This is a genomic window from Paraburkholderia unamae (assembly GCF_003096875.1).
In the GTDB taxonomy this organism is placed as follows: domain Bacteria; phylum Pseudomonadota; class Gammaproteobacteria; order Burkholderiales; family Burkholderiaceae; genus Paraburkholderia; species Paraburkholderia unamae.
Genome location: NZ_QEOB01000006.1, coordinates 57,672 through 284,850, shown reverse-complemented (window position 1 = coordinate 284,850; position 227,179 = coordinate 57,672). Strand labels below are relative to the sequence as shown.

Sequence of the window (227,179 nt, the reverse complement as noted above, 5' to 3'; positions counted from 1 at the left end):
GCCTGGATGCGGCGGAACTCGCTCGCGGCGTAGTTGATCGCTTCTTCCCAGCTCACTTCGCGCCACGGGTCGGTGATCTTCGCGCGGATCATCGGCTTCTTGATGCGGTCCTTGTGCGTGGCGTAGCCCCATGCGAAGCGGCCCTTCACGCAGGCGTGGCCCTCGTTGGCCTGGCCGTTCTTGTGCGGCACCATGCGCACGACTTCGTTGCCCTTCATCTCGGCCTTGAACGAGCAGCCTACGCCGCAATACGCGCAGGTCGTCACGACCGAGTGCTCGGCTTGGCCCAGCATCACAACGGTCTTTTCCTGCAACGTGGCGGTCGGGCAGGCGGCCACGCACGCGCCGCACGACACGCACTCGGAGTCCATGAACGCCTCGCTCGCACCGGCCGCGACGCGCGATTCGAAGCCGCGTCCGGCGATGGTCAGTGCGAAGGTGCCTTGCGTTTCTTCACACGCGCGCACGCACCGATTGCAGACGATGCACTTCGACGGGTCGTAGGTGAAGTACGGATTCGATTCGTCCTTCTTGTCCTTGAGGTGATTGGCGCCGTCAAAGCCGTAGCGCACTTCGCGCAGGCCGGTCACGCCCGCCATGTCCTGCAACTCGCAGTCGCCGTTGGCGGGGCAGGTGAGACAGTCGAGCGGGTGATCGGAGATGTAGAGCTCCATCACGTTGCGGCGCAGCTTTTGCAGGCGGTCGCTTTGCGTGCGCACCTTCATGCCTGCTTCGACGGGCGTCGTGCACGAAGCCGGGTAGCCGCGGCGGCCTTCGATTTCGACGAGGCACAGGCGGCAGGAGCCGAACGGTTCGAGCGAGTCGGTCGCGCAGAGCTTGGGCACGTTGATGCCGGCTTCGACGGAGGCGCGCATCACCGAAGTGCCGGCCGGCACCGTGACGCTTTGACCGTCGATTTCGAGCGTGACGTCCACGTCGGCATGACGCAGCGGCGTGCCGAAATCGGTGTCGTCGAAGGGCGAGCGCTGCTTCATCGCCGCTGATTTGCAGGCGCAATTGCCGGAACCGCAACCACCGGCTTGGGACATGAGCGTGTCGGACATGGTGGTTCCTCGTTCAGGCGTTTGCCGCGTGTTGCGCGACAGATTCGAGACCGAAATCTTCAGGGAAATGGTTGAGCGCGGAGATCACGGGGTAGGGCGTCATACCGCCCATCGCGCACAGCGACCCGGACACCATCGTGTCGCACAGGTCGCGCAGCAGCGTGACCTGCTTCTCCGACGTGTCGCCCTTGCGGATCTTCGCGATCACCTCGACGCCGCGCGTCGAGCCGATACGGCAGGGCGTGCACTTGCCGCACGATTCGAGCGTGCAGAACTCCATGGCGTACTGCGCGAGTTCGGCGAGATTCGACGTGTCGTCGTGCACGACGAGGCCGCCGTGGCCCACGACCGCGCCCACTGCCGCATACGCTTCGTAGTCCATGGGAATGTCCCACTGGCTTTCGGGCAGATAGGTGCCGAGCGGCCCGCCCACCTGCACGGCGCGCGCCGGACGGCCGCTGGCGGTGCCGCCGCCGTAGTCGACCATCAGTTCGCGCAGCGTCACGCCGAATGCAAGCTCGACGAGCCCGCCGCGCGCGATGTTGCCCGCAAGCTGGAACGGCAGCGTGCCGCGCGAGCGGCCCATGCCGAAGTCCTTGTAGAACGCCGCGCCCCTGGCAAAGATGATCGGCACCGTGGCGAGCGTGATGACGTTGTTGATGACAGTGGGCTTGCCGTACAAACCGGCGAGCGCGGGCAGCGGGGGCTTCGCGCGCACGATGCCGCGCTTGCCTTCGAGCGATTCGAGCAGCGCCGTTTCCTCGCCGCACACATAGGCGCCCGCGCCCTTGGCCACGAACAGCTCGAAGCGCTTGCCGCTGCCGAGCACGTCGTCGCCGAGCCAGCCTGCCGCGCGTGCGCGCCGGATGGCTTCTTCGAGCGCCGCGATCGAATGCGGATACTCGCTGCGCACGTAAATATGGCCGACGGTGGCGCCCACCGCGATGCCCGCGATCGTCATGCCCTCGATCAACACGTACGGATCGCTTTCCATGACGAGGCGGTCGGAGAACGTGCCCGAATCGCCTTCGTCGGCATTGCAGACGATGTACTTCTGGTCGGCAAACGCGTTCGCGACGGTGCGCCACTTGATGCCGGCCGGGAACGCCGCGCCGCCACGGCCGCGCAGGCCGGACTCGACGAGCGCTTCGCAGATATCGGCGCCGGTCATCTTCAACGCGTTGCGCAATCCTTCGAGCCCGCCGTGAGCGACATAGTCGTCGGTGGAAAGCGGATCGGTGATGCCGATGCGTGCGAACGTCAGACGTTGCTGTTTGCGCAGATACGGGATCTGTTCGACGAGGCCGACGCTGCGCGCGTGCTGGCCGCCTTGCAGGAAACCGGCGTCGAAGAGCGCAGCCACTTCGTCGGCTTCGACGTTTGCGTAGCCGACGCGGCCATCGGCCGTTTCGACCTCGACGAGCGGTTCGAGATAGAGCAGGCCGCGCGAGCCGTTGCGCACGAGTTCGATGCTCGCGCCACGCGCGGCGGCTTCGCGTTCGATCGCTTCGGCGATGGCATCTGCGCCGAGTGCGAGCGCCGAGGAGTCGCGGGGAACATAGACGCGTGTCATGCGGCCTCCTCGGTGCGGGCGACGGCGGCGACAGTGGCGAGTGCAGCAGCCAAGAGCTTGTCGAACTTCTGCGGGGTCACTTTTGCGTGCAGCGTGCCGTTAATCATCATGGCGGGCGAGAGCGCGCATTGGCCGAGACAGTAAACCGACTCCAGCGCGACCGGGCCATCGTGCGCATGCGCATGCTCGCCGTCGTGACCGTGTTGTCCGAAACGGCAGCCGGTATGCGCTTCGACGTGCTGCGCCAGCGCCTCGCTGCCCATGCTGCGGCACGCTTCGGCGCGGCACAGCTGCACGGTGACCGGCGCGGGCGGCGCGGTGCGGAAGTGGTGGTAGTAGGTGATCACGCCATGCACTTCGGCGCGCGAAAGATTGAGCGCTTTCGCGAGCGGCGCGATGGCGGACGACGGCACGAAGCCGGCTTCGTCCTGGATCGCGTGCAGGACGGCAAGCAAGGTGCGGCCTGGCTGCACGTGACGCCGAACGAGATCGTCCGGCGTGCGAACGGTTGTCACGGTTGTCTCTTCCATAGTGGGGCTTCTCCTGGGCATATATGCACTTGTTATTCATAAAGTGTGCATCTATGCTCCGGTTGTCTTGTTGTCTGATCGAACAATAGGCCCGTGGTAAGGCGGACGCAATAGGAAGGATGACTTCATAATGATCAAGGTGGAATGCCAGGCGCAACTGGTCGTGCGCGACGCGGACGGCCGCGAGGCAAGCCTGACGGACGTTGTGCCGTTGCTTGCGCTCGTCGCGGAAGAAGGCAGCATTGCGCAGGCCGCGCAACGTAGGGGTTTGTCCTATCGCCATGCATGGGGCGTTTTGCGGGAAGTGGAAGAACGCCTGGGCGGCGCGTTGATCGCGAAGGCGCGCGGGCGCGGCTCGGTGCTCTCCGAACTGGGCGAGGCCGTGCTGCGCTCGCAGCGCCTGTGCGGGGAGCGGCTACAGGGCAACCTCGAGGCGCTGGCGAGCGAAGTGGCGAGCGATCTGAACCGCTGGCTCGCGCCCGCCGCGCAGGATCTGCGCATCCATGCGTCGCACGGCTATGCGGTGGCGGCGCTCGTGACGGCGCTGGTCGCCGACCAGGTGCCCGTGGAGATCAAGTACCGCGATAGCGCCGACGCGATTACCGCGCTGGCTCGCGGCGAATGCGACCTTGCGGGCTTTCACTTGCCGCGCGGCGACTTTCGCGCGGCATGCGCGAATGCCTACCGCAGCTGGCTGGACCCGCAACGGCACGTACTGATCCATCTCACGCAGCGCAAGCAAGGGCTTTTCGTCGGGCGCGGCAATCCCAAGCAGGTCAAGGGCCTCGCCGACCTCGCGCGCGGCGATATCCGCTTCGTGAACCGGCAGCCGGGCTCGGGCACGCGCATGCTGATCGACCTGCTGCTCACGCGCATCGGCGTCGATCCCGAGCGCGTGAACGGCTACGCGTCGTCGGAGCTCACGCATTCGGCCATCGCTGCGTTCGTGGCGAGCGGCATGGCCGACGTGGGCTTCGGCGTGGAACCGGCGGCGCACCATTTCGGGCTCGATTTCATCGAGATTGCCGACGAAGACTACTATTTCGCGTGTGATCGCGGTCATCTCGCGCACGAGCCGCTGGCGACTGTCCTCTCTTTGCTGCGCGGCGCCGGCTTTCGCGCGTCGGTTGCGCAGCTGGAGGGCTATGAACCGGCCGCGTGCGGCCACGTGGTGGAGCTCGATGCCGCGTGGGGCGGCCCGCAGCAAGCCTGAGCCGTAGTCGCTCCCGTTGTAATGGAAAGCAATCGATAGATTCGGCGGCGATGCAGACTTCGGCGCTTTTTGTGATACTTTCAGTTCGTATTCGTTCTCAAGTTTCAGATGCGCGCCCGTCGCGCCGATCGCCCATGAAATTCGTCCTCAAAGTTGGTGCCGCAGCCGCCACGGCCGCGGCGTTGTTCGCTACGTTCAACCTTGCTTTCGCACAGAACTCCCCCGGCGTCCCCGGCGGCATCCTCAGCGATCAGTTCAAGTTCAACGAGCATCCCCAGATGCAGTTCGCGGCCTCGGCGCCGACGGGCAAGTATCAGCATGGCAAGCCCACCGCGGCGCGCAAGCGTGGCGATATGGGCGATCCGAATGGCTGCAATTTGCAGTGCCCGCAGGACAATTAACGATGTGAACGCGGCGTAGCGCGATTTTTGCGATGCATGGAGGGAAAAGCTCGCGAAGCCCGAAAAGGCTGTCGCGAGTTTTTTATGGCCGTACGGAAGGGGCGAGTGCTGGCCGTGCTGTCGGCAATCTGCTCGACACCCGAAACAAAAAACCCCGCCTGCCTTGCGGCAGCGGGGTTTCGCCCGGCTCGTCGGGGACGAGCGGGAATGTCTGGTGGAGCCGGCGGGAATCGAACCCGCGTCCAGAAGCAGTCCATAACCAGTTCTACATGCGTAGTTCTGTCATTTGATTTAACCGCAGCGACGCGGACGAACACGCTGCGCTACGGCGATTCACTAAATTTTCGACCTTGGCGTCGTGACGCCGCCCAGGCTTAACTGACGTAAATGACCTCTGGCGGTATTGCTACCGGTCTTGCGACGCTAGCCCGTCAGTGAACTAGGCAGAGGACGGCGGCCCTTAGGCTGCCAGTGCGAACGTATCGTCGTTTGCAGTTACGTTTTTCCCATTGATTAACGAGGTGACGGGTCCTCGGCATGCCCTGATTACTTCGTAACCCCTGTCGAAACCAGGTCGGCCCCAGAGGAAGGGACGATTATCCCATAGTTCGCCATATGAGGCGAACCGCGCCCGTTTCAAGGGCGCTTGGCGCGGTGGCCGCTTGTCGCCGCGCAAAAGCCGCGCGGCTTCGCCACGGCTCGCTCAGGCGCCTTTGCCGATGTGCTGGAGCAGGGCGAGGAGCGTCGCGGTGGTATCGGCGAGATATTGCGCGTTCCACTGCTCGGGCGGCACGTCGTTGCCGCAGTAGCCGTAGGCGGCGGCGATCGTCGCCATGCCGGCCGCCGCGCCGGCCTGCACGTCGCGCAGGTCGTCGCCGACGTACACCACGCGCTGCGGCGCAATGCCGAGCGCCTCGGCCGCGTGCAGGAGCGGCGCGGGATGCGGCTTGGAGTAGGGGGTCGTGTCGCCGCTCACCACGCAGCTCGCGCGCGTGTCGAGGTGCATGAGTTTCACCAGCGGATCGGTCAGGCGCGCGACCTTGTTGGTCACGATGCCCCAGCGCACGCCGCGCGCGTCGAGGTCGTCGAGCACCGCGTCGACGCCGGCGAAGAGCGCCGTTTCGACGCGCAGGTTCGCTTCGTAGTTGGCGAGGAATTCCTCGCGCATCGAGGCGAACTCCCGATCGTCGGGACCGATGCCGAATGCGCCGCCGATCAGGCCGCGCGCGCCCGCCGAGGCGAGCGGACGCAGCTTCTCGAGCGGCGTGGGCGCAAGGCCGCGCGCATGGCGCATCTGGTTGACGGCGGCCGCGAGGTCGGGTGCCGTGTCGGCGAGGGTGCCGTCGAAGTCGAATAGCACGGCGTCGCAGGCGGCAAGCGCCGCGCCGCCGTCCGCGGCAGGTTGAGCGTGGAGGGTTGAGTTCATGTCGGGCAGGAAAGGGCGCGCCGGCCAGCGGCGCGCCGTTGCGGGCTTCCGGTCAGGCGTCGCGCCGGCAGGCGATCATGTAGTTGACGCTCGAATCGTTCGAAAGCGCGAAGTGCCGCGTGAGCGGGTTATACGTGATGCCCTTGATTTCAGCGACCCGCAGGCCGGCCTCGCGCGCGAACGCGGCAAGCTCCGAGGGTCGGATGAAGCGCGCGTAATCGTGCGTGCCCTTGGGCAGCATTTGCGCGATGTATTCCGCGCCGATCACGGCCAGCAGATAGGACTTCACGTTGCGATTGAGCGTCGAGAAGAACACCCAGCCGCCCGGCTTCACGAGCGTCGCGCATGCCTTCACCACTTCGGCGGGCTGCGGCACGTGTTCGAGCATTTCCATGCAGGTCACGACGTCGAACGACGCGGGCTCTCGCGCGGCGATCGCTTCGGCCGCGATCAACTCGTAGTCCACGGTGACGCCGCTTTCCAGGCTGTGCAGGTCGGCCACGCCGAGCGCTTCGCGCGACAGGTCGATACCCTTCACATTGGCGCCAAGCCCCGCCATCGACTCGGAGAGGATGCCGCCGCCGCAGCCGATATCGAGCACGCGTTTGGATGGGAGATGCGCGTGGCTGTCGATCCAGCCAAGGCGAATGGGGTTGAGTTCGTGCAGCGGCTTGAATTCGGCGTTCGGGTCCCACCAGCGATGAGCGAGATCGCTGAACTTCTGTAGCTCGTGGGGATCGGCATTCGTCATGTCGTGGCAGCCTGAAGCGCGGTGCGGGTCAGAAAGAATAAACCCCGAGTATATAGGCGGGTGCGCAGGGCGGCAAAATGCCACGCCATACGGCAAAACTTTCAGGAACGATAAACCGCGCGCGAAAACAGGCGAAATGAAAGGAGGGGATAAGGGTGGAAAAGGGTAAGGCGCGGGATAAAAAAAGCCCCGCTGAAGCGGGGCTTTGAGACTTGCTGTCGCAGCTCGCGATTACTGCTTTTGCGTGCCGACGACTTCGACTTCCACGCGACGGTCCGGTGCGAGGCAGGCGATGAGAGCCTTGTGGTTCTTCTGGTTGCAGCCCGTCGTAACCGGGTTGCGCTTGCCCTTGCCTTCCGTGTAGATACGCTCTGCCGGAACGCCCTTGCTGACCAGGTACGACTTCACGGCTTGCGCACGGCGCAGCGACAGACGGTCGTTGTAGGCAGCCGAACCGATACGGTCCGTGTAGCCCGTCGCAACGACGACTTCGAGGTTCAGCGCCTGGATCTTGCTTGCCAGGTCGTCCAGCTTTTCCTTACCAGCCGGCTTCAGGATGGCCTTGTCGAAGTCGAACAGGGCATCAGCCTGGTACGTGATCTTCTGGCTGGAGATGGCCGGCGGCGGCGGAGCGACCGGCGGTTGCGGTGCCTGGGCGACCAGGGCGCCATCGCACTTGGCGTTGGCGGTGGCCGGCGTCCAGAATGCATCGCGCCAGCAAAGCTCGTTCGTGCCGTTCATCCACACGTATTCGCCGGTACCATTCACCCAGTTGTCATTGACGGCTTGTCGCGACGCCGGCACCGATTGTGCCTGAGCGGATGCAGCCACAACTGCGGTAGCTGCAATGAACGCGAGCTTTGAAAGTTTATTCATATTTCTCCTCTCGAAATTGAGATTACCGCAGGTTTACTGCGAGCCATATGACGAAGACAAGTCATACATTGCTCGAAGTATAACATTGGCAAGTTGTGGGGAACGTTTTGCGTTGTGTAGACTTCGAGCAGTGTCTAACTTTGTGCGTTGGCATTTTGCCATATCGTTCCCGTCCTACGATAAAAAAAATCTGCCCCTTTCATCGGGGCTAGTCGAACGTGGTACGCCCGCAACAAAAAAGTTCCCTCAATTTTACCTGGTAGTGCGCCTGGGTGGCGGGTGTGAGGCACATTGTCATCCAAATCGTTTGCGGTGCATCTGATTCTGGTTCGCACTGCGGCGTTTGCGCCACGCTCAGGGCGTTTTTGAGCGCTTCGGGCTCACCCCTCTAATAGGTATACGCAGTCAGCGGGCGGGGGTGCCGTGCGTGGTAGAATCGCGTGATGCGCTGCGTCCGCGGCGTCCATGCGACAGCTGGGCTTTCGGCGGTGACCGTTCGTGACCCCGCTTCTCCTTTGAAGCGGGGCGCTGGCACACCGCGTGCCCAAATAAGACATCGATAATGGATCAATTCGCCAAAGAGACTCTGCCAATCTCCCTCGAGGAGGAAATGCGCCGCTCGTATCTCGATTACGCGATGAGCGTGATCGTCGGGCGAGCACTTCCGGATGTTCGTGACGGCCTGAAGCCGGTTCACCGGCGCGTGCTCTACGCGATGCACGAGCTGAACAACGACTGGAACCGCGCGTACAAGAAGTCGGCGCGTATCGTCGGCGACGTCATCGGTAAGTACCACCCCCACGGCGACACGGCGGTCTACGACACGATCGTGCGCATGGCGCAGGACTTTTCCCTGCGCTACATGCTGGTCGACGGCCAGGGCAACTTCGGTTCCATCGACGGCGACAACGCCGCCGCCATGCGTTACACCGAAATCCGCATGGCGAAGATCGGCCACGAGCTGCTGGCCGACATCGACAAGGAAACGGTCGACTTCGGGCCGAACTACGACGGCAGCGAAAGCGAGCCGCTGATCCTGCCTGCGCGCATCCCGAACCTGTTGATCAACGGTTCGTCGGGTATCGCGGTCGGCATGGCCACGAATATTCCGCCGCACAATCTCAACGAAGTTGTCGACGCCTGCCAGCACCTGCTGAAGAATCCGCAGGCGACGATCGACGAGTTGATCGAGATCATTCCCGCACCCGATTTCCCGACCGCCGGCATCATCTACGGCGTGGCGGGCGTGCGCGACGGCTATCGCACCGGCCGCGGCCGCGTGGTGATGCGCGCGGCCACGCACTTCGAGGAAATCGATCGCGGCCAGCGCATGGCGGTCATCGTCGACGAGCTGCCGTACCAGGTGAACAAGCGTTCGCTGCTCGAGCGCATCGCCGAGCTCGTGAACGAGAAGAAGCTCGAAGGCATTTCGGATATCCGCGACGAGTCGGACAAGAGCGGCATGCGTGTCGTGATCGAGCTCAAGCGCGGCGAAGTGCCCGAGGTGATTCTCAACAATCTATACAAGGCGACGCAGCTTCAGGACACGTTCGGCATGAACATGGTCGCGCTGGTGGACAACCAGCCGAAGCTGCTGAACCTGAAGGAAATGCTCGATCATTTCCTGTCGCACCGTCGCGAAGTGCTCACGCGGCGCACCGTCTACGAACTGCGCAAGGCGCGCGAACGCGGCCACGTGCTCGAAGGTCTCGCCGTTGCGCTCGCGAACATCGACGAATTCATCGCGATCATCAAGGCGGCACCCACGCCGCCTATCGCGAAGCAGGAGTTGATGAACCATTCGTGGGATTCCTCGCTCGTGCGCGAGATGCTCGCGCGCGCGGAGCAGGAGAATTCGGCGGCAGGCGGCCGTGAAGCCTACCGTCCGGAAGGTCTGAATCCGCAATATGGTATGCAGACCGATGGTCTCTACCGGTTGTCCGACACGCAGGCGCAGGAAATCCTGCAAATGCGCTTGCAGCGCCTGACCGGCCTGGAGCAGGACAAGATCATCGGCGAGTACCGCGAAGTCATGGCGCAGATTGCCGACCTGCTCGACATCCTTGCGCGCCCCGAGCGCGTAACGGTCATGATCTCCGACGAACTCACCGCGATCAAGAGCGAATTCGGCGACGCCCGCCGCTCGAAGATCGAACTGAACGCCACGGAGCTCAACACCGAAGACCTGATCACGCCGCAGGACATGGTGGTGACCATGTCGCACACCGGTTATGTGAAATCGCAGCCGTTGTCGGAATATCGCGCCCAGAAGCGCGGAGGTCGCGGCAAACAGGCGACTTCGATGAAGGAAGACGACTGGATCGACACGCTTTTCATCGCCAACACGCACGACCACATCCTGTGCTTCTCGAATCGCGGCCGGGTGTACTGGGTGAAGGTGTATGAAGTGCCGCAGGGCTCGCGCAATTCGCGCGGCCGTCCGATCGTCAACATGTTCCCGCTCCAGGACGGCGAAAAGATCACGGTCGTGCTGCCGGTCAAGGAGTTCTCGGCAGACAAGTTTGTTTTCATGGCCACCGCGCTGGGCACGGTCAAGAAGACGCCGCTCGAAGCCTTTAGCCGCCCGTTGCGCAAGGGTATTATTGCGGTCGGTCTCGACGACGGCGACTACCTGATCGGCGCCGCCATCACCGACGGCGAGCACGACGTGATGCTGTTCTCCGACGCCGGCAAGGCCGTGCGCTTCGACGAGAACGACGTGCGCCCGATGGGCCGCGAAGCGCGCGGCGTGCGCGGCATGCAACTGGAGGAGAGCCAGCAGGTCATCGCGCTCCTCGTGGCGGGCGACGAGCAGCAGTCGGTGCTCACCGCGACCGAGAACGGTTACGGCAAGCGCACGCCGATCACCGAGTACACGCGTCACGGCCGCGGCACGAAGGGCATGATCGCGATCCAGACTTCGGAGCGCAACGGCAAGGTGGTTGCGGCCACGCTCGTCGACTCCGAAGCCGAGATCATGCTGATCACGACCACAGGTGTCCTGATCCGCACTCGTGTGTCGGAGATTCGCGAAATGGGCCGTGCAACGCAAGGTGTTACACTCATCAGCCTTGACGAAGGCACCAAGCTCTCGGGGCTTCAGCAGATCGCCGAGGCGGACGCCGAAGGTGAGGGCGAGCCAGGTGAGGGTGAAGACGAAGCCGAGGCGTGATCCGTCAGATGGGCCCGCGCGAGCGGGCCTTTTAGCAGGTTTTGGCTATTGTCAGGTAAATGAATGGTTTGCCGTGCGGACCGGCCGGCGGGCGCAAAGCGCCCCGCAGTCCCCGCGGCAGCACAGCTCGATTAATTTCTCAAAGGGAGTAATGATGCAAAAACGATTCAAGCAGGTGATGTTGCTGGCCGCTCTCGTGCCGACGTTTGCCATGGCTCAGGCGCTCCAGAACCAGGCGCCCGCCCAGGCACCGGCCGCGGCCGCAGCACCCGTCGATCCGGCCAAGCAAGCCGCGATCAAGGACCTGCTCGACGCGATCGACGCTCAGAAGCTCGTCGGCGCAATCGGCAACAGCGCCCAGATGCAAGCCAAGCAGCTCGTCCCGGCCATCCTGTCGGACGCGCTCTCGGAAAACAAGACGATGACGGACAAGCAGAAGCAAGCTGCCGTTCCGACGCTGCAAAAGAACGCCGTGCCGAAGCTGGTTGACTCGGCAGGCCAGGTCTTCGCGACCGACTCCTTCAAGTCGGACGCCATGCAAGCTCAGTACGACGCCTACGCGAAGTACTACAGCACGCAGGAAATCAAGGATCTGACGACGTTCTACCGCAGCCCGACCGGCCGCAAGTTCATCCAGGTTCAAGACCAGGTTGGCCGCGACGTCGTCAACAGCCTGATGCAGAAGTACATGCCGCAGTCGATCAAGGCAACGCGTGACCAGGCCGACAAGGAAGTCGCATCGGCCAAGGTCGGCAAGTAAGCCTTCTGGCGCAGCGCGCCCGCTGCCCAGCCCCGGCGACGCAAGTTAGCGGGGCTGGATCGGACGCCTGAGGCAGGCAATGCACCGGGCGGCCCGCGTTGGCGGGTTCCCGGCGACAATGCGATAATGGTCGTTTGCGCGATAAGCGCGAGCGGCCATTTTCTTTTTCCGGCGCGTTTTCCGGCGGTTTTTGCCATAGCGCCTGCCTCGGGGATCTTTTTTACGATGCGCGTCTACAACTTCTCAGCCGGACCGGCAGCATTGCCCGAAGAGGTCCTGCGCCAGGCCGCCGACGAAATGCTCGACTGGCATGGCAGCGGCATGGGCGTGATGGAAATGAGCCATCGCGGTCCGGAATTCATGCAGATCCACAGCGAGGCGCTGCTCGATCTGCGCGAACTGATGCAAGTGCCCGCGAGCCACCAGATTCTTTTTCTGCAAGGCGGCGGCATTGGCGAGAACGCGATCGTTCCGCTCAACCTGTTCGGCACGAAGCCGCGCGCCGACTTCGTGGTCACGGGCTCGTGGTCGCAGAAGTCGCAGAAGGAAGCGCTCAAGTACGGCGAGGCGCATATCGCCGCGACGGGCCGCACCGAGGCCGGCTTCACGCATTCGCCGCCGAAAAGCGAGTGGAAGCTTTCGGACGACCCCGCCTACGTGCACCTGTGCACGAACGAGACGATCGACGGCGTGGAGACCTTCGAGATTCCCGACCTCGGCGACGTTCCGCTCGTGGCCGACGCTTCGTCACACATTCTTTCGCGCCCGATGGACATCGCCAAATACGGCGTGCTCTACGGCGGTGCGCAGAAGAACATCGGCATGGCGGGCGTGACGGTCGTGATCGTGCGCGAGGACCTGCTCGATCGCTCGATGCCGATCTGCCCGTCGGCGTTCGAATGGAAGACCGTGGCCGCGAACAACTCGATGTTCAACACGCCGCCCACCTACGCGATTTATATCGCCGGGCTCGTGTTCAAGTGGCTCAAGCGCCAGGGCGGTCTCGAAGTCATCGAGGCGCGCAATGTCGAAAAGGCGAAGCTGCTGTACGAGACGATCGACGCGAGCAGCTTCTACAACAACCAGGTGGAGCGCCGCGCGCGCTCGCGGATGAACGTGCCGTTCTTCCTCGCCGACGAAACACGTAACGCGGATTTCCTCGCCGGCGCCAAAGCGCGCGGGCTGTTGCAGCTGAAGGGCCACAAGTCCGTCGGCGGCATGCGGGCATCGATTTACAACGCGGTGCCGCTCGAAGCAGTGAAGGCGCTGGTCGAGTACATGAAGGAATTCGAAGCGAAGCACGCGTAAGCGCCGGGCCGCGAGGCCCCCGAGCGCCGCGCGCAACCTTTCAGATTGCCGGTTTCACGCATGGACGACGAACTCAATTCCCAACTCAAGCCGCTGCGCGAACGCATCGATGCGATCGACGCGCAGCTCATCGCGCTCCTGAACCAGCGCGCCTCGGTCGCGCTCGAAGTAGGCGAAGTCAAGAAGCATTTCAACGCGCCGGTGTTTCGCCCGGAGCGCGAGCTTCAGGTGATCGAGCGCCTGCAAAACATGAGCGACGGCCCGCTCGGCAACGATCACATCAGCGCGATCTGGCGCGAGATCATGGCCGCGAGCCGCTCGCTCGAAAAGACGATTTCGGCGGCCTTCCTCGGCCCGGTCGGCACCTATAGCGAGCAGGCAATGTATGCGTACTTCGGTCAATCGATCGAAGGCATGCCGTGTCCGTCGATCGACGAGGTGTTTCGCTCGGTCGAGGCGGGCGCCGCCGAGTTCGGCGTCGTGCCGGTCGAGAACTCGACCGAAGGCGCCGTCTCGCGCACGCTCGACCTGTTCCTCGAAACGCAGCTCGTGATCGGCGGCGAAATCGCGCTGCCGATCCAGCACAACCTGATGACGCTAAGCGGCAACCTGAAGGGCGTGACGCGCGTGTGCGCACACCCGCAGGCGCTTGCGCAGTGCCAGCACTGGCTGACCGCCAACGCGCCGCAGCTCGAGCGTCAGGCCGTGTCGAGCAACGCCGAAGCCGCGCGCCTCGCCGCCGCCGACCCGACGGTCGCCGCGATTGCGGGCGAGCGCGCCGCCACGCACTACGGCCTCCTGATCGCGAACGCACTGATCCAGGACGATCCGCACAACCGCACGCGTTTCGTGCTGATCGGCAAGCAGCCGGCGGGTGCGTCGGGCCGCGACCAGACCTCGATGATCGTGTCGGTGAAGAACGAGCCGGGCGCCGTCTACAAGCTGCTCGAACCGCTCGCACGCCACGGTGTGTCGATGACGCGTTTCGAGTCGCGTCCGGCGCGCCTTGGCAGCACGTGGGAGTACTACTTCTACATCGACTTCGAAGGCCATCGCGACGATGCCGCCGTGGTCGCGGCGCTCGACGAGCTCAGCAAGAAGGCCGCGTATCTGAAGATCCTCGGCTCGTACCCGCGCGCACGATAAGTCGCACGGTAAGGCGCGCGGATCTCGCACCGCGCGCCGTTCCCGATCCGTCTGGATCAGACTGCTGTACGTCACGCGAAGCACCGGCGCAGGGGATGACCCGCTGCCGCCCGGCGCCTCGAGCCCTGGAAGCCCTGGAGAGACGCATGACCACGCAATTCGGCCCCTCGTACGTGCGCGCGATCGCGCCTTACATCGCCGGCAAACCGATTTCGGAAGTCGCCCGCGAGTTCGGGCTCGACGAGGCGCGCATCGTGAAGCTCGCGTCGAACGAGAATCCGCTTGGCATGCCCGAGTCGGCGCAGCGCGCGCTCGTGCAGGCCGCAAGCGAGCTGGGGCGCTATCCCGACTCGAACGCGTTCGAGCTCAAGGCCGCGCTGGCCGCGCGCTACGACGTGCCGGCCGAGTGGATCACGCTCGGCAACGGCAGCAACGACATTCTCGAAATGGCCGCGCATGCGTTTGTCGAGCGCGGACAGGCGATCGTGTATTCGCAGTACTCGTTCGCGGTCTACGCGCTCGCGACCCAGGGGCTGGGCGCGCGTCATGTCGTGACGCCCGCCGTGCGCTACGGCCACGATCTCGATGCGATGCTGGCGGCGATCACCGACGACACGCGTCTCGTGTTCGTGGCGAATCCGAATAACCCGACCGGCACGTTCATCGACGGTGCGACGCTCGAAGCGTTCATCGCGAAGGTGCCCGCGCATGTCGTGATCGTGCTCGACGAGGCGTACACGGAATATCTCGCGGCGGATAAACGCTACGACTCGATCGCGTGGGCAAGGCGCTATCCGAACCTGCTCGTCTCGCGCACGTTCTCGAAGGCGTACGGGCTCGCGGGCCTGCGCATTGGCTTTGCCATCGCGCAGCCGGAGCTGACCGATCTGCTCAATCGTCTGCGCCAGCCGTTCAACGTCAACACGCTCGCGCAGGCGGCCGCGATCGCCGCGCTCGGCGACACGGCGTTCCTCGAACGCAGCGCGGCGCTCAACGCCGAAGGCTATCGCACGCTGACCGCGGCGTTCGAGCGTCTCGGGCTCGAATACGTGCCTTCGGATGGCAATTTCGTGCTGGTGCGCGTGACGCAGGACGCAGCCGATGACGGCGCGGGTGCGCGTGTGAATCTTGCCTTGCTCAAGCAGGCGGTGATCGTTCGGCCGGTGGCCAACTACGGCTTGCCGCAGTGGCTGCGCGTGACGATCGGCTTGCCCGAGGAGAACGCGGCTTTCGTCGCGGCCCTCGAACGAGCGCTGGGTGCCCAGCCGGGTGCCTGATGAGCACGCCCTGGGCGCGCACAACATTTTCTTTTCCGGTGGCGTCGTGAGTGCTTTTTCGTTTAACAAACTCGTGATTTTTGGCGTGGGCCTGATCGGCGGCTCGCTCGCTCGCGCGTTGCGCGAGCGCGGTTCGCAGGACCGCGCAGGCGCGCAGGTGATCGGCGTGGGCCGGCACGCGCAATCGGTGGCGCGCGCGCTCGAACTGGGCGTGATCGACGCCGTTGCGACGCTCGACGACGAAGCGGCGCTCGCCGCCGCGCTCGCCGGCGCCGATATCGTGCTGATCGCCGCGCCCGTTGCGCAGACCCAGGCGCTGCTCGAACGTATCGCGCCGCACCTCGGCAGCGAGACGATCGTGACAGACGCGGGCAGCACCAAGAGCGACGTGATCGCAGCCGCGCGCGCCGCGCTCGGCGCGCGCATTGCGCAATTCGTGCCGGGGCACCCGATCGCCGGACGCGAGTCGAGCGGCGTCGATGCCGCGCTGCCCGAACTCTACGTGGGCCGCAACGTCGTGTTGTGTCCGCTGGAGGGAAACGCGCGCGCCTCGGTCGAACGCATTGCCGATATGTGGCGCGCGACGGGCGCGGTGATCGGCGAGATGCCCGCCGCGCAGCACGACCGCGTGTTCGCTTCGGTAAGCCATCTGCCGCATGTATTGTCGTTCGCGCTCGTCGATCAGATTCTCGCTTCGCCCGACGCCAAGCTGAAGTTCTCGTTCGCGGCGGGCGGTTTCCGTGATTTCACGCGCATTGCCGCGTCGAGCCCCGAAATGTGGCGCGACGTGTGCCTCGCGAACCGCACCGCGCTGCTCGCCGAACTCGACGGCTACACTGAAGTGCTCGCGAAGCTGCGCGCGGCCATCGACGCCGGCGACGGCGCCGCGCTCGAAACCGTGTTTGCGCGCTCGCGCGCGGCGCGCGAGGCGTGGCAGGAGCGCGGCGGCAAGGCCGCTGCCGCTGCCGTTGATGCGGCGCCAGGCAAGTAAGCCAGGCAAACAAGCACGCAGGACCAGGCCATGCGGCGCGAGCGCCGCAATGACAGGCCGCAACCCAAGGCATTCTCAGGACACGTTCATGGAACACCTCGATCTCGGACCGTTCACCCGTGCGTCCGGCACGATCCGTCTGCCCGGCTCGAAAAGCATTTCGAATCGCGTGCTGCTGCTCGCCGCGCTGGCCGAGGGCGAAACGACCATCACGAACCTGCTCGACTCCGACGACACGCGCGTCATGCTCGCCGCGCTCGAAAAGCTCGGCGTGAAATTGAAGCGCGAGGACGACACCTGCGTTGTGCAGGGCACGCGCGGTGCGTTCCAGGCGGTGCGCGCGGACCTCTTCCTCGGCAACGCGGGCACGGCGGTGCGCCCGCTCACGGCGGCGCTCGCGGTGAACGGCGGCGACTACCGCATTCACGGCGTGCCGCGCATGCACGAGCGGCCCATCGGCGACCTCGTGGACGGTCTGCGCCAGATCGGCGCGAAGATCGACTACGAGGAGAACGACGGCTTTCCGCCGCTGCGTATCCGCCCGGCGGCGATTTCGGTCGAAGCGCCCATTCGCGTGCGCGGCGACGTGTCGAGCCAGTTCCTCACCGCGCTGCTCATGACGCTGCCGCTCGTGCGCGCCAAGGACGGCGTGACGATCGTCGAGGTGGACGGCGAGCTGATCTCCAAGCCCTATATCGAGATCACGATCAAGCTGATGGAGCGCTTCGGCGTGAAGGTCGAACGTCACGGCTGGCATCGCTTCGAGATTCCGGCGGGCGTGCGCTACCAGTCGCCGGGCAAGATCATGGTGGAAGGCGATGCGTCGTCGGCGTCGTACTTTCTCGCCGCGGGCGCGATTGGCGGCGGCCCGGTGCGCGTGGAAGGCGTGGGGCGCTCGAGCATCCAGGGCGACGTCGCGTTCGCGGCGGCGCTCATGCGCATGGGCGCGAACGTCACGGTCGCCGACGACTGGATCGAGGTGCGCGGGATCGGCAACGACCACGGCAAGCTCGACCCCATCGACATGGACTTCAACCTGATTCCCGACGCGGCCATGACGATCGCCGTCGCCGCGTTGTTCGCCGACGGCGCGACCACGCTGCGCAACATCGCGAGCTGGCGCGTGAAGGAAACCGACCGCATCGCCGCGATGGCCACGGAACTGCGCAAGGTCGGCGCGAACGTGGAGGAGGGGCCCGATTACCTGATCGTGCGCCCGCCCGAAAAGCTCACGCCGAACGCCGCGATCGACACCTACGACGATCACCGCATGGCGATGTGCTTCTCGCTCGTGAGCCTCGGCGGCGTGCCGGTGCGCATCAACGACCCGAAGTGCGTCGGCAAGACGTTCCCCGATTATTTCGAGCGCTTCCTGGCGCTCGCGCAACCTTGATTGATCCAGAGCCGAGTACCTTCGCCGCATGAAATCGACCCGTCCCTTTTATCCGACGCCCGTCATCACGATCGACGGCCCCACCGCCTCCGGCAAAGGCACGGTGGCCGCGCTGGTCGCCGCGCATCTCGGCTTTCACCTGCTCGACAGCGGCGCGCTGTACCGACTGGCGGCGCTCGCGAGCGTGCGCTATACGATCGCGCCCGACGACGCCGAAGGCCTGGCGAAGCTGATCGACGATCTCCATATCACGTTCCGCGAAGGGCTCGCGCAGCTCGACGGCGTTGACGTTTCGAACGAAATCCGCGCCGAGGAAGTGGGCAACCGGGCCTCGATGATCGCCGCGCATCCGGCCGTGCGCACGGCGCTCGTGGCGCGCCAGCGGGCGTTTCGCAAGCTTCCCGGCCTCGTCGCCGACGGCCGCGACATGGGCACGGTGATCTTCCCGGACGCCGTTCTGAAGGTGTTCCTGACGGCCAGTGTGGAGGCTCGCGCGGCTCGCCGGCATAAGCAATTGATCCAAAAAGGTTTTTCTGCTAATATGGATGACTTGCTTCGAGATTTGCGTGAACGCGACGCGCGGGACAGTAACCGTGCAGCCGCGCCGCTCAAGCCCGCAGCGGATGCGCAGCTTCTGGACACCTCGGCGCTTACCGTCGACCAGGCGGTCGAACAGGTGGTGCAGTGGTACCAGGCATTGCCGGTGCGTTAACAACAAACTGAGCCACAAGCGCGGCAGTTTGTTGAATGCGCGAACGCCGGCAAAGGCGCAGTAAAGAAAGCAGTTGAAGTAGCAGTCCGTGTTGGTGCCCTGCTGGGAAGCAGGGCGTGTCTTAACCCTTTAACCCCGTGTGGCTTTTGCATCTGCGCCGCGAACGTAAGCGCTCCGGCCTCAACGCCTAACCAGCCAATACTGGCTGCACCGGCAGCAGAAACCATGCAAATCCAGATTTTTATGTCCGACCTGCAAACCTCCACCCCGAATACCGAATCTTTTGCGGCTCTGTTCGAAGAGTCGCTGACCCGCCAAGACATGCGCGCCGGCGAAGTGATCTCCGCCGAAGTCGTGCGCGTTGACCACAACTTCGTGGTCGTCAACGCTGGTCTCAAGTCCGAAGCCTATATTCCGCTCGAAGAATTCCTGAACGACGCGGGTGAAGTGGAAGTGCAGGCGGGCGACTTCGTTTCCGTCGCGATCGACGCGCTGGAAAACGGCTACGGCGACACCATCCTGTCGCGCGACAAGGCGAAGCGTCTCGCTTCGTGGCTGTCGCTGGAAAAGGCTCTCGACAACAACGAACTCGTGACCGGCACGATCACGGGCAAGGTCAAGGGCGGCATGACCGTCATGGTCAACGGCATCCGCGCGTTCCTGCCGGGTTCGCTCGTCGACACGCGTCCGGTCAAGGACACGACGCCGTACGAAGGCAAGACGCTCGAATTCCGCGTCATCAAGCTCGACCGCAAGCGTAACAACGTCGTGCTGTCGCGCCGCGCAGTGATCGAAGCCACGCAAGGCGAAGAGCGCGCAAAGCTGCTCGAAACGCTGAAGGAAGGCGCGATCGTCAACGGCGTGGTCAAGAACATCACCGACTACGGCGCGTTCGTGGACCTCGGCGGCATCGACGGCCTGCTGCACATCACCGACATCGCATGGCGTCGCGTGCGTCACCCGTCGGAAGTCCTGTCGGTTGGCCAGGAAGTCACCGCCAAGATCCTCAAGTTCGACCAGGAAAAGAACCGCGTTTCGCTCGGTATCAAGCAACTGGGCGACGATCCGTGGGAAGGCATCTCGCGCCGTTACCCGTCGGGCACGCGCCTGTTCGGCAAGGTCACGAACATCACCGACTACGGCGCGTTCGTCGAAGTCGAATCGGGCATCGAAGGCCTGGTTCACGTGTCGGAAATGGACTGGACCAACAAGAACGTTGCTCCGTCGAAGGTTGTCCAGCTGGGCGACGAAGTCGAAGTCATGGTCCTCGAGATCGACGAAGACCGCCGCCGCATCTCGCTCGGCATGAAGCAGTGCAAGCCGAATCCGTGGGATGACTTCAGCCGCAACTTCAAGAAGGGCGACAAGCTGCAAGGCGCAATCAAGTCGATCACCGACTTCGGCGTCTTCATCGGTCTGCCTGGCGGCATCGACGGTCTGGTTCACCTTTCGGACCTGTCGTGGTCGGAAACCGGCGAAGAAGCCGTTCGCAAGTACAAGAAGGGCGACGAAGTCGAAGCCGTGGTTCTGGGCATCGACGTCGAGAAGGAACGCATCTCGCTCGGCATCAAGCAGCTCGAAGGCGACCCGTTCAGCAACTTCGTTGCTGTTAACGACAAGGGTTCGACGGTTGACGGCGTGGTCAAGTCGGTCGACGCAAAGGGTGCAGTTATCACCCTGAACGCCGATGTCGAAGGCTACCTGCGTGCTTCGGAAATCGCGCAAGACCGCGTGGAAGATGCTCGCAACGTGCTGAAGGAAGGCGACAAGGTCAACGCGATGATCATCAACATCGATCGCAAGTCGCGTGGCATCAACCTGTCGATCAAGGCGAAGGATTCGGCCGAGACGCAGGAAGCCCTGCGTAGCATGTCGTCGGACACGGGTGCGGCTGCCACCGGCACGACCAACCTCGGCGCGCTGCTGAAGGCCAAGCTCGACGGCCAGAACCAGTAAGCCTCAAACGGGGGCAAGCTGAAGTATGACCAAATCTGAATTGGTCGCGCAGCTGGCTACGCGATTTCCGCAACTTGTCCTCAAGGATGCGGATTTCGCGGTCAAGACGATGCTCGATGCGATGTCCGAGGCGCTTGCCAAGGGCCATCGCATCGAAATTCGCGGCTTTGGCAGCTTCGGCCTGAATCGTCGGCCGTCGCGCGTCGGTCGCAACCCCAAGTCGGGTGAAAAGGTGCTGGTGCCAGAGAAGTTCGTGCCGCACTTCAAGCCGGGCAAGGAGTTGCGCGAGCGCGTGGACCGTAATTCGGGCGAGCCGCTGAAGGCGGACGAGCCGGACGACGACCTGTAAGCGTTCGATCGATTTCGATCGGGCGACTGCGATCGTCGGCGGTCAATGCCAGATGGCCAGAATGCATGGACCGGTAAAAAGCGCCGGGGTGAACAACCCCGGCGCTTTTTTTTCGTCTGCGCCTTTTCGACGCGCTTTGTCCCGGTGTGCCGTTTCGATCCTGCTCCCGGTTTGCGGGCAGGTGCCGGGGCGCGGGCCGTTCAATTACAATACGGGACACTTCGGCGTGGCTTGTGCTGCGGCGCAACAATCCGGCTTGGCCGGTGCTCGCTGGGGTCTTTTGCAACTGCCAAGAGAATCCTTCAATGAGATTGATCGCCTGGGTGATCCGTGTGCTGGTGTTCGTGCTGCTGCTCGTGCTCGCGCTCGCCAACACGCAAACCGCGACGCTGAACTTTCTTGCCGGGTATTCGTGGCAGGCCCCGCTGATCCTGATCGGCCTCGCGTTTTTCGTCGTGGGGCTGCTGGCGGGGCTGCTTTCCGCGCTGCCCGGCGTGTTCCGGTTGCGCATGGAAAATGGGCGCCTCAAACGCGATTTGCGCGCCGTGCGTGAAACGCCCGCGCCGAGCGCGGAGCCGCCGTTGCCGCCGCTCATCTGACTGGTTTTATCGTGCCGCGCGCCTTGAGCGTGCGGCTGTTTTCCCGTTCACACCATCGCTCGCATGGATCTCGATTTCTGGTGGCTCCTCGTCATTCCCGTGGCTTTCGCACTCGGCTGGATGGCGTCGCGCTACGATCTGAAAGCATTGCTTTCCGAAAGCGCCAATTTGCCGCGCTCGTATTTTCGCGGCCTGAACTTCCTGCTCAACGAGCAGCCGGACAAGGCCATCGACGCGTTCATCGAGGTCGCCAAGCTCGACCCTGAAACCGTCGAACTGCACTTCGCGCTCGGCAATCTGTTTCGCCGCCGCGGCGAGACAGACCGCGCGATCCGCGTGCATCAGAATCTGCTCTCGCGCTCGGACCTGCCCGTGAACGAGCGCGATCATGCGCTCTATGAACTCGGCCAGGACTTCCTCAAGGCGGGCATGCTCGACCGCGCGGAGGAAACCTTCGGCAAGCTCAAGTCGGGCGACTTCGCGCTCGGCGCGCAGCGCGCGCTCCTCGCGATCTACGAGATCGAGAAGGACTGGAACCGCTGCATCGAGACCGCGCGCGGGCTCGAAACCATGGGCGCGGCGTCGCTCGACCTGGAGATCGCGCAGTTCCATTGCGAGCTCGCGCAGGAAGCGCTCCAGCAGAAGAAGGCCGACGAGGCGCGGCGCCAGCTCGCGCTCGCGCTCAAGGCCAATGCCCAGAACGTGCGCGCGACGATCCTCGCGGGCGATGTCGATGCGGCCAGCGGTGCGGCCGAAACCGCGCTTGCCCACTGGCGCGCAGTCGAGGCGCAGAATCCCGCGTATCTGCCGCTCGTGGCCGAGAAGGTCATGAAGGCCTATGAGACGCTGGGCCGCGCGGAAGAGGGCGCCCAGCTGCTCACCACGTGGGTCGATGCCTATCCGTCGAACGATCTGCTCGACGTGGCCTATAAATACGTGGCCGAGCTGCGTGGCGCCGATGCCGCGCACGCGCTCGCCCGCACGCAGATGCAGAAGTCGCCGAACCTCGCCGGCATGGCGCGCCTGCTCGAGGCCCAGCAGGCCACGGCCGAAGAGCCGCGCCGCAGCGAACTCGAGTTGATGCGCAAGCTGCTCCAGCAGCGCACCAAGAATCTGCCACGCTATACCTGCCAGAATTGCGGCTTCCGGGCGCGCCTCTTCTACTGGCAGTGCCCGGGATGCAGCGGCTGGGAAACCTATGCGCCGCGTCGCGTCGAGCCGGTGCCCGCTTCGAGCTGAGTCCAGGGTGGGGCGCGCCGAGCCTGGCGCGCCCTCAGTCATTCCATCTCATCAGCATCTGTCACCGGAGCGCCTATGAAGATCACCATTATCGGTACCGGCTACGTTGGCCTCGTTACCGGTGCGTGCCTTGCCGAAATCGGCCATGACGTGTTTTGTCTCGATGTCGATCCGCGCAAGATCGACATTCTCAACGGCGGTGGCGTGCCGATTCACGAGCCGGGCCTGCTCGAACTCATCGCGCGCAACCGCGCGGCCGGACGCATCACGTTCTCCACCGACATCGCGGCCAGCGTCGAGCACGGCGACGTGCAGTTCATCGCCGTGGGCACGCCGCCCGACGAAGACGGCTCGGCGGATCTGCAATACGTGCTCGAAGCGGCGCGCAGCATCGGCCGCTACATGAACGGTTTCAAGGTGATCGTCGACAAGTCGACGGTGCCGGTCGGCACGGCGCAGCGCGTGCAGGGCGTGCTCGCCGAAGAGCTCGCCAAACGCGGCCTCGCGCAGAGCGCGGACCATCGTTTCTCGGTCGTCTCGAACCCCGAGTTCCTGAAAGAAGGCGCGGCCGTGGACGACTTCATGCGCCCGGACCGCATCATCATCGGCATCGACGAGGACGAGAACGGCAACACCGCGCGTGAAAAGATGAAGCGCCTCTACGCGCCGTTCAATCGCAACCACGAACGCACGATCTACATGGACGTGCGCTCCGCCGAATTCACGAAGTACGCGGCCAACGCCATGCTCGCCACGCGCATCTCGTTCATGAACGAGATGGCCAATCTCGCCGACCGCGTGGGCGCCGACATCGAGTCAGTGCGCCGCGGCATCGGCTCCGATCCGCGTATCGGCTATCACTTTCTCTATGCGGGCTGCGGCTATGGCGGCTCGTGCTTCCCGAAGGACGTGCAGGCGCTGATCCGCACGGGTGCGGAGTCGGGCCAGAACCTGCGCATTCTCGAAGCGGTCGAGGACGTCAATCACGGGCAGAAGGAAGTGCTCGTGAGGAAGATCGTCACGCAGTGCGGCGAAGACCTCGCGGGCAGGCATTTCGCCGTGTGGGGGCTTGCGTTCAAGCCGAACACCGACGACATGCGCGAGGCGCCGAGCCGACGCCTGATCGCCGATCTGCTCGCGCGCGGCGCGACGGTGGCGGCGTGGGATCCGGTCGCGGCCGACGAAGCGAAGCGCGTGTTCGCGCTCGATCTCGCCGAAGCGCCCGAGCAGCATGCGCGCCTCACGTTCGCGGCGAACCAGGACGACGCGCTCACGGGCGCGGACGCGCTTGTGATCGTGACCGAATGGACCGCGTTCAAGGCGCCCGATTTCGCACACCTGAAGAAGGTGCTCAAGACCCCGCGTATCTTCGACGGGCGCAATCTCTACGAGCCCGACGCGATGGCGGAACTGGGCATTGACTATCATTCGATTGGGCGGCCCCATGTCAATCTCGCTAACTCCGCGGCCTGAAACCACGCTTGCCGCCACGATCGCGCCCGATGTGCGCGTCGTGCCGCGCGAGACGCTCGCGAACTCGCGCGTGCTGGTGGTGGGTGACGTCATGCTCGACCGCTACTGGTTCGGCGACGTCAACCGCATCTCGCCCGAAGCGCCGGTGCCGGTCGTGCACGTGCAGCGCCAGGAAGACCGCCTTGGCGGCGCGGCGAACGTGGCGCGCAACGCGGCGGCGCTCGGCGCCCATGCGGGCCTGCTGTGCGTGGTGGGCCACGACGAGCCCGGCGAGCGCATCGTCGCCCTGCTCGGCGAGAGCCACGTGGATGCGTACCTGGAGCGCGATCCCGCGTTGCCGACCACCATCAAGCTGCGCGTGCTCTCGCGCCAGCAGCAGCTCCTGCGCGTGGACTTCGAGAACACGCCCGCGCACGAGGTGCTGCTCTCGGGCCTCGCACGCTTCGACGCGCTCCTGCCCACGCACGACGTGATCCTCATGTCGGACTATGCGAAGGGCGGCCTCACGCACGTCACGCAGATGATCTCGAAGGCGCGCGCCGCGGGCAAGGCGGTGCTCGTCGATCCGAAGGGCGACGACTGGGAGCGCTATCACGGCGCGAGCCTCATCACGCCGAATCGCGCGGAACTGCGCGAAGTGGTCGGCACGTGGAAGTCGGAAGAGGATCTGCTCGCGCGCGTGACGAAGCTGCGCCGCGAACTGCAACTCGACGCGCTGCTGCTCACGCGCTCGGAAGAGGGTATGACGCTCTTTTCCGAGGCCGGCGTGCTGCACGCGGCGGCCGATGCGCGCGAAGTGTATGATGTCTCGGGCGCCGGCGACACGGTGATCGCAACCGTTGCCGCCATGCTCGGCGCGGGATTGCCGCTCGTCGAGTGCGTGGCGCTCGCGAACCGCGCGGCCGGCATCGTGGTCGGCAAGCTCGGTACGGCCACCGTCGACTACGACGAACTCTTTCAATAACGTTCCGCGCACGGGCGCATGGCGCCCGCGGCTCCGACCGGGATTTCTGGAGAGTTTTCCCGGTTGTGGGTCAACCTCGTATCAACATCGCGTGAACCTCGTCACCGCAGACCTATCATGACCCTCATCGTCACCGGCGCGGCCGGCTTCATCGGCAGCAACATCGTCAAGGCGCTGAACGAACGCGGCGAAGACCGCATCATCGCCGTCGACAACCTCACCCGCGCGGACAAGTTCAGGAACCTCGTCGATTGCGAGATCGACGACTACATCGACAAGACCGAGTTCGTCGAGCGCTTCACGCGCGGCGATTTCGGCGACGTGCGCGCGGTTTTTCATGAAGGCGCCTGTTCGGACACCATGGAAACCGACGGCCGCTACATGATGGACAACAACTTCCGTTATAGCCGCGCCGTGCTCGACACCTGCCTCACGCAGCGCGTGCAGTTCCTGTATGCGTCATCGGCGGCGATCTATGGCGGCTCGACGCGCTTCGTCGAGGAGCGCGAGGTGGAAGCGCCGCTCAACGTGTACGGCTACTCGAAGTTCCTGTTCGATCAGGTCATTCGCCGCGTGCTGTCCACGGCGCAAAGCCAGATCGCGGGCTTTCGCTACTTCAACGTGTACGGCCCGCGCGAAACGCACAAGGCGCGCATGGCTTCGGTGGCGTTTCACAACTTCAACCAGTTCCGCGCGGAAGGCCGCGTGAAGCTGTTCGGCGAGTACAACGGCTACGCGCCGGGCGAGCAGACGCGCGACTTCGTTTCGGTGGAGGACGTGGTGAAGGTCAACCTGTTCTTCTTCGATCATCCGGAGAAGACGGGCATCTTCAATCTGGGCAGCGGGCGCGCGCAGCCGTTCAACGACATCGCGACGAGCGTGGTGAACACGCTGCGTGCGATGGAAGGCAAGCCCGCGCTCACGCTCGCGGAGCAGGTGAAGGAAGGGCTGATCGAGTACATCCCGTTTCCCGACGCGCTGCGCGGCAAGTATCAATGCTTTACGCAGGCGGATCAGTCGAAGCTGCGCGCCGCGGGCTACGACGCGCCGTTCCTGACGGTGCAGGAAGGTGTGGATCGTTACGTACGTTGGCTTTCTGGCCAGGTGTAACGCGAAGCCCTGACTTCATAAACTGGACTCTCCTCGCCGGCGATGGTCGCCGGCGTTTTCAGGGAGATCCAGCATGTTCCGAAAAATCCTTGCGGCGGCCGCGCTTCTGGCCGTATTCGGTCACGCCTTCGCGGCCGTGGACGTCAACACCGCCAACGAAGACGCGCTGCGCGGCATCAAGGGCATCGGGCCCGCGCGCGCCAAGGCCATTCTCGACGAGCGCGGCGCGCACGGCCCCTACAAGGACGCCACCGACCTCGGCAAGCGCGTGAAGGGCCTGGGCGGCCATACCGTCGAACGTTTGCAGGCCGAAGGATTGTCGGTCGGTCCGGCCAATGCCCAGGCGGCCCAGGCAACCCAGCCGGCGAAGGTTGCGCAGGCAACACCCGCGAAGGCGGGTACCCCGCAGCCGGCCACCGTGACCGTCAAGAAGTAGGCGTCTTTTTGCGTTGTGCCCCCGCGCGTCGTGCATCGCCGTCGCGGGGCGGCAGTCTCCTTCAGGTGTCGCTCAGGTGAGGTTGACCCGCGACGTTGACCCGCGGCCCGTCCGCGGGCTTTTTCCAGTGCCTCGCTGCATGTGCGCAGGCATAGCCGGAGGGAAAGACGGCGGCTTACGTCCATACCGGCATCAGGGGTCCCCTGCGGCGGCGGCCCGCGTGGTTTAGAATCGACGGATCACGTAATCGCGCCTCACTGCCATCCCATGCCCTACAAGACCATTGAAGACACGATCGGCAACACCCCGCTCGTGCAACTCGTCCGCCTGCCGGACGACGAAATCCGCGCCCGCAACAACGTCATTCTGGCCAAGCTGGAAGGCAATAACCCGGCGGGGTCGGTGAAGGACCGCCCGGCGCTCTCGATGATCCGCAAGGCCGAGGAGCGCGGCCGCATCAAGCCGGGCGACACGCTCATCGAAGCCACGAGCGGCAACACGGGCATTGCGCTCGCGATGGCCGCGGCCATTCGCGGCTACAAGATGGTGCTCATCATGCCGGAGGACCTCTCCGTCGAGCGCCGCCAGAGCATGGCCGCCTATGGCGCGGAAATCATGCTCACGCCGGTGAAGGGCGGCATGGAATATGCGCGCGACCTCGCCGAGCAAATGCAGCGCGACGGCAAGGGCATCATCCTCGACCAGTTCGCCAATCCCGACAATCCGCTTGCGCACTATGAGGCCACCGGCCCGGAAATCTGGCGCGACACGGAAGGGCGCATCACGCACTTCGTTTCGTCGATGGGGACCACGGGCACGATCATGGGCACGTCCCAGTTCCTCAAGGAAAAGAACCCGGCCATTGAGATCGTCGGCGCGCAGCCCGAGGAGGGCTCGCGTATTCCGGGCATTCGCAAGTGGCCCGAAGCCTATCTGCCGAAGATTTTCGACCGCAGCCGCGTGGATCGCGTGGAAAACGTGAGCCAGGCCGCCGCCGAAAACATGGCGCGGCGTCTGGCCTCGGTCGAAGGCATCTTTGCCGGGATTTCGTCGGGCGGCGCCTGCGAAGTGGCGATACGCCTTGCACGCCAGCTCGAAAACGCGACGATCGTGTTCATCGTCTGTGATCGCGGCGACCGCTATCTGTCCACGGGTGTGTTCCCGGCCTGAGCGTTTCGAAGCGCACATGCAAAAACGGCCTTCGGTGCTTCCGAAGGCCGTTTTGTTTTCTGACGACGGGTTGGGTATTACTGTTCGGCCGGCGCCGTGCCCGAGCCGTTCATGCCGTTGCCATTCCCGTTGACGCCGTTTCCGTTGCCGTTCGACGGACCCACGCCCACGCCCGGTTGCGTCGCCAGCATCTGCGCCTTCACGCGCATGCCCAGTTGATACACCGCGAGCGCGTAGAAGAAGCTGCGGTTATAGCGCGTGAGCACATAGAAGTTCTTGAGCCCGAGCTTGTACTCGGTGGCGCGGCCCGGCGTGGGCAGATCGATCACCGTGATGGGCGTGCCCGCCTCGGCGGCGATATCCACGTCCGGCTGGTCGAGCACGAGGCCCGAACGGAGCAACTGGCTGAGCGGCCAGCGCGGTTCCGGCTTGCCGTCCGCCGCGGCCTGCGCAATGCCCTGGCTGCCTGGGTCGCTCGCGATATTCCACACCACGGGGCGGCCCGTTTCCCAGCCGTTCTGCTTCAGGTAGTTCGCCACGCTGCCGATCGCGTCGGCCGGGCTCGCGCGCAGGTCGATGTGGTTGTTGCCCTCGTAATCGACGGCGTATTGCACGATGCTGCTCGGCAGGAACTGCGGAATGCCGATCGCGCCCGTGTACGAGCCGAGCACCGACGACGGGTCGATCTGCGCGTCGCGCGTCCACACGAGGTAGTCCTCGAGATTCTTGCGAAACGTTGCCATGCGATCGGCGCGGTTCGGCGTATTCGGGTAGTCGAACGCGAGCGTCGTGAGGGCGTCGAGCACGCGGAAGTTGCCCATGTAGCGCCCGTAGATCGTCTCCACGCCGATAATGCCCACGATCACCTCGGGCGGCACGCCGAACTCGTCGGCGGCGCGCTGCAACGTGGCCTGGTTCGCGCGCCAGAAGCGCACGCCCGCGTTGATGCGCACCGGGTCGAGGAAGCGCGACTGGTAGACGCGCCAGTTCTTGACGCCGGGAACGGGCGAGGGCGTGACGAGCTTCACGGCGGTCGCCGAGTAGTTCGCGCTCGCGAACAACGCTTGCAGCGCCGTGGGGTCGAAGTCGTAGCGCGCGACCATGTCGTTGATGAACGCGGCGACATCCGGATTGTTCGCATAGCGCTGCGGGACGATTTCCTCCTCGAACGTCTGGCCCTGCTGCGGGGGCGTTTGCGGCTGCGCCTGCGCGAGCGTGAGCGGTTTCTGTCGCATTTTCGGCGCGGATGTTTGCGCGCGCGCCGCGCCGGCGCACAACGACGCCGCGACGCAAAGCGCGAGTGCGAGAGTCGTGTGGCGTGAGCGGCCGGAGGTGGACAGAGCGGTCTTGAGCGTCATGAGAGAGGAGGGTGAATACGGTCCGGGTTGAACCCGGGCAGTATAACCGGCGCCCCGCGTGAACAGGCCATGCTGTGCAGGGGTGCAGCGTGGGGGCCAGGGCGCTGTGGTAACGTGATGCATGTTCGCGCGCCGGCCGGCGCGCAGCCAGACGAAAAACAGAAGGAGACCCGCGGCCGCGCCCATGCGCGAAGCCCGTGGCAGTGCGACCCATGACGACCGGTTTCTTCACTCACCCCGACTTCCTGCTGCACGAGATGGGCGAATGGCATCCCGAATGCCCGGCGCGGTTGCAGGCGATCGAAGATCAGTTGATCGCGAGCCGCATCGACGCGCTGATCGAGCGCGACGAATCGTCGCCGCTCGCGACCGATGCTGCGCTCCTGCGCGTGCACACCCAGGCGCATATCGACTACATTCGCGCCACCTCGCCCACGGAAGGCTACGCGAGCATCGACTCCGACACGCTGATGAATCCGCACACGTTGCAGGCGGCGCTGCGCGCGGCGGGCGCGGCGATCGCCGCCACCGACGCGGTGCTCGCGGGCCGCTACGAGAACGCGTTTTGCAGCGTGCGGCCGCCCGGCCACCATGCGGAACCCGCGCGCGCCATGGGCTTTTGCTTCTTCAATAACGTGGCGGTTGCGGCGCGCCATGCGCTCGAAGTCCACGGCCTCGAGCGCGTGGCGGTCATCGACTTCGACGTGCATCACGGCAACGGCACCGAGGCGGCCTTCGCGGGCGACTCGCGCGTGCTGATGTGCAGCTTCTTCCAGCATCCGTTCTATCCGTACACGGGCGCGGACAATCCCGCGCCGAACATGGTCAACCTGCCGATCGCGGCGCGCACCAAGGGCATGGAAGTGCGCGAGGCCATCGACATCATGTGGCTGCCGCGGCTGGAGGCTTTCAAGCCGCAGATGGTGTTCGTCTCCGCAGGATTCGACGCGCACCGCGAAGACGACCTCGGCAACATGGGGCTCGTCGAGGACGACTTCGCGTGGATCACCGAGCAGATTCGCGCCGTGGCGAACCGCCATGCGAAGGGGCGCATCGTGAGCTGCCTCGAAGGCGGCTACAACCTCTCGGCGCTCGGCCGCAGCGTGGTCGCCCACCTGCGCGTGCTGGCGGACATTTAAAGGCGCCGCGTGCGCCGCATCGAACGAAGGAGACCCGCATCATGAGCGCAATCCCGTCCGCATCGCCGTCGTCCGCCGACGCGGCGCCGCTAGTCGACATCACGCGCGATGCGTATGGCGTGCCGGGCGTCGTGCGTCTCACGCTGAATCGTCCCGATGCGTTCAACGCGCTTTCCGAGGCGCTCATCGACGCGCTGCATGCCGAACTCACCGCGCTCGCGAAATCCGATGCGCGCGTGGTCGTGATCGCGGCGGCGGGGCGCGCGTTCTGCGCGGGCCACGATCTCCGGGAAATGCGCGCGGAGCCCTCGCGCGGCTACTACGCGAAACTGTTCGAGCGCTGCTCGAAGATGATGCTGGCGATCCAGAAAATGCCGCAGCCCGTGATCGCGCGCGTGCAGGGCGTGGCGACGGCGGCCGGCTGCCAGCTCGTCGCGATGTGCGATCTCGCGGTGGCCGCCGACACGGCGCGCTTTGCCGTTTCGGGCATCAATCTGGGGCTTTTCTGCTCGACGCCGGCCGTGCCGCTGTCGCGCAACGTCTCGCGCAAGGTGGCCTTCGAGATGCTCATGACGGGTGAGTTCATCGACGCGGCCCGTGCGCAGCGCGAGGGGCTCGTGAACCGCGTGGTCGCCGCCGACGAACTCGATGCCGCCGTGACGGCGCTTGCCGCAAGCATCTGCGCGAAGCCGCGCGAGGCGGTCGAGGCGGGCAAGGGCCTCTTCTACCGCCAACTGGAAACGGGCGTCGAAGCCGCCTACCAGCTGGCCGGCCAGACGATGGCCTGCAACATGATGACCGACCCCGCGCTCGACGGCGTGCAGGCGTTCATCGAGAAACGCGGGGCGAAATAGCGATCCCAGGCGCTCAGGCGCTCAGCAATGGTGCTCGATCCAGTCGATCATTGCGCCGATCACGCGCTCGCGGTCGAGATCGTTGAGCGTTTCGTGATAGCTCCCTTCGTAAAGCGTGAGCGTGCGGTCGGGCGATCCCACGTTTGCGCCGAACGCGCGGCTGCCTTCGGGCTCGGTGAGCTTGTCCCCGGTGCCGTGCCAGATCAGCACGGGCACGCGCAGATCCGCGCGGCCCGCTTCGATGCGTTTCATCGCTTCCAGCAATTGAGCGCCCGTGCGTGCGGGAATCGCCCCGTGATGCACGAGCGGATCGGCGAGGTTGGCCTCGACCACCGCGCTATCGCGCGCGAGCAGTGCGGCGTCGATCTTCATGGCCGGAAAGCGCGGCCAGATCGCGCTGACGACACGGCTTGCGGCGATCATCCACGCAGGCACGTCGCGCCCGGGCGCGAGCGCGGCGCTGGACAGCAGGAGGCCCGCTAGCGGCACACGCGTTTGCGGCAGGCGTTCGACCGCGTAGAGCGCGGCGATCGCGCCGCCCATGCTGTGACCCATCAGAAAGAGCGGCGTGTGCCGTGTCGCGCATTGCGCGCTTGCGTGAGCGAGCAGCGCGTCCGCATCGTCAAGGTATTCGTCGAAACGGGCCACCCACGCGCGGCGGCCGGGCGCCCGCCCGTGACCGCGCAGATCGATCGCATAAACGTCGATGCCCGCGGCATTGAGCCGCGCGGCGAGCGCCGCGTAGCGGCCCGCATGCTCGGCCAGCCCGTGCACGAGCGCGAGCGCCGCGCGCGGCGGTGTCGGCGCACGCCATGCGTAGAGCGGCAGCTCCACGCCGTCGCGCGTGCGCAGGGTCGAGCGTTCGGCGGCTGGCTCGGCTTGTTCGGCTCGTCCGGCAGGTTGGGCAGGCATCGCCGTGCCGAAGGTCTGACTTGTCTCCATCTCGCTCTCTGGCTGGGTGTGCGGGGTCGGCGTCGGGCTATCGGCAGCAGTGTAGCGGCGGGGCGGCAGAGCGCAGGCTGCCGAAACCCTCTAATGCATATGAGTTATGAAATTATCGAAATTGATTATTAAAAGGAATTTTGCGTGCCAGGGTAAAATGGCGGGCTAAATCCAGTCCAGCAAACGGCGGCTGTCTGCCGGCGCGACGCGTTTTCCGCGATCCATCCAGATGGGTGCGGGCAAGGCGAGCGGCGCGCGGCACACCCGCCGTTTCGTTTTTTCCCATGATCGAAATTCGAAACGTGTCCCAGCGCTTCGCCGGCCCACAAGGCTGGATCGAGGCGCTGCATAACGTCAATCTGACGATTCCGCCGGGCGAAGTGTTCGGCATCATCGGGCGCAGCGGCGCAGGCAAGAGCACGCTCGTGCGCACCATCAACCTGCTCACGCGGCCCACCGAAGGCGACATCGTCGTCAACGGGCGCACGCTCACGTCGCTCTCGTCGGCCGACCTGCGCGAAGCGCGCCGCGAGATCGGCATGATCTTCCAGCACTTCAATCTGCTCTCGTCGCGCACGGTGTTCGACAACGTCGCGCTGCCGCTGGAGCTTGCGGGCGTGAAGCGCGCCGAGATCGAAGCGACGGTGCTGCCGCTGCTCGAACTCGTGGGCCTCACCGCGCAGAAAGATCGCTATCCTTCGCAGATCAGCGGCGGCCAGAAGCAGCGCGTGGGCATTGCGCGCGCGCTCGCGAGCAAGCCCAAGGTGCTGCTCTCGGACGAGGCGACCTCGGCGCTCGACCCCGAAACCACGCGCGCCATTCTCGACCTGCTGCGCAAGATCAATCGCGAGCTGAACCTGACCATCGTGATGATCACGCACCAGATGGAAGTGATCAAACAGGTGTGCGACCGCGTGGCCGTGCTCGACGCGGGCCGCGTGGTGGAAAGCGGTCCCGTGATCGACGTGTTCTTGCAGCCGCGCCACGAAGTCACGCGCGCCCTGCTAGGCGACGTGATCGCCCAGGAACTGCCGCCGGGGCTCAAGGCGCGCGTGGCCGAGCATCTCTCGAAGGGCAGCGGCCATTTGCTGCGCCTCGCGTTCACGGGCACGGGCGTCGACCAGCCGGTGTTGTCGGAGACGATTCGCCGCTTCGAACTCGATTTCAACATCCTGCACGGCCAGATCGACGAGATCCAGGGGCAGGCGTTCGGCTCGCTCGCGGTGCTCGCGGGCGGCGAACCGGTGAAGGTGGCGCAGGCCATGGCATGGCTGCGCGAGCAAGGCGTGGTGGTGGAGGAACTGTCCCATGTGGAGTGAAATGTTCGACATGTTCGTCCAGTCGTTCTGGGAAACGCTCGTCATGGTGGGCATCTCGGGACTCGTGGGCGCGGCCATCGGCCTGCCGCTCGGCGTGCTGCTCTATCTCACCGACCGCAACGGCGTGCTGCAAAACATCGCCGCGAATCGCGCGATGGGGGTGATCGTCAACGCCGTGCGCTCCACGCCGTTCATCATCCTGCTCGTCGCCGTGATTCCGTTCACGCGTCTCGTGGTGGGCTCGTCGATCGGCACGGCGGCCGCCATCGTGCCGCTCACCATCGCCGCCGCGCCGTTCATCGCGCGGCTCGTGGAAACCGCGCTGCGCGAAGTCGATCGCGGCCTGATCGAAGCGGCCCAGGCCATGGGCGCGAGCACGAGCCAGATCGTCTTCAAGGTGTTGCTGCCCGAGTCGCTGCCCGGTGTCGTGGCGGGGCTCACCATCACCTTCATCTCGCTTGTGGGCTATTCGGCGATGGCGGGCGCGATTGGCGGCGGCGGTCTGGGCGACCTCGGCATCCGTTACGGGTACCAGCGCTTCGAACCCGAAATCATGCTGCTCGTCGTCGTGATCCTGATCGTGTTCGTGCAAATCGTGCAGTCGTTCGGCGACTGGCTGGTGCGACGCCTGAGCCACAAATAAGCCTTAAAACAAGCGGTCTTTCGATCCACACAACTACACAAGACAAAGGTTTGGTATGCAACGTCGTTTCATGATCCGGCTCGCGGCGGCGCTCGGCGCGGCTTCGCTCATCGCACCGCTGCTTGCGCCCATGACTGCGCACGCGGACGAAACCATCAAGGTGGGCGTGACGGGCGGCCCGCACGAGCAGGTGATGGAAGTCGTGAAGAGTGTGGCCGCGAAGAACGGGCTTAACATCAAGATCGTCGAGTTCTCGGACTACGTGCAGCCGAACGCGGCGCTCGCGGGCGGCGACCTCGACGCCAACAGCTACCAGCACGCGCCGTATCTCGACGCGCAGGTGAAGGATCGCGGCTACAAGCTCATCAAGATCGCGGACACGGTCACGTTCCCGATGGGCATCTATTCGAAGAAGATCAAATCGCTCTCCGAACTAAAGCCGGGCGCTCGCATCGCTGTGCCCAATGATCCGACGAATGGCGGCCGTGCATTGCTGCTGCTGCAAAGCCAGGGTCTCATCAAGTTGCGCGCCGGCGCAGGGTTGAAGGCCACGCCGCTCGACATTGTGGAAAACCCCAGGAAGCTGAAGATCGTCGAACTGGACGCCGCGCAGATTCCGCGCTCGCTCGACGATGTGGACGCCGCGGCGATCAACACGAACTTCGCGATGGAAGCGGGCCTGAAGCCGAAACAGGACGCGATCGCAATCGAAGACCCGAAGGGGCCGTACGTGAATATCCTCGCGATTCGCGAAGCCGATCGCAACAAGCCTTGGGTAGCGAAACTGGTGGCCGCGTACCACTCGCCGGAGGTGAAGCAGTTCATCGAAACGAAGTTCGGCGGCGCAGTCATCTCCTCCTGGTAAGCGCCTCCAGGCGATGAATTTAGAGATATTTATCGGCGCCCGGGCTTGATGCCCGGGTTTTTTCCACCGTAAAATCGCACGATCGTTCGCTACTGACGACCGGGGTGCGGCAGCGGTGGTTCGTGAAAATTGCTGGTGGCAGATCGGCCCGACAGGGCTATCGCTATAATGTCCGCCAGGTTGACGTATTCGTAACTTCGGAGCATGTGAATGAAAGTCCTTGTGCCAGTCAAACGCGTAGTCGATTACAACGTGAAGGTTCGTGTGAAGTCGGATGGCACGGGCGTCGACATCGCCAATGTGAAGATGTCGATGAACCCGTTCGACGAAATCGCCGTGGAAGAAGCGGTGCGCCTGAAGGAAGCGGGCGTGGCGACGGAAGTGATCGCCGTGTCCGCCGGTGTGGCGCAGGCGCAGGAAACGCTGCGCACGGCGCTCGCGATCGGCGCGGACCGCGCGATCCTGATCGAGTCGAATGAAGACCTCCAGCCGCTGGCTGTCGCCAAGCTCCTGAAGGCGCTGGTCGACAAGGAACAGCCGCAGCTCGTGATCCTCGGCAAGCAGGCGATCGACGACGATTCGAACCAGACCGGCCAGATGCTCGCGGCGCTCGCGAACCTGCCGCAAGCCACGTTCGCTTCGAAGGTCGTGGTCGCCGACGGCAAGGCTACGGTTTCGCGCGAAGTGGACGGCGGTGCGGAAACGCTGTCGCTCACGTTGCCCGCAGTCGTCACGACGGACCTGCGCCTCAATGAGCCGCGCTACGTCACGCTGCCGAACATCATGAAGGCGAAGAAGAAGCCGCTCGAAACGCTCAAGCCGGAAGACCTGGGCGTTGACGTCACGCCGCGTCTGAAGACGCTGAAGGTCGTCGAGCCGCCGAAGCGCTCGGCAGGCGTGAAGGTGCCGGACGTGAAGACGCTGGTCGAGAAGCTGAAGACGGAAGCCAAGGTGCTGTAAGGAGCGAGACGAAAATGACGAATCTGGTTATTGCTGAACACGACAATCACTCGATCAAGGCCGCGACGCTGAACACCGTCGCCGCAGCACAGAAGATTGGCGGCGACGTGCACGTGCTGGTCGCGGGCCACAACGCGCAAGCGGCTGCGGACGCAGCAGCGAAGATCGCAGGCGTGGCGAAGGTGCTGCTCGCCGACGCGCCGCAACTCGAACAGGGTCTCGCCGAGAACGTCGAAGCGACGGTCATCGCGATTGCGAAGAACTACACGCACATCCTGGCTCCGGCAACGGCCGCGGGCAAGAACGTCACGCCGCGTATCGCCGCGAAGCTCGACGTCGCACAGATCAGCGACATCACCGCCGTGGATTCGCCGGACACGTTCGAGCGTCCGATCTACGCGGGCAACGCCATCGCGACGGTTCAATCGGCCGATCCGGTCAAGGTCATCACCGTGCGTACGACGGCGTTCGACGCAGTGGCGGCCGAAGGCGGCAGCGCTGCAATCGAAAAGCTCGACGCCGCAGCGGACAGCGGCAAGTCGACATTCGTCGGCCGTGAAGTCACGAAGCTCGACCGCCCGGAACTCACGAGCGCGAAGATCATCGTCTCGGGCGGCCGCGGTCTGGGCAGCGGCGAGAACTATACGAAGGTGCTGGAGCCGCTGGCGGACAAGCTCAACGCAGCACTGGGCGCATCGCGCGCGGCCGTGGACGCGGGCTACGTGCCGAACGACTATCAGGTCGGTCAGACCGGCAAGATCGTCGCGCCGCAACTGTACGTGGCGGTCGGCATCTCGGGCGCGATTCAGCATCTGGCCGGCATGAAGGACTCGAAGGTCATCGTCGCGATCAACAAGGACGAGGAAGCGCCGATTTTCAGCGTGGCCGATTACGGCCTCGTGGGCGACCTGTTCACGGTCGTGCCGGAACTCGTGAAGGAACTCGGCTGAAGCCAGCCGTAGAACCGAGCGATCGAGCGCTGCGATCATGATTGAACGCACGGCGTGAGACGAAGCAACAAAGGGGCGCCGCGGCGCCCCTTTGTCATTTGAGGAGACTGCCATGTACCACGCGCCCACGAGCGACATGCTGTTCGTCATGAAGGAACTGGCCGGCCTGGAGGAGATCGCCAGGCTGCCGGGCGGCGAAGACGCCACGCCCGAAACCGTCGAAGCCGTGTTGCAGGAAGCCGCGAAGCTGTGCGGCGAGGTGATCGAGCCGCTCAATACCGAAGGCGACCGCAATCCGAGCCGGTGGGAAAACGGCGTCGTGCACGCCACACCCGGTTTCAAGGAAGCGTTCCGGCAATACGTGGAGGGTGGCTGGCAAGGCGTGCAACATCCACAGGACTACGAAGGACAGGGCCTGCCGAAACTCGTGGGCACGCCGTGCATGGAAATGCTCAACGCGGCGAATCTCTCGTTCGCGTTGTGCCCGCTGCTCACCGACGGCGCCATCGAGGCGCTTCTCACCGCCGGCAGCGAAGCGCAGAAGCAGCGCTTCGTGCCGAAGCTCATCTCGGGCGACTGGACCGGCACGATGAACCTCACCGAGCCCCAGGCGGGCTCCGATCTCGCTGCCGTGCGCACGCGCGCCGAGCCGCAGGGCGACGGCACGTACAAGCTGTTCGGCACGAAGATTTTCATCACGTGGGGCGAGCACGACATGACGGAAAACATCGTCCATCTCGTGCTCGCGCGCACGCCCACCGCGCCCGAAGGCGTGAAGGGCATCTCGCTTTTCATCGTGCCGAAGTTTCTCGTGGGCGATGATGGCACGCTCGGCGCGCGCAACGACGTGCATTGCGTGTCGATCGAACACAAGCTCGGCATCAAGGCGAGCCCGACCGCCGTGCTGCAATTCGGCGATCACGGCGGTGCGCTCGGCCAGTTGATCGGCGAGGAGAATCGCGGCCTCGAATACATGTTCATCATGATGAACGCGGCGCGCTTCGCCGTGGGCATGCAGGGCGTGGCCGTTGCCGATCGCGCGTACCAGAAGGCGCTCGCCTATGCGAAGGAGCGCGTGCAAAGCCGCCCCGTGGACGGCTCCGCGAAGCAGGCGGTGACCATCATCCATCACCCCGACGTGCGCCGCATGCTGGGCACGATGCGCGCGTTGACCGAAGCCGCGCGGGCGCTCGCCTACGTTGCGGCGGGCGAGAGCGATCGCGCGCATGGCGCGCCCGACGAGGCCGCCCGCGAGCGGCATCAGGCGCGCTACGAGTACCTCGTTCCGATCGTGAAGGGCTGGAGCACCGAACTCGCGCTGGAGGTGACGAGCCTCGGCGTGCAGGTGCACGGCGGCATGGGTTTCATCGAGGAGACGGGCGCGGCGCAGTTCTATCGCGACGCGCGCATCTTGCCGATCTACGAGGGCACGACGGCGATCCAGGCGAACGACCTGGTGGGGCGCAAGACGCTGCGCGACGGCGGCGCGGCCGCCAGGGCGCTGCTCGCAGATATCGCGCGGAGCGTCGATGCGCTCGGCGCGCACGAGGGCGCGGCGTTCGAGTCGATGCGCAAGCACCTGGCGCTCGGTCGCGAGGCGCTGGGCTCGGTCGTGGACTTCGTGCTGGCGAAGGCGAAAAGCGACCCGAACGCGGTGTTCGCGGGCAGCGTGCCGTATCTGAAGCTCGCGGGCATCGTGCTGGGCGGCTGGCAGATGGCGCGCGCAATGCTCGCCTCGCAGCGCCTTATGGCGTCCGATCCGAAGTTTCATGGCGCGAAGATCGCCACGGCGCAGTTCTTTGCGCAACACGTGTTGCCGCAAGCGGTGGCGCTCGAAGCGGCGATCGTCAGCGCGAATGGCGGCGAGGGCGTGCTGGCGCTTTCGGAGGACCAGTTCTGACGCCGCACGCCACGTGAGCCGCGAGAAATGAAACACGGCGCCCGAGGGCGCCGTGTTCGTTCATGCCGCTGGCCAATCAGGCGTAGGCCGGGCGATGCGAGCCTTGCGTGTCGCCGAGATAGCGGTGGACCGACAGGTCGTCGGCGCGGATCGCGGGCTGCTTGCCCGAGATCAGGTCGGCGAGCAGTTGGCCCGAGCCGCACGACATCGTCCAGCCCAGCGTGCCGTGGCCCGTGTTCAGGAACAGGTTCGAAATCGGCGTGCGGCCGACCACGGGCGTGCCGTCCGGCGTCATCGGGCGCAGGCCCGTCCAGAAGGTGGCCTTCGACGTGTCGCCGCCGCCCGGGAACAGGTCGTTCACGCACATTTCGAGCGTTTCGCGGCGCGCCTGCTTCAGCGTCTTGTCGAAGCCGACGATCTCCGCCATGCCGCCCACACGGATGCGGTCGTCGAAGCGCGTGATCGCGATCTTGTAGGTTTCGTCGAGCACGGTCGAAACCGGCGCGGCGTCCGCGTTGACGATCGGCGCCGTGATCGAGTAGCCCTTGAGCGGGTAGACGGGAATCTTCACGAGGCCCGCGAGCATCTTCGTGGAGAAGGAGCCGAGCGCGACCACATACGAATCCGCGCGCACGAGTTCGCTGCCGCATTGCACGCCGGCGATGCGGTCGCCTTGCATGGCGAGGCCGTCGATCGGCGTGTTGTAGCGGAACTTCACGCCCAGTTCCTCGGCCATCGCGGCGAGGCGCGTGGTGAACATCTGGCAGTCGCCGGTTTCGTCGCCGGGCAGGCGCAGGCCGCCCGTGAGCTTGCCCGAGACCGCGGCGAGCGCCGGTTCGGCGCGGCCGAGTTCGGCGGCGGTGAGCAGCTCATACGGCACGTTGGCTTCCTTGAGCACGGCGATGTCCTTCGCCGCGCCTTCGAATTGCTGTTGCGTGCGGAACACCTGGAGCGTGCCGCCCGTGCGGCCTTCGTAGTGGATGCCGGTGTCGGCGCGCAGCGCTTGCAGGCAGTCGCGGCTGTACTCGGCGAGGCGCACCATGCGGCCCTTGTTGAGCGCGTAGCGATCGGTGGTGCAGTTTTGCAGCATCTGCCACATCCACTGCAACTGGAACTTCGTGCCGTCGAGGCGAATGGCGAGCGGCGCGTGCTTCTCGAACATCCACTTGATCGCCTTGAGCGGGACGCCCGGCGCCGCCCACGGCGCGGCGTAACCCGGCGAGATCTGGCCGGCGTTCGCAAAGCTGGTTTCGAGCGCGGGACCCGCCTCGCGGTCGATCACCGTGACTTCGTGGCCCGCGCGGGCGAGATACCAGGCGCTGGCCACCCCGACCACACCACTGCCCAACACGACGACTCGCATAGCTGCTCCCTAGAGATTGGTGGGGCTACGCCGCGTTGCCGGGGACCCTGATTGCCGTGTTGCGGCACCGATAGGGTGGAAGGCACGAAATTTCGGATGTAGCCAGTTATTACAGCTATGCTATTGTTGTATCTCTAGGTTTTGTTATCGTATTTCTCTGTTTTTCAGGAATAAATCATGAGAACGCAGCGCCAACCGGTCCGTGCGCTCGACCGGCTCGACCATCGCATCCTGAAACTGCTCCAGGAAGACGGTCGCATGGCCATGAAGGACCTCGCGGAGCAGGTCGGACTCTCAGTTACGCCGTGCATCGAGCGCGTGAAGCGCATGGAGCGCGACGGCGTCATCACGGGCTACTACGCGCGCGTGAATCCCGGCGTGCTGGGCGCGGCGCTGCTCGTGTTCGTGGAGATCACGCTCGACCACAAAAGCGGCAACATGTTCGACCAGTTCCGCCGCGAGGTGCAGAAGATTCCCGAGGTGCTCGAATGCCACCTCGTTTCGGGCGACTTCGACTATCTGATCAAGGCGCGCATTGGCGAGATGGCCGACTACCGCAAGCTGCTCGGCGACATCCTGCTGCAACTGCCGGGCGCGGTGCAGTCGAAGAGCTACGTGGTGATGGAGGAGATCAAGGAGACGCTGACGATCGCGGTGGGCGACTGAAAGCGCCCTGTTTTTAGGACTCGACAACGCGGCTCGATACTGTATATTTATACAGTATCGAGCCGCGTTCTTCATGTCCTTCCCGTTTCAGCCGTGACCGACTCTCATCCCCACGATCCCGACGCCTGGTATCCCGTTGCGCCGCCCACGGCGCGCAAGGGGCGCGGTGCGGTCACGAACCTCCAGGGGCGTTACGAAGTCGACCAGCGCGAAGCGTTCGACGACGGCTGGCAGCAAGCGGGCGGCCGCGAGAACGCGCAGGGCGGAGAGTGCGGGGAGGGGAAAGTGGGCGAAGACGCTGCTGAGCCCACGCTGCGCACCGAAGTCTTCGAGGAGCGCGCGAAAAGCATCCTCACGCGCAACCAGTCGCCCGACATTCCGTTCAACGTTTCGCTCAACCCGTACCGGGGTTGCGAGCACGGCTGCATCTATTGCTTCGCGCGCCCCACGCACAGCTATCTCGGCCTGTCACCGGGCCTCGACTTCGAAAGCCGCATCTATGCGAAGGTCAACGCGGCGGAACTGCTCGCGCGGGAAATCGCGAAGCCGTCGTACGAGCCGGAGCCCATCGCGCTCGGCGTGAACACCGACGCCTGGCAACCCGTCGAGCGCGACTTGCGCATCACGCGCCGCGTGATCGAGGTGCTGGCCGAGCGCCATCACCCGTTCGCGGCCATCACGAAGTCTTCGCTGATCGAGCGCGATCTCGACCTCCTCGCGCCGATGGCGGCGCGCAAGCAGTTCATGGCCGCCATCACCATCACCACGCTCGACGCTGATCTCGCGCGCTCGCTCGAACCGCGCGCGGCTACGCCGGCGCGGCGGCTGCGCACGATTCGCACGCTGGCCGAAGCCGGCGTGCCGGTGGGCGTGAGCATCGCCCCCGTCATTCCCTTCGTGACCGAGCCCGACATGGAGCGCGTGCTCGAAGCCTGCGCCGAGGCGGGCGCGACAAGCGCGAGCTATATCGTGCTGCGCCTGCCGTGGGAAGTCGCGCCGCTTTTTCAGGACTGGCTGGCGGCGCATTTCCCGCAGCGCGCGGAGCGGGTGATGAGCCGCGTGCGCGACATGCGCGGCGGCAAGGACTATGAGTCGGCTTTCTCACAGCGCATGAAGGGCACGGGTCTCTGGGCGGACCTGCTCAAGCAGCGCTTTCACAACGCCGTGCGCCGCCTCGGGCTCAACGAGCGCCGCCACGGCATTCTCGACATGTCGGCGTTCGTGCAGGCGAAGACCGTGCGCGAAAAGCCGCAGCTTGACTTGTTCTGAGCGCGCGCCGCGGCGTTACTGCGAGATCGCCTTCGCGGCTTCGACCTGCGATTCGAAGTACGTCTGGAACGAGAGCGCGAGGCCCGTCATGAGCAGGAACGCGCCAATCAGCAGCGAAAAGATCACGACGAAGATCACCGTCCAGCCCGAGCGGCTCGTGCGGCCGTTCTCCGCGAAGGCGGGATTGAACTGCGCGTCCCATTTGGCGTCGGGGCGCAGGCCGTAGACGATCGCCGCAAGAAACGCCGACAGCACGGAAACGGCGCCAATCACGGCGAGCACCCAGCCGGGAATCGAGGCGCGCTCCGTGGCGGCAAGCAACACCACGCCGGGAATACCGATGAGCGTGGCGAGCGCGTGCGCCCAGCCCCAGAAGTCGCGCGGCCCGTACAGATAGAAGCGGTGCGCGCCGAGGCTGCCAAACAGGAAGGCGAGCGCGGCAGTGAGCGTCTTGGAGCGAAAGCGTGTGAGGTTCTTCTCGTTGGGCATGGGCTGGTGCGATCGTGGACGGCCGCTGGGCATTGTAGCCGTGCGTCCGCCGCGCGGGACAAGCGTGCGCTTATGCCCGGCACCACGTATGCCGCCGGGCGTAAGCCTGGCGCTGTATCACGGCTTGCTGTAGGTCACGCGATAGATCGCACCCGCGTAGTCGTCGCTGATGAGTAGCGATCCGTCGGGCAACGGCAGCACGTCGGCGGGGCGGCCCCATTGGGTTTCGTCGGTATTGAGCCAGCCTTGCGCGAACACGTCTTGCCTCGCGTTCGAACCGTCGGGGTTGGCGCTGATGCGCACCACGCGGTAGCCGACCTTCTTGCTGCGGTTCCACGAGCCGTGCTCGGCAATGAAGATGCTGTTCGCGTAGGCGGCGGGGAACATCGAGCCCGTATAGAAGCGCATGCCGAGCGAGGCGACATGCGCGCCGAGTTTCGCGACCGGCGGCGTGAAGCCGCTGCAAGGATGGCCTGCGCCGAATTCGGGGTCGGCCACGTTGCCGCCGTGGCAGTACGGAAAGCCGAAGTCCTCGCCTGTGTGCGAAAGGCGGTTGAGCTTGTCGTCGGGGATATCGTCGCCGAGCATGTCGCGGCCGTTGTCGGTGAACCACAACTCGCGCGTTTGCGGATGCCACGCGAAACCCACGGTGTTGCGCACGCCGCGCGCGATGGTCTCGTAGTGCGAGCCGTCGGGGTCCATGCGTCCGATCATCGCGAAATGCACACGTTGCGGGTCGTTCGCTGGCAGACAGACGTTGCACGGCGCGCCTTGCGGCACATAGAGCTTGCCGTCGGGCCCGAAGGCAATGAACTTCCAGCCGTGATGGCGCTCGGTGGGCAGGGCGCTCGTGACGACCGCGGGCCGGGGCGGGTTGTCCAGGTGGTGATCGATGTCGTCGAGCCGCACGATCGACGAGACGGCCGAGACATAGAGCGCGCCGTCGCGCCAGGCCACCCCGACCGGCATCGTGAGCCCAGAGGCCACGACGTGGCGCTTGTCGAGCTTGCCGTTTTTCAGTTCGAGCGCGTAGACGTTGCCTTGGAAGCTGCCGACATAGAGCGTGCCGTTGCTGGAGAGCGTCATTTCGCGCGCGCCGGGAACGTCGTCGGAGAGGACTTCGATGTGGAATCCCGGCGGCAGCTTGATACGCTCGATGGGAAGCGCCGAATGGGCGAAGGGCGCCGCGAGCAGCGCGGCGGCAAAGGCGAGACACGCAACGGCACGGCGTTTGGCGCCGCGGCCTGGGCCCGAAAAGAGGGTGGAACCACGCACGCCGCCGCCCCATTGGCGTGGCGTCCACTGCACAAGCTGTCCGAAAATCGCCACAATACGCTCCAAGGCCCGCCCGTCATGGGCATGAGCCGCAGGTTGACCGCCGCTTGACCACGATTTGACCACCGTATTTCGCCGCTTTCCGCGCGAGTGCGCGCAATTTCCTGTTAAGTGTTTGTTATGCCTCCAGATTCGGGCTATAATCGCATGTTTCAGTAGTCCCGAACCCCCGGTTTTCAAGGATTTTAGTATGGTCATCATCCGTCTGGCACGCGGCGGCTCGAAGAAGCGCCCGTTCTACAACATCGTCGCAACCGATTCGCGCAACCGTCGCGACGGCCGTTTCATCGAACGCGTGGGCTTCTACAACCCGGTCGCCACCAAGGGTGAAACGCTGCGTATCGCTCAAGATCGCGTGACGTACTGGAAGGAAAACGGCGCGCAAATGTCGCCGGCCGTCGAGCGCCTCGTGAAGGAAGCGCAAAAGACCGCCGCCGCTGCGCCGGCTGCTTAAGTCTTTAAGCGTCTTTTCAGTCTGTTGTCTGTGTTTTACCCACGTACGCGCTGCATGAGCCGCGTGTGCGATATCAAGCTGGTCGCAAGGGGTGCCGATGTCCGCGCATGACGCTAAATCTGCCGTAGAGGCGAACGACGCGTCGGAGAGCGGGGCGCCCACCGTTGCAACCGGCGCGGCGTCCAGTGGCGCCGGCAAGGCAGCGAGCCGCGGCGCGCCGTCGTTTGGCGCGTTCGTGCGCAAGCCTGCTCGCGAGAGCGCCGCGAAAGCTGCGCCCGCCGCCGAAGGCCTGCACGCCGAAACCGAATCGAGCTGGCCTGCCGACGCAGTCGAGGTCGGCGCCGTGATCGACGCCTATGGCCTCAAGGGCTGGCTGAAGATCGCGCCGCACGCTCAGGACGGACGCGCGTTGCTTTCCGCCAAACGCTGGTGGCTCCTCAAGGGCCGCGAGGGTCAGCCGCGCGAGCGTCATTCCGCGCTGCGCGTGAGCGCCAAGATTCATGCTGACAGTGTCGTGGGCCAGCTTTCGGGCGTGGCCGACCGCGACGCCGCGTTGCTGTTGCGCGGCGCACGCGTGTACGTGAGCCGGGCCGAATTCCCCGCGCCCGCAGCCGACGAGTATTACTGGGTCGACCTGATCGGCCTCGACGTGGCCAACGAGGCCGGTGTCGAGCTCGGCAAGGTTGCCGACCTGATCGACAATGGCGCGCAATCGGTGTTGCGTGTCACGTACCCGTCCACGGACAAGGAGGGCAAGCCGGTCACCGGTGAGCGCCTGATCCCGTTCGTTGGCGTGTTCGTGAAGACGGTGGACCTGGCGGCGAAGCGTATCGTCGTCGACTGGGAAGCCGACTACTAAGCAACGCGGTGTCCACACCGCGCGCCCTGATTCAATTTCGCTGAACGGAGAGAGCGATGCAGTTCGATGTCGTTACGCTCTTTCCCGAGATGTTCCGCGCGCTGACCGACTGGGGTATCACCAGCCGGGCGGCGAAGCAGCAGCGTTACACGTTGCGCACGTGGAATCCGCGCGATTTCACGACCGACAACTATCGTACGATCGACGACCGCCCGTACGGCGGCGGCCCCGGCATGGTCATGCTGGCCAAGCCGCTCGAAGCGGCGATCGGCGCGGCGAAGGCCGCGCAGGCGGAGCAAGGCGTGAGCGCCCCGCGTGTGCTGCTGATGTCGCCGCAAGGCAAGCCGCTCACGCACGAACGGGTCATGCAGTTCGCGCAGGAGCCGGGTCTCGTGATGTTGTGCGGCCGCTATGAAGCGATCGACCAGCGTCTCGTCGACCGCTGTGTGGACGAAGAGGTGAGCCTCGGCGACTTCGTGCTCTCGGGAGGCGAATTGCCCGCGATGGCCTTGATGGACGCCGTGGTGCGCAACCTGCCGGGCGTGCTCGGCGACGCGCTGTCGGCGGTGCAGGACAGCTTCGTCGACGGTCTGCTCGACTGCCCGCATTACACGCGCCCCGAGGAATACGACGGCGAGCGTGTGCCCGATGTGCTGCTTGGCGGCCATCATGCGGAAATCGAGTTGTGGCGTCGCCGCGAGGCGTTGCGCAACACGTGGAGCAAGCGGCCCGATCTGATCGAGCGGGCCAGGAAGAACAAGATGTTGAGCCGTGCCGACGAGGCATGGCTCGCTAGTCTCGCGAAGGGCGCGAACGAAGCGTAAGGCTTCGGGCGGGCGCGACAAGGGGCGCAAAAGGCGGTGCCGCTTCATGCGTGAACGGCGCCAGTTGTGAATCCATCCTCTATCGGGGCCGTAGTTGCAGAGCGCATCCTGCACAGGTACGAACGCCGACAAGATGGCATACGGAGTCAATCCATGAATCTGATTGAAAAACTCGAGCAGGAAGAAATCCAGCGCGTGCTGGGCGAGAAGACCATCCCCGAATTCGCTCCTGGCGATACGGTGATCGTCAACGTGAACGTGGTTGAAGGTAACCGCAAGCGCGTTCAGGCATACGAAGGCGTCGTGATCGCGAAGCGTAACCGCGGCCTGAACTCGGCGTTCATCGTGCGCAAGATCTCGTCGGGCGAAGGCGTCGAGCGTACGTTCCAGACGTACTCGCCGCTGCTGGCCAGCATCGTGGTGAAGCGCCGCGGCGACGTGCGTCGCGCGAAGCTCTACTACCTGCGCAACCTGTCGGGCAAGAAGGCACGTATCAAGGAAAAGCTGGTGTCGAAAGACCGCGCAGCTGCTCCGGCCGACCAGGCGTAAAAGCTGTAAGAAAGAAGCACCCTTCGGGGTGCTTTTTTCTTTTTGGCCTCAAAATAATCTCGTGTACGTGCAATCCGAGACACCCGTTGATCCGTCCAGTATTTGAACCCGAAAGCTTGCCGATCGAATCGACAGGCGCAAACCTTCCCCAGGTCGCGGCCGATCGCCTGACGCCCGCCGGCCTGCGCACGCGCTTCGAGCAGCGTCTGCCGTGGGATCCCGAGCCGCAGGAAGCCCGGCTCGCCGAGCTGCGCGACCCGCGCGAGGCCGCCGTGCTCGTGCCGATCGCCATGCGCCCGGGCGGCCTGACCGTGCTGCTCACGCAGCGTGCGGACAATCTCAGCAATCACGCGGGGCAGGTGAGCTTTCCCGGCGGCAGCCGCGAGCCGTCCGACCCCACGCCCATCGCCGCCGCGCTGCGCGAGGCACACGAGGAGGTGAACCTCGACCCCGCGCGCGTCGAAGTGCTCGGCGCGCTGCCTGAGTACCTCACCGGCACGGGTTTCAAGGTGACGCCCGTGGTCGGCCTCGTGCACGAGCCGTTCACGCTCGCCGCGGATTCGCTCGAAGTGGCCAGTATCTTCGAGGTGCCGCTGAGCTTTTTGATGAACCCCGCGCATCATCAGGTGCGCGTGTTCCGCTGGGAGGGTGGGGAGCGGCGCTTCTATGCGATGCCCTATCCTGATCGCAATGCGCCGGACCGCATCGCCGCTTCCAGCTTGAATGCCACGCACTTCATCTGGGGCGCGACGGCGGGCATGCTGCGCAACTTCTACCGCTTCCTGCTCGCGTAACACGTCTGGCGGCGCGCGCAAGCGCCGTGGCGCACTGTTGCGAGTTTGCCGCCCGAATGGCCGCCGATGGTCTGGCACATCTGGCCCTGTGATATCGTTGCAACAATTTCTAAAACCTCTTTTGCAACCCGGTTTGCACGGCGCGTCGCATGACCTTCTTTTCCGTATTGCTGGCCCTCGTCATCGAGCAGGTGCGGGCGCTGTCGCCCAATAATCCCGTCATGGCGCTCGTGCGCCTCAATGCGGAATGGGCCGCCCACGGCTTCGACGCCGGCAAGCAAAAGCATGGTCTGATCGCCTGGCTCGTGGTCGTGCTGCCGTGGACGCTCGCCACGGCGCTCGTCTATTACGTGCTCTATCACATCAGCTTCGTGCTGGCGTTCCTCTGGAACGTGGTGGTCGTGTACTTCACGCTCGGCTTTCGCCAGTTCAGCCACTATTTCACCGACATCCACCTCGCGCTGAACAACGACGACGTGCCGCGCGCGCGTGAAATCCTCCATGAATGGACCGGCATCGACGCCGTGGACATGCCCGTGAGCGAGATCGTGCGCCATACGCTCATTCACGCGGTGGTGGCCTCGCACCGCCACGTGTTTGGCGTGTTCTTCTGGTTCCTCGTGCCGATCGGGCCCGCGGGCGCCGTGCTGTACCGCATCGCCGAATACCTCGCGCGCGAGTGGGCGCGTCCGGCGGAAGACCGCACCGAGGCGTTCTCGAACTTCGCACAGCACGTGTTCTTCGTGATCGACTGGGTGCCGGCGCGCCTCACGTCGCTCGGTTTTGCGATCGTCGGCAACTTCGAGGACGCGATCTACGCCTGGCGCAACCACACCAACCAGTGGCCCGACACCAACGAAGGCGTGCTGCTCGCCACCGGCAGCGGCGCGCTGGGCGCGCGCCTTTCGGGGCCGCTCGCGGAGCAGTCGAGCGTCGACGTGCTCGCGCAGCCGGGCGAGGGCGGTCCGTACACCGTCGGCGACGACTGCACGCCGCGCACGCTGCAATCGGCCGTGGGCCTCGTATGGCGCGCCGTGATCCTGTGGATGATCCTGCTGCTCATGCTGACGATTGCCGTGTGGCTTTGAGCGGCGCAAAGCCGCTCTGCAACAAAGCCAATGGGCCGCCAGACTGATTTGCGGCCCATTTGCATTTGGGTCGGCGTTGCCTCACTCGTCGCGCACGTCGCGCTCACGCCCGCATTGCCAGCACACGGTGAACTGCGCTTCGAGCACCTCGCCGCAGTGCGCGCAGCGCCAACTGGGCGCGCCTGCGGGCGGCCCGTTCACGGCATCGTCGATCAGGCGGCGAGCCAGCTTCTCGTCGCGCTCGTCCACGAGCCACAGTTCGGGCGCGCACTGCTCGGCGGGAATCTCGCCCATCGCGCCGCTCAGGTAGCGGTTGTGCAGCTCGCAGGGCACGCCTGCCGTGGCGAGGATGTTCATCCAGTGCTGGGCGATCAGCAGATTCGGCGCGCGCACGAGCTTGATCATGAGAGCGGGGTGCCGGGCGGTGCGCAGCGCTTCAGCGCACGACCTGGCTGATCTCGTGCATCAACTGCGCGTAGAGCGCCTGGCGCGCGGGCGCGATGCGGCCATCATCGACGGCTTCCAGAATCGCGCAGCCCGGCTCGTGCAGGTGATGGCAGTTATAGAAGCGGCAATGCGCAAGGAGCGGGCGGAATTCGGGGAACGCGCGCTCCAGCTTCCCTTCGGTCAGGTGATAGAGGCCGAATTCCTGGAAGCCGGGCGAATCGATCAGCGCGCCGCCGCTTAGCGTTCCATCGTCAGGCAGCCGGTAGAGCCGCGTGAACGTCGTGGTGTGGCGGCCGCTGTTGAGCGCCGTGGAGATCTCGCGCGTGGCCGCTTCGGCGTCGGGAATCAGCAGGTTCACGAGCGTCGACTTGCCCATGCCCGACTGGCCAAGCAGGATCGTCTGATGGCCGTGCAGATGCTCGGCGAGCGCCGCGCGCGCCTCTTCGGGGCGGCCTTTCACCGAAAGCTCCAGCACCGTGTAGCCGAGCGCGCGATAGCGTTCGAGCCGCTGGCGAGCGAGCGGCAGCGCGGCTTCCACGTCGATCTTGTTGAGCACGATGAGCGGTTTGAGGTCGTTGGCCTCGGCGGCCACGAGCGCGCGCCCGAGCAGGTCCTCGCTGAAGTGCGGCTCGGTGGCGAGCACGATCAGCAACTGGTCGAGGTTCGCCGCGAACAGCTTCGACTTGAACTGATCGGAGCGGTAGAGCAGGTTGCGCCGCTCGCCGATCGCGACGATCACGCCCTGGTCGGCGGATGTCGACTGATACTCGACGCGGTCGCCCACCGCCACCTCGCTCTTCTTGCCGCGCGGGAAGCATTGCAGATGCGCGCCGCCGCCGTCGGGCGCGACGAGATAGTGGCGCCCGTGGGCGGCGATCACCACGCCGTGCAGCGTGGCGCCGGTGGCTTTTGCGGTGCCGGCGGCCTTCGTTGCGCGCCGGTTCATGCGTGCGCGAGCAGTCGGTCGATCCGCTGCGAAGCCGGCGGATGCGAGTAGTAGAACGCGGTATAGAGCGGGTCGGGCGTGAGCGTCGACGCGTTGTCCTCGTAGAGTTTCACGAGTGCGTTGACGAGATGCTGCGCGTCCGTTTGCGTCGCGGCGAAGGCGTCGGCCTCGAACTCGTGCTTGCGCGACGAGAGGCTGCCAAGCGGCGTGACGAAGAACAGGAACACCGGCACGGCGAGGAAGAACAGCACGAGCGCGAGTCCTTCGTTGCCGCCCAGCAGCGACGGCCGCACGCCGAGACCCTCGTAGAACCACACGCGCTGCGAGAGCCAGCCGAGCAGCGCGAGCAGCGCCAGGCTGATCGCGAACGTGACGACCATGCGCTTGATGACGTGACGGCGCTTGAAGTGGCCCAGCTCGTGCGCGAGCACGGCCTCGATCTCGCTGCCCGAGAGGCGCGCGAGCAGCGTATCGAAGAAGACGATGCGCTTGGCCGCGCCAAAGCCCGTGAAATAGGCGTTGCCGTGCGCCGAGCGGCGGCTGCCGTCCATCACGAACAGGCCCTTGGCCGCGAAGCCGCAGCGCTGCATGAGCGCCTCGATGCGCGAGCGCAGCGCTTCGTCACGCAGCGGTTCGAACTTGTTGAAGAGCGGCGCGATGAAGGTGGGGTAGAGCACGAGCACGAGCATCTGGAACGCGACCCAAACGGCCCACGTCCAGAGCCACCAGAAGCTGCCTGCCTGCCGCATGAGCCAGAGCACGACGAACAGCAGCGGAATGCCGAACGCCGCGCCGATCAGCAGCCCCTTGATGCGGTCCATGATGAAGATGCGCTTCGTCATGCGATTAAAGCCGAAGCGCTCCTCGATCACGAACTGGCGGTAGTAGTCGAGCGGCAGCTCGACCACGCCGGAGATGGCGAGCACGGCCCCGACGAGCGCGATCTGGCCCACATAGTCGCGCCCGATCGCATCCGAGATGCCGAGATCGAGCGCCTGCACGCCGCCGAGCAGCGTGAGCGCGATCAGTACCACGGCGCCGAGCACGATCTCGATCATGCCAAGGCGCGTGCGCGCGACCGTGTAGTCGGCGGCGCGCTGGTGGGCGGTGAGCGGGATGGTAGCGCTGAACTGCGCGGGCACCGCGCCGCGATGCGCGGCGACGAAACGGATCTGGCGCGACGCGAGCCAGAGCTTGGTCGCGACCATGGCGAGCACGGCGACAACGAACAGGGCGCTGAAGCACAGCGCCGGGGAGGGGGACAGATTAGGCATCCAGGAAGTCCGTGGTATCTATGCGACAATTATATGTTCTTGCCGGCCGGGCATCGCATCCTCGCGTTTGCCGCGCACACGCCGCGCTTCCAACGCTTTTCGGGTTGCCCTCATGACTGACATCACCTCCGCCGGCGCGCCGCTCATCGAGCGTACCGACATGAACCTGATCTGGCTCGATATGGAAATGACGGGGCTTGATCCCGACAACGACCGTATCATCGAGATCGCTGTGGTGGTGACGAACTCGACGCTCGACAAGCTCGTGGAAGGTCCCGTGCTCGCGATCCACCAGCCGGAAGCCGTGCTCGACCGCATGGACGAATGGAACCGCAACACGCACGGCCGCTCGGGCCTCACGGAGCGCGTGCGCGCCTCGACGGTGACCGAGGAGAGCGCGACCGAGCAGATCATGGCGTTCCTTTCGCAATACGTGCCGCCCGGCAAGTCGCCGATGTGCGGCAACTCGATCTGCCAGGACCGCCGCTTCATGGCGCGCTGGATGCCCACGCTGGAGCGCTTTTTCCACTATCGCAACCTCGACGTGAGCACGCTCAAGGAACTGTGCCGCCGCTGGCAGCCGGCCATCTACAAGGGCTTCCAGAAGCGCGCGATGCACACGGCGCTGGCCGACATCCACGAGTCGATCGACGAACTCAAGTACTACCGCGAGCACTTCCTGATCCCCGCGCCGGGCATCGTGCCGGACGTGGCGACGGGCGAGGCCGGTCCGGCGCTCTGAGCGCCGCCGGACTTTCCGGGACGCGCAGTGGCGGCGCTGCCGCCGCTGCGCGAAAACGTAGTGCGTGTTGAGTCTTACGCGCGCGGCGCCCGCTGCGCGTTCTTCGGCCGGAACGCCGCCACGACGTTCGGATCGGTTTCGATATACGGGCCGCCGATCAGGTCGATGCAATACGGCACCGCGGCAAAAATGCCCGGCACCTTCACCGCGCCTTGCTCGTCGCGCAGGCCTTCCAGCGTTTCCTTGATCGACTTCGGCTGTCCCGGCAGGTTGATGATGAGCGCCGCGTGATCGTCGTTTTCGCGGATCACGGCGACCTGGCGCGACAGAATGGCCGTCGGCACGAAATTCAGGCTGATCTGGCGCATCTGCTCGCCGAACCCCGGCATTTCCTTCGTCGCGACCGCGAGCGTCGCCTCGGGCGTCACATCGCGGCGCGCGGGGCCGGTGCCGCCCGTCGTGAGCACGAGATCGCACCCCAAGCCGTCCACCAGCGCCGTGAGCGTGGCGGAGATCGTTGCGGCGTCGTCGTGGATCAGGCGCGTTTCGGCGCGCCAAGGCGTTTTCAGCGCGTTGCCGAGCCACGCCGTGAGCGACGGAATGCCCTTGTCCTCGTAGACGCCGCTCGTCGCGCGGTCGCTGACCGACACGAGGCCGATCACCAGTTCATCCGGATGGCTGCGCTCAGGCTTCGTCATCTTCGCGGTCCTCGTCGGCACGCTCATCGTCGTCGTCAGCCTCGTCGGCGCCCTGGGCGCTCGCGTCCTTGATCCACTGGAACAGCTCGCGGAAATACTTCGGCGGCTTGCCCTGCTCGTGTTCGCGGCGGGCGTTGCGGATCAGCGTGCGGCCTTCCTGCGGGTCGGCGGCCGGGTGCACGCGGATGAATTCGGTGAGCGCGGCGTCGTCGGCGAGCAGCTTTTCGCGCGTGCGCTCGATCCAGTGCAGGCGCGCCGTGGCGGCCTTGTTCACGCCGCGGTGCTCCTCGAACTTCGTGCGCAGCGCGGCGACTTCGGCTTCGGTCAGGCCGCGCATCATGCGGCCCACGTACTGGAGCTGGCGGCGACGGCCTTCGTGGTCGCTGATGCGGCGGCACTCGTGCACGGCGTCGGCGAGGTCTTCCGTCATCGGCATGCGCTTGAGCGCGTCCTTCGGCAGCTCCACGAGCGCCTGGCCCAGTTCCTGGAGGGCTTCCATTTCGCGCTTGAGCTGGGATTTGCTCGGGCGATCGTAACCGTTGTCGTCCGGCTCGGCGACAGCGTCGTTCATCGGTTGAATGCGGGTTTTGCGTTTCATGAGGCGTATTGTAGCGTGCGCGGGCGCGCGGCTCGGGCTGGAAGGCGGCAGGAAGGCGGTGACGCGGCCCGATGCCGGTGCGACGCGGTGGGCGGCGAAAGCGCCTGTGATGCGTGTTCACATACCTTGCTATGATCGCGGGATGCGCTTCGCGAACGCGGCGCGTTCCGAAGCACCCGAATCGCACTCGAAGCGACACCAGCGAAACACGACACCAGCGGGCCGCACCGGCCCAGAACCGGACCGTAACGACAATGGCAGCAGACATCGAAGCCCGGCAACGCTTTTTCCCGCACACGCAGGACGAACTGAAAGAGATCGCGTCTGACATCCTGCGGCACGCCAAAACGCTCGGCGCGAGCGACGCGGCGACCGAGATCTCGGAAGGCGACGGCCTGTCCGTCTCGGTGCGCCGTGGCGAGGTCGAGACGATCGAGCACAACCGCGACAAGATGGTCGGCGTGACCGTGTATATCGGCAACAAGCGCGGCAACGCGAGCACCTCCGACTTTTCGCCGCAGGCGCTCAAGGACACGGTGGCCGCCGCGTACAACATCGCGCGCTTTACCGCCGACGACGACTGCGCGGGCCTGGCCGAGCGCGAGCTGCTCGAAGCCGCGCCGCGCGACCTCGATCTTTACCATCCGTGGAACCTCGCGGCCGACGAGGCCGTGGAAATCGCGCGCCGCGCCGAAGACGCCGCGTTCGCCGTCGACCCGCGCGTGAAGAACTCCGAAGGCGCGAGCGTTTCGGCGCAGCATTCGCAGTTTGTGCTCGCGACCTCGGGCGGTTTCCTGCACGGCTACCCGTACTCGCGCCACTACATTTCGTGCGCGCCGATCGCGGGCGTTGGCCGCAACATGCAGCGCGACGACTGGTACACCTCGCGGCGCAGCGCAGCCGAACTCGCCTCGCCCGAATCCGTGGGGCGCTATGCGGCCGAGCGCGCGCTGTCGCGCCTGAACGCGCGCAGCCTCGACACGCGCAAGGTGCCGGTGCTGTTCGAGGCGCCGCTCGCGGCGGGCCTGCTCGGCGCGTTCGTGCAGGCCGTGAGCGGCGGCGCGCTTTATCGCAAGACGTCGTTCCTCGTCGACAGCCTGGGCAAGCCGGTGTTCGCGCCGCATATCCAGATCGTCGAAGACCCGCACGTGCCGCGCGCGGCCGGCAGCGCGCCGTTCGACGAAGAGGGCGTGCGCACGCAGCGCCGCGAAGTCGTGAAGGACGGCATCGTGCAGGGCTATTTCCTCTCGTCGTATTCGGCGCGCAAGCTCGGCATGCAGACCACGGGCAACGCGGGCGGCTCGCACAATCTCCATCTGCAAAGCTCGCTGACGAAGCCGGAAGACGATTTCGAGGAAATGTTGCGCAAGCTCGGTACGGGCCTTTTGCTGACCGAGTTGATGGGGCAGGGCGTGAACTTCGTGACCGGCGACTATTCGCGCGGCGCCTCGGGCTTCTGGGTGGAGAACGGCAAGATCCAGTACCCGGTGGAGGAAATCACGGTTGCTTCCACGCTCCAGGAAATGTTCCACCACATCGTGGCCGTGGGCGCGGATACGCTCGCGCGCGGCACGCGCCAGACCGGCTCGGTGCTGATCGAGAAGATGACGGTGGCGGGGCAGTAAGCGGCATTCGCGCGGCGCTTTCGCGGCGCGATGAACAACGGCACGCCTTGGCGTGCCGTTGTGCTTTTGGGCGCGAATCCGGGCACGGATCCACGCGCAGACAATCAATCCCGCCGCACGTACCGCACGAACGCGAAATCGAAGTCGTTCGGCGCGTTCGCGTGCAGCGTTTCGCGCGAGGTTTCGCGCCACACCTCGGGGTCGGGTGCGGGGAAGGTGGCGTCGCCCTCGAAGTCGGCGGAGATTTCCGTCACCACCATTTCGTGCGCGAGCGCGAGGCCCTCCGTGTAAAGCTGCGCGCCGCCGATCAGGAAGGCCGCGGGCGCCTGATCCTGCGCCGCGATCGCGAGCGCTTCGTCGAGGCTCGTGGCCGTGTCGCAGCCGGGAAAGCGCTTGCCCGCGTCGCGCGTGACGACGATGTTGCGGCGGCCCGGCAAGGCGCGGCCGATCGACTCGTGCGTCTTGCGGCCCATGATGATCGGCGCGCCCATGGTGGTCCGCTTGAAGAACGCGAGGTCTTCGGGGAGCCGCCAGGGCAGCGCGTTGTCGCGCCCGATCACGCCGTTGCGGGCGCGGGCGACGATGAGGGTGAGCGTTGTCATCGAAAGGGTAGAGGAGCGAGGTTGTAAGCCGTTCGCAGCGATTCTACCTGAGGGCGCCGGGCGCCCCGGCGCGCGCTCCCTTGCCGCTCCACGCTTTCGCGCTCACTCCGGCGTGTCCGGCGGCACGTCCGGCGGCGGTTCCGCCTGGTTCTCTGCTTCGCCGCCAAAGATCGTTTTCTCGTCGCGCAGGCCGTGCGTGCCCATGAGCCGGTAGAGCGTCACGCGCGAGATGCCGAGGTCGGCCGCAGCCTCCGTGAGCCGGTGGCGGTGGCGCAGCAGCGCCGCTTCGATCGCGCGCCGCTCGGCGGCCTCGCGCGCCTGCGCGAGCGTGACCGTCTGCTGCGCGGTGAAATGCGCGAGGTCGAGATCCTCGGCCGAGATCAGCTTGCTCTCGGCCATGACGATCGCGCGGCGCACCCGGTTGATGAGTTCGCGCACGTTGCCCGGCCAGTTGTAGTTGTACATGGCCTCGATGGCGTCGGGCGTGAAGCCGCGAATCTTTCTCGCGCTGTCCATCTTGAACTTGTGCAGCACGTGGTGCGCGAGAATTTCGATGTCCTTGCCGCGCGCGCGCAGCGGCGGCTCGTCCACGCGCAGCACGCACAGGCGGTGAAAGAGGTCGGCCCGAAAGCGCCCGTCGCGCATCGCCGACTCCAGATCGACGTGCGTGGCCGAAATGATGCGCACGTCCACGGGAATCTGCTCGTGGCCGCCCAGGCGCTCGATCTTGCCTTCCTGCAAGAAGCGCAGCAGGCTCGCCTGGCTTTCCATCGGCAGGTCGCCGATTTCGTCGAGAAAGAGCGTGCCGCCGTTGGCCGATTCGACGCGCCCGATCTTGCGCTGGTTCGCGCCCGTGAATGCACCGCGCTCGTAGCCGAACAGTTCGGATTGCAGAAGATGATGCGGGATCGCGCCGCAGTTGATCGGCACGAAAGGCGCCTTGCGGCGCGGCGAACGCTCGTGGATCGCGAGCGCGGTGAGCTCCTTGCCGGTGCCCGACTCGCCCGAGATGAACACGGTGGCGTCGGTGTTGGCGACCTTGCGGATCGTGCGAAACAGTTGCTGCATCGCCTCGCAGGTGCCCACCATCTCGTCTTCGTCCTGACTCGCGGGGGTGGCCGGTGTGTCGAGGTCGCACAGCGAGACCATGCCGAACGCGTGGCCCACGAGATAGTCGAGCGTCGGGTGCGCGACCGGCACGTGCACGTAGTCGAAGCAGTAGTGGCGGATCAGGCGGCGCACTTCCGGGTCGGCGAGGCGCGAATTGTCCGTGAGCGCGATCCAGCCCACCTGCTGGAGGCGCAGGATCGTCTCCAGGCCCGTGAATTCGCGCGGCGCGAAACCCGTGAGGTCGACGATGCCCGCATAGGCCGCCTCCGGCTTCACGAGGCGCGAGGCCTCGTGCGCCGTGCGGGCGGTCGCAAGCTCCCAGCCGCGGCTCTTCAGGTACGCGCCGAGCAGCGGGTCGGGCGTGCGCGCGACGTACAGCAACGTGCGCTCGAACTCCGGCGCTGCTTTGGCGTCGCGCGCGGCGCCGGCGTCGTGCGCTTCGTCGTGCCGCGCCGCGCCGCCCGAATGCGGCGGCCCGGTCACGGCGAGCCGCTGGCCCGCTCCGGCGAACGGTGTCACGGTGGCGCCCAGGTGGGAGGATTCACGCACGATCGGCCTCATGTCATCAGAAGGTATAGGGGAAGCGCACGCCGACGACGAAGTTCGGCGCGTCGGGCGTGAGGCCAACGGACACCGCGCCGTTGATCGTCAGATGCTTGTTGACCACGTGATTCAGGCCGAAGTTGAGCACCGAGGCGGTCGTCTCGCTGCCCGGCACGCCGGTCCACGCACCGCCCGGCTGCTTGGTCTTCGACTGCGGCTCGATCGCCATGGTGTACGAGATGCTGGCCGAATCCTTGTCGGAGAAGGCGAGGGCGACGCCGCCGCCGAACTGGATGATGTCGCCGAGCTTCACATCGGCGGGCTGGGTCTGCCCGATCACCGAGGAGATGTCGGCGAACGAGCGCGAGATGTTGTACGTGTACGAGAAGCTGCCGAACAGCACCACCGGGTCATAGGTCTTCAGCACCGAGACGCCGGCCGTCACGTTCCAGAAGCCCGTGCCCGTGGGCAGCTTGCTCGGCGCGACCAGGTTGGTGTTGTCGGGCGTGATCTGCTGCACCTTGATGCCGAACGGCGAAGTGCCGGTGGGCGTCTTCACGCGCAGGCTGCCGACCACGTCGGGAATGTTGTTGGTTTCCTTCAGGAACTGGTAGTAGATCCCGAAGTTCACGTCGCCGATGGCGTTCGAGTTGACCGACGCATCCGTGAGCGTGCTGGCCGAGCCGCCCGCGCCGCCCACGATGAAGGTGCTGTGCCGGTAGACGTACGGCACGTCGACGTCCACGCTCATGCGGTCGGTGATGCCGTAGCGCGTATCGAGATCGGCCGTGATCTGGTGCGATTTGGTCTGCCCCAGATTGATGTTGCCGAGGAAGATCGCGTCGAGCGCAAGGAACCCCGAGAGCTGCAACTGGCGGCGATCGTAGTAGGTGTCGCTGATGCCCCAGTCGAGCGTGAGCTTGTGGTCGAACAACGGCGCATGCTCGCGCTGCACGACGGCTTCCTCGGCCTGCGTGCGGGTGGGCTCGGCGTTCTTCTGCGTTTCGCCCACTGTCGGGTTGACACCGACGGGCGCGCCTTGCTGCGGGCCGCTTGCGGCCGACGTGCCGGTTGCGCCGCTGGTCGGCCCGGCATCGGGTGAGGGCGGGTTCACGGGCACGCCCGTGGCGGTGCCCGTGAGCGCGCCCGGCGCCGTGGCGCCTGGCAGCGCCTGGGCGAGCGGCGGCAAGGGCACCGGCAGGCCGTCGGCGCCGGGCTGCTCGGCAACCGTGGCGTCGGACGCCGCGTCGGGCGCGCCCGCGCCCGGCATGCCGCGCCCGCGTTGCGCCATTTCGAGGTTCGTCACCTGGCGCTCGAGCGACTGGATCTGCCGCTGCTGTTCGTCGACCACACGCATGAGCGTGTTCAGCCGATCTTCGATCGACTGGCTTTGTAGCGCTTGCGCATGGGCGGATTGCGAGAGCGCGAACAGCAGGACCGCTGCTGGGATGGCGGCCAGCGCCACGTGGGGCGCGACCGTCCTCGACATCATCTTCATTGTTCTTCCCCCGGGATCGGGCGCGACGCGGAACCCCCTGGTCCCACGCCTGCGCACGTCGATGCACCTCATTCAATGTGTTGCTTTTCTCACGGGGCCGACGCCCGCGTGGTGGTCTCCTTTTTCATGCGTCTCGTCCCTCACGAGCCCCTTGGTTAGTGGAGGTTTCGCAGAGCCTGTAGTACGCCGATCTGCCGGATCATTTGCGACGACATCTGCTGCGTTTGCAGACTCAGTTGCAACTGGTTGGCGACCTGCTGGTTATTGCCTGCGACCTGGAGCAGCTGGGCGATCGCGCCGGCCTGTTGCGCGTTGCCCGGCACGATGTTTTGCGTGGCGATGCCCGCCGGCGTTTGCAGCGTCACGTTGACGCCGTTACTGCCGAACGAGATGCCCGCCTTGATGCTGCCGTTCGCGTTCGAAGCGGACGCGCTCGACTGGTTGGCCGTGCCTGGCAGGTTGGCGATCTGCGGCGCGTTGTTGTCGTAGGCGATGGTTGCGGCGTTGGCGCCCGCATTGCCGTTGCCGGCCACCTGGGTGATCTGCGAAACGCCGTTGACCGTCACGTTCTGGCCACCGGTGGCCGTCGCGTTCGGATTGGCGCCGCTGCCCGCGAGCGTGGTCCCGTTCTGCGTCGGGTCGATCACGTTCGCGTACGTTTTCACCTGCGCGCTCATCTGGTTGGCCGCGTTCTGGGCGACGGCGAGCGTGCCTTGCGCGACAGCCGTCGCGCCGTTGGGCAATTGCCACTGAGAAAGCAGGTTCAGAACGAACCCGGAAATCATGTCGCTGCCGGCATATTTGCCGGTCTGATGCGCGAGCACGTCGTCGTCGACGGTCTCGCAGCGGATGCCCTGCGCTTGTCCGTCGGCGTTCGCGAGAAACGCCGGCACCGGCTGCGGTAAGCCGATGCTGTCGGCCGCTTGCGCACCGCTCGAAAAAGCGCAGGCGAGCGCGGAGACGGCTGCCGCGATGCCACACTGTGAGAGGTTGCGTTTCATGATTCTTAGGACTTCAGAACATGACGGCCTTATCGAGGCCGTATTCGAAGAAGGGAGTCGCGGCCGTGCCATTGAGCAGTGCGTTTTCACGCAGCTTGAGCGCGAGCGACTCGTTGTTCTGCAACAGCGGAGAGTCCTCCAGGAACGGTTTGCCGAGCACCGCGAAGACGAGCCCGTTCCACGTCTTCGCGAAATCGTCCTCAGCGACGATACGGTTGCCGAGCGCGGGGTCCGCGATGAAGATGCGGCTGTTCTCGGCGTGCTTGACGATCACGAAGTGCTCATAGCCATCGATGTTCATGAGCACCAGCACGGGGATTTGCAGGTGGTAGAGCGCGTCGGTGTTGACGCGAAAACCGCGGCCGCGCAAGCCGATCGTCTCGACGAACTTCTTCATGTCGAGCATGGAGAAGCCGTTCTTGACGACCACCTCGGGCGTGGAGAACACCATCATGCGGCGGATCAGCTCAGGTTCCGGGATGTCGATGCCGTAGCCGTACTTGAGCAGCGTGGCGAGCGCGGCGGCGCCGCAGCTGTAGTCGTACTGCTGGTTGACGATGCTGCGATAGCGAATGTCCCGCATCGAGTGGATCGGAAGTTTGATCGGCACACCGATGAGGTTGGTCGCGTCGAGCGTCGACTGCGCGTGCACGGGCACGAGGGCCGCGGTGGCGGCAAGCGCCAGCGCGACAGCGCACATCCTGGACGCCGGGGACGATACGAGCCCGGACATGGTGGTCTCCTACCTTTTGGTTCACGCGCCGGCTTGCGTGAAACCGCCGGCGCGCGGTGCTGCTTGATATGGCAACAGCGGTACTACCCGGGCCCGACCTGATTTGCTGTCTGACTTGCTGCCTGAGTCGGGCCCGTTACCTGCGGTACTGCTGGCCGTGCTTAGTGGCCGTTGTTCATCGCGGCGATTGCCATGCCGTTGTGTTGCAGGTTGCCGATGCCGCCCGCGATGTTCACGCCGATGTTGCCGGTCGCGTTGGCGAGCGAGTTGGCGCCGAGGGTGGCCGTGCCCTGGAACTGGCCGGTTGCCGTCATGCCGGCGTTCTGCACGTTGTTGTCGGTCGCAACCATCGCAACCGTCGAGGCCGAACCCGGGCTTGCCGTCGTCACGGAGCCGGCGAGGCTGTTGTTCTGCGCGTTGCCGATACCGGATGCGACGTTCACGCCGACATTGCCCGAAACGTTAGCGAGCGAGCCGTCGCCGACCGACGCGTTCAGATTGAAGTTCTTCACGTTGGCCTTACCGCTGGAGGCTTGCGTGTTGAAGATCTGTGCGTTGCCGAAGACGTTGCCCATATCGACGGAAGCGAGCGCGACATCGTTGCTTTGCGCGTTGTTGATGCCTTCCGCGATGTTCACGCCGAGGTTGCCCGTCACGCCGGTTGCCGCGTTGCTGCCGGTGGTCGCGTCGAGCGTGCCGGCCTGTTGTGTGTTGATGTTCGCGGTGACCGAGCCGGTGGTGTGCTCGTCGACGGTGTTGAGCGTGTCGCTCACGTTATAGCCCCAGCCGTTGCTCGAGCTCGAGCTTCTCGAGGACGAACTCTTGTGCGAGTCAGCGCTCGTGCTCGATTCGCTGGACATGTGCGAGGACGCGTCCTTCGAGTTCTTCGAGTATTCGCTCGAGGCGCTCACGCTGGCCTTGAGCGAGGCGCTCGCCGACCCGTCGGCGTACGCCGTGTTGGCGTTCGACGAGGTGCTGCTCTTGCTGTTGGTGTCGCTGTTGTTCCAGCTATTGCCACGCTTCGTGGTGTCGCTGTTGTCGTGCGAGCTCGCCGTCGTGTGCGACGTGCTTTCCGAGCCGCTCAGGCTGAGGCTCGACGAACCGTTCTTCCAGTTGCCCTTGTTGGACCACGAGGCGCCGAGCTTCAGGTCGCCGCTGCCCTTTTGCGAGTTCATCGAGTTGTTGCTGCCCGTGCTGCTGTACGTGCTCGTGCTGTTGTTGCTGCCCACGTCGCTCGACTTGTTGGTGCTCGACGAGTCGCTCGTGCCGCCGTTGTCCGTCTTCACGTGATACGAGGCGCTGGCGCTCGCGCTGAACGAGGCGCCGAAGCTCGAATTGCCCGATGCGCTCTTCGAATTCGAGCTGCTCGAATCGTGCGTGCGTGACGAGCTGCTCGACGACGAGTCGCTGCTCGACGACATCGAGTTGGAGTACTTGTAGAAGGAGTTGTCGCCCGTGCCCTTCACGCTGAAGTTGGTGTTGTTATAGGTCGTCGTCACCTTGCCGCTCAGATAGCTCTGAGCTTGCGGAAGGAGCGTGCCGCCGCCGGTGGTCTGGTTGTTGTTGATGACCGCGCCGGCAGTGCTCGAGACCGAGACGCAGCCGAACAGCGTGACGAAGCCTTCGATCCCGACACCTTCGGTGACGCCTGTGGCGTTAAAAAGGTACGCCATGTTCGATGGAACCGCATAAGCGGAACCTGCTGCCGAAGCAAGAACTGCCGCTGCTATGAGGGTGCGCTTCATGATTTCGCTCCGATACTGAGTGGTCAGTTAAAAAAGAGTGCCCGCCGGGGGACGGAGCACAAAACTGTTTGCCGTAGCATTACCGGCGCCGGCCGTCTGGTTCACCTGCACGAGGCCCGTCGCATTCCTGAATGCCGCACCGTCGATGCGTACCTCACGAATGCCCCCTGCCTGGGCCATTTGCCCCTGACCGCCGTTCGCTGCGGCCGCCGCGGACAGTTCTCCGTCCGAGACCGTCGCAACACCAATCGCTCCAGTGCTGATGAGGGCACTGTTGCGCTGGACATTGCCCACGCCCGCCGACTGATTCACCATCATTGCGCCGGTCGTGTTTGCAAAAGCTCCTGCACCAATCGTCGCGCTCGCGTCCTTCACGCGTGCCGAGACGGTGGCTAGCTGCTCGTCGCCATTCACGTTGATGGCGACGCTGCCGCTCGTGATCGTTAGCTGGTTGGATTGCGCGTTGTCGATGCCCGCTGTTTCGTTCACCGTAAGCGCGCCTTTGGTCGCGGTGCCGGCGTTCGGGGCGATGGCCGCCGTCGCGCCGACCGTGGCTTGGGCCTGGGCGTGCGCGGCTCCCGCGAAGGCGAGCGCGGCGGCGCAGGCGAGCGCCGTGGGGATCGAATTGCGGGCCGCCGCGCGGGTCGCGCGCAACGTGTCGAGCAGACTGGGCAAGCGGCTCATTTCATGCCTCCCATCGCGCCCGTGAGCGGGGCGAGCGCGCCAGTGATCGTCGAGGAAATCGTGCTTCCGAGGCCGCCGCCGACGCCGGCGCTCGCGCCGGGGCCCGCGGCCGTGTTCGAGCCGGTCGCGTTGCCGGCGAGAATGCGCGTGATCGCCTGCACGCCCGCGGCCTGTGCGCTCATGGCGCCGTTCGTGTTCACGCCGCTCGAGCCGTGCGCGTTGACGAGGTCGGTGTCGGTCACGAGCGCGGCCATTGCCGGGTCGAAGCTGTTCTTCGGAAACGTCGTGGCGCGCACGAGCACCGGGTCCTGGTTCTTCGGCACGTTGGCGAAGGCGCTGCGGGGCGTGATGTCGCGTTCGACGATGATGTCGCCGGGGTTCGTCACCTGCTGGGCCGCTACGCCCGTCGTGACACCCGCCGCCAGGACGCCGCACAGGGCGGCGGCGGCCTGGACGAGACGCCGGCTTGCGCCGTGCGTCAGATTGCGTGCTGTCATCTCGGTCTCCTGTCGGCCCCGGTTGGCGCTTTCGCGCCGCCCGAGGCCCCATGTCCGGGCGCCGCTTCTGTTGCGGCGCGCCTGACACCGCGCCGCAACAGAAGCGGCGCGGTTTCCTATCTCATCGTTACTTTCTCGTGTAGCTCGCGAGGTTGCCCTGCGCGCTTTGGGTGGCGTCCACGGGAATCGGCAGCGGCGCCGGCGGCGCGATTTCATCCCACAGCGTCACACTGTTGTTTCCACGCATCAGTTGCGGCGTGGCCGCCACCATCACCATCCCGACGGCGCCGCCGCGCTGGCGCGAGAGCGTCTGGTCGTCGAGCGTGCCGGCGCCGGCGAATACCCCGTCGTCGCCGAAAGAAACCGGGTCGGCGGCGGCGCTGGCGGCTGTGATATTTGTTGCGTTTGTGTCGTCCGTGCCGACCGTGTCATTTGTGCCGGTCGCGGCAGACAGGGCGCTCGCGTCGAGCGTCGCGGGAATGAGTGCGCCAGGTGTTGCAGTAACGACATCCGGGGCGGCGCTCACGAAGCTGCCGACCTCTGCTTGCGCGGGCTGCGCGTCGTCCAGGGCCCCGGCCAGAGCGGCGGGCGAGAGGACGAGGAGCGCGGCGGGAACGAGCACGGCGGCAAATGCGCTGCCGTAGCTAAAAACACTGCGCCGGACTGGCTTGACGATGAGTCGCATGGCGTATCTCCTGGTGCGGGACATTTAGCGAAACGTGTGCCATCGCCCGCAATCCATTGATACGCTTCGAGCCGCGCTATTTTCTGCAAATTTTGAATGGCGGATATTCGCCAAAATGTTTCAGTGCTGAAACGTGAGGCCGTTTAAACCCGTTGGCAATGCCATCCGGTTTCAAAGGAGAACGTTTGCGCGTCAGGCGCTTAACTATTGAGGGAATGGAAACATCCGTAATTATTTCTGCACTGACAAAATACCGGGAAAGACATGGAAACATTTCCATCGGTCCCTAATCCATTCCGTCCGCATAAATTCTATCCAAGTGCCCTGAGGCTATAGTAAGCTTCAGAAAAAGCCGTAATGCCAAAAAGAAAAAGCCCACAACTGGGCAAGTTGACACACACGCCACAACTCGGGGATTCACTGTCAGCAAAAGCAAGCGCGTTTACTGTTTCTCAGGCGCGCGAAAGGGGCTTTTTGCTGCGTGTCTGTACATTCAGGTGCGTGCCGTCATTCCCAAACGATAGTGTTGGCAAGAGGATCTGAATAATGGAACCTGCAACGCGGCAATTGGTGTACGTGACGCGAAATCCGGTCGAAGCGTTGAACCAGCGGTTCCACGAGCGTGGCTGGCAGGTGGAAGTCGTTGGCAACGCACGGGACGCACGACGCGCGTTACGCACGGGAATGCCTGCGGGGGGACTGCTCGATCTTTCAAGCGAATTCCACCTGCACGAGATCGGTTCGTTCGAGCCGTGCCTGACGTTGCCTAACGTGGGCTGGGTCGCCGCGACCACGACCGGCCAGTTGCAGGATGCCAACCTGCGCCGCCTCGTGCGCGATTACTGTTTCGATTACGTAACGGTGCCCTGGAGCGGCGAGCGTATCGTCGATTCAGTCGGTCATGCATATGGCATGGTTTCGCTCGGCGAGGCCGCATCGAACGACACCACGGGCGGCACGGAAGGCGAAATGGTCGGCTCGTGCGAGGCGATGCTGGCGCTGTTCCGTTCGATCCGCAAGGTCGCCATGACCGACGCGCCGGTGTTCATCTCGGGCGAGTCGGGTACGGGCAAGGAACTCACGGCGGTGGCGATCCACGAGCGCTCGTCGCGCCGCAATGCCCCGTTCGTGCCGATCAACTGCGGCGCGATTCCGCCGCACCTGCTGCAATCGGAGCTGTTCGGCTACGAGCGCGGCGCGTTCACGGGCGCGAGCCAGCGCAAGATGGGGCGCGTCGAGGCGGCCAACGGCGGCACGCTCTTTCTCGACGAAATCGGCGACCTGCCGATGGAAAGCCAGGCGAGCCTGCTGCGCTTTCTCCAGGAAGGCAAGATCGAGCGCCTGGGCGGCCACCAGTCGATGCCGGTGGACGTGCGCATCATCTCCGCCACGCACGTGGACATGCGCGCGGCGATGGTGGAAGGGCGCTTTCGTCAGGATTTGTATCACCGCCTGTGCGTGTTGCAGATCGACGAGCCGCCGCTGCGTGCGCGCGGCAAGGACATCGAGCTGCTCGCGCGGCACATGCTCGAACGCTTCAAGAAGGACGGCAGCCGCCGCCTGCGCGGCTTCTCGCCCGACGCCATCGCGGCGCTGCACAACTACAGCTGGCCCGGCAACGTGCGCGAGCTGATCAACCGCGTGCGCCGCGCCATCGTGATGTCCGAGGGCCGGGCGATCACGGCGCGCGATCTCGAACTCGGCGATTACGTCGAAGTGGTGCCGGTTTCGCTCGCCCAGGCGCGTGAAGCCGCCGAGCGCCAGGCCATCGAGCTTGCGCTGCTGCGCCACCGCGGGCGCCTGGGCGACGCCGCGCAGGAGCTTGGCATCTCGCGCGTGACGCTGTACCGGCTGCTGTGCGCGCACGGCATGCGCCACATGGAGAGCGAACCGCTCGCGCCGCATCCCGGCGGCCTGGCTTCGGGCGCTTGAGGCCGGACTGGCTGCTCTGCGGTTGCATGGAACAGATGGCGGCTGAAAGCGCCGGGTTCGGGCTTCGCGCACCGTCTGCGCAGCCGTGGCCGCCGTGGATGTTGCCGCGCCCATTGCGTGGCGTCTGAGCTTGCTGCGCCTGGTTTTGCCGCGAGCTTTCCCTTGGGCTCCCCGTAGCCCGTCCTGCGGGCGTTTCGCCCTTGTCCCCGATTCGGTATGGGTACGCGCTTTTGGCGCGGCCGACCCCGGACGCGCGCGCCGGGTAAAATCCTCCTTTTCCATCCTGAATCCGAACCGGGCGCCCTGTGCCCGACGAGGGAACCGCGCATGAAACAGTATCTCGAGCTCGTCCGCTCGATTCTCGACACCGGCACCTGGCAGGAAAACCGCACCGGCATCCGCACGATCAGCCAGCCGGGCGCGATGCTGCGCTTCGACCTGCAAGAAGGCTTTCCCGCGGTGACGACGAAAAAGCTGGCATTCAAGTCGGCGGTGGGCGAGCTGGTCGGGTTTTTGCGCGCCTCGCGCAGCGCCGCGGATTTTCGCGCGCTCGGCTGCAAGGTCTGGGACGCCAATGCGAACGACAACGCCCAGTGGCTCGCCAATCCGTACCGCGAGGGCACGGACGACCTGGGCGACGTCTACGGCGTGCAATGGCGGCGCTGGCCCGCCTACAAGGTGCTCGACGCCGAAGCCGCCGCGCAGCTCGCCGACGCCCAATCGCGCGGCTACGCCGAGGTGGCGCGCTTTAGCGAGGACGGTCGGCAGAAAGTGCTGCTTTACAAGGCCGTCGACCAGCTGCGCCAATGCCTCGACACGATCATGAAAAACCCGTCTGACCGGCGGATTTTGTTTCATGGCTGGAACCCCGCCGTGCTCGAGGAAATCGCGCTGCCGGCTTGCCACCTGCTGTACCAGTTCCTGCCGAACCCGGTGAAGCGCGAAATCTCGCTGTGCCTTTATATCCGCAGCAATGACGTGGGTCTCGGCACGCCGTTCAACCTCACCGAGGGCGCGGTGCTCCTGCATCTCGTGGGCCGGCTCACGGGCTATACGCCGCGCTGGTTCACGTATTTCATCGGCGACGCGCATATCTACGAAAACCAGCTCGGCATGCTCAACGAGCAGTTGCGCCGGGAGCCTTTCGCGAGTCCGCGCCTGGCCATCTCGGAGCGCGTGCCCGAGTACGCGAAAACGGGCGTCTACGAGCCGGAATGGCTCGAGAAGGTGGAGCCGTCCGACTTTTCCCTCGTCGACTACCGGCATCACGAGCCGCTCACCGCGCCGATGGCGGTGTAACCGCGGCGTGAATCCGCGATAAAAAAGCCCGCGAACGGCGACGTTCGCGGGCTTTGTCGTTTGCGGCGCGGCGATCAGCCGTGGTGGTGGTCGTCGTGATTGCCGCCGCTTGCGCGCTCCTGAGGATGCGGCGCGGGTTGCGGATGCGCCTGAGGCTGCGGCTGCGGGTGAAATTCCGCGCGTTGCTGCGGTTGGGGCTGCGGCTGCGGATGGAATTCCGGGCGCGGTTGCGGCTGCGGACGCGCCTCGGCGCGCTGCTGGGGCTGCGGTTGCGGACGGAATTCCTGACGCTGTTGAGGCTGCGGCTGCGGGCGGGCCTCGGCGCGCTGTTGCGGCTGGGGTTGCGCCTGCGGGTGGAACTCCGCTCGCTGCTGCGGTTGAGGTTGTGCCTGCGCCTGCGGGCCATGCTGCGCCGCCGCCGGTTCGGGCATCCGTTGCTGTGGCTGCTGCTGCGGCTGCTGCGGTTGTGCACGCCCTTCGTTACGCGGCGCCTGCATGGCCAGCGCGGGCGGTCTGCCTGCCTCGTTGCCGGGAGCTTGTCCGCCCGGTTGTCCGCCTGCTTGTCCGCCTGCTTGTCCGCGCATGGCCATCGGCGTATGCGGCTGCGTCCAGGCCGGCTGGTGGGCTTCGCCGCGCGGACCGTTCGCTACGTTGGCCATATTCGCGCCACTCGGACCCGGCTGGCCGGCTGCGGGCATGCCGCCTTGCGGCCGCCCGGCGAACTGCGGCGGGTGCGGCACGCCATGATCCTGTGCGGCGGCTGCGGGCATGCCGGGCTGGCCGTGCCCGGCGCCTCGCTGCATGGCGTTGAAGGCCGGCGCGCCCGGAGCGGGTGCGCCGCCGGGGACGCCCGGCCGGCCCGGCTGCGCCTGCGCTTGCGGGCCAGCGGGCCTTCCGGCCACGCCGACGACGGGCGAATGCGGTGGCACGACCCGCACGTTCTGCGCGGGCCACGCGCCGTGCGCGGCAGGGGAGAAAGGCGAGAACGAAGCATGTGCCGGAGCCGAGACGCGCACCACCGGCGCGCCCGCGCCCGGCACGGTGCCGCCCGAGTGGGCGAAACGCTGCGCGAGGTTGTCGTGGAACGCGGGCGGCGCGACCGGTGCGCGCGTGGCGACGACCTGGCGCTGGTTGAGCGCCGCGGGCGGCCGGTAGTCCGCGCGGCGCAGATTGGCGCCAAAGCTGCCCTTGACCGGCGCGATGCCGGGCGTGCCCGGCTCGATGCGCGCGTTGCGCCACTGCTGCGGATCGACGTGCTGCGCGAAGCGCGAGGTCTGCTGCCCATGGACGAAGGCCGTGGCCGGCACTGCTGTCACCGCGCCCGGCACGCGATAGTTCACATAGGTGTTGTGAACGTTGATGTTCGTGATGTTGACGTCGCGCCGATAGTTGTTGACCACGACGGTCTGGTTCACACGGTCGTAGTAATGCGGACTCCAGCCGCCCCAGTGCGGATGCCACGGCTCGCCCGGCCCGAGCGCGAACCACGCGACGCCCGCTGCCGCGACGCCGCCCACCGCCAGGTTCACGCCCCAGTCGGCGCCGCCGCCTCCACCGCCGACGAACGCGACCAGCGCAGGCGCGTAGACGGGTGGGGCGCTCTCCACGATCGGTCCCGGCACCCAGGCCCACGAATCGTCCACGTAGGCCCAGCGGCCGTAGTGATAAGGCGCGAAGCCCCACGGCGCGTCGTCGACCCAGGTCCAGCCCCAAGGCGCTTGCCAGACCCAGTGACCGTCGTGATAGGGCGCCCAGCCCGCGGGCACCGAACTCGGTGTCCAGACTTCGCCGTACTGCGGGTCGCTGCGCCACGTGCCGTTGTTGTCGAGATCCTGATAGCCGGGCATGTCACGCGAGACGTAGCGCGCCGAGACCGAGCGGTCTTCGGCCTGGTCGCGCGCGAGCCCCCACTGGTCGAAGGCGTCGGGCGGCGGCGCTTCGTTGCTCGCCACCTGCTGGAGGTCGGTGCCGCCGAAGCGCATCTGCTGGCCGGCCGTCATCGGCATCTGGCCGTTCTCGCCGTACACGGTCACGTTGCCGCTGCGCACGGTGACGGTCGTGGTGCTGCCGTCGGGCGCGACGTCCACGCGATAGTCGCCGGGGCTCGTCACGCCCAGCGCGAGGTTCGGCGTGTCGATCTCATAGGTCGTGCCCTGCGGAATTTCGCGCACGCGCGTGGAGAGCGTGCCTTGCGCCACTTTCAGTTGCGATGTCTGGTCGTCGAGGTTGAGGACGTCGAGGCTCGTTTGCGCACCGAGGCGCACGGCCGTCGATCCGATGTGAAGCTCGGAGCGCCCGTTGGCATCGTTCCAGAGCTGGTCGCCCGTCGTGAGCGGGCGGTTGAGCTGCGCATACGACCAGTCGCTCGCGCCGGCCGGCTCGGTGGTCACGGCGCCGGCCATGTAGTCGAGGCGGGCGACGCGGCTCGGCGGATCGACGTTCGCGGCGCCCGGCGCGGGCCCGGCGTCGGGCGGCGCGGCCTGTGCGAAAACCGTGGGCGCGGCGGCGAGGTTCAGCGCGGCGAGCGCGGCCAGTGCGAACAGGGTGCGGCGGGTTGTGCGGCGAAACCGGGTGATCGTGATCGTAGGCGGTGTGGGCGTCGTAGGCGTGCGCGTTGTCATGTTCGTTCTCCTGTCGGCGGGACCGGGCGCTCGAGCGCTTGCTCCCACCCCATGCAGGGCACTGTATCCGGCGCGCGTGTTTCCATGCGCACGCATTTGTTAAGGCTTATGCAGGAGATGTAACAGAACGTGTGACGGAGGGCGAAACGCGAGATTTTGCGGGCGAAATCGGCGAAGTTGTTGGGTATTTGTCAGCTTATATTGGCGCGGATTGGCGCTCTAAACCGCCACTAGCGCATCGAACTCGCGCTGCCCCTTGGGCGTGATGCGCAGCACGCGCGGGCGACTCGTGCGCTCGATCCAGCCGCCCTGCGTCCACGAATCGAGCAGCGCCGCGCCCAGCGCGCCGCCCAGATGCGGCCGCCGCTCGCTCCAGTCGAGGCAGGTGCAGGCAAAGCGCCGCCGCCGCGTATGCAGCGCCGCGACGTCGACACCCCAGGCGGCGAGACGCGCCGCGCCTTCGGGCGTGGCTTCGAGCGTGTCGCCGTCGCGCACGAGCAGGCCGCCTCCCACGAGGCGCTCGAACACCTGCACGGCGACTTCACCGGCCATGTGGTCGTAGCAGGTGCGTGCGTGCCGCATCTCCAGCGGTACCGTGCGGACCGGTCGCGGCGCCGGACGCTGCGCGGCCACGACGTTGGTCGCGTGGGCGACGTTCATGAGCGCCTCGATGGTGGCGGCGATTTCAGGCGTCGCGATGCGGTAGTAGCGGTGGCGTCCGCGCACGTCGAGCGCGAGCAGGCCGCCGTCGGTGAGGCGCGCGAGGTGGCCGCTCGCCGCCGAAGGCGAGAGGCCCGCGATCATCGTGAGCTCGCCCGCGGGCCGCGCGCTGCCGTCCATGAGCGCCCAGAGCATGGCGGCGCGGCCGGGGTCGGCGAGCAGGGCGGCAACGCGCGCGAGACCGGGGAAATGGCTCGATTCGTCGGTAGCGGGGAGATTCATGGCGGTTTCCTGTTTCGTTTCGATGACACCCACATCGTGACTCTAGCGAAACCGCGCAATCGACGTTTCACGATGAGATGAAGTATCGATTGCAGGCACGTGGCTCCGGGCATGCGGCGTCGCGGACTGCGGTGCGCCGGGCCCCCGCGCTAGAATGGGTTTCTTTACGCAAGCCGCTTTCCCGTCATGAAACGCTTTCTGGTTCTTTTCGCTCTCGTTGCGCTCGCGCCGCTGTGTGCGGCCTGTGCGCAGGGCGGCTCCATGCCCTCCAGCAGCGGGAGCGGCATCACGATGTACGGCACGATCGACCAGGGCATCGCCGTCCACAACTGATCGAACCGTTGTGTATCGCAGTCGGATGGATTGGCAGAAATTGATGCAAGTTTGATCTGACTGCCATGCGCGTGCGTGCGATCATGGGGCGTCCTCTTTCGGATCGCACCCGCCGCCATGCCGCCCCAGACGTCCCATGCTTCCCCTGTCGCCGCTGCGCGGCACGTCGTGTTCGCCGTTGCGCCAGACCTCGTGCTGCTCGACGCCTGCGGTCCCGTCGAGGCTTTCTGGCGCGCGGAACTGGGCATGCGCGCTTTCCACGGCGCGCCCCAAGGCGAGCCCTGCGCCTATCGCACCACGCTCGCCTCGGTGGCGGGCGGCGTGCTGCCGACTTTCGCGGGCATGCCCATCGTCACCGAGCGGCTCGACACGCTCGACCCCGCCACCATCGACACGCTCATCGTGCCAGGCGTCCCCATCGACGACGCCACCGTGCTCCAGCCCGAACTGGTCGCCTGGATCGCGGCGGCCGCGCCGCGCGCGCGCCGTGTCGCCTCGGTCTGCACGGGCGCGTTCTACCTCGCGGCGGCGGGGCTGCTGGACGGCCGCCGCGCCGCCACGCACTGGCGCAATGCCGCGCAGCTCGCGAAACGCTTTCCCAAGGTCGAGGTCGATCCCGAACCGATCTTCATCCGCGACGACCGCGACGGCCGCGCCGTGTGGACGTCGGCGGGCGTTTCGGCGGGCATCGATCTCGCGCTCGCGCTGATCGAGGAGGACTGCGGTCACGCGATCGCCATGCAGGCGGCGCGCCGCCTCGTGGTGTTCATGAAGCGGCCAGGCGGGCAGTCGCAGTTCAGCGAGGCGCTCACGGCGCAGGGCACGGCGGGCGGCGCCTTCGATGCGCTGCACGGCTGGATGGCCGCCAACCTGCACGGCGAGCTGAACGTCGAGCGGCTTGCCGAGGAAGCCCGCATGAGCCCGCGCACCTTTGCGCGCCGCTACGTCGAAGCCGTGGGGCGCACGCCCGCGCGCACCGTCGCGGCCATGCGCGTGGAGGCCGCCGCGCATGCGCTCGTGCAGTCGCGCCGCCCGCTCAAGCGCATCGCGGCCGACTGCGGCTTCGGCACCGAGCAGAATCTGCGGCGTGCCTTCGAGCGCAGCTACGGCGTGCTGCCGCTCGACTATCGCGCGCGTTTCGCGGCGAACTGACAGCGCGTTCACGGCGCGTTGACGGCAAGTTGAGCTCGCCCGCAGCCGGCTTCAGCATTGCGCTGCGGCTGTCGTGTTGCGCTCGTATAATCGACGGCTCCTTACCCCACAATTCGAGCCGCCAGAGCCGAATCGCCATGAGTAAAGCCGATATGAAGACGCCTACCCAGCCGCTGGACCGTTCGGAAACGACATTCCGGTTCCTCGCCGAACCGACTTCGGTGAATTTCGGCGGCAAAGTGCACGGCGGTGCGCTGATGAAGTGGATCGACGAGACGGCGTATGCCTGCGCGGCCGTCTGGTCCGGCCGCTATTGCGTGACGGTGAGCGTGGGCAACATCCGCTTTCGCCGGCCGATTCTCGTCGGCAACATGGTCGAGCTGCGCGCGCGCGTGGTCGCCACGGGCCGCACCTCGATGCACATCCACATCACCGTGCACGCGGGCGACCCCAAGAGCGGCCAGTTGCGTCTCACCACGGACTGCCTGATCGTGTTCGTCGCCGTCGACGAAAACGGCAATCCCATTCCCGTGCCGACGTTTGTGCCGGAAACGGAGGAGCAAAAGCGCCTCGCGAAATACGCGCTCGACGTGCGCGACGCGCTCGACGCGATCATCGAACTGAAGCCCGAGGAAGTGGCCAAGGGCGAAGTGTGAAGCCCACGACGCAAGCCATGCGCTGAACACGCATGAGAAAACGGGCGGCGAAGGTCGAAACCTCGCCGCCCGTTTTGCGTTCAGGACGCGGGATCAGGCTGGGATCAACTCCGCGATCCGGTACCCACCATCTCGCCCGGCTTCACCCATTCGTCGAATTGCTGTTCGCTCACGTGCCCGAGCGCGAGCGCCGCGGCCTTGAGCGTGGTGCCTTCCTTGTGCGCCTTCTTGGCGATCTGCGCGGCCTTGTCGTAGCCGATGTGCGGATTGAGCGCCGTCACGAGCATGAGTGATTCGTTGAGCAGCGCGTCGATGCGCGAACGGTTCGGCTCGATCCCCACGGCGCAATGATCGTTGAAGCTGAGCGCGCCGTCGGCGAGCAGGCGAATCGATTGCAGCACGTTGTGCGCGATCATCGGCCGGAACACGTTCAACTCGAAGTTGCCGCTCGCGCCGCCCATGTTCACGGCCACGTCGTTGCCGAACACCTGGCAGCACAGCATCGTCACGGCCTCGGACTGCGTGGGATTGACCTTGCCCGGCATGATCGAGCTGCCCGGCTCGTTCTCGGGAATCGACAGTTCGCCGAGGCCGCAGCGCGGGCCGCTAGCCAGCCAGCGTACGTCGTTGGCGATCTTCATGAGGCTCGCGGCCACGGTCTTGAGCGCACCGTGCGCGAACACGAGCGCGTCGGCGGCGGCCATCACCTCGAACTTGTTCGGCGCGGTAACGAAGGGCACGCCCGTGAGCTTCGCAATGGTTTCGGCCACCTTGTGCGCGAACTGCGGGTGCGCGTTCAGGCCCGTGCCGACCGCCGTGCCGCCTTGGGCGAGCTCGTAGAGGTGCGGCAGCGACGATTCCACATGCTTGATGCCGTGATCGAGCTGCGCGACATAGCCCGAGAACTCCTGGCCGAGCGTAAGCGGTGTGGCGTCCTGGAGGTGCGTGCGGCCGATCTTCACGATGTCGGCAAAGGCTTTCGCCTTGGTGTCGAGCGTGTCGCGCAGCGTCTTGAGCGCGGGCAGCAGATGCTTGACGATGCCGTACGCGGCGGCCACGTGCATGGCCGTGGGGAACACGTCGTTGGACGACTGGCCGCGGTTCACGTCGTCGTTCGGGTGCACCTTGCGCGCCTCGCCGCGCTCGCCGCCCAGAATCTCGCTCGCGCGGTTGGCGATCACCTCGTTGAGGTTCATGTTGGTCTGCGTGCCGGAGCCCGTTTGCCATACGGCAAGCGGAAATTCGCCGGGGTGCTTGCCCGCGATGATCTCGTCGGCGGCCTGCACGATGGCGTGCGCCTTGGCTTCGTCGAGCACGCCGAGCGAAAGATTGACCTCGGCCGCGGCGCGCTTGATGGTGGCGAGCGCGGTGATGAGTTCGGGCGACTGCTTCTCCGTGGAGATGCGGAAGTTTTGCAGCGAGCGCTGGGTTTGCGCGCCCCACAGCTGCTGGGCGGGCACGGCGATTTCGCCGAAAGTGTCGCGCTCCATGCGGACGTTTTCGTTGCTTGCGGTCATGTGAGACTCCGGTGATTGAGGCGGCGCCGTTGGCTTGGGCTGTTCGCGCTTGTTGCGAAGGCGCCGCTTTCGTGACGGGTTCGTTTCCGCGTGGTGGCTGGGCTGCGGCGGCGCGGCGCGTGGTGCTCGGGCGGCTGCGCGGCCGGTGCGAAGGCGCGGCGGCGCTCGGTGCGCTGAGGGCGGCTTCGTGGCTGGCTCGACGGCGGAGGGTACGACGTACTGCACGTGTAGCACGTATTGCACGTATTGCAGGACCGACGGACTCGCTGCAACGCGCGGCGGGGCGATGGATCGCTCCGCCGTCGCGCTCACAGCTGGCTGTCGACCGGCAACAGCAAGAATAGCCCGGTTAGAAGATTTCGGTAGAAACCCGCACCAGGATCGAGGTTGTAGGTGCGGATCACGCCGTCTTCCTCATCGGTCCAGACGAGCGGCGAGGAGATCGCGCTGCCACGCATCGAAGCGAGCTGGTAGGGCGTCGCGAGCGTCACGCGGTAGCTCACTTTCGGCGAGGTCGCGAGCGCGAAATAGCCGGCCACCTCGTGCGCGATGGGCGGACTTTCGACGGCAAGCGCAAGCTCGGTATTCAGGTTCGCCGAGCGTGGATCGAGATTGAGCGAGCCGATCACGAGCGTGCTTTCGTCGATCACATAGGCCTTCGCATGCAGGCTCGCGCGCGAGCGCGAACCGACCACGCCGAAGCGCCGCTGCCCGGTGCGTTCGGGCTGGCGCGGCTTGAATTCATAAAGCTCGGCGCCGGCCTTGAGCATGGGCACGCGGTACGGGCTGTAGCCGGCCTGGACCGCGACGGCGTCGGTGGCCGCGAGCGAGTTGGTGACGATCGCCACGCGCACGCCCTGCGAGGTGAGCGTGCGTATTTCCTGCACGCCGGTGTCGTGCGGCACGAAATACGGCGAGAAAACCAGCACGCTGCTTTTCGCCTGATGGATGCGATCGAGCAGCGCGCGCATGGCGGCGCCCATCTCGCCATGCTCGGCGCCCGCGATCTTGCCGGGCGAGTCGGCCACGAACTCCCATTTCGCCCAGTTCAGGCCGAGCTCGCCGCGCGTGATCTGCTGCGCGAGCGGCGTGGCGTTGAGCGGCTTGGCGTTGTACGGATCGGCGGTTTCGCTCCAGTGCTTGCGCAGGTCGTCGCGCGCGGTGTCCAGATCGTGCGGATCGAACTTCTGATGATTGAGCACGCTCAAGGGGTACGAGATCGAGCTGTTCCAGTAAGCGTCGAAACTTGCCGAGACGTCTCGCGCGACCGGGCCCGCCGCGAGCATGTCGAGATCGGTGAACTGCAACGTCGGGCTCGCGCTGAAGTATTCGTCGCCGAGATTGCGGCCGCCCACGATCGCGAGCTCGTTGTCGACGATCGTCGCCTTGTTGTGCATGCGGCGCGTGAACTGGTCGACGTTCGTGAAGAAGTTGCGCGTGCGCAGGAGCATCGATTCGCTCGTGCTGCCATACGGATTGAACACGCGGATCTGGATGTTCTGATGGCTGCTGAGCGCAGCCATCAGACGGTCGATGTCGTGGAAGTTCAGGTCGTCCACGAGCATGCGCACGTGCACGCCGCGATCGGCCGCATAGAGCGCCGAGCCGAGCAGCAGCTTGCCGGTGGTGTCCTCGTTGGCGATGTAGTACTGCATGTCGAGCGTCTTCGTCGCCGCCCGTGCGAGCGCGATGCGCATTTGCAGCGAGTCGGTGCCGGTGGCGAGCAGGCGAAAGCCCGACTGGCCGGGATGCGCGGCCTCGGGCGCGGCGAGCGCGAGGCCGAGCGGCGTGGCGCTTGCCTCGGACGCGGGCAGGGCCGAGGTGGTCTCGCGCGGGTAGTCGGTGGCGGGCGGGCGTGTCGCGCAGCCCGCGACGAGCGTGAAGCAGAGCAGCGCAAAAAGCGCGCGAAGCGTGCGCCGCGCGTGAGGCGCCGGCAACGGCGGCAGGCGGCGCGAAAAAACGGCGGGCAGGGCGAAATGCGCGGCCAAGCGGGATCTCCTTTGCGAACGTCGCATCGTGGGATGGTTCGTTTTCATTGCACGGCCTTCGCGGGGATTCTACGGGAAGCCGCCCGCCGTGCTTGCGGCAGCGGGCAAGCTGGCTGAGCAATTTTCGAGCCTCATCGGCAGGGCGGCAAGGCGTGACGATTACGCTTGCAGCCCGGCCGCAAGCAGCGGCGCTCGCCGTGGCGCGTCACTGCGCGCACGGCGAACGACAGGAGCGTGCGACGGAAGCGGAAGCGGAAGCGCTGGCGCGCTCGCGCATTGGGCGGCGCGTGCGGCGTGAGCGTCGAGACGCTCACGCCGGTGTTGCGTGGTCAGCCGCGCTCGGGCGTGGCGCGGGCGGCGCCTTGCGCGTCGCGCGAGCTGCCGCGCGCCGGCTTGCCGGCCCAGTAGCCCGCGAGCACCGAGCCCGAGAGGTTGTGCCACACCGAGAACAGGGCGCCGGGCAGAGCGGCGAGCGGCGAGAAGTAGAGTTTGCCGAGGGTCGCGGCGAGCCCCGAGTTCTGCATGCCCACTTCGATGGCGAGCGTGCGGCACACGGATTCATCGAAGCCGAGCAGTCGGCCCCCCCAATAGCCGCCGAGCAGGCCGATGCCGTTGTGCAGCACCACGCCGAGCGCGACGAGCGGGCCGACCGTGGCGATGCTCGCGTGCGTGCCGCCCACGACGGCTGCGATGATCGCGAGGATCGACACCATGGAGACGAGCGGCAGCACCGGCTCGACGCGGCGCACGAGGCCGCCCGCAAGGCGGTTCACGACGAGGCCGATCGCGATCGGCAGGCCGACGATTTGCAGGATGCTCATGAGCATGCCGTGCACGTCGACGACGATCGAGGCATCGACGTAAAGACGCGTGAGGAGCGGCGTCGCGAACACGCCGACGAGCGTGGAGAGCGCGCTGATCGTCACCGAAAGCGCGACGTCGCCGCGCGCGAGATAGATCATCACGTTCGACGCCGTGCCGCTCGCCACACTGCCCACGAGCACCATGCCCGCGGTGAGGTCGGGCGGCATGTGCAGCACCTTGGCGATCGCCCAGGCGGCGAGCGGCATGACGAGGTAGTGCAGGAAGATGCCGGCCGCCACGGGCGCGGGGCGCGTGAAGACGCGCTGGAAGTCGGCGAACGAGAGTGTCACGCCCATCGCCAGCATGATGATCATCAGGAGCGTGGTGACGTGCGGCGCGATTGGCGCGACGAGGCCCGGATCGAAGTACGCAAGCAGTGAAACGAGGACAGCCCAGAGCGGGAAGAGTCGGGTGATCGGGGCAAGCATGAAAGGGTGGTCCGTGAGAGGGGTTCGTTTTAGGTCGTGGCGCGCGTTGCCTTGCCGAGGCGGCGGGGCTGTCTCCTTTGTCGGCGGGACCTGGCGCTTTAGCACCCGGCCCCCTCCATGCAGCGCACGGTTCCTGCCCTCGTGGGACGGACGGCGCATGGGGCGCCAGCCGCCTATTTTAACCGCTTGCTTAACCCGTCACCTCGCACCCCTTATCTGGCCATTACCCGGCCATCACCTGGCCTGGGCGAGCAGGCTCATGCGGTGAAAGCGCCATGTCATGAGCACGGCGACCGTGGTGAGCCCCGCCGCGAGGCCCCACCAGAGGCCGAGCGCGCCAAGGCCGAAGTGGAACGCGAGCGCGTATCCCAACGGAAAACCGATGCCCCAGTAACCGAGCGTGGCCGCGACCATCGGCACGCGCGTGTCCTTCAGGCCGCGCAGGCAACCCGAGCCCACGGTCTGCGCGCCGTCGACGATCTGGAAGATGGCCGCGACGCCGAGCAGCGTGGCCGCGAGCCCGACCGTGTGGGCGTTGGCCGGATCGTCGAGATGCAGATAGAGCCCGACGATCCAGTGCGGCGCGAGCACCATCACGAGCGCCGAGAGCGTCATGAAACCCACACCGAGCGCGAGCGCGACGAAACCCGCGTGGCGCGCCGCGCGCGGCACGCCCGCACCGATCCAGTAACCCACGCGCACGTTGGCCGCCTGGCCGATCGCGAGCGGCACCATGAAGGTCACGGAGGCCACGTTCAGGGCGATCTGGTGCGCCGCGAGCGGCGTTTCGCCGAGCAGGCCCGCGAGCAGGCCGGTGGCGAGAAAGAGCGTCGCCTCGACGGCATAGGTGATGGCGACCGGCCAGCCGATCGCAAACAACTCGCCCATGAGCGGCGCCGTGGGCCGGCGCGCGATCACGAAACGCTGGTGCGAGGGGCGCAGGTGCAGCAGGGCCATCAGCACGAACGCCGTGAGCCAGACCGTTGTGGTCGTGGCGGCCGCCGAGCCGAGAAAGCCCAGTCGCGGCAGCCCCCACACGCCGTGGATCAGCCCGTAATTGAGAAAGCCGTTGCTGAACACGCTCGCAATCGACACCCACAAGAGGCGCCGCGCCGCGCCGATGGCGGGCAGGAACGAGCGCATGAGTCCCACGCCGATCAGGCTCGCGGGCGCGCCCCAGCGCAGCACGGCCGTGTATTCGCCGATGTGATGGGCGAGCAGCGCGGGCTCGCCGAGCGCGCGCAGGATCGGCTCCGCGAACGAGAGCAGCGCGAAGGCGGGCAGCGAGAGCAGCAGCGAAAGCGCGAAGCCCGTCCAGTAGATGTGCGGCACCTGGCTTTCGTTGGCGGCGCCGCGCGCCTGCGCGACGCTCACGCTCACCGAGGTCAGCACGCCTTGCAGCACGGTCACCACGACGAAGAACATGTTCGCGCCGAGGCCGCCCGCGGCGAGCGCGTCGGCGCCCAGCGAGCCGAGCAGCACGGTGTCGGTGACGCTCATCGCCATCTGCGAGAGCTGGGCGATCGCGAGCGGTCCGGCGAGGCGGGCGGTGTCGGCGGCGTGACGGCGCAGCGTGGGCGATGTGGAAACGGCGCGGCCGGAAAGCGTGGTTCGGGTCATGAAAAACAAGCGGCGCGAGATACGCGCCGCAAGGCTCTGAGTACGGTTGTCTGTCGAAACTGAAAGCTTATTGCGCGGCGGTCGCGTTGTCGATCCGCGCGCTCAAATACGGTGCATGGGTGTCGCTTGCGCGCAATTCCGGTCGGGCGCTTTGATGGGCGCATCGATCGGCACTTTAATCCGGCTCTTTGATGGCAATGCGCGTGTCGCCGAGCAGCACGACCTGGCCCGCGCGGATCTTGCAGGTCTTGCGCAGTTCGACCTCGCCGTCCACTTTCACCGCGCCCGAGGCGACGACCTGCTTGGCCGAGCCGCCGCTGTCCGCGAGGCCGGTGATCTTCAGGAGGTTGTGCAGTTCGACGTAGTCGCCGGTGAGCGTGAAATCGAGATTGGGCATGGCGGATCGGCATTCAGATGCGCGCGGGAGGCGCGCGAAGGGTGAGCATCATAAGCGATCGCCGGCTTGCCGCGGCCCTCTGTGGCGTACACGCTGCTGTCACATCTCGGGGCCAGATGTTATGAATTCGTCAGAAAGTGCAACGTTGAGTAACGTTGCGGGACCGCGCGGCGATCTTCAGACCAAAATGGTTTCACCCGGATCGACAGCGCCGCCCAACCTTGCTCATTCGTTTTACCGGGCGGCTACATCGAGCGGGGGCGCGGCTGTAGCGGACCTGTTCGCCGCAACCGAGCCTTCGGAACCACTGCAACGAGGATACGCCATGACCCAGATTCGCAAACTGCTGACCGCTACCGCCGCTTTTGCCACCGTGACCACGGCCGCCGTGTTCGCGCAGGGTGCGTTTGCCCAAACTGCGACCCAGGGTGCGGCACAGGCCGGCGGCGGGGCGCCCGCGCTGGCACCTTCCGCCGCACCGGCGATGGCGCCGGGCCAGATGGGCGGCCAGGCACCCAGCCAGGCGCCGGCCGCTGCCGGTATCGCGCAACCCGCGCCCGCGCCGCAGAACCTGACGGCGCCGCAGTCAGCCGACCCGCTGGTGCAAAAGCGCAACGCGAACGCGGCGGCGAACGCCGAGTACCGCAGCGCCAAAAAGTCGGCGAATGCGGAGTACGGCGACGCGAAGAAGCAGGCGAAGTCGCAGTACAAGGCCCAGGTGCAGGACGCCAAGATCATCCACAAGGCCGACCGTCAGGCCAACGACTCGGAGATGAAAGACCAGATGATGAACGGCATGTCGGCCCAGCAGCAGGGCGGCCAGGTCCAGCAGGCTCCGCAGTCCTCGCAGTAAGCGACTGATGGCGGGACCGTCGGGACTGTTGGGAGCAGAAACGGTGGCGGCGTCCGGCAACGGGCGCCGCCGCTTCGTTTTTCGGCGCACGCTTTCGGGCCGGCGCCGAAGTTGTCGCTAAATATCGCCAGATCGCCGCAGAATCAGGCGCTTGCGGATGCGGGGTGTATGGATATACAGTGTGCGTCGCCCCGTCCGATTCGCCACGTTCACTGTTCCTGCGCCCGCCGTGTCCACTGTTTCCCTCGCCGATCCCTCGTCCGCCTCCGTCTCTGTCGCCGGCGACGACGTTGCCAGGCCAGGCGCCGATACGGCCAACGCCGTTTCCGCGTGGCTCGCCAAGCTCAACGACGCGCAGCGCGAAGCGGTCGAGCACGGCGGCGAAGCGGGCTACGCGCCGGGCTCGGCGCTACCGGGGCCGCTGCTCGTGATCGCGGGGGCGGGGTCGGGCAAGACCAATACGCTCGCGCACCGCGTCGCGCATCTGATCGCGAACGGCGCCGATCCGCACCGCATCTTGCTGCTCACGTTCTCGCGCCGCGCCGCGCAGGAGATGACGCGCCGCGTCGCGCGCATCGCCGCCGGCGTGCCGGGCGTGGCCGCAACGCTTGCGCAGGGGCTCACCTGGGCGGGCACGTTTCACGGCGTGGGCGCGCGCCTCTTGCGCGAATACGCGGATCACATCGGCCTTTCACCGGCGTTCACGATCAACGATCGCGAGGATTCCGCCGATCTCATGAACCTCGTGCGCCACGAACTGGGTTTCTCGGCGAAGGAAAAGCGCTTTCCGTCGAAGTCCACGTGTCTTGCGATCTATTCGCGCGCGGTCAACACGGGCGACTCGCTCGCGAACGTGCTCAACCGCTCGTTCTCGTGGTGCCTCGAATGGGAACCGCAGTTGCGCGTGCTGTTCGCCTCGTACGTGGACGCCAAGCAGAAGCAGAACGTTCTCGACTACGACGACCTGCTGCTCTACTGGGCGCACATGGCCGCCGAGCCTGCGATTGCCGCCGATCTCGCGGGACGCTTCGACCATATCCTCGTCGACGAATATCAGGACACCAATCGGCTTCAGGCGTCGATCCTGCTCGCACTCAAGCCCGACGGCCGCGGCCTGACCGTGGTCGGCGACGACGCCCAGGCGATTTACTCGTTTCGCGGCGCGACCGTGCGCAACATTCTCGATTTTCCGGCGCAGTTCGACCCGCCCGCGCGTCAGGTGACGCTGGAGCGCAACTACCGGTCGACCGCGCCGATTCTCGCGGCGTCGAACGCCGTAATCGACGCGGCTGCCGAGCGCTTCACGAAGAACCTCTGGACCGATCGCCCTTCGCAGCAGCGCCCGCGACTCGTGACGGTCGCCGACGAGGCCACTCAGGCGCGCTACGTCGTCGAGCAAATCCTCGAGGCGCGCGAAGCGGGCATGAAGCTCAAGCAGCAAGCCGTGCTGTTTCGCGCCGCGCACCACAGCGCAACGCTCGAAATCGAGCTGGCGCGGCGCAATATCCCGTTCGTTAAATTCGGCGGACTGCGCTTTCTGGACGCCGCGCATGTGAAGGACGTGCTGGCGGTGCTGCGCTGGGCGGAAAACCCGCTCGACCGCGTGGCGGGCTTTCGCGTCACGCAATTGCTGCCGGGTGTGGGGCCCGCCAACGCCGCGCGCCTGCTCGACCAGGTGGCCGCCTGCACGGGCGCGTATCGCGCCGCCGAGGCGCTCGCGGCCTTCGCGCCGCCGCCGCGCGCGGCCGAGGACTGGCCCGCGTTCGCCTCGCTCGTCGACAGCCTTGCCATGCGCGCCACGCCGTGGCCCGCCGAATTCGAGCGCGTGCGGCGCTGGTACGAGCCGCATCTCGAACGCAATCATGAGGACGCCCAGGTGCGTCTCGCCGATCTGTTGCAGATGGAGAGCATTGCGAGCACCTACGCGTCGCGCGAGCGCTTTCTCACCGAACTCACGCTCGATCCGCCCGACGCCACGAGCGCCGAATCCGCCGATCCGCTGCTCGACGAGGACTATCTGATCCTCTCGACGATCCATTCGGCGAAAGGGCAGGAGTGGCGCAATGTGTTCGTGCTCAACGGCGTGGACGGCTGCATTCCGTCCGACCTCGGCGCGGGCAGCGACGAGGAACTGGAGGAAGAGCGGCGTCTGCTCTACGTGGCGATGACGCGTGCGAAGGAGGATCTGCACATCGTCGTGCCGCAGCGTTTTTACGTGCACAACCAGGTGGCGTCGGGCGACCGGCACGTGTGGGCGTCGCGCACGCGCTTCATCGCCACGCCCATGCTGCCGCTGTTCGAATCGCGCGCGTGGCCGCCCGCGCCCGTGGCGAGTGCGCCGAGCGCGACGGGGCTCGCCGCCGCCGCGCAGGCGAAAGTCGAGATTGCCGCGAAGCTCAGGAAGATGTGGGATTAGGCGTGCGGCGCGCCGCCCGCGAGGCGGGCGCGCCGGCGCTCAGTGCCGCTGCTCGCGCGCCGCGGTCCGCTGCGGCGGCATGAAGAAGTTGCGCAGCCATGCGGCGAGGCGCGTGAACACGTCGTCGGGTTCTTCGACGAAGATTTCGGGCTTGAGCAGCCGCAGGTACTCCATGATCTGCTGCGCTTCCTGCTTCTGGAACGCGCCGTGCGTGATGCCGAGCCGCAGCAGCCCGCGCAGTTCGCCCAGCCGCTCGCGCGCGGCGCTGCCGCTTGCCTGCTCGCAACCGATCTTGGCCTCGTACACGCGCTGGCGCAGCGACTCCGAAAGCCGCCAGGCGGGCGTCTGCATCGACTCTTCGAGCGCCTGGATGTCTTGCACGCTCGACTTGATCTGCGCCGCGAGCGGGTCGACGAGCGAGGCGTCGCCCTGGGCTTCGTTCACGATGGCCGCCGCCCAGTCGCGGCATTGCTTCGAGAGTTCGTCGGGCGTCCACTCGGGCCGCGACGCGACGCCAAAGCCGAATTCGCTTGCCTGACGCATCAGGATCGAGACGACTTCGGGAAATTCCTTGTCGAGCGTGCGCTTGGCCCACGCGTACTGGCCGCCCTGGAGCAGCCGCTGCACGGCGTGCTCGGTGAGCGGCGTCATGTTGTCGAGCAGTTTCGCGCGCAGGTAGTCCTCGAACGACGGCGTGGCGAACTGCGGGTCGAGCTTGACCGAGACGCGCAGGAACGCGTCGAAGTCCTTGCGCAGCGACGCAAGCGTTTCTTCTTTCAGATTGAGGGTGATCTGCCCCATTGTGGTTGCCCCGGTGTAATCCTTATCCCTTCTCATGCGCTCGCGCCGTTCGAGCACAGGCCCGCCAGAGCAGGCCTTGACGGGTTTATCGGCGGGACGGGCCGAAACTTGAGCGCACCTGCCGGGGAACGCCTCAGCGCAGGACGACGCCTTGCCAGAGGAAGAACACGCCGAGCCCCACCGCAATGGTGAGGAGCGGGCGCTTCGTGAGTGCGCTCACGACGATGGCCGCGAGCGCGCCGACGAGCTGCGGGTTGCGCCAGGTGAGCTCCGCGCCCTGGCCGTGGGGCGAGACGGCCATCGGCACGATGATGGCCGTGAGCACCGTGACGGGCACGAAGCCGAGCGCGGTGCGCACGAGCGGCGGGAACACGAGCCGCTCGCCGAGCACGAACACGGCAGTGCGCACGACCCAGGTGATGAGGGCCATGCCGAGGATCAGGACGACGTAGTTCATTGCCCGGCTCCGGCGGTGCGTTGGACGGTGGGCGGCTTGCGCGGGTGTTCGCCGCTGGCGCGCGCGCCGCGCGGCGTGCCGGGGCGCGACAGGACGACGCCGACCACCACGCCCGCGAGCACGGCGCCGAGCAGGCCGAGCTTGTACGGCCAGCCTTGCCAGAAGAAAGCGAGCACGCCGGCGGTTGCTGCCGCGGCGAAATAGCGCACGGCGACGAGCTGCGGCACCACGATGGCGATGAAGGTGGCGACCATCGCGAAGTCGAGGCCGAGCGACTGGAGCCCCGGGAAGGCGGCGCCGAACAGCAGGCCGACCGCGGTCCAGAGCTGCCAGTTCAGGTACATCGAGAGGCCCGAACCGAGGAAATGCCACGGCGAGACGTCGTCGCCGGGGGGATGGCGGCGGAAATGCGCCCAGGCGACCGCGAACACTTCGTCAGTCAGCAGGCCGCCCAGCGCGAGGCGCCAGCGCAGCGGCAGGTGCGACACGTAGGGCGCGAGCGTGGCGCTGTAGAGCACGTGGCGCAGGTTCACGATCAACGTGGTGGCCCAGATGACGGCGAAGCTCGCGTGCGAGGCGATCAGCCCGAGCGCGATGAACTGCGCGGAGCCGGCGAACACGGCGAGCGACATGAACTGGCCGTGCCAGAGCGAAAGCGGGCCCGAGGTGACGAGCGTGCCGAAAATCACGCCGAAGGGCGCGGCGCCGATCATCATGGGGATCGTGTCGCGCGCGCCGGCGGCGAATTCGGCGAAGCGCCCGGTTTGCGGCGTGGAATGGGTGGTCAAACTATCCTCCTGATACATGAGGACAGCTTAGCGGGCGGCCTTGCGCGTGGCTTGTACGTTCTTGCGGCGCGGGTGCCGAAGCCTGGCGCCCCGGCGGCGCTCAGGACGACTGCCAGCGCCCCGGCGGCACGCCGAACATTCGGCGAAAGTGCCGCGTGAAGTGGCTCTGGTCGGTGAAGCCGCTGGCCGCGGCGACGTCGGCGACGGTGGCGCCGTCGCGCAGCGGGCCGAGCGCGCGTTGCAGGCGCAACTGCGTGCGCCACGCGTGCGGTGGCAGCCCGGTCGCCTGGGTGAACAGGCGCGTGGCGTGAAACGGCGAGAGGCCCACGGCCTGGGCGAGATCGGCCACGCGCAGCGGCGTGGCGAGATCGGCGGCGAGGAGCGCCTTCATCGTCTCCACGCGCGCATCGTTGGGGCCATGCTTGAGCGCGGCCTCGCGCGTGCGGCCGTAGCGCGTGAGGAGCGTCGAGAGCGCGTCGAGCAACGCGCCTTCCACGGCGAGCAGATCCGGATGTGCAGCATATGGCGCGTTCGCAAGCGCGGGGGCCTCGGGCAGCGCGGTGACAGTGCTCGTGCGTGCGTCGAGCCCGGCGTGTGTGCGCCGCCGGTCAGTGTCGCTTTCCAGCAGCCGGTGCGCGCGAGAGAGGCGGTCCGCGAGATCGAGATCGTGAATCACCTCGGAGTCGAACCACGGCAACGGCTGCGCGCGGCCGGCGATTTCGGCGGCGAGGTCGTGCAGGAAGCCGATCGGCACGTACATCACCCGATAGCTCCAGCCTTCGTCGACAGCGCGCGAGCCCGTGTGCAACTCGCCCGGATTGATGACCGGCACGGTGCCCGTTTCCGCGACATGCTGTGAGCCGCGATACCGGAAGCATTCCGCGCCGCCTTCGATCACGGGGATCGTGTAGGCCTCGTGCCAGTGGGGCGCGAACGTGTGCTCGTGGTATTCGGCTGTGACGAGATCCCCGCCGGGCAGCAGCGGCGTGCGCCAGTAGCGGGCGGAATCTCGGAAACGGGAGTCGGGCATCGTCAAAATCCTGCGCGGATCCCCAGTTTAGCGCAGTGGAATGGTCGTGCCCGCGGGCACCGGCACGGCGGTGACGCTGTTCTTCGCGCTGCCGCTCACGACGCGGTCGCTGTAGGTCAGGTAGACGAGCGCGTTGCGCTTCGCGTCGACCACGCGCACGACGTGCAGCGTCTTGAAGAGGAGCGACATGCGCTCGTTGAAGACGTCGGCCTGCTGCTTGAGCGGCCCCGTGAACGCGATTTGCCCGACCTGGCGGCAGGCGATCGACGCTTCGGTAGGGTCTTCGGCGAGGCCGAGCGTGCCTTTCACGCCGCCCGTGCGGGCGCGCGAGACGTAGCAGGTGACGCCTTGCACCTGCGGATCGTCGTAGGCCTCGACGACGACCTTGTCGGAGCCGGTCATGCGGAAGTTGGTGTTCACGCTGCCGATCTGCTCGGCGTGGGCGGCGGCGAATGCGCACAAGCTCGCGCAGGCGATGAGCGGGCGCGCGAGGCGTGCGGGGCGTGCAAAGAGGCGGGTGGATGTCATGCGGATTCCCGGAGGTGGCGAAGCGACATTATCGGGGAGGGTGGGGCAACCTGGTCGCCGCGCTGAAGTCGGGGCGCACATTGGCCTTGCATCTCGGCCCTGCATCTGAGGCCTAGTAGCCGGCCTCGCGCTGATGACGGAATGCGAGCACATAGACGACGTCATCGTTTGCGTCATGGAGATAAAGCGCCACGTAGCCCGAATCGCCAAACGGAATCACGAGTTCGCGCAACTCGGGCGACCCGCCCAGTGATCGCCCGATTGCGGGTGTCTTTTCGAGATGAAGGAACTGCTGGGTGATGACCTGAGCCGCGCGTCGCGCGGATTCCGGTGTTTTGCGGGTGAGAAATCGCCGGCAGCGCTCGAGTCCTTCGACGGCGCGCTCGGTGACAATCAGTCGTGGCACTTGGGCGCTGACGTCTCGTCTTCCGTTCCCCAGCTATCCAGCCACGTGCGAACCTCGTCGCCGTCCAGATGCCGGCCGGTTTCCCTGAAATGCTGCCAGGAGGCAAGCGCTTCCTGCTTGAAGCGCTCGCGCGCCTCTTCGCGCTCGACGTATTGCGCGATGGCTTCGCGCATCACGGCATGCGGCGAACGGTGCTGCAATCCGGCGATGTGCTGCACGCGGTCCTTCAGGTCCTCGTCGAGCTTGATGGAAGTGGCCATGGCCGTTCCTGCGGGTAGGTATTACTTGTTGATACTACACGACGCGGGCAATGCGCACGATGCGCGGGAGGAGGGGCCATATGCGCAAAAGCGCGCAGCCAAAGAAAAAGGGGTTGCGTGCAACACGCAACCCCTCATATTTTGGCTCCCCGACCTGGGCTCGAACCAGGGACCTACGGATTAACAGTCCGGCGCTCTACCAACTGAGCTATCGGGGAACAGCAGTACAGCTACAACGCTTTACGTCATAAAAAAACCCGTTCTGATTAACGGGCTTTTGCGAATCTTGGCTCCCCGACCTGGGCTCGAACCAGGGACCTACGGATTAACAGTCCGGCGCTCTACCGACTGAGCTATCGGGGATCAACAAAAGCAGAGAACGAGATTCTATGGGGTCCAGTGGAGACTGTCAATACCCTGGCGCTATCTCTTTTAAGCCAGTGCGCATTGCAAGCGACTGGCCCGGCGTGCGGCAGGGCGAAACCCCGAACAGGCGATTACCGCGCGATTAGCGAGCCAGAAGCTCGAGCTTGTCCTTCACGTCCTTGAACTCGTCGGCTTCCGGCAGCGGGGCCTTGGTCTTGGTGATGCTCGGCCAGCCCTTGGCGAGGTCGGCGTTCAGTTCGATGAACGCTTGCTGGTCGCCAGGCACGTCTTCTTCGGCGTAGATGGCGTTCACCGGGCATTCGGCAACGCACACGGCGCAGTCAATGCACTCGTCCGGGTCGATCGCGAGGAAGTTGGGACCTTCGCGAAAGCAGTCCACCGGGCACACATCGACGCAGTCGGTATAGCGGCACTTGATGCAGCTTTCGGTCACAACGTGAGTCATTCAGGCAACTCCTGCAAGCTTTTTGTATCGGGGGATGGCGGTTCGCCAAAAGCGGTATTGTAACTGATGAGGAATTACCCCAGCCACACGCCCGCACCGCGCGTTAGATCGTTTCGTGATTAGTTTATAAGATGGGGTGATCCGAGCGGCTTGAGCCGAATGGCGTCGAATGATGTCGATTGCCCCTTTTGCGCAAGGGGGCGTGCAGGCGGGTACACGGCGTGCGCGGTCATTCGGGTAACATGGGCGCACCGCTGGCGCCCGCCGCCCCTAGCCGTCGCAAGGCCCATATCCTGTGCCGCGTGCGGCTTTCGCGTTGCGCGGGCGCTATCCGATTGCAGTCCGGCTGGCCCATCATGATCATTACTTCGCTGCTCGATACCGATCTGTACAAATTCACGATGATGCAGGTGGTGCTGCATCATTTCCCCGCGGCCAATGTGGAATACCGCTTCCGCTGCCGCACGCCCAATGTCGATCTCGTGCCTTACGTCGACGAGATCCGCAGCGAGATCCAGAAGCTTTGCCGGCTACGCTTCGCCGAGACCGAGCTCGAGTACCTGCGCAAGATGCGCTTCATCAAGAGCGACTTCATCGACTTTCTCGCGCTCTTTCACCTCAACGAAAAGTACATCACGGTGACGCCGTCGCCCAAGGGCAACGGCGAGATCGACATCGAGATCAAGGGGCCTTGGCTGCACACCATCCTCTTCGAGATTCCGGTGCTTGCCATCGTCAACGAGGTGTACTTTCGCAACACGCAGCATCATCCTCAGTACGAGGAGGGGCGCGAGCGCCTGCGGCACAAGATCGAGCTGCTCGGCGCGAAGCCCGAATTCGCCGACTGCAAGATCGCCGACTACGGCACGCGCCGCCGCTTCTCGAAGCGCTGGCACGAGGAGGTGATCCTCACGCTCAAGGAAGATCTCGGCGAGCAGTTTGCCGGCACGAGCAACGTGTACTACGCGATGAAGCACAACCTCACGCCGCTCGGCACGATGGCGCACGAGTATCTCCAGGCGTGCCAGGCGCTCGGGCCGCGCCTGCGCGACTCGCAGATCTTCGGCTTCGAGATGTGGGCGAAGGAGTATCGCGGCGACCTGGGCATCGCGCTCTCCGACGTCTACGGCATGCAGGCCTTTCTGCGCGACTTCGACATGTACTTCTGCAAGCTCTTCGACGGCGCGCGCCACGATTCGGGCGATCCGTTCGAGTGGGGCGAGCGTCTGCTCAAGCACTACGAAGACAACCGCTGCGACCCGCGCACGAAGACCATGATCTTCTCGGACGCGCTCGACATTCCCAAGGTGCTGCGCCTCTACGAGCGGTTTGGAGAACGCTGCCGCCTCGCCTTCGGCGTGGGCACGAACCTCACCAACGACCTCGGCTACCAGCCGTTGCAGATCGTCATCAAGATGGTCCGCTGCAACGGCCAGCCTGTGGCCAAGCTCTCCGATTCGCCGGGCAAGAACATGTGCGACGACAAGGCGTATCTTGCCTATCTGCGTCAGGTGTTCGGCATCGAGCAGCCCACGGAAGAGGAAGGCGCGGGCAAGTAACGCGCGCGGGAGGCCCGCAAAGCCCGCAAAGCTGGCAAATAGCAAGGCGACGCCCCGGTATAATCGGCGCGTCGCCTTTCTTCATCTGACGAGGACGTTCATGGACACGACGGCCGCCCGCCGCAGCATACTCGCGCGCATTCGCGCGGCGCAGGGACGCGAGGCCACGCCCGCGGCGCACGAGCGGGAGGCCGTTGCCGACTACCTCGCGCGCCATCCCGAGGGGCCGCGCCCCGACCTCGAAGGCGATCTCGTCGCGCGCTTCGTGGGCGAGGCGCGCAAGATGTCGAGCACGGTGGACGAAGTCCCGCAGATGGCCGACGTGCCCGCCGCCGCGCAACGCTATCTCGCCGAGCGCGGCTTGCCGATGCAGGCGGTGGCGTGGCAGACGCTCGAATCGTTCGACTGGGCCAGCGCGGGTCTGGCGGTGGCATTTCGCAAGCCCGAGGACCGCGATCTCGTGGGCCTCACCGGGTGCTTCTGCGCCACGGCCGAAACGGGCACGCTGGTGCTGCTCTCCAGCCCGCAAACCTGGGCCTCGGGCGCGCTGCTGCCCGAAACGCACATCGCCGTCGTGCCGGCTTCGCGCATCGTCGCGGGCCACGAAGACGCCTTCGCCCTCATGCGCGCCGAACGCGGCGAGCTGCCGCGCGCGGTCAATTTCGTCTCGGGGCCGTCGCGCACCGGCGACATCGAACAGACCATCATTCTCGGCGCGCACGGGCCGTATCGTGTGCATGTGATTGTCGTGCATGGCGCGTGAGCGCGTCGTAGTCCGCAGGTTCGCGGCCGCTGCGTTCGCCGCGCTGTCGTTGTCCGGCACGAGCGCACACGCGGCAACCTTCGATGGCGCCTCGCTCGGCGCGGTCTGGGCGTTGCCCTTCGCCGGCATGCTGCTGTCGATCGCGTTCTTTCCCATGCTCGCCGCCGCGTTCTGGCATCACCATTTCGGCAAGATTTCCGCGGCGTGGGCGCTCGCCTTTTTGCTGCCGTTCGCGCTCGCGCACGGAATCGGCGCGACTTATCCGCTGTTCGTGCACGCCATCGTCGACGAATATCTGCCGTTCATCGTCTTGCTCGGCGCGCTCTATACGATCGCGGGCGGCATCTGCGTCTATGGGAATCTGCGGGGATCGCCGCGCACGAACACGGCGATCCTCGCGCTCGGCACGGTGCTCGCGAGCGTGATGGGCACGACGGGCGCGGCCATGCTGCTGATCCGGCCGCTCCTGCGCGCGAACGACAACCGGCGGCACAACGTGCACGTGGTCGTGTTCTTCATCTTCCTCGTCGCGAACGCGGGCGGCCTGCTCACGCCGCTCGGCGATCCGCCGCTTTTTCTCGGCTTCCTGAACGGCGTGGGATTCTTCTGGACTGCACAGCATCTTGCGTTGCCCATGCTGTTCGTGTGCGGCGTGCTGCTCGCGGTGTTCTACGCGCTCGATAGCTGGTACTTCAGCCGCGCGGGGGAGGCGCACGCCGCCTCGCTGGACCCGACGCCCGACTCGGGCGCGCTCGCCATCGGCGGCAAGGCCAATTTCGTGCTGCTCGCGTTGCTCGTCGCGCTCGTGCTGATGAGCGGCGTGTGGCGGCCGGGCGTCGTTTTCGACGTCGCGGGCGCGCACTTGCCGCTTCAGAACCTCGTGCGCGATACGGGACTCGTTGCGCTCGCACTGATCTCGCTCGTGTTCACCTCGAAAGCGGCGCGCGCCGACAACGGCTTCGAATGGGCGCCGATCATGGAGGTCGCGAAGCTCTTCGCGGGCATTTTCGTGACGATCACGCCCGTTATCGCCATGCTGCGCGCGGGCGAGGCGGGCGCGTTCGCTACGCTGATCCGGCTCGTGAACGACGCGCCGGGCCGCCCGAACGAGGCGATGTACTTCTGGGCGACCGGCCTGCTTTCGTCGTTTCTCGACAACGCGCCCACGTATCTCGTGTTCTTCAATCTCGCGGGCGGCGACGCCAATGCGCTCATGGCGGGCGGCGCGAAAACGCTCGCCGCGATTTCGGCGGGCGCGGTGTGGATGGGCGCGCTGACCTACATCGGCAACGCGCCGAATTTCATGGTGCGGGCGATCGCGCAGTCGCGCGGCGTGCGCATGCCGGGCTTCTTCGGCTATGTTGGCTGGTCGGCCGCGCTGCTCCTGCCGGTCTTTCTCGCGGCCACCTGGCTCTTTTTCGTCTAGCCCCGAGCCCGACGCGAGACTTCCCTGCGCGCCCCGTCACGCGCAACAATGACGGACATTCCGACAGAACGACTGAAGTGTGGAGAGCAACGATGCAAAAGATTCTCGTGGCGCGCCCGATCTTTCCCGACGTGATCGATCGGCTCAAGCAGTATTTCGATGTGGACTGGAACAACGGCGAGGCGCTTGCGCCCGAGGCACTGCACCAGAGGCTCGCCGACAAGGACGGCGCGCTCACCGCGGGCGACCCCATCGGCGCGGCGGCGCTCGCGGCCGCACCGCGTCTGCGCGTGGTGTCGAACATGGCCGTGGGCTACAACAACTTCGACATGGCCGCGTTCAACGCGGCCAACGTGCTCGGCACCAACACGCCCGACGTGCTCAACGAAACCACGGCCGACTTCGGCTGGGCGCTGATGATGGCGGCCGCGCGCCGCGTGACGGAATCCGGGCACTTCCTGCGCGCGGGCAAGTGGGACAAGTGGTCGTTCGACGCGTTTCTCGGCTCGGACATTTACGGCGCCACGCTCGGCGTGATCGGCATGGGCCGCATCGGCCAGGCGCTCGCGCGCCGCGCGCGCGGTTTCAACATGCGCGTGGTCTATCACAATCGCTCGCGCGTCGCGCCTGAGATCGAGCGCGAACTGAACGCCGAGTATCTTTCGAAGCAGGACCTCCTCAAGCAGGCCGACCACGTCGTGCTCGTGCTGCCCTACACGGCGGAGAACCATCACACGATCGGTGCGGCCGAACTCACGCTGATGAAGCCCACCGCCACGCTCACCAACATCGCGCGCGGCGGCATCGTCGACGACGCGGCGTTGGCGCAGGCGCTGCGCACGCGCCAGATTGCGGCGGCGGGCCTCGACGTGTTCGAGGGCGAGCCGCGCGTGCACCCCGCGTTGCTCGAAGTGGAGAACGTCGTGCTCACGCCGCATATCGCGAGCGCGACCGAAGCCACGCGCCGCGCGATGGCGAACCTCGCCGCCGACAACCTGATCGCCGCGCTCGGCGAAGGCCCGTGCGCGGGGCTGCCGGCCAATCCGATCAATCCCGCCGTGCTGGGGAACGCGCGTACATGAGTCCGCTTGCCGTCATGTCGCTGGCGCTCGTCGCGCTGGCGGCCGCGTTCGTCGTCACGCTCGTGGCCTTGCTGCGCGCCCGTCAGGGCCATGACGACGGCGAGGCCACGCTCGACGCGCTCGATCAACTGAGCGACCGCCTCGCAGCCTCGACCGACATGCAGGCGCGCGCGGCCGAGCGCATCGAGCGCGAGTTGCGCAACGAAATCGCGCGCACCGCGCAGTCCTCGCGCAGCGAGTTCGGCGGCGGCTTCGCGCAGGTGCAGCAGGCGCTCGCGGCGCAGCTCGGCAGCATGGCGACGGTGCAGAACAGCCAGATCGACGGCTTCGCGCAGCAACTCGCCAAGCTCACGGCCGCCAATACGCAGCAGCTCGATGCCGTGCGCCAGAGCCTGCATCAGCAAGCCCAGCAGGCGCGTGAGGAGCAGGGCGCCGCGCTGCGCCACTTCGGCACGGTGCTCTCGCAGCAGCTCGCGCAGCTCACCGAGGCGAACGACCGGCGCTTCGCCGAAGTGCGCGCGACGCTCGAACAGCGTCTGAAGGACATCGAAGCGAACAACGCGGCGAAGCTCGAAGAAATGCGCCGCACCGTGGACGAGAAGCTGCACGCGACGCTTGAGCAGCGCCTTGGCGAGTCGTTCAAGCTGGTTTCCGATCGACTGGAGCAGGTCCATCGCGGGCTTGGCGAGATGCAGACGCTGGCGGCGGGCGTCGGCGACCTGAAGAAGGTGCTGACCAATGTGAAGACGCGCGGCACCTGGGGCGAGGTGCAGCTTGAAGCGCTGCTCGAACAGATGCTCACGCCCGAGCAGTACGCGAAGAACGTCGCGACCGTGCCCAAAAGCAGCGAACGCGTGGAGTTCGCGATTCGCCTGCCGGGACGTGGTGCGGGTGGTGCGGATCAGTCGGAGCCCGTGTGGCTGCCGATCGACGCCAAGTTTCCGCGCGAGGACTATGAACGCCTGATCGACGCGCAGGAGCGCGCCGATGTCGCCGCGATCGAGGAAGCCGGGCGGGCGCTCGAACTGCGCATCCGCGCGGAGGCGCGCACCATCGCCGAGAAGTACGTCGCGCCGCCGCACACGACCGACTTCGCGCTGCTGTTCCTGCCGACCGAAGGGCTCTACGCGGAAATCCTGCGCCGTCCCGGCCTGACCGACGTGCTCCAGCGCGACTACCGCGTGAGCGTCGCGGGGCCGACCACGCTCACGGCGCTGCTCAACAGCCTGCAAATGGGCTTCCGCACGCTGGCGATCGAGCGGCGTTCGAGCGAGGTGTGGCAGGTGCTGGGCGCGGTGAAGACGGAGTTCGGCAAGTTCGGCGACGTGCTCGCGCGCACGAAGTCGCAGCTCGAAACGGTCACGCGTTCGATCGAGGCGGCGGAGGTACGTACCCGCGCGATGAACCGCAAGCTGCGCGACGTGGAGGCGTTGCCGGGCGAGACGGCGGCGAACCTGCTCGGCGATGCCTTGGGCAACGGCGAGCAGGCGGGCGATGGGGGATTCGGCGACGAGTGAGTAGCGCGTCTGCAAAAGCCGCGCGCCAAAGGACAACGGGCCGCCTGAATCCAGGCGGCCCGTTTGCATTCGAGTGTGCTCGGCGCGTGTGCGTTGCGCTTACCCGATCGCCGGTTCGGCGGGAGCGGCGAGCTTGTCGAGTGCGTCGCCGGTCATGCGTACGACGCGCCAGTCGGGCAGCACCGTCGCGCCGAGCTTCTCATAGAAGCCGATGGCCGGCGTGTTCCAGTCGAGCACGGTCCATTCGAAACGGGCGCAGCCGCGTTCGACGGCAATGGCCGCGAGCGCGCGCAGCATGGCCGTGCCGAGGCCGGTGCCGCGTTGCGAAGGCTGCACGTAGAGGTCTTCGAGATACAGACCGCGGCGGCTCAGGAAAGTCGAGTAGTTGTGGAAGAACAGCGCATAGCCGACGATGCGCCCGGCGTCCTCGGCAACCAGCGCCTCGGCGGCGGGGCGCGCGCCGAAGAGGGCGTCGGCGAGACCTTCGGCCGTGCCCGTGAACAGATGCGTGAGCTTCTCGAACTCGGCGAGCTCGTACATCAGCGCGTGCATCGCGCCGACGTCGGCGGGCGTGGCGGCGCGGATCGTCGCGGACGTCACGCTTCCTCCGGCACGTCCGAGAGATGGATCTCGATGCCGCCGAAGCGCGAAGCGACCCAGTTGTACGCATGGCAGGCGATCCACAGCAGGATGAAGCCGACGATCGCGTTGAGCAGCAGCGCGCTGAAGATGGTGGAGAGTTCGACCGACCCATAGCGCACGAACGCCACGAGCACGCCGAGCAGCACGATCGGCACGCTGAAGGTCAGATACACAAGGATGAGCGCTTTGGCGGTCTGCCCCGCGGCGATGAACGAAATCTGTTTTTTCATAGGTGTCGGTCCGTATGTCGAGGTGGACGTGTGGGTACGTTTGATGGCCAGGCGCATTAGACGAGCCCATCGAACAGCATGATGTCGACGGCGTCGCCGGCATCGAGGTCTCCTGCCTCGTGCGCGAGCACGATGAAGCAGTTCGCCTCGCTCATCGTGCTGAGCGCGCCCGAGCTTTGCGAGCCGGTCGGCGCGACGCGCCACTGGCCTTTGGCGTCGCGGTGCGCGAGGCCGCGCTGGAACTCGGTGCGGCCTGCGCGCTTCTTGATCGGCTGCTCGCTCACCGCCGGTACGAGCGGCACGGGCTGCGCCTTCGCGCCCGCCATCGCCAGCAGCGCGGGGCGCACGATCTGGTAGAACGAGACCATCGTCGCGACCGGGTTGCCCGGCAAGCCGAACAGGAGTGCCGCGCGGCCCGCGCCGGGGTGTCCGCCCGACCAGATGCGGCCGAACGCGAGCGGCCGGCCGGGGCGCATGGCGAGACCCCAGAAGGAGACGTCGCCGAGCGTTTGCAACTGGGTGCGCGTGAAATCGGCTTCGCCGACCGAGACGCCGCCGGAGGTTAGCACGACATCGGCCGTTTCGGCAGCCTGCTTGAGTGTGGCGGCGAGCGCGGCGGGGTCGTCGCGCACCACGCCGAGATCGATCGCCTCGACGTTCAGGCGTTGCAGCATGGCGCCGAGCGCGTAGCGGTTGCTGTCGTAGATGCAGCCCGGTTCGAGCGGCTCGCCGGGCGAGCGCAGTTCGTCGCCGGTGGAGAAGTACGCCACGCGCAGCCGTTGTTTGACGTTCGCCTCGACGAGACCGAGCGAGGCCAGGAGGCCGATGTCGCTGGCGCGCAGTTCGCGGCCGGATGCGAGCGCCACGCCGCCGCGCGCCAGGTCTTCGCCCTTGCGTCGGGCGTTCGCGCCGCGCTTTACCGCGCTCGCATCGAACGTGACGGCTTCGCCGCGCACCTGAACGCGCTCTTGCGGCACGACGGTGTCGCAGCCCGCGGGCATTGGCGCGCCGGTCATGATGCGCACGCACGCACCCGCCGCGACGGCGCCCTGATAGGGGTGGCCGGCGAACGCCTTGCCGCAGACCGGGAGCGTCAGCTCGCCCGATGCGCCGGCCGCGGCCAGCGCCGCGCCGTCGAAGGCGTAGCCGTCCATCGCGGAGTTGTCGTGCGCGGGAACGTCGATGGGCGAAATCACGTCGTCGGCCAGCACGCGCGCGAGCGCTTCGCGCAGCGGTACGCGCTCGCTCGCGGTGAGCGGCGTCACCCACTGCAACACGATGGCCTGCGCGGCGCTCACGGGCAAAGCTTGCGGATCGTACTGGCTGATGCACCCGGCGTTGCCGGGGAGATGGTTAAGCGTGGTCATCGAGTGAGGAAGCGTCGCATCCGCACCAGGTGTGCGGCGATCGTCCAGGCGGGCGTGCCGGCCGTGTGCCGGGGACGGCGGCTGGCCGGGCGCCGCCCGATTGCAATTCAGGCGCGTTCGAGTTCGGCCAGTTCCTGTAAGGAATTGATATTGTAAAACGCACGTTCATCGGCAAAGGCGACTTCGGCGGCCTTGTGGCGCGCGTACCACGCACGCACTTTGCGCTCGCCCGCCGCGAGGAAGGCGGCGAGGTCGTCGGCGAGCGAGGTGCGCACGAGCGCGAAAACGGGATGCAGCGAGACGACGCCTGCGGCGTTCGTCGTGGTCGCGGTCACGATGTCGGCGCCGGCCGCGCCGTGGGCGAGCGCCGCGTGGCCCAGTCGCGCGGCCAGGTCGGCGGGCAGCCAGGGCGAGTCGCAGGGTGCCGTGAGGAGCCACTCGGTGTGCGCGGCGCGCAGGCCCGCGAGCAGTCCCGCGAGGGGGCCGGGGAAGTCGGGCAGCGTGTCGGCGAGCACGCTCGCGCGCCACGGCGCGCCGAGCGCTGCATAGGCGTCCTGGTTGCGGTTCGCGCTGATGGCGAGCGCACCCGCTTGCGGCGCGAGGCGGGCGAGCACATGGGCCGCGAGCGGCTTGCCGTGCAATATCTGGAGGCCCTTGTCCACGCCGCCCATGCGCTGGCCGCGGCCGCCCGCGAGCACGAGGCCGGTGATCGATTCGGCGGGAATGGTGCGCTCGCTCATCGGCAGGATGGGCTCGGGGGGCGTGTCAGCCACCGATGTAGGACATTTCGATGCGGCGCTCGTCCGCGGAGGCGGGCGCCTGCGCGCTGCCGCGCAGTTGCGAGTAGCGGTCGGCGCGGCCTTCCCAGACTTGCGCGATCGCGCCGGTGAGTTCCGCGTCGGTGGCGCCGTTGCGCACCAACGCGCGCAGGTCGTAGCCCATCGAGGCGAAAAGGCACAGGTACAGCTTGCCCTCGGTCGACAGGCGCGCGCGGGTGCAGTCGCCGCAGAATGCGCGCGTCACGCTCGATATCGCGCCGATCTCGCCTGCGCCGTCGGCGTAGCCCCAACGCTGCGCCGTTTCGGCGGCGCTATGCGCTTCCAGCGGCACGAGCGGCCAGTGCTCGGCAATGCGGGCGACGACCTCGGCCGACGGCAGCACCTCGGTCATGTTCCAGCCGTTCGAAGTGCCCACGTCCATGTATTCGATGAAGCGCAGCGCCACGCCCGAGCCGCGGAAATGGCGGGCGAGCGGCACGATCTCGCCGTCGTTCGTGCCGCGCTTGACGACCATGTTGACCTTGAGCGGCGCGAGACCCACGGCTTGCGCCGCGGCAATGCCGTCGAGCACGTCGGCCACCGCGAAGTCGGCGTCGTTCATGCGGCGAAAGAGGGCGTCGTCGAGCGCGTCGAGGCTCACCGTCACGCGCGTGAGGCCCGCGTCGCGCAGGGCGCGCGCCTTGCGGGCGAGAAGCGAGCCGTTGGTGGTGAGCGTGAGGTCGAGCGGTTCGCCCGAGGGCGTGCGCAGTGCGGCGAGGCGCTCGATCAGGAATTCGATGTTCTTGCGCAGCAGCGGCTCGCCGCCCGTGAGGCGGATCTTGGTGACGCCGAGTGCTACGAAAAGCCGCGCCAGGCGCTCGATTTCTTCGAGTGAAAGCAGCGCGGAATGCGGCAGAAACGGGTAGTCCTTGTCGAACACCGAGCGCGGCATGCAGTAGACGCAGCGGAAATTACAGCGGTCGGTGACCGAAATGCGCAGGTCGCGCAGCGGCCGTGCGAGCGCGTCGAACACCGCGCCCGAGGGCGTGCGCGCGGGCCCCGCAGCCGGTTTGGGCGGCAGCGTGCGGATATCGGCAACAGGGATGATGCGTCGGGACATGGTGTCTTCGTTCTCGCGTTGCTTCGATTCTAGCCGAACCGGGCATTGGCGACTGCCGAGGGAGAACGCTGATATATCAAAAAAGCCGCCAAAAAAAAGCCCGCCGGAACGGGCGGGCTTTTGGGGGATGGCGCCGGGCCTGGAAGCCCGGCGCGGTGTCGGTGACACCCGTAGCGCTTACGGCTGGCGGGAGGTCTCGACCTGTTGCATCGGCGTTGCGTCGACCGGGGCCAGCGCCTTGCGCTCGCGCGGCGCGCGCGCGGGCTTCACGATCTGCGCGGCGACTTGCTGGGCGGCTTCCAGCTTGCCGGCGTCGGTGTTGACCCACACGAGGCCTGCCGATTCCAGCATCGGACGCAGCGTGTCGGCCGAGCCGCCGGTGGCGGCCGCAGCCGCCGGGGCCGGGCGCTGCGCGGCCGGCTCGGTGGTTGCGACGACCGCCGGGGCAGTCTCGACGGCGACTGGCGCCGCCTCCGGTTGAGCCACGGGCGCTTCAGCCTGCGGCGCTTCGACGCGGTCTTCACGCACGGCCGGCTGCGATTCGACCTGAACCGGCTGGACCGGCTCGGTCGGCTCGACCGGCGTTTCCGTCGCCACGGGGGCTACGGGAGCGACCGACGCGACGACGGCTTCGACAGCGGGTTCGGCCGCAGCGACCGGGGGCGCCGGCTCTTCTGCCTTCTGCTCCACCACGGGCGCGGTTTCGACCGGCGCGGGCGTCGGCTCGACCGGGGCTGCCGGCGCTGCGGCGTGCACAGCTTCGGGGGCGACGGTTTCGACCGGCGTGGTCGTCACGGCGACGACCGGCGTCTGGCCCGCTTCGGCAACCACTGCGGCGGCCGGCAATGCGGTCACGACAGTCGTTTCGATCACGGATTCGACGCGCGCTTCCACAGCCGGTGCTTCGTGCACCTGGGCCGCAATGGCGGGCTGCTCGATGGCCGGTTGCTGCGGCGCGGCTTCATTCTCGCCACCTTCCGGGGCTTCCTGGCCTTCAGCGTCCGACGTGAAGCCAGCGGCTTCCGTCTCGCGCTCGCGACGACCGCCGCGACGGCCGCGACGGCGGCGGCGGCGCTCTTCACCTTCACGCGGCAGGCCGTCTTCGTCGAGGCCCTGGCCTGCGCCTTCGCTCAGTTCGGTTTGCGGCGCTTCGACGCCTTCGGCGGCTGCCGTCGATGCGGCGTCCAGACGTTCTTCCTGGGCCTCCGAGGCTTCCGCCGGCTGGCGACGGCGCGGCTCACCGCGCTCGGCACGTTCGCCACGCTCACGGCGCTCGCCGCGTTCCTGGCGTTCGCTGCGGGCGGCGCCGGCTTCCGGCGTCACTTCGCTGCGCTCCTGGCCACGTTCGACGCGTTCGATGCGCTGTTCGCGATCGGCGCGTGCTTCACGGCTTTCACGCGGTTCACGTTGCTCGCGCGGTTCACGCGGCTCGCGTTGCTCGCGCGGTTCACGCGGCTCGCGTTGCTCGCGCGGGGCACGGCCTTCGCGTGCTTCACGTTGCTCACGCGGTTCGCGCGGTTCACGTTGCTCGCGCGGTTCGCGATCCTCGCGGCGGCCAGACGGCTGGCCGGTGCGTGCGCCGCCCGTGGCTTCGCCACGGCCAGCCGCGTCGCGCCCGCCGGTACGGCGGTTACGGTTGCGGTCGCCGCCGGTCTTGTCGCCGCGCTCGGTGCGGGCTTCGCGGGTCGGGCGAGCGGTCTTTTCGGGTTGTGCGACCGGCGCCGGCGCGGGTGCCGCTGCCGGTGCGCCGCCAAAGAGGCGCTTGACCCAGCCGAAGAAGCCGCCGCCTGCGGGCGTGACGGCCACGGGCGCCGCGACGGGCGCGGTCTCGGCCGGCTTGACCGGTGCGCTCGGCGCCGGACGTTCCGGCGTGATGCCCTTGACCGCCGCTTCCTGCTTCGGCTTGGCTTCGGCGCTGCGCTTGCTGTAGCCGGTTTCCGACTCCAGTTCGCGAGCCGCTTCCTCGGCCATCTTCCACGAGGCGCGCGGGTCGTCGAGACGCGCGTCGTCGTGACGCAGACGCTCGAGCTTGTAGTGCGGCGTTTCGAGATGCTTGTTCGGAATCAGCACGACGCCGACCTTGAAGCGCGACTCGATCTTGTTGATTTCCGAACGCTTTTCGTTCAGCAGGAAGGCGGTCACTTCGACCGGCACCTGGCAATGGATTGCCGCGGTGTGCTCCTTCATCGCTTCTTCCTGGATGATGCGCAGGACCTGAAGCGCCGACGATTCCGTATCGCGGATATGACCCGTGCCGTTACAGCGCGGGCAGGTGACGTGGCTGCCTTCCGAGAGGGCCGGGCGCAGACGCTGGCGCGACAGCTCCATCAGGCCGAAGCGCGAGATCTTGCCCATCTGCACGCGTGCGCGGTCGTGGCGCAGGGCGTCCTTCAGGCGTTGCTCGACTTCGCGCTGGCTCTTGGCCGACTCCATGTCGATGAAGTCGATCACGATCAGGCCGCCCAGATCGCGCAGACGCAACTGGCGCGCCACTTCGTCGGCGGCTTCCAGGTTGGTGCGCGCGGCGGTTTCCTCGATGTCGGCGCCCTTGGTGGCGCGCGCCGAGTTCACGTCGATGGCGACCAGTGCTTCGGTGTGGTCGATCACGATCGCGCCGCCCGAGGGCAGCGGGACGGTGCGCGAGTACGCCGTTTCGATCTGGTGCTCGATCTGGAAACGCGAGAACAGCGGCACGTCGTCGTGATACCGCTTCACCTTATTGACATTGTCCGGCATCACGATATCCATGAAGGCGCGTGCCTGGTCATAGATCTCGGTGGTGTCGATGAGGATTTCGCCGATGTCGGGCTGGAAGTAGTCGCGGATCGCGCGAATGACGAGGCTCGACTCCAGGTAGATCAGCATGGGCTGACCGGACGTGCCGGCCTGCGATGCCGCTTCGATGGCGCGCCACAGTTGCAGCAGGTAGTTCAGGTCCCACTGGAGCTCTTCGGCGGAGCGGCCGATGCCGGCCGTGCGCGCGATGATGCTCATGCCGTCCGGCAGTTGCAGCTGCGCCATGGTTTCGCGCAGTTCCTGACGGTCGTCACCCTCGATGCGGCGCGACACGCCGCCGCCGCGCGGGTTGTTCGGCATGAGGACGAGGTAGCGGCCGGCGAGCGAGATGAACGTGGTGAGGGCTGCGCCCTTGTTGCCACGCTCTTCCTTCTCGACCTGGACGATCAGTTCCTGACCTTCCTTGAGGGCGTCCTGAATGCGCGCGCCGCGCATGTCGATGCCTTCGCGGAAGTACTGGCGGGCGACTTCCTTGAACGGCAGGAAGCCGTGGCGATCTTCGCCGTAGTTGACGAAACACGCTTCGAGCGAAGGCTCGATGCGCGTGACGATGCCCTTGTAGATATTGCCTTTGCGCTGTTCGCGCCCGGCGGTTTCGATGTCGATGTCAATCAGCTTCTGTCCATCGACGATAGCGACACGCAGTTCTTCCTGCTGTGTCGCGTTGAACAGCATTCGTTTCATAGAACGACTCCAGTGCGTTCGCGCGCAAGCCGCACGGTGCGCGGCGGCGACGCCAGGCAGCACGGTGCGGGCAGCGGCGAGCCGCGCCTTATTGTGTTGTCACAAGCACGCTGGAGCGGGAACGATGGCGGGGAGAATTGCCTTTTCTGGGCGCCGGTCCGGCGTTGCGTTGCCGAGGACGGGGCCGCGTGGGCACATGCGAAATACGTCTTCAAGAAGCGAAGAGACATGCCGCGGGTTCGCGACGGCACGGTTTTCCTGCGCTTCCGATCCACCTGCCGGCTGTGCCATGGCAACGGCCATGACAGACGCCTGCCGCAGCGGCGAACCGCGCGCGCGTACGGCTGGATCAGGTTCGCGGCCACAGATTCAATCCGGGCCGCGCACGGGAAGCTTGTCAGGAACGCCCGTCTTCCCCCTCGGGATGTCTCGCCACTTTTTGACGTCGCCATGTCCTGCACGTTGCCAGGACGCTTCGGGCGCTCGCCGTATTTTCGCCACCAGCGCCTCCAGCGACGGTCACTTCGACCGCGCGGCGGGACACGCCGGATAAATTCTTTATACCAATGTTCCGTTACCGTCGGAGCCGTCCCTGACCGAACGTGCCTGTGGGCGCCGTCCCTGCCGGTGCGGGATTCCATGCGTGCAACTCGTTGCTTCTCATCAAGCGGGGTGAGCAACCAGCCCCGGGCGCAAGTAAAATAACCGTTTATCGCTTGCAGCCTGCGCTCGCCGCGTGGTCCGAGTCCAGGATAACCCTCTTGGGGTTCGCAGGACATTTGGCCGTTTGGCCTACCATTGCGTCGGCGCTGGGCAAATTATATTCAGAATGAAAGGGTTAGGCAAAACATCCCAGAATCAGGTCGCGAGCGACCAGGTTTCGTTCGTCGAAATCGACGAGGGCGCGGCCGGTCAGCGCATCGACAATTTCCTCCTGCGCGTCTGCAAAGGCGTGCCGAAGAGCCACATCTATCGCATTTTGCGCAGCGGGGAAGTGCGCGTGAATAAGGGCCGGGTCGACGCGCAGTACCGGCTCGCCGAAGGCGACGTCGTGCGCGTGCCGCCCATCCGCACGTCGCAGTCGAGCGCGCCCGCCGGTGCCGCGCCCGTGCCGGCCGCCCAGTTTCCGGTGCTCTATGAGGACGACGCGCTGCTCGTCATCGACAAACCCGCCGGCGTGGCCGTACACGGCGGCAGCGGCGTGGCGTTCGGCGTGATCGAGCAGTTGCGCGAGGCGCGCCCGCAGGGCAAGTTTCTCGAACTGGTCCACCGGCTCGACCGCGAGACCTCGGGCGTGCTCATGCTCGCCAAGAAGCGCGCCGCGCTCGTGGGCCTGCACGCGCAGATGCGCGACAACCAGACCGACAAGCGCTATTTCGCCTGCGTCCACGGCGAATGGGCGAGCGACTGGGGCCGCCGGCGCGCCGTGAAGGAGCCGCTGCACAAGTATCTGACCCCGGAAGGCGAGCGCCGCGTGCGCGTGCAGCCCGACGGCATGCCCTCGCATACGGTGTTCAATCTCATCGAGCGCTGGCCCGGTTATGCGCTGCTCGAAGCCGAGCTCAAGACGGGGCGCACGCACCAGATCCGCGTGCACCTTGCGCACCTCGGGCTGCCCATCGTCGGCGACGCCAAGTACGGCGACTTCGCCCTCAACAAGGCGCTCGCGCGCACCGGCGCGCGGCCGGGCATCAAGCGCATGTTCCTGCATGCGCATCGCCTGAAGCTCGCGCACCCCATTACGGGCGAGCCGTTGCAGTTCGAGGCGCCGCTGCCGGCGGATTGCCGCGGCTTCGTCGAGGGGTTGCGCGCGCAGCGCGACAGCGCGAACGCCTCGCCCGCGCCTGACGCGGCCCGACCGGAATGACAAAAAATATGACAGTGTTTGGAGAAGCCCTGTATGGCCCGACAGCAATTTGATCTGATTGTGTTCGACTGGGACGGCACCTTGATGGACTCGACCGCCCATATCACGCGCAGCATCCAGGCGGCGTGCCGGGACCTCGGCCTGCCGGTGCCCGGCGACGAGGCGGCGAGCTACGTGATCGGCCTCGGCCTGCGCGAGGCGTTGCAGATCGCCGCGCCCACGCTCGATCCGGCGGACTATCCGCGGCTCGTCGAGCGCTACCGCATTCACTATCTGCTCAAGGATCAGCAAACCGAGCTGTTCACGGGCGTGCGCGAAATGCTCACGGAGTTGCGCGACACCGGCTACCTGCTCGCCGTGGCGACCGGCAAGAGCCGCGTCGGGCTCAACCGGGCCCTGGCCGACTCGCACCTCACGAGCCTTTTCGACGGCACGCGCTGTGCCGACGAAACCTTCTCCAAGCCGCATCCGGCCATGCTCCACGAGCTGACGCGCGAACTGGGGCAGGATCTGAACCGCACGGTGATGGTCGGCGACACGACGCACGACCTGCAAATGGCGATCAACGCGGGCGCGGCGGGTGTGGGCGTGGCTTATGGCGCGCACGCTTCGGGGGCGCTCGAAAAGCTCGAGCCGCGTTTCGTTGCGCAGGACGTCGCGGCGCTCGCGCTGTGGCTGCGGGAGCACGCGTGAGCACCGCGCCGGTGGCGTCGGTGCACGATCCGGTGCGCGTGTGCGCGGCCGAAGAACTTGTCGAGGGCGGCGAAGGGCGGCGCATGAGCGCAAGCTACGCGGGCGGCGACGCCGTGGTGTTCTTCGTGCGCTACGGCGGCGAGGTCTACGGCTACCTGAACCGCTGCGCGCACGTGCCGATGGAGCTCGACTGGGTCGAGGGCCAGTTCTTCGAGTCGTCCGGGCTTTATCTGATGTGCGCGACGCACGGCGCGATCTACCAGCCCGAGACGGGCAAATGCGTGGGCGGGCCGTGCCGCGGCGGACGATTGCGCCCCGTGCGCGTCGAGGAACGCGACACACCCGAGGGCCGTACGGTATTCTGGCTCCCGGACGACGATTTGCGTCCGACCCTATCGTGACCTTTTACCGCTCGCATGTCCGACAATCCGACCCCTGATTCGAACGAAGCGCCGCGCGCGGCTTCGTCAGACCGCGGCGCGCCGGCGCCCGGTTGGGAGCGCGAGGCGCTCGAACGCATCGCGCTTGCCGCCATCACCGAACAGCGCGCGGCGCGGCGCTGGCGGATCTTCTTTCGCTTTGCTTTTCTCGCGGTCCTGGTCGTGCTCGCCTGGGCGGTGCTCGACATTTCGGGTGCGCGCGTGGAGAGCGAAGGGCGCCACACGGCGCTCGTCTCGCTCGACGGCGAAATCGGCTCCGACACCTCGGCGAACGCCGACGACATCATCAGCGCGCTCGACAGCGCGTTCGACGACGACGGCACCGTGGGCGTGATCCTGCACATCGACAGCCCTGGCGGCAGCCCGGTGCAGGCGGGCATCATCAACGACGAGATCCGGCGTTTGCGCACGAAGTACCCGGCCATCCCGCTCTACGTGGTGGTGGGCGACATGTGCGCCTCGGGCGGCTATTACGTCGCCGCCGCGGCCGACAAGATCTACGTCAACAAGGCGAGCATCGTGGGCTCGATCGGCGTGCTGATGGACGGCTTTGGCTTCACGGGCCTGATGGACAAGCTCGGCATCCAGCGGCGCCTGCGCACCTCGGGGGAAAACAAGGGTTTCTTCGATCCGTTCTCGCCCGACACGCCGAAGATGGACGCGCACGCGCAGGAAATGCTCGACCAGATCCATCAGCAGTTCATCGACACGGTGAAGGCGGGGCGCGGCAAGCGCCTGAAGGACTCGCCGGACATCTTCTCGGGCCTGTTCTGGACCGGCCAGAAGAGCGTGGAGCTCGGTCTGGCTGACGGCTACGGCGACACCGATTACGTGGCGCGCGAAATCATCAAGGCGCCCGATGTCGTCGATTACACGGTCAAGCAGAGCCTGACCGACCGCGTGGCGAAGCGCGTTGGCGCGAGCATTGGCTCGGCCGCCGTGCATTCGCTGCTGCTCGGCGGCAAGCCGGCGCTGCACTGAGCGCCCGCGCGGCTCCGGTTCGGCTTCAAGGAAAATCGGCCGCTGCGTGAGTGAGTCACGCAGCGGCCGATTGGTTTTCGCGCTGAGGCGCGCTTAGCCGAGCGCGCAGTTAAACGCTCAATTCGCGAGCAGCAGGAAGATCGCCGGCCGCTTGTGCAACTCCGGCGCGGGCTTTTTCTTCCAGTCGGACACGGCGCGGCTGAGGATCGTCTCGGTGGGCAGCGTGAGGTCGGCTGCGACGCATACGAGCGTGGAGGGCGCGCAGTTCGCGAGCAAGGCGTCGAGCAGCGTGCGGTTGCGGTAGGGCGTCTCGATGAAAATTTGCGTTTGTTTGCCTTTTCGCGAGATCTGCTCCAGTTCGCGCAGCTTCTTCACGCGCTCGTTCGCGTCAACGGGCAGGTAGCCGTGAAATGCGAAGCTCTGGCCGTTCAGGCCCGACGCCATCAACGCGAGCAGGATCGAACTCGGGCCCACGAGCGGCACGACCTTGATGCCGCGTTCGTGCGCACGCCGCACGAGCAGCGCGCCCGGATCGGCGACGGCGGGCACGCCCGCCTCGGAAACCAGCCCGGTGTCGACGCCGGCGAGCAGCGGCGCGAGCAGCTTGTCAATTGCGCCGGCCGGCGTATTGACATTGAGCTCGTGGATCTCGATTTCCTGGATCGGCAGCGTCGTGCCCACGCGCTTGAGGAACGCGCGCGTGGTCTTGGCGTTTTCGCCGATATAGCTCGCGAGCGTGCCCGCGCGCTCGCGCACCGGGGCGGGCAGCACGGCGTTGAGCGCGTCGTCGTCGCCTTCGCCGAGCGTGTTCGGGATCAGATAGAGCGTGCCCTTGGTTGTGGTCGTCATGCCTGTGTCTCCAGCAGCGGATAGCCCGCGGCGAGCAGCATGCGCGTGAGCGCGATGAGCGGCAGGCCGATCAGGGCGGTGGGGTCGTCCGATTCGATGGCTTCGAGCAGCGCGATGCCGAGCCCTTCCGCTTTCGCGCTGCCCGCGCAGTCGTAGGGCGTCTCGGCGCGCAGATAGGCGTCGAGCGCGGCGTCGGGCAGGTCGCGAAAGCGTACCTTCGTGACGATATCGACGGTATCCGTTTGGCCAGTAGCGGTGTCGAGCAGGCTCAGGGCACTATGGAACAACACTTCGCGGCCGCGCATGGACTGCAACTGCGCGAGGGCGCGCTCGTGCGTGCCGGGCTTGCCGATCTGGCGGCCGTCGAACGTGGCGACCTGGTCGGACCCGATCACGAGCGTGCGTCCGGCGCCGGTGGGCAGCGTTGCGGCCACGGCGCGCGCCTTGGCCTCGGCGAGGCGCAGCGCCGTGGCTTCGGGCGTTTCGCCGGGCTGCGGCGTTTCGTCCACGGCGGGCACGGCCGTGGTGAACGCAATGCGCAGGCGCTCGAGCAGTTCACGCCGGTAGCGCGAACTGGAGGCGAGGATGAGAGCGGGGTGGCCCGTGCGCGGGGTTTGCGAAGGAGAATCCAGCATGATCGGTCGGAGTAGACGGAATAGGTAAGCGCGGAACAGAAAAGCAGCTGAAACGGTGCCTGTAGCGTCAGTTCGGGTAGCGAAAAACGGGGGCGGAGTTGCCGCCGCACCTCGTAAAATCGCCCGAAATCCTCGCTCACACAGGCACTTGCGTACGCGAGCTTAAGTGTTTGACTCACAAAGATAAAGGCGATATGATTTTGGGCTTTTCATTGGTACGCTCTCGTCGCACGTCTTGCGCAGGCGCCTGAATTTTGCGGCGCGGCGGGCAGAAGACGAGCAGACTAGCCTGAGACTCGATCGCCGTGGCGTTGCCGGCGCAGCGGGGCGGCGTGCCAGGCAAGCCGGGTGACTGGCGGTTCAAGCTGCCGGGTTAAGCTGTCAGATTAAGCGAACGCCGGCCGCACACCCTGAAGCAGGAGAGTGCACATGACCGAACATCCTGGTAAGCCTGCTGGCGCCGAACTGAATCCGCGCGACTTCGATCTCTTCGAATTCGCGCGCAGCGAGCGCGAAGCAGCGGGCGTCGTGCGCGTCTCGCAAATGCCGCGCATGTTAAACGAAGTCCCGGCCGAGGCGCCAGATCGCGACACCGCGTTCACGTGGCAGGCGGCGGGCTTTACCCAGCAGGAATTGCAGGAAAACGGGACCGAAGGGCCGCAGCCATACCTGCGCCTGGCTGTCCACGGTGGCGCGTGGCTCACGTGCCAGCGGTGCCTTGCTCCCTATGAGCAGGCATTCAATGCGGATGCGACCTTCCGTATCGTCCAGACGGAAGAAGAGGCGGACGAGTTTCCGCTCGACGACGATGAAGTCGAAGTGATCGTGGGCTCGCGCCATTTCGATCTCGTCGACTTGATCGAAGAGGAGCTGTTGCTCGCGCTGCCGCTGGTGCCGAAGCACGAAGTCTGTCCGGAAGTGCACGAAAGTCTCGCCTCGGGTGCCGATGGCGCGGACGGCGTGGACTCCGTGGACGACGTGCCGGAGCAGGAAATCGAGCCGGAAGAGCGCGTCAACCCGTTTGCGGCGCTCGAATCGCTCAAGAAGGACGGTCCTGGCAGCAAGCATTAAAGCTGCTGGCAGGGCAGGCAGTACCAGACGCGTGGGCCTGAGCCCGGAGTCCGGCCACCTCCCAAGGGTGGCGGCGGCCGGATCGGGCTGTGTTAGAATTCGGAAAATTTTCAGGAGTTATCATGGCAGTTCAACAAAACAAGAAGTCGCCGTCGAAGCGCGGCATGCACCGCTCGCACGATTTCCTCACGGGCGCGCCGCTGGCCGTCGAGCCGAGCACGGGTGAAGTGCATCTGCGTCACCACATCAGCCCGAACGGCTATTACCGCGGCAAGAAAGTCGTCAAGACCAAGAACGACTAATCGTTCCAGCGTGCGGCGCGGTGGTGTTCCACGGTGCGCCGCACATGGCGATTCCGTTCGCTTGACCATATTTCGGCTCGGCAAAAAAGGCGGCATTCAACTGCCGCTTTTTTATGCCTGAAATCCGTCGCATTCCATGACTGTTACGCTCACGATAGATTGCATGGGAGGCGACCACGGCCCGTCGGTGACGGTGCCTGCCGCAGTCCATTTCGTCCGCTCGCATCCCGACGCGCATCTCATGCTCGTGGGTGTCGAGTCGGCGGTTCGCGCCCAGCTGAAAAAGCTGAAGGCGTCGGACCATCCTGCGCTTTCCGTCGTACCCGCCACCGAGGTCGTCGCTATGGACGATCCGGTCGAGGTCGCCCTGCGCAAGAAGAAAGATTCGTCGATGCGCGTCGCGCTCAATCGCGTGAAGGAAGGCGAGGCCCAGGCCTGCGTCTCCGCCGGCAACACGGGCGCGCTCATGGCCGTCTCGCGCTATGTGCTCAAGACGCTGCCCGGCATCGAGCGCCCGGCCATCGCCTTCGCGATGCCGAACCCGCGCGGCTACACGACGATGCTCGACCTCGGCGCGAACGTCGACTGCGAACCGCAGCATCTGTTGCAGTTCGCGGAAATGGGCCATGCGCTCGTCGCCGCGCTCGAAGGCAAGGACCGCCCAACCATCGGGCTCCTGAACATCGGCGAAGAAGTCATCAAGGGCAACGAGACCATCAAGCGCGCGGGCGAGCTCCTGCGTGCGAGCACGCTGAATTTCCGCGGCAATGTCGAAGGCAACGACATTTACAAGGGCACCGTCGACGTCATTGTCTGTGACGGTTTCGTTGGGAATGTCGCGCTCAAGACGTCGGAGGGCCTCGCGCAGATGCTCAACGACATGATCAAGGAAGAGTTCGGCCGCTCGTGGCTCACGAAGCTCATGGCGGTGGCCGCGTTGCCGGTGCTCATGCGCTTCAAGAAACGTGTGGACCATCGCCAGTACAACGGCGCCGCGCTGCTCGGCCTCAAAAGTCTCGTCATCAAGAGCCACGGCTCGGCCGACGCCTACGCGTTTGAGTGTGCGATCAATCGCGGGTATGATGCCGTCAAAAATGGCGTATCGGAGCGCCTTGCTCACGCCATGGAAGAAAACGCCGGTTCGTTCGAACGGGCGGCAGGCGAGCCCGGCAGCGCCCAGAACGTGCAAGCCGCGCAGGCTCCGGCCGCCCCCGGACCGGTGGCAGGCGAGGTGCCGCCCGGCGCCGCATCATCCTCGAAGGCATAATGGCTCAATCGACTCTCTATTCCCGCGTGATCGGCACGGGCAGCTATCTTCCGCCTGATCGCGTCACCAACCAGGAACTGGCCGAACGGCTCGCCGCCAAAGGCGTCGAGACGAGCGACGAATGGATCGTGGCCCGCACGGGCATCCACGCGCGCCATTTCGCCGCGCCCGACGTCACGACGAGCGAACTCGCGCTCGCCGCGTCGCAGCGCGCGATCGCGGCCGCGGACGTCGATCCGCAAGCGATCGACCTCATCATCGTCGCCACCTCCACGCCCGATTTCGTGTTTCCGAGCACGGCCTGCCTGTTGCAGAACAAGCTCGGCATCCGCAATCACGGCGCGGCGTTCGACGTGCAGGCCGTGTGTTCGGGCTTCGCGTACGCCGTTTCGGTGGCCGACAGCCTGATCCGCAGCGGCCAGCACCGCACGGCGCTGGTGGTCGGCGCGGAGACGTTCTCGCGCATCCTCGATTTCAGCGACCGCACCACGTGCGTGCTGTTCGGCGACGGCGCGGGCGCGATCGTGCTCCAGGCGTCCGACGAACCCGGCGTGCTCTCGAGCGCGCTGCACGCGGACGGCAGCTATGCGCATATCCTGTGCACGCCGGGCAACGTGAACGGCGGCGTGATCGCGGGCAACGCGTTCCTGCACATGGACGGCCAGGCCGTGTTCAAGCTGGCTGTGAACGTGCTCGAAAAGGTCGCCATCGAAGCGCTCGAGAAGGCGCAGCTCACCGCCGATCAGGTCGACTGGCTGATTCCGCACCAGGCCAACATCCGCATCATGCAGGGCACCTGCCGCAAGCTCGGCCTGCCCGCCGAGCGCATGGTGGTGACGGTGGGTGAACATGGCAACACCTCGGCGGCGTCGATTCCGCTCGCCTTCGACGTCGCGGTGCGCGACGGCCGCATCAAGCGCGGCCAGAACGTGCTGATCGAAGGTGTGGGCGGCGGCTTCACCTGGGGCGCCTCCGTCATCCGCTTCTGAAATTCCTGAGCGGGCTTTCGCGCTCCCGCTGCAAGGCCGCCGCACGCAACACGCGCGCGGCCGGCAGCGGTTCATTCGAGCGCATCGCCCACCCGTTTTGATCGAATTTGGGGACGTTATGAAATTCGCGTTCGTTTTTCCCGGACAAGGCTCGCAGGCCGTCGGCATGCTCGACGCCTTCGCCGATAACGCTATCGTGCGCGAGACGCTGCAAGAAGCGTCCGACGCGCTGGGCCAGGACCTCGGCAAGCTGATCGCCGCAGGCCCCGCTGAAGAGCTCAATCTCACCACCAACACGCAGCCGGTCATGCTGACCGCCGCCTACGCCGTTTATCGCGCGTGGCAGCAGGCAGGCGGCCCGGCGCCGGCAATCGTCGCGGGCCACAGCCTCGGCGAATACACGGCGCTCGTCGCCGCCGGCGTGCTCGCGTTCCGCGACGCCGTGCCGCTCGTGCGTTTTCGCGCGCAGGCCATGCAAAACGCGGTGCCGGTGGGCGAGGGCGGCATGGCCGCCGTGCTCGGCCTCGACGACGACGCCGTGCGCGAGGTTTGCACGGAAGCTGCCGCCGCGAGCGGCGGCGTGGTCGAAGCCGTGAACTTCAACGCACCGGCGCAAGTCGTGATCGCGGGCCACAAGGGTGCGGTCGAGAAGGCCTGTGAAGTCGCCAAGGCGAAGGGCGCCAAGCGCGCGCTGCCGCTGCCGGTTTCGGCGCCGTTCCATTCGTCGCTGCTCAAGCCCGCCTCGGACCAGTTGCGCGACTACCTCGCGAGCGTCACGCTGAACGCGCCACAAGTTCCCGTGGTGAACAACGTGGACGTGGCGTTCGAAACCGATCCCGCCAAGATTCGCGACGCGCTCGTGCGCCAGGCCGCCGGCCCCGTGCGCTGGGTGGAATGCGTGAAGGCGATCGCCGCGCAAGGCGCGACGCACGTGATCGAATGCGGTCCGGGCAAAGTGCTCGCGGGCCTCACGAAGCGTATCGACGGCAACCTGGTCGGCGCCTCGGTGGCCGATCCGAAGTCGCTCGAGGAAACCCTCGCGCTGCTCAAGGCCTAAGCCAAACCGCTAACGGATTCGAACGATGGAAAAAACTCTCGACAATCAAGCCGCGATCGTGACCGGCGCCACGCGCGGCATCGGCCGGGCGATCGCGCTCGAGCTGGCGCGCCAGGGCGCGACGGTGATCGGCACGGCCACCAGCGAAGCGGGCGCGCAGGCCATCACGGCCGCCTTCGAAGCGGCGGGCGTGAAGGGTCGCGGCGCGGTGCTCAACGTGAACGACGCTGCTGCGGCAGAAGCGCTCATCGACGCCACCGTCAAGGAATTCGGCGCGCTTGCGATCCTCGTCAACAATGCGGGCATCACGCAGGACAACCTGGCGATGCGCATGAAAGACGACGAGTGGGATTCGGTGATCGACACGAACCTGAAGTCGGTGTTCCGCCTCTCGCGCGCCGTGCTGCGCCCGATGATGAAGGCCAAGGGCGGCCGCATCATCAACATCACCTCGGTGGTGGGCTCGTCGGGCAACCCCGGTCAGGTCAACTACGCGGCCGCCAAGGCCGGCGTGGCGGGCATGACGCGCGCGCTCGCACGCGAGATCGGCAGCCGCGGCATCACCGTGAACTGTGTCGCGCCGGGCTTCATCGACACCGACATGACGAAGGATCTGCCGGCCGAGCAGCAGGCCGCGCTCAAGCAACAGATTCCGCTGGGCCGCCTCGGCAGCCCGGAGGACATCGCCCACGCAGTCGTGTTTCTCGCATCGCCGCAGGCGGCCTACATCACGGGCACGACGTTGCACGTGAACGGCGGCATGTATATGTCTTAACCGGATTCAGGTACTATCCGCGCCTTGATGCGCCTGATGCAAAACCTTGCTCAAGCGCCGTCGCGGATAGCCGTTCCGGAACCTCGAGCGCCGCTTTTCAGCCAGGTCAAACCTGATAAAATGCGCGCACTCGCATTCATGAGCTAACTTTTTTCCCTTGGAGGGGTAATGGACAACATCGAACAGCGCGTCAAGAAGATCGTCGCCGAACAACTGGGCGTCGCCGAAGCTGAAATCAAGAACGAAGCTTCGTTCGTGAACGATCTGGGCGCCGACTCGCTCGACACCGTCGAACTGGTTATGGCTCTCGAAGACGAGTTCGGCATGGAAATCCCGGACGAGGAAGCCGAGAAGATCACGACGGTCCAGCAAGCGATCGACTACGCTCGCGCGAACGTCAAGGCCTAAGCGCCAGATTCCTGCCCGGGCCGCGCACGCCGTTTGCGTGCGCTTGGCCCGCGAGGACGCTCGCCCGTGAAACCGCGTACGCCCACCGCACCCGTTGCGGGGCATCTGCCGGTCAACTAGCCACAGGGCTCACAGGAGCATTTCCTGTGGCCTCTGTGGCTTTTGTTTTTGTCATCTATGGAAAAGGGGTTACCGTGAGCCGCCGTCGAGTTGTTGTTACAGGCCTGGGGCTGATTTCGCCTGTTGGCAATAATGTTGCCGACGGCTGGGCCAATCTGGTCGCCGGGAAGTCCGGCATCGCCAATATCACGAAGTTCGACGCAACGAACTTCTCGACCCGCTTTGCCGGCGAGGTGAAGGGCTTCAACGTCGAAGACTACATGCCGGCGAAAGAAGCGCGTCACATGGATACGTTCATCCATTACGGCATCGCTGCGGGCATCCAGGCGATGCAGGACAGCGGCTTCGAAGTCACCGATGAAAACTCGGAGCGCGTGGGCGTCGTGGTGGGCTCGGGCATCGGCGGTCTGCCGATGATCGAAGTCACGCAAACGGAACTGCTCAACCGCGGTCCGCGCCGGATTTCGCCGTTCTTCGTGCCCGCCTCGATCATCAACATGATCTCGGGCCACCTCTCGATCAAGTACGGCCTCAAGGGCCCGAACCTCGCCATGGTGACGGCCTGTACGACCGGCCTGCACTGCATCGGCGAAGCCTCGCGCCTGATCGAGTACGGCGACGCCGACGTGATGATCGCGGGCGGCGCGGAATCGACCGTTTCGCCGCTCGGTATCGGCGGCTTCGCGGCCGCGCGTGCGCTTTCGCAGCGCAACGACGACCCGGCAACGGCCAGCCGCCCGTGGGACAAGGACCGCGACGGTTTCGTGCTGGGCGAGGGCGCAGGCGTGATGGTGCTCGAAGAGTACGAGCACGCGAAGGCGCGCGGCGCGAAGATCTACGCGGAAATCGGCGGCTACGGCATGAGCGGCGATGCGTATCACATGACCGCTCCGCTCGAAGACGGTGACGGCGCGCGCCGCTGCATGCAGTACGCCATGCGCAACGCGGGCATCAACCCGAACGAGGTCAACTGGGTCAGCGCGCACGGCACCTCGACGCCGCTTGGCGACATCGCCGAAACCACGGCGATCAAGCGCGCGTTCGGCGACCATGCGAAGAACCTCGTCGTGAACTCCACCAAGTCGATGACGGGCCACCTGCTGGGCGGCGCGGGCGGCCTGGAGTCGGTGTTCACGGTGCTCGCCGTGCACAACCAGGTGTCGCCGCCGACGATCAACATCTTCAACCAGGACCCGGCTTGCGACCTGGACTACTGCGCGAACACCGCGCGGGATATGAAGATCGACGTCGCGCTGAAGAACTCGTTCGGGTTCGGCGGCACGAACGGCACGCTCGTCTTCAAGCGCCACGCTTGATCCAGCACGACGAGACAGCGGCCGCGCCGGCGCAGTTGCACGCGCCTGCCGGTCGCGCTCCCGCTTTTCTCCCGCGGCGCGCCGCTGCGCCGCGTCTTTCCCTGCGTCCGTCCCTCGCGCTGCAACTGCTCGTTGCGGCGGGGCTTGGCATGGCCACGGCCGCCGTCTACACGACGCTTGCACCGTGGCTCGGCGCGTGGCGCGCCTTGCCCGCCGTGCTGGCGTTCCTTGCCACGGGTGCGCTTGCCGCTGCGGCCTGGCGACGCAGGCAGCCAGCGTTTCTTGAAATCGGGCCGGATTCGCTCGCGGCGTATGCGCGCGATGGTGCTTGCGTTGCCTCCGGGCGCCTCGCCGGTGCGTCGCAGTGGGGTGCGTGGCTGCTTGCGCTCGTCGTGGAGCAGGGCGCGCGGCGCACGACCTTGCTCATTGCAGCCGACGCACTTCCCGCGCAAGCTTTCCATACGCTCGCCGTGCGCGCGCGCAGCGCGGCCGGCCGCTGAGCGCGTTTCGCTGTAACGCATGTAACGGCTGTTACTCGCGTAACGTGAGACCGTGGCGGGGACGCTACAATGGTGCCCCCGCGTCTACTCATGAGCTAACGGATTTTTCAGGTGAGCGAAAAAGAAATTGATCAGGTTCTGGTCGAGCGCGTGCAAAAAGGCGACAAGGCCGCGTTCGAGCTCCTGGTCTCGAAATACCACCGCAAGATCATCCGGCTGATCTCGCGCCTCGTGCGGGACCCCGCCGAGGTCGAGGACGTGGCCCAGGACGCCTTCATCAAGGCCTACCGGGCGCTCCCGCAATTTCGTGGTGAATCAGCTTTCTATACGTGGTTGTACCGAATTGCTGTCAATACGGCGAAGAACTACCTTGCGACCCAGGGAAGGCGCGCCCCGACATCCACCGAAGCAGATGCAGAAGAAGCGGAAACTTTCTCGGACGCCGATCAACTAAGGGATATCAACACGCCCGAGTCGATGTTGATGAGCAAGCAGATCGCCCAGACGGTCAATGCTGCGATGGCGGTTTTACCGGAAGAGTTGCGCACCGCCATTACGCTTCGGGAAATTGAAGGGCTGAGCTACGAGGAAATTGCCGAGATGATGGGGTGCCCGATCGGCACCGTCAGATCGAGAATTTTCCGCGCTCGGGAAGCCATTGCGGCAAAATTGCGTCCGCTGCTGGACACTCCGGAAGGCAAGCGCTGGTAAGAAACCACCAGCTTCGCCCCGGGCGGCGACGCAATTCACCAGAATTGTTGGTGTCACCAGGGACGTTTGTCAGGAAATGGGGAGCATCATGGGGTCGGTCTCGATGCAATCGGTATCAAGCTCGCGCGGCGAGCGTCTGTCCGCCTTTGTCGACGGTGAAGGGTCGGCCGAGGAGCATCTGAACGGTAAATTGTTTGAACTCGACGGTGAAGGTCGTGCCGCCTGGTCGGAGTACCACCTGATCGGCGACGTGCTGCGCTCGGACGATCTGGCCCTCAGCCAGGCTGCGAGCCGCGCTTTCATGACGGGTTTCGCCGCGCGCTTTGACGCCGAGCCGCATCTGCTCGCACCGGTGGCGCTGCCGCAGGGCGCGCAGGCGGGGCGCAACGAGCGGGTGGGGCGCATTCTCGCGCTGCGCCGCCGCGTGATGCCGTCGCTGGCCGTGGCCGCTGCGGCTGCCACGCTCACGTGGATCGTCATGCCGCAAATGCGCGGCGTGGGCATGGCGGGCGCGCCGCAAATCGCCGCCGTGCAGTCGCAGGGCGACGGCGTGCAACGTGTGGCGATGAACACCACGCCGGCGCCTGTCTCCGGCGCTCAGGACGGTAATATCATCCGCGACGCGCGCCTCGACGAATATCTCCAGGCTCATCAGCAGTTCGCGCAGCAGCCGGTCATGTCGGATTCCATGCCGTATATCCGCTCTGCCGCTCTCACCACGCAAGGCCAATAAGTTTGATGCAGACATTGCGGTTGAATAAAACGACAATCTTCGGGCGGTTGCCGGCATTCATTTGCTGCGCAGCCGTGATGTTCACCGCTCTGTCTGCCGTCTCGCCTGCCCGCGCGCAAGGCGCGTCGGCGGTCGATCCCGCCACGCGCCAAAGCGCCGCGCAATGGCTCGACCGCATCCAGCAGGCTGCCCAGCAGCAGAATTACGAAGGCACCTTCGTCTACCAGCGCGGCGAGTTCGTGCAGTCCTCGCGCATCACGCACTACGCATCGAAGGCGGACGGCGAATTCGAGAAGCTCGAAAGTCTCGACGGCAAGCCGCGCACGATGCTGCGTCATAACGACGATCTCTATACGTTCGTGCCCGAGCGCAAGCTGCTCGTCGTCGAAAAACGCCAGAACCGGGACGCCTTTCCGGCGCTGCTTTCCACGAGCGGCGACCAGGTACTGGCCGTCTACGAGCCGAAGATGCTCGGCACCGACCGCGTGGCGGGTCTCGACAGCCAGGTGATCGAACTCGATCCGAAGGACAATTTCCGCTTCGCCTACAAGCTGTGGGCCGACGCGAAAACCGGTCTGCTGCTGCGCTCGCAGATGCTCGATCCGTCGAATGGCCAGGTGCTCCAGCAACTCGCGTTCACGCAGGTGCGTGTTGGCGGGCCGGTCGACAAGACCCCGATCGTCAACGGCATGCGCAATACCGCGGGCTGGAACGTGGTGCGCCCGCCGCTCGAAGCGGTCGACATGCAGGCGCAGGGCTGGTCGTTCGGCCAGGCCGCGCCGGGCTTCGTCAAGATTCGTGAAGTGCGCCGCCCCATGGCCGCGCGCGACTCGGGCGAGCCGCCCATTCCGGTCGATCAGGCCGTGTTCTCGGACGGGCTCTCCACACTTTCCGTGTTCGTCGAACCGGTCAAGAACAATAGCCGCAAGGAAGGCTCGGGCAGCAGCGGCGCGACCCACGTGCTCGTGAAGCGCCGCGGCGACTACTTCATCACGTTGCTTGGCGAAGTGCCCCAGAGCACGTTGCAGCAGTTCGCGTCTGCCATAGAATACAAGGCTCCCAGGTAACCCATTCCTTCGGCTGACTTCGATATGACGATTCTCCCGCTGCGCAAATTCTTCGCGGCCGCGGTCGTGGCGGCGTGCCTGCCGTTCGCGCCGCACGTGGCATCGGCGGCGCCGGCCGCCAATTTGCCCGACTTCGCCGACCTCGTGGACAAGGTGGGGCCGTCGGTCGTCAATATCCGTACCACCACGCGCGTGTCGAGCGCCCAGCGCGGCCTGCCGCCGGGCATGGACAACGGCGACATGTCGGAGTTCTTCCGCCGCTTCTTCGGCATTCCGCTTCCGCAAGGACCGCAGGGCCAGTCGCCGCGTGGCGGCCAGGGTGGCCAGGGCGGCGGGCAGGGTGGCGGTCAAGGCGGCGGCTCGGATTCGGGCCCGGACGGCGGCAACGACAGCGAACAGAACAGCGGCGTGGGTTCGGGCTTCATCCTCTCGAGCGACGGTTACGTGATGACCAACGCGCACGTTGTGGACGACGCGGACAGCATCTACGTGACGCTCACCGACAAGCGCGAATTCAAGGCCAAGCTGATCGGCGTGGACGACCGCACCGACGTGGCCGTCGTAAAGATTCAGGCCTCGAATCTCCCGGCTGTGACGATGGGCGATTCGAACAAGGTGCGCGTGGGCGAGTGGGTCGTGGCGATCGGTTCGCCGTTCGGCCTCGAGAACACCGTGACCGCGGGCATCGTGAGCGCGAAGGGACGCGACACGGGCGACTACCTGCCGTTCATCCAGACCGACGTGGCCGTGAACCCCGGCAACTCGGGCGGCCCGCTCATCAACATGCAGGGCGAGGTGATCGGCATCAACTCGCAGATCTATAGCCGCACGGGCGGCTTCATGGGCATCTCGTTCGCGATTCCGATCGACGAGGCGATGCGCGTGGCGGATCAGCTCAAGACGAGCGGCAAGGTCACGCGCGGCCGCATTGCCGTGGCGATCGGCGAGGTGACGAAGGATGTGGCCGACTCGCTCGGTCTGCCCAAGACGCAAGGCGCGCTGGTTTCGAGCGTCGAACCGGGCGGTCCGGCCGACAAGGCGGGCATTCAGCCGGGCGACATCATCCTGAAGTTCAACGGCGCGAACGTCGATACCGCGACCGACCTGCCGCGCATGGTGGGCGACACGAAGCCGGGCACCAAGGCGACCATCACGATCTGGCGCAAGGGCGCGACGCGCGACCTGCCCATCACGGTTGCCGAGATGCAGACGGACAAGAGCGCCAAGGCCGACCCGAAAAAGGCGCCGGAGCCCAAGCCCCGTGCGTCGAATACGCTCGGTCTCGCCGTGGTCGATATTCCCGCCGACCAGATGGCCCAGCTCAAGATCAAGGGCGGCGTGCTGGTGGATTCGGCGGACGGCCCGGCCGCCCGCGCCGGTCTCCAGAAGGGCGACATCATCCTGCGCGTGGGCGACACGGATATCACCAGCGCGAAGCAGTTCCAGGACGTGACCGCGCGTCTCGACACGCAGAAGATGGCGGCGGTGCTCGTGCGGCGCGGCGACAACACGCAGTTCGTGCCGATCCGTCCGCGCGCGCCGGGGCAGAAGTAAGTCCATGCGCACGCCCATGCGGTCGACGACAGCAGCGCCGGGCGCACTCGCACGGGCGAGCGCGCACCTCGTGCTGTACGGCCGCGCGTGGTGCCACTTGTGCGAGGACATGCGCGTGGCGCTCGAACCGCTCGCGGTTGCGGCGGGCGCGCGGCTCGACGTGATCGATGTCGATTCCGACCCCGCGTTGCAGGCGCGCTACGACGAACTCGTGCCGGTGCTGGTGTGCGACGGCATCGAGTTGTGCCACTATCGGCTCGACGAAGCGCGCGTGCGCGCCACGCTCGGGCTCGGCGCCGATGTGCCGAGCGTGCCGCCGGCGCCGCCGAGCGGGGTGTAAAACTTTCCTCCGGCTTGCCGCGCGATGCGTGCCCCGCGAGATGACCTGTCCGCCACTTCAGCGGATGGTTCGCCTGTGGGACCCCTTTTCGGCTAAAATAGTCCGGTTTTTCATCTGTTTACGAGGCGTGCCCAGCTTTCGTTGGGGCGCGCCTTTTTCGCTTGATCGGCACTGAATGGATCATATTCGTAACTTCTCGATCATTGCGCACATCGACCATGGCAAGTCGACGCTCGCCGATCGCATCATCCAGCTGTGCGGCGGCTTGTCCGACCGCGAAATGGAATCGCAGGTGCTCGACTCGATGGATCTCGAGCGCGAGCGCGGCATCACGATCAAGGCGCAGACCGCAGCCCTCACGTACAAGGCGCGTGACGGCAAGGTCTATAACCTGAACCTGATCGATACGCCGGGCCACGTCGACTTCTCCTACGAGGTGAGCCGCTCGCTCTCCGCGTGCGAAGGCGCGCTGCTCGTGGTGGACGCGAGCCAGGGCGTCGAGGCGCAGACGGTGGCGAACTGCTACACCGCGATCGAACTCGGCGTGGAAGTCGTGCCGGTGCTCAACAAGATCGACCTGCCCGCCGCCAACCCCGAAAACGCCATCGAGGAAATCGAGGACGTGATCGGCATCGACGCGACCGACGCCACGCGCTGTAGCGCGAAAACGGGCCTCGGCGTGGACGACGTGCTCGAATCGCTCATCGCCAAGGTGCCGCCGCCCAAGGGCGATCCGGAAGCGCCGTTGCAGGCGCTCATCATCGACTCGTGGTTCGACAACTACGTCGGTGTGGTGATGCTCGTGCGTATCGTCAACGGCACGCTGCGTCCGAAGGACAAGATCAAGCTGATGGCCACCGGCGCGCAGTATCCGGTCGAGCACGTGGGCGTGTTCTCGCCGAAGTCGCGTAACCTGGAATCGCTTTCGGCGGGGCAGGTGGGCTTCATCATCGCCGGCATCAAGGAACTGGCCGCGACCAAGGTGGGCGACACCGTCACGCACGTCGCGAAGCCGGCCACCGAGCCGCTGCCGGGCTTCAAGGAAGTGAAGCCGCAGGTGTTCGCGGGTCTCTATCCGGTCGAAGCGAACCAGTACGACGCGCTGCGCGAATCGCTCGAAAAGTTGAAGCTCAACGACGCTTCGCTGCAATACGAGCCGGAAGTGTCGCAGGCGCTCGGCTTCGGCTTCCGCTGCGGCTTCCTGGGCCTTCTGCACATGGAAATCGTGCAGGAGCGTCTCGAGCGCGAGTTCGACATGGACCTCATCACCACGGCGCCGACCGTGGTGTACGAAGTCGTGCAGGCAGACGGCACGCTGATCAAGGTCGAGAACCCGGCGAAGATGCCGGAGCCTCCGAAGATCGCCGAGATCCGCGAGCCGATCGTGACCGTGAACCTGTACATGCCGCAGGACTATGTGGGTTCGGTCATCACGCTCTGTACGCAAAAGCGCGGCAACCAGATCAACATGCAGTACCACGGCCGCCAGGTGCAGCTCACGTACGAAATCCCGATGGCGGAAATCGTGCTGGACTTCTTCGACCGCCTGAAGTCGGTGTCGCGCGGCTATGCGTCGATGGACTACGAGTTCAAGGAATACCGCAGTGCGGACGTCGTGAAGGTCGACATGCTGATCAACGGCGACAAGGTCGATGCGTTGTCCATCATCGTGCACCGTTCGCAATCGCAGTACCGCGGCCGGGAAGTGGCGGCGAAGATGCGCGAGATCATCCCGCGCCAGATGTACGACGTGGCCATCCAGGCCGCGATCGGCGCGCACATCATCGCGCGTGAGAACATCAAGGCGCTGCGCAAGAACGTGCTGGCCAAGTGCTACGGCGGCGACATCACGCGCAAGAAAAAGCTGCTCGAAAAGCAGAAGGAAGGCAAGAAGCGCATGAAGCAGGTCGGCTCGGTCGAGATTCCGCAAGAGGCCTTCCTCGCCATCCTTCGTGTCGAAGACAAATAAGCCGCACAACGGATCTCTACATGAATTTTGCGCTGATACTCTTTGTGCTCGTCGTCTTGACGGGCGTAGCGTGGGTTGCAGACAAACTGGTTTTCATGCCGCGCCGGCGTCTCGCCGCCGATGCGGCGGTTGCGGATTTCGATCGTCAGCAGGAGCGTATCGGCGAGCGTTTCGCCGATGAAAACGCGCCCGTCACGCGTCAGAACCTGCGTAACGAAAAGCTGCGTCAGCCGTGGTGGCTCGAATACACGGCAAGCTTCTTTCCCGTCATCCTGATCGTGTTCCTCGTACGCTCGTTCGTCGTCGAGCCGTTCAAGATTCCGTCGGGCTCGATGGTGCCCACGCTGCTGGTCGGCGACTTCATCCTCGTGAACAAGTTCGACTACGGCATTCGCCTGCCGATCACGAACACGAAGGTCACGCAGGGACGCCCGCTCGAGCGCGGCGACGTGGTCGTGTTCCGGTATCCGAAAGACGAGTCGGTCGACTACATCAAGCGCGTGATCGGCCTGCCGGGCGACGTGGTTGCCTACCAGGACAAGCAGCTCACGATCAACGGCAAGCCGGTGCCCGAAACGTCCGTTGGCGACTACTTCGACGAAGAGCGCATTGGCTACGCGAAGGAGTTCACGCAGGACCTCTTCGGCCGCAAGAACAACATCCTCAACAACCCCGCGGTGCCGCCGTTCATCGTGGGCGCCGAGGACTATCCGTATCGCGACAACTGCCAGTACAACGCACGCGGCGTGATCTGCAAGGTGCCCGCGGGCCACTACTTCATGATGGGCGATAACCGCGACAACAGTGCGGACAGCCGCTACTGGGGCTTCGTGCCCGACGCGAACATCGTGGGCCGCGCGTTCTTCATCTGGATGAACTTCAGCAATCTGAAGCGCGTTGGCGCATTCCATTGAGTCGCACTTGATGTGCGCGCCCTGTGCACGCACATCGCGACGAAGATGCCGCGCGTAACCGCAACACACGCAGCAAGAAAAAACGGTTGCTCGAACGGACGTCTCGTTCGAATCACGCGCATCGCATCTTCGCGCGCTACTTGAAGAACCCTCGGTAACGTCGCTTCATCACGGTTTTTCGCCCGCCACCCCGCGTTTTCGCGGGGGGCGGCGGGCGCGTTATACTCTCCCCATGCCCCAATCTCCGTTGGAAAGCCGTTTGCGCTACGAATTTCGCAATGCGGAATTGTTGCGCCAGGCTTTGACCCACCGCAGTCACAGTGCCACGCATAACGAACGCCTCGAATTCCTCGGTGATTCGGTTCTAAATTGCGCGGTGGCTGCCCTATTGTTCCAACGTTTTGGCAAGCTGGACGAAGGCGACCTCTCGCGCGTGCGCGCGAATCTGGTCAAGCAGCAGTCGCTCTACGAAATTGCTCAGGCCCTCAATATTGCCGACGGCCTGCGTCTTGGCGAGGGCGAGTTGCGCAGCGGCGGCTTCCGCCGCCCGTCGATCCTTGCAGACGCGCTGGAGGCTATCTTCGGCGCGATCTTCCTCGACAGCGGCTTCGACGCAGCGCAGACGGTCATCAAGCGCCTCTACGTGCCGATTCTCGATCACATCGACCCACGCACGCTCGGCAAGGATGCCAAGACGCTGCTCCAGGAGTATCTCCAGGGCCACAAGATTGCGCTGCCGACCTATACGGTCGTCGCAACGCATGGTGCGGCGCACAATCAGCAGTTCGAAGTCGAATGCACGGTGCCCAAGCTCGACGTGAAGGTGTCGGGTTCGGGGGCGAGCCGTCGCGCGGCCGAGCAGGCCGCAGCGAAGAAGGCGCTCGACGAGGTGATGGCGGCGGCGCCCGCGCTGGTCGCCAAGCCGCGCCGTTCGAAGGGCGCACGCGCCCCGAAAACCGAACCTGAGGTCGTCCCCGGCGTGACGGGCGTGCAGGGCGCGCTCGACCTGCGCGCGCCGGAGCGCCGCGAGCGCGCGGCTGCGCGTACGGCGGCACAAGGCGCTGCGGCAGGCGAGGGCGCTGAGCGCGCCGCGGCGGCGCAGGGTGCGCCGCTGGCGGTCATCCGCGCGGCGCATGTGCAGGAGCGTCCGGCGGAGAAGGACAAGCCCGCGAGTTCCGACGGCGTGCCGTCGGTCGGTGCGATCGGCCATCGTTCGGGCGCGGCGAAAACCGAATCCGCGCATCGCCCGGTCGAGCGTGCGCAAAACGCCGCACCTGCTGCCGAAGCCCGCCCCACACTGCGTGTTCGCGAAGCGGCGGCAACGAGCGCGAGCGACGCGCCGGCGCCGGCCGAAAGCGCCACCGATGCCGACCCTGAAGCGCACGCCGAAATCGCCGCGGCGATTCCCGTGCGCGCGGCCGATGCCGGCCACTGATTCCACCTGCGCGCGCCACTGGCGCGCCTCCCGTATTTTTATTCCGGTCCGATCATGAACGCTCCCACTTCCACTCCTGCCGGCTTCCGTTGCGGCATGGTCGCGATCGTCGGCCGTCCGAACGTTGGCAAGTCGACGCTGATGAACGCGCTGGTCGGCCAGAAGATCAGCATCACGTCGCGCAAGGCGCAGACCACGCGCCACCGCATCACTGGCATCAATACGATCGACGACGCGCAGTACGTCTTCGTCGACACGCCCGGTTTCCAGACGCGCCACAGCACCGCGCTCAACCGCTCGCTCAATCGCGCGGTGACCTCGACGCTCAGTTCGGTGGACGCCGTGCTGTTCGTGATCGAGGCCGGCAAGTTCGGCCCCGACGACCAGAAGGTGCTCGACCTGATTCCGCCGAATGCGCCCACGATCCTGATCGCCAACAAGATCGACCGCGTGACCGACAAAGGCACGCTGTATCCGTTCATCCAGCAGGTGCAGGGTCTGCGCGAGTTCCGCGAGATCGTGCCGCTCTCGGCCAACGATCCCGCCGACATCAAGCGCCTGCTCGCGACGCTCAAGCCGTATCTGCCCGAAGGCGAGCCGATCTACGGTGAAGACGACCTCACCGACCGCAGCGAGCGCTTCCTCGCCGCCGAGATCCTGCGCGAGAAGGTGTTCCGCTGGACCGGCGACGAATTGCCGTACACGAGCACCGTCCTGATCGACAAGTTCGAGCAGGAAGGGCGCCTGCGCCGCATTTTCGCGACGATCCTTGTCGAGCGCGATACGCAGAAAGCGATGGTGATCGGCCAGAAGGGCGCAAAGCTCAAGCAGATCAGCACCGAGGCGCGCGTCGACATGGAAAAGCTGTTCGACGGCCCCGTGTACCTCGAAACCTTCGTGAAGGTGAAGAGCGGCTGGGCCGACAACGAAGCCGGGCTGCGCGCCTACGGTTACGAGTAAGCACGACGGGCACCGCGTATGAGTGACGGCGCAGCCGGAACCCTGCACGACGACTGGCCCGCGCCCGATGAAGCGCAGGCCGACGAAACGAATGCCTCGGACGAGGCATTCGAAGCCCCTGGCACGCGCCGCTCGGGTACGGCAGGCAGAAAGACCACCAAGGCCGCCAAGGACGCAAAGGCCACGAAAGGCGGCGCAACGCGCAACGCGATGACAGAAGGCGCCGACGCGACGCTCGAAGGCCGCGCGCAGCCGCGTCCCGCCCGCAAGACGACCGCGCGCTCGCAACTGCCGCGCGCCTCACGCAGCACGACTCCCGACTACCGCATCGCCGAGCAGCCCGCCTTCGTGCTGCACAGCTACCCGTACCGCGAAACCAGCCTCATCATCGATGTGCTTTCGCGCGACCACGGCCGCGTCGCGCTCGTCGCGAAGGGTGCAAAGCGCCCCCATTCGGCGCTGCGCGGCGTGCTGCAAACCTTCCAGCCACTCGCGCTCTCGTGGACCGGCAAGGGCGAAGTGCGCACGCTCACCGGCGCCGAGTGGGTGGGCGGCATGCTGCCGCTCACGGGCGATGCGCTCCTGTGCGGCTTCTACGTGAACGAGCTGCTCGTGAAGTTCATCGCGCGCGAAGATCCCCACCCCGAACTCTTTCGCCATTACGTCGTCACGCTCACGCGCCTCGCGCACGACGAGCCGCCCGTGCAGGTGTTACGCTCGTTCGAGCGCGTGCTGTTGCGCGAGGCGGGTTACGCGCTCGCGCTCAACCGCACCGTGAGCCGCAAGACCGTGGTGGCCGAAGGTCGCTACGTGTTCGATCCGGAACGCGGCGTGCGCGAGGCCTCCGACGAGTGGCCCGTGCAATGGCCGGTGCTCTCGGGTCAGACGTTGCTCGATATGGAAGAGGACGATTACCATCGGCCTCAAACCGTTGCGCAGAGCAAGGCGCTCATGCGCTTCCTGCTGAATAACTACCTTGGCGGCACGCCGCTCGCGACGCGCCAGATCCTGATCGACTTGCAGAACCTATGAGCTTCTTTCTCACTTCGCCCAACGTGATCGACCTCGGCGTCAACATCGACCACGTCGCCACGCTGCGCAACGCGCGCGGCACTGCTTATCCCGATCCGATCCGCGCGGCGCTCCTCGCCGAAGAGGCGGGCGCCGACGTGATCACGCTGCACCTGCGCGAGGACCGCCGCCATATCGTCGACGCCGATGTGCGCGCGCTGCGCCCGCAACTGAAAACGCGCATGAACCTCGAGTGCGCGGTGACGGCCGAGATGCTCGACATCGCCTGCGAGATCCAGCCGCAAGATGTTTGCCTCGTGCCCGAAAAGCGCGCGGAGCTCACGACCGAAGGCGGCCTCGACGTCGCGGGCCACTTCGACGCCGTTGCCGCCGCGTGCCGTCAACTGGCCGAAGCGGGCTGCCGCGTGTCGCTTTTCATCGACCCGGACGAAACGCAGATCCGCGCGGCGCACGAAGCGGGCGCGCCCGTGATCGAGCTGCACACGGGCCGCTACGCCGAGGCGCACGACGCGGGCGAGCAGGAGCGCGAATTCGAGCGCGTGGTGGCGGGCGTGAACTGCGGCAACAGCCTCGGCCTGAAGGTGAACGCCGGACACGGCCTGCACTACACGAACGTGCAGCAGATCGCCGCCATCGACGGTATTGTCGAGCTGAACATCGGCCACGCGATCGTTGCGCACGCAATCTTCGCGGGCTGGGAAAACGCGGTGCGCGAAATGAAGGCGATCATGGTTGCGGCGCGTCTGGGCTCGCGCGCCTGAACCGGGCTTCCCGCAGGGCGCAAGCGCAACGCTCACGCAATCGACATCCATACTCGGGAGTCTCATGGCGATCTACGGTATCGGCACCGACATCATCCAGGTGAGCCGCGTGGCGGCGGTCATGGAGCGCACCAACGGTCGCTTCGCCCCGCGCGTGCTCGGCCCGGACGAGCTGGCCGTGTACGAGGCGCGCAAGGCGCGCTCGGAGGCGCGCGGGCTCGCTTACCTGTGCACGCGCTTTTCCGCGAAGGAGGCGTTCTCGAAAGCGATCGGCATGGGCATGCGCATGCCGATGACCTGGCGCGCCATGCAAACGCTCAACGAGCCGGGCGGGCGGCCGGTGATCGTCGCTTCGGGCGAACTCGCGCAGTGGCTCGACGAACGCGGCATCACGGCGCGCGTGAGCATCACCGACGAACGCGATTACGCGGTGTCGTTCGTGGTCGCCGAAATCAACGGCTGATATCCCACGCATCCCACGCCGCGCGCGGCGCGGCATCTACGCAAAAACTGATCGATGAAGAGACTTTCCGGACCGGTAATGCTCGACGTGGTCGGCACCACGCTGACCGACGACGACGTGCGCCGTCTTGCGCATCCCATGACGGGCGGCGTGATCCTGTTCGCGCGGCATTACGAGAACCGCGCGCAGCTCGTCGCGCTCACCGACGCGATTCGCGCGGTGCGCGAGGACCTGCTGATCGCCGTGGACCACGAGGGCGGCCGCGTGCAGCGCTTTCGCACCGACGGCTTCACGGTGCTGCCCGCCATGGGGCGCCTCGGCGAACTGTGGGACAAGGACGTGCTGCTCGCCACCAAGCTCGCGACGGCAGTGGGCTACATCCTCGCGAGCGAGTTGCGCGCGTGCGGCATCGACCTCTCGTTCACGCCGGTGCTCGATCTCGGCTACGGGCAATCGAAGGTGGTGGGGGACCGCGCGTTCCATCGTGACCCGCGCGTCGTCACGCTGCTCGCCAAGAGCCTGAATCACGGTCTCTCGCTTGCGGGCATGGCCAATTGCGGCAAACACTTTCCGGGTCACGGCTTCGCCACGGCCGATTCGCACGTCGCGGTGCCCGTGGACGAACGTCCGCTCGAAGCGATCCTCGGCGAGGACGCACTGCCTTATGACTGGCTCGGCCTTTCGCTTTCGGCGGTCATGCCGGGGCATGTGATCTATCCGAAGATCGATGCGAAGCCGGCGGGCTTCTCGCGCATCTGGGTCGAAGAGGTTCTGCGCAAGCGGCTGCGTTTCACCGGCGCCATCTTCAGCGACGATCTCTCGATGGAAGCGGCGCGCCAGGGCGGCACGCTCGTGGAGGGCGCGCGCGCGGCGCTCGAGGCCGGCTGCGACATGGTGCTGATCTGCAACCAGCCGCATGAGGCGGAAAAAGTGCTCGACGCGTTGCGCAACGTGGAGCCGCGCCGTGCCGCGAAGGCGTCGGGCCAGCGCATCAGGCGCATGCGCGCGCGCGGCAAGGCGCAGCGCTGGGACAAGCTCGCGGCCGACCCCGGCTACGTCGAAGCGCAGGCGCTGCTGCGCAGCGTTTTGCCCTGAGCGAAGCAGCGCACGCCACACGCAGCTGGAAAGAGAAAAGGCGGCCCTTCGGTGACGAAGGGCCGCCTTTTTTATCGGCCGCTCAGCGCATTTCAGTTCAGGCGCATGCGTTGCAGCTTGTTGTAGAGCGTCTTCGGGCTGATGCCGAGCAGGGACGCCGCGCGGTGGCGCGTGCCGCCCACGGCGTCGAGCGTCGCGCGAATCAGCATCTCTTCCACGTCGGCGAGCGGCGTGCCCACCGTCACCTGCACGCGGCCGCCGTTCATGTCGCGCGAGCTCGCGCCGCTGCTTTCCTCGGCCTGCAAGGTTTCCAGCACCTCGCCCGACGCGTGCCACGCGCGCTTCACGCGTTCCTGCAACTCGCGTACGTTGCCGGGCCAGTCGTAGGCCAGGCATTCGCGGATGAACGACGGCGCGACGAGGCGCGACGCGCCCGCCATGCCGTGGACCAGCGCGTCCTGATTGAGCTCGTCGACACACGCGCATGCGAGGAGCGCGGCGTCATCGTCGCGCTCGCGCAGCGGCGGCAACGGCAGCGCCGCTGCGTCGAGGCGCAGCCACAAATCCTGGTGCAGCATGCCTTGCTGGACCGCTTCGCGCGGTACGGCCCGCGTGGCGGCGACGAGGCGGAAGTCCGTGCCCACCTCGCTGTTGCCGCCCACGCGCATGAAGGTTTGCGAATCGAGCGCGCGCAGCAGCGTTTCCTGCTGCTCGCGCGGCAGGTCGGTCAGCTCGTCGATGAAGAGCGTGCCGCCGCCCGCCTGATCGACGAGGCCCGGCTCGCGCTGCTCCGCGCCACTGAACGCCCCGCGCTCGTGGCCGAACAGCACGCTCGCGAGCGGTCGTCCGCTCGCCGCCTCGGCAACGAGCGCGCGGGCGTCGCACACGACGAACGGCCCTTTGCGGCGGCGGCTCAACTGGTGCAGCGTGCGTGCGGCGACTTCCTTGCCGGTGCCCGCCTCGCCGTGCACGAGGATCGCGGATTCGGTGGGCGCGAGTTGTTCGAGCGTGTCGTAGACATGCTGGATCGCGCCGCTGCGCCCGAGCATGGGCCCGAAGCGCCCCATCTGGCGCAGCGCGGCGCGCAGCGTGCGGACCTCCTCGGTCAGCTCGTAGGGGCGCGGAATCCGCGCGAGCAGGCTGCGCAGGCGCGGAATATTGACCGGCTTGAGCAGATAGTCCCAGATGCCGTGGCGCAGGCCTTCGATCGCGCTTTCCACCGTGGCGTTGCCGGTCATCACGATGACGGGTAGCGCGCCGCCCGGCGGTTGCGCGGGCAGATGCGGGAGCAGTTCGAGGCCGCCGCCATCGGGCAGGTTCAGGTCGACGAGCACGACGTCGGGGATAAAGCGCGCGAGCGCGGCGCGCGCCTCGGCGAGTGTGGCGGCAGTGTCGACGGAGAATCCGTCGGCTGACAGGATCGCTGAGAGACCTGACAGGCTGTTCGGATCGTCTTCGACAATCAGGGCGTGTGGCATGGCGGTAGCGGCTTACGGATGAGCGCGGTCGCGCCGGCGGCTCGCGCACGGATGGCGCGGGCGCCCCGGCAGACGGCTGCGCGGCGCGCGGAAGCGCGGCACGATACGAAAGGTTTCACCGAGATCACCGGGATGTCTCGAAGCAGGTGTTTCAGTTGCGGTCCTCCCAGTTGTGCTGCGCCAGGGCGGGGGCGCGACGGCGCTGCCGGGCGCATTGCCACCGGCGGCCGTGCAACGGGTCAAGCCGCGGGCGCATGGCGCCCTGGCGTCTGCGCAAACCCCCTGTTGCCTGCAAGTGGGCGGCCGTACCGGCCATGCCGTGAACGGCGCGTCAGTCGCGCGGCCGGTGCGCGTCGAACCAGCGGCGCACTTCCAGTTCCGCTTCGTCACGCGTCTTGCCGTAGCGTTCCTGGATCAGGCCGGCCAGGCGATCCGCCTGTCCTTTGGCCTTCACGAGCTCGTCGTCCGTCAGCTCGCCCCACGCCGCCTTGGCCTTGCCGATCAACTGCTTCCACTTGCCTTCAGCAATGTCGTTGTTCATCGTGTTTCTCCTGTTCGGGGAAAGACCATGCGCGAAGCACGCTCGATCACCCTCACAGCAGAAATCGTGCCGCGAGACATTCCTTGCCGCCGCGCACCGCAGCCTGCGTGGCCACCCGCGCCGCAGCGGCAGGAAGTACGCTAATGCGCGTGCAAAACCGGTAAGGATTTCCCGTGGCAGTCTCAAACATACACGTTCGGGAAAAAAAGAAAAAGCGCCCCGAGGGGCGCTTTGACGACGGTGCCGGCCTTTTGCCGCGAGGGGCAGCGCGGGCGGATGCCGCTCACGCTGCAATTGCCCGCGAACGTGCTGCCTTAGGCGCGGCTGCGGTACTCGTTCGTACGCGTGTCGATTTCGATCTTGTCGCCGATGTTGCAGAAGAGCGGCACTTGCAGCTCGAAGCCGGTGTGCAGCTTGGCGGTCTTCAGGACCTTGCCCGACGACGTGTCGCCCTTGACAGCCGGTTCCGTGTAGATGATTTCGCGCACGAGCACGGTCGGCAGTTCGACCGAGATGGCCTTCTCGTTGTAGAACACGACTTCGCAAGCCATGCCGTCTTCGAGGTAGTTCAGGGCGTCGCCCATCATCTCGCCTTCGACTTCGAACTGGTTGTAGTCGGCGTCCATGAACACGTACATCGGGTCGGCGAAGTACGAGTAGGTCACTTCCTTGCGGTCGAGCACGACGACGTCGAACTTGTCGTCGGCCTTGTACACGGTTTCCATGCCCGCGCCGGTCAGCAGGTTCTTGAACTTCATCTTCACGACGGCGGAGTTACGGCCCGACTTGTTGTATTCGGCCTTCTGCACGACCATCGCGTCGTTACCGATCATCACGACGTTGCCGACGCGGAGTTCCTGTGCGGTCTTCATAGTAAAAAACTGTCCTGTCCAGATTGAGTAGCTTCGAGTGTGCGCGGCGGCAAACGTCGCAAGCGGGTTCGGATGGTGCGACCCTGTTTGGTGTGCTTTGGCAAGCTCACCGCGAGGGGCGCCGAAGTCGAAGCGCTTGAGACGGCTGCCGTCGGATAACCGCTTATTTTAACTGACTTTTTGCGAATTCGGCTAGATTTCCAGCGAGGTCGCCAACCCGCGCCATTTCGCCCGCCCAACCGCTTGCGCGCGCGCGGCAGGCGGGCAGGTGCTGGGCGAAATCGGCCCAATCGGGCGCGCCGCGGCCATTCCACGCATGCCAGAAACGCTCGAGCGCGGCGCGCGGCGCTTCGGGCAGCGTGCTGCCGTAGTGGGCGAGCGCGGCGTCGAGTTTCGGCAGATGGGCGTCGTCGGCTTGCGGGTAGATGTGCCAGACGAACGGCCGCGCCGCCCACTGCGCGCGCACGAAAGAGTCCTCGCCGCGCACGAAGTTGAGGTCGCTTGCCCAGAGCAAGGGGTCATAGCCACGTTGCTCGGTGAACGCCAGCGCTTGCGCATGCAGCGCGCCGCGCGTGGCCTGCGAGCCCGCACCGAATGCCGGGACGCCGAAAAATCGCGCCAGCGCGCCCGAAATGCGGCCCTCCGGCACGAGCAGGAAAACCGGCTTGCCGCCGTCGCGCCACTGTTCGAGCAAGGGGGCGATGGCCGGGTTCTCGTAGGCGAAAAGCGAGATCACGGTGGTTTCGGGGCCGGGCGGCGGACCGCCCGTCGCGTTGCGCCACCAGGTTTCGCGCGCGTTGGCCGAGCGCTCGAAGGCGAGTCGTTCGGCGTCGAGCGTGCGCTCCTTGAGCACACCGCCGGTGCCGGGACCGAGGCCGGGGAAGAAGAAATGCTTGGAGAGCGCGTAGCGGGGATGCGGCGAGGGACGCAGATGGAAGTCGGCCACCCAGTCCTCGGCGCTCAGGTATTCGAGATTGAGCCAGACGGGCTTGCGCGTGCGAGCGGCCATCGCGGCGACATAGACGGGAGGCAACTCGCAGGCGAACGCCTCGATCACCACATCGGCGATCTGGAGCGTGTCGCCGGCGTGCGCGGGCGCGTGCCAGTGCTCGACGAGCACGCCTTCGACGCTTTGCGTCGCGCGGTCTGTGTCGAGCGTGGGGCAGAGCTTCTGGAACGCATGCAGGTCGTCGACGAACAGGCGCACCTGCCAGCCGTGCTCGTGCGCGAGTTGCCGCGCGAGCCGCCAGCACACGCCGATGTCGCCGAAATTGTCGATCACGGCGCAGAACAGGTCGCAGGCAATGGGCGCGCCGGTAGCGCTAGTGGGGGAGCGGGCTTCTGTCATGGCGATTGCGGTGTGCTGGTGACGCGGCGCGGCCGGTATGCGGGCATCTGCGGCCATCTGTGGCCATTTGCGGGCGCAGGCGGGCAGGTTCGGCGCGGCACGGAATGATCTAAACTTGCGATTCTAGGATACCGCCATGAACGCGTCGCGACGGCGGCGCGGGTCGCAACGCCCTCAAATGACCGAGTGGCCGGAGCGACCAGCGTGGCCATCGCGCCACAAAGACTTCGAAGCCTTACCCGTCCCCGGAACTGGATGACCGACACCGACGTTTTCGACCCGAAAAAGACGCTCGCGCAGTTACCGCACCTGCCCGGCGTCTATCGTTATTACGACGCGCAAGGCGCGGTGCTCTACGTCGGCAAGGCGCGCGATCTCAAAAAGCGCGTGTCGAGTTATTTCACCAAGACGCAACTCTCGCCGCGTATCGCGATGATGGTCTCGCGCATCGCGCGCATCGAAACCACGGTCACGCGCTCCGAGGCCGAGGCGTTGTTGCTTGAGAACAATCTCATCAAGGCGCTCACGCCGCGCTACAACATCCTGTTTCGCGACGATAAGTCCTATCCGTTTCTCAAGCTGACGGGACACACGTTTCCGCGCATGGCGTACTACCGTGGCGCGGTCGATCGCAAGAACCAGTATTTCGGGCCGTTCCCGAGCGCTTCGGCCGTGCGCGAGAGCATCCAGATCCTCCAGCGCGTGTTCCAGTTGCGCACCTGCGAAGACTCGGTGTTCAACAACCGCACGCGGCCGTGCCTCCTGCATCAGATCGGGCGCTGCACGGCGCCTTGCGTGGGCGCGATCAGCGAAGAGGACTACGCGCGCGACGTGAGCAACGCGTCGCGCTTTCTGCTCGGGCGCCAGAACGAAGTGATGAAGGAGCTCGAAACGAAGATGCACGCGTTCGCCGCCGATCTGAAGTTCGAGCAGGCGGCGGCCGTGCGCAACCAGATGAGCTCGCTGTCGACCGTGCTGCACCAGCAGGCCATCGAAACGGGCAGCGAAAGCGACGTCGACATTCTCGCGGTCGTGGCGCTGGGCGGGCGCGTCTGCGTGAATCTCGCGATGGTGCGCGGCGGGCGGCATCTGGGCGACAAGGCTTACTTCCCGGCGCACGTCGAGCGCGCGCTGACGGACGAGGAGGGCGGCGTCGCGGAGGACATCGACAGCGACACCGTGGTTGCGGCAAGCGCGCTGAAGTCCCTGCCGTCGCTTGCGCGCAAGACGGTGGCGGATTTCGTGGACGAGGAGCAGCAGAACGCCGCTCATGAGGACGAGGCCGCCGCGCCGGACCCGCTCGCCATTGCGGCCGATCTCGCGGACGAGGAAGAGGACGCCGGCGACGATGTCGCCGCCGCAGCGGCCGGAAGCGATGCGCCCGCAGCAAGTGCAGGCGGGCGCCGGAAGCGTGAAATCGGCATCGAGTCCGAAGTGCTCGATGCGTTCATCGCGCAGCATTACTTCGGCAATCGCGTGCCGCCGGTGCTCGTGGTGAGCCATCCACCCGCGAACCGCGAGCTCGTCGACGTGCTCGGCGAGCAGGCGGGCCACAAGGTCGTGCTGCTGCGCCAGCCGCAAGGCCAGAAGCGCGCGTGGCTCGCGATGGCCGAGCAGAACGCGCGCCTCGCGCTCGCGCGGCTGCTCTCGGAACAGGGCTCGCAACAGGCCCGCACGCGCACGCTCGCGCAACTGCTCGGGCTCGAACTCGACGATCTCGCGCATCTGCGCATCGAGTGTTTCGACATCAGCCACACGATGGGCGAGGCGACCCAGGCGTCATGCGTGGTGTATCACCATCACAAGATGCAATCGAGCGACTACCGGCGCTACAACATCACCGGCATCACGCCCGGCGACGACTACGCCGCGATGCGCCAGGTGCTCACGCGCCGCTACGAGAAGATGGTGGCGCAGGCCGCGCGCGCCGAGCCCGATGAGTCGCCGGTGCGGGCGCCGGCCCCCGATCCCGCCGATCCCAGCGCGTTGCCGGACACGGCCGAGGGTGTCGAGGCCGCCGAGGCGCCCGCGCCCGGCGGCACGCTGCCCAACATCGTGCTGATCGACGGCGGCAAGGGGCAGGTCGAGATCGCGCGCCAGGTGTTCACCGAACTGGGTCTCGATCCGGCGATGCTGGTGGGCGTGGCGAAGGGCGAGGGGCGCAAGGTGGGTCTCGAAACGCTCGTGTTCGCCGACGGCCGCGCGCCGCTCGAACTCGGCAAGGAGAGCGCGGCGCTCATGCTGGTCGCGCAGATCCGCGACGAAGCGCACCGCTTCGCCATTACGGGCATGCGCGCGAAGCGCGGCAAGACGCGGCAGACCTCGCGCCTCGAGGAACTGGAAGGCGTGGGCGCGAAGCGGCGGCAGCGGCTGCTCGCGCGCTTTGGCGGCTTGCGCGGCGTGATGGCGGCGAGCGTGGAGGATCTCGCGAGCGTGGAGGGCATCTCGCACGCGCTCGCCGAGCAGATCTACCAGCAGCTTCACTGATGCGCGCGGCGGGCGGTCCGGACCGGCTCGCCGGGCCTTCCTTACGGTTGCTTGTGGCACGTGCGGCGACGCGGCACAATTGCATCTCCCATAATTGCATCTTCCCCGACCGATAGCGCCAGCCGATGCCGTTCAATATTCCGATTCTCCTGACCTGGCTGCGGATCCTGGCGATTCCGCTCGTGGTAGGCGTGTTCTATCTGCCGCAGACGATGCTTTCCCCGATGCAGCAGAACGTGGCGGCGATGCTGCTCTTCGTGCTGGCGGCGCTGACCGACTGGTTCGACGGCTTTCTCGCGCGCAAGTGGAATCAGACGTCGTCGTTCGGCGCGTTTCTCGATCCCGTCGCGGACAAGCTCATGGTGACGGCGGCACTGCTCGTGCTCGTGCATCTCCAGCGGCTCGACGCGGTGATCGCGCTCGTGATCGTCGGCCGCGAGATCGCCATTTCGGCCTTGCGCGAATGGATGGCGCAGATCGGCGCGTCGAAGAGCGTGGCCGTGAACTCGCTCGGCAAGTTCAAGACGGCGTGTCAGATGGTCGCGATTCCCATGCTGCTGTTCTATGCGCCGCTCACGCTCGGCGGCGTGACGCTGTTCGACTCGCGCGTGTGGGGCGCGTGGCTCATCTACGTGGCGGCCTTCCTCACGATCTGGTCGATGCTCTACTACATGAAGCTCGCATGGCCGCAGATCCGCGAGCGGGGGAGCCTTTGAGCAGACGCCCGTGAACCGTGCTGCGACCCCCATGCGGCTTTTTTTAAAAAGATCACCGCAAGGGGTTGACACGATTCAGCGGGTTATACATAATCTCACTTCTCCGCTGCGACGAAACAGCAGCAAGCAAGTAGATGCGGTGGAGATAGCAGAAGATAAGCGGTAGTTAAGCGAAATCGGAAGCAAAATGCGGGAGTAGCTCAGTTGGTAGAGCGCAACCTTGCCAAGGTTGAGGTCGCGAGTTCGAGACTCGTCTCCCGCTCCAGATTTTAAGGTGCGGCGTTTTTGCGGTAGAAAAACGAAGTGCCGAAGCAGTAAGGCAGTGCAGTAAAAAGCAGGACATTTGCGGGAGTAGCTCAGTTGGTAGAGCGCAACCTTGCCAAGGTTGAGGTCGCGAGTTCGAGACTCGTCTCCCGCTCCAAATGCCAAGGGGAAGCAGCGCTTCCCTTTTTGTTTGGCAGGCCTGGATCACAGTATCGGGTCATCAAACAAATCTGTCCGGTCGTTGCGGGCGCAAGCAGTTTTTGGCGTGTTCCGTAGTCCGGTCAGTCCGCTTCTGGCGCGATAGCAAAGCGGTTATGCAGCGGCCTGCAAAGCCGTTTAGGCCGGTTCGACTCCGGCTCGCGCCTCCAGATGCAAAGCAAAAGCCACCTTCGGGTGGCTTTTGCTTTTTTCGCGTCCATTTTTGTGCAGGCATCGAGCGCCGCTGACGCACAATAGCCGCAACGCCATCACTGCGGCCTCCCGACATGCCCATCGAACTCCCCGAAGACGCGCGCACCGAGGCGATCGCGTCCATCCAGCGCTATTTCGACGCCAACATGGAGGAGCCGATCGGCAACATCGCCGCGGGCGCGCTGCTTGGCTTCTTTCTCGAAGAAATCGCGCCGGCCGTGTACAACAAGGCCATCGCCGACGCGCAAGAGAGCATGCAGGCGCGCATCGTCGATCTCGACATCGACCTGCACGAGGAGGCGTTCCAGTACTGGCGCAAGTACGAGCAGCCGCGCCGGCGCAAGTGAGGCCGCGCACGGCATAATCGTGGGCATTCGCGATGTTTTGACGGAAATCACAGATCATGACCGTGCAGTCCCCCGCCTTGCCGCTTCCCCAATTCGACTGGCAATGGAAAGCCTTCGACGCACTCGATGCGCGCGACGTCTACGCCATGCTCAAGCTGCGCTCCGACGCGTTCGTCGTCGAGCAGAACTGCGTGTACGGCGACATCGACGGTCTCGACTTCGGCGCGTGGCACTTGTTCGCGTGGAGCGAGCGTGACGGCGTGCGCGAGCTCGCGGGCTACCTGCGGGTGCTGCTGCCCGATGCCGAGGACGCCGACGTGCGTATCGGCCGCGTGGTGACGTCGCAGCATCATCGCGGCATCAAGCTCGGCAATGCGCTGCTCGAACGCGCCATCGTCCAGATCGGGCGTCAATGGCCGGACGTGGCGATGCGTTTGCATGCCCAGGCCCATCTCCAGAAGTTTTACGGCGCGTTCGGCTTTTCGCCCGTGGGCGAGATCCACGACGAGGACGGCATTGCGCACGTCTGGATGCGCTCGGCATAACCTGCGGGCCTCGCATGCCGCGAGCGCGCTCAGGTGCGATCAGGTGCGCTCAGGTGCGCAGCGTGTCGCCTTCGTCGTGGGGCGCGCTGTCTTTGGCGCGAGCGCCGGGGCGCCGGTCCTGCTGCAAGCGTCCGCGCGCGGATAGCCGCATCCAGTGGCGCAGCGCGATCAGCGCGCCCACCACGCTCATCATCGATCCCGGAATCCACAGCAGCAGACCGCCAATCTGCTGGTCGCGCATGGGCGAGAGCCAGGTGAACGCGCGTCCGCAGATCGAGTAGACGGGATAGAGCTCGCGCGACGTGAAGAAGATGAACGCGCCGAGCACGATTTGCGGCGGAATGGCCGCGATCACCACCAGCACGCGCTTGCCCGGCGAGAGGCGCGCGGGCGGCGCGGGGCGCGAGTCGAGCACGAGCCACCAGAACAGCAGCCCGTCGATCACCATGCTCCAGTTCATCACGCGATACAGACGCCAGTCGAGCATCGCGATGAAATGGATCGGCGAAAAGAGCCAGAAGTAGATGAGCCCGACGAACAGCGTGACCGCAACGACGGGGTGCATCACGATGTCGAGCGCCACCCGTACGGGCCGCGCGGCGAGCACGGGCCGCACGATACGCTGCCGCAGCCTGAACGGAATGCCCGCGCGCAGTGCCGCGCCGGGGTAGGCGAGCGCGATGAAGAACGGGCCGATGTGATGCAGCACCAGGTGCTGCGCGCGATGCATGAAGAACTCGTGCTCGAAGAAGTAGTCGAGCCGCGTATGCAGCGCGACGTAGAGCGCCACGAGACCGAACCAGAACGAAATCTGCCGCGCAAGAGACACGCGCGCATGCCGCTTGCCGCGCACGAACAGAACCGCCGTGAGCAGGGTGGCGATCATGACGGTCGGCGAAGGCTCCCAGGGCTGGAGCCAGTAGAGCAGGGTCATCGCGAGCATGGCGGTGGGCTCATCGCGGGTTCAGGTTGCTTGCGCGCGCAACGACGCCGCGCATTACTGCTGCGAAGGTGGCTTCACTGCGAACGGCGTGTTCAGCGTCTCGCCGTCGGAGAACTGAAGCTTCACGTTTACCGTGTCGCCCGGCGCGATCTTGTGCTGCGCCTTTTCCAGCATCAGGTGGTAGCCGCCCGGCGCAATGGCGAGCGTGCCATGCGCGGGCACCGTCGCCTTGTGCACCATCACCATTTTCTGCGTCGAGCCGTTCGAGACGGTCTGGTGCAGCATGACCATGCCGTAGGCATCGCTCGACACGCTCACGAGGTCGACGGGCTGGTCGCCGTCGTTTTTCAGCGTCACGTAGCCGGCGGCCGGCAGGTCGTTGGGCAGCCAGCGCACCCAGGCGTTCTGCGCGGTGACCGTACCGGCGGCGTACGCGGCCGGCGCGAAGGCGGCGAGCGAGCCGAGCATGCCGAGTGCACAGCCAAGGGAGACGGTGAGCGACTTGAGGTTGTTCGTCATGAGGTTTCTTCCTGTTGCGTTTGCGGTTGCAAGTAAGACTCGATGATGGGGGCTCGGGCGGGCATGCGTTCATGCGGGCGCGTCGATCACGCGGCGCAGGTCGTGGACGATGGCGTCCGGCGTGTCGTGGTCGGTGGCGAGCAGGCGCGCGCGGCCTTGCGCGTCGAACACATAGACGGCCGAACTGTGCGTGACCTCGTAGCTGCCGTCGGGGTCGCGCTTTTCCATCTGGTACGCGACGCGGTAGCGCTGCGCGAGCGATTCGATCTGCGCATCGGTGCCGCTCAGGCCGCGCGCGTGCTGCGCGTCGAACGCGCCCACGTAGGCGTGCAGCGCCTGCGGCGTGTCGCGTGCGGGATCGACGCTCACGAAGAGTATCCGCACGTTGCGGGCATCGGGGCCGAGTTTTGCTATGACCTGCATCAGGCGCGCCATCGTCTCCGGGCAGACGTCCGGGCAGTGCGTGTAGCCGAAGTAGACGAGCGTGGTGATGCCGCGAAAGTTCGCGGCCGTGACGTTTTGGCCGGTGTCGTCCGTGAGCGCGAAGTCGAGGTCGGGCAGGTGGCCGCTCACGTTCGTCAACTGCCATGGCTCGCCAGGATGCGAGCATGCGCCGAGCAGCATCGCGCCCGACACGGCCGCCGCGACCGTCGCGCGCCGCACGCACCACGTTGCGCGGCCGAGGCGGGCGTGCAACGTGCTTGGCGATCGAACCAGCGATGAAGCAAGCGATAGCGCGGGAGTGGGGAACAATGGCAGGCTCGTTGACTCGATTGATCTGGCCGGCCGCGCGCGGGAGGCATGGAGGCTCGGCTTGTGGCTGCGACTGTAGCAAAATTGGACTCGCGCCGTCGCAAGCGCTCCGCTGCGCGCCGATATGTCGCAGCGGGCGCAAAGCCCCGCTCAGCGCCGGTGGCGGCGATTCGTATGATGAGACCGCGTGGGGTGGATTCCGGGCCGCGGCGGCCGCTGCCCGGCTCTTCAGCCCCTTACTTTCTCGAAAATCGACTGAAGGCGCGGTAAGATTCGCACACTTTCTCCGGTGTCCGCTCGCGGTCCGGACCATACCCGGCCGCGAGGCCGAGGGACGAAAAGAACGTAATGCAAGCACTTCCGGCAGTCCTGCCGCCTGAACAGACGGCATTTTTCTTCGATTTCGACGGCACGCTCGTCGATCTGGCGCCTACGCCCGACGGCGTGCTCGTGCGGCCCGACATGCTCGCGCTGCTGCACGAACTGCGGCGTGCGACGCATGGCGCGGTGGCGATCGTGTCCGGGCGCGGCATCGACAGCATCGATGGCTTTCTCGGCATGCCCGACATCCCCGTGGCGGGCCTGCACGGCGCCGAGCGGCGCGACGCCAACGGCGACACGCAGCGCGTCGGCTTCAACGACCAGCGCCTGCTGCACATGGAGCAGGTGCTTGCCGAGGTGGTGCGTACCCACGCGGGCATGTTGCTGGAGATCAAGGGCGCTTCGCTCGCGCTGCACTACCGCAACGCGCCCGAGCACGAGGGCGCCGCGCGCGCTGCGACCGAGCGCCTCGCCGCCGACTACGCCGACGCCTACGTGCTCCAGCCCGGCAAGATGGTCTACGAGATCAAGCCGAAAGACGTCGACAAGGGCCGCTCGCTGCGCGCGTTTCTCGACGAGCCGCCGTTCGCAGGCCGCAACCCGGTGTTCGCCGGCGACGATCTGACCGACGAGAAGGGCTTTGCCGTCGTCAACGCCCTGGGCGGGCTGTCGATCAAGGTCGGCGGCGGCGACACCATCGCGCGCTCGCGCGTGGAGTCGGTCGAGGCGCTGCTCGGCTGGCTCGCGTCGATCGTCGCGGCCATGCCCGGCGCCCGGTGACCCCACTCATGCGTCGCCTCCTGGCTCTTGCTGATAACCCGCCGCGCGCCGCCGCCCTGCGCGCGCAACGCTTTTCCGATTTACCGTACGGACCCTGCACCTCATGAGCCGATTGATCATCGTGTCGAACCGCGTCGCGCCGATTTCTGAAGGCGGTCCGGCCGCGGGCGGCCTGGCGGTCGGCGTGTACGACGCGCTGAAGGAAACCGGCGGCATGTGGTTCGGCTGGAGCGGGGAGGTGCTCACCTCCGGCCAGCCGCAGATCGCGCTCGAGGAGCGCGGGCCGGTGACTTTCGCCACCATCGGCCTGTTGCGGCGCGACTACGACCAGTACTATCGCGGTTTTTCGAACGCCACGCTGTGGCCCGCGTTCCATTACCGCGCCGATCTCGTCCAGTACGACCGCCACGAATACGAAGGCTATTGCCGCGTGAACGCGTGGCTCGCGCAGCAGCTCGTGCCGCTCCTGCGCGAGGACGACGTGATCTGGGTGCACGACTATCACCTGATTCCGTTCGCCCGGGCGCTGCGCGCGGCGGGCGTGAAAAATCGCATCGGTTTTTTCCTGCATATTCCGTTTCCGGCCTCACAGGTGCTGCTGGCGGTGCCGCCGCATCGCGAACTGGTCGAGGCGCTGTGCTCGTTCGATCTGCTCGGCTTCCAGACGAAGCCCGATGTGCGCGCCTTCTGCGACTACATCGTGAACGAGGCGGGGGGCGCGATTGAGAAGCAGGCGAACGGCCTCACGCGCATCGAGGCGTTCGGACAGACGCTCTGCGCGGGCGATTACCCGATCGGCGTGTATCCCGACGAGATCGCCGAACTCGCCAAGGCCGGCGAGCGCGGCAAGCCGGTGCGCACGCTCAAGGCCACGCTGCACGGGCGCAAGGTCATCATGAGCGTGGACCGGCTCGACTATTCGAAGGGGCTCGTGGAGCGTTTTCGCGCGTTCGAGCGCCTGCTCGACCACTCGACGGCGCAGCGCAACAAGGTTTCGTTCGTGCAGATCGCGCCGCCCACGCGCGCCGACCTGCATGCCTATCAGGACATCCGTCTGCGCCTCGAGGCGGAGTCGGGACGCATCAACGGCCGCTTCGCGGAACTGGACTGGACGCCGATCTGGTACATCCACCGCCAGTACGAGCGTTCGGTGCTGGCGGCGCTGTTCCGCGCGTCGCACGTGGGTTATGTCACGCCGCTGCGCGACGGCATGAACCTCGTCGCCAAGGAGTACGTTTCCGCGCAGGACCCCGAAGATCCGGGCGTGCTCGTGCTTTCGCGCTTCGCGGGCGCGGCCCAGGAGCTCGAAGGCGCGCTGATCGTCAATCCGCTCGACATCGACGGCATGGCCGACGCTCTCGGCCAGGCGCTCTCTATGCCGCTCGCCGAGCGCCTCTCGCGCTATCGCGACATGATGGTGCAGCTTCGCGAGAACAATGTTTCGGTCTGGCGCGACCGCTTCTTGCGCGACCTGGGCGAGGTCAGCGTGCGGCGCGGCGCGGCCTTGCCGCCGCTGGAGCGTGCGCCGGGCTGAACGCCCAAGCCTGCTGGCGACGCGAAAGACGAAAAAAAGCCGCTTCGGGCCATGCCCTGAAGCGGCTTTTTTGCGTCCGGAGCCTTGGGAGGCTCGCGGCGCGCGTCAGGCCACGTGTTTCTCGTCGGTCTTTTTGTTGCCCAGATGCAACGTGGACTGCTTGCCGTACTGCTTGGCGAGCAGATCGCGATAGAGGCCCGGGCGGTTGCGCAATTCCTCGGGGCTGCCGTCGTCGATCACCTTGCCCGCGCTCATCACGATGATGCGGTCGAAGTTGTGCAGCGTCGAGAGACGGTGCGCGATGGCGATCACGGTGCGGCCCACCATCAGCCGGTCGAGCGCCTGCTGGATGGCCTCTTCGGATGCGCTGTCGAGCGCCGAGGTCGCCTCGTCGAGCAGCAGGATCGGCGAATTCTTGAGGATGGCACGCGCGATGGCGATGCGCTGGCGCTGCCCGCCGGAGAGCTTCACGCCGCGGTCGCCCACGATCGTGTCGTAGCCCTCGGGCATCGCCTCGATGAAGTCGGCGCAGCGCGCCTCGCGGGCCGCGGCCAGCACTTCCTCGCGGGTCGCCTCCGGGCGGCCATAGGCGATGTTCTCGTAGATCGTCCGGTGCAGCAGCGAAATGTCCTGCGGCACGAGCGCAATCGCATGACGCAAGCTGTCCTGGGTCACATGCGCGATGTCCTGGCCGTCGATCTTGATGGCGCCGGCCTGGGTGTCGTAGAAGTGCTGGAGCAGGGCGAGCACCGTGGTCTTGCCCGCGCCCGACTTGCCGATCAGCCCCACGCGCTGGCCCGCCTCGATGCGCAGGTCGAAGTGGTCGAGAATCGGTTTGCGGTGCGGGTAGGCGAAGTTCACGCCCTCGAAATCGACCTGGCCGCCCTGGGCCACGAGTTCCGTGGCGTCGTCGCGGTCGGGCATGCCGTGCGGTTCGAGCAGCGTTTGCACGGCTTCGGCGAGGCGCGCCACGTGTTGGGTCACGTCCACGAGCGCCACCGCGAGGTCGCGCGTGCCGTGCAGGATCGTGAAGCCGAGCGAGCTGACCAGCACGATGTCGCCGGAAGTCGCCTTGCCCTGGTCCCACAGCCACAGTGCCCAGCCGAGCAGGCCGGCGGAGAGCATGGCCGTGATCACGGCGTGCAGCAGGCGCAGCTTTTCGAGGTAAAGCAGGCTCTGGCGGCGCGCGTCGAGTTCGGCCTTCACGGTCGAGCCGAAGCGCTTTTGCTCGCGGAACGTCATGCCGAAGGCGCGCACGAGCGCCATGTTGCCGATCACGTCGACGAGTTCGCCGTCCACGGCGGCCGCCTTGGAGGCGAACGTGTGGTGGCGCGACGAGCCGCGCCCGGCCAGCTTGAAGAGGATCACCGAAAGAATGGCCGAGCAGAGCAGCAGGCCCGCCGCCATCAACGGATTGACCGCGATGATCATGACGATCGCGCCCGCCACGGCGATACAGGGCGGCAGCACGTTCCAGGCGGTGGTGTTCTCGGCCGTGTAGACGGCGTTCGAGGTCGCGGTGATGCGGCTTGCGAGCGTGCCGGGCTGTTTTTCGGCGTAGTAGGTGGGGGAGTGCCCGCTCAGATACTGGAACAGGTCGCGCCGCAGGTCGCCCGTGACGGCGACGAAGGTGTGCGCGGCGAACCATCCGCCGACCCGCCAGAGCAGGTTGTCGGCGGCGATCAGGCCAACCAGGATGGCGAAGGCGGTCCACAGCGGCCCCGGATGGTGGCGGCCCGCGCCGAGCACGTCGATCAGATGCTTGATCGCGTACTGCGACGCAAGCGCGCAGCCGACGGCCGCGAACACGCTGGCGAGCACGATGGCGTGCGCGAGCGGGTGGCGCTTGATGTAACGGAAAAGAAACGCGAGCGGGTGCCGCGCATAGCTCGCGAGCTTTGCGTTGTGGGCGTTACGCTGGGCGATGGTCAGATGTTCCAATTGATCGGCGGTCGGTCTGACGGAACTTCGTCCGTGCAAGTTCAAAAAAGTGAGGAAGCGCGCAACGGCTACGAACGGCTTCAGGCGCGCGGCAGCGAAGGCGGACTTCCCGCATTGTAAACACCCCACGCACATGGCGCACCGCCTGTGCCCGGCGGACGCGCATCATATCGCGACACGAACGCCGGGGATACGGATTGGGGACATGCTGTTGCGGCAGAGGTTCAACAGGAATCCCGGGGCGTTTTAGAGATAGACGTTTTAGAGATAGAATTACGGATTGCATTCGGAACGGCGCTGTGCTCATGCCAGTGACGCCATCCGCCGGAGCGGAGGAGTGCAACCCGGGATGCCAAAAAGCGGCATTTGTCCGCAGTTGGTTTCGCCTCGCAGTCCCCAAATCTAGAACTGTCTTAGAAAACAGTGGGTTGCGGAGTGTTTCCGGTTTGTAACAACGTAAAGACTTTGAAATGATCTAGCCGGTATTTTCCCTGGTCCGGGATAATGCCGACTCGGACGGCGTAGGGAATTTGACAGCTTCTGTGTCAACGACCGCGAACCCTGCGCGTTTACCGCCTGAACCGCCGCGTGTGCTTTCTTGCCACTTCACAACTGCGTCGGGTCTGTGTCCGGAATTCCGGCGCGGTTAGCGGTAAGGAACGCCTGGTATGGCGCGTGGCGACAAGGATGCCGCAGCCTGCATAGGTCGATTGTCAAATTTGCAGTCTATTGCCCGATATTTTACGAGGAAGGAGTTCACCACTATGCGAATCGCTCAAATCGCTCCGTTGCACGAGGCGGTTCCTCCCAAGCTGTACGGCGGCACGGAACGGGTGGTCTCCTACCTGACCGAAGCGCTGGTCGAGCAGGGCCACGACGTCACGCTCTTCGCTAGCGGCGATTCGATCACCTCGGCAAAGCTCGAAGCATTCTGGCCGCAGGCGCTGCGCCTCGACCCGACGATTCGCGATGTGATGGCTCCGCACATGCTGCTGCTCGAAGAAGTGCGCCGCCGCGCGGACGAGTTCGACGTGCTGCACTTCCACATCGACTACTACCCGTTCTCGCTGTTCCAGCGTCAGCCGGTGCCGTTCGTCACCACGATGCACGGCCGTCTGGACCTGCCGGAGCTGCAACCGATCTTCACGGCGTTCAACGACGTGCCGGTCGTTTCGATCTCGGACAACCAGCGCATTCCGCTCCAGCAAGCCAACTGGCAGCAGACCGTCTACCACGGCCTGCCGGAAGACGTGCTCAAGCCGATCCCGAACGTCGAGCCCGGCTACCTTGCCTTCCTCGGCCGCGTTTCGCCGGAGAAGGGTCTTGACAAGGCGATTCGCATCGCCGGCCAGGCGGGCATGAAGCTCAAGGTCGCCGCCAAGATCGACAAGGCCGACCGCGCCTACTACGAAGAAGTCATCAAGCCGCTGATGGCGCTGCCGCACGTCGAGTACATCGGCGAAATCGGCGAGCACGAAAAGCGCGAGTTCCTCGGCAACGCGCACGCCCTGGTGTTCCCGATCGACTGGCCGGAGCCCTTCGGCCTCGTCATGATCGAAGCCATGGCTTGCGGCACGCCGGTCATCGCCTTCAAGCGCGGCTCGGTGCCGGAAGTCATCGAAAACGGCGTGTCGGGCTTCGTCGTCGAAGACGAAATCAGCGCAGCCGCAGCGGTCAAGCGCCTGTCGACGCTGCCGCGCGCCGCCGTGCGCAAGGCGTTCGAAGACCGCTTCTCGTCGAAGGTGATGGCGCGCAACTACGTCGCCGTGTACGAAGACCTGCTGCGCCAGAAGCACCGTACGGTGCTGCGCGAAGTCAACGCGGGCTAAGCTCGCAGTGAAGCCGGGCGCGCTGCGGCGCGGCCGGTTTCCTCCGTTTTTCCTCCAGCGCCCCGGTGCCCGTGCACCGGGGCGTTGTCACGTCAGCGGGACATTGACGGGGATTCAGGGCGGCCGGCAGTGAGGCGCCCGCTTAATGTCCCTATAATGGCCGTGCCGTAAAATCCGCGGTGCCCATGAAGACAGAGCAGAGGAGTATTCCCTTGGCGAGAACCCGACCGACGCCCACGGCCACCGTACCCGGTGCCGGGACGCTCTTCGCGCTGCGCGCGATCGGGCTCGTGATCCTGGCGCGCTGGCTGCACTCCATGGCGCAGATGAATTTCCTCGCCGCGCTCGAAGCCATGGCGTCGTCGCCCGCGGCGTGCCTGAACCTCGTCTTCCTGTTCCTGCTCATCGTGCTGCCCGGCGCGAAGGCGCGCGTCGAGCGGCCGTTCCACCCGCTGCCGCAGTGGCTGCGCCAGGCGCTGCGCTTTTTCGGCGTGCTCGGTTTTCTGTTCGCCATCGGCTCGATCGGGATGTACGTCTGGTCCGCGGGCTGGCGGAGCACCATTCGCGCCGTGGCCGACACCAATGGCTGGCTCGTCGCCGCGCCGGCGTTGTATGCCGCCGTGGTGTGGATCTGCCGGCCGCGTGCGCTCTGGCGCAGCAATTTCGCGGCGCGGCGTTTTGCGATCGGGCGCTTTGCTGTGTCGATCGACGCCGCCACGCGCACGACGGTCGTGTGGCAGGAGAGCCGCAAGGTTGGCCAGTATGACGCGCGCGAGCTTGCGGTGCGCTGGCTGGCGGGCGCGTCGCCTGGCGGCGTGTCCGCACCCGGTCCCGCGCTTTTGCCTGCGCCGGCCGGGATGCAGGCAGGTGTCACCGAAACCGGCGATGCTGTCGCTGCGACTGGTGTTGCCGACATTGCCGGACCTGACGTCAGCACGGATGCACCGGATGGCGCCTCCGCGCAGGGGAGCGTGCCGCCCGCTGCGACGCCGGCGGCGGCTGCACCTGCCGCACCCGCCGCTGCGCCCGCGGGCAAGTCCGGACGCCAGCCGAAGATCGAATTGCTGTGGGACTCGCCGGCCGCGGCGGGGCACAACCGTCAGACCGTGTTCCGCGCGCGGCTCGCTTCCGAAGGCGACCGCGCGGCCGCGCGTGCGCTCGACGCCGCACTGAAACAGGCCTGACACTGCCCGCGTCGCGTCGCGTCGCGTCGCGTCGCGTCGCGTCGCCCGCTTGCCGCTGCTCATTGCTTCTTGCCGTTGCTTGCCGTTCCTGTCGTCCGTTCGAAGGAGTCGCAATGCTCATACGCTGGTTGCTTGCCGCCGTCCATCTGCTCGCCTTCGGTTTCGCGCTCGCCTCGATCCTGCGGCGCACTCGCGGCTTGCGCCGCTGCACCTCCACCGAAGACCTGCCCGCGATCTTTCGCGCCGATAACGGCTGGGGCGGCTCGGCGGTCGTGCTGGTCGTGACCGGAGCAATGCGCGCGTTCGGCGGCTTCGAGAAGGGCGCCGCGTACTACCTGCACGAACCGCTCTTCCACGTAAAAATGGGCGCACTCGTGCTGATCCTCCTGCTTGAAATCGCACCGATGATGGCACTGCTGCGCTGGCGCCTCGCGGTGCGGCGCGGCGATGTGCCCGACCTCACGGGTGCGCCGAAGTACGCACGCATCGGCGTGTGGCAAACGGTGCTGCTCGTCGTGATGGTGTTCGCGGCCACGGGCATGGCGCGCGGCATCGGCCTCGATACCGGCGGCGAATAGGACGTTTTGAATAGAGCGTTTTGGCCGAGCCAAAAGAAAACCCGCGCGGCGGCGGGTTTTCCGGGGTGCAGCGTGTTGCTTCGCGTTACTGAAGGTTGCCCGCGACTGCCACCGTCTGCCCGGTGATGTAGTTCGACTCCGGCGAGCAGAACAGATACACGCCGCCCGCCGCTTCCTCGGGCGTGCCGCCGCGGCCGAGCGGATTGCGCTGCGCATGCGTCTTGAGCATGTCGGGGTTCAGGCCCACGCGAATATCGCGGCCGTCGATTTTCACCGTCGCACCCGCTTTCGCGTCGGCGCTCGTCATGCGCGTGTGGATCAGGCCGAACGCCACCGCGTTCACGTTCACGTTGAAGCGCCCCCATTCACGGGCGAGCGCGCGCGTCATGCCGATCACCCCCGCCTTGGCCGACGAGTAATTCATCTGCCCCGCGTTGCCGTTGAGCGCCGATACCGACGAGATGTTCACAATCTTGCGATACACCTCGCGCCCTTCGGCCACGTCGGCGGCGTGCAGCGCCTTCACGTGCGGATACGCGGCGCGCAGGATGCGGAACGGCGCGGTCATGTGGCAGTCGAGGATCGCGTACCACTGCTCGTCGGTCATCTTCTGGATCACGTCGTCCCAGGTGTAGCCGGCGTTGTTGACGATGATATCGATGCCCTTATACGTGCTCATCGCCGTGTTGATGAAGCGCTCGGCGAAGTCCGGGGCCGTGACGTTGCCCACGCAGGCCACGGCTTGCGCGCCCATCTTCCTGAGCGCTTCGACCGTCTCGTGCGCCGGTTCGGCGTCGAGGTCGTTCACGACGATGCGCGCGCCTTCGCTCGCGAGCTTTTCCACAATCGCGCGGCCAATGCCGCGTCCCGAACCGGTGACGAGCGCCACCTTGCCATCGAGCTTACCCATGCTGCTTTCTCCTTCGATCATTTGATTCGGATTGCTTATAGAGAAACCACGGCGTCGCCCACGACGCGCGGTTCGCCATACTGGTTGGCGGTCTGGATTTCGAGGCGCACGCGCTGCTCGCCTTCGGCCTGGAATTTCTCGACCACGCGCCCCGTACAGACGATGCGATGGCCGAGATGCGTGATGCCCACGAAGCGCACGCCGAACTGGCGCACCTGGCGCTGATCGACCCACTGCGTGAGCAGGCGGCCGAGCCAGGCCATCGAGAGCATGCCGTGCGCGAACACGTCGGGCATGCCCGCGCGGCGCGCGTAGTCGATGTCGATATGCACGGCGTTGTGATCGCCCGACGCCCCCGCGAAGAGCGCGAGCATCTTGCGGTCGACGGGGGGCAGTTCGAGCGGGGGGAGGGTGTCGCCCACCTTGATCGAGTCGTACTGGATGGTCATGCGAATTCTCCGTTCAGCCGTTGCGTTGCACGATCACGCTGCGCAGATCGGCCACATGCTCGCCGCGCTGGTTCGTTACGCGCGTCTCTCGCACCACGAACTCCAGCGCGCCGCCTTTCTTGTCGTAGATGTCCGCAATGCGCGACTCGAACAGCAGCACATCGCCGGCATAAGCGAGCCGGTGATACGTGAAGGTCTGCTCGCCGTGCAAAATGCGTGGCAGCTCGATGCCGATCTCGTCGCGCCACGACGCATCGGGCTGCTCGAATTCGAGCGAGAACAGAAACGTGGGCGGCAGCGGCAGGGCGGGATGGCCCGCGTCGCGCGCGGCGGCTTCGTCGAAGTACACGCGATTCGTTTCGCCGATCGCCTTCGCGAAGAAGCGCAGCCGGCCGGCTTCCGCCACCGCGCGAAACGCGGGCAGCGTCTTGCCGATGAATTGTTTGTCGATCATGTCGATGGCCCTCAGTCGCGAGCGAGGCTCACGTTCAAACCGACTTGTAGACCGTGACGACGCATGCGCCGCCAAGGCCCACGTTGTGCGCGAGCGCGACCTTCGCGCCTTCCACCTGGCGCTCGCCGGCCGCGCCGCGCAGTTGCTGCGTGAGTTCGTAGCATTGCGCGAGGCCCGTTGCGCCGAGCGGGTGGCCCTTCGAGAGCAGGCCGCCCGAAGGATTGACGACCCATTCGCCGCCATAGGTGTTGTCGCCGTCGTTGACGAGTTTTTCGCCTTCGCCTTCCGCGCACAGGCCGAGCGCCTCATAGGTCAGCAACTCGTTCTGCGCGAAGCAGTCGTGCAGCTCGATCACGTCGATGTCGCGCGGGCCGATGCCGGCTTGCTCATAGGCGATCTTCGCCGCCGATTGCGTCATGTCGAAGCCGACCACGCGGATCATGTCGCGCGCGTCGTACGTGCTCGGCGTGTCGGTGGTGAGCGCCTGGCCCGCGATGATCACGTTGGTGCGCAGGCCGCGCTTCTTCGCGAACGCCTCGGAAACCACGAGCGCCGCCGCCGCGCCGCAGGTGGGCGGGCAGGCCATGAGGCGCGTGAGCACGCCTTCCCAGAGCATCGGCGCGGCCATCACGTCTTCGGTCGAGACGACGTTACGGAACACGGCGAGCGGATTGCGCGCGGCGTGGCGGCTTGCCTTCGCACGGATCTTCGCGAAGGTTTCTAGCTTCGTGCCGTACTTCTTCATATGCGACATACCCGCACCGGCGAACTGGCGAATGGCGTTGCTCAGGCCCTCGGGGCGGCCGACCAGTTCGTCGGTGACGTCGAGCGCACGTTCCAGGGCGCTGGCGCGGTCGGTCCACACCGACTTGAGCGCGCCCGGACCCATGAACTCGAAGCCGACGGCCAGTGCACATTCCACGGCGCCGCTTTGCACGGCCTGGCGCGCGAGGAACAGCGCGGACGAGCCGGTCGCGCAGTTGTTATTCACGTTGATGACGGGGATGCCCGTCATGCCGACCTGGTAGAGCGCCTTCTGGCCGCTGGTCGAGTCGCCGTAGACATAGCCCGCGTAGGCTTGTTGCACGTCGGTGTAGTCGAGCCCCGCGTCGGCGAGCGCCTGGCGAATCGCCGTGGCGCCCATCGTGTCGTAGGTTTCGCTCGTGCCGGGCTTCTTGAACGGAATCATGCCGACGCCAGCGATATATGCGCTTCGAGTCATATCGGTACTCCTAAATGTATTGAGATTTTTTAAAGCTTGCGCGAGATCAGGTCACGCATCACTTCGCTCGTGCCGCCGTAAATGCGGTTGACGCGCGAGTCGCAGAAGGCGCGGGCCACCGGATATTCGAGCATGTAGCCGTAGCCGCCATGCAGTTGCACCATGTCGTCGAGCGCCTTGCCGAGCGACTCGGTCGCAAAGAGCTTCACCACGGCCGCTTCTTCGAGCGTGAGGCGGCGGCGTACGTGCTCCGAGAGGTAGTGATCGACCATCAGACGTACGGCGAGCGCCTGGGCCTTGATGTCGGCAAGCTTGAACTTGGTGTTCTGGAAGTCCCACACGGTCTGGTTGAACGCCTTGCGGTCCTTCACGTAGTTCAGCGTGTGCTCGAGGCACGCTTCGAGCTTCGCGGCCGCGCCCACGGCGATCGACAGCCGTTCCTGCGGCAGTTCCGCCATCAGATACGCGAAACCCTTACCTTCCTCGCCGAGGCGGTTCGAGACCGGCACGCGCACGTTGTCGAAGAAGAGTTCTGCCGTGTCCTGCGCGTGCTGGCCTACCTTGTCGAGCTTGCGGCCGCGGCGGAAGCCTTCACGGTCCGCCTCCACGACGATCAGGCTCACGCCTTTGGAGCCCGCCGCCGGGTCAGTCTTGCAGACCATGATGATGAGGTCGGCATTCAGACCGTTGCTGATGAAGGTCTTGCTGCCGTTGATCACGTATTCGTCGCCGTCGCGAATGGCGGTCGTGCGCACGGCCTTCAGGTCGCTTCCCGTGCCGGGCTCGGTCATGCCGATGGCCAGAATGTATTCACCCGAGCAAACCTTCGGCAGCCAGCGCTGCTTCTGTTCTTCGTTGCCAAGGCGCGCGATATACGGGGCGATGATGTCCGAATGAACCGGGAACCCAAGGCCGCTCACACCGGCGCGGTTGATTTCCTCGTTGAGCACGGCCGCGTGGCCGAAGTCGCCGCCGCCGCCGCCGTACTCGGTGGGTAGCGTGAGGCAGAGCAGGCCTTCGCGGCCGGCTTTCAGCCAGGTCTCGCGGTCGACCTTGCCGGCTTTGTCCCATTCGGCCTGCTTCGGCACGCATTCTTTTTCAAGGAAGCGGCGCGCAGTGGTGCGTAGCATCTCGTGGTCGTCGCGGAAGACGTTGCGGTTGATTTGCATATCAGGATTCCTGAATGTAGGCGTTTGCGTTCTTGACTGTGGATCAAGGCGGGGGGATCAATGCGCGCGTGCGATATGCGCGGCAGGTTCGGGAAGATAAAGCGCGTCGACGAGGTGAGCCCGGCGCGCACGCGTGACGGCCTGATTGACGTAACCCTTATCGGCGATCTCGTTGGCGTCCATGGAGGGCGGTTCGGCCATCAGCACGAGGCGCTCGACGTGAACGCTCGCACCCTGGCCCCGCTGCCCACGCAGCCGTTCGCTCAACTCGGCAATGAGAATGGGGTGCTGCACGAGCGCGGCGGCGTCGAGGCCTGCGAGTTCCGGCGCGAAACGCTGGCATGCGGCCACGTTCGGCCAGGCAAGCGCGGCGACATAGGCATGATCGTGCCCGCAGATCACGGCGTCGGTGAGCAGCGGTGCGCAGCGGTCGAGCAGCGCGAGGCGCATTGCGCCCGTGCGCACCCAGGTGCCGTTGGTGAGCTTGAAGTCTTCGACCACGCGCCCCGCGAACAGCAAGCCTTCCGAAGGATTATGCGGATTGGCGAAGCGCACGGCGTCGCCCAACCTGAAGAAGCCTTCATCGTCGAAAGCGGCAGCGGTGAGTTCGGGGTGCTTGATATAACCCCCGAACACGTTCGCACCGCGCATGCGGATCTCATAGCGCTCGTCAGCGCCTTCGAGCGGCACGAGTTTGACCTCGGAGCCCGGCACCGGCGTGCCGATATTGCCGACCGTGTCGGTGGGCCAGCCGCAGAAGGTGCCCATGCCGCTCGTTTCCGTGCAGGCGAGACCGCTCATGAAGGCGATGCGCTGGCCGATGGTTTTTTCCGCGACGCGCTGAATGCGCTCCCAGACCTCGGTGGGCAGGCTCGCGCCGCCGTAGCCGAAGAAGTGGACCTTCGAGAACAGGTTCGCTGCAAGTTCGGGATCGCGTTCAAGCTCGTTGGCGAGCACGGTCCAGGCCGAGGGCACGCTCGTAAAGATCGTGGGCGTCACCTCGCGCAGGTTGCGCACCGTGCGCTCGATCATGCCGGGCACGGGACGACCGTCGTCGATATAGTGGGTCGCGCCGAACTGGATCGAGCGCCCCAGGTTCAGCACGCCGCCCAGACCGTGGTGCCACGGCAGCCAGTCGAGGAACACGGGCTCGGTGTCGCGCAGGAAGGCGAGGTTGTCGGCGAAATAGGAGGCTACCGCCTTGAAGTTGCGGTAAGTCAGGTTGACGCCCTTGGGCGTGCCGGTCGAGCCCGACGTGAAGAGCACGCGTGCCGTCGCCTCGGGCGCGATTGCCGCGTGCGCGGCGGCAACGGCCGCGCGGCGCGACTCGGTCAGTTCCGTGTGCGAGAGCGTCGCCCAGTCGATCTGGCCTGCGCCGGCGCCGCGCACGGCGATGACCGGGGCGCCCAGATGCGCGAGCGCGGCGAGTGCGCGCTCGAAGGGTGTGGTGCTCTGCACGAACAGCGCCGCGGGCGGCACCAGATCGACCACGGCCCTCAGGCGTGCGAAGTCCTGGCTCAGCGTTGAGTAGGCGGGTGAAACCGGCGCGATGGGAACGCCCACGTATTCGGCGGCGAGCAGCACGATGGCTTGCTCGATCGAATTGCCCGAAAGCAGCATAAGCGGATGTGCCTGATCGAGGCCCATCTCAAGGAGGGCTGCGCCGACACACTGCACTTGCTGCCATAACTCGCGCCAGCTTACGCGCCGCCACGCGCCGTCGCCGCCGCGCTCACAGAAGGCGGCGCTCTCGCCGCGCGTGCTCGCCCAACTCTCGATGAAATCCGCGAAGCTGCCTTCGGCGATGGCGGGCGGCGGGTTGGCCGGACGGAGGATCAAGCTGCCGTCGCGGTGCTTTTCAACGAGCGTCTGGCGATGGGGCATGCGGACCGGCCGGAAGGCGAGCGGCGGCGAAATGTTGGCCGTGAGCGTACTCATTGAGCCGTGTCTCCTGACGTTTGCGTGCGGTCCGTAGGCCGCACCACGTTGATTGTGTCTGTGTCGGGCGGGGTTCCGCCGGGCGGAACCCCTTGAAACCAAGGATAGCGGGTGGAGCGGTGGGCCGTACCACCCGAACCGGGTAGCGCCTGCGCGCCCGCGTGCGGAAGACGCAGGTCGGCTATTCGATGCCGAGGTCGCGCACGCGGGCGACCGCTTCGTCGCGGCTCGACACGCCGAGCTTGCCGTAGATGTTCTTGAGGTGCCATTTGACCGTTTCCGGCGAAATGCCCAGCGTGCGCGCGATTTTCTTGTTGGGCATCGCTTGCGCGAGCAGGCTCACGACCTTCGTTTCGCGCTCGCTGAGCGTGTCGGCGCCGCCTGGCGCCGCAACGCGCTCGAGCGCCGCTTCGTTCGTCGTGCTCGCGAGGGCGGCGGCGCTCGCCTGCGCGGCGCGCAAGCGGTCGACGTAGAAGGCCAGCACCGGGTCGACGCTGTCGTCACGATCATCCGCAGTGCCAGGCAAGCCCGCGCGCACGACCTGTTCAGCGAACGAGACGATGCCGGGGTCGACGTCGAGCACACTGCGCACGAGGCCAAGCCGGTGGCCGAGGCGCAGGCCCATGAGCGCGGTGCCCCGTGCCGTGTCCATACGCCCGCGCCGCTGGTCCACGAGCGCCGATTGCATGCGTAGCTGGACGACGTGATGCTGCCCGCCGCGCTCGCCGCAAAGCGCGATGAGCGCCGGCAGGCGCATGGCCGCACCCTCGAAGTCTTCGTGTGCGAGGCACCAGCTCACATGCGAGCGCTCGGCGAGCGCGTGAGCGTCGTGCCACGCATTCGGCTGCGTGGGCCGCAGGCGCGCCGCGATCATGTCGAGGCGCGCGAGGTGGCTTTGCGCGTCGTCGTACTGGCCGCATTGCAGATGCTGGCGAACCTGCGCGGCGAGACTGTGCGCGAGGAGCCGCGCCAGACCCTGGCGGCTTGCGTATTCTTCGAGCCGTTCGAGGTAGGCGAGCGCATCGAGCCGGTGCCCCTCGGCCCAGTGCGCCGCCGAAAGCACGGTGAACACGCGTAGTACGGAGTCCGGAATGGACACGCGTTCGAGCACGTCGACGCGGTCTTCTAGCAGCCGTCGCGCACCGGCGATGTCGTTGAACTCATAGAGCGCCTCGCCTAGCTGGGCTGCCGCGAGGCACGCGGCTTCCGCCGCGCTGCTGCCGCGCTGGTCGGCCTCCGCGAGCACGTCGCGGCTGATGCGCTCGACTTCCTGGAAGCGCCCTTCGAGGGCGTAACTGAAGCCGACGATGCAGCGGCCGTTGAGCATGCCGCCTGGGGTGCCGATCAACGGCGCGCCGGCGAACAGCAGATGATCTGCATCGGACTGGATGGCGCGGGCCTGCTCGTAGTCTCCGTGGCGCATGTAGAGCCACGACAGCAGATTGTTGCGCGCGCCGATCGATATGCTGTTGGTGTCGGGCGGCGTGGCGAGTATCTGCGGCAGGATCGCCATGGCGCTTTCGGCGTCGTCACGCTGCACGTCGACGGCGGCGCGCAGCAGCGTGAGCCGGTATCGTGCGGCGACGTCGTCCGCGGGAATGTCGGCGTCGAGGCGGGCGATGGTGGCGGCGCAGGCCTCGAAGTCTCGCGCATACAACTGGAGTTGCAGTCGCCACAGGCGCAAGTCGATCCTCGCCTCGATCTCGGCATGCGGCAGCAGATGCATTAGCGAGGCGAGCCGGCGCAGATCGCCCGAGAATTGCAGCTTGCGCGCCACCTTGAGTACGAGTTCGGCGGCGGCGGCCGGTTCGCCGGCCAGCAGTGCGTGGCGCACCGCTTCTTCCCTGAGTCCATGGTCGCGGAACCAGCACCACGCCGCATGGTGCACTTTGCGCTGCAAGAACTCGCTGCGCTCGCGCAAGCGTTCGAGCAAGGTTTCGCGAAACAGGGGATTGAGCCGGTACCAGGTCTCGTTGCCCACGCGCTCGATCTGCGCGATGAAGAGGTTGTCGTTTTCGAGGCGCGCGAGCAGCGCGAGCACTTCGCCCGACGGCTGCTCGTCGCCGACCAGCGCGACGCACAGCGACGAGCACAGGCGAGCGCAAACCGACATGCGCACGAGCAACTCGACTTCGCTCGCGGAAAGGCGCGAGAGGACTGCGCGCTCGAAGTAGTCGCCGAACGCGCGCGCGTCGTGCAGATGCGTGCTTGCGAGCGACGCCGAGACGTCCGCTGTGCCGATGGACGTGCGGCGGCGCTTGAGGTGCATGGCGAAGAGCTGAAGGCCCGTTACCCAGCCGTCGGTCAATTCATGCATTTCGCGCGCATCGCGCTCGCTCACCTCGCCGAGTTGCGCGCGCAGGTATTGCGCCGATTCGGCAAAGGTGAAGCGCAGGTCGCGCATGTTGAGTTCGAGCACCAGATCCTGATCGCGCAGGCGGCCAAGCGACACAGGAAAACTGCCGCGCGACACGAGCGCGATGTGCAGGTTGGGCGGCGCGTAGTCGATGAGCCATTGCAACGCGCGATGACTGCGCGGGTTGGTGACGTGGTCGAGGTCGTCGACGACGAGGGCGAGGTCGGCGGAGCGGCTGGCGATGGCGCGCACGAGCGCGATGACGGTGCGCTCGACCGCTTCGTCGTCCACGCCGCGCCCGCCGAGGAGGGCGGCTTCGCGGCAAATGGCGGGATCGACCTGGGCGAGACTCGCCACGAGGCCGTCGACGAAGCTTGCCAGGTCGTCGTCTTCGGGCGCGAGCGTGAGCCAGGCGAGGTCGAAGCCGAGCGGCAGCAGCGCCTCGCGCCAGGCGAGCAACGTGGTGGTCTTGCCGCAGCCGGCGGGCCCCTGGAGCACGATGCAGCGCTTGCGGCGGGCTTCGATCAACTGGCCGACCACACGCTCGCGCGCGACGACGCGCGTCTTGTTGCGCGGTGCCATCACCCGGGGCGATGCGCCGGTGGCGGCAGAAGGGGAATCGGGCCGGCGTTGCGGCATGTTCGCGTGCGCCTTGCAGTCGTGGCGGCGCGATGACTGCGCGCGCCCGATGACCAAACGAGGATCGGGCTATTGTAGCGCGCGCGGTTGCGCGAACGCGCGGGGGGAGCGGCGGAGCTTGCCGCACTGCAATGCGGCGGTGCAACGAGGTCCGGCGCCCAACGGCGAAGGCGGCTAGGCATCGGCGGCCGCTTGCGCTCGGGCGGGCGCGGCGCCGGAGCGTTCGCGCAGGACATGAACCACTTCGCCTTGCGCGCGCCAGGCGTGGCACGTGTCGAGCATGGGAAGCAGCGGCGAGCGCTCGCCGCGCACGGCTTCGGCCAGGCGCTCATGCGCGTCCTGCCGCAGCCCAATGAGCGTCTGGAACGCCGTGGTGGCCATCGGGCCGAGCAGTTCCGTGAGGTGCGTGCAACCCCGCGTGCCGCCCAACCGCGTCTTCACTTCCTTCATGAAACCATTGCCAATCGTGATGCCAACCAGCTTCGCGTAGGCCTCGTTGATCTGCGCGCACCAGGGCGTGGGCGCGCTGTCCGTGCGCGCGTGCGCCGCGCGGATCACGAGAGTCTCATCGACCGTGAGCGTGAGCCGCATGTCGTGGATCGCGCCGCCACTCGGCACGTCCTTGAACAACAGGGCCGAGTCGTGGCCCTTCGTGTCCGTCATGCGGGCTTCGATGTCGTAGAGGCCGTCCTCGCGCACGTAGCCGGTGCAAACGATCTGGCGCGTGTGCGCCAATTTCCGCGGCACCTCCGCGGTGTAATTGTGAGACATGAGATGCCACTCCTGAATATGCCACAGCGACGAAAGGCGCGATATCGCGATGGTGCACGGGGTTCGGGCAAGTGTCCCCACCCCGCGCGGGTGGCCGCCGCGCGCAGGCATTGCCGGGTCTCGCGGAAGAACGCGTGCCGGTCGGGGTATTCCCGTCCCCACTCCGTTTGGGTAGTTGCTCGCCAATTCGTCCCTGCAACACTGCGCCGCATGTGCCTGCCGGCGCCAGACGGCGCAAACCGGTTGCACATTCGCCGCGCCTCTCGCACGCGGCAATCAAAAAAGAGGAGACGTGCATGCGTTTTATCAGCAAAGGGATTTGCGGTGCCACGCTGGCCGTGATGGCCGGCAGCGCCGCGGCGCAGTCGAGCGTGACGTTGTACGGTGTGGCCGATGTATTCCTCCAGTATCTGGATAACGGAGGTAAACATTCGTATTCCGAACGAAGTGGCGGGAACGCCGGATCGATGTTCGGCCTGAAAGGGAGTGAGGATCTCGGCAACAGCCTGAAAGCGGTGTTCAACGTCGAAGCCGGGTACAACATCAATAACGGAGGGCTGTTCGCGGATACCACCGCGCTCTTCTACCGGCAAGCATGGGTGGGCCTCACACACGACAAGTACGGCTCGCTTACATTTGGGCGCCAGTATCAGCCGACGTTCTGGGTCGTCTACCCGTCCGATCCTTTCCGCGGCAACGAAATTCTTTCGCCGCTTTCGGCGGGGGTGCTGGCAGTCGATCGCAACACACTCGCCGCCCAGTACGCAACGGGCCGCACGAGCAACTCGATCCTCTACAAGTCACCGAATCTCGCGGGTTTCCAGCTTTATGCGCTGTACGGCTTTTCGGCTACCACCACGCAGCCGGTGCCGGAGACCTCGGGCAACACGCTCGACCTGGGGCTCTCGTATTCGGCGTACGGGCTGTACGCGGGCATCGCCTACCAGTACCAGCATCCCGGTACGGCGACGATCGCGGGGTTGCCCGCCGCGCTCAACCTGCTTGGGACCGAGCACTTTACGAGCGCGCTCGGCTACCGCATCGGCATCGTCAATCTGCAATTCAACTACGCATATAACCGTCCGCACGACGCTGCGCCGCACTCGCTCGCGGCCCTGCTCGGTGCGGGCAAGTCGTCGAGCCTGATGGAGTTCGGCGCGACGATTCAGGCCACACCGGCCGATACGATTGAGGTCGCAGCCGTCGAGCGCAATGTGCGCGGCGCGCACGACAACACTCCGGGCGTGCAGGTCGGCTATGACCACAACATCTCGAAACGCACGGCGTTCTACATGCGCGCGGGCTACCTGAAGAACAACGGCAGCGCCACGATGAGCTGGCCGGGTGTCTCGGTGACGGAAGGCGGCACGAAGCAGGTGCTCGCCGTGCTCGGCATGACGCACCGCTTCTGACCCGCTCATGCCGCGGGCCAGCCGCTATTCGCAGTCGACAGCAATCAACGAGGAGGGACCAGAATGAATTTTACCCGCGACGGCCGCATGTTTGCCATGGCCATGCTTTTTGCCGCCTCATTGCAGGCTCATGCGCAGGGCGGTGAGGCGCCGGCTTCCGCGCCCCTTGGCGAGGCGGCGTCGGCCGACGCCGCGCCAACTCCGTCGAAGGCCGCCGATCGCGCCCTGCGCCGACGCGTGCTGAACGCCCTCGCGAAAGCGAAGGGGCTGCGCGCGAGCGGCATTAGCGTGCGCGCGACCCATGGCGCGGTGACGCTGGAGGGATGGGTGCCGGAACAGGCGCAGATCGATCAGGCGACGCGCGTCGCCCAGGGTGTGACGGGGGTGAATTCGGTGAAGAACACGTTGACACTCTCGACGTTCTAACCCGCCGACGGGACGGGCGAGCGGGACCGGCAACGGTCCCGTTTCCTTTTGTTTCGCCTACATCGTCACCGACTTGCATTCGAGAAATTCGGCGAGGCCCTCGGCGCCGTACTCGCGGCCGTTGCCGGACGTCTTGTAGCCGCCAAAGGGAACGTTCACGTCGAGCATCGCGCCGTTGATGCGCACCGAGCCCACACGCAGGCGCGCCGCCACTCTTCGCGCGCGCTGCGCATCGTTCGTGGCGATATAGCCCGCGAGTCCGTAGACGCTGTCGTTCGCAATGCGGATGGCGTCCTCTTCGTCGTCGTAGGGGATGATCGCGAGCACGGGGCCGAAGATCTCTTCACGCGCGATCGTCATGCCGTTGTGAACGCCGGCGAAGATCGTGGGCCGCGCATAGAAGCCGCGCGCGAGGCCCGGCGGGCGACCCGGGCCGCCTGCCGCGAGGCGCGCGCCTTCGGCAATGCCGGTTTCGATCATGTGCTGAACTTTCTCGTACTGCGCGCGGTTGGCGAGGGGACCCATGCGCGTGGCCGGATCCGTCGGGTCGCCGACCGTCACGGTGTTCGCGGCGGCCGCCGCGATGGCGACGGCTTCGTCGTGACGCGCGCGCGGCACGAGCATGCGCGTGGGCGCGATGCAGGTTTGCCCGGCGTTCGCCATGCACTGCGCGACGCCGTTCGTCACGGCGCTCTGGAGATCGGCGTCGTCGAGAATGAGCAGGGCGGATTTGCCGCCCAGTTCCTGGGCGACGCGCTTGACGGTAGGCGCGGCGCTGATCGCGACTTCCACACCCGCGCGCGTCGAGCCGGTGATGGAAACCATGTCGACGTCGGGATGCGAGGCGAGCCGTGCGCCTACGGTGGGGCCTGCACCGAACACCATGTTGAACACGCCCGCCGGCGTGCCGGCCTCGTGCAGGATGTCGGCGAAGATCATGGCGTCGAGCGGGGCGATCTCCGAAGGCTTGAGCACCACGGTGCAGCCCGCCGCGAGCGCGGGCGCGACCTTGGCCGCGATCTGGTTCAGCGGCCAGTTCCAGGGCGTGATGAGCGCGGCGACGCCGATCGCCTCGCGGCGCACGTAGCTCTTGCCATGCGTCGTTTCGAACGGGAAATCGCGCAGCGTGTCGATGGCCGCGCGCAACTGGGCGAGGCCGATCGGCGCCTGGAGCGCGTTGCACAGCGAGATCGGCGCGCCGATTTCCTGGCGTACCGCGTCGGCGATGTCGGGCAGGCGTCGCTGATAGATCGTGGCGATGCGCTCGAGCAGGGCGATACGCGTTTCGCGGCTCGTTTCGGACCATGCGGGAAAAGCGGCGCGCGCGGCAGCGACGGCGCGATCGGTGTCCTCGGCGCAGCCCATCGCGAGGGTGCCGATGCGTTCTTCGCTTGCGGGATCGACGATGTCGAACGGGGCGCTATTGGCGTCGGTGTCGTTATTGGCGTCATCGGCGCCCGGTCGCGCGGGCTCGACCCATTGCCCGTCGATATAGAAGCGGTTCAACGTTTTCATGATGCGTCTCCAGTGTCTCCAGTGTCGGTCGGGGACCGGCTCAAACCGGTCGATCGCCGATCACGGTGGCGCGCATCATGTGCCGCACGGCCGGGTAGTAGTCCTGGATCGCATAGTGCTGGCACGACCGGTTGTCCCAGAACGCGATCGTGTTCGGCCGCCATTTCAGGCGCACCTGGTACTCGGGCACCTGCGCCTGGCGAAACAGGCGCTGGAGCAGTTCCATTTCGGCGAGCTTGAAATCGAAGCCCACGCGATACTGCTCGGCGGTCTTGTGGCCATAGTTGGCCAGGTGCGTCGTGAAGGCCTCGTTGACGTAAAGGATTTTCTCGCCGGTTTCCGGGTGCGTGCGCACGACCGGATGCGTGACGGGCGGGAAGTGCTTTTTCATTTCGGCATGCTGATCTTGCGGTACGGCGATCCCGAAGAGCGGCAGAAAATCGTGCGTGGCCGTGAGATCGGCGATGCGCGTCTTGACGTCGTCGGGCAGGCCTTCGTAGGCCGCGACCATGTTGATCCACAACGTGTCGCCGCCGACCTCGGGGCATGTCACGCAGCGCAGCATCGAGCCCATCGAGGGGATCTCGCGCCACGATACATCGGAGTGGTAGAGGTTCTCGCGGCCGCGCTTCGCATCGTTGCGGCCGAGAACGACCAGTTCGGGATGGTCCGGGTGATGCGGAAACGTCGGATGGACTTCCAGCTCGCCGAAGCGGCGGGCGATGGCCACGTGCTGCGCGGGCGTGATGTCCTGGTCGCGGAAGAACAGGACCTTGTACTTGAGCAGCGCGCGGCGCAACGCCAGGTAGGTCGCATCGTCGAGCGGATCGCGCAGGTCGATGTCGCCGATCTCCGCGCCGATGGTCGGCGTGTGGCGGGTGACGGTAAAGGGCCAGCTTTCGGACTGCTGAGGATTGGCCTGTGCCTCGACGGGCGCGCAGACGGTTGCTTGCATGTGACTCTCCATGATCGACGTATAGGTATGGGTTTGGCCGCCGTGGGCGGCGGCTCTTTTTTTCGGTTCTTCGATGAATCGCGCGCGGCGCGCGCCACGTTCGTTCAGGCGGTAACCGGCGCCGCAGCTTCGCCAAGCGTGCGCAGCGAGCGTTCGGGATGCAGCCAGCGCAACGCGGCCAGCGCCGCGAGGAGCAACAGCACCGCCGTGACGCCGATGCCGATCTCGTAGGCGTGCGCGCCCGTGGCGGAATTCGCCTGAATGAGCCGTCCGACTACGGCGGGGCCGACGGCCGCGCCGAGACTCGCAACCGCCGTATTGATCGCGATGACCGAGCCGCGCTGGGCGAGCGGCACCATCTCGGCGATCATGGCGGGGCCAAGTGTCAGGCAGAACGTGGACAGCGCGGCCGCAATCGCGTAGCAGAACACCTTCTGCATGGGCGTGAGATCGATCGCCGCCAGCGCGAAGAAGAGCAGGGCGCCCGCGATCATGACGATGCTCGTGAGGCGCGCACGGGCCTCGCGCGTGGTCGCGCCGAGCCGGAGCATGCGCTGCGAGAGCGCGCTCAAGCCGATGTTGACGGGCGCGGCGAACGCGATGACGAGCGCGAAGAGGCGTCCCGCCGTGATGCCGTCGAAGCCGAGTCCCTTTTCGAGGTAGGTGGGCAGCCACGTGATGGTCTGACCGAGCAGCCAGTAGGCGACGAAGCCGAGCAGGAACACCGAGAGAATGGACGCGTCGGTGAGGATCTTGCGGTAGGGCAGGCGTGGCCCCCCGGCCGTTACCGGCGCGGTGGAGTCGGCACTCGTGCGTCGCACGGTGTCGAGCGTGCCTTCACGGCCGAAGAGGAGCCACAGCGCGCACCAGACCACGCCTACCGCGGCGAGCACGAAGAAGTTGATGCGCCAGCCCCAGCGCTGGGTGATCGCGGGAATCAGGAGCCCGGCCAGCACCATGCCGACCACGGCGCCCTGGTTGATGACGGCGACGGGCACGCTGCGCTTGTGATCGGGAAACCACTTGAAGAGGGCGTGGACCGAGGTCGGGAACGACGGGCCTTCGGCCGCGCCGAGTATCACGCGGCAAAGCAGCAGCGCGAGCGTGCTCGTGGTGAACGCCTGCGGAATCTGCAAGACCGACCAGCTGACGGCCATGGCGAGCAGGATCCAGCGCGTTTGCACACGGTTCGAAAGAAAGCCGACGAGCACCGTCGAGGTCGAGAAAAGCCAGAAAAAGCTGCCCGCGACGAAGCCGAACTGGGCCGGCGAGAGATGCATGTCGGCCATGAGCGGCACGGCGACCATGCCGAGGACGATCTTGTCGAGAAAGTTGATCGTGGCGAGTATCGTGAGCAGGGCCGTGACGGTCCAGGCGGACTTCGGCTGCCAGGAAGAGGAAGTGGACATGGGCGATCTCGTGGTGTCGGCTGGCGCCGGACTGATGCGTGCAACGCGGGATATGGCCGGGTCTGCGCAGGGCGTTTGCGCGCGCCGGCCGACTCAGTGGAATCAGGACGGGAAGTCGGTGATTTCGAGATGGATGGGGGGAGCGGCGACGCCCGGTGTTTTCATGATGTCTCCTTGTCCGTGCGCGGGGTTTTCCATCGCGCTTTCGGTATTGCCTGTGTCTGGCGTTACCTTAGGAGCCTGGCCACGCGGGGCAACCACCCCGGGCGGGTAGGCCAGGGATTTCCTCAGTGGGAAGGAGGCAGGAGAGAGAGGTGCGGCTTGTTGCGCGCTGCGAGGCAGAGCCACAAAGCAAAAAGCCTCGTTGCTTGCGCAACGAGGCTTTTTATTCTTCGGTGTTTGTCGTTACCAACACCAGGAATTCTGGTGGGTAGTACTGGGATCGAACCAGTGACCCCTGCCGTGTGAAGGCAGTGCTCTACCGCTGAGCTAACCACCCGAAGAGATTCAAATTATGCCGGGCATTTTCGATCTTGTAAAGCCTTTTTTAAGCATTTTGCGCATCGGCCGTTTTTTCTTCGGCAGGGGCGGGTTGGGTGCGCCAGACCGACGTGCCCTTGACCGCCTTGTCGAGGTCGTCGAGCAGCGCATTGTGTGCGCTCAACTCATCGTCGCTGGCCGCGATTACCGGCAACTCGATCGACTCGAGCCGCACGCGCGGCGCGGCGGCTTCGCCCGGCGCGGCGTGCTCGCCCAGCATGTCGATGACGAGGCTCTCCTGGCCGCGCGTCATCGCGAGATAGACCTCGGCGAGCAGTTCCGAGTCGAGCAATGCGCCATGCAGCGTGCGGTGCGCGTTGCTGATGCCGAAGCGGTCGCACAGCGCGTCGAGGGAGTTGCGCTTGCCGGGGAAGATCTGCTTGGCCTGCACGAGCGTGTCGATCACCTCGCCGCAATGTTCCTTGAACGACGGCTTGCCGAGCAGCGCGAGTTCGGCATCGAGAAAGCCGATGTCGAAGGGCGCGTTATGGATGATGATGTCCGCGCCCGTCACGAAGTCGAGGATCTGGTCCGCGACTTCGGCGAACTTCGGCTTGTCGGAGAGGAACTCCGTGGTCAGGCCGTGCACCGCGAGCGCCCCCGGATCGCTGTCGCGTTCCGGGTTCATGTAGAAGTGCAGGTTGTTGCCGGTGAGCCGGCGGTTCACCAGCTCGACGCAGCCGATTTCGATGATGCGGTCGCCCGTGCGGGCGTTCAGGCCGGTGGTTTCGGTATCGAGAATGATCTGGCGCATGTCGTGTAAGGCTCAATAGGGTGACGCGAGGTGCTACGGGGCGGCTCAGCGTTCGGCGAGCGTGGCGACGCCGCGGTTCGCGAGCGCGTCGGCGCGCTCGTTCTCCGGGTGGCCGGCGTGGCCCTTCACCCAGCGCCACTCGATCTCGTGCTGGGCGACGAGCGCATCGAGGCGCTTCCACAGGTCGTCGTTCTTGACCGGCGTTTTGGCGGCCGTCATCCAGTTCTTCTTCTTCCAGCCGTGAATCCACTCGCTGATGCCTTTTTGCACGTACTGCGAGTCGGTGTGCACGATCACCTTGCACGGGCGCTTGAGCGCTTCGAGCGCCGCGATCACGCCCATCAGTTCCATGCGGTTGTTGGTCGTGCCTTGCTCGCCGCCGAACAGTTCCTTTTCCTGCCCGCCAAAGCGCAGCAGCGCGCCCCAGCCGCCGGGGCCGGGGTTGCCCTTGCAGGCGCCGTCCGTGAAGATTTCGACGAAGTCGGGTGTGCTCATGTGTCCTTGTTGCGTGTTGGGGAAGGGGTGGTGGCGGCCGCCTTCAAGCTCGCCGCCAGCACCGGCTTTTTGACCTTCAGCGGTCCGACGAGGCGCATGCCGCGCACGCGCTTGATCGCCGTGACCATATAGATAGCGCCGAAAATCGGCCACCAGCGGTCGCCCGCGGCTTCCATGAAACCGTAGCGGCCAAGCCACTGCTCGGTCGCGAGCGGCGGACGATAGCAGCCGAAGCGCCCGCGTTCAAGCTCGAAGCCGAGCAGCTTGATCCAGTCTTTCAGGCGCGTGAAGGCGATCAGGTCCTGCCGCGCGGGCAGGAACGGATGGCCGGTCAGCTTGCCCACCGACTGGCGAGCGCCCCACAGCGAAAGCGAGTTGAAGCCGACGATCAGCAGTTGCCCTTCAGGCATCAGCACGCGTTCGGCCTCGCGCAGCAGGCGGTGCGGGTCGCTCGTGAATTCGAGCGTATGCGGCATCACGATGAGGTCGACGCTCTGCGCCTCGAACGGCAGATCGAGATAGTCGCACCACACGGTGCTGCGGCCCAGGGGGGCGTGGGGCGCCTGCGGCCCGACGGCGGCAGGCAAGCCGACGCCTTCCGGCGCGCCCGGCACGCCCATTGGCACTGCGCCCGGCACGGTATATGGCGCGCTCGCGGCGCTGGCGGCGTCGAGCACGAGGCCGCGGCACGACATGCGGTTCTCGCGCAGGGCGTCGAGTTGGGGCAGGCCGAGCTGCAACGCATGGTAGCCGAATACGTTCGACACCACGCGGTCGAGCTGCTTCTGTTCCCAACCGAGCACATACCTGCCGGCAGGCGATGCGGTCCAGGCGGGCCAGTCTATAATCAATCGGTCAGACATGTCGAAAAATACGTCGCCCCATGAAGAGTCCGCTTGAGTACGCGCGTTCGTGCGAGACGAGCGCTGCTTGCGCTGTATACGAGTACGTACCGGTTCCGGCCTTTGAAGACAATTACATCTGGGTCGTGTCGGACGGCCTCAATGCCGTCGCCGTCGATCCGGGCGACGCCGCGCCGGTTCGCGCGTACCTCGCGCAACGCGGCTGGCGGCTCGTCGCTATTTTACTCACCCATCACCACAACGACCATGTCGGCGGTGTGGCGGACCTGCTCGCGCACGCGCGCGTGCCCGTCTACGGTCCCGCCGGCGAGGCGCTCGGCCCGCTCGATCCGTTCGTCACGCGCGTGAAGGGCGGCGACACGGTGCACCTGGATGCCCCCGCGCTCGACTTCACGGTGATCGACGTGCCGGGCCACACGCGCGGCCACATCGCGTACTTCCAGGCCGCCGACACCACCGGCACGCCGCATCTCTTTTGCGGCGACACGCTGTTCGCCTGCGGCTGCGGCCGCCTCTTCGAGGGTACGCCCACGCAGATGCTCGCGTCGCTCGATGCGCTCGCGGCGTTGCCGGGCGAGACCCACGTGCATTGCGCGCACGAATACACGTTGTCGAACATCCGCTTCGCGCTTGCCTGCGATCCCAAAAACGCCGCACTGCGCGACTGGAGTCGCGAGGCGGCGTCATTGCGCGAGCGCGGCGTGCCGACCCTGCCCACGACGATTGCGCACGAGCGCGCCGTCAATCCGTTCCTGCGCGCGGGTGATGCGGCTGTCCAGGCCGCGCTCACCGAGGCGCTGCACGAACCGGTGCCGGATCGGCTCGGGGCTTTCACGATGATGCGCGAATGGAAGAATCGGTTCCGCTGACCCACCCGGGTCAGGGGGCATGCTCAACCCAATCGTCCGGAATCACACCCAAGCTGTGGATTTCATGGATTTTTTTCAAACAATTCCGATTGACGGAAACGGACTCGTTCCGTACTATCGGCTGCAAATTCCAGCCATGCGGATGTAGATTTTCATGCGATTCATACTCAGTGCGCTGCTGGTCCTCATGCTCGCCGCCTGTGCGGGCGGGGGACAGTCTGCGAGTTCACTAGCCCCAGCCAACGCCCAAACCAACGCCGACCTCATTCGCAGGACCTCCGCAGCGAAAGAAACGATTAACGTCGATCAAGGTTCCGTCAATCAGTTGACGAGCGCCGATGCCGACCTTTGGGGGCGCATCCGTCGCGGCTTCCAGATGCCCGACCTCCAGAGCGATCTGGTCGACATGAACGCCAACTGGTATGCGCAGCGGCCCGACTACGTCGCGCGCATGACCGAGCGTTCGCAAAAGTACCTCTACCACATCGTCGAGGAACTCGAGGCGCGGCACATGCCCACCGAGCTCGCGCTGCTGCCCTTCATCGAATCGGCGTACAACCCGCAGGCGCTCTCGGTCGCGAAGGCGGCCGGCATGTGGCAGTTCGTGCCGGGCACCGGCCGCACCTACAACCTCAAGCAGAACATGTGGCAGGACGAGCGCCGCGACGTGCTGGCCTCGACCAGCGCCGCGCTCGACTATCTCTCGCGCTTGCACGACATGTTCGGCGACTGGTATCTCGCGCTCGCCGCCTACAACTGGGGTGAGGGCAACGTGCAGCGCGCCATTGCGCGCAACGAGGCGGCAGGCCTGCCGACGGACTATCAAAGCCTGCGTATGCCGAGCGAAACACGTAATTACGTGCCGAAGCTGCAAGCGGTCAAGAACATCGTGATGAACCCGCAGCAGTACGGGCTCACGCTGCCGTCCATTCCGAACCACCCGTATTTCGTCACGGTCACGACCTCGCACGACATCGACGTGGACGTCGCCGCCAAGCTCGCGAACATGTCGACCGACGAGTTCCGCTCGCTCAACCCGTCGTTCAAGAAGCCGGTCATCCTGGGTGCGACCGACCCGCAGATTCTCCTGCCGTTCGACAACGCGAGCGCCTTTGAGCGCAACCTCAAGTCGTACTCGGGCCAGCTTTCCTCGTGGACGGTCTACACGACCGACGCGCGCACCACGCCGGCCGCGATCGCGCAGAAGATCGGCGTGGACGCCGACACGCTGATGTCGGTGAACAAGATTCCGGCAGGCATGCGCCTGAAGGCGGGCTCGACACTCGTGGTGCCGCGCACCGACGACGCCGACGACGAGGACATCAGCGCCGACGTGGCCGAAAGCGCCGTGCTGGCCATGGAGCCGGACGTGCCCGACACGCGCAAGATGCTGATCCGCGTGCGCCGCAAGCAGTCGATGGAAACGGTGGCAAGCCGCTATGGCGTGTCGGTTGGGCAGTTGAAGGCCTGGAACAAGACGCGCCGCGATCTCGTCGCGCCGGGTCAGGTGCTTGTGCTGCACGTGCCGGTCAACAAGGCCATGCCGAGCGAACCGGGGCCTGAGCGTCTGGCAACGAACGTTTCGGGCGGCGGTGTGCAGCGAATTGGCACCCGCGTTGCAGACACGGGGCCAAAGTCGCGATACGATAAGAAGCACGGTCGCGCGCACACCGAGGTCGTCAAGGTTTCCGAACCGGTTAAGGCCAAAACGGTCAGCGCTGCGCCCAGCAAGGCGTCCAAGGGTGCGGCAAGCCGCGCGAAGGCCGAAACCCAAACGCAGAAGCACAAGACAAAATAGCGGCTGGCGAAGGGTGCTCAAACGTGCGTTGCGGGGGCAGCGCATGGTATTTCGCTCCGATCACTTTTCCGTTTTGTTCATTTTGTTGCGCTTGACGCCGTCACCCCGCCAGGTGGCGGCGTTTTCATTGGTGGGTCGCATCGAAAAAGGGCAGGAATGCGGTTGCGCTGCGCGAGGCAGCGCTTGCCGCCGTGCGGCCGCCCGCTATAGTGGAAAGTGCCGTGCACCGGGGTGCGAGGGCGCTCGCCGTCGCCGGCGTCATCCTGAAATTTGAAGGAAAGGTGACTTTCGCGCTATAATTTCTAGGTTTGAGCTTATCAACCCGCACCCTAGCGCCTACCTCCTCCCATCCGTTCATCCGCCGCCCGCGCTTCACCGTCGACTGGCCGGCTGCCGCCCGATCGAGCGTCACAAACGCACGTTCAGGCCCGGCGCCAGGGACAGCCAAAAAACGCACGGAGAAGCAGCGAAACGAGCGAGCCGCGCGCGCGTTCCCGCCCCATCAGGCTGGAATGCCGACGCCGCAGCCGCTCCCAGGTCGCAAGATCGCAACGTCGGATAACAGGTCGGCACAGGGTGCTCCCCCCAAGGAGTCTCCCGTGTTGCCGTCATTCTCTCCCGCTCTGCTCGCGCTCGCCGACGGCACGGTCTTTCGTGGTTACTCGATCGGCGCGCCGGGTCATACGATCGGTGAAGTCGTGTTCAACACGGCCATCACCGGTTATCAGGAAATCCTGACCGACCCGAGCTACGCTCGCCAGATCGTCACCCTCACGTATCCGCATATCGGCAACGTCGGCGTCAATGCCGAAGACGTCGAAGCCACGAAAGTCCATGCCGCCGGTCTGATCATTCGCGACCTGCCCACGCTCGCCTCGAACTTCCGCATGGAGCGTACGCTCGGCGACTATCTGAAGGACGAAGGCGTGGTCGCCATCGCCGGCATCGACACGCGCAAGCTCACGCGTATCCTGCGCGACAAGGGCGCGCAGAACGGCGCGATCCTCGCCGGTTCCGACGACGAAGCCCGTGCCATCGAACTTGCGCGCTCGTTCCCGGGCCTCGCGGGCATGGACCTCGCCAAGGTCGTTTCGACCGACAAGCCGTACCAGTGGAACACCACGGAATGGCGTCTGGGCGAAGGCTACCGCACGCAGTCGGCGCCGAAGTACAAGGTCGTCGCGTTCGACTACGGCGTGAAGCAGAACATCCTGCGCATGCTGGCCGAGCGCGGCTGCGACGTGACGGTGCTGCCGGCGCAGTCCACGGCTGAAGACGCGCTCGCGCTCAACCCGGACGGCGTGTTCCTCTCGAACGGCCCCGGCGACCCGGAGCCGTGCGACTACGCGATCAAGGCCACGCAAGCCTTTATCGAGCGCGGCATCCCGACCTTCGGCATCTGCCTCGGCCACCAGATCATGGGCCTCGCCGTGGGCGCCAAAACCATGAAGATGAAGACGGGCCACCATGGCGCGAACCATCCGGTGAAGGATCTCGGCAACGGCCGCGTGGTCATCACGTCGCAGAACCACGGTTTCGCGGTGGACGCCGACACGCTGCCCGCGAACGCGCGTGTAACGCACGTGTCGCTGTTCGACGGCACGCTGCAAGGGTTCGAGCTGACCGACAAGCCCGCGTTCTGCTTCCAGGGCCACCCGGAAGCGTCGCCGGGTCCGCACGACATCGGTTACCTGTTCGATCGCTTCACGGCGCTGATGGACAAGGCAAAGGCCTAAGCGCAGCGAGCCGGCAGGAATGAGCAGAGCAGGGTGCGCAGCGAGCCGAAGCCGAACACGGCCCACGCGCGCACCCTGGCGGCAAGCAGGTTGCCGCCAGACGTAAAAGACACAGGAATATTTAGCGAGAGCGTTATGCCCAAGCGGACAGACATCAAGAGCATTCTTATCATCGGCGCGGGTCCGATCATCATCGGCCAGGCCTGCGAGTTCGACTACTCGGGCGCACAGGCTTGCAAGGCGCTGCGTGAAGAAGGCTACAAGGTCATCCTCGTCAACAGCAATCCGGCGACGATCATGACCGACCCGAACACGGCCGACGTGACCTACATCGAGCCGATCACGTGGGAAGTGGTGGAGCGCATCATCGAGAAGGAGCGCCCGGACGCGATCCTGCCGACGATGGGCGGCCAGACCGCGCTGAACTGCGCGCTCGACCTGCACCACCACGGCGTGCTGACGAAGTACAACGTCGAGCTGATCGGCGCATCGCCGGAAGCGATCGACAAGGCCGAAGACCGCCAGAAGTTCAAGGACGCGATGACCAAGATTGGTCTCGGTTCGGCGAAGTCGGGCGTCGCGCACTCGATGGAAGAAGCGCTCAAGGTGCAAGTCGAGATCGCCGAAGCCACCGGCACGGGCGGCTACCCGGTCGTGATCCGTCCGTCGTTCACGCTGGGCGGCTCGGGCGGCGGCATCGCGTACAACCGCGAAGAATTCGAAGAGATCTGCAAGCGCGGTCTCGATCTGTCGCCTACGCGCGAACTGCTGATCGAAGAGTCGCTGCTCGGCTGGAAGGAATACGAGATGGAAGTGGTCCGCGACAAGGCGGATAACTGCATCATCGTGTGCTCGATCGAAAACCTGGACCCGATGGGCATCCACACGGGCGACTCGATCACGGTCGCGCCGGCGCAAACGCTCACCGACAAGGAATACCAGATCCTGCGCGACGCCTCGCTGGCGGTGCTGCGCGAAATCGGCGTGGACACGGGCGGTTCGAACGTGCAGTTCTCGATCGACCCGCGCACGGGCCGCATGATCGTGATCGAAATGAACCCGCGCGTGTCGCGCTCGTCGGCGCTGGCGTCGAAGGCCACGGGCTTCCCGATCGCCAAGGTCGCGGCCAAGCTGGCCGTCGGTTACACGCTGGACGAACTGAAGAACGAAATCACGGGCGGTCAGACGCCGGCTTCGTTCGAGCCGACCATCGACTACGTCGTCACGAAGATCCCGCGTTTCGCGTTCGAGAAGTTCCGCGAAGCCGACCCGCGCCTCACCACGCAGATGAAGTCGGTCGGCGAAGTGATGGCCATCGGCCGCACGTTCCAGGAGTCGTTCCAGAAGGCGCTGCGCGGTCTGGAAGTCGGCGTGGACGGTCTGGACGAAAAGACCACGAGCCGCGACGAGATCATCCGCGAGATCGGCGAAGCCGGTCCGGACCGTATCTGGTACGTGGGCGACGCGTTCCGCGTGGGCATGACGCGCGAAGAGATCTTCGAGGAAACCGCAATCGACCCGTGGTTCCTCGCGCAAATCGAAGAGATCATCAAGAAGGAAGAGGCGGCCCGCGGCCGCACGCTCGAAAGCCTCTCGAAGGACGAGCTGCGCTTCCTGAAGCAAAGCGGCTTCTCGGATCGCCGTCTCGCCAGGCTGCTCGGCGCGAATGCCGCCGACGTGCGCCGCCGCCGTATCGAGCTGAACGTGCGCCCGGTCTACAAGCGCGTGGACACCTGCGCGGCCGAGTTCGCCACGAAGACCGCCTACATGTACTCGACCTATGAGGACGAGTGCGAGGCCAACCCGACGAACAACAAGAAGATCATGGTGCTGGGCGGCGGCCCGAACCGGATCGGCCAGGGTATCGAGTTCGACTACTGCTGCGTGCACGCCGCGCTCGCGATGCGCGAAGACGGCTACGAAACGATCATGGTCAACTGCAACCCGGAAACGGTTTCGACCGACTACGACACGTCCGACCGTCTGTACTTCGAGTCGCTCACGCTCGAAGACGTGCTCGAAATCGTCGACCTCGAAAAGCCGGTTGGCGTGATCGTGCAGTACGGCGGCCAGACGCCGCTGAAGCTCGCGCTCGACCTCGAGGCGAATGGCGTGCCCATCGTCGGCACGTCGCCCGACATGATCGACGCCGCTGAAGACCGCGAGCGTTTCCAGAAGCTGCTGCAAGACCTCGGTCTGCGCCAGCCGCCTAACCGCACTGCACGCGCAGAAGACGAAGCGCTCAAGCTCGCCGACGAAATCGGTTACCCGCTCGTCGTGCGTCCGTCGTACGTGCTGGGCGGCCGCGCCATGGAAATCGTCCACGAGCCGCGCGACCTCGAACGCTACATGCGCGAGGCCGTGAAGGTGTCGAACGATTCGCCGGTGCTGCTCGACCGCTTCCTGAACGACGCGATCGAATGCGACGTCGACTGCATCTCCGACGGCACGGACGTGTTCATCGGCGGCGTGATGGAGCACATCGAGCAGGCTGGCGTGCACTCGGGCGACTCGGCGTGCTCGCTGCCGCCGTACTCGCTCTCGCAGGAAACGGTTGCCGAACTCAAGCGCCAGACCGGCGCGATGGCCAAGGCCCTGAACGTGGTCGGCCTGATGAACGTGCAGTTCGCGATCCAGCAGGTGCCGCAGGATGACGGTTCGAAGAAGGACATCATCTACGTGCTGGAAGTGAACCCGCGCGCGTCGCGCACCGTGCCGTACGTTTCGAAGGCGACCAGCCTGCCGCTCGCGAAGATCGCGGCGCGCGCGATGGTCGGCCAGAAGCTGGCGCAGCAGGGCGTGACGAAGGAAGTCGTGCCACCGTACTTCAGCGTGAAGGAAGCGGTGTTCCCGTTCGTGAAGTTCCCGGCCGTCGACCCGGTGCTTGGACCCGAAATGCGTTCCACGGGCGAAGTGATGGGCGTGGGCAAGACCTTCGGTGAAGCGCTCTTCAAGTCGCAGCTGGCCGCGGGTTCGCGCTTGCCGGAATCGGGCACGGTCTTCATCACCGTGATGGATGCGGACAAGCCGAAGGCCGTCGAAGTCGCGCGCATGCTGCACGAACTCGGCTACGGCCTCGTCGCGACGCGCGGCACGGCTGCCGCCATCGAGGCGGCCGGCGTGCCGGTGAAGGTCGTGAACAAGGTGAAGGACGGCCGTCCGCACATCGTCGACATGATCAAGAATGGCGAGATTTCGCTCGTGTTCACGACCGTCGACGAAACGCGTGCCGCGATCGCCGATTCGCGCTCGATTCGCATGAGCGCGCAGGCCAACAAGGTCACGTACTACACGACGATGTCGGGTGCGCGTGCCGCCGTCGAGGGTCTGCGCTATCTGAAGAACCTGGAAGTCTATGATTTACAAGGCCTCCACGCTCGCCTAAACTAAGGCTTCAATTGTCTGTCTAACGTCCAACGAGGCAGGCTAATAAAGCTGAATGTGCCGCGGTTAAGCGGCGTCCCAACAGGGTTTTCAGGCTGCGCCAGACCGCGCAGCCGCCCTCGTGGGATGCACTTAACCGCGGAATTTTTTTTATGGCCGCAACGCGGCGCGCATCGCGCGCGTGGCGCGGCCTTCTTGAGGCCCTGATGGCCCGTACGAGTTGTTTATGAGCACGATTCCCCTGACCAGGCGCGGCGCAGATCAATTGCGCGGAGAGTTGCAGCACCTGAAATCCGTCGAGCGTCCGGCGGTCATCAATTCGATCGCGGAAGCGCGCGCGCAAGGCGATCTGTCGGAAAACGCGGAATACGACGCCGCGAAGGAAAAGCAGGGCTTCATCGAAGGCCGCATCGCCGAGATCGAGTCGAAGCTGGCGGCCGCGCAGATCATCGATCCGGCCACGCTCGAAGCGGACGGCCGGATCGTGTTCGGCTCGACCATCGATCTCGAAGACCTCGAGTCGGGCAAGACGGTGACCTACCAGATCGTCGGCGACGACGAAGCCGATCTCGAGCACGGGCTCATTTCGGTCAGCTCGCCCATCGCGCGCGCGCTGATCGGCAAGTCCGAAGGCGATGTCGCCGAAGTGCAAGCGCCCAGCGGCGTGCGCGAGTACGAGGTCATCGAGGTTCGCTACGTCTGAGGGGCGCGCTGCCGTGAGTACGACAGGTTACGCAAGTTCCGCGACCCCGGTTTCGCTCGTTCCGCACCGGCTCTTCGGGTGGCTGGCCATGCTGTGGGTCGGCAGCCAGTTGACCATCGGCTATATGGTCGCGCCGGTGCTGTTCGCGTCGCTCGACAGGGTGGTGGCGGGCGGAATCGCCGCCCAGCTGTTTCGTCTCGAAGGCATTGTCGGCGTGGTGTGCGGCGTGCTGCTGCTCGGGCTTTCCAACCTGCTCACGCGGCGTGGCGCGGCAGGCTATCGCCGCCTGCGCTGGGTGCTGGCGATCATGCTGCTGTGCGTGCTGATCGGCTATTTCGCGCTGCAACCGTTCATGAATGCGCTGCGCGTGCAGGCCATGAGCGCGGGCATGGATGTCGCCAGTTCGCCGTATGCAAGCCGCTTTGGATTGCTGCACGGCGTGTCCAGCCTTTTCTATCTGGTGCAGAGCCTGCTTGGCGCATGGCTCGTCTGGCTGTTGCCTTCGGCGCGTGCCGCCGGTCTGGTGCAGCGTGCGGAGTCCGCGCCACGCTGACAGCGCGCCGGCCAAAAAAAAGCGCGGCTCGGTGGTGGCCGCGCTTCCTTGTTACTTGGCGTTCTGGTGCGTGCGCTTGGAGCTGGTCTGACGCTTCTTCGCGCGCTTGATGTTGCCGCCTTGCGTGACGCGCTCGTTGCCCTTGACGGTGACCTTCTGCGATTTGGGCTTGCGCATGGGATTGTCGCTCGCCTTGACGACCTTCACGACGCGCGGCGACGCACCGCGCTTGCCGGCTTCACGGGCGCTCGGCACGTCGGCAGCGGGGCGCGACACGGTGCCGCGTGCGCCGGCTCGGGCGGTGGAGGTTTTCGCCTTGGCTTCTTCGGGCTTCCAGAGCACGAGCAACTTGCCAATGTGCTGGATGGGCGCGGCGTTCAGGCGGTCGCAGATCTCTTCGTAGATCGCGATGCGCTCTTCGCGCTCGTCGCCAAACACGCGCACCTTGATGAGCTGGTGAGCGTCAAGGTGAACCTTGATTTCCTTGAGGACGGCGTCGGTCAATCCCTCGGCGCCGATGAGCACGACCGGTTTGAGCGCGTGAGCCTGGGAGCGCAGCTCGGAGCGCTGTTCGGCGGAAAGAGAGAGGGCGGGCATGGGAAGTGGCAGACTCGACTAAAATGACGGCGCCGCGCGGGTCGACAGGCATGAACCAGGCCTGGGCAGACGTGAACGCGGTCCGCAGGTAGCGGGCCGCCAGCGGGCAAAGCGCGTCGGAACAACGGAAAACCGTGGAGAACGGCAGGGCGCGGGCACTTACGCCGCCGGAGAAACACACATCCGGTCTGGCGAGCCGCGACGGCCGCACGAATTAAACGCGTATTATCCGCTAAAAGCGCGGAATCACGCAGCAAGAGTTCATCTTTAATGGCAAAAAATCGCTTCAACCACTCGTGGCTGCACGACCACATCAACGACCCTTACGTGAAAATGGCGCAGCGGGAGGGTTACCGCGCCCGCGCCGCGTACAAGCTCAAGGAAATCGACGAGCAGGACAAGCTGATCCGTCCCGGGATGGTGATCGTGGACCTCGGCGCCGCGCCCGGCAGCTGGAGCCAGTACGCGCGCAACAAGCTCGCGCAGAGCACGAAACGCGACGACCAGCGCCAGGGCGGCATCGACGGCACGATCATCGCGCTCGATATCCTGCCGATGGAGCCGATCTCCGACGTGCAGTTCCTGCAAGGCGACTTCCGCGAGGACGACGTGCTCGCGCAACTGGAAGAATTGGTGGGCGGCCGCCCGGTCGATCTTGTAATTTCAGATATGGCGCCCAATCTCTCGGGGGTCGCGTTGGCTGACGCGGCGCGCATCGAGCACGTGTGCGATCTCGCGCTCGAGTTCTCGGAGAATCATCTGAAACCCGATGGGGCCCTTTTAGTCAAATGCTTCCACGGCAGTGGTTACAGCCAGATCGTCGAGAAGTTCAAGCAACAGTTCAAGGTCGTGGCCGCGCGAAAACCGAAAGCTTCGCGCGACAAATCGGCTGAAACGTTTATATTGGGTAAACATCTGAAGCGTTCCCGCTAATTGGGGCATGATTAATGCTCCAAGGTGCGGGCTGACGGTCAAGCAGATGCAAAAGGGCGCAAAACGCGGTCCGGACAAGGCGCTGAGGCTATTCCTGCGGTAGCGAAACGTTATGGCAGGGGTCCTTGTACTGGATTAGAATGCTTTGATGGTGCAGCAAGGCAAATGTAGGCGCCCGTCTATGAGTGAAGGAGTGGTGCTTTGAACAACAACATGTTTTCGAAGGCAGCGGTGTGGCTGGTTATCGCACTGGTGCTGTTTACCGTGTTCAAGCAGTTCGACAAGCCCCGTGTCCAGGAAGGCGTTTCCTATTCGCAGTTCATGGACGACGCGAAGAACGGCAAGGTCAAGACTGTCGTGGTGCAGGGGCGCAACCTCACGGTCACTCCGGCTGATGGCCAGAAATACCAGATCGTCTCCCCGGGCGACATCTGGATGGTCGGCGACCTGATGAAATACGGCGTGCAGGTGAGCGGCAAGGCTGACGAAGAGCCGAACGCGCTGGTTTCCGCGCTGTACTACCTCGGGCCAACCATCCTGATCATCGTGTTCTGGTTCTACATGATGAGGCAGATGCAGGGGGGCGGCAAAGGCGGGGCGTTCTCGTTTGGCAAATCGCGCGCGCGCCTGATCGACGAGAACAACAACGCCGTCAACTTCTCCGACGTCGCGGGCTGCGACGAAGCCAAGGAAGAAGTGTCGGAACTCGTCGACTTCCTGCGCGATCCGCAAAAATTCCAGAAGCTGGGCGGGCGCATCCCGCGCGGCGTGCTGCTGGTCGGCCCTCCGGGTACCGGTAAGACGCTGCTGGCGCGTGCCATTGCCGGCGAAGCGAAGGTGCCGTTCTTCAGCATTTCGGGTTCGGACTTCGTGGAAATGTTCGTCGGCGTGGGCGCGGCCCGCGTGCGCGACATGTTCGAACAGGCGAAGAAGCATGCGCCGTGTATCGTGTTCATCGACGAAATCGACGCGGTCGGCCGTCATCGTGGCGCCGGCATGGGCGGCGGTAACGACGAACGCGAACAAACGTTGAACCAGATGCTGGTCGAGATGGACGGCTTCGAGGCGAACTCGGGAGTCATCGTGATCGCGGCAACCAACCGTTCCGACGTGCTCGACAAGGCGCTGCTGCGTCCGGGCCGTTTCGACCGCCAGGTCTACGTGGGCCTGCCGGACATTCGCGGCCGCGAGCAGATCATGAAGGTGCACCTGCGCAAGGTGCCGATCGCCAACGACGTGGATGCAGCGGTCATCGCGCGCGGCACGCCGGGCTTCTCGGGCGCCGACCTCGCGAACCTCGTGAACGAAGCCGCGCTGTTCGCGGCGCGCCGCGGCAAGCGTATCGTCGAGATGCAGGACTTCGAAGACGCGAAGGACAAGATCTTCATGGGGCCGGAGCGCAAGTCGGCGGTCATCCGTGAAGAGGCGAAGCGCGCCACGGCTTACCACGAGTCCGGCCACGCCGTGATCGCGAAGCTGTTGCCGAAGGCCGATCCGGTGCACAAGGTCACGATCATTCCGCGCGGTCGCGCGCTGGGCGTCACGTGGCAGTTGCCCGAGCACGACAACGAAACGTATTCGAAGGACTATCTGCTGGATCGTCTGGCCATTCTGTTCGGTGGCCGCGTGGCGGAAGAGTTGTTCATGAACCTGATCAGCACGGGTGCCTCGGACGACTTCAACAAGGCGACGCAAACCGCCCGCGCCATGGTCACGCGCTTTGGCATGACCGACGCGCTCGGACCGATGGTCTACGCCGACGACGACAACGACGGCGGCGCATTCGGCAAGGGCTTCACGCGCGTGATTTCGGAAGCGACGCAGCAGAAGGTCGACGCGGAAATCCGCCGCGTGCTCGACGAGCAGTACAACCTCGCCAAGCGCCTGCTCGATGAGAACCGCGACAAGGTCGAAGCCATGACCGCCGCGCTCATGGAGTGGGAAACGATCGACGCCGATCAGATCAACGACATCATGGCCGGCCGTCCGCCGCGCTCGCCGAAGAGCACGCCGTCCGCGGGCGACGCGCCTTCATCGGGCGGGAGCACGGGCACTGAGGTCAAGCCCGGTAGCGCCACCGCACCGGCGTGATCCGAATCGAGTAAAGTTGCGGGCCGGTGTGAAGTTCACATCGGCCCGTTTTGCATTTCTGGCGCGCGGCTGGCCGCCGGATGGCCGGTCTGCCGCAGCGCCGCATCTCGTTACACATCTGACGTTTCTTGACGTGCCCAATATCACTTCACAGGGTAATCTCCCACCTGAACCGCTTGCGTGCGGCCGTTTCACGCTGACGTTCGAGCGTCCGCTCGTCATGGGCATCCTCAACGCCACACCCGATTCGTTTTCCGACGGCGGCAGCTACCTCGCGTTCGGCGACGCGCTGCGCCGCGCCGAGCAGATGATGCTCGACGGCGTGGACATCATCGACATCGGCGGCGAATCGACACGGCCGGGCGCGCCGCCCGTGCCGCTCGACGAAGAACTCGAACGCGTGATTCCGCTCATCGAGAAGCTCAAGGGCGCGAACGTGCCGCTTTCGATCGACACGTACAAGCCCGAAGTCATGCGCGCGGCGCTCGCCGCGGGCGCGGATCTGATCAACGACATCTGGGGCTTCCGGATGCCTGGCGCGATCGAGGCCGTGCGCGGCAGCGATTGCGGTCTGTGTGTGATGCACATGCTCGGCGAGCCGCAAACGATGCAGGTGGGCGAACCCGACTACGTGGACGTTGTGCGCGAGGTGCGCGAGTTTCTCGCGCAGCGCTGCGCGGAACTCGAAGCGGCGGGTGTGGCGAAGCGTCGCATCAGCGTGGATCCGGGCTTCGGCTTCGGCAAGTCGGTGGTCGAGCACAATTACGCGCTGCTCGCGCATCTGCCTGAAACCGCGCCGGCCGTGGCGCCCGGTGTCGCGCCGTATCCGATCCTTGCCGGCATGTCGCGCAAGTCGATGCTCGGCGCACTGGTGAACCGGCCCGCGCCCGAGCGCGTCGCCGCGAGTGTGGCGGCGGCGGTGTGCGCGGCGCAGCGGGGCGCGGCGATCATCCGCGTGCACGATGTCGCGCCTACCGTGGACGCACTGAAGGTCTGGGGCGCGATGCGCGACGCCATGACCGGCGGTGCGACGGCGCCGCGCGCTTGAGCCACGCAGCGCGGGCCAGGCCAAAGACAGGACAAAGGCAGCACCAAACCGAGGGATAGAGAGATGGGACGTCGTTATTTCGGAACTGATGGGGTGCGCGGCAAGGTCGGCGAGGCGCCGATTACGCCCGATTTCGTGTTGCGGCTGGGCTATGCCGCGGGCAAGGTGCTCGCGGGCTCGGCAGCGGCCTCCGGCCCCCGGCCGTCGGTGCTGATCGGCAAGGACACGCGTATTTCTGGCTACATGCTCGAGGCCTCGCTGGAAGCGGGACTGTCGGCGGCAGGCATCGATGTGATGCTGGCCGGGCCGATGACGACGCCCGGCATCGCCTACCTCACGCGCGCGCTGCGGCTCGCCGCGGGCGTCGTGATCAGCGCGTCGCACAACCCGTACTACGACAACGGCATCAAGTTCTTCTCCGCCGACGGCAACAAGCTGCCCGACGAGGTGGAGACGCAGATCGAGGAGCAACTTGAGCAGCCGCTCGCGTGCGCGCCGTCCGAGCAGCTTGGGCGCGCGCGCCGCCTGCACGACGCGGGCGGGCGCTACATCGAGTTCTGCAAGAGCACGTTTCCGCAGGCGTTCAACCTGCGCGGCCTGAAGCTCGTGATCGACTGCGCCAACGGCGCGGGCTACGACATCGCGCCGCACGTGTTCCACGAACTGGGCGCCGACGTCATTCCGATCGGCGTGTCGCCCAACGGCTTCAACATCAACGACGGCGTGGGCGCTACCGCGCCGGACGCACTCGTGCGCGCGGTGCGCGCGAATCACGCCGATCTCGGCATCGCGCTCGACGGCGACGCCGACCGCCTCCAGGTCGTGGACGCACATGGCCGCCTCTACAACGGCGACGAGTTGCTCTACGTGCTCGTGAAGGACCGCATCGCGACCGACGGCAAGGTGGAAGGCGCGGTCGGCACGCTCATGACGAACCTCGCGGTCGAGCAGGCACTGGAAGGCCTGGGCGTGCAGTTCGTGCGCGCGAACGTGGGCGACCGCTACGTGCTGGAGCAATTGCGCGAGCGCGGCTGGCAGCTCGGGGCTGAAGGCTCGGGCCACATTCTCTCGCTCGATCGTCACACGACCGGCGACGGCATCGTCTCGGCGCTGCTCGTGCTCGCGGCGATGAAGCGCAGCGGCCAGACGCTCGGCGCACTGCTCGACGGCGTGCAGCTATTCCCGCAGAAGCTCATCAACGTGCGCATCGCGCAGGGCGCCGACTGGAAGGGCAACGCCGCGATCCAGCAGTCGATCGCATCCGCCGAAGCGGAGCTCAAGGGGCGTGGCCGCGTGCTGATCCGCGCCTCGGGCACCGAACCGGTCCTGCGCGTGATGGTCGAGGCCCGCGAAGAGCGCGACGCCGTTCACTACGCCGAAGCGATCGCCGGGGTGGTCAAGCGCTCGATCGCATGACGACCCGCGTGATGACCCGCCGGGTCACCACGCTCGAATCAAACCGATGCGCACGACGCCGCGACCCGGCGTCGTGCGCATCTTTTTTTGCGTTTTTTTCGTCATCGCGACGGAACCAGGCAAACGTTTAAAACATCACGTAGCGGTTTCCAAACCGCTATCGAGGGTTTCCTCGAATCTTTCCGCGTCGGACCCCTCAGAGGCCGCCAAAACCGCGCCAGATGGCCTTTGCGCCTGCGCAGGGCCTTGCAGGCGAGGCCGCCGCCGCGCGCCGCATCCCTCCCGATGCGCATATCCACGTGCCTTTCAGGCAGTAATCGCAGTGTCACGTTGGCTTCATGAATCGTCACGGTACTGTCACAAAGAGCCCCTAAGCTTCGCGGTGTCGTTCATCCGCTCACACACCTGGAGGTCTCATGAAATTGATGCAAACCGCGCTCGCTGGCGTTGCTGGCGCGCTCTTCGCGATCGCAGCCCACGCTGCTGACATCACTGGCGCGGGCAGCACCTTCGCAGCACCGATCTACACGAAATGGGCAGACGCCTATCAGAAGTCGGGTGGCGGCAAGGTCAACTACCAGGGCATCGGCTCGTCGGGCGGCATCAAGCAGATTCAAGCCAAGACCGTCGACTTCGCAGGTTCGGACGCTCCGCTGAAGGACGACGATCTGGCCAAGGAAGGCCTGTTCCAGTTCCCGACCGTGGTCGGCGGCGTTGTGCCGGCGATCAACGTGCCGGGCGTCAAGGCCGGCGAAATCACGCTGTCGGGCCCGGTGCTCGGCGACATCTACCTCGGCAAGATCAAGAAGTGGAATGATCCGGCCATCGTCGCACTGAACCCGAAGGTCAAGCTGCCTGACCTCGACATCGCCGTGGTTCGCCGCGCCGACGGTTCGGGCACCAGCTTCATCTGGACGAACTACCTCTCGAAGGTCAACCCCGAGTGGAAGACCAAGGTCGGCGAAGGCACGACCGTGGCATGGCCGACGGGCACGGGCGGCAAGGGCAACGACGGCGTCGCAGCCTTCGTGCAGCGTCTGCCGGGCGCAATCGGCTACGTCGAGTGGGCCTACGCCAAGCAAAATCACATGGTCTACACTGCCATGAAGAACGAGTCGGGCGCGGTTGTTCAGCCGGATACCGAAACGTTCAAGGCAGCGGCCGCCGGCGCGGACTGGAAGAAGTCGTTCTACCAGATCCTCACGAACGAGCCGGGCAAGGACGCATGGCCGGTCGTCGGCGCGACCTTCGTGCTGCTGCACACGGCACAGGACAAGCCGGACCAGGGCAAGGAAACGCTCAAGTTCTTCGACTGGGCCTTCAAGAATGGCACGCCGGCTGCTGACAGCCTCGACTACATCTCGCTGCCGCAATCGGTCGTGAGCGAAATCAAGGCGCAGTGGAAGGAGAAGGTCAAGGACGCGAGCGGCAAGCCGATCGCCGAATAAGCCAGCGCTCAGGCAACGGTGAACAGGGCCGCCGCGTGACGCGCGCGGCCCTCTCGCTTGTAGCTCGCCTGAAACTGTGCTGCTCAGATGTGCCGCCCGCTCTACGGCTTAACGGCCGGAAAGCGGGCGATCTGTAGTCCCACTGCTGCCTTAACGTCGTGAGCCCCGTGCTCGCGGCAACTGGAACCCAGGTCACCATGTCCGACGTCCCGCTCGTGTCGAACCCGCCCGGCAATGCCGCGCAGCAAAAAGCGCCCAGCCCGGCAGGGGACATCATTTTTGGCGGCCTCGCGCGCCTCGCCGCCATCATCACGTTGCTGCTGCTCGGCGGCATCATCGTGTCGCTGCTCGTCGCCTCGTTGCCGACGATCCAGAAGTTCGGTTTCGCATTCCTCTGGACTGCTGACTGGGATCCTCCCAGCGAGCAGTTCGGCGCACTCGTGCCCATTTACGGCACGATCGCCACGTCGCTCATCGCGCTCATCATCGCCGTGCCTGTGAGCTTCGGCATCGCACTCTTTCTCACCGAGCTGTCGCCCGCGTGGTTGCGCCGGCCGCTCGGCATCGCCATCGAACTGCTCGCCGCGATCCCGTCGATCGTCTACGGCATGTGGGGTCTGCTCGTGTTCGCGCCGATCTTCGCGCAGTGGTTCGAAAAGCCGCTCGGCTCGCTGCTCGGCGGCATGCCGATCATCGGCGCGCTGTTCCAGGGCGCGCCCATCGGCATCGGCATGCTGTGCGCCGGCGTGATTCTCGCCATCATGATCATTCCGTACATCGCCTCGGTCATGCGCGACGTGTTCGAAGTCACGCCCGTGCTGCTCAAGGAGTCGGCCTACGGCATCGGCTGCACCACGTGGGAAGTGATGTGGAAGATCGTGCTGCCGTTCACCAAGACTGGCGTGATCGGCGGCGTGATGCTCGGCCTTGGCCGCGCGCTCGGTGAAACGATGGCCGTCACGTTCGTGATCGGCAATACGAACCTGCTCGACAACGTGTCGCTCTTTTCGCCCGGCAACAGCATCACCTCGGCGCTCGCCAACGAGTTCGCCGAAGCGAGCCCCGGCCTGCATACGGCCGCGCTGATGGAACTGGGCCTGATCCTCTTCGTGATCACGTTCATCGTGCTGTCGATCTCGAAGCTCATGTTGCTGCGCCTTGAAAAAGCGGAGGGTGCGCGATGAGCGAGCCGATGATGAAAATTCCGGGGGCGATTTACGGCCCCGAACTGGATCGCATGCGCGACAAGCTGCAACGCCGTCGCCGTTTGACCAACGCGATCGCGCTCACGCTTTCGCTCGCGGCGATGGGGTTCGGCCTGCTGTGGCTCGTGTGGATTCTCTACACGACGATTTCGCTCGGCATCGGCGGCCTGACGATCGATCTGTTCACGCAGTCCACGCCGCCGCCGAACACCGATGGCGGCGGGCTGGCCAACGCCATTGTCGGCAGCTTGCTGCTCGTTGTGATCGCAACCTTCGTCGGCACGCCGATTGGTGTTCTCGCGGGCATCTATCTCGCTGAGTATGGCCAGAAGGGGTGGCTCGCGAGCGTCACGCGCTTCATCAACGACATTCTGCTGTCGGCACCGTCGATCGTCGTGGGTCTGTTCGTCTACGCGCTCGTCGTGGCGAAGATGGGCCACTTCAGCGGCTGGGCCGGCGCGATCGCGCTGGCGCTGTTGCAGATTCCGATCGTGATCCGCACGACCGAGAACATGCTCAAGCTCGTGCCGAACAATCTGCGTGAAGCAGCCTTCGCGCTCGGCACGCCGAAGTGGAAGATGGTGCTGTCGATCACGCTGAAGGCGTCGATCGCGGGCATCGTGACGGGCGTGCTGCTCGCCATCGCCCGTATTGCCGGCGAAACCGCGCCACTGCTCTTCACCGCGCTGTCCAACCAGTTCTTCAGCGCGAACATGAATCAACCGATCGCGAACCTGCCGGTCACGATCTTCAAGTTTGCGATGAGCCCGTTTGCGCAATGGCAGTCGCTTGCGTGGGCCGGTGTTTTCCTGATCACGCTGGGTGTGCTGGGTTTGAATATCCTTGCACGCACGGTCTTTTCGAATAAGTAAGGGCGGAGTTCCCGATGAACATGGCAGAGAGTCACCTCAACACCGCTGCGCACGGCAATGCGCCCTCCGCTGGGTTTCAGCCTGCGGACCCCGCCCAGAACGCGCGCCCGCAGGCGCTCGGCAAGCCGAAGATCGAAGTGAATGATCTGAACTTCTTCTACGGCAAGTATCACGCGCTGAAGAACATCAACTTGCAGATTCCTGATGGCAAGGTGACCGCGTTCATCGGCCCGTCGGGCTGCGGCAAGTCCACGCTGCTGCGCACCTTCAACAAGATGTATGCGCTTTACCCGGAGCAGCGCGCCGAGGGCGAGATCCTCATGGACGGCGAGAACCTGCTCACCACGAAGCGCGACATTTCGCTGCTGCGTGCGCGCATCGGCATGGTGTTCCAGAAGCCGACCCCGTTCCCGATGTCGATTTACGACAACATCGCGTTCGGCGTGAAGATGTTCGAAACGCTCTCGCGTCCGGAAATGGACGACCGCGTGGAATGGGCGCTCACCAAGGCGGCGCTCTGGAACGAAGTGAAGGACAAGCTCGGCCAGAGCGGCTACGGCCTCTCGGGCGGCCAGCAGCAGCGTCTGTGTATCGCGCGCGGCATCGCGATCCGTCCCGAAGTGCTGCTGCTCGACGAGCCGTGCTCGGCGCTCGACCCCATTTCGACGGGCCGCATCGAAGAGCTGATCGCGGAACTCAAGAGCGACTACACGGTGGTGATCGTCACCCATAACATGCAACAGGCCGCGCGCTGCTCGGACTACACTGCGTACATGTATCTCGGCGAACTGATCGAGTTCGGCGACACCGAGAAGATCTTCATCAAGCCGGTCCGCAAGGAAACGGAAGACTACATCACCGGCCGTTTCGGCTGACCGCAGCAGGGAGGAAAACATGTCCGACAAACACCTGTCCAGCCAGTTCGACGCCGATTTGAACCTCATTTCGTCGAAGGTGCTCGAAATGGGCGGCCTCGTCGAATCGCAGATCATCACGGCGATGCAGGCATTGAACGAGTTCGACGGCGAAGCCGCCGAGCGCGTGATCGTCGCCGAAGACCGCCTCAACACGATGGAAGTCGAGATCGACGAGGAGTGCAGCAACATCATCGCGCGCCGCCAGCCGGCCGCGCGCGACCTGCGCCTCGTGCTCGCCATTTCGAAGACCATCACGAACCTCGAGCGCGCCGGCGACGAAGCCGAAAAGATCGCCAAGCGCACCAAGCGCCTGATGGAAGACGGCGCCTCGCGCACCGTCAACATCGCCGAGATCAAGGTTTCGGGCGAGATGGCCGTGTCGATCCTGCGCCGCGCGCTCGACGCGTTCGCGCGCCTCGACACCGTGGCCGCCGCGCAGATCGTGCGCGACGACAAGGCGATCGACGAGGAATTCCGCGCCTTCGTGCGCAAGCTCGTGAGCTACATGATGGAAGATCCGCGCACGATCTCCGTGGGCCTCGACTATCTGTTCATCGCCAAGGCGATCGAGCGGATCGGCGACCACGCGAAGAACATCGCGGAGTTCATCATCTACATCGTGAAGGGTACGGACGTGCGCCACAAGTCGCGCGACGCGCTCGAACGCGAAGCACTCAGCTAATAAATAACTCAACAGGTAACAAGGTCAAGAGGTGCCGATGCCTAGCAGCATTCTCGTCATCGAAGACGAGCCCGCCATTTCCGAGCTGATTTCGGTGAACTTGCAGCACGCAGGTCATTGCCCGATCCGCGCCTACAACGCGGAGCAGGCGCAAAACCTGATCAGCGACGTGCTGCCCGATCTCATCCTGCTCGACTGGATGTTGCCGGGCAAGTCGGGCGTCACGTTCGCGCGCGACCTGCGCAACAACGAGCGCACGAAGCATATTCCGATCATCATGCTGACCGCGCGTGGCGACGAGCAGGACAAGGTGCTTGGCCTCGAAATTGGCGCCGACGACTACGTGACGAAGCCGTTCTCGCCCAAGGAACTGATGGCGCGCATCAAGGCGGTCCTGCGCCGCCGCGCGCCGCAGCTCACCGAAGACGTCGTGGCGATCAACGGCCTGAAGCTCGATCCGGCCACGCACCGCGTGGCGGCCGCCGCCGAAGGCTCGGAGATCAAGCTCGACCTCGGCCCGACCGAGTTTCGCCTGCTGCACTTTTTCATGACGCACCCCGAACGCGTGCACAGCCGCACGCAGTTGCTCGACCAGGTGTGGGGCGATCACGTGTTCGTGGAAGAGCGCACCGTGGACGTGCATATCAAGCGTCTGCGCGCCGCGCTCAAGCCGGCGGGGTGCGATGCTATGATCGAAACGGTGCGCGGCAGCGGCTACCGTCTCGCGAAGAGCGCCTGAGCGCAGGTTTCACGGTAGCGCCGCAGGGTGATTGACCGGGCGGCGCCGCTGCTTCGCCGTCGCCGCTATTCGCGTGATGGCAACACGATGTTGCGTGCCCGCATCCGACTGTACTTTTCTTCGATCGCTGGAACATGAACATCATCTGGGCGCGCTCCCTCGTATCGATCGTGCTGCTCGCGCTCGTCTGCGCCGGTATTGGCGCGGTCCTCGGCGTCAAGGTCGCGCTGGGCGTGGCCGTGTTCGCGCTGCTCGCGCAAATGCTTTTCAGCACCTTCCACAAGCAGCGCCTCTGGCGTTTGCTCGACGCGCCGGTCTACGGCGAAGTGCCGAGCGCCCCCGGCGTCTGGGGCGAAATCTATTACCGTCTGCACAAGCTCGCCAAGCGCTGGCACGCCCAGGTGCGCCAGGTCGAGCAGCAGCACTCGCGTTTCATTCAGGCGATCCAGGCGTCGCCCAACGGCGTCGCGATGCTCGACGACCATGACCAGATCGAGTGGTGCAACGCGATCTCCGAGATTCATTTCGGTCTCGACGCGAAGCGCGACCTGCGCCAGCACATCACGCATCTCGTGCGTCAGCCCGACTTCGTGCGCTACCTCAATTCGCACGATTACCAGGAAATGCTCATCATGCGCGGCATGGGGGCGAAGCGTCAGAACGTGCTCTCGGTGCAGGTGTTTCCGTACGGCGAGAATCGCAAGCTCGTGCTTTCGCAGGACATCACCGAACTGGAGCGCACCGACGCCATGCGGCGCGACTTCGTGGCCAACGTTTCGCACGAACTGAAAACGCCGATCACGGTGCTTTCCGGGTTTCTCGAAACGATGCGCGAATTGCCGCTTTCCGAGGCCGAGCGCATCCGCTACCTGGAGTTGATGGAGCAGCAGGCTTCGCGCATGCGCCACATCGTCACCGACCTGCTCGTGCTCGCCAAGCTCGAAGGCGAGGGGCGCCAGCCCGGCGACCAGATGGTCGACATGCGCGCGGTGCTCGGGCATGTGCGCGAGGACGCCGAAAGCCTCTCGGGCGGCCATCATCGCGTCACGACCGACTTCGACGACGGGCTGAGCGTGACGGGCTCCGAAACCGAGATCATGAGCGCGCTCGGCAACCTCGCGACCAATGCGGTGCGCTACACGCCGGAAGGCGGCAAGGTGCACCTGTCCTGGCGCGTGGAGCACGGTAACGCGGTGTTCGCGGTGACCGACTCGGGCCTGGGCATTCCGGCCGCCGACATCCCGCGCCTGACCGAGCGTTTTTACCGCGTGGATCGCAGCCGCTCGCGCGACACGGGCGGCACGGGCCTCGGCCTCGCGATCGTGAAGCACGTATTGCAGCGTCACGACGCGGCGCTCGAAGTGAAGAGCGAGGAAGGGCGGGGCAGCACGTTCACGGTGCGCTTTCCCGTCGCCCGCACGACGAGAAGGCAGCCCGCGCCGGTGTGAGCGTTCGGCGCAGCCAATAAAAAAGGCCGCTTCGTATGAAGCGGCTTTTTTTGTGTCCAGCGTTTTCGGGCCTGTTTCCAGGCCCGTTTCACGTCGTCACGGGCAGAACTTCGCCAGCAGACTCAACTGCGCATTGCGCACGGCCTTGCCCGCGCGGCGGCGGCGATAGTGGCCGTCGCTCTGCATGAGCCAGGCGGCCTGGTTGTCGCCGAGGAAGGTCGAAAGCCCTTCGGCGATCACGCGGCGCTTGAGGCGGCGGTCGTGAATCGGGAACGCCACTTCGACGCGGCGGAACAGGTTGCGGTCCATCCAGTCGGCGCTCGACAGATAGACATCTTCCTTGCCGCCCGCATAGAAGTAGTAGATGCGATGGTGTTCGAGGAAACGCCCGACGATCGAGCGCACCGTGATGTTCTCGGAGAGCCCCGGCACGCCCGGTTGCAGCGAGCACACGCCGCGGATGATGAGGTCGATCTTCACGCCCGCCTGTGACGCTTCGTACAACTCATCGATCACCGTCGGTTCGAGCAGCGCGTTCATCTTCGCGACGATGCGCGCCTTCTTGCCCGCGCGCGCGGCCTCGGCCTCGGCGCGGATCGACTCGACGAGCTTGGGGTGCAGCGTGAAAGGCGACTGCCACAGATCGTGCAACTGCAACTCGCCGCCGATGCCCGTCAACTGCTGGAACACGTGGTGGACGTCCTCGCACATCTTCGGCTCCGAGGTCATGAGGCCGAAGTCGGTGTAGAGGCGCGCCGTGCGCGGATGGTAGTTGCCGGTGCCCAGGTGCACGTAGCGGCGCAGCGCCATGCGGCCGTTCACGGGCACGCGGCGCACGATCAGCATCATCTTGGCGTGGCACTTGTGGCCCACCACGCCGTACACCACGTGCGCGCCCACGGCTTCGAGCTGCGAGGCCCAGTTGATGTTGGTCTCTTCGTCGAAGCGCGCGAGCAGCTCCACGACCACCGTGACTTCCTTGCCGTTGCGCGCGGCCTGCATGAGCGCATCCATGAGCGGCGAGTCGGTGCCGGTGCGGTAGATCGTCTGCTTGATCGCCACCACGTTCGGATCGTTCGCGGCCTGCAACAGCAGTTCGAGCACGGGCTGGAAGCTCTCGTACGGATGATGCAGGAGCACGTCGTCCTGATCGATCACGTCGAACATGTTGCTGTTCGCGGCGATGCGCCGCGGAATGGCGGGCACGTGCGGCACGAACTTGAGGTCGGGGCGATCGACCATCTCGGGCAACTGCATGAGACGCACGAGATTCACGGGGCCATCGACGAAATAGCAGTCCTTTTCATTGAGGCCGCTTTCGTCGAGCAGGCGCCGCACCAGATGCGCGGGCGTTTCCGCCGACACTTCGAGGCGCACCGCGTTGCCCAGGTGGCGCGCGGGCAGTTCGCCCTGGAGCGCCACGCGCAGGTTGGTGATTTCGTCTTCGTCGACGAAGAGTTCGCTGTTGCGCGTGATGCGGAACTGATTGCAACTGCGCACCACGAGGCTCGGGAACAACTCGCCCACGAAGCGCTGGAGCAGCGAGCCGAGCAGCACGAAACCGTGCTGGAAGCCCGACAGCTCCTGCGGCATGCGCACGAGGCGGGGCAGCGCGCGCGGCGCCTGTACGATGCCCATCACGGCCTGGCGCCCGAACGCGTCCTTGCCTTCGAGTTCGACCACGAAGTTCAGGCTCTTGTTGAGCACGCGCGGGAACGGGTGCGCGGGGTCGAGCCCGATGGGCGTGAGCACGGGCAGCAGTTCGTCGAGGAAATATTTGCGCGCCCAGGCGGTCTGCGCTTCGTTCCAGGCATCGGTGCCGTGGAAGTAGATGCCTTCCTGTTCGAGCGCTGGCAGCACGGTGTCGTGCAGCATGCGGTACTGACGATGCACGAGACGCTGCGCGCGCTCGACCACGAGGTCGTACACGTGTTGCAGCGACATGCCGTCGGGAGAGAGCGCACCGGGGTTGTCGCGCATCTGCTCCTGAAGGCCGGCCATGCGGACTTCGAAGAATTCGTCGAGGTTGCTGCTGGTGATGCAGATGAAGCGCAGGCGCTCCAGCAAAGGAACAGCGGGATCGGACGCCTGTGCTAGCACGCGCTCATTGAATCCCAGAATGCCCAGTTCGCGATTAAGTAAGGGATAGCGGATGGACATTGGCAGTGAAAACGGAATGTCAGGGAATGATTCGAACGGACGCTCGGAAATTCTCACAGTAATATGACTTTATTGTGACATTCGGTGTGTCATAAATTTTACGCTGCATTTTCACGAAATCGACAAGTCGCGTTGCGAACATGCACGCTGGGTAAAAGTACCCATGGTCATGGCGAATGCGAGGAGCGACATCGTGAAGTCGGCTACGCTTAAAATGACGCATTTGGACAGTGCGGCTGCGGCGCAGCAAGCCCGTATGGCCGCACGGTCGTCTTTGTATGCACGCATGGAGCCTGCCCCCTCGATGGTCACCAATCCCCAACTGCTTGCCGCCGTCGATCTCGGTTCGAACAGTTTTCGTCTGATCGTAGGCCGCGTCGAAGAAACCGACGCCGGCAGCCAGATCTACCCGGTGGATGCGCTGCGCGAACCGGTGCGGCTCGCGGCCGGCCTCTCGAAAGACAAGTTGCTCGATCGCGCCTCGCAGGTGCGCGGCTGGGACGCGCTCAAGCGCTTCGGCGAGCGGCTGCGCGACTTCCACCCCGACCACGTGCGGGCGGTCGCGACCAATACGCTGCGCGTGGCCAAGAACGCGCGCGAATTCCTCACCGAGGCCGAAGCCGCGCTCGGCTTCCCGATCGAAGTGATCGCGGGCCGCGAAGAGGCGCGCCTCATTTACGCGGGCGCCGCGCACTCGGTGCCGGCGAGCGCCGGCAAGCGCTTCGTGGTGGACATCGGCGGCGGCTCGACCGAGTTCATCATCGGCGCGCACTACACGCCGATTCGCATGGAAAGCCTTTATATCGGCTGCGTGAGCCATAGCCGGCAGTTCTTCCCCTCGGGCAACGTCGACGAGTACACCATGCGCCAGGCCGAACTCGCGGCCACGCGCGAAATCCAGATCATTTCGTCCGACTACCGCAAGACCGGCTGGGACCAGGCGATCGGCTCCTCCGGCACGGCGCGCGCGCTCGCCGAACTCGTGGAGGCGAACGGCTTCAACGATACGGGCGTGACGCACGGCATTTCGCGCGGCGGCCTCGAGCGCCTCAAGCGCGCGCTCATCAAGGCGGAGAACGTGAACCGCCTGAAGCTCGTCGCGCTCAAGCCCGATCGCGTGCCGGTGCTGGCGGGCGGCCTCTCGATCATGATCGCGGTGTTCGACGAGCTCGGCATTGACTACGTGGACACCACCGACGGCGCGCTGCGCCTGGGCGTGCTCTACGACCTGCTGGGCCGCTCGCAGCACGAAGACATGCGTACGGTCACGGTGGAGGGCTTCATGCGCCGTTACGGCGTGGATCGCGCGCAGGCGGGCCGTATCGGCGAGCTGGCGGTGAAGTTCTACGACCAGTTCGAGGAGCCCGACGAGGAGCGCCGCGAAGAAAACCGCATGTTCCTCGCGTGGGCGGCCTCGCTGCACGAGATCGGGCTCTCGATCTCGCACAGCGCGTACCACAAGCATTCGGCCTACATCGCCAGCAACGCCGACATGCCCGGCTTCTCGCGCACCGACCAGGCGCGCCTTGCCGCGCTGGTGCTCGGCCACGTGGGCAAGCTCGGCAAGCTCTCGCAAACGCGCGACGTGGAATGGCCGCTGCTGTTCTGCCTGCGCCTCGCCGCGCTGCTGTGTCGCCGGCGTGCCGACGTGGGCCTGCCGCACATCACGGTGGAGCAGGAAGGCAATGGTTATGAGGTGCTGCTGCCGAACGCCTGGGTCCAGAACAATCCGCTGACCGATTACAACTTGGTCCAGGAAGCGGCGGAGTGGGGCAAGGTCGGCATTCCGTATCGCGTGGTTTATACGGAAGAGTAGGCACAAGCGTGAGCGCGGCGGGGCGCGCGCCATGCGTGCCCGCCAAAAAAGAATGCCCGGCTCGACGTGTGCGGTTCAGAGCCGGGCTTTTTTTGTCCACCGAGCGGCGGACGAGACTTCAGCAGACGTCAGCGTGCGCCGCTCTCGCCGAGGAAGTGACGCGCATAACGCTCGTTGATCTCCGAAAGACGGAAGAGCGTGAGGAAGTCGGCGGTATTGAAATCGGGGTCCCAGGCGGGCGCGCCGCAGATTTTCGCGCCAAGGCGCAGATAGCCCTTGATGAGCGGCGGCGGCGTGACGACGGCGCCGGTGCGCAGTTCGTCGACGGGCAGCGGGGTGTGCGGGAACGCGCGATATTCGGGCGCGGTCAGCGCATTCGCGCCGAGCGAGCAATACAGGTTTGCCGCATAGTGGCCGCCGTCGGCCATGGCGACGCTCGCGCAGCCGAGCATCGTTTCGTAGCCGTTGTGCGTCATGTAGCCGCCCAGACCGCCCCACAGCGACATGATGACCGAGCCGCTGCGATAGTCGGGGTGCACGCACGAGCGGCCCACCTCGACCATTTTCGGGCGCAGATGCGCGAGACGCGAGACGTCGAATTCGCTTTCGGCGTAGAGGCGGCCGATGCGCGCGGCCTGGTGCGGTGGCAGCACGCGATAGGTGCCGACGACCTTGAGCGTGTCGAGGTCACGCACGAGCAGATGGTCGCAATAGGCGTCGAAGGCGTCGACGTCGAGACCGGCGGGGCCGCTCAGGTGTGCGCCCATTTCCTCGGCGAACACACGGTAGCGCAGGCGCTGCGCCTCGCGCAGTTCCTCGTCGCTGCGAGCCCAGGCCACTTGCAGGCGATGCTGCGGGGTGACCGTCTCTTCGGCGCGCGGCAGACGCCGATTCGACTCGAACAGCGTCGAGGCGAACGGCAGGGTGGGCGTCGGCAGATCTCGCATGGGGCGTCCTGGTCGAAAGGTAAGGGAACTTTTTCGGCCAATGTAGTAAGACCCGGTTACGGTTACATGGCAACGCAATGACGATTCAATGACGTCATGTAAGGCGGGCGGTCGCGCCGGGCCGCATGCGGGCGGTCCGGCGGAGGGGGGCTCAGGCGAGGTTAGACGGGGTGAAACGGGTTAGACGAGCTCGGGCGTGATGGCCGCGTGCAGGACGGCCTGATCGCCGCCGTTGCGCTCGCGGCTGGCGAGCCAGAGCACGCCTGCCTTCTTCACGGCCCAGCCGCGCGGGTCGGCGCCGCCCGAGAGCAGGTGCGCCGCCACTTCGCCGAGTGTGGGCTGGTGGCCGACCACGACGACCGTGGACGCAAGGCCTTCGGGCCAGCCGACGGCGCTCAGCACCTGGTCGACGCTCGCGTCCGGCGCGAGTTCGCGCACGACCCGGTACTGGTCGGTGAGCGCCTCGGCGGTCTGGATGGTGCGCGCGGCGGGGCTGGCGAGGATCAGCGTGTCGTCGGGCAGGCGCGCGCGCAGCCAGCGGGCGACGTTCTGCGCCTGCTTGCGGCCGCGCGTGGTGAGCTGGCGGGCGAGGTCGCTCGCCGCCACGTCTTCGGCTTCGGCGTGGCGCCAGAGAATGAGATGCATGGCGTCTCCTATGTCACGGGAATGGGTGCGCGCGCGGCCGGCTGCGTGCCGCGCGGCCTTTTTTGCCATGTTGCCCGCCATGGATACCTGCGGCAAGGTATGGGAAACACGGGATCGGGATCGATTTGCGTAATCTGGATTTGACGGGGGAGGCGCAGAACCGATACAATCTCTGATTCGTCGGAGCGTAGCGCAGCCTGGTAGCGCATCTGATTTGGGATCAGAGGGTCGTAGGTTCGAATCCTATCGCTCCGACCACGGAATCAAGGGGTTACACGCCATTGGCCTGTAACCCCTTTTCTTTTTCGCCTGCTTTGCTTGACCCCCAACATTGACCACCGGATAGCGTGCCGCCACTGGGCTTACGACAGATTGCGGGCCGTCACTGCGTGGAGCCGTCGGTGCGGGCCGTCGAGCTTATAAAATACGGATCGGCCACGATTCCCGTGGCGATCGCACCCTGGCAGCCATGTTACGTTTATCCGAAGTCAAACTCCCTCTCGACCACTCCGAAAGCGATCTTGATGCCGCGGTTCGCGAGCGCCTCGCGGACCTCGGCGTAGCGGCGGACGGACTCGTCCGTTACACCGTCTTCCGCCGTGCGCACGATGCGCGCAAGCGTTCGGACATCAAGCTGACCTATATCGTCGACGTTGAAGTCAAGGACGAGGCAGCCGTGCTCAAGCGGATCGCAGGCAAGCCGCATTGCGGGGTGACGCCTGACATGACGTACCGCTTCGTCGCGAAGGCGCCCGAGCACGCGACGCACCCGCGTCCGGTGGTGATCGGCATGGGGCCGTGCGGTCTGTTCGCGGGGCTGATCCTCGCGCAGATGGGGTTCCGCCCCATCATCCTCGAACGCGGCAAAGCCGTGCGCGAGCGCACCAAGGACACCTTTGGGCTGTGGCGCAAGTCCGTGCTCAACCCGGAATCCAACGTCCAGTTCGGCGAGGGCGGGGCCGGGACGTTCTCGGACGGCAAGCTGTACAGCCAGATCAAGGATCCGCACCACTATGGCCGCAAGGTGCTCGAGGAATTCGTCAAGGCGGGCGCACCGGAAGACATCCTGTATCTGAGCCGGCCGCACATCGGCACGTTCCGCCTCGTCAGCATGGTGGAAAAAATGCGCGCCACCATTCACGAACTGGGCGGCGAAGTGCGCTTCGAAACCCGGGTCGAAGATATCGAAATCGATCAGGGCAAGGTGCGCTCGCTCACGCTCTCGAACGGTGAAACGCTGCGCTGCGACCACGTCGTTCTGGCGGTCGGCCATAGCGCCCGCGACACTTTCCAGATGCTTCACGATCGCGGCGTGTTCATGGAAGCCAAGCCGTTTTCGCTGGGCTTTCGCATCGAACATCCGCAGGGACTGATCGACCGCAGCCGCTTCGGCAAGTTTGCGGGCCACAAGGAACTCGGCGCGGCCGACTACAAGGTGGTCCATCACGCCAATAACGGACGGGCGGTCTATAGCTTCTGCATGTGCCCGGGCGGCACGGTGGTCGCCGCGACCTCCGAACCCGGCCGCGTGGTCACCAATGGCATGAGCCAGTATTCGCGTGCCGAGCGTAACGCGAATGCGGGCATCGTGGTCGGCATCACACCGGATGATTATCCGGGCGGTCCGCTGGCGGGTATCGCATTCCAGCGCAAGTGGGAAGAGCGGGCGTTCGAACTCGGCGGCGGCAATTACCAGGCACCGGGTCAACTGGTCGGTGATTTCATTGCCGGCCGGCCGTCGACATCGCTGGGCTCCGTGGTGCCGTCGTACAAGCCGGGCGTGCACCCCACCGATCTCAGCACGGCGCTGCCCGACTACGTGATCGAAGCCATCCGTGAAGCCCTTCCCCAGATCGACAAGAAGATCGCGGGCTTCGCGATGCACGATGCGGTGCTCACGGGTGTCGAGACGCGCACGTCGTCACCGCTGCGCATTCGTCGCAAGGACGATTACCAGAGCGTGAACGTCGAAGGCCTGTATCCGGCCGGCGAAGGCGCCGGGTATGCCGGTGGCATCTATTCGGCGGCCATCGACGGCATCGAAGTGGCGCAGGCGGTGGCGCTCAATATGACGTCGGCGCACGTGTCCTGATCCTGGACAGGCGGGAAACGGCGGGCGAGATACGTCGGCGCACCCTCAGCGTGTGCGCGACTCGCCCGTCTGCGTGATCTGCAATGGATCGCCAAATGACCCTTCCCCCATTTCCCGCCTTCCTCTAATCCCATAAAATACTGTATAAATATACAGGTGGAGGCGAATCGACCTCCTTCCTGCCGATGCCCCATTTGCTTGCCGGGCAGGGCGGAGCGTTCCCATCAACCAGGCCACGACATGGCAGCAGCCCTCCAGATCACTGCGCAGCTCGCCGCGCACTTGCCCCCCCGGCTGCAAAGCCGCGTGTGGCAGGGCGACCAGCTTGCCCACGCCAGCGAGCGCACGGTGCCGAGCGGCCACGCGCCGCTCGACGCCCAGCTTCCCGGCGCCGGCTGGCCCGCGGGCAGCCTGACCGAGCTGCTCGTGGAGCAGGGCGGCGTGGGCGAGATGCGGCTTGTCGCGCCGGCGCTGCGCGCGCTCACCGCGCAAGCCGGGCGGCACGTGCTGCTCGTCGCGCCGCCGTGGCGTCCGTACGCCTGCGCGCTCAAGGCGTGGGGGCTCGCGCTCGAGCGCGTGATCTGGGTGCGCGCGGCCGAGGACGAAGCCGCCTGGGTGGCCGAGCAGGCGCTCAAGCAGGAGGGCATCGGCGCCGTGCTGCTCTGGCAGGCGAAGGCACGCGCCGATGCGTTGCGCCGCTTGCAGGTCGCCGCCCAGGATTCGCAGGCGCTCGCGTTTCTCGTGCGGCCGCTCGCCGCGCGCAACCAGTCGTCGCCGGCGCCGCTGCGCATGACCTGCTCGCCGGTGCCGCCGCCCGCCGACGCGACGCTGAACCGGCGGCAATGGATGCAGCTCGCCGCGCTCTCCGTCGATATCTTCAAGCGCCGCGGGCCGCCGCCCGCTCAACCACTTGTCATTACATTGCCGTTGCAGGACGCGGTGCTGCCCCAGCCGGATGCAGCTTCGCTCGCCATGCCGTGGCCCGGGGTCAATCATGCTGTGGATCGCCGTCACCTTGCCGCTGTTGCCGCTGGAAGCCGTCAGACCGCTGATGCCGCCGGCGGCATCAACGTCGTTCCCATCGGCTCCGTTTGAGGCCGATGCAGAGGCCGATGCTGAGGTTGATGCGGACGATGTCGATGGCCGCGCCGCGCCGCGCTGCTACGCGCTCGCCGACCACACGCGCATCCTGATCGCCGATCTCGACGCGCTGCGCTCGGGCGTCGAGCCCGGCAGCACGCGCTCGCATGCGCTCGCCCTCGCGCCGGGGCTCGTGCTGCTCGACCCCGACGCGGCGCGCGAGACCCGCGCGTTCGAGTCGCTTGCCCTCGCGCTGCTCGCCTATACGCCCAAGGTTTCGCTCGCGCAGTCGCATACGCTGCTGCTCGAAGTCGGCTCGGGCTTGCGTCTTTTCGGCGGCGTGCGCGCGCTGCTCGCCAGGGTCGCGGCGACGGTGGCCGGTTGCGGACACGTCGCGCGCATCGCCTGCGCACCCACCGCGTGGGGCGCGTGGACGCTCGCGCAGGCGCGCGCCACGCGGGCCTCGCGCCGCTGGCATGTGCTCAAGGAAACGACGCTCGAACGCGTGCTCGACGCGCTGCCGGTCACGCTCGCGCCGTTTGCCGCGCAGCACGACCACGCGCTCACGCAGATCGGCTGCGCGACGCTCGGCGACTTGCGGCGGCTGCCGCGTGACGGCATCGTGCGGCGTTTCGGCGACGGCGTGCTCGGCTGGCTCGCGCAGGCGCGCGGCGAGGCGCCCGATCCGCGCGTCTGGTTCGCAGCGCCCCCGTCGTTTCACGCATCGCTCGAATTGCAGGCGCGCGTGGAGAGCGCCGAGGCGCTGCTCTTCGCCGCGCGCCGGCTCGTGATGCAACTGGCCGGCTGGCTCGCAGCCCAGCACGCGGCGCTGAGCGGCTTCGAGCTGCGTCTGGAGCACGAGCTGGCCTCGCGTCACGCGCCGCGCACGTCGAGCCTCACGATCGCCTGGGCGGCGCCTTCGCGCGACGCCGAGCATCTGCTGTGGCTGCTGCGCGAGCGCCTGAACCAGACCGAGCTCGCCGCACCCGTGATCGGTCTTGCGCTCGTCGCCTCGCAGGTGAGCGAATATGCGGCGCCCACCGACACGCTCTTTCCGATGGCCGAGGCCGCCGAGGCGTCGCTCGGGCAACTCTTCGAGCGCATTGGCGCGCGGCTCGGCGAGCAGAACGTGCTGCAACTCTTCACCGAGGACGATCACCGGCCGGAGCTGGCGATGTCGGCGCGGCCTTATCGCGAGAGCGGCGCGAAGCGGGCGCGCAAGCCGCGCAAGGCAGCCAGACCGCAGGAAGCGTCCGGAGCGGACGCACCCGTGCAGAGCGTCTTCGATTTGCCGGAGGTGCCGCTGCCCACGCAGCCGCGCCCCGCGTGGCTGCTCGAAAAGCCGCTCAAGCTGGCGATGCGCGGCGACCGGCCCGTTTATCGACGGCCGCTCAAGACGATCACGCGCACCGAGCGCATCGAATCGGGCTGGTGGGACGGCGAGGGCGTCGGGCGCGACTACTATGTCGCCGCCGACGACCAGGGCCGCATGTTCTGGCTGTATCGCGAGCGCATTGGCGGACAGTGGTATCTGCAAGGGCTTTTCGGCTAGCGCTCGTTTTTCGGCTCGTTTGTCGTTTACCGGTTTCAGGAATCATGTCGAACAGCGGGACGGGCGCATCGTTGCCCGCGCAACCTTATTCGGGCACGCAGCTTCCTGACTATGCGGAGCTGCACTGCCTCACCAACTTCACCTTCCTGCACGGCGCGTCGCGCCCGGGCGAGCTGGTGGAGCAGGCGATCCGTCACGGCTACCGCGCGCTCGCGATCACCGACGAATGCTCGTTTGCGGGCGTCGTGCGCGCCTGGAGCGCGCTCAACGAGTACGACGAGGCGCGCAAAAAGGCGCACGACGAAGCCGTGCGCGAGGCCCGCGGGCACGGCGGCGAGGCGGCTGCTGCGGCCTTGGGCGCGTTCGAGCCGTCGCTGCATTTGCTGATCGGCAGCGAACTCAATCTCGTCGATGCGCAGGGCGCGCCGTTCTGCACGCTCGTCGCGCTCGCGATGAACCGCGAAGGCTACGGCAATCTGTGCGAGTTGATCACGCTGGCGCGCTCGCGTGCGACGAAGGGCAGCTATCGCTTGCATCCCGCCGATTTCACCGATCCCGCGCCGGATTTCGCGCATCTGAAACACTTGCGCGATTGCGCGCTGCTGCTCGTGCCCCAGCGCACGGCCACGCTCGCGCAGACCTTGCGCGCCGCGCACTGGCTCGCGGGCTTCGCGGCGGAGCGCGCGTGGCTCGCGCTCGAACTCTGGCAAACGGGCGGCGACGACACGCAGATCGAAGTGCTGCGCCACGTTTCGCAGGAAAGCGGCCTGCCGCTCGTGGCGGCGGGCGGCGTGCTGATGCACGCGCGCTCGCGCAAGCCCTTGCAGGACACGCTGAGCGCGATCCGCATCGGCAAGCCGCTCGCCGTGTGCGGTCGCGCGCTGGAACCGAACGCCGAGCGTCATTTGCGCTCGCGCGTGCGGCTTGGCACGATTTATCCGCGCGAGGCGCTCGACGCGACGCTCGACGTCGCGCGCCGCTGCACGTTCTCGCTCGGCGAGCTGGCTTATGAATATCCCGAGGAGCTGGTGCCGCCTGGCGAGACGCCTCAGACGTGGTTGCGCAAGCTCGTGATGCAGGGCGCGGACGAGCGCTGGCCCGACGGCCTGAACGACAAGCGCCGGGGGCAAATCGAACAGGAACTCGCGCTCATCGAGGAGCTGAAGTACGAGAAGTACTTCCTGACCGTGCACGACATCGTCCGCTACGCGCGCGGCCAGAAGATTCTGTGCCAGGGGCGCGGCTCGGCGGCGAACTCGGTGGTCTGCTACTGCCTGATGATCACGGAAATCGATCCGGTGCAGATGAACATGCTCGTCGCGCGCTTCTTGTCCCGCGCGCGCAGCGAGCCGCCCGACATCGATGTTTATCACACCCTTAAACATCCCGATTTGTCAGCGATGTCCAGTCGACGGGCGGCTTCGGGCGATACGCGGCGGTATATATACCGATAGAATTAGGAGAATCAGGACAATCAACGGGGGCAATCGTCCCGTGGAATCTGGCCGCCTGCGGGCCGGATAGCGCGTCGAGCAATCGGTTGGGGACGAGAGCACGGCCCGAAGGAAAATTCAGATCGGGCCGGGCGCGCAGTGTGCGCGGCCGAATGGCAAGGCCGCGTTTGCACCGTTACTGCTTCCGTAATGCCTAAGCGGAAAGGACCCTTCAGCGCCAGATCTTCCACCAGGCAGTGGGGCGAATGTAGGTTAACGAAAGTGTGCCGTGACGGTGGGTTTCCGTGAAATAGTCGCCGTCGAGTCGCATTTTCTCGGCGTCGAGTCGCAGCACGGAGACTCCCCTGTAGCGAGCTCCGCTCCCCGCGACGCCTTCCTTCCGCTGATTCATATAGACGTAATACAGCCGGTAGCGCGCAAAATCAGCGTTTCTCTCGGCATGGACAACCAACGTCTCGGACGTAGACTCGGCGCTCTCAAGTAGTAGTCGAAGTCCAACCAGGGTGTGCTTCACAAGGAGCTGAATCGGGATCGTTGCTTTGCCTCCCGGGCTGTCATAGGTCAGCGTTCCTTCCCAGTCACCGCCAAGATATGGAAAGATCCAATTTTGAATCTGCGGGATCCATCGCCACGCGGCGTAGCCGAGAAGCACTATTGCCGTTGCCCCGCCTGCTGACCACCGGGCAAACAGAGTCGCCGTGTGAACGAGATCTTGATTTGCGAAGAAGCCGGCTCCGGTCAACAAAAAAACGGCAAGTGCGACCAGCACAAACACAAGTCGCATAACGGACCGAAGTGGAAGAAGATGGAGCATGGTGCGAGGATTATTTAATTGATATTAGATAGAATAGATCGAATTTTTGTGGAGTTGCGCGGTCGCGCCGATCCGCAAGCGCCTGTGATCGTCTGCCTGTGTACTGGTGTGGGGCTTCCCGATGGGTGCAGCGCGATGCTACGCGATCCAAGCCCATCCGTCGGTATGCTACTGACTGATGATTTCGTCAGCCTGCGCGAGCGAGCGATCAATCTTAACGCGGCGGTGCATGATGGCGCTATCCTCGTCTGTCGCCGCGATACGGCCGACACTTATCGGATATCTGGGTGGTCGTATCGGCTTCACCCACGTGCACAGCCTATTCCTCAAGTCGTAAATCGCGGCTCGGCCTTTAACAGCTGCATGGCGATGAGTTGCGTGCAAGGCGTTGACCGAGTCTATTTGGCGACCAAGTTGGAGCTGTTTAAGTTTCGAAGCGGGAAAGTCACCCGTATTTTGTGAGGCGGAGGAGTACGGTTCGATGTCTCGATCCAGATAGCCAGGAATTTTCGTCAAGGTTTCTTTTAAAGCGTATAAAAATGCGCGACTTAAAGCGGGCATCGCAAGTATCGATGCCATCTGCATAAATCAGGCTCAGGGCGCCTAAGTGGCGTGAAACCGGGGACGCAAGATGGAACACGAGTATTCAATTGTCGGCGGCCTGAACCGTGCGAAGATCGGTCACACCATCGGGGGGCTAGCTGCCGCTATCTCGTCAGTTGTTGTCACTGCCTTCCTCGCGCTGGTCAAACTTGCCCACTCGTTGGGTATTCTGAAAGACGTCCCATCAGTGGTTCTCTGGCCGGTCACTGCCGGAGTCGTATACGGAGCGCTTTACTGGCTTTTCGACCGTAAGGTCTGGAAGCTTCCCTATCTTGCCCGACTCCTGCGCGTTCCCGATCTTAGCGGGAAATGGCAGTGTGTCGGGCAGTCTATTCAAGCAGACGGCACGCCCGGCACTCGATGGAGCGCAGACGTGGTCATCGTGCAGAGTTGGGATCGCGTTCGAATCAGGCTTAAAACTCTCCAGTCGGTGTCGAACAGCGTGACTGCTGCAATTGTGTATGACGAAGCCGATGGCTTTCGGCTTATGTATAACTACAAAAACGAACCGAACATCGGGGAAGGGCAACTTTCCGCACATAGAGGGTTTGCAGAGCTCCTATTCACTCACGATTTGAGCTCAGCTGCCGGCGAATATTTCAATGGTCACGGCCGCTTCACCTACGGAACCATGACCCTCACGAGGGGAAGCTAATATGGCGCGGACCATCAAGGATCGAATTGCTCGGCTGGATTCCCGGCGTAGCGGGATCGATCGTCTTACAGCTGTGGCGCAAGATAGCCAATTGGAGGTGTTGGCGAAGAGCCTTGTGCAGGAGGGTTATAAGAACAGGGCAAAAGAGCAGCCCTACACGGAGTACACCCTCGGCTCAATGCAAGAAGTCGATGCAAATTACACAAGGATAAGTCTCGAAGAAGCGGATCGAATCGCAAAACAGCTCACGAGCGGGTTAAATAACGAAGACATCGTTGTTGATTTTCGTATCCAGGGTTCTGTTGCCGCTAACATCCATATCCGCGGCGTGAGTGACGTCGATCTTCTTGTCTTGGACGCTGGCTTTTTCACGTACGACGCGGCTGGCCGTCAGAGCAGAGCAGGACACTACAACAGCCCGATCAGCTTCACGCCGTTGTCAGCGCTAAATACTTTGCGCACTCGTTCCGAAGCGATTTTGAAGAACAAGTTTCCTGCGGCAACCGTGGACGTCAGCGGCGCGAAGGCGATCAAGATTTCTGGCGGATCGCTGAGACGGCCGGTCGACGTTGTTCCATCTCACTGGCATAACACCGCGGCGTACCAGGAATCGTTCTCTGAGCGAGATCGTGGGGTCTACATACTTGACCGCAAGAAGCAGCAGACCATCCTGAACATGCCGTTCAAGCATATCGATGAGTTGAATCAGCGAGATGCCATGACGCTGGCAGGTCTGAAAAAATCGATTCGTCTTTGCAAGCACGTAAAGGCCGATAGTGATAGTAATCTGGTCAATGGGCTGCCCAGTTTCGATATCGCGGCAACGATGTGGCATGCAGAGATTGGTGGGCTTGCCAGCGGCTATTTTCACGAGCTCGCCATCTTGGCAGAGACACAACGCCACCTTGACTATCTAGCTAGAAATCACGAGTTTGCAAAAACGCTGTCGGTTCCCGATGGATCCAGACGAATTTTTGATAGTGCGGCGAAGCTCAATGGGCTGAATCAGCTATCGATAGAGATGGATGACCTCGCGACGCAGGTCGCGAAAGAGCAGAATTTGTTGCTTAAGATCTATCAACCAACATGGCGTGACATTCTCGAAACACTGAGGACAGTAAGTCTACCTGCCGCGTGAGGTTTGCCCTCTGATTGCGGCTGTTAAGGATTCCGTTTGTTCACTAAAAGCGGCAGTCGGATTCCTAATTGCTGATAACTCTAAAGTTCCGTTGCAAACGACCGATATGAAAATTACGTCCCGAGCGAATAGAGCGGTTTTTGAGCTACGCACACGAATTTGCAGCAGCAGTTACGCGGTCCAAAGAGTTTGGGCTGCTCGCACCCCAATTCGAACTGGAGACCACGCGTCGCTGGTTTGACGCAAATCGACTGGCACGCTTCCCTTACGTTATGCGAGACGGACTGGGAGAGCTGGGTATTGAAGATTTAATGTCGCAGTGCATGTCAATTCACTATCGCATGCGCTCCGTCGTTCAAGACTGGCTTGATTGCCCGGTGATGTACACCCTTGGCTGGATTGATGATGGCACGGCGCACGGCATGTTCAAATTCGACGATGCGTTTATCACCAAAATGTTACGGATTGGGCACAATGGCGGCACCGTGAACCTTCACGCTTGGCTCACCCTCCCGAGCATGGAAATCATCGATGTCTCGCTCGCCACGACAATGGGCATTGCCCAGAAGCGGCCTGAGATGCTTGGCCTCACGATTATCCGCCCGGCGGATGAGCTAACGGGCATGGCCTACAAGCCGATGCTTGTAGGCGACGACTTTCTTCGTAAAACCGGCTTACTGATCGAGTGGTAATTCTGCATGTTCAATTTCCTTCGTGACATGCTGTGTCCAGCTGACCCTTTGACTACCACGTGGCTGGAGAAAAACGCGACTCCTTACAAGCGAGCCGCCTTTGAACTCGACGCGAAAACGCAAGGCGTGGTCCCAATCTTTCACGTTACGGACCTGAGTTCCGCGCAAGCCATATATCTCTCGAAGACGATGTTCGGCATTGATGTGGTTAGTGCCGCGCACTTTCATCACACGCCGCAAGGTGCCGGTGCCCAGGCAATCGCAGACGGAGTTTTGCTCGGTTTCACGTGGAAAGGGAGAATCGTCAACGTCGATCTGTCGGATGACCGTTCTTCTCACAAGGATCGACGGGCCAACATTCTCTTTGATGTGCCTATCTCGGAATACAGACGGGACACGTGGGAGCTAAGGCTGTATCCTGGTACCTCAAGCGGGCTAAAACTCGAGTTTATCGAATACGCTCAGTGTGGATTTCTTTTGAGCAACCAGCGAGAAGTTTCGATTGTGCACGCCGAGTAGACGTGGCAGTTGGGTTGTCGTGCACAACACCTTGCAGAGGTGAGTTTTCTGAAAGTCGTTCGGGCTGATGAGTGTCATCGCTGAAACCGGGTCGTGAAGGTTGATATCGGGCTAATAAAACTCGTCCGTTGCACGATGCGACGGCTCCTTCTCCTTCGGACGTTGTATAAAGCCGACACCGGATTGCGTTCAACATGTCGGAGTGGCTTCGTCTTTAGACGAGAGAACTCTTATTGCTCCCGTTTCAATATTTACGAACACGTAGTGGAGTCCCGTCTTAGGCATCGGCTCATACGTTGGGGATACCGCATCGTCGTTGACAAGAAGAAGCCGGTGCGTGGCGTCTGCGTTCTTCAGCTTTTCAACCGAACTCCACCTCTTCCCGGTGAAATACGACGGAGCCACGTTGAATGCCTCACCGATGATCGTGTGACCGAGTGCACTCTCGCCCCGTATATCAAAGCCGTTCTTGTTCTCGTTACCAAACTCGACAAGATATGTGTCGATGCCAAACATTCCGGCACGAAGTAGACCAGCAACGCCACGAAGTATCACAAGGTCAGACATGATCCGGTTGGCTGCCTCGAAAAGCGTGACGTGGGGGTAAGGCCCGTGTCCCAACGCTGTTCTCTTTAGCGCAGTGAAGAGTGCTATGCCACGAAGCCCGTGGATGGATTCGCCGATCTCTGAAATCGAATTGACGAATTCGTTTGTTATCTGCTCGACGTTCCCCAACGTCAGGCTTCGTACCTGCTGTTGCATGGTCTGCTTCCTCTTTATGTTTTTCAGCCGGTAAATCGCCTGGCTAATGTCGGCATCGGGGCTGCGCGCGACTCGCGATACTTGCTATCGCTACCTTGATCGATTGCATTGCTCGATGCGCTGAGCAAATCGCCGCGGCATTTTCGGGAGATTTTAGCAAGTGGAGGAATTTCGCTCGCTATTGCAGTCCACTTCGTGTTGCGACGAATTTGCCATGCCTGCGTGCTCTTTGGTCAGTTTCGGACGAAAAATCATTCCTCGCTCGCTCAGGCATCCTTAGCCCTTCACGCGGCGGATGGCGCTCCGGATATTGCTGACTGCAGCTGTGGGCTAAGGACCTCAGCCGTTCGCTCCATGTATGGATAACGGTCGAGAGTAAGGAGGATAGACTTCACTTCAAGTGCGTCATCCTCGTTGAACACCTGTCTTGAAAGACACAACCCGACAACGCTTGTCCGCAGGCGCTTTGACCAGAGCGACGTGGTCTGCCCTCGGGTTCCGATGAATGACTTCACAGAACGGGCCCATATAAGGTTTGCCTCGTAGATGTTCACATTTCGAGTAGCGCTCTTCGCAGATCGAACAGTCCAATCGATTTGACACGAAACCTGCGCTCAAGAACGACTGCGGGGGAAATATCGTAGTTTCCAGCGTCTCTAGGTCTTTAAGGCGTTGCTCGCAGTGCGAAAGCCGGTGTGTGCGCGGGTCGCGTCTAGGCATGCAATCTGCGCCGCAACGAGCCGATTCCACGCCTCATTCGGCATATCGCGCTTCAGCAGAAGCCACATCTGCAACTCCGACCGAACTGCACCAATGGCACACTCAAACCCCAAGAAGAGGTTCGCGTGGTTCTCGCTATCCCGGCGAATTGCATCGCGCTTGACCTGCGTCGCGTTGTACATCAGCAAATCCAAGGCAAGACACTGTTCCAATTGGAGCTTGCTCGAGCGCGCGGGGGAGCGAAGGACTTCGGCCTCCTCGATACCGGCGTTGAAGTATTTGACGACTTGATCCAAGCTCATCTTCGCTGGCTGCTCGGTGCCCGTCATGATCGTTACTCCCCCTCGAGATGCTTCACAATTTCCGCGATATTGCCTAATCCTTCAGGCGGTCCGCTATAGTGGATTTTCTTGCAGGAGCCATCCTTCTTCTGAAAGATCACGTCCAGCGTGGCTTTTCCATGCTTGGCACCTTTGAAGACGTCATACAGGTAGTTTGTGATGATTCCCAAAGTGACGGATAAGAGATTGGGATCCGTCGAGAGCAGGCCGGCCGGCACAAACAGGCTCGGGCCGAACCATTCAAAGCTATACCGTTGCAAATACGGAGGCTAATGGTCTTCGTCGAAGATCTCGCCATAGGCGATTTCGTTCGCTTTCAGCAGAGTTCGTACCGTGTCGGCTTCAACTTGTTGTCGAAGCTCATCGATAGATGTCGCCGCGGCAAGGTTGTCCGGCGGTATTGCTAGGCCGTTCGGAGGAGTAACTCCAAAGCTCTTCAGCTTTTGGGATACCGAAACGTATTCCTGAAATTCAGTGGTCACTTGGATGGCCCTCTAGCATGTTTGTTTGAGTCGCCGACACAGCACGACGCCCTAACAGTTTTGGATTAAGCGTTAATTTGAGCATATTCGCGAATGAGCGTGCTTGAGTTTTCTTTGCTCATCGCTGCAACCGTGCGTCCGGCATGAAACGGTACGGCGAACGGATCGGGCAAGGGCGCTGTTTGAAGCGTGGCCACGTGATCACGCGGTTCGCGGCGCATCAGCGTGTGAGCTGACACAGTTGTTTGTTCGCTGGCGTGGAGGCCGCCGCGGCTCTTTATAAGCCCGCGTTCTTGAGAAGCGTCGACGGGGAAATGCCGAGTGCGTCGGCGATCCGAATCAGATTAAGAACGGATAGGTTGCGCTGACCGCGCTCAATGCGCCCCATGTGGCTGCGGTCAATTCCAGTCAGGTGCGCAAGTGCTTCCTGGGAAACACCAAACTCCTGTCGGTGAGCGCGAACCGTCGCGCCTATTGCGGTGAGATGTCCTGCGTCGTCCAGTTTGACCGATACCCTTTGCATCCTACGATGGTCGCGATATGATGCCGTCTTGGCCACGGCATTTACGACTCATTTGTAAGCGCAGAGTGGCTTTTTGGGATTTTTACGTATGTTTGTGGTTGAACCTGAGAATGTCCTTCCGATCCAATCTGCGGTGTACGGGGCCGACGTTTATGCAGTAGCGGAGCAGTGCACTCCGGGTGAGTTGCTGGTCCTTCGCGTGTCGCAGGTTGGCGAGCGAAGGATGCCGAGCGTAATCTGGATGGATTTGACATCCGGTGCCGGCTCGCTGGACCAGTTCGTAGATGGCGACACTGCTGTACGTGGGGCAGCAGTGGTTAATACGCGGCTTTCTCGACCAGTTGACCAGTGGAGTCTTGAGCCGCTCAGCGAGATCCGCATCGGGGCCACGGAATTCAGTGAGCGGGATAACAAGCTGTTCTCGGTGACGCAGTTCACGACGACAGCAGGGCGCAAGTTCTCCGTCCCGTATGGAATCGCTTCACGCCCGGCGCGCGGCAGGCGAGTCTGGCGCGCGAAAGAGCCTGCAGAATCCTGATGGACTCGCATCCTTGTGTCGGGGCTGGCGCGGTTGATGAGCTTGACATCCGGCCGCGTGTGCGGGGCGGCGTCGTGCTCTATCTCGATTTTGACGGGGTTCTGCATCCGGAAGATGTGTGGCGCCGCCCGGGCACTGGGCCGTATGTTGCGAGCCCTCCGGGACACACGCTCTTCGAGCATACGGAACTTCTCTCCCGGTGCCTTGAGCCGTACCCTGAGTTGCGTATCGTGCTATCCACCAGTTGGGTGCGAGTGTTTCGTAGTGTGCGCAAAGTGGCCGGACGCTTGCCGCTGGCACTACGTATGCGCGTGGTGGGCGCGACCTTCCACCGCGCTATGAATCCGGCGTGGTTCAGGTCCGTGCCGCGCGGCATGCAGGTCTGGGGCGACGTGTGCCGACGCCAGCCAGCAGCATGGATTGCGCTCGACGACGATGAGGTCAGTTGGCCGACGGTGTGTCGATCTCAACTCATCCACACCCATCCAATATTAGGTATCAGCGCGCCGGCGGTACTTGCAGAACTGGAGGCTCGCCTGGCTTGGATGCATCGGCCTGAAGCGGACCATTCGTAACGAACGTTTTATCGTCGCGGGAGGGGTTTGAAAAGCCTTGCCGCTCTCGACAGAGCACGTCAAAGTGCCGATCCCAGACACGCGTTCTGAGAAACCTAAGCGCCATTGCGGGCTCAGCTGCAATGCTTCGCTGTTGCCGCGCGCAATCCCGTTTCCGGAACACCCGACCGTGCGCGCGGCGCGAAACCCGACGGGCCGCCGGATGATTACGGCGCATCCTTCGAAGAACCTTGATGCGCGGGCGATGAGCCGCGCAAGCGCTCGTTCAGAAACTCATTCCGTCGCGGCAAGGAAGAAAGAACGATGACAGATACCAACTTTCATGGCGCGCGCAGCTGGCCGCTACCTGATGAGCGCGAGCATAGCGGATGGAGTAATCGCTATTTCATCGACATGGAGTTCACCGACTTCTCCCGATGCGAACTGATCGGTCTCGCGATCGTGGGAGAGAACGGCTATGAGTTTTACGGCGAGCGCGCTGATTTCGACTGGGAATTGCGCAGTGACTTCGCGCGCGCAACCGCTCTTCCGCAACTGGGCCGGTTCGAGACGCGCGCGATGCCGCTCGTGCTTCTGCGTGAAGCGCTACGCGAGTGGATCGGTGGCGCTCCGGAGCTTTCCGGCCCGGTGCTGTGCTATGACTATGAGACGGATCTGAACCTGTGCCGGTTTCTGCTCGGAGGTCCATTGCCGAATGGCGGGCGTGCTGAAAACATCGCCAGCCGGTGAAACCCCGCGCGGCTTGCAGCTTATTACGCCCAACACGGTGGCGAGCACCACGCGCTGCATGATGCTCGTGCCAACGCGTACCCGTCGCGTTTTCACGGAATTTGCACCGTACGAAGCGGCGACATTGCCAACTTCGAAGCGATTGGCCAATGACTGCGCAGCGTCAGATAGCACTATCGTATAGGGCGTGTTTCCGAGTATCTGATATTGCGGGTCGCGTGACTTTATTAGACTGTTTCCGACATCTCTTCACGCCATGATTTCGGAGCACGCTATGGATCGCACTTTGCACGCTATGTCGGTGTTTAGCCACGTCGCACGTACAGGTAGCTTTACAGCCGCAGCAGAAACTCTCGGGATCAGTGCGGCGTCCGCCAGTACGCTCATACGGCAGCTGGAAGGGCATCTCGGCGTGACCCTGCTCCAGCGCTCGACGCGTTGCGTACGCACGACGACCGAAGGCGGTGAGTATCAGGAACACTGTGAGCGAATTCTGGGCGAGATCGAAGAGATGGCGCAGCACCTCAACGGAGCCGGAAAGGTCGCACGGGGGCGGCTAGCGGTTGACGTTGATCAGGAAGTTGCCGACAGTATCCTGCCTCTCATGCCCACATTCCGATCGGCCTATCCAGAGGTCGGGCTGCGGGTGGATGTTGGCGGTGAAGCAGAGGGTTTGATTGCGAATGGAGTCGATTGTGCAGTAGTGGTCGGGAATCTTTCCGATTCGTCGCTGCGTAGCCGGCGAGTGGGGGAGTTTCGTGCCATAACGGTCGCGAGTCCAGCATACCTGGCTACGGTCCCGTTTCCGGCCCAACCTGAGGATCTTCAGCACCTCGAGGTTATCCACTACAGCCCTCGTCGCTTCGGCCCTGCCCGCGAGTTTCGATACTCGCTAGACGGCGCTGAAACCAGAATCCGGTTGTCCGAGAAGATATCGGTTGCGGATGCGCGCTCAGCTGTGAGGTATGCCGTGGAGGGCTTCGGAATCGCGCAAGTTTGCGAGAGGATGGTCGCAGAGGATCTCGCGGCGGGCCGACTTGTAAGCATTCTCGATGACTATGCCCCATCGCCGTTGCCCATTTCAGTGCTGTATGCCGACAGGCGACAAGTCCCGATGTCGATTCGCGCGTTCATTGACTGGATCCAGGGAAAGCTTCAACAGCGACCGGAAGCTGACGCGCGTGTCGCGTCCGTAGTGGACGCATCGGGTATGGGCAGCCGTACTGGGGCGCAAAAGGGCACCTTGTCCCACTACGAGTTCCGTCGAGAGCACGGGAGCGCGTCAGCACGTTCGTCGCGAATTCTTGAGCCTGGCGCATTGCCCAAACCTGACTCGCAGCATAGGTGTGCCTATACACAAGTATAGTTTTCGCACGCACGTCGGGGGCATAGGATCGCGCTCGGGCCTCGACCTTGCACGCGCTCATGTTTGATACCCAATGGACTATTGGTCAAGGACCGTGTTGTATGCCTAACTCAGGTGTTGTTTCGATTGTCGACGATGACCGATCATTGCGTAACGCAATGAGAAGCTTGCTCAGATCGTTGGGGTGGGAGGTGCGGGTCTACGAATCCGGAGAGGCATTTCTGAACGCCAACATGGTCGTGGACGTTGCTTGCATTGTTTCAGATGTGCAAATGGGGGGCATTACGGGGCTGGAGATGTATGAAATCCTACTCCAGCGCGGTCCCGCCCCACCCATCATCTTCATAACGGCGTTTCCATCCGAGGCGACGTTTAGACAGGCCCAAAAACTCGGCGCGATCTGCGTGTTCAGCAAGCCGATAGACCCAGCCAAGATTCAACAGCGTTTGGACGAACTCGTTTTGGACGACCACTGATGAATTGATGAACCAATTCGCCCTATTACCAGGTTAGCCTATGGATGATGATCGTCAGCGGAGCCGTCAGCGCACACTGCAAGCCGATGCTAATAAAACGCAGTCCAACTGTGCCGATGATGGTCGCGTCAAGTCCGTGAGCGAAACTGAGCGAGCGGTGATGAAACGGCAGCGGTTGATTCATTCCATCGCAATCGTGCTAGGAGTCTTGGTGTTTGCGACCGACGTGATGACGCCCGTTAATGTCGCGGTCGCCGTCCTGTATGTGGTCGTTGTATTGTTGGTTGCATCGGTGGCTTCACAGTTGTTGACGGTCGCTGCGGCTTGGACATGCGTCTCGCTCACGGTACTTGGGTTTCTGCTGGCGCAAAGCGACCAAACCTCGCCAGCATCGCTCGCGCGGTGTGTGGTCAGTGTGCTTGCGATCATCACAGTGTCAGCTCTCGCGCTGCGCAATCAAAGCAGCAAGGGTACGTTGCAAAAGCAGATTGATCTTTTGAACCTCACTCATGATGCGATCGTCGCCTGTGACCTTGACGGTCGCATTGCATTCTGGAGTCAAGGTGCGCAGCGCCTGTATGGGTGGCATGAAACGGAAGTGTTGGGAAAGGATATCCATGAGCTGACACAGACCGACGCTGCGCTTCCAATTGCGGAACTCATGAAGGGCGCTCTGGAAAGTAGTGGCTGGAAAGGTGAGCTAACCAGGAGAGCGAGAGATGGACGCTCCGTCGTGGTATCGAGCCGCTGGAACGTATCGCGTGACAAATGGGGGCAACCTGTTGCGATACTCTCAACGGACAGCGACATTACTCAGGCAAAGTCTCTTGATAGTGAATTGAGGCATCAGAAGGAAGAGCTCGCTTCGATAGTCGATGCGATTCCTGCAATGGTCTGGAGTGCGTCCGATGCCGGCCGGCTTTTTTATCGCAATCAGCGATGGACCGACTGTGGCGTGGACGTCGGTGATGGCGGGACTGCATGGCGCGACATTTTGCATCCGGAAGATTTCGACGCCTTCGAGATCGAGTGGCGAAATGCGCTGGCGACTGGTGCGAGTTTCGAGGTCAGCGCGAGGGTGCAGCTCATTAGCGGTGAGTATCGCTACATGATTATTGGCGCGGCGCCGCTGCGAGATGCCGCTGGGCGGATTCTGAGATGGTACGGCGTAAACACGGATATCGAAGAGCGTCGTCGCGCCGAACTCGCCTTGGAGAAATCTAGAGCCGAACTAGCCCACGTTACACGCATCACAATGCTTGGGGAGTTGGCTGCGTCCATCGCCCATGAGGTTACGCAGCCGCTGGCCGCAATCGTTACCGCAGGCGAAGCAGGCCTGCGATGGCTGAATCGCGAGGTGCCCGATCTCGAAGAGGTGCGCTATGGCATAGAGCAGATGACTCACGACGCGAGGCGCGCGACGGAAATTATTCGACAGATCAGGAGCATGGCAAAACGGCGCGACCCGGACGCCGTCGTACTTGATCTCAACGCAGTGGTTGAACAATCCGTCGGTCTTGTACGTCGTGAACTTCAGAGCCACAGCATCGAGGTGTCTCAATCGTACGCGACAGCGTTGCCTGTCCGCGGAGATCGCGTGCAGCTGCAGCAGGTCATTATCAATCTCCTTATGAACGCGATTCAGGCGATGTCCAATGTGGCCAGCAGCGAGCGACGGCTGGTCGTGTCAACACAGTTGCTGGATGATTGCATGGCTCAGGTAAGTATTGAGGACTCGGGCCATGGAATTCCTGACGAACATGCCGCGTCGTTGTTTGCGCCGTTCTTTACGACAAAGAAAGAAGGGATGGGAATGGGGCTTTCGATTTGTCGCTCGATTGTTGAGACTCATAGAGGTCGAATCTGGGCCCTATCACATGAAGGACGAGGTGCTTTGATGCAGTTCGTACTACCCCTGCAAGAGGAGGCGGACAAATGATCCAGCGTACAGATTACAGTGCAGGGAGCACGATCGTTTATGTGGTTGACGACGACGATTCCATTCGGGCCGCACTTGCAATGCTGTTCCGATCTGTCGGTCAGAGGGTAGAACTCTTTGCGTCAACGCAAGAGTTTTTGGACTTCGAACGCCCTGATGTGCCGAGCTGCCTGATTCTTGATGTTCGACTCAAAGGGCAAAGCGGGCTTGCCCTACAGGAGCAGATAATCGCTGCTGACGTCGAGCTGCCAATCATTTTCATAACGGCTCACGGCGATATAGCGATGTCAGTAAAGGCGATGAAAAACGGCGCTTTTGATTTCCTCGCGAAGCCATTCCGTGACCAGGACATGCTGGACGCCATACAAAGCGCATTGTTGAGAAACGAGGCAATGCGTAAATCTCATAGCAGAACGGCAGATATTCTACGTCGCTACCAAACGCTCACGCCCCGTGAACAAGAGGTCATGAAATACGTGGTCTGTGGACTATTGAACAAGCAGATCGCAGCCGAGATGGGATTAAGCGAGATCACGGTAAAGATTCATCGTGGTCAAGCCATGCGAAAAATGGAAGCGCGCTCTCTTCCTGAACTCGTGCTTAGTGCGAATGCCCTTGGGCTACATCCCCGGGAGGAATAGTCGGGCACCTTCGTTGTGGAGTCATAGCAGGGAGCTGGTGCCATGATTGCGGCACCTGACCGTTGCGGACGCAGCTTGTTTCGTTACCGATTGACGAGGTGCTTCGGCAACAGCAACGTGAGGCAGAGGCCGGAGAGCAGGCAGGCGATCATGCACGAGACAGGAAGCGCAAAGCCGCCTGACGATTGCTTGAGAATCCCGACGACGTATGGACCGAAAAAACCTCCAATGTTTCCGATGGCACTAATCCATGCAATCCCACTCGCAGCCGTACTCGGTCCAAGGACGGCGGTCGGCATTCCCCAGAAGACCGGGGGCATGGAAAGCAGCCCCGCATTCGCGATGCACAGTGCCATAACTGTCAGCCAGAGGTTGTCGCGCCAAACCAGTGACAGTGCGAGGCCAGCGGCGGCGATCAGGAGCAGAGCAGCCGTATGCAGTCGTCTTTCCCGACGGCGATCTGCATTGCGTCCCACCGCAACCATCACGACGACCGCTACCGCATTTGGCAGTGCGGCGATAAGGCCAATCATGAAATCGCCATGCACACCAAGAGATTTGATGATGGTCGGTGCCCAGAGTGTGTAGCCGTAGATCCCAAACACATCAAGAAAATAGATCAGCCCGAAGGTCCAGAAGACCCAGCTTGCGAACATCTCATTGTGATTCGTGGTGGCCGCAATCGCGCGATCCTCGGCAAGCGTTTTGGCCAGATATGCCCTGTCTGCGTCCGTCTGGTGGCGACTTGCCGTTACGTCATCCTCCAGATATGTCCAGCAAAGCCACGCGGCACCGAATGCCGGCAGCGCTTCGGCGACGAGCATCCACTTCCAGCCAGGCAGTGCAGCCACACCGTCCAGATACTCCATGATGAACCCGCTTAACGGGGAGCCGATTAACCCCGCTAGAGGTAGCGCGGCGTAAAAGGCGGATAGCGTTCTCGCGCGATGAAATCGGGGAAACGACTGTGAAATATAGTAAACAATTCCGGGGACTAGGCCGGCCTCTGCTACGCCCAGCAGGTACCGCATGACATAGAATTGCTTCGGTGTCTGAATGAATGTGGTTAAGACGGAAACGATTGCCCACGACAGGATAATGCGCGTCAGCCACCGCTTGGCGCCAACCCGTTGTAGGATCATGTTGCTGGGAACTTCAAACACCACATAGCCCAGCGCAAAGGTGCCCGCCCCGAAGCCGAACACAGCATCTGTGAAACCCAGATCGAGGCTCATCTGGAGCTTCGCGAAGCTCACGTTGATGCGATCGACGTACGCTGCCACATACGCAAACATGAAGATGGGGAGGATCCGAAGTGCAAGATGCTTGGAGATACGCTCTTCCCGAATCCCGTCCTCCATTCTCACCGTCTCTATGGAGGCGGTTGATCTCGTAGCGTTCAAATCCAAAGCGTTTCCCCGATCATTGAAACAAAGAAAAGTGTTCCCGTTTGTGCAAATATGTTGAAACAGTTTTTGTGATAATTTTATTGTTGTCGACGTGCCTGGAAACGTCTCAATCATACCGACCGCGCTGCTGACTACCTGGCGATCAACTCTCTGGCATGACGGGCAACTGGATGTCAAGGGCCCCAGTTTTTCTCACGAGATCGGCGAGGGAAGACGCATTCATTTTTTTCATGACAGCTGCGCGGTGCAACTTCACTGTAATTACGCTGACGCCCAGCCATGCCGCAATTTGCTTGTTCAGTGCTCCACTTACAACGTATGCGAGTACCTCCCGCTCACGGCGGGTCAATTGCTCATACGCGCGTGTGAGCACGGTTTGAGTCTGCATCCGCTCACGCCGTCTCTGATCGATGACGAGTGCGCCATTGACAGCATCGATGACATCCTGGTCAGAGAATGGCTTCACCAGAAAATCGAACGCACCGCCTTTCATTGCCCGTTTGCAGATATCAACATCGGCAAAGCCGGTAATGAAAATAATAGGAATATCCTGTCGATCGGTGACTTGTTGTTGAAATGCCAGGCCGCTCTCTCCGCGTAGCCGGATGTCCAGCAATAGACAACAGGGAGCATCGGCCAATGGAGCCGACCGGAACTCCGCAGTGCTCGCAAATGACTGCACGTTTAGGCCGACAGAGGGAAGAAGATGTGAAAGCGAGCGTCGAATACCTTCTTCATCGTCAACGATATAAACGGTAGAGACGAATTCCAACCTTCCTGGACCGGATGACATTGCACAAACTCCACAGACGCATTCTTTGAAGATCGCGGAACGCGGGCGAGAGACATTACGCAAGCACGGTGTGGTCCTGAGAAAGCGATTGAAACGTGCCAGCTCGACGGCCAGTTGATGGTACACGAATCAACATGTAGCCGGACTGTAATCCAGGCACAATTGCACGACGAAAAGCGTCATGTTTTCGGACGGGATACGCAGAGAGACCATGAGTGGCACGATAGTGCGATGGCACTTAGATCAATCGATCTTCGGGAAATCGATCGCTGTGTCGTTGACGCGGTTTACCAGGTTGGTAAAGGTGATCGAAGTAATGACCAGGATAATCTCTATGACCTGGCGTTCGCTGTAGCCGGCTACACGTAGGGCTTCCAGAACGTTCGCAGGGACGGTATTGCGACTCGTGACTACCGTCCGTACGAATACAAGCAGCGCGTCGCGACGAGCGTCTTCTACCGCCTGGCCAGCGCGGATTCTCTTCATGAGATCGGGCGTGAGGCCAGCCATTTTGCCAAGCATCGTATGTGCTGCAAGGCAATAGTCGCATCCGGACAGGGCACTCACGGCAAGGCGGATCGCTTCCACGTCCGCAGCCTCAAGTGAGCTAGCTGAAATCACAGCGTCGACGTTCAGCATCGCCGAAAGTCCTTGCGGGCTGTGCGTGCCGATGGTGGCGTATGCGTTGGGGACCTTTCCGAGCGCGGCCTTGATCTGGCTGAATATCGTCGCGGCTTCACCGGTAGCCTCGCCAGGCTTAAGCGTTGTCAATCGTGTCATGAAAATCTCTCCTTGGTGTTGGATGCTGGCCAGGATGGCCAGCTGAGGAGCGAGCGGCGGCGACGTTGACGTCGCCGCAGTGACGCTCGCGCTACTTGTGAAGTTCTCGGCGCAGCATCGCGTTGGCTTGGCCAATCGCTGCGCGCGCGGCTGGTGTATTTGACAGCGCGTTGAGCATCACGAAGTCGTGAATGCTGCCGAGGTAACGCACCGCAGTAACGTCCACGCCGGCCTGCATGAGCTTGTGCGCGTAGGCCTCGCCTTCATCTCTCAGGACGTCGTTTTCGTCAGTAATCACGAGTGCGGGCGGCAGACCCTGAAGATCTGCAATCGTTGCCTGCAGCGGAGACGCCGTGATTTCGTTGCGCTTGGACGCATCGGGCAGATATGCGTCCCAGAACCACTTCATCGCGTTCTTGGTGAGCCAGGGACCGTGGGAAAACTCCTGGTACGACCCGTCCTCGAAGTTCGCATCGGTGACCGGGTAGAACAAAACCTGGAACCGGAACTTCGGGCCATGGCGTTGCTTGGCAAGAATGCTCACTGCTGCCACCATGTTGCCGCCGACGCTGTCGCCCGCGAGTGCCATGCGCTGAGGATCGACGTCCAGCTCTTTTCCGTGTTGCGCAACGTAAGCAGTTGCCGCGTACGCTTGCTCAATGGCGGTGGGGTAGCGAGCTTCTGGCGAGCGCTCATAGTCGACGAAGACCACTGCCGCGTCCGAGCCGTTAGCGATTTCGCGCACCAGCCTGTCATGCGTTGCTGCATCACCCAACACCCAGCCGCCACCATGAAAGTACATCACAACGGGCAACGTACCAGCGGATTTCTTCGCCGGCTTGATGATGCGGACCTTCACGTCACCGGTAGGTCCTACAGGAAAGATGCGATCTTCAATATGGGCCGGGAGCTTGGAAACGGGGGCGCTTTGCGCGCCCAGTAGAACGGTACGCGCATCACTTGGCGACAACGTATAAATCGGCGGACCGCCCTTGGCCGTCAACGTATCGACAAATTCGCGAGTTCCCTGTTCCAGGGCTGGATCGGCCCATGCCGCGGTGACGGAGATTGAGCCGGCGAGTGCCAGAGCAAATGATAAAGCAGAAATGATTCGATTCATGTATTTTTCGTTCGTTTTACTAAAGTTTTAAAATCGATGTTATGGATTGTTGATAAGAGGATAAATTGACCTCCCCTAAAAACTGATTTTGCTAGCGAGTATCATTCGATCCCAGTTCGCAGGCAAAGAGTTCCGTTTCACCCGAGGGCGAAACACCTCGTCGCCCTTTAAAATTTCGGTGCCTGTCAAAGCACAGAGAGCATCCCGCTTTGCGAAAACAAGCCGCCATGTTTGCTCGCCGTAATGCCCGGAGCATGCGTCACTCCAAAGCACCGTCAGTGCGTGAGAAGAGGGTCTATCGAGTACAGTTACACGGCACGGCGGCGTCTGGGTTGGCCCGACGTCGACTAGTCGTGACGAAACCCCGCGCCGACGCACATGTATCCTGAGTTCACGCTCATAGGCATCGTTGGATACTGTGATGGCTGACGGCAACAGCAGGCTCACTAGTGCCCGCTGGACAATGTGTTCGTGTGTTTCCAGCACCGTGTGCTCCTAAAAAGAGGCGACAACTTCGCGGTGTTATGTCAGGCTGCAATTTCAGTTGCTGCCGCGAAAGACGATAGGCTGGCCGGCTGATCTGCTGATGTTATGTGACACGTCGGCCGTTGAGGTTTGTTAAGGCTAAACTCGGGCGACGCAGTATTGCGCCGATGCGTGTGAGATTTGAGGCTAGCGGCGGTCCAGTCCATGAACGCGTGTAGCGCCATCGAAACATGTCGCTGATTTGCATAGACACAGGAAATCGGCGATGCCATTGGACGATGATGGACGAGCACTTCTTCTAGTCGCCCCGAGCGCAGGTGCGGTAGCGCAATCGGCTCGGAGATCTGCGCGAGTCCCGCGCCGCCAAGCACGCATTGCAGGACGGCCACGGCATCATTCAGGCAGAGTCGTTCAGACGCCTTGACCGTCACATCGCTTCTATCTCCCGCAAACCGGAGAGGTCTGGGATTGCCAAAACGGCGAGGCGAGTAATGCACGACATCGTGATCTCCAAGCGCCTCTGGGCTGTTTGGGATAGCGCGTCGTGCGAGGTAAGCAGGGCTGGCAACGGTCAGTGTCCGCACGACGCCCACGTGGCGACATTTGAACGATGAGTCAGAAAGGTTGCCCACGACGATTGCACAGTCGACTCCGTTGCTAATCAATCCATCGGGCTCCCCTCCAACGGCGATCTTTAATTCAACATCGGGATAGGCTGCGCTGAATTTGGATATTTCGGGGAGCAGCACGCAAGCTACCTCTTGATCAATGTCGACGCAGAGACGCCCTTGCGCGATATGGCGGGTGCTTCTTAGTGCTAGGGTCATGTCGTCAATCTCAGCGAGGACCCTTACGCAATGTTCGTAGTAGTGTGCGCCCTCGGCCGTAACGCGCATCGCACGAGTTGAGCGGTGCAGCAAAGCGACGTCGAGATACGATTCGAGCTGACGGACCACTGTGCTTACAGACCCGGTGGCGACACCGAGCGCTTCCGCGGCAGAAGTGAAGCTACCCAAGCGGGCGACGTGCACAAAGACCGACATCGCGTGTAGGAAACGATCCATTTTCTCACTCCGCCGAAGATCAACCTGAATTTGGTTCGTTCATTCTATTTGGCAGAGTTTTTGAATTCCATCGAACCGATGGCAATGTCAGCCTATACCTTCGTATAAATATATCGACCGTCAAAGGTTGGGTTCACCTTGATGTGAAAATTGAAAATGAGATGTGATATTGGAGATATGATATGGTTTTGTGAACCTATCTCAATATATCGACAACAAGGGCGACGAGGTCATCGGGATCTATCGGCTTTTCGAGGAGCGCCACGGAGTATCGGGCTGCAATCAAACGTTCATGCGCTGTTAGGTTGCCAGATACGAAAATGAAGGGCGTGCGTGCCCCTGCCATGCGTAACAGTGTGAGTAGGGCGGTGCCGGACATTCCGCGCATCTGCACGTCGCATACGATGCAGTCGGCGCGATGCTGGATCTCAGAGGCCAGGAAGGTTTCGGCGGAGTCAAAGGCGTGCGCATCGTGACCAAGCGAGCGTACTAGCGCCGCGGTCGACAGCCGGATTGAGGTCTCGTCATCAATCACGCAAACGTTTTTTGGAGGCACGATTTTTCTCGCAAACGCCCGCCTCAGAATCGAGGGTTTCATTAGGCGTGGCTTCATATAGCGCAGCCTAACTTGTGGCCGAGCGGGAAGGCACCATCCTAAGGTATAGTGAGAGCTGTGCTTTGGTGCGGAGTATTCGTTTTCCCGACTGGGAAATTACGTGCGCCGATATCAATTCATTCCATAGCCTGATATCTTCTTACCGGACGCCCAAGATGAATTTCTCTCTCCCCCACGATGATGAACGATTTGAGGAAGGGAGAGCGCTGCAATTCGATCTGTCCAACTATCAGCTCTTCCTTTCGGCACCCATTCCGATTATGGTTGAAGACTGGTCGCGTGTTTATCAGGCGATCATGGATTTACGCCACAGCGGCATAGCGGATCTCGATGTGTGGTTCGGCTCACATCCACAGGCCGTGGCTGACTTGAGGGCACTACATTCTTTTGTCGAGGCCAATGATGCCGTTGTGGAGCTATTCGAAGCGGGAACGAAAGCTGCTTTTTTCGAACGCGCAAAGCAACTGCTTCCTGCTGATCGCACTAGCAACATCGCCGTTTATCGGGCCATGTTCGAGGGGCGTGATGCGTGTCAAGGCGAACGCACGCTGGTGACGTTTTCTGGCAAGCGGGTGCCGATCGTATGGCGATGCTCCCTTCCCAAGCATGAGGACGGTTATCGTCGTCTCTGTTTCTATGGGTTTGACGTGACCGCACAAAAGGAGAGCAACGATCGCATGCAAGCAATGCGAGCGGAAATGGCGCGATCAGCGCGCGTCTCTCTGTTCGGCGAAGTAGCGGCCTCAATCCTGCACGAAATCAGCCAACCGCTTTCGGCCACACGGACCTCTGCAGACGCCGCGCTGCGATGGCTTCAAGACGACTCACCAAATATCGGGCAGGCTACCGAAGCTATCCGGGATTCAGCACGTTGGGCGCGAGATGCGACGGAAATCTGCAAAAAGATCCGTGGCTTCCTCGGCAAGGTTCCAGTTCATTCCGTTTTGTCATCAGCAAGTGGCGTCGTCGAAGCGGCGACTTTTTTGATTTCATCGGAGGCAAAATCAAAAGCGGTCTTTATCGACAGACGCCTGGACGCAGATCTCTCGATCTTCGCGGATCCTCTCCAGATTCAGCAGGTTCTCGCGAATCTGCTGTTGAACGGAGTTCATGCGATCGACTCGGCGGAGGGCGGAGAACGGCGACTTACTGTCGCCGCGAGCAGGACCAGTTCGGATGAGGCGCTGTTTGAAGTGAGAGATTCGGGAACTGGCATGACTGAGGAAACGCTTTCGTCGCTCTTCCAGCCATTCTTCACAACCAAGTCGTCGGGCATGGGAATGGGGCTTGTCGTTGCGCGCTCTATCGTCGAAGCCCATGGAGGCCGCATCTGGGTAGAGAGCAAGCTTGGTTTCGGGACCAGCTTCTTCTTTTCACTGCCCATATCCGAATCGCTTGGCGCGACCCGTTAGCTGTCGGGTTACCCGCGCGCACGCGATAGGTCAGGGACGTTACCTTCTGCCATCGCATCTCGTGATCGGGTGCGCGTTGAAGATATTGTTGCGCACTCAGCGCGACGACCGATGCAAAGATCATATACCAGGCCGTCTTTGCAGCAAATCCTGCTACACGCACGATGGCGGACGCAGCCAGCGGGGTTGTACCTCCGAATATTGCGACGCCATTCGCATACGAGAAGGCGAGACCCGCCGCCCTGTTCTGAGCGGGCAATTTCCGAAGGTAAATGCGAGGGTCGGGACGCCGCCTAGTGCAGACAAGGCCGCGACAGTTGAAATGGCGATCACGCTGATCATCGGGGAGTTATGTCCCGAAAGTAGTGCGAAAACAGGATAGACGGTGATTGCTGTGGCTGTCCGCGCGATGACAATCATCATGCCCGTGCCAATCTTGTCTGCGAGCGCGGCGCCGATCAGCGGCGCCAGCGAGGTCGCAGCACCGATGGCAGATGCCATCGCGAACGAGGATGACGAAGAAGGCGACGTTCCTGAAAGCCCAAAAGCCGCGATGTAAATTACAACATAGGTCGGGACGGTGCCGCCAAAGACCATTCCAACGGAGCATAGCGAGTGCTTGATCCAACTCCGCGTTTCGCTTGTAGCTGATCGCTTATCTGACTCATGCGACGGCATGACTTCCTCTATCGACCGTCGCAGATAAAACTGTACTGGTAGAAGGTCTGCATGCGAACGCAAACGGTAATCGCCAGCCCCGCGCATGGAGATCGGCTGCGGCAAGACATTCCACAAGTGCCATGCCTGAAATTCCGGCAAGAATCTGTGCTGCCGCTTGGGCTGCCACCTGGTATCCGGCCCACATAGCGAGGGGCGACCTGTTGGTCCGCGCTCGACCGGGAGTCGCAACGACCGCACCAAGTTCCCCACCAATTGCGGATCCCCGGATCATCCGGCAAAGCAGCACGACCAACGACGCTGGCAGACCCACCGCGTCGAAGGGATGGCATTACCGCAATCGCGAGGCTACGACGGGTCATAAGGCTCCCTCTAACTAACGCCGTTTTTCGGGTCCGCGACGTTCAGCGCAGCGGCCTAAGGTGAGCGCGCCAAGAGGGCGCGATAGATGACCAGCGGCAAATGCGGCCAGTGAAAACTGCAAGCCGTCGAAGAGCGTCCCTTACGGGAAGAACACGCGGTCGATATATCCAGCGAACATCGCATAGACAGCGAAGTCGAAAAACTCAACGGTGTTTGCCATGACGAGACCGACGATGTTCGCCGAGGTGAGGCGTGATTCACGCTGCTTGATTGCGCTGTGAGAGTTAGGTCGGTCTGAGGCAGGTAAGTACTCGTGCTTTGCGCTTCGGGAGCGCTTAGTCAGTGGAGGTTGGTGACGCTTCCGGGTTCTGGACGCGGTACCGGAATGATAAAGGCCAATTTCACGATAAGCGAGCTCGGATTTTCAAAAAACTACGAAAGCAGTTTCTTTGAGATCGGCATTCTCAACATCTGGCCCAAGTGGGTAGCATGCGAAGTTTCTTGGGGGCGTGTACACACTCACACACGCGACGCCCCCGACATCAACAGCCTTTAGTGTCCCGCTTCTCCCGGCACGAGATTGTTTGTCACCGAAGTCACGCCTGCGATCTGCGTCGCGGTATTGCCTGCAAGTTGGACCTGTTCGGTGTCCGGTACATATCCGGACAAACTGATGACACCATGCCGAGCCAGAACAGTGATGTTGATGGTTTGCAGTCCCTTGGTTTTCGTCAGTGCAGTGCGAACCTGTTTGGCAAGGGCGCGATCGGCGGCGCGCTGAGCCTTCTTTTGGCTCTTCGCGCTGTCTTGGTGCGCGACATGCGTCGCAACCGGCGGCGAGTAATTCTCTTCGGCAGCATGAGCCGGGATGGCGAACGCGAGATAGGTCACATACATGATGGAAGCAAGCGACTTCTTCATTTGAGACTCCGATGTTTGAGGTATGAATCTGGAAAGGCAGAGGGTGTTGATGCCCGGGGAAATGGTACGCATGTTGATAACCACGCTCAATGGCCTAGAGCCGAATACAGCATTCAGAGATTTCGAGGTATAGAATATAAACGCCGTCTTTTCAACCCATCGACAGTTCTGCGGGGCCTCACAAGATCTCACGCGTAGGTCTTCGATTTCTCATGAACACGGTTCATTTTTGTGTTTGACGTCTCTCCATATTTTTCCAATATCGGTTGAATCTTCGGGGAGACTGAATTCTCTTTATGCTCGCGACCCGTTGATCCGCGCCGTCATTGGCCAATAAACTTCGACGCATCAGATAACACAGATCCGGCCACTGCGTCTTCTATGTCCAGTGTTCGCCCCGTTGCGGTCCAGCGCATCTAAACTTCATGGAGAAAAAACATGCCACACGCACAACCGGGTACCGCGCTGATCACGGGCGCATCGTCAGGCATCGGCGCTGTTTATGCAGCGCGTCTCGCCCAACGCGGCTACGACCTCATTCTGGTTGCACGCAATCGCGACAGGCTAGACCTGCTTGCACGAGACATTGGCAATGAAACTGGGCGAACGATCCAGACTATCGTGGCTGACCTCGGTGATCGAAGCGCACTCGCGCGTGTCGAGACGAAGCTCAAAGAAGACACGAACATCAACCTGCTCGTGAACAATGCTGGCGTTGGCACACATAAGACCCTGCTCGACAGCGACGCCGATGCTATGACGAAGCTGATCGAGCTCAACGTGATGGCGTTGACGCGTCTGACTTACGCGGCCGGCCCGCAGTTCGCGGCGCGTGGCAACGGCGCGATCATCAACATTGCATCTATTGCCGCAATTACCCCCGAACTGCTTAATGGCGTCTACGGCGGTAGCAAGGCGTTTGTTCTTGCGCTGAGCCAATCGCTGCATCACGAGCTGGCCGACAAAGGGGTGCGGGTTCAGGCCGTGTTACCTGGCGCAACCGCAACCGAATTTTGGGAGATCGGCGGGCTTCCGCTGGAACACCTTCCCAAGGAAATTGTTATGTCCGCTTCCGATATGGTGGACGCTGCATTGAAGGGTTTCGATCTCGGCGAACTTGTGACGATTCCCTCCTTGCATGCGATCGCTGCATGGGACCAGTTCGAGACATCTCGCGGCGCATTGGCAGCCCAACTTTCCAACAATACGCCGGCTCCACGATACGTGGTCGGCACTAACGCTTGTTGATCTTCTTCCTCCGAGTGGTTTGTCTCCCGTGCGCCGCATGATCGGCGCGGAGCGGATGGCTGGGCAGCATGCTTGTGCATGAAGAAGGCTGGCAGGCGCGCTCACACAGCGGGTGCATAGAGCACGCACGAGCATCGTGAGTTGCGACCATTTCAGGCAGGGCCGTTCGGGAGTCTCCAGGAACGGTCTCGTGGGGTATCTCATTCGCGCAGAGGAGATTGGGGGACGTGAGTCAAAATCGGTTCGTTGGAAGCAGCATGTCGCAAGCGCTGCTCGAAGAGCTGGGGCGCCTCTTCATGGCTGTGAAGCGCAAGGCGCCCGGGCGAGTTGCTCCGGACGTCGACACTTTCACGCTTAAAGTCCGCGCGCCCATGGATTGGTTGGACGGACCTGAGGTTGAGGTTCGGGTCCATCGCCGCGGCAAGGGCAAGCCGGCGTTGCTTGTACACGGCTGGCAAAGTCAGGCTGCAGAGTTGGATGCTCTGTCGGGCGCTCTTGTAAGCGCGGGTTTCGAAGTCTGGATGCCGGACTTGCCCGGACACGGATATTCGAGCGGCGCTCATCTGAGTCTGCCTCTTGCCGCGTCTACGCTCACCGCGGTTCAGGCGCTTGCCGGACCGTTTTCTTACGCGGTTGGGCATTCATATGGTGGCGCCAGTGTCGTGCATGCACTGGGACAACAACTTAAGGTCGACCGCTTCGCCGCACTGGCGCCGCCAATGCATTACGGCCATTTTGCGCGGCGTTTCGCGGTCAAGGCCGGACTACCGGCGTCATCAGTTGCCCAATGGCTTGACCAGCTCTTCACGATGACTGGAACGCATCCTGATGAAATCAGCTTTGAGCGACAAGTCGCTGAACTTTCGCAGCCCGCGCTTCTCCTGCACGGCACTGATGATCAAATTATTCCATGTACCCAATCCGAGGCCGTGGCTTCTGTCTGGCCGACGGTGGTCTGGATCCCGCTCTCTGGTGTTGGGCATTTCGATTTACCCGGCGATCCGAAAGCACTCGAATATTTGATCGGCTTCGGACTCGGGAAGCCTCTCAATTTTACGGAATAACGCGCACAGTCGCGCACACCAGGGGAATTCTGGTTCGCAGGCCATACAAATGCAAAGTCGGAAAACAATGATGGATAAGACACTTACCAATGCTGCCGGCGCTCCGGTAGTCGACAACCAGAACTCGCAGACCGCAGGGCCACGGGGCCCTGTGATGCTCCAGGATGTGTGGCTGCTTGAAAAGCTTGCTCACTTCGACCGTGAAGTCATCCCGGAGCGCAGGGTACACGCGAAGGGGTCGGGAGCATTCGGAACCCTGAAGATCACACACAACGTTTCGCAATTCACGAAGGCCAAGGTCTTCAGCGAGGTAGGCAAGGAGACGCCGATCTTCATGCGCTTCTCGACGGTTGCGGGCGAGCGCGGCGCCGCCGACGCCGAGCGCGACGTGCGCGGCTTCTCGATCAAGTTCTACACGGAAGAAGGCAACTGGGACATCGTCGGCAACAACACGCCGGTGTTCTTTATCCGCGATCCGCTCAAGTTCCCGGACTTCATTCACACGCAAAAACGCGATCCGCGCACCAACATGCGCAGCAACGTGGCGGCGTGGGACTTCTGGTCGCGCCATCCGGAGTCGCTCCATCAGGTGACGATCCTCATGAGCGACCGCGGTATTCCAAAGAACTATCGCCAGCAGCACGGCTTCGGTTCGCACACGTTCTCGTTCATCAACGTGAACGACGATCGCTTCTACGTGAAGTTCCACTTCAAGTCGGCGCAGGGCGTGGAGAACTACACCGACGCCGAGGCCGCGCAGGTGGTGGCGCAGGACCGGGAATCGGCACAGCGTGATCTCTACAACGAGATCGAGAAGGGCAATTTTCCGAAGTGGCATTTCCGCGTGCAGGTGATGCCGGAAGCTGACGCCGCGAAGGTACCGTACAACCCGTTCGACATCACGAAGGTGTGGCCGCACAAGGATTACCCGCTGATCGACGTGGGCACGATCGAGCTGAACCGCAATCCGGAGAACTATTTCGCCGACGTGGAGCAGGCCGCGTTCACGCCCGCGAATGTGGTGCCGGGTATCAGCTTCTCGCCCGATCGTCTGTTGCAGGGCCGCCTGTTCTCGTACGGCGATACGCAGCGTTACCGTCTCGGCGTGAACCATCACCAGATTCCCGTGAACGCGCCGCGCTGCCCGTTCCATTCGTATCACCGTGACGGCGCGATGCGTACCGACGGCAATCTTGGCGGCAACGTGAACTACGAGCCGAGCCGCTTCGGCGATTTTGTTCAACGTCCCGATGCCGGCGAGCCGCCGCTCTCAGTGGGCACCGTTGATCACTATGATCATCGCGAGGACGACGATTACTACAGTCAGCCTCGCGCGCTGTTCCGGTTGTTCGACGCAGGCCAGCGCACGCGCCTCTTCGGCAACATTGTGCGCGCGATGGGCGGCGTTCCACAAGACATCGTTGATCGAGTTGTGGCGCAGTTCGAGGAGATTGATCCAGCTTACGGCGCCGGTGTACGGAGCGCGTTGACGGGTGACTGACACCCGGTCCATTCCAGGTAGATAGCGCGAGCGTCCTATCAGCGGTGCGGAGC

212 protein-coding genes, 7 tRNA genes, 1 other RNA gene and 1 pseudogene (1 of these 221 running past the window's edge) are annotated in these 227,179 nt (G+C 64.7%); 128 read left to right on the top strand and 93 right to left on the bottom strand.

Annotated elements, in window-relative coordinates:
• The 3 genes in view from fdhF to C7402_RS15085 are tightly spaced (at most 13 nt apart) and all read right to left on the bottom strand, a layout consistent with a single transcriptional unit that may run on beyond the window.
• Positions 1-1,064: the start of a formate dehydrogenase subunit alpha gene (gene fdhF, locus C7402_RS15095; RefSeq protein WP_112171359.1), read on the bottom strand. It extends 1,873 nt beyond the left edge of the window; 1,064 of the gene's 2,937 nt are visible here — the first part of the coding sequence; the start codon lies at positions 1,062-1,064; the stop codon falls past the left edge of the window.
• Between the two features lie 13 nt (positions 1,065-1,077).
• Entirely contained in the window at positions 1,078-2,637 is a 1,560-nt protein-coding gene (locus C7402_RS15090) for a formate dehydrogenase beta subunit (RefSeq protein WP_116611171.1), read from the bottom strand.
• Positions 2,634-3,167, bottom strand: coding sequence for an NAD(P)H-dependent oxidoreductase subunit E (locus C7402_RS15085; protein WP_116611170.1), 534 nt, complete (start codon positions 3,165-3,167; stop codon positions 2,634-2,636). Before C7402_RS15085 ends, C7402_RS15090 begins: the two co-directional genes overlap by 4 nt.
• A gap of 130 nt (positions 3,168-3,297) precedes the next feature.
• Between C7402_RS15085 and C7402_RS15080 the strand changes: the two genes are divergently transcribed.
• Both C7402_RS15080 and C7402_RS15075 read left to right on the top strand, forming a co-directional pair.
• Positions 3,298-4,380: a substrate-binding domain-containing protein gene (locus C7402_RS15080; protein WP_112171356.1), complete on the top strand. Its 1,083-nt coding sequence runs from the start codon at positions 3,298-3,300 to the stop codon at positions 4,378-4,380.
• Positions 4,381-4,514: 134 nt separating this feature from the next.
• Positions 4,515-4,781 (top strand): hypothetical protein, encoded by a 267-nt coding sequence (locus tag C7402_RS15075; protein ID WP_116611169.1) that lies wholly within the window; start codon positions 4,515-4,517, stop codon positions 4,779-4,781.
• Positions 4,782-4,993: 212 nt separating this feature from the next.
• Here the strand turns inward: C7402_RS15075 and ssrA are convergent.
• The 4 genes from ssrA to ompA form a co-directional block, all read right to left on the bottom strand.
• Positions 4,994-5,363: a transfer-messenger RNA gene (gene ssrA, locus C7402_RS15070) on the bottom strand.
• A 121-nt stretch (positions 5,364-5,484) separates the two neighbouring features.
• Positions 5,485-6,207 carry a phosphoglycolate phosphatase gene (gene gph / locus C7402_RS15065; protein ID WP_116611168.1) on the bottom strand — a complete coding sequence of 241 codons (723 nt, stop codon included), beginning with the start codon at positions 6,205-6,207 and terminating at the stop codon, positions 5,485-5,487.
• A gap of 52 nt (positions 6,208-6,259) precedes the next feature.
• Positions 6,260-6,958 (bottom strand): bifunctional 2-polyprenyl-6-hydroxyphenol methylase/3-demethylubiquinol 3-O-methyltransferase UbiG, encoded by a 699-nt coding sequence (gene ubiG, locus C7402_RS15060; protein WP_112171353.1) that lies wholly within the window; start codon positions 6,956-6,958, stop codon positions 6,260-6,262.
• A 231-nt stretch (positions 6,959-7,189) separates the two neighbouring features.
• Entirely contained in the window at positions 7,190-7,834 is a 645-nt protein-coding gene (gene ompA / locus C7402_RS15055) for an outer membrane protein OmpA (protein WP_112171352.1), read from the bottom strand.
• A gap of 562 nt (positions 7,835-8,396) precedes the next feature.
• Between ompA and gyrA the strand changes: the two genes are divergently transcribed.
• From gyrA to cysM, 17 genes are all read left to right on the top strand, one after another.
• On the top strand, positions 8,397-11,006 hold the full coding sequence (gyrA, locus tag C7402_RS15050; protein WP_116611167.1) for a DNA gyrase subunit A: 2,610 nt from the start codon (positions 8,397-8,399) through the stop codon (positions 11,004-11,006).
• Positions 11,007-11,160: 154 nt separating this feature from the next.
• The gene (locus tag C7402_RS15045; protein WP_112171350.1) at positions 11,161-11,766 is read left to right on the top strand and encodes a DUF2059 domain-containing protein; all 606 of its coding nucleotides are present in this window, start codon (positions 11,161-11,163) and stop codon (positions 11,764-11,766) included.
• A gap of 225 nt (positions 11,767-11,991) precedes the next feature.
• On the top strand, positions 11,992-13,074 hold the full coding sequence (serC, locus tag C7402_RS15040; protein ID WP_116611246.1) for a 3-phosphoserine/phosphohydroxythreonine transaminase: 1,083 nt from the start codon (positions 11,992-11,994) through the stop codon (positions 13,072-13,074).
• A 60-nt stretch (positions 13,075-13,134) separates the two neighbouring features.
• Complete coding sequence (pheA, locus tag C7402_RS15035) at positions 13,135-14,220, top strand: prephenate dehydratase (RefSeq protein WP_112171349.1); 1,086 nt, start codon at positions 13,135-13,137, stop codon at positions 14,218-14,220.
• 146 nt (positions 14,221-14,366) lie between these two features.
• Entirely contained in the window at positions 14,367-15,497 is a 1,131-nt protein-coding gene (gene hisC / locus C7402_RS15030; protein WP_116611166.1) for a histidinol-phosphate transaminase, read from the top strand.
• Between the two features lie 46 nt (positions 15,498-15,543).
• Complete coding sequence (locus C7402_RS15025; protein ID WP_116611245.1) at positions 15,544-16,488, top strand: prephenate dehydrogenase; 945 nt, start codon at positions 15,544-15,546, stop codon at positions 16,486-16,488.
• Positions 16,489-16,576: 88 nt separating this feature from the next.
• Positions 16,577-17,881 carry a 3-phosphoshikimate 1-carboxyvinyltransferase gene (gene aroA / locus C7402_RS15020; RefSeq protein ID WP_116611165.1) on the top strand — a complete coding sequence of 435 codons (1,305 nt, stop codon included), beginning with the start codon at positions 16,577-16,579 and terminating at the stop codon, positions 17,879-17,881.
• A 28-nt stretch (positions 17,882-17,909) separates the two neighbouring features.
• On the top strand, positions 17,910-18,593 hold the full coding sequence (gene cmk / locus C7402_RS15015) for a (d)CMP kinase (RefSeq protein ID WP_116611164.1): 684 nt from the start codon (positions 17,910-17,912) through the stop codon (positions 18,591-18,593).
• 225 nt (positions 18,594-18,818) lie between these two features.
• Positions 18,819-20,549, top strand: a complete 1,731-nt coding sequence (gene rpsA, locus C7402_RS15010; protein WP_103707055.1) for a 30S ribosomal protein S1 — start codon at positions 18,819-18,821, stop codon at positions 20,547-20,549.
• A 25-nt stretch (positions 20,550-20,574) separates the two neighbouring features.
• A complete protein-coding gene (locus tag C7402_RS15005; protein ID WP_027817382.1) occupies positions 20,575-20,898 on the top strand; it encodes an integration host factor subunit beta in 324 nt (107 codons plus the stop codon).
• Between the two features lie 305 nt (positions 20,899-21,203).
• Complete coding sequence (locus tag C7402_RS15000; protein WP_112171345.1) at positions 21,204-21,497, top strand: lipopolysaccharide assembly protein LapA domain-containing protein; 294 nt, start codon at positions 21,204-21,206, stop codon at positions 21,495-21,497.
• A 63-nt stretch (positions 21,498-21,560) separates the two neighbouring features.
• Positions 21,561-22,736: a lipopolysaccharide assembly protein LapB gene (gene lapB / locus C7402_RS14995; RefSeq protein WP_112171344.1), complete on the top strand. Its 1,176-nt coding sequence runs from the start codon at positions 21,561-21,563 to the stop codon at positions 22,734-22,736.
• Positions 22,737-22,811: 75 nt separating this feature from the next.
• Entirely contained in the window at positions 22,812-24,209 is a 1,398-nt protein-coding gene (locus tag C7402_RS14990; RefSeq protein ID WP_112171343.1) for a UDP-glucose dehydrogenase family protein, read from the top strand.
• Positions 24,181-25,173: a D-glycero-beta-D-manno-heptose-7-phosphate kinase gene (gene rfaE1 / locus C7402_RS14985; RefSeq protein ID WP_112171342.1), complete on the top strand. Its 993-nt coding sequence runs from the start codon at positions 24,181-24,183 to the stop codon at positions 25,171-25,173. The genes C7402_RS14990 and rfaE1 overlap by 29 nt, the downstream gene beginning before the upstream one ends.
• A gap of 117 nt (positions 25,174-25,290) precedes the next feature.
• Positions 25,291-26,283 (top strand): ADP-glyceromanno-heptose 6-epimerase, encoded by a 993-nt coding sequence (gene rfaD, locus C7402_RS14980; RefSeq protein WP_116611163.1) that lies wholly within the window; start codon positions 25,291-25,293, stop codon positions 26,281-26,283.
• Positions 26,284-26,356: 73 nt separating this feature from the next.
• Positions 26,357-26,719: a ComEA family DNA-binding protein gene (locus C7402_RS14975; protein WP_112171340.1), complete on the top strand. Its 363-nt coding sequence runs from the start codon at positions 26,357-26,359 to the stop codon at positions 26,717-26,719.
• Between the two features lie 267 nt (positions 26,720-26,986).
• On the top strand, positions 26,987-27,889 hold the full coding sequence (gene cysM, locus C7402_RS14970) for a cysteine synthase CysM (protein ID WP_112171339.1): 903 nt from the start codon (positions 26,987-26,989) through the stop codon (positions 27,887-27,889).
• 77 nt (positions 27,890-27,966) lie between these two features.
• Here the strand turns inward: cysM and mltB are convergent, their stop codons facing one another.
• Positions 27,967-29,124, bottom strand: coding sequence for a lytic murein transglycosylase B (gene mltB, locus C7402_RS14965; RefSeq protein WP_244314856.1), 1,158 nt, complete (start codon positions 29,122-29,124; stop codon positions 27,967-27,969).
• A 335-nt stretch (positions 29,125-29,459) separates the two neighbouring features.
• Here mltB and C7402_RS14960 point away from each other — a divergent pair, with 335 nt between their 5' ends.
• The gene (locus tag C7402_RS14960) at positions 29,460-30,386 is read left to right on the top strand and encodes a histone deacetylase family protein (protein WP_112171337.1); all 927 of its coding nucleotides are present in this window, start codon (positions 29,460-29,462) and stop codon (positions 30,384-30,386) included.
• A gap of 41 nt (positions 30,387-30,427) precedes the next feature.
• Positions 30,428-31,240: an enoyl-CoA hydratase gene (locus C7402_RS14955; protein ID WP_116611161.1), complete on the top strand. Its 813-nt coding sequence runs from the start codon at positions 30,428-30,430 to the stop codon at positions 31,238-31,240.
• A 21-nt stretch (positions 31,241-31,261) separates the two neighbouring features.
• On the opposite strand, the gene C7402_RS14950 is transcribed toward C7402_RS14955, so the two are convergent.
• On the bottom strand, positions 31,262-32,152 hold the full coding sequence (locus C7402_RS14950; protein WP_165841899.1) for an alpha/beta hydrolase: 891 nt from the start codon (positions 32,150-32,152) through the stop codon (positions 31,262-31,264).
• A gap of 142 nt (positions 32,153-32,294) precedes the next feature.
• Positions 32,295-32,468, bottom strand: coding sequence for a hypothetical protein (locus C7402_RS46940; RefSeq protein ID WP_165841896.1), 174 nt, complete (start codon positions 32,466-32,468; stop codon positions 32,295-32,297).
• Between C7402_RS46940 and C7402_RS14945 the strand changes: the two genes are divergently transcribed.
• The 6 genes from C7402_RS14945 to C7402_RS14920 all read left to right on the top strand — a co-directional run bounded on the left by C7402_RS14945 (position 32,467) and on the right by C7402_RS14920 (position 38,819).
• Positions 32,467-33,501, top strand: a complete 1,035-nt coding sequence (locus tag C7402_RS14945; protein ID WP_112171335.1) for a methionine ABC transporter ATP-binding protein — start codon at positions 32,467-32,469, stop codon at positions 33,499-33,501. The two genes, C7402_RS46940 and C7402_RS14945, sit on opposite strands and share 2 nt — an antisense overlap.
• The gene (locus C7402_RS14940; RefSeq protein WP_112171334.1) at positions 33,491-34,144 is read left to right on the top strand and encodes a methionine ABC transporter permease; all 654 of its coding nucleotides are present in this window, start codon (positions 33,491-33,493) and stop codon (positions 34,142-34,144) included. Before C7402_RS14945 ends, C7402_RS14940 begins: the two co-directional genes overlap by 11 nt.
• Positions 34,145-34,199: 55 nt before the next feature.
• On the top strand, positions 34,200-35,009 hold the full coding sequence (locus C7402_RS14935) for a MetQ/NlpA family ABC transporter substrate-binding protein (RefSeq protein WP_116611160.1): 810 nt from the start codon (positions 34,200-34,202) through the stop codon (positions 35,007-35,009).
• A 210-nt stretch (positions 35,010-35,219) separates the two neighbouring features.
• Positions 35,220-35,969 carry an electron transfer flavoprotein subunit beta/FixA family protein gene (locus tag C7402_RS14930; RefSeq protein WP_112171332.1) on the top strand — a complete coding sequence of 250 codons (750 nt, stop codon included), beginning with the start codon at positions 35,220-35,222 and terminating at the stop codon, positions 35,967-35,969.
• 14 nt (positions 35,970-35,983) lie between these two features.
• Positions 35,984-36,919 carry an electron transfer flavoprotein subunit alpha/FixB family protein gene (locus C7402_RS14925; protein ID WP_116611159.1) on the top strand — a complete coding sequence of 312 codons (936 nt, stop codon included), beginning with the start codon at positions 35,984-35,986 and terminating at the stop codon, positions 36,917-36,919.
• A gap of 112 nt (positions 36,920-37,031) precedes the next feature.
• Complete coding sequence (locus C7402_RS14920; RefSeq protein ID WP_116611158.1) at positions 37,032-38,819, top strand: acyl-CoA dehydrogenase; 1,788 nt, start codon at positions 37,032-37,034, stop codon at positions 38,817-38,819.
• Between the two features lie 76 nt (positions 38,820-38,895).
• On the opposite strand, the gene C7402_RS14915 is transcribed toward C7402_RS14920, so the two are convergent.
• Complete coding sequence (locus tag C7402_RS14915) at positions 38,896-40,182, bottom strand: D-amino acid dehydrogenase (RefSeq protein ID WP_116611157.1); 1,287 nt, start codon at positions 40,180-40,182, stop codon at positions 38,896-38,898.
• Positions 40,183-40,359: 177 nt separating this feature from the next.
• Between C7402_RS14915 and C7402_RS14910 the strand changes: the two genes are divergently transcribed.
• Together C7402_RS14910 and C7402_RS14905 are read left to right on the top strand one after the other, a co-directional pair.
• Entirely contained in the window at positions 40,360-40,848 is a 489-nt protein-coding gene (locus C7402_RS14910) for an Lrp/AsnC ligand binding domain-containing protein (RefSeq protein ID WP_112171328.1), read from the top strand.
• 93 nt (positions 40,849-40,941) lie between these two features.
• A complete protein-coding gene (locus C7402_RS14905; protein ID WP_116611156.1) occupies positions 40,942-42,117 on the top strand; it encodes a PA0069 family radical SAM protein in 1,176 nt (391 codons plus the stop codon).
• 15 nt (positions 42,118-42,132) lie between these two features.
• On the opposite strand, the gene C7402_RS14900 is transcribed toward C7402_RS14905, so the two are convergent.
• Positions 42,133-42,606, bottom strand: coding sequence for an NINE protein (locus C7402_RS14900; protein WP_116611155.1), 474 nt, complete (start codon positions 42,604-42,606; stop codon positions 42,133-42,135).
• A gap of 117 nt (positions 42,607-42,723) precedes the next feature.
• The gene (locus tag C7402_RS14895; RefSeq protein WP_425273785.1) at positions 42,724-43,881 is read right to left on the bottom strand and encodes a PQQ-dependent sugar dehydrogenase; all 1,158 of its coding nucleotides are present in this window, start codon (positions 43,879-43,881) and stop codon (positions 42,724-42,726) included.
• A 250-nt stretch (positions 43,882-44,131) separates the two neighbouring features.
• Between C7402_RS14895 and rpsP the strand changes: the two genes are divergently transcribed.
• From rpsP to C7402_RS14865, 6 genes are all read left to right on the top strand, one after another.
• Positions 44,132-44,395, top strand: a complete 264-nt coding sequence (rpsP, locus tag C7402_RS14890; protein WP_028206744.1) for a 30S ribosomal protein S16 — start codon at positions 44,132-44,134, stop codon at positions 44,393-44,395.
• Positions 44,396-44,492: 97 nt separating this feature from the next.
• Complete coding sequence (rimM, locus tag C7402_RS14885) at positions 44,493-45,254, top strand: ribosome maturation factor RimM (RefSeq protein ID WP_116611243.1); 762 nt, start codon at positions 44,493-44,495, stop codon at positions 45,252-45,254.
• 56 nt (positions 45,255-45,310) lie between these two features.
• A complete protein-coding gene (trmD, locus tag C7402_RS14880; RefSeq protein ID WP_116611153.1) occupies positions 45,311-46,078 on the top strand; it encodes a tRNA (guanosine(37)-N1)-methyltransferase TrmD in 768 nt (255 codons plus the stop codon).
• Between the two features lie 153 nt (positions 46,079-46,231).
• On the top strand, positions 46,232-46,627 hold the full coding sequence (gene rplS, locus C7402_RS14875; RefSeq protein ID WP_112171323.1) for a 50S ribosomal protein L19: 396 nt from the start codon (positions 46,232-46,234) through the stop codon (positions 46,625-46,627).
• Positions 46,628-46,713: 86 nt separating this feature from the next.
• Positions 46,714-47,421 (top strand): CoA pyrophosphatase, encoded by a 708-nt coding sequence (locus C7402_RS14870; protein WP_116611152.1) that lies wholly within the window; start codon positions 46,714-46,716, stop codon positions 47,419-47,421.
• A 149-nt stretch (positions 47,422-47,570) separates the two neighbouring features.
• Positions 47,571-48,509, top strand: a complete 939-nt coding sequence (locus C7402_RS14865) for a CobD/CbiB family protein (RefSeq protein WP_112171321.1) — start codon at positions 47,571-47,573, stop codon at positions 48,507-48,509.
• A gap of 81 nt (positions 48,510-48,590) precedes the next feature.
• Here C7402_RS14865 and C7402_RS14860 read toward each other — a convergent pair whose 3' ends face one another.
• From C7402_RS14860 to C7402_RS14850, 3 genes are read right to left on the bottom strand one after another with little or no spacing between them, the layout of a single operon-like run.
• Positions 48,591-48,911 (bottom strand): putative signal transducing protein, encoded by a 321-nt coding sequence (locus tag C7402_RS14860; protein WP_112171475.1) that lies wholly within the window; start codon positions 48,909-48,911, stop codon positions 48,591-48,593.
• Positions 48,912-48,945: 34 nt separating this feature from the next.
• Entirely contained in the window at positions 48,946-49,902 is a 957-nt protein-coding gene (gene rsgA, locus C7402_RS14855) for a ribosome small subunit-dependent GTPase A (protein WP_116611151.1), read from the bottom strand.
• Entirely contained in the window at positions 49,899-51,176 is a 1,278-nt protein-coding gene (locus C7402_RS14850) for a M48 family metallopeptidase (protein ID WP_112171319.1), read from the bottom strand. Before C7402_RS14850 ends, rsgA begins: the two co-directional genes overlap by 4 nt.
• A gap of 112 nt (positions 51,177-51,288) precedes the next feature.
• On the opposite strand from C7402_RS14850, the gene orn reads away from it, so the two are divergent.
• Positions 51,289-51,918 (top strand): oligoribonuclease, encoded by a 630-nt coding sequence (gene orn, locus C7402_RS14845; RefSeq protein ID WP_112171318.1) that lies wholly within the window; start codon positions 51,289-51,291, stop codon positions 51,916-51,918.
• A 74-nt stretch (positions 51,919-51,992) separates the two neighbouring features.
• On the opposite strand, the gene mog is transcribed toward orn, so the two are convergent.
• A complete protein-coding gene (gene mog / locus C7402_RS14840; protein WP_112171317.1) occupies positions 51,993-52,616 on the bottom strand; it encodes a molybdopterin adenylyltransferase in 624 nt (207 codons plus the stop codon).
• A complete protein-coding gene (yjgA, locus tag C7402_RS14835; RefSeq protein ID WP_116611150.1) occupies positions 52,603-53,214 on the bottom strand; it encodes a ribosome biogenesis factor YjgA in 612 nt (203 codons plus the stop codon). Before yjgA ends, mog begins: the two co-directional genes overlap by 14 nt.
• A gap of 254 nt (positions 53,215-53,468) precedes the next feature.
• On the opposite strand from yjgA, the gene pmbA reads away from it, so the two are divergent.
• Complete coding sequence (pmbA, locus tag C7402_RS14830) at positions 53,469-54,839, top strand: metalloprotease PmbA (protein WP_112171315.1); 1,371 nt, start codon at positions 53,469-53,471, stop codon at positions 54,837-54,839.
• A gap of 104 nt (positions 54,840-54,943) precedes the next feature.
• On the opposite strand, the gene C7402_RS14825 is transcribed toward pmbA, so the two are convergent.
• The 9 genes from C7402_RS14825 to C7402_RS14785 all read right to left on the bottom strand — a co-directional run bounded on the left by C7402_RS14825 (position 54,944) and on the right by C7402_RS14785 (position 63,937).
• Positions 54,944-55,441 carry a dihydrofolate reductase gene (locus C7402_RS14825; RefSeq protein WP_112171314.1) on the bottom strand — a complete coding sequence of 166 codons (498 nt, stop codon included), beginning with the start codon at positions 55,439-55,441 and terminating at the stop codon, positions 54,944-54,946.
• 102 nt (positions 55,442-55,543) lie between these two features.
• Positions 55,544-57,100 carry a sigma-54-dependent transcriptional regulator gene (locus C7402_RS14820; protein ID WP_224045454.1) on the bottom strand — a complete coding sequence of 519 codons (1,557 nt, stop codon included), beginning with the start codon at positions 57,098-57,100 and terminating at the stop codon, positions 55,544-55,546.
• Positions 57,101-57,116: 16 nt separating this feature from the next.
• A complete protein-coding gene (locus C7402_RS14815) occupies positions 57,117-58,592 on the bottom strand; it encodes a hypothetical protein (protein ID WP_112171312.1) in 1,476 nt (491 codons plus the stop codon).
• Positions 58,593-58,747: 155 nt separating this feature from the next.
• Positions 58,748-59,593, bottom strand: coding sequence for a peptidase C39 (locus tag C7402_RS14810; protein ID WP_116611148.1), 846 nt, complete (start codon positions 59,591-59,593; stop codon positions 58,748-58,750).
• A 13-nt stretch (positions 59,594-59,606) separates the two neighbouring features.
• On the bottom strand, positions 59,607-60,326 hold the full coding sequence (locus C7402_RS14805) for a C39 family peptidase (RefSeq protein WP_181565544.1): 720 nt from the start codon (positions 60,324-60,326) through the stop codon (positions 59,607-59,609).
• A gap of 161 nt (positions 60,327-60,487) precedes the next feature.
• A complete protein-coding gene (locus tag C7402_RS14800) occupies positions 60,488-62,071 on the bottom strand; it encodes a cell wall anchor protein (RefSeq protein WP_116611147.1) in 1,584 nt (527 codons plus the stop codon).
• Positions 62,072-62,098: 27 nt separating this feature from the next.
• The gene (locus C7402_RS14795; RefSeq protein WP_116611146.1) at positions 62,099-62,755 is read right to left on the bottom strand and encodes a hypothetical protein; all 657 of its coding nucleotides are present in this window, start codon (positions 62,753-62,755) and stop codon (positions 62,099-62,101) included.
• The gene (locus C7402_RS14790) at positions 62,752-63,252 is read right to left on the bottom strand and encodes a hypothetical protein (protein WP_116611145.1); all 501 of its coding nucleotides are present in this window, start codon (positions 63,250-63,252) and stop codon (positions 62,752-62,754) included. The genes C7402_RS14795 and C7402_RS14790 overlap by 4 nt, the downstream gene beginning before the upstream one ends.
• 127 nt (positions 63,253-63,379) lie before the next feature.
• A complete protein-coding gene (locus C7402_RS14785; RefSeq protein WP_244314854.1) occupies positions 63,380-63,937 on the bottom strand; it encodes a hypothetical protein in 558 nt (185 codons plus the stop codon).
• 546 nt (positions 63,938-64,483) lie between these two features.
• Here C7402_RS14785 and C7402_RS14780 point away from each other — a divergent pair.
• Entirely contained in the window at positions 64,484-65,869 is a 1,386-nt protein-coding gene (locus C7402_RS14780; RefSeq protein WP_112171306.1) for a sigma-54 dependent transcriptional regulator, read from the top strand.
• Between the two features lie 327 nt (positions 65,870-66,196).
• Entirely contained in the window at positions 66,197-67,168 is a 972-nt protein-coding gene (locus C7402_RS14775; protein ID WP_112171305.1) for a thymidylate synthase, read from the top strand.
• A gap of 74 nt (positions 67,169-67,242) precedes the next feature.
• Here the strand turns inward: C7402_RS14775 and C7402_RS14770 are convergent, their stop codons facing one another.
• Positions 67,243-69,789: a DUF6600 domain-containing protein gene (locus C7402_RS14770; protein WP_116611144.1), complete on the bottom strand. Its 2,547-nt coding sequence runs from the start codon at positions 69,787-69,789 to the stop codon at positions 67,243-67,245.
• Between the two features lie 219 nt (positions 69,790-70,008).
• Positions 70,009-70,731: an ArsR/SmtB family transcription factor gene (locus tag C7402_RS14765; RefSeq protein WP_112171303.1), complete on the bottom strand. Its 723-nt coding sequence runs from the start codon at positions 70,729-70,731 to the stop codon at positions 70,009-70,011.
• Positions 70,732-70,917: 186 nt separating this feature from the next.
• Here C7402_RS14765 and C7402_RS46935 point away from each other — a divergent pair, with 186 nt between their 5' ends.
• The 3 genes from C7402_RS46935 to C7402_RS14755 all read left to right on the top strand — a co-directional run bounded on the left by C7402_RS46935 (position 70,918) and on the right by C7402_RS14755 (position 72,872).
• Positions 70,918-71,064 (top strand): hypothetical protein, encoded by a 147-nt coding sequence (locus C7402_RS46935; RefSeq protein WP_165841895.1) that lies wholly within the window; start codon positions 70,918-70,920, stop codon positions 71,062-71,064.
• 117 nt (positions 71,065-71,181) lie between these two features.
• Entirely contained in the window at positions 71,182-72,216 is a 1,035-nt protein-coding gene (locus tag C7402_RS14760) for a GlxA family transcriptional regulator (protein ID WP_116611143.1), read from the top strand.
• Positions 72,217-72,368: 152 nt separating this feature from the next.
• Complete coding sequence (locus tag C7402_RS14755; RefSeq protein WP_112171301.1) at positions 72,369-72,872, top strand: acyl-CoA thioesterase; 504 nt, start codon at positions 72,369-72,371, stop codon at positions 72,870-72,872.
• Positions 72,873-72,976: 104 nt separating this feature from the next.
• Here the strand turns inward: C7402_RS14755 and fumC are convergent, their stop codons facing one another.
• The 5 genes from fumC to C7402_RS14725 all read right to left on the bottom strand — a co-directional run bounded on the left by fumC (position 72,977) and on the right by C7402_RS14725 (position 79,686).
• Complete coding sequence (fumC, locus tag C7402_RS14750; protein ID WP_112171300.1) at positions 72,977-74,389, bottom strand: class II fumarate hydratase; 1,413 nt, start codon at positions 74,387-74,389, stop codon at positions 72,977-72,979.
• Positions 74,390-74,697: 308 nt separating this feature from the next.
• Positions 74,698-76,404 (bottom strand): phospholipase D family protein, encoded by a 1,707-nt coding sequence (locus C7402_RS14745; protein ID WP_116611241.1) that lies wholly within the window; start codon positions 76,402-76,404, stop codon positions 74,698-74,700.
• Positions 76,405-76,706: 302 nt separating this feature from the next.
• Entirely contained in the window at positions 76,707-77,669 is a 963-nt protein-coding gene (panS, locus tag C7402_RS14735; RefSeq protein WP_112171298.1) for a ketopantoate/pantoate/pantothenate transporter PanS, read from the bottom strand.
• A gap of 234 nt (positions 77,670-77,903) precedes the next feature.
• The gene (locus tag C7402_RS14730) at positions 77,904-79,289 is read right to left on the bottom strand and encodes an MATE family efflux transporter (RefSeq protein ID WP_116611240.1); all 1,386 of its coding nucleotides are present in this window, start codon (positions 79,287-79,289) and stop codon (positions 77,904-77,906) included.
• A gap of 175 nt (positions 79,290-79,464) precedes the next feature.
• Positions 79,465-79,686, bottom strand: a complete 222-nt coding sequence (locus tag C7402_RS14725) for an RNA-binding S4 domain-containing protein (RefSeq protein ID WP_112171297.1) — start codon at positions 79,684-79,686, stop codon at positions 79,465-79,467.
• Between the two features lie 325 nt (positions 79,687-80,011).
• Between C7402_RS14725 and C7402_RS14720 the strand changes: the two genes are divergently transcribed.
• Both C7402_RS14720 and C7402_RS14715 read left to right on the top strand, forming a co-directional pair.
• On the top strand, positions 80,012-80,539 hold the full coding sequence (locus C7402_RS14720; RefSeq protein ID WP_112171296.1) for a hypothetical protein: 528 nt from the start codon (positions 80,012-80,014) through the stop codon (positions 80,537-80,539).
• A 229-nt stretch (positions 80,540-80,768) separates the two neighbouring features.
• Positions 80,769-82,955 carry an ATP-dependent helicase gene (locus C7402_RS14715; RefSeq protein WP_425273783.1) on the top strand — a complete coding sequence of 729 codons (2,187 nt, stop codon included), beginning with the start codon at positions 80,769-80,771 and terminating at the stop codon, positions 82,953-82,955.
• A gap of 39 nt (positions 82,956-82,994) precedes the next feature.
• Here C7402_RS14715 and C7402_RS14710 read toward each other — a convergent pair whose 3' ends face one another.
• The 10 genes from C7402_RS14710 to fdxA form a co-directional block, all read right to left on the bottom strand.
• Positions 82,995-83,756: a DUF4088 family protein gene (locus C7402_RS14710; protein WP_112171294.1), complete on the bottom strand. Its 762-nt coding sequence runs from the start codon at positions 83,754-83,756 to the stop codon at positions 82,995-82,997.
• Positions 83,757-83,889: 133 nt separating this feature from the next.
• Positions 83,890-84,213, bottom strand: a complete 324-nt coding sequence (locus C7402_RS14705) for an AzlD domain-containing protein (protein WP_112171293.1) — start codon at positions 84,211-84,213, stop codon at positions 83,890-83,892.
• Positions 84,210-85,019, bottom strand: a complete 810-nt coding sequence (locus C7402_RS14700) for an AzlC family ABC transporter permease (RefSeq protein ID WP_112171292.1) — start codon at positions 85,017-85,019, stop codon at positions 84,210-84,212. The genes C7402_RS14705 and C7402_RS14700 overlap by 4 nt, the downstream gene beginning before the upstream one ends.
• A gap of 82 nt (positions 85,020-85,101) precedes the next feature.
• Positions 85,102-86,031 (bottom strand): AraC family transcriptional regulator, encoded by a 930-nt coding sequence (locus C7402_RS14695; protein WP_116611140.1) that lies wholly within the window; start codon positions 86,029-86,031, stop codon positions 85,102-85,104.
• A 27-nt stretch (positions 86,032-86,058) separates the two neighbouring features.
• Complete coding sequence (locus C7402_RS14690) at positions 86,059-86,559, bottom strand: CreA family protein (protein ID WP_116611139.1); 501 nt, start codon at positions 86,557-86,559, stop codon at positions 86,059-86,061.
• Between the two features lie 112 nt (positions 86,560-86,671).
• Positions 86,672-86,965 (bottom strand): type II toxin-antitoxin system RelE/ParE family toxin, encoded by a 294-nt coding sequence (locus C7402_RS14685; RefSeq protein ID WP_116611138.1) that lies wholly within the window; start codon positions 86,963-86,965, stop codon positions 86,672-86,674.
• Entirely contained in the window at positions 86,953-87,225 is a 273-nt protein-coding gene (locus C7402_RS14680; protein WP_116611137.1) for a CopG family ribbon-helix-helix protein, read from the bottom strand. Before C7402_RS14680 ends, C7402_RS14685 begins: the two co-directional genes overlap by 13 nt.
• A 142-nt stretch (positions 87,226-87,367) precedes the next feature.
• Positions 87,368-87,443: transfer RNA gene (locus C7402_RS14675), tRNA-Asn, on the bottom strand.
• Positions 87,444-87,512: 69 nt separating this feature from the next.
• Positions 87,513-87,588: transfer RNA gene (locus C7402_RS14670), tRNA-Asn, on the bottom strand.
• Positions 87,589-87,733: 145 nt separating this feature from the next.
• Positions 87,734-88,057: a ferredoxin FdxA gene (gene fdxA / locus C7402_RS14665; protein ID WP_112171287.1), complete on the bottom strand. Its 324-nt coding sequence runs from the start codon at positions 88,055-88,057 to the stop codon at positions 87,734-87,736.
• A 356-nt stretch (positions 88,058-88,413) separates the two neighbouring features.
• Here fdxA and pncB point away from each other — a divergent pair, with 356 nt between their 5' ends.
• The 5 genes from pncB to C7402_RS14635 all read left to right on the top strand — a co-directional run bounded on the left by pncB (position 88,414) and on the right by C7402_RS14635 (position 94,404).
• On the top strand, positions 88,414-89,616 hold the full coding sequence (gene pncB, locus C7402_RS14655; RefSeq protein WP_116611136.1) for a nicotinate phosphoribosyltransferase: 1,203 nt from the start codon (positions 88,414-88,416) through the stop codon (positions 89,614-89,616).
• A 100-nt stretch (positions 89,617-89,716) separates the two neighbouring features.
• Complete coding sequence (locus C7402_RS14650; RefSeq protein ID WP_116611135.1) at positions 89,717-90,379, top strand: LutC/YkgG family protein; 663 nt, start codon at positions 89,717-89,719, stop codon at positions 90,377-90,379.
• Positions 90,369-91,805 (top strand): sodium:proton antiporter, encoded by a 1,437-nt coding sequence (locus tag C7402_RS14645; protein WP_116611134.1) that lies wholly within the window; start codon positions 90,369-90,371, stop codon positions 91,803-91,805. Before C7402_RS14650 ends, C7402_RS14645 begins: the two co-directional genes overlap by 11 nt.
• A 92-nt stretch (positions 91,806-91,897) precedes the next feature.
• Positions 91,898-92,887, top strand: a complete 990-nt coding sequence (locus C7402_RS14640) for a 2-hydroxyacid dehydrogenase (protein WP_116611133.1) — start codon at positions 91,898-91,900, stop codon at positions 92,885-92,887.
• Positions 92,884-94,404 (top strand): DNA recombination protein RmuC, encoded by a 1,521-nt coding sequence (locus C7402_RS14635; RefSeq protein WP_116611132.1) that lies wholly within the window; start codon positions 92,884-92,886, stop codon positions 94,402-94,404. Before C7402_RS14640 ends, C7402_RS14635 begins: the two co-directional genes overlap by 4 nt.
• Before the next feature lie 99 nt (positions 94,405-94,503).
• On the opposite strand, the gene C7402_RS14630 is transcribed toward C7402_RS14635, so the two are convergent.
• The 6 genes from C7402_RS14630 to C7402_RS14605 all read right to left on the bottom strand — a co-directional run bounded on the left by C7402_RS14630 (position 94,504) and on the right by C7402_RS14605 (position 102,001).
• On the bottom strand, positions 94,504-94,956 hold the full coding sequence (locus C7402_RS14630) for a GNAT family N-acetyltransferase (RefSeq protein ID WP_112171471.1): 453 nt from the start codon (positions 94,954-94,956) through the stop codon (positions 94,504-94,506).
• Positions 94,957-95,000: 44 nt separating this feature from the next.
• The gene (locus C7402_RS14625; RefSeq protein ID WP_028212919.1) at positions 95,001-95,276 is read right to left on the bottom strand and encodes a hypothetical protein; all 276 of its coding nucleotides are present in this window, start codon (positions 95,274-95,276) and stop codon (positions 95,001-95,003) included.
• 56 nt (positions 95,277-95,332) lie between these two features.
• Positions 95,333-96,643 (bottom strand): molybdopterin molybdotransferase MoeA, encoded by a 1,311-nt coding sequence (gene moeA / locus C7402_RS14620; RefSeq protein ID WP_116611131.1) that lies wholly within the window; start codon positions 96,641-96,643, stop codon positions 95,333-95,335.
• 107 nt (positions 96,644-96,750) lie between these two features.
• A complete protein-coding gene (mobA, locus tag C7402_RS14615; RefSeq protein WP_116611239.1) occupies positions 96,751-97,383 on the bottom strand; it encodes a molybdenum cofactor guanylyltransferase MobA in 633 nt (210 codons plus the stop codon).
• 25 nt (positions 97,384-97,408) lie between these two features.
• Positions 97,409-98,521 (bottom strand): GTP 3',8-cyclase MoaA, encoded by a 1,113-nt coding sequence (moaA, locus tag C7402_RS14610; protein WP_116611130.1) that lies wholly within the window; start codon positions 98,519-98,521, stop codon positions 97,409-97,411.
• Between the two features lie 177 nt (positions 98,522-98,698).
• Positions 98,699-102,001, bottom strand: a complete 3,303-nt coding sequence (locus C7402_RS14605; protein ID WP_116611129.1) for an Rne/Rng family ribonuclease — start codon at positions 101,999-102,001, stop codon at positions 98,699-98,701.
• 829 nt (positions 102,002-102,830) lie between these two features.
• Here C7402_RS14605 and C7402_RS14600 point away from each other — a divergent pair.
• From C7402_RS14600 to C7402_RS14585, 4 genes are read left to right on the top strand one after another with little or no spacing between them, the layout of a single operon-like run.
• Positions 102,831-103,868: an RluA family pseudouridine synthase gene (locus C7402_RS14600; protein ID WP_112171278.1), complete on the top strand. Its 1,038-nt coding sequence runs from the start codon at positions 102,831-102,833 to the stop codon at positions 103,866-103,868.
• A 33-nt stretch (positions 103,869-103,901) separates the two neighbouring features.
• The gene (locus C7402_RS14595) at positions 103,902-104,561 is read left to right on the top strand and encodes an HAD-IA family hydrolase (RefSeq protein WP_112171277.1); all 660 of its coding nucleotides are present in this window, start codon (positions 103,902-103,904) and stop codon (positions 104,559-104,561) included.
• Positions 104,558-104,962 carry a Rieske (2Fe-2S) protein gene (locus C7402_RS14590; protein WP_224042502.1) on the top strand — a complete coding sequence of 135 codons (405 nt, stop codon included), beginning with the start codon at positions 104,558-104,560 and terminating at the stop codon, positions 104,960-104,962. Before C7402_RS14595 ends, C7402_RS14590 begins: the two co-directional genes overlap by 4 nt.
• Before the next feature lie 15 nt (positions 104,963-104,977).
• Positions 104,978-105,982, top strand: coding sequence for a S49 family peptidase (locus C7402_RS14585; protein ID WP_116611128.1), 1,005 nt, complete (start codon positions 104,978-104,980; stop codon positions 105,980-105,982).
• 117 nt (positions 105,983-106,099) lie between these two features.
• Here the strand turns inward: C7402_RS14585 and C7402_RS14580 are convergent, their stop codons facing one another.
• Complete coding sequence (locus C7402_RS14580) at positions 106,100-106,831, bottom strand: SAM-dependent methyltransferase (RefSeq protein WP_116611127.1); 732 nt, start codon at positions 106,829-106,831, stop codon at positions 106,100-106,102.
• Positions 106,828-107,466: a Maf-like protein gene (locus C7402_RS14575; RefSeq protein WP_116611126.1), complete on the bottom strand. Its 639-nt coding sequence runs from the start codon at positions 107,464-107,466 to the stop codon at positions 106,828-106,830. The genes C7402_RS14580 and C7402_RS14575 overlap by 4 nt, the downstream gene beginning before the upstream one ends.
• Positions 107,467-107,895: 429 nt before the next feature.
• Here C7402_RS14575 and C7402_RS14570 point away from each other — a divergent pair, with 429 nt between their 5' ends.
• The 22 genes from C7402_RS14570 (at position 107,896) to nagZ (ending at position 128,305) form a co-directional block, all read left to right on the top strand.
• Positions 107,896-108,537 (top strand): DUF177 domain-containing protein, encoded by a 642-nt coding sequence (locus C7402_RS14570; protein ID WP_116611125.1) that lies wholly within the window; start codon positions 107,896-107,898, stop codon positions 108,535-108,537.
• Positions 108,538-108,659: 122 nt separating this feature from the next.
• Positions 108,660-108,839, top strand: coding sequence for a 50S ribosomal protein L32 (rpmF, locus tag C7402_RS14565; protein WP_018441573.1), 180 nt, complete (start codon positions 108,660-108,662; stop codon positions 108,837-108,839).
• Positions 108,840-108,975: 136 nt separating this feature from the next.
• Positions 108,976-110,106, top strand: coding sequence for a phosphate acyltransferase PlsX (gene plsX / locus C7402_RS14560; RefSeq protein ID WP_112171272.1), 1,131 nt, complete (start codon positions 108,976-108,978; stop codon positions 110,104-110,106).
• Positions 110,106-111,095 carry a beta-ketoacyl-ACP synthase III gene (locus C7402_RS14555; protein WP_112171271.1) on the top strand — a complete coding sequence of 330 codons (990 nt, stop codon included), beginning with the start codon at positions 110,106-110,108 and terminating at the stop codon, positions 111,093-111,095. The genes plsX and C7402_RS14555 overlap by 1 nt, the downstream gene beginning before the upstream one ends.
• Before the next feature lie 118 nt (positions 111,096-111,213).
• On the top strand, positions 111,214-112,152 hold the full coding sequence (fabD, locus tag C7402_RS14550; RefSeq protein ID WP_116611124.1) for an ACP S-malonyltransferase: 939 nt from the start codon (positions 111,214-111,216) through the stop codon (positions 112,150-112,152).
• Positions 112,153-112,177: 25 nt separating this feature from the next.
• Positions 112,178-112,927: a 3-oxoacyl-ACP reductase FabG gene (gene fabG, locus C7402_RS14545; protein WP_112171269.1), complete on the top strand. Its 750-nt coding sequence runs from the start codon at positions 112,178-112,180 to the stop codon at positions 112,925-112,927.
• A 168-nt stretch (positions 112,928-113,095) separates the two neighbouring features.
• Positions 113,096-113,335 (top strand): acyl carrier protein, encoded by a 240-nt coding sequence (gene acpP, locus C7402_RS14540; RefSeq protein ID WP_004197638.1) that lies wholly within the window; start codon positions 113,096-113,098, stop codon positions 113,333-113,335.
• 194 nt (positions 113,336-113,529) lie between these two features.
• Positions 113,530-114,771: a beta-ketoacyl-ACP synthase II gene (gene fabF / locus C7402_RS14535; RefSeq protein ID WP_112171268.1), complete on the top strand. Its 1,242-nt coding sequence runs from the start codon at positions 113,530-113,532 to the stop codon at positions 114,769-114,771.
• The gene (locus C7402_RS14530; protein ID WP_224042493.1) at positions 114,768-115,271 is read left to right on the top strand and encodes a protein YgfX; all 504 of its coding nucleotides are present in this window, start codon (positions 114,768-114,770) and stop codon (positions 115,269-115,271) included. Before fabF ends, C7402_RS14530 begins: the two co-directional genes overlap by 4 nt.
• A 111-nt stretch (positions 115,272-115,382) precedes the next feature.
• Positions 115,383-115,982: an RNA polymerase sigma factor RpoE gene (gene rpoE / locus C7402_RS14525; protein ID WP_027795258.1), complete on the top strand. Its 600-nt coding sequence runs from the start codon at positions 115,383-115,385 to the stop codon at positions 115,980-115,982.
• Positions 115,983-116,070: 88 nt separating this feature from the next.
• Entirely contained in the window at positions 116,071-116,715 is a 645-nt protein-coding gene (locus C7402_RS14520; protein WP_116611123.1) for a sigma-E factor negative regulatory protein, read from the top strand.
• Between the two features lie 5 nt (positions 116,716-116,720).
• Entirely contained in the window at positions 116,721-117,782 is a 1,062-nt protein-coding gene (locus tag C7402_RS14515; protein WP_116611236.1) for a MucB/RseB C-terminal domain-containing protein, read from the top strand.
• A gap of 24 nt (positions 117,783-117,806) precedes the next feature.
• A complete protein-coding gene (locus C7402_RS14510; RefSeq protein WP_116611122.1) occupies positions 117,807-119,336 on the top strand; it encodes a DegQ family serine endoprotease in 1,530 nt (509 codons plus the stop codon).
• A 4-nt stretch (positions 119,337-119,340) separates the two neighbouring features.
• The gene (locus C7402_RS14505) at positions 119,341-119,676 is read left to right on the top strand and encodes a glutaredoxin family protein (protein ID WP_224042491.1); all 336 of its coding nucleotides are present in this window, start codon (positions 119,341-119,343) and stop codon (positions 119,674-119,676) included.
• 175 nt (positions 119,677-119,851) lie between these two features.
• Entirely contained in the window at positions 119,852-121,645 is a 1,794-nt protein-coding gene (gene lepA, locus C7402_RS14500) for a translation elongation factor 4 (RefSeq protein ID WP_116611120.1), read from the top strand.
• A gap of 20 nt (positions 121,646-121,665) precedes the next feature.
• Positions 121,666-122,559 (top strand): signal peptidase I, encoded by an 894-nt coding sequence (gene lepB, locus C7402_RS14495; protein WP_116611119.1) that lies wholly within the window; start codon positions 121,666-121,668, stop codon positions 122,557-122,559.
• 232 nt (positions 122,560-122,791) lie between these two features.
• On the top strand, positions 122,792-123,994 hold the full coding sequence (gene rnc, locus C7402_RS14490; RefSeq protein ID WP_116611118.1) for a ribonuclease III: 1,203 nt from the start codon (positions 122,792-122,794) through the stop codon (positions 123,992-123,994).
• 54 nt (positions 123,995-124,048) lie between these two features.
• On the top strand, positions 124,049-124,954 hold the full coding sequence (gene era / locus C7402_RS14485) for a GTPase Era (RefSeq protein WP_112171261.1): 906 nt from the start codon (positions 124,049-124,051) through the stop codon (positions 124,952-124,954).
• A gap of 18 nt (positions 124,955-124,972) precedes the next feature.
• The gene (gene recO, locus C7402_RS14480) at positions 124,973-125,986 is read left to right on the top strand and encodes a DNA repair protein RecO (protein ID WP_116611117.1); all 1,014 of its coding nucleotides are present in this window, start codon (positions 124,973-124,975) and stop codon (positions 125,984-125,986) included.
• Complete coding sequence (pdxJ, locus tag C7402_RS14475) at positions 125,983-126,747, top strand: pyridoxine 5'-phosphate synthase (protein ID WP_116611116.1); 765 nt, start codon at positions 125,983-125,985, stop codon at positions 126,745-126,747. The genes recO and pdxJ overlap by 4 nt, the downstream gene beginning before the upstream one ends.
• A 64-nt stretch (positions 126,748-126,811) precedes the next feature.
• Positions 126,812-127,210: a holo-ACP synthase gene (acpS, locus tag C7402_RS14470; protein WP_116611115.1), complete on the top strand. Its 399-nt coding sequence runs from the start codon at positions 126,812-126,814 to the stop codon at positions 127,208-127,210.
• Positions 127,211-127,264: 54 nt separating this feature from the next.
• The gene (nagZ, locus tag C7402_RS14465; RefSeq protein ID WP_116611114.1) at positions 127,265-128,305 is read left to right on the top strand and encodes a beta-N-acetylhexosaminidase; all 1,041 of its coding nucleotides are present in this window, start codon (positions 127,265-127,267) and stop codon (positions 128,303-128,305) included.
• A gap of 92 nt (positions 128,306-128,397) precedes the next feature.
• Here nagZ and C7402_RS14460 read toward each other — a convergent pair whose 3' ends face one another.
• The 4 genes from C7402_RS14460 to earP all read right to left on the bottom strand — a co-directional run bounded on the left by C7402_RS14460 (position 128,398) and on the right by earP (position 132,544).
• Positions 128,398-129,783 carry a sigma-54-dependent transcriptional regulator gene (locus C7402_RS14460; protein ID WP_116611113.1) on the bottom strand — a complete coding sequence of 462 codons (1,386 nt, stop codon included), beginning with the start codon at positions 129,781-129,783 and terminating at the stop codon, positions 128,398-128,400.
• A 331-nt stretch (positions 129,784-130,114) separates the two neighbouring features.
• Positions 130,115-130,324 (bottom strand): CsbD family protein, encoded by a 210-nt coding sequence (locus C7402_RS14455; RefSeq protein ID WP_112171255.1) that lies wholly within the window; start codon positions 130,322-130,324, stop codon positions 130,115-130,117.
• A gap of 314 nt (positions 130,325-130,638) precedes the next feature.
• Positions 130,639-131,196: an elongation factor P gene (efp, locus tag C7402_RS14450; RefSeq protein WP_112171254.1), complete on the bottom strand. Its 558-nt coding sequence runs from the start codon at positions 131,194-131,196 to the stop codon at positions 130,639-130,641.
• A 163-nt stretch (positions 131,197-131,359) separates the two neighbouring features.
• Positions 131,360-132,544, bottom strand: a complete 1,185-nt coding sequence (gene earP / locus C7402_RS14445; protein ID WP_244314853.1) for an elongation factor P maturation arginine rhamnosyltransferase EarP — start codon at positions 132,542-132,544, stop codon at positions 131,360-131,362.
• Between the two features lie 255 nt (positions 132,545-132,799).
• Between earP and uvrC the strand changes: the two genes are divergently transcribed.
• The 7 genes from uvrC to C7402_RS14410 all read left to right on the top strand — a co-directional run bounded on the left by uvrC (position 132,800) and on the right by C7402_RS14410 (position 137,314).
• A complete protein-coding gene (uvrC, locus tag C7402_RS14440) occupies positions 132,800-135,031 on the top strand; it encodes an excinuclease ABC subunit UvrC (protein WP_112171252.1) in 2,232 nt (743 codons plus the stop codon).
• Positions 135,032-135,156: 125 nt separating this feature from the next.
• Positions 135,157-135,747, top strand: coding sequence for a CDP-diacylglycerol--glycerol-3-phosphate 3-phosphatidyltransferase (gene pgsA, locus C7402_RS14435; protein ID WP_112171251.1), 591 nt, complete (start codon positions 135,157-135,159; stop codon positions 135,745-135,747).
• Positions 135,748-135,936: 189 nt separating this feature from the next.
• Positions 135,937-136,012: transfer RNA gene (locus C7402_RS14430), tRNA-Gly, on the top strand.
• A gap of 80 nt (positions 136,013-136,092) precedes the next feature.
• Positions 136,093-136,168, top strand: a tRNA-Gly gene (locus C7402_RS14425).
• A 137-nt stretch (positions 136,169-136,305) separates the two neighbouring features.
• Positions 136,306-136,379, top strand: a tRNA-Cys gene (locus C7402_RS14420).
• A gap of 117 nt (positions 136,380-136,496) precedes the next feature.
• The gene (locus C7402_RS14415) at positions 136,497-136,769 is read left to right on the top strand and encodes a DUF2164 domain-containing protein (protein ID WP_112171250.1); all 273 of its coding nucleotides are present in this window, start codon (positions 136,497-136,499) and stop codon (positions 136,767-136,769) included.
• Between the two features lie 56 nt (positions 136,770-136,825).
• Positions 136,826-137,314, top strand: coding sequence for a GNAT family N-acetyltransferase (locus tag C7402_RS14410; RefSeq protein WP_112171249.1), 489 nt, complete (start codon positions 136,826-136,828; stop codon positions 137,312-137,314).
• Between the two features lie 49 nt (positions 137,315-137,363).
• Here C7402_RS14410 and C7402_RS14405 read toward each other — a convergent pair whose 3' ends face one another.
• The 3 genes from C7402_RS14405 to C7402_RS14395 all read right to left on the bottom strand — a co-directional run bounded on the left by C7402_RS14405 (position 137,364) and on the right by C7402_RS14395 (position 139,400).
• A complete protein-coding gene (locus C7402_RS14405; protein WP_112171466.1) occupies positions 137,364-138,248 on the bottom strand; it encodes a cytochrome c oxidase assembly protein in 885 nt (294 codons plus the stop codon).
• A gap of 63 nt (positions 138,249-138,311) precedes the next feature.
• On the bottom strand, positions 138,312-138,725 hold the full coding sequence (locus tag C7402_RS14400; protein ID WP_373864433.1) for a copper chaperone PCu(A)C: 414 nt from the start codon (positions 138,723-138,725) through the stop codon (positions 138,312-138,314).
• Positions 138,726-138,845: 120 nt separating this feature from the next.
• Entirely contained in the window at positions 138,846-139,400 is a 555-nt protein-coding gene (locus C7402_RS14395) for an SCO family protein (RefSeq protein WP_116611235.1), read from the bottom strand.
• Positions 139,401-139,877: 477 nt separating this feature from the next.
• On the opposite strand from C7402_RS14395, the gene otsB reads away from it, so the two are divergent.
• Together otsB and otsA are read left to right on the top strand one after the other, a co-directional pair.
• Positions 139,878-140,630, top strand: coding sequence for a trehalose-phosphatase (gene otsB, locus C7402_RS14390; RefSeq protein WP_112171247.1), 753 nt, complete (start codon positions 139,878-139,880; stop codon positions 140,628-140,630).
• 103 nt (positions 140,631-140,733) lie between these two features.
• The gene (otsA, locus tag C7402_RS14385; protein WP_116611111.1) at positions 140,734-142,164 is read left to right on the top strand and encodes an alpha,alpha-trehalose-phosphate synthase (UDP-forming); all 1,431 of its coding nucleotides are present in this window, start codon (positions 140,734-140,736) and stop codon (positions 142,162-142,164) included.
• A gap of 105 nt (positions 142,165-142,269) precedes the next feature.
• Here the strand turns inward: otsA and C7402_RS14380 are convergent, their stop codons facing one another.
• A complete protein-coding gene (locus C7402_RS14380) occupies positions 142,270-144,105 on the bottom strand; it encodes an ABC transporter ATP-binding protein (RefSeq protein ID WP_112171245.1) in 1,836 nt (611 codons plus the stop codon).
• A 764-nt stretch (positions 144,106-144,869) separates the two neighbouring features.
• Between C7402_RS14380 and C7402_RS14375 the strand changes: the two genes are divergently transcribed.
• From C7402_RS14375 to C7402_RS14365, 3 genes are all read left to right on the top strand, one after another.
• A complete protein-coding gene (locus C7402_RS14375; RefSeq protein WP_112171244.1) occupies positions 144,870-145,934 on the top strand; it encodes a glycosyltransferase family 4 protein in 1,065 nt (354 codons plus the stop codon).
• A 212-nt stretch (positions 145,935-146,146) separates the two neighbouring features.
• Positions 146,147-147,118, top strand: coding sequence for a hypothetical protein (locus C7402_RS14370; protein ID WP_112171243.1), 972 nt, complete (start codon positions 146,147-146,149; stop codon positions 147,116-147,118).
• Positions 147,119-147,231: 113 nt separating this feature from the next.
• Positions 147,232-147,696, top strand: coding sequence for a DUF2214 family protein (locus tag C7402_RS14365; protein WP_112171242.1), 465 nt, complete (start codon positions 147,232-147,234; stop codon positions 147,694-147,696).
• Positions 147,697-147,781: 85 nt separating this feature from the next.
• Here the strand turns inward: C7402_RS14365 and C7402_RS14360 are convergent, their stop codons facing one another.
• The 8 genes from C7402_RS14360 to C7402_RS14325 all read right to left on the bottom strand — a co-directional run bounded on the left by C7402_RS14360 (position 147,782) and on the right by C7402_RS14325 (position 157,604).
• Positions 147,782-148,606 (bottom strand): SDR family NAD(P)-dependent oxidoreductase, encoded by an 825-nt coding sequence (locus C7402_RS14360; RefSeq protein ID WP_112171241.1) that lies wholly within the window; start codon positions 148,604-148,606, stop codon positions 147,782-147,784.
• 35 nt (positions 148,607-148,641) lie between these two features.
• A complete protein-coding gene (locus C7402_RS14355; protein ID WP_112171240.1) occupies positions 148,642-149,055 on the bottom strand; it encodes a MaoC family dehydratase in 414 nt (137 codons plus the stop codon).
• 13 nt (positions 149,056-149,068) lie between these two features.
• Positions 149,069-149,509, bottom strand: coding sequence for a MaoC family dehydratase N-terminal domain-containing protein (locus tag C7402_RS14350; RefSeq protein ID WP_112171239.1), 441 nt, complete (start codon positions 149,507-149,509; stop codon positions 149,069-149,071).
• A gap of 34 nt (positions 149,510-149,543) precedes the next feature.
• On the bottom strand, positions 149,544-150,731 hold the full coding sequence (locus C7402_RS14345; RefSeq protein WP_116611110.1) for a lipid-transfer protein: 1,188 nt from the start codon (positions 150,729-150,731) through the stop codon (positions 149,544-149,546).
• A 29-nt stretch (positions 150,732-150,760) separates the two neighbouring features.
• Positions 150,761-151,900, bottom strand: a complete 1,140-nt coding sequence (locus C7402_RS14340) for an acyl-CoA dehydrogenase family protein (protein ID WP_112171237.1) — start codon at positions 151,898-151,900, stop codon at positions 150,761-150,763.
• A gap of 57 nt (positions 151,901-151,957) precedes the next feature.
• A complete protein-coding gene (locus C7402_RS14335) occupies positions 151,958-153,838 on the bottom strand; it encodes a feruloyl-CoA synthase (RefSeq protein ID WP_116611109.1) in 1,881 nt (626 codons plus the stop codon).
• 181 nt (positions 153,839-154,019) lie between these two features.
• Complete coding sequence (locus C7402_RS14330; protein ID WP_244314852.1) at positions 154,020-156,776, bottom strand: winged helix-turn-helix domain-containing protein; 2,757 nt, start codon at positions 156,774-156,776, stop codon at positions 154,020-154,022.
• A gap of 231 nt (positions 156,777-157,007) precedes the next feature.
• A complete protein-coding gene (locus C7402_RS14325; RefSeq protein ID WP_116611108.1) occupies positions 157,008-157,604 on the bottom strand; it encodes a DUF2889 domain-containing protein in 597 nt (198 codons plus the stop codon).
• Between the two features lie 296 nt (positions 157,605-157,900).
• Here C7402_RS14325 and C7402_RS14320 point away from each other — a divergent pair, with 296 nt between their 5' ends.
• Positions 157,901-159,016 (top strand): porin, encoded by a 1,116-nt coding sequence (locus C7402_RS14320; protein WP_116611107.1) that lies wholly within the window; start codon positions 157,901-157,903, stop codon positions 159,014-159,016.
• Between the two features lie 63 nt (positions 159,017-159,079).
• A complete protein-coding gene (locus tag C7402_RS14315; RefSeq protein ID WP_116611106.1) occupies positions 159,080-159,442 on the top strand; it encodes a BON domain-containing protein in 363 nt (120 codons plus the stop codon).
• A gap of 57 nt (positions 159,443-159,499) precedes the next feature.
• Here C7402_RS14315 and C7402_RS14310 read toward each other — a convergent pair whose 3' ends face one another.
• The 7 genes from C7402_RS14310 to C7402_RS14280 form a co-directional block, all read right to left on the bottom strand.
• Positions 159,500-160,957, bottom strand: a complete 1,458-nt coding sequence (locus C7402_RS14310; protein ID WP_116611105.1) for an aldehyde dehydrogenase family protein — start codon at positions 160,955-160,957, stop codon at positions 159,500-159,502.
• A gap of 40 nt (positions 160,958-160,997) precedes the next feature.
• Positions 160,998-161,912 carry a TauD/TfdA dioxygenase family protein gene (locus C7402_RS14305; RefSeq protein WP_208948939.1) on the bottom strand — a complete coding sequence of 305 codons (915 nt, stop codon included), beginning with the start codon at positions 161,910-161,912 and terminating at the stop codon, positions 160,998-161,000.
• Between the two features lie 104 nt (positions 161,913-162,016).
• Positions 162,017-163,321: an MFS transporter gene (locus C7402_RS14300; RefSeq protein WP_116611103.1), complete on the bottom strand. Its 1,305-nt coding sequence runs from the start codon at positions 163,319-163,321 to the stop codon at positions 162,017-162,019.
• A gap of 424 nt (positions 163,322-163,745) precedes the next feature.
• Positions 163,746-163,820: transfer RNA gene (locus C7402_RS14295), tRNA-Val, on the bottom strand.
• A gap of 48 nt (positions 163,821-163,868) precedes the next feature.
• A complete protein-coding gene (dnaQ, locus tag C7402_RS14290) occupies positions 163,869-164,615 on the bottom strand; it encodes a DNA polymerase III subunit epsilon (protein ID WP_116611102.1) in 747 nt (248 codons plus the stop codon).
• 45 nt (positions 164,616-164,660) lie between these two features.
• Positions 164,661-165,110 carry a ribonuclease HI gene (rnhA, locus tag C7402_RS14285; RefSeq protein WP_116611101.1) on the bottom strand — a complete coding sequence of 150 codons (450 nt, stop codon included), beginning with the start codon at positions 165,108-165,110 and terminating at the stop codon, positions 164,661-164,663.
• Positions 165,107-165,973 carry a class I SAM-dependent methyltransferase gene (locus C7402_RS14280; RefSeq protein ID WP_112171227.1) on the bottom strand — a complete coding sequence of 289 codons (867 nt, stop codon included), beginning with the start codon at positions 165,971-165,973 and terminating at the stop codon, positions 165,107-165,109. Before C7402_RS14280 ends, rnhA begins: the two co-directional genes overlap by 4 nt.
• A 20-nt stretch (positions 165,974-165,993) precedes the next feature.
• Between C7402_RS14280 and gloB the strand changes: the two genes are divergently transcribed.
• The 6 genes from gloB to C7402_RS14250 all read left to right on the top strand — a co-directional run bounded on the left by gloB (position 165,994) and on the right by C7402_RS14250 (position 175,016).
• Positions 165,994-166,842, top strand: coding sequence for a hydroxyacylglutathione hydrolase (gene gloB / locus C7402_RS14275; RefSeq protein WP_112171226.1), 849 nt, complete (start codon positions 165,994-165,996; stop codon positions 166,840-166,842).
• Positions 166,843-166,996: 154 nt separating this feature from the next.
• Positions 166,997-168,640: a transglycosylase SLT domain-containing protein gene (locus C7402_RS14270; protein WP_116611100.1), complete on the top strand. Its 1,644-nt coding sequence runs from the start codon at positions 166,997-166,999 to the stop codon at positions 168,638-168,640.
• Between the two features lie 599 nt (positions 168,641-169,239).
• Positions 169,240-170,376, top strand: coding sequence for a glutamine-hydrolyzing carbamoyl-phosphate synthase small subunit (gene carA / locus C7402_RS14265; RefSeq protein WP_112171224.1), 1,137 nt, complete (start codon positions 169,240-169,242; stop codon positions 170,374-170,376).
• Positions 170,377-170,511: 135 nt separating this feature from the next.
• Positions 170,512-173,766 (top strand): carbamoyl-phosphate synthase large subunit, encoded by a 3,255-nt coding sequence (carB, locus tag C7402_RS14260; RefSeq protein WP_112171223.1) that lies wholly within the window; start codon positions 170,512-170,514, stop codon positions 173,764-173,766.
• A gap of 220 nt (positions 173,767-173,986) precedes the next feature.
• On the top strand, positions 173,987-174,463 hold the full coding sequence (greA, locus tag C7402_RS14255) for a transcription elongation factor GreA (protein ID WP_112171222.1): 477 nt from the start codon (positions 173,987-173,989) through the stop codon (positions 174,461-174,463).
• An 88-nt stretch (positions 174,464-174,551) separates the two neighbouring features.
• Positions 174,552-175,016, top strand: a complete 465-nt coding sequence (locus C7402_RS14250) for a DUF4149 domain-containing protein (protein ID WP_244314859.1) — start codon at positions 174,552-174,554, stop codon at positions 175,014-175,016.
• Between the two features lie 51 nt (positions 175,017-175,067).
• On the opposite strand, the gene C7402_RS14245 is transcribed toward C7402_RS14250, so the two are convergent.
• Positions 175,068-175,613 (bottom strand): YhbY family RNA-binding protein, encoded by a 546-nt coding sequence (locus C7402_RS14245; RefSeq protein WP_112171220.1) that lies wholly within the window; start codon positions 175,611-175,613, stop codon positions 175,068-175,070.
• 270 nt (positions 175,614-175,883) lie between these two features.
• On the opposite strand from C7402_RS14245, the gene C7402_RS14240 reads away from it, so the two are divergent.
• The 11 genes from C7402_RS14240 (at position 175,884) to phoR (ending at position 188,412) form a co-directional block, all read left to right on the top strand.
• Positions 175,884-176,546, top strand: a complete 663-nt coding sequence (locus C7402_RS14240; RefSeq protein WP_112171219.1) for an RlmE family RNA methyltransferase — start codon at positions 175,884-175,886, stop codon at positions 176,544-176,546.
• 201 nt (positions 176,547-176,747) lie between these two features.
• Complete coding sequence (gene ftsH / locus C7402_RS14235) at positions 176,748-178,637, top strand: ATP-dependent zinc metalloprotease FtsH (RefSeq protein ID WP_112171218.1); 1,890 nt, start codon at positions 176,748-176,750, stop codon at positions 178,635-178,637.
• Positions 178,638-178,857: 220 nt separating this feature from the next.
• The gene (folP, locus tag C7402_RS14230; RefSeq protein ID WP_112171463.1) at positions 178,858-179,685 is read left to right on the top strand and encodes a dihydropteroate synthase; all 828 of its coding nucleotides are present in this window, start codon (positions 178,858-178,860) and stop codon (positions 179,683-179,685) included.
• A gap of 63 nt (positions 179,686-179,748) precedes the next feature.
• Positions 179,749-181,101, top strand: coding sequence for a phosphoglucosamine mutase (gene glmM, locus C7402_RS14225; protein ID WP_112171217.1), 1,353 nt, complete (start codon positions 179,749-179,751; stop codon positions 181,099-181,101).
• 416 nt (positions 181,102-181,517) lie between these two features.
• Positions 181,518-182,549, top strand: a complete 1,032-nt coding sequence (gene pstS / locus C7402_RS14220) for a phosphate ABC transporter substrate-binding protein PstS (protein ID WP_112171216.1) — start codon at positions 181,518-181,520, stop codon at positions 182,547-182,549.
• Between the two features lie 197 nt (positions 182,550-182,746).
• A complete protein-coding gene (pstC, locus tag C7402_RS14215; protein ID WP_112171215.1) occupies positions 182,747-183,733 on the top strand; it encodes a phosphate ABC transporter permease PstC in 987 nt (328 codons plus the stop codon).
• Positions 183,730-184,626 carry a phosphate ABC transporter permease PstA gene (gene pstA, locus C7402_RS14210; RefSeq protein ID WP_112171214.1) on the top strand — a complete coding sequence of 299 codons (897 nt, stop codon included), beginning with the start codon at positions 183,730-183,732 and terminating at the stop codon, positions 184,624-184,626. The genes pstC and pstA overlap by 4 nt, the downstream gene beginning before the upstream one ends.
• Positions 184,627-184,640: 14 nt before the next feature.
• Positions 184,641-185,501, top strand: coding sequence for a phosphate ABC transporter ATP-binding protein PstB (gene pstB / locus C7402_RS14205; RefSeq protein ID WP_112171213.1), 861 nt, complete (start codon positions 184,641-184,643; stop codon positions 185,499-185,501).
• A 19-nt stretch (positions 185,502-185,520) separates the two neighbouring features.
• Complete coding sequence (gene phoU / locus C7402_RS14200) at positions 185,521-186,225, top strand: phosphate signaling complex protein PhoU (RefSeq protein WP_112171212.1); 705 nt, start codon at positions 185,521-185,523, stop codon at positions 186,223-186,225.
• Between the two features lie 37 nt (positions 186,226-186,262).
• Entirely contained in the window at positions 186,263-186,964 is a 702-nt protein-coding gene (gene phoB / locus C7402_RS14195) for a phosphate regulon transcriptional regulator PhoB (protein WP_112171211.1), read from the top strand.
• A 134-nt stretch (positions 186,965-187,098) separates the two neighbouring features.
• The gene (gene phoR, locus C7402_RS14190; protein ID WP_116611098.1) at positions 187,099-188,412 is read left to right on the top strand and encodes a phosphate regulon sensor histidine kinase PhoR; all 1,314 of its coding nucleotides are present in this window, start codon (positions 187,099-187,101) and stop codon (positions 188,410-188,412) included.
• A 96-nt stretch (positions 188,413-188,508) separates the two neighbouring features.
• On the opposite strand, the gene ppk1 is transcribed toward phoR, so the two are convergent.
• The gene (ppk1, locus tag C7402_RS14185) at positions 188,509-190,572 is read right to left on the bottom strand and encodes a polyphosphate kinase 1 (protein ID WP_116611097.1); all 2,064 of its coding nucleotides are present in this window, start codon (positions 190,570-190,572) and stop codon (positions 188,509-188,511) included.
• Positions 190,573-190,786: 214 nt separating this feature from the next.
• On the opposite strand from ppk1, the gene ppx reads away from it, so the two are divergent.
• Positions 190,787-192,388 carry an exopolyphosphatase gene (gene ppx / locus C7402_RS14180; protein WP_372460443.1) on the top strand — a complete coding sequence of 534 codons (1,602 nt, stop codon included), beginning with the start codon at positions 190,787-190,789 and terminating at the stop codon, positions 192,386-192,388.
• Positions 192,389-192,516: 128 nt separating this feature from the next.
• On the opposite strand, the gene C7402_RS14175 is transcribed toward ppx, so the two are convergent.
• Positions 192,517-193,335, bottom strand: a complete 819-nt coding sequence (locus C7402_RS14175; protein ID WP_112171208.1) for a GNAT family N-acetyltransferase — start codon at positions 193,333-193,335, stop codon at positions 192,517-192,519.
• 180 nt (positions 193,336-193,515) lie between these two features.
• Entirely contained in the window at positions 193,516-193,980 is a 465-nt protein-coding gene (gene sixA / locus C7402_RS14170) for a phosphohistidine phosphatase SixA (protein WP_112171207.1), read from the bottom strand.
• A gap of 181 nt (positions 193,981-194,161) precedes the next feature.
• Between sixA and C7402_RS14165 the strand changes: the two genes are divergently transcribed.
• The 5 genes and pseudogenes from C7402_RS14165 to C7402_RS14145 all read left to right on the top strand — a co-directional run.
• Positions 194,162-194,238, top strand: a tRNA-Pro gene (locus C7402_RS14165).
• A gap of 211 nt (positions 194,239-194,449) precedes the next feature.
• Complete coding sequence (locus C7402_RS14160; RefSeq protein ID WP_116611096.1) at positions 194,450-196,072, top strand: NAD(P)/FAD-dependent oxidoreductase; 1,623 nt, start codon at positions 194,450-194,452, stop codon at positions 196,070-196,072.
• Positions 196,073-196,312: 240 nt separating this feature from the next.
• Positions 196,313-197,167 carry a translesion DNA synthesis-associated protein ImuA gene (gene imuA, locus C7402_RS14155; RefSeq protein ID WP_116611095.1) on the top strand — a complete coding sequence of 285 codons (855 nt, stop codon included), beginning with the start codon at positions 196,313-196,315 and terminating at the stop codon, positions 197,165-197,167.
• Positions 197,067-198,704 (top strand): Y-family DNA polymerase, encoded by a 1,638-nt coding sequence (locus C7402_RS14150; protein WP_116611094.1) that lies wholly within the window; start codon positions 197,067-197,069, stop codon positions 198,702-198,704. The genes imuA and C7402_RS14150 overlap by 101 nt, the downstream gene beginning before the upstream one ends.
• A 44-nt stretch (positions 198,705-198,748) precedes the next feature.
• Positions 198,749-200,071 (top strand): annotated as a pseudogene (locus tag C7402_RS14145) (PHP domain-containing protein); the annotation flags it as partial.
• Positions 200,072-200,369: 298 nt separating this feature from the next.
• On the opposite strand, the gene C7402_RS14140 reads toward C7402_RS14145, so the two are convergent.
• A complete protein-coding gene (locus C7402_RS14140) occupies positions 200,370-200,927 on the bottom strand; it encodes a Cap15 family cyclic dinucleotide receptor domain-containing protein (protein WP_133254493.1) in 558 nt (185 codons plus the stop codon).
• 676 nt (positions 200,928-201,603) lie between these two features.
• Between C7402_RS14140 and C7402_RS14135 the strand changes: the two genes are divergently transcribed.
• From C7402_RS14135 to C7402_RS14120, 4 genes are all read left to right on the top strand, one after another.
• On the top strand, positions 201,604-202,230 hold the full coding sequence (locus tag C7402_RS14135) for a Cap15 family cyclic dinucleotide receptor domain-containing protein (protein ID WP_116611092.1): 627 nt from the start codon (positions 201,604-201,606) through the stop codon (positions 202,228-202,230).
• 1 nt (position 202,231) lies between these two features.
• A complete protein-coding gene (locus tag C7402_RS14130; RefSeq protein WP_112171200.1) occupies positions 202,232-203,368 on the top strand; it encodes a nucleotidyltransferase family protein in 1,137 nt (378 codons plus the stop codon).
• A gap of 140 nt (positions 203,369-203,508) precedes the next feature.
• Positions 203,509-204,060 carry a hypothetical protein gene (locus C7402_RS14125; protein WP_165841893.1) on the top strand — a complete coding sequence of 184 codons (552 nt, stop codon included), beginning with the start codon at positions 203,509-203,511 and terminating at the stop codon, positions 204,058-204,060.
• Between the two features lie 6 nt (positions 204,061-204,066).
• On the top strand, positions 204,067-204,579 hold the full coding sequence (locus C7402_RS14120; protein ID WP_112171199.1) for a hypothetical protein: 513 nt from the start codon (positions 204,067-204,069) through the stop codon (positions 204,577-204,579).
• A 189-nt stretch (positions 204,580-204,768) separates the two neighbouring features.
• Here C7402_RS14120 and C7402_RS14115 read toward each other — a convergent pair whose 3' ends face one another.
• The 5 genes from C7402_RS14115 to C7402_RS14100 all read right to left on the bottom strand — a co-directional run bounded on the left by C7402_RS14115 (position 204,769) and on the right by C7402_RS14100 (position 207,407).
• Positions 204,769-205,341: a hypothetical protein gene (locus tag C7402_RS14115; protein WP_112171198.1), complete on the bottom strand. Its 573-nt coding sequence runs from the start codon at positions 205,339-205,341 to the stop codon at positions 204,769-204,771.
• Positions 205,342-205,997: 656 nt separating this feature from the next.
• Positions 205,998-206,390, bottom strand: coding sequence for a hypothetical protein (locus tag C7402_RS14110; protein WP_116611091.1), 393 nt, complete (start codon positions 206,388-206,390; stop codon positions 205,998-206,000).
• A 5-nt stretch (positions 206,391-206,395) separates the two neighbouring features.
• Positions 206,396-206,662 carry a hypothetical protein gene (locus C7402_RS14105; RefSeq protein WP_116611090.1) on the bottom strand — a complete coding sequence of 89 codons (267 nt, stop codon included), beginning with the start codon at positions 206,660-206,662 and terminating at the stop codon, positions 206,396-206,398.
• Between the two features lie 9 nt (positions 206,663-206,671).
• The gene (locus C7402_RS46290; RefSeq protein ID WP_133254491.1) at positions 206,672-206,884 is read right to left on the bottom strand and encodes a hypothetical protein; all 213 of its coding nucleotides are present in this window, start codon (positions 206,882-206,884) and stop codon (positions 206,672-206,674) included.
• Between the two features lie 277 nt (positions 206,885-207,161).
• Entirely contained in the window at positions 207,162-207,407 is a 246-nt protein-coding gene (locus C7402_RS14100; protein WP_112171195.1) for a helix-turn-helix domain-containing protein, read from the bottom strand.
• A gap of 241 nt (positions 207,408-207,648) precedes the next feature.
• On the opposite strand from C7402_RS14100, the gene C7402_RS14095 reads away from it, so the two are divergent.
• The 7 genes from C7402_RS14095 (at position 207,649) to C7402_RS14065 (ending at position 213,671) form a co-directional block, all read left to right on the top strand.
• Positions 207,649-207,945 (top strand): hypothetical protein, encoded by a 297-nt coding sequence (locus C7402_RS14095; RefSeq protein ID WP_244314851.1) that lies wholly within the window; start codon positions 207,649-207,651, stop codon positions 207,943-207,945.
• Complete coding sequence (locus C7402_RS14090; protein WP_165841891.1) at positions 207,945-208,520, top strand: HAD domain-containing protein; 576 nt, start codon at positions 207,945-207,947, stop codon at positions 208,518-208,520. The genes C7402_RS14095 and C7402_RS14090 overlap by 1 nt, the downstream gene beginning before the upstream one ends.
• Positions 208,521-208,823: 303 nt before the next feature.
• The gene (locus C7402_RS14085) at positions 208,824-209,249 is read left to right on the top strand and encodes a hypothetical protein (protein WP_244314850.1); all 426 of its coding nucleotides are present in this window, start codon (positions 208,824-208,826) and stop codon (positions 209,247-209,249) included.
• A 274-nt stretch (positions 209,250-209,523) separates the two neighbouring features.
• Positions 209,524-210,615: a LysR family transcriptional regulator gene (locus C7402_RS14080; protein WP_112171193.1), complete on the top strand. Its 1,092-nt coding sequence runs from the start codon at positions 209,524-209,526 to the stop codon at positions 210,613-210,615.
• Positions 210,616-210,716: 101 nt separating this feature from the next.
• On the top strand, positions 210,717-211,091 hold the full coding sequence (locus tag C7402_RS14075) for a response regulator transcription factor (RefSeq protein ID WP_112171192.1): 375 nt from the start codon (positions 210,717-210,719) through the stop codon (positions 211,089-211,091).
• Between the two features lie 40 nt (positions 211,092-211,131).
• Complete coding sequence (locus C7402_RS14070; protein WP_112171191.1) at positions 211,132-213,030, top strand: PAS domain-containing sensor histidine kinase; 1,899 nt, start codon at positions 211,132-211,134, stop codon at positions 213,028-213,030.
• Positions 213,027-213,671 carry a response regulator transcription factor gene (locus tag C7402_RS14065; RefSeq protein WP_112171190.1) on the top strand — a complete coding sequence of 215 codons (645 nt, stop codon included), beginning with the start codon at positions 213,027-213,029 and terminating at the stop codon, positions 213,669-213,671. Before C7402_RS14070 ends, C7402_RS14065 begins: the two co-directional genes overlap by 4 nt.
• A gap of 83 nt (positions 213,672-213,754) precedes the next feature.
• On the opposite strand, the gene C7402_RS14060 is transcribed toward C7402_RS14065, so the two are convergent.
• The 7 genes from C7402_RS14060 to C7402_RS14030 form a co-directional block, all read right to left on the bottom strand.
• The gene (locus C7402_RS14060; RefSeq protein WP_112171189.1) at positions 213,755-215,080 is read right to left on the bottom strand and encodes an MFS transporter; all 1,326 of its coding nucleotides are present in this window, start codon (positions 215,078-215,080) and stop codon (positions 213,755-213,757) included.
• A 142-nt stretch (positions 215,081-215,222) separates the two neighbouring features.
• The gene (locus C7402_RS14055) at positions 215,223-215,873 is read right to left on the bottom strand and encodes a response regulator transcription factor (protein WP_112171188.1); all 651 of its coding nucleotides are present in this window, start codon (positions 215,871-215,873) and stop codon (positions 215,223-215,225) included.
• Between the two features lie 243 nt (positions 215,874-216,116).
• Positions 216,117-216,653, bottom strand: a complete 537-nt coding sequence (locus tag C7402_RS14050) for a carboxymuconolactone decarboxylase family protein (protein WP_112171187.1) — start codon at positions 216,651-216,653, stop codon at positions 216,117-216,119.
• Positions 216,654-216,744: 91 nt separating this feature from the next.
• Positions 216,745-217,773: an alpha/beta hydrolase gene (locus C7402_RS14045; RefSeq protein WP_112171186.1), complete on the bottom strand. Its 1,029-nt coding sequence runs from the start codon at positions 217,771-217,773 to the stop codon at positions 216,745-216,747.
• Positions 217,774-217,848: 75 nt separating this feature from the next.
• Complete coding sequence (locus tag C7402_RS48300; RefSeq protein ID WP_373864432.1) at positions 217,849-218,151, bottom strand: DUF3331 domain-containing protein; 303 nt, start codon at positions 218,149-218,151, stop codon at positions 217,849-217,851.
• A 149-nt stretch (positions 218,152-218,300) separates the two neighbouring features.
• Positions 218,301-219,323, bottom strand: a complete 1,023-nt coding sequence (locus C7402_RS14035) for a LysR family transcriptional regulator (protein ID WP_112171184.1) — start codon at positions 219,321-219,323, stop codon at positions 218,301-218,303.
• Between the two features lie 196 nt (positions 219,324-219,519).
• Positions 219,520-219,921, bottom strand: coding sequence for a response regulator (locus C7402_RS14030; protein ID WP_165841890.1), 402 nt, complete (start codon positions 219,919-219,921; stop codon positions 219,520-219,522).
• 173 nt (positions 219,922-220,094) lie between these two features.
• On the opposite strand from C7402_RS14030, the gene C7402_RS14025 reads away from it, so the two are divergent.
• Positions 220,095-221,351, top strand: coding sequence for a sensor histidine kinase (locus C7402_RS14025; protein ID WP_112171182.1), 1,257 nt, complete (start codon positions 220,095-220,097; stop codon positions 221,349-221,351).
• 385 nt (positions 221,352-221,736) lie between these two features.
• Positions 221,737-221,910, top strand: a complete 174-nt coding sequence (locus C7402_RS46930; RefSeq protein WP_165841889.1) for a hypothetical protein — start codon at positions 221,737-221,739, stop codon at positions 221,908-221,910.
• A 1,034-nt stretch (positions 221,911-222,944) separates the two neighbouring features.
• On the opposite strand, the gene C7402_RS14020 is transcribed toward C7402_RS46930, so the two are convergent.
• Positions 222,945-223,313, bottom strand: a complete 369-nt coding sequence (locus C7402_RS14020; protein WP_112171181.1) for a BON domain-containing protein — start codon at positions 223,311-223,313, stop codon at positions 222,945-222,947.
• A 438-nt stretch (positions 223,314-223,751) separates the two neighbouring features.
• On the opposite strand from C7402_RS14020, the gene C7402_RS14015 reads away from it, so the two are divergent.
• The 3 genes from C7402_RS14015 to C7402_RS14005 all read left to right on the top strand — a co-directional run bounded on the left by C7402_RS14015 (position 223,752) and on the right by C7402_RS14005 (position 227,126).
• Entirely contained in the window at positions 223,752-224,561 is an 810-nt protein-coding gene (locus C7402_RS14015; RefSeq protein ID WP_112171180.1) for an SDR family NAD(P)-dependent oxidoreductase, read from the top strand.
• Positions 224,562-224,818: 257 nt separating this feature from the next.
• Entirely contained in the window at positions 224,819-225,625 is an 807-nt protein-coding gene (locus C7402_RS14010) for an alpha/beta fold hydrolase (RefSeq protein ID WP_116611089.1), read from the top strand.
• A gap of 67 nt (positions 225,626-225,692) precedes the next feature.
• Positions 225,693-227,126 carry a catalase gene (locus tag C7402_RS14005; RefSeq protein ID WP_112171178.1) on the top strand — a complete coding sequence of 478 codons (1,434 nt, stop codon included), beginning with the start codon at positions 225,693-225,695 and terminating at the stop codon, positions 227,124-227,126.
• Positions 227,127-227,179 lie beyond the last annotated feature (53 nt).

Coding starts and splice junctions, on each gene's coding strand:
- C7402_RS15090 (WP_116611171.1), bottom strand. CDS start 2,637: ATGACACGCGTCTATGTTCCCCGCGACTCCTCGGCGCTCGCACTCGGC.
- C7402_RS15085 (WP_116611170.1), bottom strand. CDS start 3,167: ATGGAAGAGACAACCGTGACAACCGTTCGCACGCCGGACGATCTCGTT.
- C7402_RS15080 (WP_112171356.1), top strand. CDS start 3,298: ATGATCAAGGTGGAATGCCAGGCGCAACTGGTCGTGCGCGACGCGGAC.
- C7402_RS15075 (WP_116611169.1), top strand. CDS start 4,515: ATGAAATTCGTCCTCAAAGTTGGTGCCGCAGCCGCCACGGCCGCGGCG.
- gph (WP_116611168.1), bottom strand. CDS start 6,207: ATGAACTCAACCCTCCACGCTCAACCTGCCGCGGACGGCGGCGCGGCG.
- ubiG (WP_112171353.1), bottom strand. CDS start 6,958: ATGACGAATGCCGATCCCCACGAGCTACAGAAGTTCAGCGATCTCGCT.
- ompA (WP_112171352.1), bottom strand. CDS start 7,834: ATGAATAAACTTTCAAAGCTCGCGTTCATTGCAGCTACCGCAGTTGTG.
- gyrA (WP_116611167.1), top strand. CDS start 8,397: ATGGATCAATTCGCCAAAGAGACTCTGCCAATCTCCCTCGAGGAGGAA.
- C7402_RS15045 (WP_112171350.1), top strand. CDS start 11,161: ATGCAAAAACGATTCAAGCAGGTGATGTTGCTGGCCGCTCTCGTGCCG.
- serC (WP_116611246.1), top strand. CDS start 11,992: ATGCGCGTCTACAACTTCTCAGCCGGACCGGCAGCATTGCCCGAAGAG.
- pheA (WP_112171349.1), top strand. CDS start 13,135: ATGGACGACGAACTCAATTCCCAACTCAAGCCGCTGCGCGAACGCATC.
- hisC (WP_116611166.1), top strand. CDS start 14,367: ATGACCACGCAATTCGGCCCCTCGTACGTGCGCGCGATCGCGCCTTAC.
- aroA (WP_116611165.1), top strand. CDS start 16,577: ATGGAACACCTCGATCTCGGACCGTTCACCCGTGCGTCCGGCACGATC.
- cmk (WP_116611164.1), top strand. CDS start 17,910: ATGAAATCGACCCGTCCCTTTTATCCGACGCCCGTCATCACGATCGAC.
- rpsA (WP_103707055.1), top strand. CDS start 18,819: ATGCAAATCCAGATTTTTATGTCCGACCTGCAAACCTCCACCCCGAAT.
- C7402_RS15005 (WP_027817382.1), top strand. CDS start 20,575: ATGACCAAATCTGAATTGGTCGCGCAGCTGGCTACGCGATTTCCGCAA.
- C7402_RS15000 (WP_112171345.1), top strand. CDS start 21,204: ATGAGATTGATCGCCTGGGTGATCCGTGTGCTGGTGTTCGTGCTGCTG.
- lapB (WP_112171344.1), top strand. CDS start 21,561: ATGGATCTCGATTTCTGGTGGCTCCTCGTCATTCCCGTGGCTTTCGCA.
- C7402_RS14990 (WP_112171343.1), top strand. CDS start 22,812: ATGAAGATCACCATTATCGGTACCGGCTACGTTGGCCTCGTTACCGGT.
- rfaE1 (WP_112171342.1), top strand. CDS start 24,181: ATGTCAATCTCGCTAACTCCGCGGCCTGAAACCACGCTTGCCGCCACG.
- rfaD (WP_116611163.1), top strand. CDS start 25,291: ATGACCCTCATCGTCACCGGCGCGGCCGGCTTCATCGGCAGCAACATC.
- C7402_RS14975 (WP_112171340.1), top strand. CDS start 26,357: ATGTTCCGAAAAATCCTTGCGGCGGCCGCGCTTCTGGCCGTATTCGGT.
- cysM (WP_112171339.1), top strand. CDS start 26,987: ATGCCCTACAAGACCATTGAAGACACGATCGGCAACACCCCGCTCGTG.
- mltB (WP_244314856.1), bottom strand. CDS start 29,124: ATGCGACAGAAACCGCTCACGCTCGCGCAGGCGCAGCCGCAAACGCCC.
- C7402_RS14960 (WP_112171337.1), top strand. CDS start 29,460: ATGACGACCGGTTTCTTCACTCACCCCGACTTCCTGCTGCACGAGATG.
- C7402_RS14955 (WP_116611161.1), top strand. CDS start 30,428: ATGAGCGCAATCCCGTCCGCATCGCCGTCGTCCGCCGACGCGGCGCCG.
- C7402_RS14950 (WP_165841899.1), bottom strand. CDS start 32,152: ATGCCTGCCCAACCTGCCGGACGAGCCGAACAAGCCGAGCCAGCCGCC.
- C7402_RS14945 (WP_112171335.1), top strand. CDS start 32,467: ATGATCGAAATTCGAAACGTGTCCCAGCGCTTCGCCGGCCCACAAGGC.
- C7402_RS46940 (WP_165841896.1), bottom strand. CDS start 32,468: ATGGGAAAAAACGAAACGGCGGGTGTGCCGCGCGCCGCTCGCCTTGCC.
- C7402_RS14940 (WP_112171334.1), top strand. CDS start 33,491: ATGTGGAGTGAAATGTTCGACATGTTCGTCCAGTCGTTCTGGGAAACG.
- C7402_RS14935 (WP_116611160.1), top strand. CDS start 34,200: ATGCAACGTCGTTTCATGATCCGGCTCGCGGCGGCGCTCGGCGCGGCT.
- C7402_RS14930 (WP_112171332.1), top strand. CDS start 35,220: ATGAAAGTCCTTGTGCCAGTCAAACGCGTAGTCGATTACAACGTGAAG.
- C7402_RS14925 (WP_116611159.1), top strand. CDS start 35,984: ATGACGAATCTGGTTATTGCTGAACACGACAATCACTCGATCAAGGCC.
- C7402_RS14920 (WP_116611158.1), top strand. CDS start 37,032: ATGTACCACGCGCCCACGAGCGACATGCTGTTCGTCATGAAGGAACTG.
- C7402_RS14915 (WP_116611157.1), bottom strand. CDS start 40,182: ATGCGAGTCGTCGTGTTGGGCAGTGGTGTGGTCGGGGTGGCCAGCGCC.
- C7402_RS14910 (WP_112171328.1), top strand. CDS start 40,360: ATGAGAACGCAGCGCCAACCGGTCCGTGCGCTCGACCGGCTCGACCAT.
- C7402_RS14900 (WP_116611155.1), bottom strand. CDS start 42,606: ATGCCCAACGAGAAGAACCTCACACGCTTTCGCTCCAAGACGCTCACT.
- rpsP (WP_028206744.1), top strand. CDS start 44,132: ATGGTCATCATCCGTCTGGCACGCGGCGGCTCGAAGAAGCGCCCGTTC.
- rimM (WP_116611243.1), top strand. CDS start 44,493: ATGTCCGCGCATGACGCTAAATCTGCCGTAGAGGCGAACGACGCGTCG.
- trmD (WP_116611153.1), top strand. CDS start 45,311: ATGCAGTTCGATGTCGTTACGCTCTTTCCCGAGATGTTCCGCGCGCTG.
- rplS (WP_112171323.1), top strand. CDS start 46,232: ATGAATCTGATTGAAAAACTCGAGCAGGAAGAAATCCAGCGCGTGCTG.
- C7402_RS14865 (WP_112171321.1), top strand. CDS start 47,571: ATGACCTTCTTTTCCGTATTGCTGGCCCTCGTCATCGAGCAGGTGCGG.
- rsgA (WP_116611151.1), bottom strand. CDS start 49,902: ATGAACCGGCGCGCAACGAAGGCCGCCGGCACCGCAAAAGCCACCGGC.
- C7402_RS14850 (WP_112171319.1), bottom strand. CDS start 51,176: ATGCCTAATCTGTCCCCCTCCCCGGCGCTGTGCTTCAGCGCCCTGTTC.
- orn (WP_112171318.1), top strand. CDS start 51,289: ATGACTGACATCACCTCCGCCGGCGCGCCGCTCATCGAGCGTACCGAC.
- mog (WP_112171317.1), bottom strand. CDS start 52,616: ATGACGAAGCCTGAGCGCAGCCATCCGGATGAACTGGTGATCGGCCTC.
- yjgA (WP_116611150.1), bottom strand. CDS start 53,214: ATGAAACGCAAAACCCGCATTCAACCGATGAACGACGCTGTCGCCGAG.
- pmbA (WP_112171315.1), top strand. CDS start 53,469: ATGGCAGCAGACATCGAAGCCCGGCAACGCTTTTTCCCGCACACGCAG.
- C7402_RS14825 (WP_112171314.1), bottom strand. CDS start 55,441: ATGACAACGCTCACCCTCATCGTCGCCCGCGCCCGCAACGGCGTGATC.
- C7402_RS14815 (WP_112171312.1), bottom strand. CDS start 58,592: ATGAAGATGATGTCGAGGACGGTCGCGCCCCACGTGGCGCTGGCCGCC.
- C7402_RS14810 (WP_116611148.1), bottom strand. CDS start 59,593: ATGAAACGCAACCTCTCACAGTGTGGCATCGCGGCAGCCGTCTCCGCG.
- C7402_RS14805 (WP_181565544.1), bottom strand. CDS start 60,326: ATGTCCGGGCTCGTATCGTCCCCGGCGTCCAGGATGTGCGCTGTCGCG.
- C7402_RS14800 (WP_116611147.1), bottom strand. CDS start 62,071: ATGAAGCGCACCCTCATAGCAGCGGCAGTTCTTGCTTCGGCAGCAGGT.
- C7402_RS14795 (WP_116611146.1), bottom strand. CDS start 62,755: ATGAGCCGCTTGCCCAGTCTGCTCGACACGTTGCGCGCGACCCGCGCG.
- C7402_RS14790 (WP_116611145.1), bottom strand. CDS start 63,252: ATGACAGCACGCAATCTGACGCACGGCGCAAGCCGGCGTCTCGTCCAG.
- C7402_RS14785 (WP_244314854.1), bottom strand. CDS start 63,937: ATGCGACTCATCGTCAAGCCAGTCCGGCGCAGTGTTTTTAGCTACGGC.
- C7402_RS14780 (WP_112171306.1), top strand. CDS start 64,484: ATGGAACCTGCAACGCGGCAATTGGTGTACGTGACGCGAAATCCGGTC.
- C7402_RS14775 (WP_112171305.1), top strand. CDS start 66,197: ATGAAACAGTATCTCGAGCTCGTCCGCTCGATTCTCGACACCGGCACC.
- C7402_RS14770 (WP_116611144.1), bottom strand. CDS start 69,789: ATGACAACGCGCACGCCTACGACGCCCACACCGCCTACGATCACGATC.
- C7402_RS14765 (WP_112171303.1), bottom strand. CDS start 70,731: ATGAATCTCCCCGCTACCGACGAATCGAGCCATTTCCCCGGTCTCGCG.
- C7402_RS46935 (WP_165841895.1), top strand. CDS start 70,918: ATGAAACGCTTTCTGGTTCTTTTCGCTCTCGTTGCGCTCGCGCCGCTG.
- C7402_RS14760 (WP_116611143.1), top strand. CDS start 71,182: ATGCCGCCCCAGACGTCCCATGCTTCCCCTGTCGCCGCTGCGCGGCAC.
- C7402_RS14755 (WP_112171301.1), top strand. CDS start 72,369: ATGAAGACGCCTACCCAGCCGCTGGACCGTTCGGAAACGACATTCCGG.
- fumC (WP_112171300.1), bottom strand. CDS start 74,389: ATGACCGCAAGCAACGAAAACGTCCGCATGGAGCGCGACACTTTCGGC.
- C7402_RS14745 (WP_116611241.1), bottom strand. CDS start 76,404: ATGCGACGTTCGCAAAGGAGATCCCGCTTGGCCGCGCATTTCGCCCTG.
- panS (WP_112171298.1), bottom strand. CDS start 77,669: ATGCTTGCCCCGATCACCCGACTCTTCCCGCTCTGGGCTGTCCTCGTT.
- C7402_RS14730 (WP_116611240.1), bottom strand. CDS start 79,289: ATGACCCGAACCACGCTTTCCGGCCGCGCCGTTTCCACATCGCCCACG.
- C7402_RS14725 (WP_112171297.1), bottom strand. CDS start 79,686: ATGCCCAATCTCGATTTCACGCTCACCGGCGACTACGTCGAACTGCAC.
- C7402_RS14720 (WP_112171296.1), top strand. CDS start 80,012: ATGACCCAGATTCGCAAACTGCTGACCGCTACCGCCGCTTTTGCCACC.
- C7402_RS14710 (WP_112171294.1), bottom strand. CDS start 83,756: ATGGGGCAGATCACCCTCAATCTGAAAGAAGAAACGCTTGCGTCGCTG.
- C7402_RS14705 (WP_112171293.1), bottom strand. CDS start 84,213: ATGAACTACGTCGTCCTGATCCTCGGCATGGCCCTCATCACCTGGGTC.
- C7402_RS14700 (WP_112171292.1), bottom strand. CDS start 85,019: ATGTATCAGGAGGATAGTTTGACCACCCATTCCACGCCGCAAACCGGG.
- C7402_RS14695 (WP_116611140.1), bottom strand. CDS start 86,031: ATGCCCGACTCCCGTTTCCGAGATTCCGCCCGCTACTGGCGCACGCCG.
- C7402_RS14690 (WP_116611139.1), bottom strand. CDS start 86,559: ATGACATCCACCCGCCTCTTTGCACGCCCCGCACGCCTCGCGCGCCCG.
- C7402_RS14680 (WP_116611137.1), bottom strand. CDS start 87,225: ATGGCCACTTCCATCAAGCTCGACGAGGACCTGAAGGACCGCGTGCAG.
- fdxA (WP_112171287.1), bottom strand. CDS start 88,057: ATGACTCACGTTGTGACCGAAAGCTGCATCAAGTGCCGCTATACCGAC.
- pncB (WP_116611136.1), top strand. CDS start 88,414: ATGATCATTACTTCGCTGCTCGATACCGATCTGTACAAATTCACGATG.
- C7402_RS14650 (WP_116611135.1), top strand. CDS start 89,717: ATGGACACGACGGCCGCCCGCCGCAGCATACTCGCGCGCATTCGCGCG.
- C7402_RS14645 (WP_116611134.1), top strand. CDS start 90,369: ATGGCGCGTGAGCGCGTCGTAGTCCGCAGGTTCGCGGCCGCTGCGTTC.
- C7402_RS14640 (WP_116611133.1), top strand. CDS start 91,898: ATGCAAAAGATTCTCGTGGCGCGCCCGATCTTTCCCGACGTGATCGAT.
- C7402_RS14635 (WP_116611132.1), top strand. CDS start 92,884: ATGAGTCCGCTTGCCGTCATGTCGCTGGCGCTCGTCGCGCTGGCGGCC.
- C7402_RS14630 (WP_112171471.1), bottom strand. CDS start 94,956: ATGCACGCGCTGATGTACGAGCTCGCCGAGTTCGAGAAGCTCACGCAT.
- C7402_RS14625 (WP_028212919.1), bottom strand. CDS start 95,276: ATGAAAAAACAGATTTCGTTCATCGCCGCGGGGCAGACCGCCAAAGCG.
- moeA (WP_116611131.1), bottom strand. CDS start 96,643: ATGACCACGCTTAACCATCTCCCCGGCAACGCCGGGTGCATCAGCCAG.
- mobA (WP_116611239.1), bottom strand. CDS start 97,383: ATGAGCGAGCGCACCATTCCCGCCGAATCGATCACCGGCCTCGTGCTC.
- moaA (WP_116611130.1), bottom strand. CDS start 98,521: ATGTCCCGACGCATCATCCCTGTTGCCGATATCCGCACGCTGCCGCCC.
- C7402_RS14605 (WP_116611129.1), bottom strand. CDS start 102,001: ATGAAACGAATGCTGTTCAACGCGACACAGCAGGAAGAACTGCGTGTC.
- C7402_RS14600 (WP_112171278.1), top strand. CDS start 102,831: ATGAAAGGGTTAGGCAAAACATCCCAGAATCAGGTCGCGAGCGACCAG.
- C7402_RS14595 (WP_112171277.1), top strand. CDS start 103,902: ATGGCCCGACAGCAATTTGATCTGATTGTGTTCGACTGGGACGGCACC.
- C7402_RS14585 (WP_116611128.1), top strand. CDS start 104,978: ATGTCCGACAATCCGACCCCTGATTCGAACGAAGCGCCGCGCGCGGCT.
- C7402_RS14580 (WP_116611127.1), bottom strand. CDS start 106,831: ATGACGACCACAACCAAGGGCACGCTCTATCTGATCCCGAACACGCTC.
- C7402_RS14575 (WP_116611126.1), bottom strand. CDS start 107,466: ATGCTGGATTCTCCTTCGCAAACCCCGCGCACGGGCCACCCCGCTCTC.
- C7402_RS14570 (WP_116611125.1), top strand. CDS start 107,896: ATGACCGAACATCCTGGTAAGCCTGCTGGCGCCGAACTGAATCCGCGC.
- rpmF (WP_018441573.1), top strand. CDS start 108,660: ATGGCAGTTCAACAAAACAAGAAGTCGCCGTCGAAGCGCGGCATGCAC.
- plsX (WP_112171272.1), top strand. CDS start 108,976: ATGACTGTTACGCTCACGATAGATTGCATGGGAGGCGACCACGGCCCG.
- C7402_RS14555 (WP_112171271.1), top strand. CDS start 110,106: ATGGCTCAATCGACTCTCTATTCCCGCGTGATCGGCACGGGCAGCTAT.
- fabD (WP_116611124.1), top strand. CDS start 111,214: ATGAAATTCGCGTTCGTTTTTCCCGGACAAGGCTCGCAGGCCGTCGGC.
- fabG (WP_112171269.1), top strand. CDS start 112,178: ATGGAAAAAACTCTCGACAATCAAGCCGCGATCGTGACCGGCGCCACG.
- acpP (WP_004197638.1), top strand. CDS start 113,096: ATGGACAACATCGAACAGCGCGTCAAGAAGATCGTCGCCGAACAACTG.
- C7402_RS14520 (WP_116611123.1), top strand. CDS start 116,071: ATGGGGTCGGTCTCGATGCAATCGGTATCAAGCTCGCGCGGCGAGCGT.
- C7402_RS14515 (WP_116611236.1), top strand. CDS start 116,721: ATGCAGACATTGCGGTTGAATAAAACGACAATCTTCGGGCGGTTGCCG.
- C7402_RS14510 (WP_116611122.1), top strand. CDS start 117,807: ATGACGATTCTCCCGCTGCGCAAATTCTTCGCGGCCGCGGTCGTGGCG.
- C7402_RS14505 (WP_224042491.1), top strand. CDS start 119,341: ATGCGCACGCCCATGCGGTCGACGACAGCAGCGCCGGGCGCACTCGCA.
- lepA (WP_116611120.1), top strand. CDS start 119,852: ATGGATCATATTCGTAACTTCTCGATCATTGCGCACATCGACCATGGC.
- lepB (WP_116611119.1), top strand. CDS start 121,666: ATGAATTTTGCGCTGATACTCTTTGTGCTCGTCGTCTTGACGGGCGTA.
- rnc (WP_116611118.1), top strand. CDS start 122,792: ATGCCCCAATCTCCGTTGGAAAGCCGTTTGCGCTACGAATTTCGCAAT.
- era (WP_112171261.1), top strand. CDS start 124,049: ATGAACGCTCCCACTTCCACTCCTGCCGGCTTCCGTTGCGGCATGGTC.
- recO (WP_116611117.1), top strand. CDS start 124,973: ATGAGTGACGGCGCAGCCGGAACCCTGCACGACGACTGGCCCGCGCCC.
- pdxJ (WP_116611116.1), top strand. CDS start 125,983: ATGAGCTTCTTTCTCACTTCGCCCAACGTGATCGACCTCGGCGTCAAC.
- acpS (WP_116611115.1), top strand. CDS start 126,812: ATGGCGATCTACGGTATCGGCACCGACATCATCCAGGTGAGCCGCGTG.
- nagZ (WP_116611114.1), top strand. CDS start 127,265: ATGAAGAGACTTTCCGGACCGGTAATGCTCGACGTGGTCGGCACCACG.
- C7402_RS14460 (WP_116611113.1), bottom strand. CDS start 129,783: ATGCCACACGCCCTGATTGTCGAAGACGATCCGAACAGCCTGTCAGGT.
- C7402_RS14455 (WP_112171255.1), bottom strand. CDS start 130,324: ATGAACAACGACATTGCTGAAGGCAAGTGGAAGCAGTTGATCGGCAAG.
- efp (WP_112171254.1), bottom strand. CDS start 131,196: ATGAAGACCGCACAGGAACTCCGCGTCGGCAACGTCGTGATGATCGGT.
- earP (WP_244314853.1), bottom strand. CDS start 132,544: ATGACAGAAGCCCGCTCCCCCACTAGCGCTACCGGCGCGCCCATTGCC.
- uvrC (WP_112171252.1), top strand. CDS start 132,800: ATGACCGACACCGACGTTTTCGACCCGAAAAAGACGCTCGCGCAGTTA.
- pgsA (WP_112171251.1), top strand. CDS start 135,157: ATGCCGTTCAATATTCCGATTCTCCTGACCTGGCTGCGGATCCTGGCG.
- C7402_RS14415 (WP_112171250.1), top strand. CDS start 136,497: ATGCCCATCGAACTCCCCGAAGACGCGCGCACCGAGGCGATCGCGTCC.
- C7402_RS14410 (WP_112171249.1), top strand. CDS start 136,826: ATGACCGTGCAGTCCCCCGCCTTGCCGCTTCCCCAATTCGACTGGCAA.
- C7402_RS14405 (WP_112171466.1), bottom strand. CDS start 138,248: ATGACCCTGCTCTACTGGCTCCAGCCCTGGGAGCCTTCGCCGACCGTC.
- C7402_RS14400 (WP_373864433.1), bottom strand. CDS start 138,725: ATGCTCGGCTCGCTCGCCGCCTTCGCGCCGGCCGCGTACGCCGCCGGT.
- C7402_RS14395 (WP_116611235.1), bottom strand. CDS start 139,400: ATGCTGCTCGGCGCATGCTCGCATCCTGGCGAGCCATGGCAGTTGACG.
- otsB (WP_112171247.1), top strand. CDS start 139,878: ATGCAAGCACTTCCGGCAGTCCTGCCGCCTGAACAGACGGCATTTTTC.
- otsA (WP_116611111.1), top strand. CDS start 140,734: ATGAGCCGATTGATCATCGTGTCGAACCGCGTCGCGCCGATTTCTGAA.
- C7402_RS14375 (WP_112171244.1), top strand. CDS start 144,870: ATGCGAATCGCTCAAATCGCTCCGTTGCACGAGGCGGTTCCTCCCAAG.
- C7402_RS14365 (WP_112171242.1), top strand. CDS start 147,232: ATGCTCATACGCTGGTTGCTTGCCGCCGTCCATCTGCTCGCCTTCGGT.
- C7402_RS14360 (WP_112171241.1), bottom strand. CDS start 148,606: ATGGGTAAGCTCGATGGCAAGGTGGCGCTCGTCACCGGTTCGGGACGC.
- C7402_RS14355 (WP_112171240.1), bottom strand. CDS start 149,055: ATGACCATCCAGTACGACTCGATCAAGGTGGGCGACACCCTCCCCCCG.
- C7402_RS14350 (WP_112171239.1), bottom strand. CDS start 149,509: ATGATCGACAAACAATTCATCGGCAAGACGCTGCCCGCGTTTCGCGCG.
- C7402_RS14345 (WP_116611110.1), bottom strand. CDS start 150,731: ATGACTCGAAGCGCATATATCGCTGGCGTCGGCATGATTCCGTTCAAG.
- C7402_RS14340 (WP_112171237.1), bottom strand. CDS start 151,900: ATGCAAATCAACCGCAACGTCTTCCGCGACGACCACGAGATGCTACGC.
- C7402_RS14335 (WP_116611109.1), bottom strand. CDS start 153,838: ATGAGTACGCTCACGGCCAACATTTCGCCGCCGCTCGCCTTCCGGCCG.
- C7402_RS14330 (WP_244314852.1), bottom strand. CDS start 156,776: ATGGCACCGCGCAACAAGACGCGCGTCGTCGCGCGCGAGCGTGTGGTC.
- C7402_RS14325 (WP_116611108.1), bottom strand. CDS start 157,604: ATGTCTCACAATTACACCGCGGAGGTGCCGCGGAAATTGGCGCACACG.
- C7402_RS14320 (WP_116611107.1), top strand. CDS start 157,901: ATGCGTTTTATCAGCAAAGGGATTTGCGGTGCCACGCTGGCCGTGATG.
- C7402_RS14315 (WP_116611106.1), top strand. CDS start 159,080: ATGAATTTTACCCGCGACGGCCGCATGTTTGCCATGGCCATGCTTTTT.
- C7402_RS14310 (WP_116611105.1), bottom strand. CDS start 160,957: ATGAAAACGTTGAACCGCTTCTATATCGACGGGCAATGGGTCGAGCCC.
- C7402_RS14305 (WP_208948939.1), bottom strand. CDS start 161,912: ATGCAAGCAACCGTCTGCGCGCCCGTCGAGGCACAGGCCAATCCTCAG.
- C7402_RS14300 (WP_116611103.1), bottom strand. CDS start 163,321: ATGTCCACTTCCTCTTCCTGGCAGCCGAAGTCCGCCTGGACCGTCACG.
- dnaQ (WP_116611102.1), bottom strand. CDS start 164,615: ATGCGCCAGATCATTCTCGATACCGAAACCACCGGCCTGAACGCCCGC.
- rnhA (WP_116611101.1), bottom strand. CDS start 165,110: ATGAGCACACCCGACTTCGTCGAAATCTTCACGGACGGCGCCTGCAAG.
- C7402_RS14280 (WP_112171227.1), bottom strand. CDS start 165,973: ATGTCTGACCGATTGATTATAGACTGGCCCGCCTGGACCGCATCGCCT.
- gloB (WP_112171226.1), top strand. CDS start 165,994: ATGAAGAGTCCGCTTGAGTACGCGCGTTCGTGCGAGACGAGCGCTGCT.
- C7402_RS14270 (WP_116611100.1), top strand. CDS start 166,997: ATGCGATTCATACTCAGTGCGCTGCTGGTCCTCATGCTCGCCGCCTGT.
- carB (WP_112171223.1), top strand. CDS start 170,512: ATGCCCAAGCGGACAGACATCAAGAGCATTCTTATCATCGGCGCGGGT.
- greA (WP_112171222.1), top strand. CDS start 173,987: ATGAGCACGATTCCCCTGACCAGGCGCGGCGCAGATCAATTGCGCGGA.
- C7402_RS14250 (WP_244314859.1), top strand. CDS start 174,552: ATGCTGTGGGTCGGCAGCCAGTTGACCATCGGCTATATGGTCGCGCCG.
- C7402_RS14245 (WP_112171220.1), bottom strand. CDS start 175,613: ATGCCCGCCCTCTCTCTTTCCGCCGAACAGCGCTCCGAGCTGCGCTCC.
- C7402_RS14240 (WP_112171219.1), top strand. CDS start 175,884: ATGGCAAAAAATCGCTTCAACCACTCGTGGCTGCACGACCACATCAAC.
- folP (WP_112171463.1), top strand. CDS start 178,858: ATGGGCATCCTCAACGCCACACCCGATTCGTTTTCCGACGGCGGCAGC.
- glmM (WP_112171217.1), top strand. CDS start 179,749: ATGGGACGTCGTTATTTCGGAACTGATGGGGTGCGCGGCAAGGTCGGC.
- pstS (WP_112171216.1), top strand. CDS start 181,518: ATGAAATTGATGCAAACCGCGCTCGCTGGCGTTGCTGGCGCGCTCTTC.
- pstC (WP_112171215.1), top strand. CDS start 182,747: ATGTCCGACGTCCCGCTCGTGTCGAACCCGCCCGGCAATGCCGCGCAG.
- pstA (WP_112171214.1), top strand. CDS start 183,730: ATGAGCGAGCCGATGATGAAAATTCCGGGGGCGATTTACGGCCCCGAA.
- pstB (WP_112171213.1), top strand. CDS start 184,641: ATGAACATGGCAGAGAGTCACCTCAACACCGCTGCGCACGGCAATGCG.
- phoU (WP_112171212.1), top strand. CDS start 185,521: ATGTCCGACAAACACCTGTCCAGCCAGTTCGACGCCGATTTGAACCTC.
- phoB (WP_112171211.1), top strand. CDS start 186,263: ATGCCTAGCAGCATTCTCGTCATCGAAGACGAGCCCGCCATTTCCGAG.
- phoR (WP_116611098.1), top strand. CDS start 187,099: ATGAACATCATCTGGGCGCGCTCCCTCGTATCGATCGTGCTGCTCGCG.
- ppk1 (WP_116611097.1), bottom strand. CDS start 190,572: ATGTCCATCCGCTATCCCTTACTTAATCGCGAACTGGGCATTCTGGGA.
- ppx (WP_372460443.1), top strand. CDS start 190,787: ATGACGCATTTGGACAGTGCGGCTGCGGCGCAGCAAGCCCGTATGGCC.
- C7402_RS14175 (WP_112171208.1), bottom strand. CDS start 193,335: ATGCGAGATCTGCCGACGCCCACCCTGCCGTTCGCCTCGACGCTGTTC.
- sixA (WP_112171207.1), bottom strand. CDS start 193,980: ATGCATCTCATTCTCTGGCGCCACGCCGAAGCCGAAGACGTGGCGGCG.
- C7402_RS14160 (WP_116611096.1), top strand. CDS start 194,450: ATGTTACGTTTATCCGAAGTCAAACTCCCTCTCGACCACTCCGAAAGC.
- imuA (WP_116611095.1), top strand. CDS start 196,313: ATGGCAGCAGCCCTCCAGATCACTGCGCAGCTCGCCGCGCACTTGCCC.
- C7402_RS14150 (WP_116611094.1), top strand. CDS start 197,067: ATGCTGTGGATCGCCGTCACCTTGCCGCTGTTGCCGCTGGAAGCCGTC.
- C7402_RS14135 (WP_116611092.1), top strand. CDS start 201,604: ATGGAACACGAGTATTCAATTGTCGGCGGCCTGAACCGTGCGAAGATC.
- C7402_RS14130 (WP_112171200.1), top strand. CDS start 202,232: ATGGCGCGGACCATCAAGGATCGAATTGCTCGGCTGGATTCCCGGCGT.
- C7402_RS14120 (WP_112171199.1), top strand. CDS start 204,067: ATGTTCAATTTCCTTCGTGACATGCTGTGTCCAGCTGACCCTTTGACT.
- C7402_RS14115 (WP_112171198.1), bottom strand. CDS start 205,341: ATGCAACAGCAGGTACGAAGCCTGACGTTGGGGAACGTCGAGCAGATA.
- C7402_RS14110 (WP_116611091.1), bottom strand. CDS start 206,390: ATGACGGGCACCGAGCAGCCAGCGAAGATGAGCTTGGATCAAGTCGTC.
- C7402_RS14100 (WP_112171195.1), bottom strand. CDS start 207,407: ATGCAAAGGGTATCGGTCAAACTGGACGACGCAGGACATCTCACCGCA.
- C7402_RS14095 (WP_244314851.1), top strand. CDS start 207,649: ATGGATTTGACATCCGGTGCCGGCTCGCTGGACCAGTTCGTAGATGGC.
- C7402_RS14090 (WP_165841891.1), top strand. CDS start 207,945: ATGGACTCGCATCCTTGTGTCGGGGCTGGCGCGGTTGATGAGCTTGAC.
- C7402_RS14085 (WP_244314850.1), top strand. CDS start 208,824: ATGACAGATACCAACTTTCATGGCGCGCGCAGCTGGCCGCTACCTGAT.
- C7402_RS14080 (WP_112171193.1), top strand. CDS start 209,524: ATGGATCGCACTTTGCACGCTATGTCGGTGTTTAGCCACGTCGCACGT.
- C7402_RS14075 (WP_112171192.1), top strand. CDS start 210,717: ATGCCTAACTCAGGTGTTGTTTCGATTGTCGACGATGACCGATCATTG.
- C7402_RS14070 (WP_112171191.1), top strand. CDS start 211,132: ATGGATGATGATCGTCAGCGGAGCCGTCAGCGCACACTGCAAGCCGAT.
- C7402_RS14065 (WP_112171190.1), top strand. CDS start 213,027: ATGATCCAGCGTACAGATTACAGTGCAGGGAGCACGATCGTTTATGTG.
- C7402_RS14055 (WP_112171188.1), bottom strand. CDS start 215,873: ATGTCATCCGGTCCAGGAAGGTTGGAATTCGTCTCTACCGTTTATATC.
- C7402_RS14050 (WP_112171187.1), bottom strand. CDS start 216,653: ATGACACGATTGACAACGCTTAAGCCTGGCGAGGCTACCGGTGAAGCC.
- C7402_RS14045 (WP_112171186.1), bottom strand. CDS start 217,773: ATGAATCGAATCATTTCTGCTTTATCATTTGCTCTGGCACTCGCCGGC.
- C7402_RS14035 (WP_112171184.1), bottom strand. CDS start 219,323: ATGGATCGTTTCCTACACGCGATGTCGGTCTTTGTGCACGTCGCCCGC.
- C7402_RS14030 (WP_165841890.1), bottom strand. CDS start 219,921: ATGAAACCCTCGATTCTGAGGCGGGCGTTTGCGAGAAAAATCGTGCCT.
- C7402_RS14025 (WP_112171182.1), top strand. CDS start 220,095: ATGAATTTCTCTCTCCCCCACGATGATGAACGATTTGAGGAAGGGAGA.
- C7402_RS14020 (WP_112171181.1), bottom strand. CDS start 223,313: ATGAAGAAGTCGCTTGCTTCCATCATGTATGTGACCTATCTCGCGTTC.
- C7402_RS14015 (WP_112171180.1), top strand. CDS start 223,752: ATGCCACACGCACAACCGGGTACCGCGCTGATCACGGGCGCATCGTCA.
- C7402_RS14010 (WP_116611089.1), top strand. CDS start 224,819: ATGTCGCAAGCGCTGCTCGAAGAGCTGGGGCGCCTCTTCATGGCTGTG.
- C7402_RS14005 (WP_112171178.1), top strand. CDS start 225,693: ATGATGGATAAGACACTTACCAATGCTGCCGGCGCTCCGGTAGTCGAC.